The organism is Pseudoalteromonas sp. T1lg75, assembly GCF_002964705.1.
In the GTDB taxonomy this organism is placed as follows: domain Bacteria; phylum Pseudomonadota; class Gammaproteobacteria; order Enterobacterales; family Alteromonadaceae; genus Pseudoalteromonas.
This window is the reverse complement of record NZ_PQCD01000062.1, coordinates 60,259-290,944: the sequence shown is the minus strand read 5'-3', so window position 1 is coordinate 290,944 and position 230,686 is coordinate 60,259. Positions and strand designations below refer to the sequence as shown.

Annotated in this window: 201 protein-coding genes, 2 tRNA genes and 6 pseudogenes (1 of these 209 cut by a window edge); 105 read left to right on the top strand and 104 right to left on the bottom strand. The window is 50.4% G+C overall.

Annotated elements, in window-relative coordinates:
* Positions 1-1,344, top strand: the 3' portion of a protein-coding gene (hldE, locus tag C2M36_RS16425; protein WP_105255820.1) for a bifunctional D-glycero-beta-D-manno-heptose-7-phosphate kinase/D-glycero-beta-D-manno-heptose 1-phosphate adenylyltransferase HldE. It extends 96 nt beyond the left edge of the window; 1,344 of the gene's 1,440 nt are visible here — the last part of the coding sequence; its start codon lies off the left edge, out of view; its stop codon occupies positions 1,342-1,344.
* Positions 1,345-1,372: 28 nt separating this feature from the next.
* On the opposite strand, the gene C2M36_RS16420 is transcribed toward hldE, so the two are convergent.
* On the bottom strand, positions 1,373-2,095 hold the full coding sequence (locus tag C2M36_RS16420) for a 3-deoxy-D-manno-octulosonic acid kinase (RefSeq protein ID WP_105255819.1): 723 nt from the start codon (positions 2,093-2,095) through the stop codon (positions 1,373-1,375).
* A gap of 89 nt (positions 2,096-2,184) precedes the next feature.
* Between C2M36_RS16420 and C2M36_RS16415 the strand changes: the two genes are divergently transcribed.
* The 6 genes from C2M36_RS16415 to glpG all read left to right on the top strand — a co-directional run bounded on the left by C2M36_RS16415 (position 2,185) and on the right by glpG (position 7,423).
* On the top strand, positions 2,185-3,285 hold the full coding sequence (locus C2M36_RS16415) for a glycosyltransferase family 9 protein (RefSeq protein WP_105255891.1): 1,101 nt from the start codon (positions 2,185-2,187) through the stop codon (positions 3,283-3,285).
* A complete protein-coding gene (gene gmhB / locus C2M36_RS16410; protein WP_105255818.1) occupies positions 3,282-3,833 on the top strand; it encodes a D-glycero-beta-D-manno-heptose 1,7-bisphosphate 7-phosphatase in 552 nt (183 codons plus the stop codon). Before C2M36_RS16415 ends, gmhB begins: the two co-directional genes overlap by 4 nt.
* Before the next feature lie 162 nt (positions 3,834-3,995).
* The gene (locus tag C2M36_RS16405) at positions 3,996-5,192 is read left to right on the top strand and encodes a glycine C-acetyltransferase (protein ID WP_105255817.1); all 1,197 of its coding nucleotides are present in this window, start codon (positions 3,996-3,998) and stop codon (positions 5,190-5,192) included.
* Between the two features lie 11 nt (positions 5,193-5,203).
* Positions 5,204-6,229 (top strand): L-threonine 3-dehydrogenase, encoded by a 1,026-nt coding sequence (gene tdh / locus C2M36_RS16400; protein WP_105188308.1) that lies wholly within the window; start codon positions 5,204-5,206, stop codon positions 6,227-6,229.
* A gap of 58 nt (positions 6,230-6,287) precedes the next feature.
* Entirely contained in the window at positions 6,288-6,605 is a 318-nt protein-coding gene (glpE, locus tag C2M36_RS16395) for a thiosulfate sulfurtransferase GlpE (RefSeq protein ID WP_105188307.1), read from the top strand.
* Entirely contained in the window at positions 6,602-7,423 is an 822-nt protein-coding gene (gene glpG, locus C2M36_RS16390; protein WP_105255816.1) for a rhomboid family intramembrane serine protease GlpG, read from the top strand. Before glpE ends, glpG begins: the two co-directional genes overlap by 4 nt.
* Before the next feature lie 33 nt (positions 7,424-7,456).
* Here the strand turns inward: glpG and C2M36_RS16385 are convergent, their stop codons facing one another.
* Positions 7,457-7,855 (bottom strand): flagellar basal body-associated protein FliL, encoded by a 399-nt coding sequence (locus C2M36_RS16385; protein ID WP_105255815.1) that lies wholly within the window; start codon positions 7,853-7,855, stop codon positions 7,457-7,459.
* A 142-nt stretch (positions 7,856-7,997) separates the two neighbouring features.
* Between C2M36_RS16385 and C2M36_RS16380 the strand changes: the two genes are divergently transcribed.
* Both C2M36_RS16380 and ubiA read left to right on the top strand, forming a co-directional pair.
* On the top strand, positions 7,998-8,564 hold the full coding sequence (locus C2M36_RS16380) for a chorismate--pyruvate lyase family protein (RefSeq protein ID WP_105255814.1): 567 nt from the start codon (positions 7,998-8,000) through the stop codon (positions 8,562-8,564).
* Complete coding sequence (gene ubiA / locus C2M36_RS16375; protein WP_105255813.1) at positions 8,561-9,430, top strand: 4-hydroxybenzoate octaprenyltransferase; 870 nt, start codon at positions 8,561-8,563, stop codon at positions 9,428-9,430. The genes C2M36_RS16380 and ubiA overlap by 4 nt, the downstream gene beginning before the upstream one ends.
* Before the next feature lie 38 nt (positions 9,431-9,468).
* On the opposite strand, the gene C2M36_RS16370 is transcribed toward ubiA, so the two are convergent.
* From C2M36_RS16370 to C2M36_RS16360, 3 genes are all read right to left on the bottom strand, one after another.
* Positions 9,469-10,089, bottom strand: coding sequence for a 2OG-Fe(II) oxygenase (locus C2M36_RS16370; protein ID WP_105255812.1), 621 nt, complete (start codon positions 10,087-10,089; stop codon positions 9,469-9,471).
* Positions 10,090-10,170: 81 nt separating this feature from the next.
* Entirely contained in the window at positions 10,171-11,061 is an 891-nt protein-coding gene (locus C2M36_RS16365) for a LysR family transcriptional regulator (RefSeq protein WP_105255811.1), read from the bottom strand.
* 237 nt (positions 11,062-11,298) lie between these two features.
* Positions 11,299-11,688, bottom strand: coding sequence for a DUF2721 domain-containing protein (locus C2M36_RS16360; RefSeq protein WP_105255810.1), 390 nt, complete (start codon positions 11,686-11,688; stop codon positions 11,299-11,301).
* Positions 11,689-11,895: 207 nt separating this feature from the next.
* Here C2M36_RS16360 and C2M36_RS16355 point away from each other — a divergent pair, with 207 nt between their 5' ends.
* Genes C2M36_RS16355 through C2M36_RS16345 form a run of 3 tightly spaced genes read left to right on the top strand, consistent with a single transcriptional unit; the run spans position 11,896 to position 14,273 of the window.
* Positions 11,896-13,341 (top strand): hypothetical protein, encoded by a 1,446-nt coding sequence (locus C2M36_RS16355; protein WP_105255809.1) that lies wholly within the window; start codon positions 11,896-11,898, stop codon positions 13,339-13,341.
* A 28-nt stretch (positions 13,342-13,369) separates the two neighbouring features.
* Positions 13,370-13,699 carry a putative signal transducing protein gene (locus C2M36_RS16350; RefSeq protein WP_105255808.1) on the top strand — a complete coding sequence of 110 codons (330 nt, stop codon included), beginning with the start codon at positions 13,370-13,372 and terminating at the stop codon, positions 13,697-13,699.
* Positions 13,683-14,273: a YjaG family protein gene (locus tag C2M36_RS16345; RefSeq protein ID WP_105255807.1), complete on the top strand. Its 591-nt coding sequence runs from the start codon at positions 13,683-13,685 to the stop codon at positions 14,271-14,273. The genes C2M36_RS16350 and C2M36_RS16345 overlap by 17 nt, the downstream gene beginning before the upstream one ends.
* Positions 14,274-14,298: 25 nt before the next feature.
* Here C2M36_RS16345 and rsmD read toward each other — a convergent pair whose 3' ends face one another.
* Positions 14,299-14,910, bottom strand: a complete 612-nt coding sequence (gene rsmD, locus C2M36_RS16340; protein ID WP_105255806.1) for a 16S rRNA (guanine(966)-N(2))-methyltransferase RsmD — start codon at positions 14,908-14,910, stop codon at positions 14,299-14,301.
* Positions 14,911-15,087: 177 nt separating this feature from the next.
* Between rsmD and ftsY the strand changes: the two genes are divergently transcribed.
* From ftsY to rpoH, 4 genes are all read left to right on the top strand, one after another.
* Positions 15,088-16,911, top strand: a complete 1,824-nt coding sequence (gene ftsY, locus C2M36_RS16335; protein ID WP_105255805.1) for a signal recognition particle-docking protein FtsY — start codon at positions 15,088-15,090, stop codon at positions 16,909-16,911.
* 42 nt (positions 16,912-16,953) lie between these two features.
* Complete coding sequence (gene ftsE / locus C2M36_RS16330; RefSeq protein WP_105255804.1) at positions 16,954-17,634, top strand: cell division ATP-binding protein FtsE; 681 nt, start codon at positions 16,954-16,956, stop codon at positions 17,632-17,634.
* A complete protein-coding gene (ftsX, locus tag C2M36_RS16325; RefSeq protein ID WP_105255803.1) occupies positions 17,631-18,617 on the top strand; it encodes a permease-like cell division protein FtsX in 987 nt (328 codons plus the stop codon). Before ftsE ends, ftsX begins: the two co-directional genes overlap by 4 nt.
* 294 nt (positions 18,618-18,911) lie before the next feature.
* The gene (gene rpoH / locus C2M36_RS16320) at positions 18,912-19,775 is read left to right on the top strand and encodes an RNA polymerase sigma factor RpoH (protein WP_105255802.1); all 864 of its coding nucleotides are present in this window, start codon (positions 18,912-18,914) and stop codon (positions 19,773-19,775) included.
* A gap of 70 nt (positions 19,776-19,845) precedes the next feature.
* Here rpoH and ispB read toward each other — a convergent pair whose 3' ends face one another.
* Positions 19,846-20,817 (bottom strand): octaprenyl diphosphate synthase, encoded by a 972-nt coding sequence (gene ispB / locus C2M36_RS16315; RefSeq protein WP_105255801.1) that lies wholly within the window; start codon positions 20,815-20,817, stop codon positions 19,846-19,848.
* 342 nt (positions 20,818-21,159) lie between these two features.
* Here ispB and rplU point away from each other — a divergent pair, with 342 nt between their 5' ends.
* The 8 genes and pseudogenes from rplU to C2M36_RS16275 all read left to right on the top strand — a co-directional run bounded on the left by rplU (position 21,160) and on the right by C2M36_RS16275 (position 26,792).
* Positions 21,160-21,471 (top strand): 50S ribosomal protein L21, encoded by a 312-nt coding sequence (gene rplU / locus C2M36_RS16310; protein WP_105199571.1) that lies wholly within the window; start codon positions 21,160-21,162, stop codon positions 21,469-21,471.
* A 17-nt stretch (positions 21,472-21,488) separates the two neighbouring features.
* The gene (gene rpmA, locus C2M36_RS16305; protein ID WP_105188290.1) at positions 21,489-21,746 is read left to right on the top strand and encodes a 50S ribosomal protein L27; all 258 of its coding nucleotides are present in this window, start codon (positions 21,489-21,491) and stop codon (positions 21,744-21,746) included.
* 174 nt (positions 21,747-21,920) lie between these two features.
* The gene (cgtA, locus tag C2M36_RS16300; RefSeq protein ID WP_105255800.1) at positions 21,921-23,081 is read left to right on the top strand and encodes an Obg family GTPase CgtA; all 1,161 of its coding nucleotides are present in this window, start codon (positions 21,921-21,923) and stop codon (positions 23,079-23,081) included.
* A gap of 64 nt (positions 23,082-23,145) precedes the next feature.
* Positions 23,146-23,625 carry a type 3 dihydrofolate reductase gene (folA, locus tag C2M36_RS16295; protein WP_105255890.1) on the top strand — a complete coding sequence of 160 codons (480 nt, stop codon included), beginning with the start codon at positions 23,146-23,148 and terminating at the stop codon, positions 23,623-23,625.
* Between the two features lie 78 nt (positions 23,626-23,703).
* Positions 23,704-24,077, top strand: a pseudogene (locus tag C2M36_RS16290) (DUF3718 domain-containing protein).
* A gap of 155 nt (positions 24,078-24,232) precedes the next feature.
* Positions 24,233-24,862 (top strand): uracil phosphoribosyltransferase, encoded by a 630-nt coding sequence (gene upp, locus C2M36_RS16285; protein WP_105255798.1) that lies wholly within the window; start codon positions 24,233-24,235, stop codon positions 24,860-24,862.
* Positions 24,862-26,106 (top strand): uracil-xanthine permease family protein, encoded by a 1,245-nt coding sequence (locus C2M36_RS16280; RefSeq protein ID WP_105255797.1) that lies wholly within the window; start codon positions 24,862-24,864, stop codon positions 26,104-26,106. Before upp ends, C2M36_RS16280 begins: the two co-directional genes overlap by 1 nt.
* Positions 26,107-26,231: 125 nt before the next feature.
* Positions 26,232-26,792, top strand: coding sequence for a phosphoribosyltransferase (locus C2M36_RS16275; protein WP_105188285.1), 561 nt, complete (start codon positions 26,232-26,234; stop codon positions 26,790-26,792).
* 118 nt (positions 26,793-26,910) lie between these two features.
* Here C2M36_RS16275 and C2M36_RS16270 read toward each other — a convergent pair whose 3' ends face one another.
* Positions 26,911-27,561, bottom strand: a complete 651-nt coding sequence (locus C2M36_RS16270; RefSeq protein WP_105188284.1) for a Crp/Fnr family transcriptional regulator — start codon at positions 27,559-27,561, stop codon at positions 26,911-26,913.
* A gap of 257 nt (positions 27,562-27,818) precedes the next feature.
* On the opposite strand from C2M36_RS16270, the gene C2M36_RS16265 reads away from it, so the two are divergent.
* On the top strand, positions 27,819-28,058 hold the full coding sequence (locus C2M36_RS16265; RefSeq protein WP_105255796.1) for a YgjV family protein: 240 nt from the start codon (positions 27,819-27,821) through the stop codon (positions 28,056-28,058).
* Here the strand turns inward: C2M36_RS16265 and C2M36_RS16260 are convergent.
* The 8 genes and pseudogenes from C2M36_RS16260 to lptD all read right to left on the bottom strand — a co-directional run bounded on the left by C2M36_RS16260 (position 28,028) and on the right by lptD (position 38,569).
* Positions 28,028-29,697 (bottom strand): annotated as a pseudogene (locus tag C2M36_RS16260) (amidohydrolase). The gene C2M36_RS16265 and the pseudogene C2M36_RS16260 overlap by 31 nt on opposite strands.
* A gap of 137 nt (positions 29,698-29,834) precedes the next feature.
* On the bottom strand, positions 29,835-31,850 hold the full coding sequence (locus C2M36_RS16255) for a methyl-accepting chemotaxis protein (RefSeq protein WP_105255795.1): 2,016 nt from the start codon (positions 31,848-31,850) through the stop codon (positions 29,835-29,837).
* A 106-nt stretch (positions 31,851-31,956) separates the two neighbouring features.
* Positions 31,957-32,772: a symmetrical bis(5'-nucleosyl)-tetraphosphatase gene (locus C2M36_RS16250; RefSeq protein ID WP_105255794.1), complete on the bottom strand. Its 816-nt coding sequence runs from the start codon at positions 32,770-32,772 to the stop codon at positions 31,957-31,959.
* A 3-nt stretch (positions 32,773-32,775) separates the two neighbouring features.
* On the bottom strand, positions 32,776-33,165 hold the full coding sequence (gene apaG, locus C2M36_RS16245; RefSeq protein WP_105255793.1) for a Co2+/Mg2+ efflux protein ApaG: 390 nt from the start codon (positions 33,163-33,165) through the stop codon (positions 32,776-32,778).
* Positions 33,149-33,955 (bottom strand): 16S rRNA (adenine(1518)-N(6)/adenine(1519)-N(6))-dimethyltransferase RsmA, encoded by an 807-nt coding sequence (gene rsmA / locus C2M36_RS16240; RefSeq protein WP_105255792.1) that lies wholly within the window; start codon positions 33,953-33,955, stop codon positions 33,149-33,151. The genes apaG and rsmA overlap by 17 nt, the downstream gene beginning before the upstream one ends.
* Entirely contained in the window at positions 33,952-34,944 is a 993-nt protein-coding gene (gene pdxA, locus C2M36_RS16235; protein WP_105255791.1) for a 4-hydroxythreonine-4-phosphate dehydrogenase PdxA, read from the bottom strand. Before pdxA ends, rsmA begins: the two co-directional genes overlap by 4 nt.
* Positions 34,945-34,949: 5 nt before the next feature.
* On the bottom strand, positions 34,950-36,239 hold the full coding sequence (gene surA / locus C2M36_RS16230) for a peptidylprolyl isomerase SurA (RefSeq protein ID WP_105255790.1): 1,290 nt from the start codon (positions 36,237-36,239) through the stop codon (positions 34,950-34,952).
* 17 nt (positions 36,240-36,256) lie between these two features.
* Positions 36,257-38,569, bottom strand: coding sequence for an LPS assembly protein LptD (gene lptD, locus C2M36_RS16225; RefSeq protein WP_234399194.1), 2,313 nt, complete (start codon positions 38,567-38,569; stop codon positions 36,257-36,259).
* 281 nt (positions 38,570-38,850) lie between these two features.
* Here lptD and djlA point away from each other — a divergent pair, with 281 nt between their 5' ends.
* Entirely contained in the window at positions 38,851-39,684 is an 834-nt protein-coding gene (djlA, locus tag C2M36_RS16220) for a co-chaperone DjlA (RefSeq protein WP_105255789.1), read from the top strand.
* On the opposite strand, the gene C2M36_RS16215 is transcribed toward djlA, so the two are convergent.
* From C2M36_RS16215 to rapA, 3 genes are all read right to left on the bottom strand, one after another.
* Positions 39,667-40,524 (bottom strand): DUF3530 family protein, encoded by an 858-nt coding sequence (locus tag C2M36_RS16215; protein WP_105255788.1) that lies wholly within the window; start codon positions 40,522-40,524, stop codon positions 39,667-39,669. The genes djlA and C2M36_RS16215 overlap by 18 nt on opposite strands.
* 66 nt (positions 40,525-40,590) lie before the next feature.
* Positions 40,591-41,244 carry a bifunctional tRNA pseudouridine(32) synthase/23S rRNA pseudouridine(746) synthase RluA gene (gene rluA / locus C2M36_RS16210; RefSeq protein WP_105255787.1) on the bottom strand — a complete coding sequence of 218 codons (654 nt, stop codon included), beginning with the start codon at positions 41,242-41,244 and terminating at the stop codon, positions 40,591-40,593.
* A 55-nt stretch (positions 41,245-41,299) separates the two neighbouring features.
* Entirely contained in the window at positions 41,300-44,191 is a 2,892-nt protein-coding gene (rapA, locus tag C2M36_RS16205) for an RNA polymerase-associated protein RapA (protein WP_105255786.1), read from the bottom strand.
* A 322-nt stretch (positions 44,192-44,513) separates the two neighbouring features.
* Here rapA and C2M36_RS16200 point away from each other — a divergent pair, with 322 nt between their 5' ends.
* Positions 44,514-45,914 (top strand): PhoH family protein, encoded by a 1,401-nt coding sequence (locus tag C2M36_RS16200; RefSeq protein ID WP_105255785.1) that lies wholly within the window; start codon positions 44,514-44,516, stop codon positions 45,912-45,914.
* 283 nt (positions 45,915-46,197) lie between these two features.
* A complete protein-coding gene (locus C2M36_RS16195) occupies positions 46,198-47,100 on the top strand; it encodes a diguanylate cyclase (protein WP_105255784.1) in 903 nt (300 codons plus the stop codon).
* Between the two features lie 45 nt (positions 47,101-47,145).
* On the opposite strand, the gene C2M36_RS16190 is transcribed toward C2M36_RS16195, so the two are convergent.
* Both C2M36_RS16190 and C2M36_RS16185 read right to left on the bottom strand, forming a co-directional pair.
* Positions 47,146-47,523 carry a DUF3192 domain-containing protein gene (locus tag C2M36_RS16190; protein ID WP_105255783.1) on the bottom strand — a complete coding sequence of 126 codons (378 nt, stop codon included), beginning with the start codon at positions 47,521-47,523 and terminating at the stop codon, positions 47,146-47,148.
* 137 nt (positions 47,524-47,660) lie between these two features.
* Positions 47,661-48,605 carry a D-2-hydroxyacid dehydrogenase gene (locus tag C2M36_RS16185; RefSeq protein ID WP_105255782.1) on the bottom strand — a complete coding sequence of 315 codons (945 nt, stop codon included), beginning with the start codon at positions 48,603-48,605 and terminating at the stop codon, positions 47,661-47,663.
* 134 nt (positions 48,606-48,739) lie between these two features.
* Here C2M36_RS16185 and zntR point away from each other — a divergent pair, with 134 nt between their 5' ends.
* The 4 genes from zntR to C2M36_RS16165 all read left to right on the top strand — a co-directional run bounded on the left by zntR (position 48,740) and on the right by C2M36_RS16165 (position 51,887).
* Entirely contained in the window at positions 48,740-49,153 is a 414-nt protein-coding gene (zntR, locus tag C2M36_RS16180) for a Zn(2+)-responsive transcriptional regulator (RefSeq protein ID WP_105255781.1), read from the top strand.
* The gene (locus tag C2M36_RS16175; RefSeq protein WP_105255780.1) at positions 49,137-50,366 is read left to right on the top strand and encodes an SO_0444 family Cu/Zn efflux transporter; all 1,230 of its coding nucleotides are present in this window, start codon (positions 49,137-49,139) and stop codon (positions 50,364-50,366) included. The genes zntR and C2M36_RS16175 overlap by 17 nt, the downstream gene beginning before the upstream one ends.
* 81 nt (positions 50,367-50,447) lie before the next feature.
* Positions 50,448-51,566 carry a lysophospholipid acyltransferase family protein gene (locus tag C2M36_RS16170; protein WP_105255888.1) on the top strand — a complete coding sequence of 373 codons (1,119 nt, stop codon included), beginning with the start codon at positions 50,448-50,450 and terminating at the stop codon, positions 51,564-51,566.
* Between the two features lie 75 nt (positions 51,567-51,641).
* Positions 51,642-51,887 carry a DUF1289 domain-containing protein gene (locus C2M36_RS16165; protein ID WP_105255779.1) on the top strand — a complete coding sequence of 82 codons (246 nt, stop codon included), beginning with the start codon at positions 51,642-51,644 and terminating at the stop codon, positions 51,885-51,887.
* Here C2M36_RS16165 and C2M36_RS16160 read toward each other — a convergent pair.
* Positions 51,882-52,592, bottom strand: a complete 711-nt coding sequence (locus C2M36_RS16160) for a substrate-binding periplasmic protein (protein ID WP_105255778.1) — start codon at positions 52,590-52,592, stop codon at positions 51,882-51,884. The genes C2M36_RS16165 and C2M36_RS16160 overlap by 6 nt on opposite strands.
* A gap of 227 nt (positions 52,593-52,819) precedes the next feature.
* Between C2M36_RS16160 and C2M36_RS16155 the strand changes: the two genes are divergently transcribed.
* Genes C2M36_RS16155 through C2M36_RS16145 form a run of 3 tightly spaced genes read left to right on the top strand, consistent with a single transcriptional unit; the run spans position 52,820 to position 57,946 of the window.
* On the top strand, positions 52,820-53,029 hold the full coding sequence (locus C2M36_RS16155) for a DUF3283 family protein (RefSeq protein WP_105255777.1): 210 nt from the start codon (positions 52,820-52,822) through the stop codon (positions 53,027-53,029).
* Positions 53,026-53,454 carry a GNAT family N-acetyltransferase gene (locus tag C2M36_RS16150; protein WP_105255776.1) on the top strand — a complete coding sequence of 143 codons (429 nt, stop codon included), beginning with the start codon at positions 53,026-53,028 and terminating at the stop codon, positions 53,452-53,454. Before C2M36_RS16155 ends, C2M36_RS16150 begins: the two co-directional genes overlap by 4 nt.
* The gene (locus C2M36_RS16145; RefSeq protein ID WP_158678976.1) at positions 53,447-57,946 is read left to right on the top strand and encodes an EAL domain-containing protein; all 4,500 of its coding nucleotides are present in this window, start codon (positions 53,447-53,449) and stop codon (positions 57,944-57,946) included. The genes C2M36_RS16150 and C2M36_RS16145 overlap by 8 nt, the downstream gene beginning before the upstream one ends.
* Here C2M36_RS16145 and C2M36_RS16140 read toward each other — a convergent pair.
* Positions 57,906-58,859 carry an ion transporter gene (locus C2M36_RS16140; protein WP_199883057.1) on the bottom strand — a complete coding sequence of 318 codons (954 nt, stop codon included), beginning with the start codon at positions 58,857-58,859 and terminating at the stop codon, positions 57,906-57,908. The two genes, C2M36_RS16145 and C2M36_RS16140, sit on opposite strands and share 41 nt — an antisense overlap.
* A complete protein-coding gene (locus C2M36_RS16135; RefSeq protein ID WP_105255774.1) occupies positions 58,852-61,539 on the bottom strand; it encodes a bifunctional acetate--CoA ligase family protein/GNAT family N-acetyltransferase in 2,688 nt (895 codons plus the stop codon). The genes C2M36_RS16140 and C2M36_RS16135 overlap by 8 nt, the downstream gene beginning before the upstream one ends.
* A 118-nt stretch (positions 61,540-61,657) precedes the next feature.
* On the opposite strand from C2M36_RS16135, the gene C2M36_RS16130 reads away from it, so the two are divergent.
* Positions 61,658-62,323, top strand: a complete 666-nt coding sequence (locus C2M36_RS16130; protein WP_234399193.1) for an SIMPL domain-containing protein — start codon at positions 61,658-61,660, stop codon at positions 62,321-62,323.
* 189 nt (positions 62,324-62,512) lie between these two features.
* Here C2M36_RS16130 and C2M36_RS16125 read toward each other — a convergent pair whose 3' ends face one another.
* Positions 62,513-62,983 carry a hypothetical protein gene (locus tag C2M36_RS16125; RefSeq protein ID WP_105255773.1) on the bottom strand — a complete coding sequence of 157 codons (471 nt, stop codon included), beginning with the start codon at positions 62,981-62,983 and terminating at the stop codon, positions 62,513-62,515.
* Between the two features lie 557 nt (positions 62,984-63,540).
* Between C2M36_RS16125 and C2M36_RS16120 the strand changes: the two genes are divergently transcribed.
* On the top strand, positions 63,541-64,596 hold the full coding sequence (locus C2M36_RS16120; protein WP_105255772.1) for a PepSY-associated TM helix domain-containing protein: 1,056 nt from the start codon (positions 63,541-63,543) through the stop codon (positions 64,594-64,596).
* 51 nt (positions 64,597-64,647) lie between these two features.
* Here C2M36_RS16120 and C2M36_RS16115 read toward each other — a convergent pair whose 3' ends face one another.
* The 8 genes from C2M36_RS16115 to C2M36_RS16080 form a co-directional block, all read right to left on the bottom strand.
* Entirely contained in the window at positions 64,648-66,489 is a 1,842-nt protein-coding gene (locus tag C2M36_RS16115; RefSeq protein WP_105255771.1) for a DUF885 domain-containing protein, read from the bottom strand.
* Positions 66,490-66,588: 99 nt separating this feature from the next.
* Complete coding sequence (locus C2M36_RS16110) at positions 66,589-67,113, bottom strand: DsrE family protein (RefSeq protein ID WP_105255770.1); 525 nt, start codon at positions 67,111-67,113, stop codon at positions 66,589-66,591.
* A 289-nt stretch (positions 67,114-67,402) separates the two neighbouring features.
* Entirely contained in the window at positions 67,403-68,539 is a 1,137-nt protein-coding gene (gene hemW / locus C2M36_RS16105; protein ID WP_105255769.1) for a radical SAM family heme chaperone HemW, read from the bottom strand.
* 3 nt (positions 68,540-68,542) lie between these two features.
* Positions 68,543-69,127: an XTP/dITP diphosphatase gene (locus tag C2M36_RS16100; RefSeq protein WP_105255768.1), complete on the bottom strand. Its 585-nt coding sequence runs from the start codon at positions 69,125-69,127 to the stop codon at positions 68,543-68,545.
* A gap of 10 nt (positions 69,128-69,137) precedes the next feature.
* A complete protein-coding gene (locus tag C2M36_RS16095) occupies positions 69,138-69,575 on the bottom strand; it encodes a DUF4426 domain-containing protein (RefSeq protein WP_105255767.1) in 438 nt (145 codons plus the stop codon).
* Between the two features lie 86 nt (positions 69,576-69,661).
* Positions 69,662-70,195: a YggT family protein gene (locus C2M36_RS16090; RefSeq protein WP_105255766.1), complete on the bottom strand. Its 534-nt coding sequence runs from the start codon at positions 70,193-70,195 to the stop codon at positions 69,662-69,664.
* Positions 70,196-70,217: 22 nt separating this feature from the next.
* Positions 70,218-71,039 (bottom strand): pyrroline-5-carboxylate reductase, encoded by an 822-nt coding sequence (gene proC, locus C2M36_RS16085; RefSeq protein WP_105255765.1) that lies wholly within the window; start codon positions 71,037-71,039, stop codon positions 70,218-70,220.
* 44 nt (positions 71,040-71,083) lie between these two features.
* The gene (locus C2M36_RS16080; protein WP_105255764.1) at positions 71,084-71,773 is read right to left on the bottom strand and encodes a YggS family pyridoxal phosphate-dependent enzyme; all 690 of its coding nucleotides are present in this window, start codon (positions 71,771-71,773) and stop codon (positions 71,084-71,086) included.
* A gap of 31 nt (positions 71,774-71,804) precedes the next feature.
* Here C2M36_RS16080 and C2M36_RS16075 point away from each other — a divergent pair, with 31 nt between their 5' ends.
* Both C2M36_RS16075 and C2M36_RS16070 read left to right on the top strand, forming a co-directional pair.
* A complete protein-coding gene (locus tag C2M36_RS16075) occupies positions 71,805-72,857 on the top strand; it encodes a type IV pilus twitching motility protein PilT (RefSeq protein WP_105255763.1) in 1,053 nt (350 codons plus the stop codon).
* 14 nt (positions 72,858-72,871) lie between these two features.
* Entirely contained in the window at positions 72,872-74,008 is a 1,137-nt protein-coding gene (locus C2M36_RS16070) for a PilT/PilU family type 4a pilus ATPase (RefSeq protein ID WP_105255762.1), read from the top strand.
* Positions 74,009-74,078: 70 nt separating this feature from the next.
* Here the strand turns inward: C2M36_RS16070 and ruvX are convergent, their stop codons facing one another.
* Genes ruvX through C2M36_RS16040 form a run of 6 tightly spaced genes read right to left on the bottom strand, consistent with a single transcriptional unit; the run spans position 74,079 to position 78,206 of the window.
* On the bottom strand, positions 74,079-74,528 hold the full coding sequence (ruvX, locus tag C2M36_RS16065; RefSeq protein ID WP_105255761.1) for a Holliday junction resolvase RuvX: 450 nt from the start codon (positions 74,526-74,528) through the stop codon (positions 74,079-74,081).
* Positions 74,525-75,082, bottom strand: coding sequence for a YqgE/AlgH family protein (locus tag C2M36_RS16060; protein WP_105255760.1), 558 nt, complete (start codon positions 75,080-75,082; stop codon positions 74,525-74,527). Before C2M36_RS16060 ends, ruvX begins: the two co-directional genes overlap by 4 nt.
* 14 nt (positions 75,083-75,096) lie before the next feature.
* Positions 75,097-76,050 carry a glutathione synthase gene (gene gshB, locus C2M36_RS16055; protein ID WP_105255759.1) on the bottom strand — a complete coding sequence of 318 codons (954 nt, stop codon included), beginning with the start codon at positions 76,048-76,050 and terminating at the stop codon, positions 75,097-75,099.
* Between the two features lie 56 nt (positions 76,051-76,106).
* A complete protein-coding gene (gene rsmE, locus C2M36_RS16050) occupies positions 76,107-76,841 on the bottom strand; it encodes a 16S rRNA (uracil(1498)-N(3))-methyltransferase (protein ID WP_105255758.1) in 735 nt (244 codons plus the stop codon).
* 36 nt (positions 76,842-76,877) lie between these two features.
* The gene (locus C2M36_RS16045) at positions 76,878-77,300 is read right to left on the bottom strand and encodes a hypothetical protein (protein WP_105255757.1); all 423 of its coding nucleotides are present in this window, start codon (positions 77,298-77,300) and stop codon (positions 76,878-76,880) included.
* 15 nt (positions 77,301-77,315) lie between these two features.
* Positions 77,316-78,206, bottom strand: a complete 891-nt coding sequence (locus tag C2M36_RS16040) for a DUF350 domain-containing protein (protein ID WP_105255756.1) — start codon at positions 78,204-78,206, stop codon at positions 77,316-77,318.
* 70 nt (positions 78,207-78,276) lie between these two features.
* Here C2M36_RS16040 and glnE point away from each other — a divergent pair, with 70 nt between their 5' ends.
* Entirely contained in the window at positions 78,277-81,144 is a 2,868-nt protein-coding gene (glnE, locus tag C2M36_RS16035) for a bifunctional [glutamate--ammonia ligase]-adenylyl-L-tyrosine phosphorylase/[glutamate--ammonia-ligase] adenylyltransferase (RefSeq protein WP_105255755.1), read from the top strand.
* On the opposite strand, the gene C2M36_RS16030 is transcribed toward glnE, so the two are convergent.
* The 3 genes from C2M36_RS16030 to tolC all read right to left on the bottom strand — a co-directional run bounded on the left by C2M36_RS16030 (position 81,141) and on the right by tolC (position 84,135).
* Positions 81,141-81,713, bottom strand: a complete 573-nt coding sequence (locus C2M36_RS16030; RefSeq protein WP_105255754.1) for a TcpQ domain-containing protein — start codon at positions 81,711-81,713, stop codon at positions 81,141-81,143. The two genes, glnE and C2M36_RS16030, sit on opposite strands and share 4 nt — an antisense overlap.
* 43 nt (positions 81,714-81,756) lie before the next feature.
* The gene (gene lpxL, locus C2M36_RS16025) at positions 81,757-82,689 is read right to left on the bottom strand and encodes an LpxL/LpxP family Kdo(2)-lipid IV(A) lauroyl/palmitoleoyl acyltransferase (RefSeq protein ID WP_442792670.1); all 933 of its coding nucleotides are present in this window, start codon (positions 82,687-82,689) and stop codon (positions 81,757-81,759) included.
* 84 nt (positions 82,690-82,773) lie between these two features.
* Entirely contained in the window at positions 82,774-84,135 is a 1,362-nt protein-coding gene (tolC, locus tag C2M36_RS16020; RefSeq protein ID WP_105255753.1) for an outer membrane channel protein TolC, read from the bottom strand.
* 183 nt (positions 84,136-84,318) lie between these two features.
* Here tolC and C2M36_RS16015 point away from each other — a divergent pair, with 183 nt between their 5' ends.
* The 7 genes from C2M36_RS16015 to parC are packed head-to-tail and all read left to right on the top strand — an operon-like array spanning position 84,319 to position 92,089.
* Positions 84,319-84,942 (top strand): NUDIX domain-containing protein, encoded by a 624-nt coding sequence (locus C2M36_RS16015; RefSeq protein WP_105255752.1) that lies wholly within the window; start codon positions 84,319-84,321, stop codon positions 84,940-84,942.
* Complete coding sequence (locus C2M36_RS16010; protein ID WP_105255751.1) at positions 84,939-85,394, top strand: DUF1249 domain-containing protein; 456 nt, start codon at positions 84,939-84,941, stop codon at positions 85,392-85,394. Before C2M36_RS16015 ends, C2M36_RS16010 begins: the two co-directional genes overlap by 4 nt.
* On the top strand, positions 85,381-86,157 hold the full coding sequence (locus C2M36_RS16005; RefSeq protein ID WP_105255750.1) for a metallophosphoesterase: 777 nt from the start codon (positions 85,381-85,383) through the stop codon (positions 86,155-86,157). The genes C2M36_RS16010 and C2M36_RS16005 overlap by 14 nt, the downstream gene beginning before the upstream one ends.
* Positions 86,142-86,711, top strand: a complete 570-nt coding sequence (locus tag C2M36_RS16000; protein WP_105255749.1) for a YqiA/YcfP family alpha/beta fold hydrolase — start codon at positions 86,142-86,144, stop codon at positions 86,709-86,711. The genes C2M36_RS16005 and C2M36_RS16000 overlap by 16 nt, the downstream gene beginning before the upstream one ends.
* Before the next feature lie 19 nt (positions 86,712-86,730).
* The gene (gene parE, locus C2M36_RS15995; protein WP_105255748.1) at positions 86,731-88,626 is read left to right on the top strand and encodes a DNA topoisomerase IV subunit B; all 1,896 of its coding nucleotides are present in this window, start codon (positions 86,731-86,733) and stop codon (positions 88,624-88,626) included.
* 54 nt (positions 88,627-88,680) lie between these two features.
* On the top strand, positions 88,681-89,775 hold the full coding sequence (locus C2M36_RS15990) for a PQQ-dependent sugar dehydrogenase (RefSeq protein WP_105255747.1): 1,095 nt from the start codon (positions 88,681-88,683) through the stop codon (positions 89,773-89,775).
* A gap of 16 nt (positions 89,776-89,791) precedes the next feature.
* Positions 89,792-92,089 (top strand): DNA topoisomerase IV subunit A, encoded by a 2,298-nt coding sequence (gene parC / locus C2M36_RS15985; RefSeq protein ID WP_105255746.1) that lies wholly within the window; start codon positions 89,792-89,794, stop codon positions 92,087-92,089.
* 44 nt (positions 92,090-92,133) lie between these two features.
* Here the strand turns inward: parC and katG are convergent, their stop codons facing one another.
* Positions 92,134-94,296, bottom strand: coding sequence for a catalase/peroxidase HPI (gene katG / locus C2M36_RS15980; RefSeq protein WP_105255745.1), 2,163 nt, complete (start codon positions 94,294-94,296; stop codon positions 92,134-92,136).
* 309 nt (positions 94,297-94,605) lie between these two features.
* On the opposite strand from katG, the gene C2M36_RS15975 reads away from it, so the two are divergent.
* From C2M36_RS15975 to C2M36_RS15965, 3 genes are all read left to right on the top strand, one after another.
* Entirely contained in the window at positions 94,606-95,310 is a 705-nt protein-coding gene (locus C2M36_RS15975) for a 1-acylglycerol-3-phosphate O-acyltransferase (RefSeq protein ID WP_105255884.1), read from the top strand.
* Entirely contained in the window at positions 95,311-95,646 is a 336-nt protein-coding gene (rraB, locus tag C2M36_RS15970; protein WP_105255744.1) for a ribonuclease E inhibitor RraB, read from the top strand.
* A gap of 85 nt (positions 95,647-95,731) precedes the next feature.
* Positions 95,732-96,973, top strand: coding sequence for an HD-GYP domain-containing protein (locus C2M36_RS15965; RefSeq protein WP_105255743.1), 1,242 nt, complete (start codon positions 95,732-95,734; stop codon positions 96,971-96,973).
* Here the strand turns inward: C2M36_RS15965 and C2M36_RS15960 are convergent.
* On the bottom strand, positions 96,933-97,280 hold the full coding sequence (locus C2M36_RS15960) for a hypothetical protein (RefSeq protein WP_234399192.1): 348 nt from the start codon (positions 97,278-97,280) through the stop codon (positions 96,933-96,935). The two genes, C2M36_RS15965 and C2M36_RS15960, sit on opposite strands and share 41 nt — an antisense overlap.
* Before the next feature lie 231 nt (positions 97,281-97,511).
* On the opposite strand from C2M36_RS15960, the gene C2M36_RS15955 reads away from it, so the two are divergent.
* On the top strand, positions 97,512-98,771 hold the full coding sequence (locus C2M36_RS15955; RefSeq protein ID WP_105255742.1) for an outer membrane protein transport protein: 1,260 nt from the start codon (positions 97,512-97,514) through the stop codon (positions 98,769-98,771).
* A gap of 65 nt (positions 98,772-98,836) precedes the next feature.
* Here C2M36_RS15955 and C2M36_RS15950 read toward each other — a convergent pair whose 3' ends face one another.
* A complete protein-coding gene (locus C2M36_RS15950; protein WP_105255741.1) occupies positions 98,837-99,703 on the bottom strand; it encodes a PhzF family phenazine biosynthesis protein in 867 nt (288 codons plus the stop codon).
* Positions 99,704-99,795: 92 nt separating this feature from the next.
* On the opposite strand from C2M36_RS15950, the gene C2M36_RS15945 reads away from it, so the two are divergent.
* Positions 99,796-100,119, top strand: coding sequence for a hypothetical protein (locus C2M36_RS15945; RefSeq protein WP_105255740.1), 324 nt, complete (start codon positions 99,796-99,798; stop codon positions 100,117-100,119).
* Between the two features lie 120 nt (positions 100,120-100,239).
* Here C2M36_RS15945 and C2M36_RS15940 read toward each other — a convergent pair whose 3' ends face one another.
* The 4 genes and pseudogenes from C2M36_RS15940 to pepA form a co-directional block, all read right to left on the bottom strand.
* Positions 100,240-101,628: a mechanosensitive ion channel family protein gene (locus tag C2M36_RS15940; RefSeq protein WP_199883055.1), complete on the bottom strand. Its 1,389-nt coding sequence runs from the start codon at positions 101,626-101,628 to the stop codon at positions 100,240-100,242.
* Positions 101,629-101,802: 174 nt separating this feature from the next.
* A complete protein-coding gene (locus C2M36_RS15935; protein ID WP_105255739.1) occupies positions 101,803-104,649 on the bottom strand; it encodes a valine--tRNA ligase in 2,847 nt (948 codons plus the stop codon).
* Between the two features lie 27 nt (positions 104,650-104,676).
* Entirely contained in the window at positions 104,677-105,111 is a 435-nt protein-coding gene (locus C2M36_RS15930) for a DNA polymerase III subunit chi (RefSeq protein WP_105255882.1), read from the bottom strand.
* Positions 105,112-105,226: 115 nt separating this feature from the next.
* A pseudogene (gene pepA / locus C2M36_RS15925) lies at positions 105,227-106,741 on the bottom strand (leucyl aminopeptidase).
* 246 nt (positions 106,742-106,987) lie between these two features.
* Between pepA and lptF the strand changes: the two are divergent.
* Both lptF and lptG read left to right on the top strand, forming a co-directional pair.
* Positions 106,988-108,100: an LPS export ABC transporter permease LptF gene (lptF, locus tag C2M36_RS15920; protein WP_105255738.1), complete on the top strand. Its 1,113-nt coding sequence runs from the start codon at positions 106,988-106,990 to the stop codon at positions 108,098-108,100.
* The gene (lptG, locus tag C2M36_RS15915) at positions 108,097-109,161 is read left to right on the top strand and encodes an LPS export ABC transporter permease LptG (protein WP_105255737.1); all 1,065 of its coding nucleotides are present in this window, start codon (positions 108,097-108,099) and stop codon (positions 109,159-109,161) included. Before lptF ends, lptG begins: the two co-directional genes overlap by 4 nt.
* A gap of 297 nt (positions 109,162-109,458) precedes the next feature.
* Here the strand turns inward: lptG and C2M36_RS15910 are convergent, their stop codons facing one another.
* Positions 109,459-109,959, bottom strand: coding sequence for an RDD family protein (locus C2M36_RS15910; RefSeq protein ID WP_105255736.1), 501 nt, complete (start codon positions 109,957-109,959; stop codon positions 109,459-109,461).
* Between the two features lie 292 nt (positions 109,960-110,251).
* On the opposite strand from C2M36_RS15910, the gene C2M36_RS15905 reads away from it, so the two are divergent.
* Positions 110,252-110,336 (top strand) — tRNA-Leu (locus C2M36_RS15905).
* A gap of 506 nt (positions 110,337-110,842) precedes the next feature.
* Here the strand turns inward: C2M36_RS15905 and C2M36_RS15900 are convergent.
* Together C2M36_RS15900 and C2M36_RS15895 are read right to left on the bottom strand one after the other, a co-directional pair.
* Positions 110,843-112,654, bottom strand: coding sequence for a hybrid sensor histidine kinase/response regulator (locus tag C2M36_RS15900; RefSeq protein ID WP_105255735.1), 1,812 nt, complete (start codon positions 112,652-112,654; stop codon positions 110,843-110,845).
* Between the two features lie 7 nt (positions 112,655-112,661).
* The gene (locus C2M36_RS15895) at positions 112,662-113,267 is read right to left on the bottom strand and encodes a response regulator (RefSeq protein WP_105255734.1); all 606 of its coding nucleotides are present in this window, start codon (positions 113,265-113,267) and stop codon (positions 112,662-112,664) included.
* Between the two features lie 371 nt (positions 113,268-113,638).
* Between C2M36_RS15895 and C2M36_RS15890 the strand changes: the two genes are divergently transcribed.
* A complete protein-coding gene (locus tag C2M36_RS15890) occupies positions 113,639-120,298 on the top strand; it encodes a thrombospondin type 3 repeat-containing protein (RefSeq protein ID WP_105255733.1) in 6,660 nt (2,219 codons plus the stop codon).
* Positions 120,299-120,314: 16 nt separating this feature from the next.
* Positions 120,315-120,575, top strand: a complete 261-nt coding sequence (locus C2M36_RS15885) for a hypothetical protein (RefSeq protein WP_105255732.1) — start codon at positions 120,315-120,317, stop codon at positions 120,573-120,575.
* Between the two features lie 172 nt (positions 120,576-120,747).
* Here the strand turns inward: C2M36_RS15885 and C2M36_RS15880 are convergent, their stop codons facing one another.
* Both C2M36_RS15880 and C2M36_RS15875 read right to left on the bottom strand, forming a co-directional pair.
* Entirely contained in the window at positions 120,748-121,653 is a 906-nt protein-coding gene (locus C2M36_RS15880; RefSeq protein WP_234399191.1) for an MBL fold metallo-hydrolase, read from the bottom strand.
* Between the two features lie 11 nt (positions 121,654-121,664).
* A complete protein-coding gene (locus C2M36_RS15875) occupies positions 121,665-122,255 on the bottom strand; it encodes a cytochrome b (RefSeq protein ID WP_105255730.1) in 591 nt (196 codons plus the stop codon).
* Positions 122,256-122,381: 126 nt separating this feature from the next.
* Between C2M36_RS15875 and C2M36_RS15870 the strand changes: the two genes are divergently transcribed.
* From C2M36_RS15870 to C2M36_RS15860, 3 genes are all read left to right on the top strand, one after another.
* On the top strand, positions 122,382-123,269 hold the full coding sequence (locus C2M36_RS15870; protein ID WP_105255729.1) for a LysR family transcriptional regulator: 888 nt from the start codon (positions 122,382-122,384) through the stop codon (positions 123,267-123,269).
* A gap of 708 nt (positions 123,270-123,977) precedes the next feature.
* On the top strand, positions 123,978-124,991 hold the full coding sequence (locus C2M36_RS15865; protein ID WP_105255728.1) for an HlyD family secretion protein: 1,014 nt from the start codon (positions 123,978-123,980) through the stop codon (positions 124,989-124,991).
* Between the two features lie 5 nt (positions 124,992-124,996).
* A complete protein-coding gene (locus C2M36_RS15860) occupies positions 124,997-126,520 on the top strand; it encodes an MFS transporter (protein ID WP_105255727.1) in 1,524 nt (507 codons plus the stop codon).
* 62 nt (positions 126,521-126,582) lie between these two features.
* Here the strand turns inward: C2M36_RS15860 and C2M36_RS15855 are convergent, their stop codons facing one another.
* Positions 126,583-127,149, bottom strand: coding sequence for a TetR/AcrR family transcriptional regulator (locus C2M36_RS15855; protein WP_267894668.1), 567 nt, complete (start codon positions 127,147-127,149; stop codon positions 126,583-126,585).
* A 722-nt stretch (positions 127,150-127,871) separates the two neighbouring features.
* Between C2M36_RS15855 and C2M36_RS15850 the strand changes: the two genes are divergently transcribed.
* Both C2M36_RS15850 and C2M36_RS15845 read left to right on the top strand, forming a co-directional pair.
* On the top strand, positions 127,872-130,961 hold the full coding sequence (locus C2M36_RS15850) for a metallophosphoesterase (protein WP_105255726.1): 3,090 nt from the start codon (positions 127,872-127,874) through the stop codon (positions 130,959-130,961).
* A 71-nt stretch (positions 130,962-131,032) separates the two neighbouring features.
* Positions 131,033-131,638, top strand: a complete 606-nt coding sequence (locus C2M36_RS15845) for a HupE/UreJ family protein (RefSeq protein ID WP_105255725.1) — start codon at positions 131,033-131,035, stop codon at positions 131,636-131,638.
* Between the two features lie 121 nt (positions 131,639-131,759).
* On the opposite strand, the gene C2M36_RS15840 is transcribed toward C2M36_RS15845, so the two are convergent.
* The 8 genes from C2M36_RS15840 to C2M36_RS15805 all read right to left on the bottom strand — a co-directional run bounded on the left by C2M36_RS15840 (position 131,760) and on the right by C2M36_RS15805 (position 141,226).
* Positions 131,760-132,185, bottom strand: coding sequence for a hypothetical protein (locus C2M36_RS15840; protein ID WP_158678975.1), 426 nt, complete (start codon positions 132,183-132,185; stop codon positions 131,760-131,762).
* A gap of 231 nt (positions 132,186-132,416) precedes the next feature.
* The gene (locus tag C2M36_RS15835) at positions 132,417-132,770 is read right to left on the bottom strand and encodes a gamma-glutamylcyclotransferase family protein (protein ID WP_105255723.1); all 354 of its coding nucleotides are present in this window, start codon (positions 132,768-132,770) and stop codon (positions 132,417-132,419) included.
* A gap of 123 nt (positions 132,771-132,893) precedes the next feature.
* Entirely contained in the window at positions 132,894-133,274 is a 381-nt protein-coding gene (locus C2M36_RS15830; RefSeq protein ID WP_105255722.1) for a VOC family protein, read from the bottom strand.
* Between the two features lie 106 nt (positions 133,275-133,380).
* Positions 133,381-133,755, bottom strand: a complete 375-nt coding sequence (locus C2M36_RS15825; RefSeq protein ID WP_105255721.1) for a hypothetical protein — start codon at positions 133,753-133,755, stop codon at positions 133,381-133,383.
* Positions 133,756-133,863: 108 nt separating this feature from the next.
* Positions 133,864-134,283: a hypothetical protein gene (locus C2M36_RS15820; protein WP_158678974.1), complete on the bottom strand. Its 420-nt coding sequence runs from the start codon at positions 134,281-134,283 to the stop codon at positions 133,864-133,866.
* 1,037 nt (positions 134,284-135,320) lie between these two features.
* Positions 135,321-136,037, bottom strand: a complete 717-nt coding sequence (locus C2M36_RS15815; RefSeq protein ID WP_105255719.1) for an HNH endonuclease family protein — start codon at positions 136,035-136,037, stop codon at positions 135,321-135,323.
* A 157-nt stretch (positions 136,038-136,194) separates the two neighbouring features.
* On the bottom strand, positions 136,195-139,944 hold the full coding sequence (locus tag C2M36_RS15810; RefSeq protein WP_105255718.1) for a S8 family serine peptidase: 3,750 nt from the start codon (positions 139,942-139,944) through the stop codon (positions 136,195-136,197).
* 262 nt (positions 139,945-140,206) lie between these two features.
* The gene (locus C2M36_RS15805) at positions 140,207-141,226 is read right to left on the bottom strand and encodes an AraC family transcriptional regulator (RefSeq protein WP_105255717.1); all 1,020 of its coding nucleotides are present in this window, start codon (positions 141,224-141,226) and stop codon (positions 140,207-140,209) included.
* Positions 141,227-141,397: 171 nt separating this feature from the next.
* Here C2M36_RS15805 and C2M36_RS15800 point away from each other — a divergent pair, with 171 nt between their 5' ends.
* From C2M36_RS15800 to C2M36_RS15790, 3 genes are all read left to right on the top strand, one after another.
* Positions 141,398-142,465 (top strand): zinc-binding dehydrogenase, encoded by a 1,068-nt coding sequence (locus tag C2M36_RS15800; RefSeq protein WP_105255716.1) that lies wholly within the window; start codon positions 141,398-141,400, stop codon positions 142,463-142,465.
* An 80-nt stretch (positions 142,466-142,545) separates the two neighbouring features.
* Positions 142,546-143,052 (top strand): 2,4'-dihydroxyacetophenone dioxygenase family protein, encoded by a 507-nt coding sequence (locus C2M36_RS15795; RefSeq protein WP_105255715.1) that lies wholly within the window; start codon positions 142,546-142,548, stop codon positions 143,050-143,052.
* A gap of 24 nt (positions 143,053-143,076) precedes the next feature.
* Positions 143,077-144,645 (top strand): AMP-binding protein, encoded by a 1,569-nt coding sequence (locus C2M36_RS15790; protein WP_105255714.1) that lies wholly within the window; start codon positions 143,077-143,079, stop codon positions 144,643-144,645.
* A 62-nt stretch (positions 144,646-144,707) separates the two neighbouring features.
* Here C2M36_RS15790 and C2M36_RS15785 read toward each other — a convergent pair whose 3' ends face one another.
* Positions 144,708-145,451: a class II aldolase/adducin family protein gene (locus C2M36_RS15785; protein ID WP_105255713.1), complete on the bottom strand. Its 744-nt coding sequence runs from the start codon at positions 145,449-145,451 to the stop codon at positions 144,708-144,710.
* Positions 145,452-145,478: 27 nt separating this feature from the next.
* Complete coding sequence (locus C2M36_RS15780) at positions 145,479-145,799, bottom strand: DUF962 domain-containing protein (protein ID WP_105255712.1); 321 nt, start codon at positions 145,797-145,799, stop codon at positions 145,479-145,481.
* 198 nt (positions 145,800-145,997) lie between these two features.
* On the opposite strand from C2M36_RS15780, the gene C2M36_RS15775 reads away from it, so the two are divergent.
* The 3 genes from C2M36_RS15775 (at position 145,998) to C2M36_RS15765 (ending at position 148,718) form a co-directional block, all read left to right on the top strand.
* Positions 145,998-147,056, top strand: coding sequence for an AraC family transcriptional regulator (locus C2M36_RS15775; protein ID WP_158678973.1), 1,059 nt, complete (start codon positions 145,998-146,000; stop codon positions 147,054-147,056).
* Between the two features lie 132 nt (positions 147,057-147,188).
* Complete coding sequence (cysE, locus tag C2M36_RS15770; RefSeq protein ID WP_105255710.1) at positions 147,189-148,004, top strand: serine O-acetyltransferase; 816 nt, start codon at positions 147,189-147,191, stop codon at positions 148,002-148,004.
* Positions 148,005-148,025: 21 nt separating this feature from the next.
* Positions 148,026-148,718 (top strand): hypothetical protein, encoded by a 693-nt coding sequence (locus tag C2M36_RS15765; RefSeq protein ID WP_105255709.1) that lies wholly within the window; start codon positions 148,026-148,028, stop codon positions 148,716-148,718.
* On the opposite strand, the gene xseA is transcribed toward C2M36_RS15765, so the two are convergent.
* Positions 148,681-150,039: an exodeoxyribonuclease VII large subunit gene (gene xseA, locus C2M36_RS15760; protein WP_105255708.1), complete on the bottom strand. Its 1,359-nt coding sequence runs from the start codon at positions 150,037-150,039 to the stop codon at positions 148,681-148,683. The genes C2M36_RS15765 and xseA overlap by 38 nt on opposite strands.
* Positions 150,040-150,173: 134 nt before the next feature.
* On the opposite strand from xseA, the gene guaB reads away from it, so the two are divergent.
* Positions 150,174-151,643, top strand: a complete 1,470-nt coding sequence (gene guaB, locus C2M36_RS15755; RefSeq protein ID WP_105255881.1) for an IMP dehydrogenase — start codon at positions 150,174-150,176, stop codon at positions 151,641-151,643.
* Between the two features lie 109 nt (positions 151,644-151,752).
* Positions 151,753-153,330 carry a glutamine-hydrolyzing GMP synthase gene (guaA, locus tag C2M36_RS15750; RefSeq protein WP_105255707.1) on the top strand — a complete coding sequence of 526 codons (1,578 nt, stop codon included), beginning with the start codon at positions 151,753-151,755 and terminating at the stop codon, positions 153,328-153,330.
* Between the two features lie 62 nt (positions 153,331-153,392).
* On the opposite strand, the gene C2M36_RS15745 is transcribed toward guaA, so the two are convergent.
* The 3 genes from C2M36_RS15745 to C2M36_RS15735 form a co-directional block, all read right to left on the bottom strand.
* Positions 153,393-154,325 carry a hypothetical protein gene (locus C2M36_RS15745; RefSeq protein WP_105255706.1) on the bottom strand — a complete coding sequence of 311 codons (933 nt, stop codon included), beginning with the start codon at positions 154,323-154,325 and terminating at the stop codon, positions 153,393-153,395.
* Positions 154,326-154,574: 249 nt separating this feature from the next.
* A complete protein-coding gene (locus C2M36_RS15740; protein ID WP_199883053.1) occupies positions 154,575-155,555 on the bottom strand; it encodes a zinc-binding dehydrogenase in 981 nt (326 codons plus the stop codon).
* Between the two features lie 20 nt (positions 155,556-155,575).
* Positions 155,576-155,983: an Ohr family peroxiredoxin gene (locus C2M36_RS15735; protein ID WP_105255879.1), complete on the bottom strand. Its 408-nt coding sequence runs from the start codon at positions 155,981-155,983 to the stop codon at positions 155,576-155,578.
* 112 nt (positions 155,984-156,095) lie between these two features.
* On the opposite strand from C2M36_RS15735, the gene C2M36_RS15730 reads away from it, so the two are divergent.
* The 4 genes from C2M36_RS15730 (at position 156,096) to rimI (ending at position 157,971) form a co-directional block, all read left to right on the top strand.
* Complete coding sequence (locus C2M36_RS15730) at positions 156,096-156,974, top strand: LysR family transcriptional regulator (RefSeq protein WP_105255705.1); 879 nt, start codon at positions 156,096-156,098, stop codon at positions 156,972-156,974.
* 116 nt (positions 156,975-157,090) lie between these two features.
* Positions 157,091-157,167 (top strand) — tRNA-Trp (locus tag C2M36_RS15725).
* Between the two features lie 62 nt (positions 157,168-157,229).
* On the top strand, positions 157,230-157,535 hold the full coding sequence (locus tag C2M36_RS15720) for a hypothetical protein (RefSeq protein ID WP_105255704.1): 306 nt from the start codon (positions 157,230-157,232) through the stop codon (positions 157,533-157,535).
* Entirely contained in the window at positions 157,528-157,971 is a 444-nt protein-coding gene (gene rimI / locus C2M36_RS15715) for a ribosomal protein S18-alanine N-acetyltransferase (protein ID WP_158678972.1), read from the top strand. Before C2M36_RS15720 ends, rimI begins: the two co-directional genes overlap by 8 nt.
* Positions 157,972-158,093: 122 nt before the next feature.
* On the opposite strand, the gene C2M36_RS15710 is transcribed toward rimI, so the two are convergent.
* Together C2M36_RS15710 and C2M36_RS15705 are read right to left on the bottom strand one after the other, a co-directional pair.
* Positions 158,094-159,035: a phosphotransferase gene (locus C2M36_RS15710; protein ID WP_105255703.1), complete on the bottom strand. Its 942-nt coding sequence runs from the start codon at positions 159,033-159,035 to the stop codon at positions 158,094-158,096.
* A gap of 55 nt (positions 159,036-159,090) precedes the next feature.
* Positions 159,091-161,768, bottom strand: a pseudogene (locus tag C2M36_RS15705) (ATP-binding protein).
* Between the two features lie 245 nt (positions 161,769-162,013).
* On the opposite strand from C2M36_RS15705, the gene prfC reads away from it, so the two are divergent.
* From prfC to C2M36_RS15685, 4 genes are all read left to right on the top strand, one after another.
* The gene (gene prfC, locus C2M36_RS15700; protein WP_105255702.1) at positions 162,014-163,600 is read left to right on the top strand and encodes a peptide chain release factor 3; all 1,587 of its coding nucleotides are present in this window, start codon (positions 162,014-162,016) and stop codon (positions 163,598-163,600) included.
* A 59-nt stretch (positions 163,601-163,659) separates the two neighbouring features.
* Positions 163,660-165,402, top strand: coding sequence for an arginine--tRNA ligase (argS, locus tag C2M36_RS15695; RefSeq protein WP_105255701.1), 1,743 nt, complete (start codon positions 163,660-163,662; stop codon positions 165,400-165,402).
* 344 nt (positions 165,403-165,746) lie between these two features.
* Complete coding sequence (gene pdxH, locus C2M36_RS15690; protein WP_105255700.1) at positions 165,747-166,385, top strand: pyridoxamine 5'-phosphate oxidase; 639 nt, start codon at positions 165,747-165,749, stop codon at positions 166,383-166,385.
* Positions 166,385-167,152, top strand: a complete 768-nt coding sequence (locus C2M36_RS15685; protein ID WP_105255699.1) for a TatD family hydrolase — start codon at positions 166,385-166,387, stop codon at positions 167,150-167,152. Before pdxH ends, C2M36_RS15685 begins: the two co-directional genes overlap by 1 nt.
* On the opposite strand, the gene C2M36_RS15680 is transcribed toward C2M36_RS15685, so the two are convergent.
* Positions 167,119-167,742: an AhpA/YtjB family protein gene (locus tag C2M36_RS15680; protein WP_105255877.1), complete on the bottom strand. Its 624-nt coding sequence runs from the start codon at positions 167,740-167,742 to the stop codon at positions 167,119-167,121. The two genes, C2M36_RS15685 and C2M36_RS15680, sit on opposite strands and share 34 nt — an antisense overlap.
* An 89-nt stretch (positions 167,743-167,831) precedes the next feature.
* Between C2M36_RS15680 and serB the strand changes: the two genes are divergently transcribed.
* On the top strand, positions 167,832-168,845 hold the full coding sequence (gene serB / locus C2M36_RS15675; RefSeq protein ID WP_105255698.1) for a phosphoserine phosphatase SerB: 1,014 nt from the start codon (positions 167,832-167,834) through the stop codon (positions 168,843-168,845).
* Here serB and C2M36_RS15670 read toward each other — a convergent pair.
* Positions 168,842-171,319 carry a PilZ domain-containing protein gene (locus tag C2M36_RS15670; RefSeq protein WP_105255697.1) on the bottom strand — a complete coding sequence of 826 codons (2,478 nt, stop codon included), beginning with the start codon at positions 171,317-171,319 and terminating at the stop codon, positions 168,842-168,844. The genes serB and C2M36_RS15670 overlap by 4 nt on opposite strands.
* A 125-nt stretch (positions 171,320-171,444) precedes the next feature.
* On the opposite strand from C2M36_RS15670, the gene radA reads away from it, so the two are divergent.
* Both radA and C2M36_RS15660 read left to right on the top strand, forming a co-directional pair.
* Positions 171,445-172,815, top strand: coding sequence for a DNA repair protein RadA (radA, locus tag C2M36_RS15665; RefSeq protein ID WP_105255696.1), 1,371 nt, complete (start codon positions 171,445-171,447; stop codon positions 172,813-172,815).
* 51 nt (positions 172,816-172,866) lie between these two features.
* Positions 172,867-173,775: a hypothetical protein gene (locus C2M36_RS15660; protein WP_105255695.1), complete on the top strand. Its 909-nt coding sequence runs from the start codon at positions 172,867-172,869 to the stop codon at positions 173,773-173,775.
* Positions 173,776-173,917: 142 nt separating this feature from the next.
* Here the strand turns inward: C2M36_RS15660 and C2M36_RS15655 are convergent, their stop codons facing one another.
* From C2M36_RS15655 to C2M36_RS15645, 4 genes are all read right to left on the bottom strand, one after another.
* Positions 173,918-174,277, bottom strand: a complete 360-nt coding sequence (locus tag C2M36_RS15655; RefSeq protein WP_105255694.1) for a hypothetical protein — start codon at positions 174,275-174,277, stop codon at positions 173,918-173,920.
* A gap of 86 nt (positions 174,278-174,363) precedes the next feature.
* Entirely contained in the window at positions 174,364-174,510 is a 147-nt protein-coding gene (locus C2M36_RS16855; protein WP_158678971.1) for a hypothetical protein, read from the bottom strand.
* Positions 174,511-174,683: 173 nt separating this feature from the next.
* Complete coding sequence (locus C2M36_RS15650; RefSeq protein WP_105255693.1) at positions 174,684-174,974, bottom strand: helix-hairpin-helix domain-containing protein; 291 nt, start codon at positions 174,972-174,974, stop codon at positions 174,684-174,686.
* A 41-nt stretch (positions 174,975-175,015) separates the two neighbouring features.
* Positions 175,016-175,396, bottom strand: coding sequence for a VOC family protein (locus tag C2M36_RS15645; protein WP_105255692.1), 381 nt, complete (start codon positions 175,394-175,396; stop codon positions 175,016-175,018).
* 210 nt (positions 175,397-175,606) lie between these two features.
* On the opposite strand from C2M36_RS15645, the gene yghU reads away from it, so the two are divergent.
* On the top strand, positions 175,607-176,446 hold the full coding sequence (gene yghU, locus C2M36_RS15640; RefSeq protein WP_105255691.1) for a glutathione-dependent disulfide-bond oxidoreductase: 840 nt from the start codon (positions 175,607-175,609) through the stop codon (positions 176,444-176,446).
* A 68-nt stretch (positions 176,447-176,514) separates the two neighbouring features.
* On the opposite strand, the gene serA is transcribed toward yghU, so the two are convergent.
* From serA to C2M36_RS15610, 6 genes are all read right to left on the bottom strand, one after another.
* Positions 176,515-177,744, bottom strand: a complete 1,230-nt coding sequence (gene serA / locus C2M36_RS15635; protein WP_105255690.1) for a phosphoglycerate dehydrogenase — start codon at positions 177,742-177,744, stop codon at positions 176,515-176,517.
* 13 nt (positions 177,745-177,757) lie between these two features.
* Positions 177,758-178,411: a ribose-5-phosphate isomerase RpiA gene (gene rpiA, locus C2M36_RS15630; RefSeq protein ID WP_105255689.1), complete on the bottom strand. Its 654-nt coding sequence runs from the start codon at positions 178,409-178,411 to the stop codon at positions 177,758-177,760.
* A gap of 49 nt (positions 178,412-178,460) precedes the next feature.
* Positions 178,461-179,060, bottom strand: a complete 600-nt coding sequence (locus tag C2M36_RS15625) for a 5-formyltetrahydrofolate cyclo-ligase (protein WP_105255688.1) — start codon at positions 179,058-179,060, stop codon at positions 178,461-178,463.
* Between the two features lie 12 nt (positions 179,061-179,072).
* A complete protein-coding gene (locus C2M36_RS15620; protein WP_105255687.1) occupies positions 179,073-179,618 on the bottom strand; it encodes a hypothetical protein in 546 nt (181 codons plus the stop codon).
* A 176-nt stretch (positions 179,619-179,794) separates the two neighbouring features.
* Positions 179,795-181,333, bottom strand: a complete 1,539-nt coding sequence (locus tag C2M36_RS15615) for a S10 family peptidase (protein WP_105255686.1) — start codon at positions 181,331-181,333, stop codon at positions 179,795-179,797.
* Between the two features lie 60 nt (positions 181,334-181,393).
* Positions 181,394-182,275, bottom strand: a complete 882-nt coding sequence (locus C2M36_RS15610; RefSeq protein WP_105255685.1) for a dTDP-4-dehydrorhamnose reductase family protein — start codon at positions 182,273-182,275, stop codon at positions 181,394-181,396.
* A gap of 397 nt (positions 182,276-182,672) precedes the next feature.
* On the opposite strand from C2M36_RS15610, the gene C2M36_RS15605 reads away from it, so the two are divergent.
* From C2M36_RS15605 to mrcB, 4 genes are all read left to right on the top strand, one after another.
* Positions 182,673-183,011: a P-II family nitrogen regulator gene (locus C2M36_RS15605; protein WP_105188177.1), complete on the top strand. Its 339-nt coding sequence runs from the start codon at positions 182,673-182,675 to the stop codon at positions 183,009-183,011.
* Between the two features lie 12 nt (positions 183,012-183,023).
* The gene (locus tag C2M36_RS15600; RefSeq protein WP_105255684.1) at positions 183,024-184,253 is read left to right on the top strand and encodes an ammonium transporter; all 1,230 of its coding nucleotides are present in this window, start codon (positions 183,024-183,026) and stop codon (positions 184,251-184,253) included.
* A gap of 89 nt (positions 184,254-184,342) precedes the next feature.
* Positions 184,343-184,504: a YqaE/Pmp3 family membrane protein gene (locus tag C2M36_RS15595; RefSeq protein WP_105199678.1), complete on the top strand. Its 162-nt coding sequence runs from the start codon at positions 184,343-184,345 to the stop codon at positions 184,502-184,504.
* 174 nt (positions 184,505-184,678) lie between these two features.
* A complete protein-coding gene (mrcB, locus tag C2M36_RS15590; RefSeq protein ID WP_105255683.1) occupies positions 184,679-186,973 on the top strand; it encodes a penicillin-binding protein 1B in 2,295 nt (764 codons plus the stop codon).
* Positions 186,974-187,071: 98 nt separating this feature from the next.
* Here the strand turns inward: mrcB and C2M36_RS15585 are convergent, their stop codons facing one another.
* From C2M36_RS15585 to C2M36_RS15555, 7 genes and pseudogenes are all read right to left on the bottom strand, one after another.
* A complete protein-coding gene (locus C2M36_RS15585) occupies positions 187,072-188,478 on the bottom strand; it encodes a C69 family dipeptidase (RefSeq protein WP_105255682.1) in 1,407 nt (468 codons plus the stop codon).
* Positions 188,479-188,530: 52 nt separating this feature from the next.
* The gene (locus tag C2M36_RS15580; RefSeq protein WP_105255681.1) at positions 188,531-189,838 is read right to left on the bottom strand and encodes a phosphatidylserine decarboxylase family protein; all 1,308 of its coding nucleotides are present in this window, start codon (positions 189,836-189,838) and stop codon (positions 188,531-188,533) included.
* A 29-nt stretch (positions 189,839-189,867) separates the two neighbouring features.
* Complete coding sequence (locus C2M36_RS15575; RefSeq protein ID WP_105255680.1) at positions 189,868-191,235, bottom strand: agmatine deiminase family protein; 1,368 nt, start codon at positions 191,233-191,235, stop codon at positions 189,868-189,870.
* 409 nt (positions 191,236-191,644) lie between these two features.
* Positions 191,645-192,924 (bottom strand): annotated as a pseudogene (hemL, locus tag C2M36_RS15570) (glutamate-1-semialdehyde 2,1-aminomutase).
* A gap of 24 nt (positions 192,925-192,948) precedes the next feature.
* Positions 192,949-193,965 (bottom strand): aspartate carbamoyltransferase, encoded by a 1,017-nt coding sequence (locus C2M36_RS15565; RefSeq protein ID WP_105255679.1) that lies wholly within the window; start codon positions 193,963-193,965, stop codon positions 192,949-192,951.
* A 126-nt stretch (positions 193,966-194,091) separates the two neighbouring features.
* Complete coding sequence (locus C2M36_RS15560) at positions 194,092-194,526, bottom strand: CopD family protein (protein WP_105255678.1); 435 nt, start codon at positions 194,524-194,526, stop codon at positions 194,092-194,094.
* Between the two features lie 12 nt (positions 194,527-194,538).
* Complete coding sequence (locus C2M36_RS15555) at positions 194,539-196,221, bottom strand: chloride channel protein (protein WP_105255677.1); 1,683 nt, start codon at positions 196,219-196,221, stop codon at positions 194,539-194,541.
* 205 nt (positions 196,222-196,426) lie between these two features.
* Between C2M36_RS15555 and erpA the strand changes: the two genes are divergently transcribed.
* Positions 196,427-196,765, top strand: a complete 339-nt coding sequence (erpA, locus tag C2M36_RS15550; RefSeq protein WP_105255676.1) for an iron-sulfur cluster insertion protein ErpA — start codon at positions 196,427-196,429, stop codon at positions 196,763-196,765.
* A 59-nt stretch (positions 196,766-196,824) separates the two neighbouring features.
* Here the strand turns inward: erpA and C2M36_RS17040 are convergent, their stop codons facing one another.
* Positions 196,825-197,004 (bottom strand): hypothetical protein, encoded by a 180-nt coding sequence (locus C2M36_RS17040; protein WP_105255675.1) that lies wholly within the window; start codon positions 197,002-197,004, stop codon positions 196,825-196,827.
* A gap of 301 nt (positions 197,005-197,305) precedes the next feature.
* Between C2M36_RS17040 and C2M36_RS15540 the strand changes: the two genes are divergently transcribed.
* Positions 197,306-197,539: a helix-turn-helix domain-containing protein gene (locus tag C2M36_RS15540; RefSeq protein ID WP_105188164.1), complete on the top strand. Its 234-nt coding sequence runs from the start codon at positions 197,306-197,308 to the stop codon at positions 197,537-197,539.
* 208 nt (positions 197,540-197,747) lie between these two features.
* On the opposite strand, the gene C2M36_RS15535 is transcribed toward C2M36_RS15540, so the two are convergent.
* The 4 genes from C2M36_RS15535 to C2M36_RS15520 are packed head-to-tail and all read right to left on the bottom strand — an operon-like array spanning position 197,748 to position 201,554.
* The gene (locus tag C2M36_RS15535; RefSeq protein ID WP_105255674.1) at positions 197,748-199,160 is read right to left on the bottom strand and encodes an AmpG family muropeptide MFS transporter; all 1,413 of its coding nucleotides are present in this window, start codon (positions 199,158-199,160) and stop codon (positions 197,748-197,750) included.
* A gap of 56 nt (positions 199,161-199,216) precedes the next feature.
* A complete protein-coding gene (locus C2M36_RS15530; protein ID WP_442792532.1) occupies positions 199,217-199,804 on the bottom strand; it encodes a peptidylprolyl isomerase in 588 nt (195 codons plus the stop codon).
* A gap of 38 nt (positions 199,805-199,842) precedes the next feature.
* Positions 199,843-200,415 (bottom strand): YajG family lipoprotein, encoded by a 573-nt coding sequence (locus C2M36_RS15525; RefSeq protein WP_105188162.1) that lies wholly within the window; start codon positions 200,413-200,415, stop codon positions 199,843-199,845.
* Between the two features lie 2 nt (positions 200,416-200,417).
* Entirely contained in the window at positions 200,418-201,554 is a 1,137-nt protein-coding gene (locus tag C2M36_RS15520) for a methyltransferase (RefSeq protein WP_105188161.1), read from the bottom strand.
* A 41-nt stretch (positions 201,555-201,595) separates the two neighbouring features.
* On the opposite strand from C2M36_RS15520, the gene C2M36_RS15515 reads away from it, so the two are divergent.
* The 11 genes from C2M36_RS15515 (at position 201,596) to nqrM (ending at position 211,486) form a co-directional block, all read left to right on the top strand.
* The gene (locus C2M36_RS15515) at positions 201,596-202,216 is read left to right on the top strand and encodes an alpha-ketoglutarate-dependent dioxygenase AlkB family protein (RefSeq protein ID WP_105255673.1); all 621 of its coding nucleotides are present in this window, start codon (positions 201,596-201,598) and stop codon (positions 202,214-202,216) included.
* A 35-nt stretch (positions 202,217-202,251) separates the two neighbouring features.
* The gene (locus tag C2M36_RS15510) at positions 202,252-202,566 is read left to right on the top strand and encodes a BolA family protein (RefSeq protein WP_105188159.1); all 315 of its coding nucleotides are present in this window, start codon (positions 202,252-202,254) and stop codon (positions 202,564-202,566) included.
* 87 nt (positions 202,567-202,653) lie between these two features.
* The gene (gene fabV / locus C2M36_RS15505; protein ID WP_105188158.1) at positions 202,654-203,844 is read left to right on the top strand and encodes an enoyl-ACP reductase FabV; all 1,191 of its coding nucleotides are present in this window, start codon (positions 202,654-202,656) and stop codon (positions 203,842-203,844) included.
* Between the two features lie 436 nt (positions 203,845-204,280).
* Positions 204,281-205,624, top strand: coding sequence for a Na(+)-translocating NADH-quinone reductase subunit A (locus tag C2M36_RS15500; protein WP_105188611.1), 1,344 nt, complete (start codon positions 204,281-204,283; stop codon positions 205,622-205,624).
* 1 nt (position 205,625) lies between these two features.
* Positions 205,626-206,825: an NADH:ubiquinone reductase (Na(+)-transporting) subunit B gene (locus C2M36_RS15495; RefSeq protein ID WP_105188157.1), complete on the top strand. Its 1,200-nt coding sequence runs from the start codon at positions 205,626-205,628 to the stop codon at positions 206,823-206,825.
* Complete coding sequence (locus C2M36_RS15490) at positions 206,818-207,585, top strand: Na(+)-translocating NADH-quinone reductase subunit C (protein ID WP_105188156.1); 768 nt, start codon at positions 206,818-206,820, stop codon at positions 207,583-207,585. The genes C2M36_RS15495 and C2M36_RS15490 overlap by 8 nt, the downstream gene beginning before the upstream one ends.
* Positions 207,585-208,214 carry an NADH:ubiquinone reductase (Na(+)-transporting) subunit D gene (locus C2M36_RS15485; protein WP_105188155.1) on the top strand — a complete coding sequence of 210 codons (630 nt, stop codon included), beginning with the start codon at positions 207,585-207,587 and terminating at the stop codon, positions 208,212-208,214. The genes C2M36_RS15490 and C2M36_RS15485 overlap by 1 nt, the downstream gene beginning before the upstream one ends.
* Positions 208,215-208,224: 10 nt before the next feature.
* Positions 208,225-208,833: an NADH:ubiquinone reductase (Na(+)-transporting) subunit E gene (gene nqrE, locus C2M36_RS15480; protein WP_105188154.1), complete on the top strand. Its 609-nt coding sequence runs from the start codon at positions 208,225-208,227 to the stop codon at positions 208,831-208,833.
* 17 nt (positions 208,834-208,850) lie between these two features.
* Entirely contained in the window at positions 208,851-210,077 is a 1,227-nt protein-coding gene (gene nqrF, locus C2M36_RS15475; RefSeq protein ID WP_105255672.1) for an NADH:ubiquinone reductase (Na(+)-transporting) subunit F, read from the top strand.
* Between the two features lie 89 nt (positions 210,078-210,166).
* Entirely contained in the window at positions 210,167-211,198 is a 1,032-nt protein-coding gene (locus C2M36_RS15470; RefSeq protein WP_442792669.1) for an FAD:protein FMN transferase, read from the top strand.
* Between the two features lie 75 nt (positions 211,199-211,273).
* Positions 211,274-211,486, top strand: a complete 213-nt coding sequence (gene nqrM / locus C2M36_RS15465; protein ID WP_105199703.1) for a (Na+)-NQR maturation NqrM — start codon at positions 211,274-211,276, stop codon at positions 211,484-211,486.
* A 63-nt stretch (positions 211,487-211,549) separates the two neighbouring features.
* Here nqrM and C2M36_RS15460 read toward each other — a convergent pair whose 3' ends face one another.
* The 7 genes from C2M36_RS15460 to C2M36_RS15430 form a co-directional block, all read right to left on the bottom strand.
* Entirely contained in the window at positions 211,550-212,707 is a 1,158-nt protein-coding gene (locus C2M36_RS15460; protein WP_105255670.1) for a glutathionylspermidine synthase family protein, read from the bottom strand.
* Complete coding sequence (locus tag C2M36_RS15455; RefSeq protein WP_105188149.1) at positions 212,708-213,295, bottom strand: DUF1190 domain-containing protein; 588 nt, start codon at positions 213,293-213,295, stop codon at positions 212,708-212,710.
* 12 nt (positions 213,296-213,307) lie between these two features.
* Positions 213,308-213,712 carry a DUF350 domain-containing protein gene (locus C2M36_RS15450; RefSeq protein ID WP_105188148.1) on the bottom strand — a complete coding sequence of 135 codons (405 nt, stop codon included), beginning with the start codon at positions 213,710-213,712 and terminating at the stop codon, positions 213,308-213,310.
* A 25-nt stretch (positions 213,713-213,737) separates the two neighbouring features.
* Positions 213,738-214,106, bottom strand: coding sequence for a PilZ domain-containing protein (locus C2M36_RS15445; protein ID WP_105255669.1), 369 nt, complete (start codon positions 214,104-214,106; stop codon positions 213,738-213,740).
* A gap of 111 nt (positions 214,107-214,217) precedes the next feature.
* A complete protein-coding gene (ettA, locus tag C2M36_RS15440; RefSeq protein WP_105255668.1) occupies positions 214,218-215,891 on the bottom strand; it encodes an energy-dependent translational throttle protein EttA in 1,674 nt (557 codons plus the stop codon).
* 203 nt (positions 215,892-216,094) lie between these two features.
* Complete coding sequence (locus C2M36_RS15435) at positions 216,095-217,651, bottom strand: FG-GAP repeat domain-containing protein (RefSeq protein WP_105255667.1); 1,557 nt, start codon at positions 217,649-217,651, stop codon at positions 216,095-216,097.
* A gap of 159 nt (positions 217,652-217,810) precedes the next feature.
* Complete coding sequence (locus C2M36_RS15430) at positions 217,811-219,421, bottom strand: MASE1 domain-containing protein (protein ID WP_105255666.1); 1,611 nt, start codon at positions 219,419-219,421, stop codon at positions 217,811-217,813.
* Between the two features lie 229 nt (positions 219,422-219,650).
* Here C2M36_RS15430 and C2M36_RS15425 point away from each other — a divergent pair, with 229 nt between their 5' ends.
* Positions 219,651-220,301, top strand: a complete 651-nt coding sequence (locus tag C2M36_RS15425; protein WP_105255665.1) for a response regulator transcription factor — start codon at positions 219,651-219,653, stop codon at positions 220,299-220,301.
* A 3-nt stretch (positions 220,302-220,304) separates the two neighbouring features.
* Here the strand turns inward: C2M36_RS15425 and C2M36_RS15420 are convergent, their stop codons facing one another.
* Entirely contained in the window at positions 220,305-221,192 is an 888-nt protein-coding gene (locus C2M36_RS15420; RefSeq protein WP_105255664.1) for a DMT family transporter, read from the bottom strand.
* Between the two features lie 149 nt (positions 221,193-221,341).
* On the opposite strand from C2M36_RS15420, the gene C2M36_RS15415 reads away from it, so the two are divergent.
* The 5 genes and pseudogenes from C2M36_RS15415 to hrpB all read left to right on the top strand — a co-directional run bounded on the left by C2M36_RS15415 (position 221,342) and on the right by hrpB (position 229,654).
* A complete protein-coding gene (locus C2M36_RS15415) occupies positions 221,342-222,289 on the top strand; it encodes a homoserine O-succinyltransferase (RefSeq protein ID WP_105255663.1) in 948 nt (315 codons plus the stop codon).
* Positions 222,279-223,334 carry a homocysteine S-methyltransferase family protein gene (locus C2M36_RS15410; protein WP_105255662.1) on the top strand — a complete coding sequence of 352 codons (1,056 nt, stop codon included), beginning with the start codon at positions 222,279-222,281 and terminating at the stop codon, positions 223,332-223,334. Before C2M36_RS15415 ends, C2M36_RS15410 begins: the two co-directional genes overlap by 11 nt.
* Before the next feature lie 13 nt (positions 223,335-223,347).
* Positions 223,348-225,971, top strand: a pseudogene (gene metH / locus C2M36_RS15405) (methionine synthase).
* Between the two features lie 152 nt (positions 225,972-226,123).
* A complete protein-coding gene (locus tag C2M36_RS15400) occupies positions 226,124-227,155 on the top strand; it encodes a GGDEF domain-containing protein (protein ID WP_105255661.1) in 1,032 nt (343 codons plus the stop codon).
* A gap of 63 nt (positions 227,156-227,218) precedes the next feature.
* Positions 227,219-229,654, top strand: a complete 2,436-nt coding sequence (gene hrpB / locus C2M36_RS15395; protein WP_105255876.1) for an ATP-dependent helicase HrpB — start codon at positions 227,219-227,221, stop codon at positions 229,652-229,654.
* 412 nt (positions 229,655-230,066) lie between these two features.
* Here hrpB and C2M36_RS15390 read toward each other — a convergent pair whose 3' ends face one another.
* Complete coding sequence (locus tag C2M36_RS15390) at positions 230,067-230,369, bottom strand: hypothetical protein (protein WP_105255660.1); 303 nt, start codon at positions 230,367-230,369, stop codon at positions 230,067-230,069.
* Positions 230,370-230,686 lie beyond the last annotated feature (317 nt).

The following is a 230,686-nucleotide window of genomic DNA, read 5'->3' as shown; positions in this document are numbered from 1 at the left end:
ATCTCACCGGAGGCGCCGGTACCCGTGGTGAAGGTAAACCGCCTTGAAGACAAGGCCGGTGGTGCCGCTAACGTCGCTAAAAACATTGCCCGACTCGACGGTCAGGTGGCCTTGCTCGGTTTGATTGGCGATGACGAAAGCGGGCAAACCCTGCAGCGCATTTTGGCGCAAGAACACATCGACTCGCAGCTGGTGCAGGTGGTGGAGCTGCCGACCATAGCGAAAATGCGGGTGATCAGCCGCCATCAGCAGGTGGTGCGTCTGGATCAGGAAGAGCAATTCAATAAAGAACATTCACAATTGTTGCTACAACGCCTTGAGCGCGTGGTGGATGACTACGACTTTGTACTTTTCTCCGACTACAACAAGGGTTCACTGACCCTGATTGAGGCCATGATCCGCGTTGCTAAGGATGCCGGCAAAACCGTGTTGGTTGACCCAAAATCGCCGCAGCTTAGCCTGTATCGTGGTGCCGATTATATCACCCCAAACCTCAATGAATTTAGGCTAGCCGGCGGTGACAGCAGCGATGAGCAGGCATTGACCGCCAGTGCCCGTGCACTTATTCGCGAGGCCGGCATTGGTGCTATGCTGCTAACCCGCTCCGAGCAGGGCATGTCGCTGATCAGCGCCACCGAAAAACATGACTTTGCCGCCCAGGTGCGCGAGGTCAGCGATGTCACCGGTGCCGGTGATACGGTGATCGCCACCCTGACCGTGATGCTAGGTGCCGGCATGGCCCCAGCGGATGCGGTGGAGCTGGCTAATATCGCCGCCGGTATTGCGGTGAGCAAACTCGGTGCCGCCACCGTTTCGCCGGAGGAGCTCAGCCGTAAGTTGGGACAATACCTGCGCGAAAATGGCGAGCATTATCAGGCGCCGTTTGAGTCCGTGTTGCAGCATATTGAATTTGCCAAGCAAAATGGTGAGAAAATCGTGTTCACCAATGGCTGTTTCGATATTCTCCATGCCGGTCATGTGCGTTATCTGGCCCAGGCCAAGGCCATGGGCGACCGCTTGGTGGTGGGGTTAAATACCGATGATTCCATTGCCCGCTTAAAGGGCCCTGAGCGTCCTATCAATCCGCTTGAAGAGCGTGCCATGGTACTGAGTGCCTTAGCCTCGGTGGACTGGGTGATCCCCTTTGGTAAGGTGGAAGAAAACGATACCCCGGCCAAGCTGATTGAGCAGGTAAGCCCGGATATTCTCGTTAAGGGCGGGGATTACAAGGTTGAAGAGATCGCCGGTGCCGAGCATGTGCTGCGTCACGGTGGTCAGGTTGAGGTGCTGGAGTTTCTAAACGGCTGCTCAACGTCCAACGTGATCAGCAAAATCCGCACTTAATTCGTGTTTATCCTATCAGCAGGCCCTATCAGTAGGTAAGTGCTTGCTGATAGGCAGCCATTAAACACCGCCCATCTTTTTGTTGCCAATGAAAGGTGCTTTGACGACCGGCTTCCTTGGCAAAGCTGCGCGCTAATCTGGCCATATTCTGCTGTTGCCACTGTGGTTCTGGCTGGCGCAATTCCCCTCTGTCAAAATCAATGATGTACACATCATCCTGAGTATCAAAGAGAATATTATTGATATTTAAATCGGCGTGATAGACGCCGGCGTTATGGAAACGGGCGATGGTCTGGCCAATACCCAGTATCGTTTGTTCGCTTAAGGAGCCGGCCTGAAGGCGTTCACACAGACTTTGTGCCCCTTCTAAGGCACGGGTAATGATGTCGCCGCGGTAAATCAGACCCGAACGTTTAACCAAGGCGGCAATGGGCTCAACCACGGGCAGGCCTTGTTGATAAAGCGCGCACATCAGGGAAAATTCGCGGTAGACCCGGGTGTTTTTGATACCGGTATAGAGGTACTGATCTTGCAGCACCTTACCAACTAGACCACCGCGCCAATAATGACGGAGCACGGCGCGTAAATCGCCCTCGGCAAAAAAGTAGGCGGTGGCACGTCCGGTTTTTTGTGCGTACACCTTATCCTGGGCCAACCAGTGTTCAGGAGAAAACCATAGTTCGGTGATCTCGCCAACATTGGCATTTGCGGTAAACAGGGTTTTGTTCGGGGCTAGGGGAGTCAGTTGCATAATAAACAGATTGGCTGCAGGTGCTTGCCAGTGTAGCTTTTTTTGCCCCAACGATAAACTCGCTGGGTAAACTTCTTAATGAACTTGCAATGCGCTGGCGTTGCTTTAACATTTGCTCAGACTTTTGCTTTAGGACGCTCGTTTTGCAACTCAATTCCGTGCAATCTATCTGTATTCTTCGTTTATCCGCCATCGGTGATGTCTGTCACGCGGTGGCCGCCGTACAAGCTATTCAACGGGTGCATCCCGAAGCCAAAATCACCTGGGTAATAGGTAAGGTCGAGGCCATGTTGCTCGATGGTTTACCCGGCGTTGAGTTTGTGGTGTTTGATAAAAAGCAGGGGCGCCAGGCGTTTAAAACCCTGCGTGAGCAGCTTAACGGGCGACAATTCGATGTGCTGCTGAATATGCAGGTGGCCTTTCGCGCCGGGCTGGCGAGTCGCTGTATTCGTGCCAAGGTCAAAATCGGCTTCGACAAGGCACGCTCTAAAGAGCTGCATAGCTGGTTTATCAACCGTCGTATTGCCGCCAAAGAGCAGCCCCACGTGTTAGAAGGCTTTATGCAGTTTGCCGAGCAACTGGGCGTCACCGACTTTACCCCTCATTGGCAAATGCCGCTCAGCGACACGGACAAGCAAAACGCCATGAAGCTGGTGGGCGACGATGGTGAGCCCCTGCTGGTGATAAGCCCAGCGGCAAGTAAGGCCGAGCGCAACTGGTTACCGGAGCGTTATGCCGCGGTGGCCGAGCATGCCATGGCACAGGGATTCCGCGTCGCTATTAGTGGTGGGCCTACGGCGATGGAGCAGCAGCTTGCCGAGCAGATCATCAATCATTGTCAGCAGCCGGTGCTCAACCTGGTGGGTAAAACCAGCTTAAAAGAATTAACCTGTGTGTTGGGTCTGGCGACCCTGGTGTTGGCACCGGATACCGGTCCGGCACACATGGCCGTGACTCAGGGCACGCCGGTGATCGGCCTGTATGCCCACTCCAATCCCAAGCGCACCGGACCCTATCTGTATCAGGAGTATGTGGTTGAGGTGTATAACCAGGCGGTGCAAGAACAATACGGTAAGCCAGCCAGTGAGCTGCCTTGGGGCGTGCGTGCCAAGGGGGAGCTGATGGACCGTATTGGCGTGGATGATGTGATTGCCATGTTCGATAAGGTAGTACGAGAGCACCGATTATGAGCAATAAAGCGGTATTTTTAGATAGAGACGGGGTGATCAACGTCGATCATGCTTATGTCCACAAAGCCGAAGACTTTGAATTTATCGACGGCGTGTTTGCTGCCTGTCTGGCCTTGCAGCAGATGGGCTATCGTTTAATTGTGGTCACCAATCAGTCGGGCATTGGCCGGGGTTATTACAACGAGGCACAATTTGCCGAGTTGAGCGACTGGATGACGGCGCAATTCGCCGCGCACGGCGTCCAGCTGGATGCCATTTATTATTGCCCCCATCACCCCACTAAGGGCCAAGGCGACTACGGCGTTGACTGCGATTGTCGTAAACCCGAGCCCGGCATGTTGCAACAGGGCATAGAGGCGTTTGAGTTAGAGCCAGGCCAGTGCATCATGGTTGGCGATAAACACGGTGATATGCTGGCGGCCAAGCGCTGTGGCATAGGCACTAAGATTCTGGTGCGCAGCGGTCAGGAGTTTGCCGAGCAGGCGTTGACAGATGCCGACCTGGTCTGTGACTCCCTTGCCGAAGTACCCGCCCTGATAAAAGCTTAGATATAGCCTGGGTATTTATTCTCGTTCCATGCATGATTATAGGTGCCGCGATGAACGACAAACGATGCAATTGTGCCGCAAACCTTTTACAATACCCGCAAATATTTATTAACCGCTGAACCGGCCCGGCCAAGAGAGTCGGTTCAAGTATTGGAGAAATTTATGAGAGCTTCTGCGTTTTATAGCCAGCTGCAAGCACAAATCGAGCAAGTTAAAGCCGATGGCCTGTACAAAAGCGAGCGTATTATCACCTCACAACAGCAAGCCGAAATTCAAGTAGCCAGTGGCGACAAGGTTATTAACTTTTGTGCCAACAACTACCTGGGTTTAGCTAACCACCCTGAGCTGATCAAAGCGGCACAGCAAGGTTTGAGCGATCACGGTTTCGGCGTGGCCTCGGTACGCTTTATCTGTGGTACGCAGGACATTCATAAAACTCTTGAAGCGAAAATCAGCGAGTTTCTACAAACCGAAGACACTATTTTGTACTCGTCGTGTTTTGACGCCAACGCCGGCCTGTTCGAAACCATTCTTGGTGCCGACGATGCCATTATCTCAGATTCATTAAACCACGCTTCCATCATCGACGGTGTGCGTCTGTGTAAAGCCAAGCGCTTCCGTTATGCTAACAACGACATGGCGGACCTTGAGCAGCAATTGATCGCCGCCGACGAAGCGGGTGCTAAAACCAAGCTGATCGCCACCGATGGCGTGTTCTCAATGGACGGTGTTATCTGTAATCTTAAAGCCGTTTGTGACCTGGCCGACAAGTACGATGCCCTGGTGATGGTGGATGATTCTCACGCCGTTGGTTTCGTAGGTGAAAACGGCCGTGGTACGCCGGAATACTGTGGCGTCATGGACCGTGTCGATATTATCACGGGTACCCTGGGTAAAGCCCTGGGTGGCGCTTCGGGCGGCTATACTTCGGGTAAGAAAGAGATTGTCGAGTGGTTGCGTCAGCGTTCGCGTCCATACTTGTTCTCTAACTCTTTGGCACCGTCAATCGTGACCGCCTCTATTAAGGTATTAGAGATGCTGGCCGACGGTAAAGAGCTACGCGATACCCTGTGGTCAAACGCCGCTTACTTCCGCGAGCAAATGGAAGCCGCAGGCTTTACCTGTGCGGGTAAAGACCATGCCATCATTCCTGTGATGCTGGGCGATGCCAAGCTAGCCGGTGAAATGGCGGATAAGCTACTTGCCGAAGGCATTTATGTTACTGGCTTCTCTTTCCCTGTGGTACCTAAGGGCCAGGCGCGTATTCGTACGCAAATCTCCGCTGCTCACAGCAAAGAGCAGCTTGATAAAGCGATTGCAGCCTTTACCCGTATTGGTAAAGAGTTGGGCGTTATTTAAGGAGCGCATCGATGAAAGCATTATCAAAACTTAAGGCAGAAAAAGGCATCTGGATGACGGATGCCCCTAAGCCGGAAGTAGGTCATAACGATCTACTGATCAAAATTCGCAAAACCGCCATTTGTGGTACCGATGTGCATATCTACAACTGGGATGAGTGGGCGCAAAACACCATTCCTGTGCCCATGGTTGTCGGTCATGAATACGTGGGCGAAGTGGTGGACATGGGCCAGGAAGTGCGCGGTTTCGAAATTGGCGACCGTGTTTCTGGCGAAGGCCACATTACCTGCGGCCACTGTCGTAACTGTCGCGCTGGTCGTGTACACCTGTGCCGCAACACTATTGGTGTGGGCGTAAACCGCGAGGGTAGCTTCGCGGAATACCTGGTTATCCCTGCATTCAATGCCTTTAAAATTCCAGATAATATTCCGGATGAATTGGCGTCTATTTTCGACCCGTTCGGTAATGCGGTGCACACGGCGCTGTCTTTCGACCTGGTGGGTGAAGATGTGCTGATCACAGGTGCCGGCCCTATCGGTATTATGGCCGCCGCGGTTGCTAAGCACGTGGGTGCCCGCAACGTGGTGATCACCGACATTAACGAGTACCGTCTTGATCTGGCTAAGAAAATGGGTGCTACCCGCGCCGTTAACGTAAGCCAGGAAAAGCTCGAAGACGTGATGAAAGAGCTGGGCATGACCGAAGGCTTCGACGTGGGCCTGGAAATGTCGGGTGTGCCGGTGGCGTTCAACTCCATGCTCAATAACATGAACCATGGCGGTAAAATTGCCATGCTGGGTATTCCACCTTCGGATATGGCTGTTGATTGGAACCAGGTTATTTTCAAGGGTTTGATCATCAAGGGTATTTACGGTCGAGAAATGTTCGAAACCTGGTACAAGATGGCCAGCCTGATCCAATCAGGCCTGGATATCTCACCCATTATTACCCATGAATTTAATATCGATGACTTCCAGGAAGGCTTCGATACCATGCTTAGCGGCCAGTCTGGTAAAGTCATTTTAGACTGGGCATAATGAGCAAAAATAAGGCGGCTGAGGCCGCCTTTTGTTTTACAAGAGTAGTTACAGCACTATGGCATACAAACATATTTCAGTGGCGCAGACCCAGGCCCTGTTAAATGATGAAAATGTGGTGATTGCGGATATTCGCGATCCCAACTCCTTTGCGGCCGGACATATTCCCAAGGCCGAGCACCTAAGCAATAGTAATATCGGTGAGTTTATGCTTCATAAAGAGTATGACCAGCCAATTATTGTTGTTTGCTATCATGGTATTAGCTCACAGGGTGCAGCGGGTTATCTGGCCGAGCAGGGCTTTGATGATGTCTATACTATGGATGGCGGCTTCTCGGCCTGGGCCACACAATTTCCGGAACTGGTTGAAAAATGATAGAACTTGGCAGCACCAATAATGTGCGCGCGGCGCAAGGCTTTGTCGATTATATCGGCACCAAGGGCTTTGTGGGCGCGCTCCGACAAGGCGAGCAGGGCCATGTGATTATTGGCGTTGCCCCGGAGCACTTTCATCAGGTCCAACCGTTATGGCAAGAATTTCAGGCACAACCGGATCATCCTCGTTATGCCGATGCCGCCTGGCAAAGTGGCCGTACCGACTCGGGCCTGGTTTACGGCGGCACCAAGCTGAACCTGTTGCAGCGGTTTAACCAGCTCAGCCTGCTGGTTAAGGGTATCAGTATTGTGAGTGTGCTGATCTACGCCTTATTCTTACTTGGTCAATTCGCCGAGATTTTCCCGCTGTTGCAGTTTAACCCCGCACAGCCCTTATCCTGGTTGACGCCCTCTATCGTCCATTTCTCTGCCATTCATCTGATTTTTAATGTGTTATGGTGGCTGACTCTGGGGCCGGCCATTGAAAGGCAGACCTCAAAACTGACACTGGTAAGCCTGTTTATTATCGGCTCCTTGGTCAGCAGCTGGGCGCAGTATTTGATGGTGGGGCCAAATTTTGGTGGCCTTTCCGGGGTGGTGTATGCCCAAGTCGGCTTTTGTTGGATATATCCCTTGCTGGCAAAGACCAAGCCCATGATGACCAAGGGCATGATAGGCTTCTTATTACTGTGGTTGGCCTTCGGTTTTACCGATACCTTCTTTATGCCCATGGCCAATTGGGCGCACTTAGGTGGCCTGCTCAGCGGGATGCTGATTGCGGTGTTTATGGCATTGAGTCGCAATACTGAGCGGCAGTAAAAAAGCGACCTAAGGTCGCTTTTTTACTTTCTATTAATGGTAGAGGTACTTGGTAAAGAGCAGGTCGCGGATAATATCCTGACCGGTTTCCTGCTGCAGCAGGGTGTTAATGCGCTCAAGGCATTTTTGTCGGATTTCTTCACGCCCGCTCAGGCTTTTGATTTTTTCTTCCGGCTCCTGCGAGAGAATTTCGACTATGGCATCGCGTAGCAGCGGCATATGATGCTCCACCACCGCCAGGTTGTTGATGTCTTCGAGCATCAGGTCGACGGTGACGCGCACATAGCCGAGTTTACGCCCCGAGACACTGATGTAATTGGCGACGATATCGGGCTCAAAGCCATAATAGCCAACGTCGGCTAGGGCCTTGTTGGGCGCCCCAATGGTAAGTAATAAAGTCAGTGCGAATAGCAGCTTAGTTGCAAAGCGCATAATGTGTGATCGTTATAATAAATTCCGTTAGCGTTACTTTACGTGCTTGTCGTTTTTGCGTCTAGGGCAAATGTAATAACGCAGTGGTAAACACATCTCTTTAGCCCTTGCCTGAGCAGTGGTATGATTCGCTGGTGTTTTTTTGATTTATTCGAGTGGTCCTTTGCCTACTTACCCTCTTTCGCTGCAGGCGCAATGGCAAAATGTCGAGTGCGTCGCCTTATCAGCGCAATTGCTTGACTGGTTAGTCGAGCCAAACTCGCTTACCCAGCGGCTTAAATCTTTATCCCAGCAGTTTGCCGTTGAGGTGCTCAGTGAGCGCCTTGTGGCCGCCGATACTTACCAAAGCGACATCTTTAGCAGTACTAGCGCGCAGTTACGTGTGCGCGAAGTGATCTTGTTTTGCGATAACCGTCCCATGGTTTATGCCCAAAGTTGGATCCCCTGTCATGCTCATCCTGAGCAGGGCGTGGATTTAACTCATCTTGGCGATACGCCTTTGGGCGAAGTGATTTTTCAAGACCCCATGTTGTCCCGTCAGCAATTGCAGGTTGCCGACTTTAGTGCCAATAGCGACCTTCAAGCCTTAACTCAGTCCTTTAACTTGCCGACCCAGCCCTTATGGGGACGTCGCAGTCGCTTTAACCTAACCGGGCAAGAGATCATGGTGTGCGAGGTGTTTTTACCGGGAGCCTATCCGTACCTATGAAGTTAGCAGCATTGCATTGGGCGCACAGGCCTCACTATCAACAGCTTATGCGCACCGACAAGCCCATAGGCACCTTATTGCTGTTGTGGCCGACGCTATGGGCCCTGTGGCTGGCGGCCGAAGGATGGCCTGATCTTGAGTTGATAGTGATATTTTCCGCCGGGGTGTTTGTAATGCGCAGCGCCGGCTGTGTGATCAATGATTTTGCCGACCGTAAGGTAGATGGTGCCGTAGCTCGTACTCAGGCCCGGCCCCTGGCCGCCGGCAAGGTCAGCGCCGGTGAGGCTCTTAGCCTCTTTGTCTTACTGGTGATCATGGCCTTTATGCTGGTGTTGCTGCTCAACTGGCAAACCATAGCTTTGTCTTTTGCGGCTTTGGCTTTGGCCGCCTGTTACCCCTTTATGAAGCGCTACACCCATTTGCCTCAGGTGGTGCTGGGGGCGGCCTTCAGCTGGGCTATTCCAATGACCTATATGGCTACCCTGGAAACCGTGCCTATGCAGGCCTGGTTGCTGTTTGTGGCTAATCTCTTGTGGACCGTGGCTTACGATACCCTTTATGCCATGGTGGACAGGGACGATGATGTGAAAATTGGCATTAAGTCCACGGCGATTCTTTTTGGGCGCTTTGATTTGGCCATGGTGGCGCTTCTTAACGCCCTGTTTATGGCCATCTTGGTGTACATAGGTTATTCGGCGAAATTGGCTTGGCCATACTGGCTTGGGCTCTTGGTGGCCGCCTTGCTGTTATTACGGCAGCTTTATTTAAGTCGTCAGCGTGATCGGGATGCCTGCTTTGCGGCATTTTTGAATAATCATTATGTGGGTATGGCCATTTTTATCGGCCTGGCCATCAGTCTGTTTTGATAAAGCGCCCAGACTGGGCGCATCACAGAGTTTTGCTTTTAGCGCGGCGGGTCGATGACCCCGGCAATGGAGGTGTTTTTTCTAAACCAGCCGGCGATAGAAAAGCGTGGCTGCTGCGCCGCCAGTACTTCATGCATAAAGCGCTCGCTTTCAAATACCACTAAGGTGCCGGCCTTGGGAGACACTCGCTCAGCCACCTCCTTGGAGCGGGGTTTGTAAATCACCAGTTCACCGCCCAGGGGTGGGGTATTGAGGTAAAAAACCGTGGTTAACACCCGGTTCGAACGCCCCTTAAAGGCATCATAGTGTTTTTTATAGAAATCCCCTGCTTGGTAGTAGGCAAAGTGACATTCATAGTCGAATAAGCCTAAATAAAAGTGGCGGTTTACGGTCAAACGCAATGCTTCCATGACAGCCAAATAATCGCGCTCTGCTGCGCAGTCGCCGCTAAACCACAAGGTCTTATCCTTTCTTACCTCGCTGTTTAGTTGCAGCTCTTCCTGACGGCCTATGGCGGCCGGAGAAAATGCCGATAGCTGTGCTTGTGCTGTGGCGTATATTTGTGCGGTGAGGTCCGGGCAAAGTGCTTGCTCAATAATGGCGTAGCCTTGCTGATGGACATCATCAAGGACACGGTCAAACAACAGTTCTGTATTCACATGTGGGGCAGGGAAGTTAAAGGTGGCTAAGTATACCGCTGAAAAAGAAAAGCAGTGAGAACTTTATCAACGGTATTACTTTTATGCTTCTAAGCCCTGCGCATTGGCCGTTTGCGTGATGACTGTCAGGAGCTCATCAAGATGGCTATGTGGTTGCGAGGTCTGCTGGGTTTTCACCACAAAGCGGGCCGCAGTGGCGCTGCTATTGGAGCGGATTTGAACCAATTCCGGGTGAGCGCTCAGGGCCTTAGCATGCTCGATGGCGGCAATGGCGATATTGTGGTTGTTGTTAACGCAGCTAATGATTTCGCCCAGGCTACCCAAACGAATATCATCGCCCTTGTTAAGCAACTGAGCGGCTTCACCTATCATGCTTTGTACGTGCAGGCTTTGTGAAAAACAGCCAAACAAGGGGTAGGGAGCAAGATCTTCCAGGGTAATGCAATCTTGGCTGGCAAGGGGGTGATCCTTGCGAGCAAAGAGCAGTAACTGGTCCGGCAGATGAATATCTATGGTGTTGTTGTCTTGGTCTTCTTCGCTGACATAGATATCTATCTCGCCGCGCTTTAGCATGGAGTATAGGGCTGCGCTTTCTTGCAACTGCATCTCAATTTTGATTTCCGGATGCCGGGCCATAAATTGGCCGCAGGAAATTGGCACTATGGTGCTGGCTGAGTTGGTGTAACCAACCACTAAGAGATTATCGCGCTTGCCTTGGCTGTGATCTAAACGCTGAACTATCTGGTTATATTCGTCCAGGGTGCGTCTGCAAAAATGCAGGAACATTTCCCCTTGCTCCGTTAATATTACCGAGCGAGTAGAGCGTTTTACCAGTTGATGACCCACTTCTTGTTCGAGTGTTTGAATACTGCGGGTTAATGCTGAAGTACTGATGTTGGTTTGTTCTGCGGCCTGACGAAAATGGCGTAACGAGCCGAGTGCTAAAAACTGCTTTAATTGTTCAAATCTCACTTTTAAATCCCTTAAAGTAAGTATATAGGTCTTTGCTTTGTAGCCGAGTTCAATATTAGTACATTGTACCCCAAATAAATAGGGGGGCGGCTAAAAAGTCCTTTTCACTGGGCCGTTAAAAGCCTAAATAAGCGTCCCGAAAGTAAGAATTTTATACTCAAAACTGGCCGATATTTACTGGAAATAATGGGCTTTATAGTCTAAGTGTTCCGTTCATCTTCTTTTAATTCTAAAGTATTACTTTTTCTGCCCTATGGATTCGAGTTCAATGGCAATGGCGTCACAAGAAATATGGATTTCATAGAGCGAAGTGAGCAGCGAGATCATCAAGGCTACTAAACTGATACCAAATAAAATTGTGCCGACTAAATTAACCTGTACAAACAGCGCAAACATTGCCAAAGTACATAATAAAAAAGAGGCCACACCCCATACCTGCATGGTCCGTATAAGGCGAATTCTTTTCTTTAAGTTATTGATTTGCTGAGCCACAAAAGGCCTAATGTGCTCACCCTCGCGGGCATTGAGTTCGCGGATCAATTGAGCCAGCACTAAAAAGCGGTTTGTGTAAGCCAAAAGTAGTAGGGAAATGGCCGGAAAAAGCAGTGCAGGCGTGGTTAATGTCATCTTTTTTCCATTATTGACGTTTATAATAGTGGAATGTTAACTATAGGCTAGACTTTTTTACAAATAACAGGCTTAATATTAACAATTTTGCTGTCGGCCTTAGAAACTAAGGCATTAGACAAGTTTAATCAAGCATATATATATGCGAAATAGATGTTCGGTTTAAGTGATAAATGCAGCACGATACGTCTATGTTAAGGGGGAAAAATGGCTATCAACAATGGTAAACCTCAACAGCAAGAGGTACCAGATAAATTGGCACAGGAGTTCGCACAGCGCTGTGCAGATTTATTTAACGTTGAGCCGGAGCAATTAAATAACGCCCTGGCTGACTCTTCTGATAATCAACCGCTGCGTCAATTCGCCGCACAACTAGGTCAACAATTGAGTATTGCGCTCGTTGCCGCTCAATTAGGTAATAAACACAATGCCGACGATGCCGAACAACTCGAAGAGGCGCGCGGTGAGCTGGCGGCCTTAAAAGAGCGTTATGCCACGCAGAATCGCCAATTACTCGAAGCTCAACAAGAAAATGCTCAGTATGCCGATGAACACGTGCAGCTAAAGCAAAAACAACATGAGCTGGCGGCGCTTAAGCACAAGTTAACTGAGCTGGAAAGCGACAATTACAACTCGCAAGGCGAGCGTGAAGAGTTACTGGGCGCGGTAGCGACCCTAAGAGAACAAAAAGCAGCCTTTGAAAAAGACAATAAGGCGCTTAAAGAAGCATTGGAAAGTCAGCGTCAAAGCAATATTGCCTGGCAGGAAAAGCTTAAGGAAATGGCCGAACAACAACAAGGCAGCGAGCAAGCCGCAGAGCAGCTTGTTGAGTTACAAAAAGAAAATGAAGCCATTTCAGAACAGCTTGCTCATTATGAGCAGCTGGTAAGCCGCCAAAATCAACAGCTTTCAGATCTATCCGAGCAGTTGAATGAATCGACCGAAGAAGGTGAAAACCAGCAGGTGATGGTGCAGCGCTTAAAGAATCTAGGCGAAGAGTTGCGTAATGAGCTTAATGCCGAACAGGAACAGTTAGCCGAGCAAAAAGCAGCGAACGAGCAGCTGAGTCAGCAGCTCGCCGAGTTCCAAGCGCAGCAGCAAGAATCTGAGCAGCAATATCAACAAGCGCAGCAAGAAATAGCCAGTTTAAGTGAGCAGCTTGCCGCCATCGATGAGTTGCAGCAGCAATTGCAAGAGCAAGAGCAGCAACACGAGCAAGTGCTAAAAGAGCAGGCTCAGCAACAGCACAGCTTATTGAAGCAAGAGCAAGAGCAGTGGCAGCAGCAACATGCCGAGCTGCAACAGCGTCTAGCCGAGCTTGAAGAGCAAAACCAGGCCCTCGATGAAGAGAAAGGTGCTATCAGTGCCGAGCTTGAACAGGTACAAAGTCGCTGTGAACAAGAAGGCCAGGAACTTGAGCAATTAAGAGCTCAGGTTGAAGAGTTGGGCTCGCGCCATCGCGATGAGCAACAGCGCAATGAAAGCCTGCGTTCACGTATCGACAATGACTCGAAGCAAGCGCGTCAGGCGTTCGACAGCTTGCGCTCTGAGCATCTTGAGCTAAAAGACGAGCTTGAGCAGGCGCAAGAAAAAATGATGGAATATAAACTTAAGTTTGACTACGCCCAGAAGCAACTGCAAAGCGACGCCTAAGTGACTTACGCTCACTGGTTCACGCTAAATGAGCTTTAAATGGGTGAAGGCCTTTGACGCTGAGCACAGCGTCGAGGCCAACATAGTTAAAGGCATGCTTGAGCATGCCGGCATCCAATGTCAGCTCAAGGGTGAGGCCCTGCAAGGGGCGCTAGGTGAAATCCCCTTCACCGAAACCACGGTCAGTGTCTGGGTATACGACATAAAACTGCCCGCGGCCAAAAAAATCTTGCTAGAATACCGCCAATCAAAAACATCAGCAGCAAAATGGCAATGTCAGCATTGCCGGCAGTGGAATCCCGCTAGCTTTGATTTGTGCTGGTCCTGTATGAAAGATAAAAATGAAGAAGCCCAATAACTTTCAGCGTATTCGTGAGTTGAATACGGTGCAAAAGGCGGCCCTTGCGGCGGCTTTGTTAGAACGCATGCTGCCCAACTATACGCTCTTTAGTGAAGCCCTTGAGTTTGGTGAGCCCGAGGTGTTGCGCAACGCCCTGGCACTATGCTGGGAGAAGATACTCCTACCTAAGAGCAAGATCAGCATAGAGAAGTTGGTCGAAAAGGTAGAGCCTAACGTGCCCGAGGTGAACGACTTTGATGTGTTTGGTGTTTACCCTGCCATCGATGCTGCTACCGCACTTTTGACCTTGCTTCAGGGTTTACAAAGTAAAGACGAACAAGAATATGTGAGCGTATGTAAGATAGCGCAGGGCACCGTTGCCCGGCTGATCGAATATCAATTTGAGCTCGATGAACAACCCTACAGCTCGCAGGATGTGAATCAGCACCCCTTGATGGAATATGAAATTGAGGTGCTTGGGGAGTTAATCGACTTTGTTGCCGCCATGACACGACTCGATAAAGACAGTGCTAAGGCGCTGCGTCAACTGGCGGTGGCCGATGGCCAAACGAATATCGGTGTAGAAATTTAATAGTATTTGGCAGGCTCAGCTAACGCTAGGCCTGCTCAACGCGTTGGTAAAGTCGGCACCAGACCTGCCCAGCTTGCTTTTCCTTTAGCATCTGCCAATTGGCAGGTGCGCAAAAATCCTGATTATCACTTTCCACTTCGACGTAAATAAGCGCCTGTTCACTCAGCCACCCCTGTTGTTCCAGGGCGGCGCAACATGGCGTACTGAGGCTACGGTTAAAGGGCGGGTCGACAAACACCAGATCAAACTGGCCGCTTGCTGGGCGCTGTAAAAATGCCATGGCATCGCCGCGAATGACCTCGGCATTGGTCAGCTTAAGCAATTTGGCATTTTCTTCCAGTTGCTTGGCTGCCTTGATATCGAGTTCAAGCAAGGTGGCATCGCTGGCAAAGCGCGACAGTGCCTCAAAGCTAAGGCTTCCGGCTCCGGCAAAGCAATCCAGCACTCGAGCATCACGCACATCCATCATTAACCAGTTAAAAATGGTTTCTTTAAGGCGATCCGTTGTTGGCCGCAGACCGATAACGTCATGAACCGGTAGCTTTCGTCCTCTATGCTGACCACCGATAATACGGATTTGTCCGGCGCCAGAGTGGCTTTTGGGGCTATTTTTTACCGTTTTTCGTCGGCCGATCATGCTTTTACTCACTTATGCTTTTTCCATATGCGGGGAAAATGATAATATAACGCGCAATTATAAATAATATTTGTCGCTAGCAACAGCGGCCCGAGTGGGGGCGGTCGATACCTGCGGGTTGATACCTGTGCGCTAGACCCATGGCCCACGTCAATATTGAGTTTACGGTTTCAGATTATGGCTAAAAAAAGTAAGTTTCTGTCTTGGTTCGGTTTAGGCAAAAAAGATAAGCAGGAACAGCAAGAGCAGGAGCTAGAGCAACAGCGTCTAGCCGAAGAGCGTGCAGAGCAGGAACGTTTAGTTGCGGAACAGGAAGCACGTGAAAAAGCGGAGCAGGAAAGTTTAGCGGTCGATCAAGCGGCTCAAGAGCAAGCGGAGCAGGAACGTTTAGCGGCCGAACAAGCGGCGTGTGAGAAAGCAGAGCAAGAACGTTTAGCTGCCGAGCAGGCGGCGCGTGAGAAAGCCGAGCAAGAGCGTTTAGCGGCCGAGCAAGCGGCTCAAGAGCAAGCTGAGCAAGAGCGTTTGGCTGCCGAACAAGCGGCCCAAGAGAAAGCAGAGCAGGAGCGTCTGGCTGCGGAACAAGCGGCTCAAGAGAAAGCTGAGCAAGAACGTTTAGCGGCCGAGCAAGCGGCTCAAGAGAAAGCAGAGCAAGAACGTTTAGCAGCGGAACAGGCTGCTCGTGAAAAAGCAGAGCAGGAACGTTTAGCAGCGGAACAGGCTGCTCGTGAAAAAGCAGAGCAGGAACGTCTGGCTGCCGAACAAGCGGCTCAAGAGCAAGCTGAGCGGGAGCGTCTGGCTGCCGAACAAGCGGCTCAAGAGAAAGCTGAGCAAGAGCGTTTGGCTGCCGAACAAGCGGCTCAAGAGAAAGCGGAGCAAGAGCGTCTGGCTGCCGAACAAGCGGCTCAAGAGCAAGCCGAGCAAGAGCGTCTGGCTGCCGAACAAGCGGCTCAAGAGCAAGCGGAACAGGAACGTCTTGCTGCGGAACAAGCGGCTCAAGAGCAAGCGGAACAGGAACGTCTTGCTGCGGAACAAGCGGCTCAAGAGCAAGCTGAGCAAGAAGAGGCTGAGGAACCGAAAAAGTCGGGCTTTTTCTCTCGCCTTAAAAAAGGTCTATTAAAAACCAAATCGAATATTGGCTCCGGCTTTGCATCCTTATTCGCCGGCAAGAAAATTGACGACGAGTTGTTTGAAGAACTGGAAACCCAGCTGCTTACCGCGGATGTGGGTGTCGATACCACGGTAAAACTGATTGATAATTTGACCGATGCCGCCGATCGTAAGCAGTTAAAAGACGGTGACGCCCTGTATGAACTATTGAAGCAGGAAATGGCCGATATGCTGGCCAGTGCCGAACAGCCGTTAGATGTTGAGAAAAAAGACGGTCCCTTCGTGATCTTGATGGTGGGCGTCAATGGTGTGGGTAAAACTACCACCATAGGCAAGTTGGCAAAGCAGTACCAGCAGCAAGGTAAATCCGTAATGCTGGCCGCTGGTGATACCTTCCGTGCTGCCGCCGTTGAGCAGTTGCAGGTTTGGGGCGAGCGCAATGATATTCCGGTGATTGCTCAGCATACCGGTGCCGACAGCGCGTCTGTGGTATTCGATGCTTTCCAGGCAGCCAAGGCCCGTAATGTTGATGTTCTTATCGCCGATACCGCCGGACGCTTACAGAATAAAGACAACCTGATGCAAGAGCTGGAAAAAATTGCTCGGGTAATGAAGAAGATAGATGCCGATGCCCCCCATGAGGTGATGTTGACCATAGATGCGGGTACGGGTCAAAATGCCATTAGCCAGGTGAAGTTATTTGACCAGGCGGTGGGCTTAACCGGTATTACTCTGACCAAACTGGATGGCACCGCCAAGGGTGGCGTGATCTTTGCGATCGCCAATCAATTCAAAACACCGATTCGTTATATAGGTGTGGGTGAGGGCATCGACGACCTTCGTACCTTCAACAGCAATGACTTTATTGAGGCACTTTTTAGCGGTGAGCAATAACGGCCAGCAGTAGCGGCTAGTACAAATTGGGACATAATAATAATGATAAAATTCCAAGATGTGAGTAAAACCTATCCTGGCGGCCACTTAGCCCTGGAGAAGGTAAGCTTTCATATAAAAAAGGGAGAGCTTGCCTTTTTAACCGGTCACAGTGGTGCCGGTAAAAGTACGCTGTTAAAACTGATCAGCCTGATGGAGCGTCCTTCAGCGGGCAGTGTGGCTATTAACGGCGTCGACCTGAGTGCCATTAAGCAGCAGCAAATTCCCTATGTGCGCCGCGATATTGGCATTATTTTCCAGAATCATCGCTTATTAGACAGATACTCAGTCTTTGATAACGTCGCCTTGCCGCTGGTTATCGAAGGCGCGCACCGAAAGCAAATCGAAAAACGCGTGTCGGCGGCACTGGAAAAGGTAGGGTTAGGGGATAAAGCCCGCTGTAATCCACTGACCTTGTCCGGTGGTGAGCAGCAGCGGGTTGGTATCGCCCGTGCCATCGTTAATTCTCCCCCTGTATTACTGGCCGACGAGCCGACCGGTAACCTGGACCCCGAGCTCTCGATGGAAATTCTCAAATTATTTGAAGACTTTAATAAGCACGGCACCTCGGTACTGATCGCCACCCATGATCTTGGCCTTATTGCCCGCATGAAATACCGTAGCCTTACGCTGAAAAATGGCCGCCTGCTTAGCGACCCCTTAGCGCCGGAGGCAAGAATATGAGTTTATTGTTTAAAGGCCGTAAAACTGAGTATCAACGCACTGGCCACTCCTTTTTTACCCGTTGGTATTTTAGTCTCTTTAATACCATTCGTCAGGGCATCCAAAGCCTAGGTGAAATGTGGCGCACGCCGGCGGCGTCTATGATGACCATTTTGGTATTGGGCTTAAGCCTTACCTTACCCTCCACCTTATACCTGGTGGTAAAAAATGTGCAGAAGGTCAGCAGTGGTTTTGATAATGCCGCGGAGATTTCCTTATTTGTAAAGCAGGAGATGTCGGCGCAACAGGTGCAAACCCTGGTAAAGCGCCTGGCGTTATTCAGCGAAGTGGAAGACGTGCGCTTGATCAGTAAAACCCAGGCTCTGGAAGAATTTAAACAGGTATCGGGCTTTGCCAATGCCCTGGATTATCTCGATGCCAACCCGCTTCCTGATGTGGTCCTGGTCACTCCCACCGAACGTCATCGTCAACCTGAGGCGGCAAAAGCGTTATTACGCAAGTTGCAGCAAGAGCGCGAAGTCGATTTTGGTAAGCTCGATATAGAGTGGCTGGAGCGACTCAATGCCATTCTTAACTTGCTTAAGGAAAGTGTGATCACCATCGCCGCCTTATTATTGACCTCGGTGATCTTGATCATAGGTAACACCATACGTCTATCTATCATGGATAAACGCAGTGAAATTCAGGTGATGAAGCTGGTCGGTGCCACCAATGGCTTTATTCAGGCACCCTTTTTATGGACAGGTATCTGGTATGGAGTGGTCGGTGGCTTTGTAGCACTGATCTGTAATCTGCTAATGATGTGGTGGCTGGAGTCGGCAGTGGCGCAGGTAACCGGCATCTATCAATCCAGCTTTATATTGCAAGGACTCAGCGCCGATGAGTTCATTACCCTGATTGGCCTGGCCGTGATACTTGGCTTCAGCGGCTCTTACCTGTCGGTACGCCGCTATATTAAAGAAATCGAACCGGATAAGGTTTAATCACTTCTGTAGTCGTTAGCCATGGTTGTTAAGCCTGCTAACGACTGCTAAAGTTCACTCAATGTTCACTGCCGGCACGCTAAATTTTCTTCGCCTAAACTTTCACTGTTATCAAATTGTCATATTTTAAATTGGCGATAAAAGGTAATTAATTCAATAAAAACAGTGTATTAGTTTGGTTTTTTCGATCTTTGAGAACTTCTTGATAAGCGCGCGGTCAAAGGTTACAATGCTTTAGCACTCTCGCTAAAAGAGTGCTAAATTTAGATGAAGATTTATCATCCGAGGTGAATAATGAGCACAAATTTAAATGCACTAGCATTACCGGTAAGCCAACAAAGCGCGAGCATCGAAGGATATTTGCAGGCTGTTAGCACCATTCCCATGCTCGAGGCCGAGGAAGAGCGCCGTTTGGCTACCAGGCTTCAGGATGAGGGTGACCTAAGTGCTGCTAAGCAGTTGATCATGTCGCATCTGCGTTTCGTTGCGCACATTGCTAAGAGCTACAGCGGCTACGGTTTGCCACAGGCGGATCTGATTCAAGAAGGTAATATCGGTCTGATGAAGGCGGTAAAACGTTTCGACCCGAGTGTCGGCGTACGCTTAGTATCATTTGCTGTGCATTGGATTAAGGCCGAAATTCACGAATATGTATTAAAGAACTGGCGTATCGTTAAGGTGGCCACCACCAAAGCGCAGCGTAAATTGTTCTTTAACCTACGCAAGAATAAAAAGCGTCTTGGTTGGTTTAACCAAGAAGAAGTGACCACTGTGGCTAATGAGCTGGGTGTGAGCGAAAAAGAAGTCCGTGAGATGGAGTCGCGTATGAGCGGCCAGGATATGGGCTTTGATCTGACCAATGATGAAGACGATAGCAGCGTTGGCCAGAGCTATTCACCGGTTCAATACCTGACGGACAACAGCTCGGATTTAGCCGAGTCGGTGGAGCAGGAGCAGTGGCAAGAACAGTCGCATACGCGCTTATTCTCGGCGCTAAAAACCCTGGACGAACGCTCACAAGACATAGTGTCATCGCGTTGGTTGGCCGATGAAAAGGCGACGCTACAAGAGCTGGCTGAAAAGTATCAGGTTTCTGCGGAGCGTGTTCGTCAGCTTGAGAAAAGCGCGATGAAGAAATTACAAAACGCCATGGCATAAGTGTTCTGCCAATGAAGTCATAAAAAAGGCCAGCAGTTGCTGGCCTTTTTCGTTGTTAGTCTAACCAAGCCTAGTGATCGCGTTTAACGGCAATGTTGGCCAGTGCTACTAAGGCGTCTTTAAACTCACTGGCGGCCATAAAGTCGAGCGCGGCAATGGCTTTATCGGCTTCTTGCTGAGCACGCTCCATGGTGAACTCCAGGGCCTTGGTTTGTGCCAAGGTGGTAAGAATGTCGTCAAGATGATCTAAACCATTGCCCTGTTCAATAGCGGTGCGAATTTGCTCGACCTGAGCCGGCTCGGCCTGGGTCATTGCATAAATTAGGGGCAGTGTGGGCTTGCCTTCGGCGAGGTCGTCACCAATGTTTTTGCCCAGGGTTTCGGCATCGGCACTGTAATCGAGCACATCGTCTACCAATTGGAAGGCGGTGCCCAGGTGCATACCGTAGAGGCGCAGGGCTTCTTCGACATCGGCATCTTGCTCGGTGATCACCGCGGCTAACTGAGTCGCGGCCTCAAACAGCTTGGCTGTTTTAGAGTAAATCACCTGCATATAACTTTGCTCTGTGGTGTCCGGGTCGTTGCAGTTCATCAACTGCAACACTTCGCCTTCGGCAATCACATTGGTGGCATCGGCGAGGATATCCATGATGCGCATTTGCCCAAGACCGACCATCAACTGAAATGAGCGGGTGTAGATGAAGTCGCCCACCAGGACGCTGGCGGCATTACCGAATTCGGCATTGGCCGTTGGTTCGCCACGGCGTAGCGCCGACTCATCGACCACATCGTCGTGCAACAGGGTAGCGGTGTGAATAAACTCCACTATGGTTGCTAAAGTAATGTGTTTATCACCTTGATAACCCAGTGCGCGAGCCGCCAATAGGGCGAGCATAGGTCTAACACGCTTGCCGCCGCTGTTGACTATATAGAGGCCAAGCTGATTGACCAGAGCAACATCAGATTGCATCTGCGCATATATTAACTGGTTGACGCTGTTCATATCGTCAGCGATAAGCGTCTGGATAGCCTTTATATCCATTTAACTCCGTGCCACGTCGTTTGTCCGAGGAAATGCGCCGAGAATTGTACATTAATTTTGGCTTCAGCTCGACACTTTCCCCATAAAGGGGCTTTTTTATTGGCTAGGTAGCAAAAAAACGACCAAAGGCAAATTAATTGCTTAAAAAGTGCGTAATGAACTTGGCAAGCGGCCAAAAAAGGATAAAATAGGGAAAATTTTTTCATGTCCTCATCGGCGCCATTTTTTCAAATAATTTATTGAAAAAGACGCTTGTCAAGAAGGGTGTTTTAGCGTAGACTTCGCGCCCTATTGAAGAATATTTAGTTGCGTCGATTTGAGGGCGCACAGACGGAGTTAATTATGTACGCGGTTTTCCAAAGTGGTGGTAAACAGCACCGTGTGACTGAAGGTCAAACGATTCGTCTAGAGAAGCTAGACGTTGAAACTGGTGCAGCAGTTGAATTTGACACAGTACTTTTAGTTGCTAATGGTGAGAAAATCGAGATCGGTACCCCGTTCGTAAACGGTGGTAAAGTAACAGCTGAGGTTGTTTCTCACGGTCGTGGCGAGAAAGTGAAGATTGTTAAATTTAGACGTCGTAAGCATTCTCGTAAGCAGATGGGCCACCGTCAGTGGTTCACTGAAGTTAAAATCACTGGCATTAGCGCTTAATTTAGAGGTACAGAAAGATGGCACATAAGAAGGCAGCTGGTAGTACTCGTAACGGTCGCGATTCAGAAAGTAAACGCCTAGGTGTTAAGCGTTTCGGTGGTGAATCTGTACTAGCGGGTAACATCATTGTTCGTCAACGTGGTACTAAGTTCCACGCTGGCTCAAACGTAGGCATGGGTAAAGACCACACTCTATTTGCAACTGCAAATGGTAAAGTTCAGTTTGAACAGAAAGGTCCTTTGAACCGTAAATACGTGAGCATCGTAGCTGAATAATCAGCATACAGACTTACTGAAAAACCCCGCTTTTGCGGGGTTTTTTGTTTTCAATTGCACGGGCTCTGCCTACGAGCTTTAGTTCTGCTATCTAATCGCATTGTTAGTGAGCATTAATCAAAAGCAATTGATATAATAGAAACATTCAATCGCAGATCCGCTAAGTGAAAAATCATGAAATTTGTTGATGAAGTCGAAATCCGCGCAGAAGCCGGCGACGGCGGCAGTGGCGTAGTCTCCTTTCGCCGCGAAAAATACGTACCCGATGGCGGCCCGGATGGCGGCGATGGCGGTGACGGCGGCAGTGTCTATCTTGAGGCCGACGAAAACCTCAATACCCTGATCGATTACCAATTTGAGCGCTTTCATCGCGCCGAACGTGGTACCAATGGTCAAAGCCGTAACTGTACCGGTAAGAAAGGCGCTGATTTAATCCTCAAGGTGCCGGTTGGTACACGCGTAACCGACGTCGACACCGAAGAATCCTTGGGTGATTTAACCAAGCATGGGCAGAAGCTGATCGTCGCTAAGGGCGGCTTCCATGGTCTAGGTAATACCCGCTTTAAGTCCAGTACTAACCGTGCGCCGCGTCAGAAGACCCTAGGCACACCGGGTGAGGTGCGTAACCTTAAACTGGAATTGATGTTGCTAGCGGATGTGGGCCTATTAGGTTTGCCTAACGCCGGTAAGTCGACCTTTATTCGCAGCGTATCGGCGGCCAAACCTAAGGTGGCAGACTACCCATTCACCACCTTGGTACCTAACCTGGGCGTGGTGCGTCCGGCTTCGGGTCAGTCATTTGTTATCGCCGATATCCCGGGATTAATCGAAGGCGCATCCGACGGCGCTGGCCTGGGCATTCGCTTCTTGAAGCATCTGGAGCGTTGTCGTGTGTTATTACACGTTATCGATGTGCTGCCAATCGATGGTTCAGATCCGGTCGATAATGCCTTTGCGATTATCAATGAGCTGCATCAGTACAGCCCGAAATTGGCGGATAAGCCGCGCTGGTTGGTATTTAACAAAATCGACCTGCTTCCCGAGGATGAAGTCGAGGAAACCTGTGCTCGTATCGCTGAAGAGTTGGGTGTTGAGCAGGATATCTATAAAATCAGTGCCGCGAGTAAATTGAATACTCAGGAACTGTGTCAGGATATCATGCAGTTGCTTGAATCCATGCCGAAAGACAAGTTCGAGCAGCACCAAGAGCAAGAAGAAGTCGAATTTAAGTGGGATACCTATCACCGTCACGCAACGAAAGACAATGACAACGACGATGATTGGGACGATTGGGATGATGACGACTATGATGTCGAGGTCATCTACGAACGTTAATGTATTACCTTAAGGGCGCTTGCGCCCTTTTTTATGAGTAAAGGAATCAGCAGTGAAAATCTCCATGATAGCGGCGATGGCCCATAACCGAGTGATAGGCAAAGACAATGATATGCCTTGGCACTTGCCCGCCGACCTGAAGCATTTTAAACAAGTGACCCTAGGGAAACCCGTTATTATGGGCCGAAAAACCCTGGAGTCTATCGGTCGCGCACTGCCGGGACGCCGCAATATAGTGATCAGCCGTAATGGCGACTATCAATTTGCCGGCGCCGAAACGGCCACCTCGGTTGAACAGGCGTTGAGTATGGTAGAAGGGGTTGAAGAGGTGATGATTATCGGCGGCGGTAATATCTACAGTCAATGTTTGCCCTTGTGCCACACCCTTTATTTAACCTTTATCGATTTGGATGTCTCCGGCGATACTTGTTTTCCAGACTATGAAGCCGTAGGGCCTTGGCACTGTATAGAGCGTGAACAGCATGGTCAGGATGAGACGAATCCACATAATTATGAGTTCGTCACGCTTAGTAAGGAAGTGTGAGCTAATTGCTAAATATTGCCCCGATTGGTAAACTATTTGTCTACTTTGTAATAAAAAAGTATTAAAAGGGTGCAACTAATGAAATTATTAACTGGGGTAATCGCAACGGCCATATTGGCCGGCTCGGCGTTTTATACGGCGCCAGCCAGTGCCAATGAACGACTCGCCGTAACCATCTGCGAATACATTGCCGCCAATGATAAAAACCGCCTGCGCAAAACCTTGCGTAGTGCACGTATTAAGCTTCGTGATGTTAGCGACAGCGTGCAATGTAATGGCAATAACCTGGTACGTCACGCCGTAGCAAGTCAGGCGGTGGATACCGGCGAATACATCATCAAGAGCCTGCCCAAGAGTGCACTTGAAGATGGCGCCGACCTTAACTGGGCAACAAGCAATGGCTATGGGGATTCACGCTTATTGCCGTGTTAAAAGAACGCGCGGGTTTATAATACCGATTGAATTATTGCTATAGATGCAAAATTCGCTAAAAAAGCACAAAAACCACGGTTCTTACCGTGGTTTTTTTGTTTTTGCTTTTAAATCTAATTCAGTTCGCGCCCTATACTGGTTAAAATAGCGCAAATTTCTCCAACTAGGTCTTTCTATGGCAATTCACGTAATTGATCACCCTTTAGTACAACACAAACTAGGTTTAATGCGTCAGCAAGGCATTAGCACTAAAAGTTTTCGCGAGCTCGCTTCGGAAGTCGGCACCTTGCTGACCTACGAAGCAACGAAAACGCTTGAGCTGGCGGATACCGCAATCACGGGTTGGCAGGGAAATGAGCTAACCGTTAAAAGTATTAAAGGGAAGAAGATTACCGTGGTGCCAATTTTGCGTGCGGGTCTGGGTATGCTTGACGGTGTGATGCACCTGATCCCCGGCGCCAAGGTCAGCGTTGTTGGTCTTGAGCGTAACGAAGAAACGCTAGAGCCAGTTCCCTATTTTGAAAAATTGGTAGGCAATATCGATGAGCGCTTAAGCCTGGTTATCGATCCTATGCTGGCCACCGGTGGTTCTATGATAGCTACGCTGGATATGCTTAAAAAGGCTGGCTGTAAGCAAATCAAGGTGATTGTCCTGGTGGCGGCGCCGGAAGGCATAGAGAAAACCGTAGCAGCGCACCCGGATGTGGATATTTATACCGCCTCATTAGACAGCCATTTAAATGAAAAAGGATACATAGTGCCAGGACTGGGCGATGCCGGCGATAAGATCTTCGGTACCGTTTAATGAGTGCATTTTTATCCCCTAAGACCATGATCACCGGCGCGCAAATGCTCTTTGTCGCCTTTGGCGCCCTGGTCTTGGTGCCCTTGTTAACCGGGCTAGATGCCAATGTCGCGCTCTTTACCGCGGGTCTAGGCACCTTGGCATTTCAATGGATCACGCGGGGCCAGGTACCTGTATTTTTGGCCTCATCCTTTGCCTTTATTGCTCCCATTATCGCCTGTAATCAGTTGTACGGCAGTGCCGCGACCATGGGCGCGCTGATGGCCGCCGGTGGCGCTTACATGCTGCTGGCTGTGATGGTGCGCTTAAAGGGCACGGACATGCTGCACAAGGTGTTACCGCCCGTGGTGGTTGGTCCGGTGATCATGGTGATTGGCCTGGCCTTGGCGCCGGTGGCGGTGAACATGGCCATGGGTAAAAGCGGCGATGGCACGGCACAATTGGTTGCCTACCATGATGCGGTGTGGATCTCCATGTCGGCACTGGTTGCCACCATAGTGGTTTCGGTGTTTGGCGGCGGTATTTGGCGTTTGGTGCCGATTCTCGCTGGGGTGATCACCGGGTATCTGTGTGCCCTGGCGTTTGGTGTGGTCGATTTTAGCGCGGTGCAACAGGCTTCCTGGCTTGCGGCGCCGGCCTTTAGCGCACCTGAGTTTAAGTGGCAGGCCATTGCCTTTATGATCCCGGTGGCCGTGGCACCGGCCATCGAGCACATTGGCGACATGATGGCGATTAGTAACGTCACCGGTAAGGACTTTTTGAAAAAGCCCGGGCTGCATCGTACCCTGATGGGAGATGGGGTCGCCACCACCTTGGCAGCCAGCGTTGGCGGTCCCCCCAATACCACTTACTCGGAGGTAACCGGGGCGGTGATGCTGACGAAAAACTTCAATCCCAGAGTGATGACCTGGACCGCTATTATTGCCGTGGTCTTAGCCTTTATCGGCAAGATGGGCGCCGGACTGCAAACCATTCCTGTGCCTGTGATGGGTGGCATTATGATCCTGCTGTTTGGCTCCATTGCCGTAGTGGGTTTAAAAACCCTGATGAAGGCAGACCTGGATGTAAGTGCGCCGCGTAACCTGGTGATCGTTGCCTTGATTTTAGTCTTCGGTATCGGCGGTATGCAGATAGGCGGCAATGAATTTGCCCTGCAAGGGGTGAGCCTCTGTGCCATCTTTGGCATAGTGCTTAATTTACTGTTACCCGAGCATCAGGCAGAATCGGAACAAAATGACGGCTAGGATTAATCGCCTAGAGCATTTGTTCCATAAATAAGTTAGAATCTGCCGCCTTTAGTCTTTCAAGATCATGGTGGCAGAGTGCAATATGCAGGCACTATCGCCATTTAATTATTAGGGGCACTCCTATGTCAGATAAGCGTTATATTACCGCGCAACAGCTGCTGGAAGATTCATTCCGCGTCGCAGCACAAGTCTATGAAGATGGCTTTCGACCCGATTTCATCATTGGTATTTGGCGTGGCGGCGCACCTATAGGTATCGCCGTGCAAGAGTACTACGACTACAAGGGTATCGACACGGATCATATCGCCGTACGTACCTCGTCTTACTATGGTATCGGCAAGCAGTCGAAAGAGATCAAGGTGCATGGTCTGCACTACATCATTGAAAATGCCAATGCCAACAACTCATTGTTGATTGTTGACGATGTATTCGATTCGGGCCGCAGCATTTACGCACTCAAGGAAAAGCTGGCCGAACTGATGCGTTTAAACCTGCCTCAGGATATTCGTGTTGCTTGTCCTTATTACAAGCCGAAGAATACCAAGGTGCCAATGAAGCCGGACTACTACATTCATGACTCTGATGAGTGGTTAGTGTTCCCGCACGAGTTGTCGGGATTGACGCCTGAAGAGTTGCAGGAAGGTAAATCCGATCTTGCCAATATTAAAGATCTGTTTGTGTAATAGACAGTGAAATAAAAAGCAGCCTAGGCTGCTTTTTTTATGCTTATACCAATTCTGTTAAATATGTGAGCATGATATTTAGCCCGCTAGAATGATTAGCTATTTAAGTGAATTGGTATTAGATAAAGCTGTCGACAAAGGCCGAGAGGGCGGGAATGTCGATGGCTTGCAAGCCCTCTTTTGAGCGTACGATCAGGCCCCGGTCGACCAGCTCGGTTACCACCCGGCGGTAGGCACGCTCCGTGGTGGCAAAACGCTCCGCTTCGGCACTCACCGTAGGGTAGGCACGCAACAAGGTCGGGTTGGTGTTTTGGGCCCGCATCAGGCAGTCCTTGGCAATGTTATAGCTCAGGGGCAACAGCAGTTTGTCGAGGTTAACCTTTTGGTTCTCCTGAAACTTAGCGGCAATGGTCTGCGCCGTATACAGGCTCAACTGCGGGTTAGCCAACAATACCTGGCGCCAATGTTTTAGTTCGATCAGGTTATAGCTGACATCGCTAAAGCAGGTGACGGTATAGATGCAGGGCTGGTTATTCAATGCCTCAATTTCACCGATCAAGGTGTTGTTACAATCAAGCTGGCCAAGCAAAAGACGGCGGCCGTTACCCACATCATAACTAAAAGACACAGTACCGCTGCGAACCAGCACTAACTTTTGTAGCGGTTGATCCTGGTGCAGCAAGACTTCTTTTTTCTCCTGCTGGTAATAACTACCGGCATAATTTAGAAGCTGCTCAACGAGATCCGTTGAAAAATGATACTGAAACATTGTCAAAGCCTGCTGGGACAATTGTCCTTTTTGTTACAACCATATGACGCTAGCATGAAGGTCTAACGTATTTTATGTCAATTTACACATTATAACCGGGTTGTTCCTTAGCATAACGATTCCCGTGTTTATTGTTCGGTTTATTACTCGGTGGTGTGAATTGACCTTTTTATTCTCTGTAATCGCCCTGTGGTGCATGCGAATCCTTGCCCTCACAGTGGTTTATCAATGCTAACGTAAAGCGAAGGAGAGGACAAATGGCGTGGGAATATTTAGGGTATTTTGCCTCGGCGCTGCTCGTCACCTCTTTAGCGATGAGCGATGTTTATAAGCTGCGTTGGTTCAATCTTGCCGGTTGTATCGCCTTTAGCTGTTATGGCTTGGCCATAGATGCCTGGCCGGTGGCGTTAACCAATGCCTTGCTGGCCTTGGTTAACCTCTACCACCTCTACAAGTTAAAGTTCAATCAAGGCGTCACCGAAGCGCTGCGCTCGTAGCGTTTTTCGCCGCCAAGCCAGGTTTGTAACACCTGGGTTTGCCAGATGTCCTGTACCGGGGCAGTCATAATATCGGTGTCGACCAGTATAAAGTCGGCCCATTTGCCTTTTTCCAAACTTCCAAGCTTAAACTCTTGATGGGCGCTATAGGCCGCATCCAAAGTAAAGGCGCGCAGTGCCTGCTCTCTGGTCAATAATTCCTGCGGGCGCCATCCGGCTTGCGGCTGACCTTGATGGTTCTGGCGGGTGATGGCGCTGTAAAGACCGTGGAAGGGATTGGCTAATTCCACCGGGAAATCGGAGCCGGCTGCGACCTTTGAGCCCTGCGCTAAAAATGTCTGCCAGGCATAGGCACCACTTAATTGTTGTTCGTTTAAGCGTAGCTCGGCCATATGCATATCCGAGGTGGCGTGCACCGGCTGCATGGAAGGAATAATTTTCAGCGTTTTAAAGCGGGGGATATCGCTCGGAGCGACGATTTGCGCATGCTCGATACGATTGCGCAGTAACTTGCCGCCGGTGCTTTTAAATACGTTTTCATAGGCGTTGAGTACATCGCGGTTGGCGCGATCGCCAATGGCATGGGTGTGAGCCGAGAAGCCATGGGCAAAACAGGTTTTGAAAATCTCTTCTAACTGTTCCTGGCTTTCCAGCATCAGGCCGCGATGGCCCTTGCGGTCGGCATAATCGTCAAGCAATGCCGCTCCGCGGGAGCCTAAAGCGCCATCGGCATAGACTTTAACGCTGCGAATGGAGAGCATGTCGTTGGCATCGCTAACCTTACCGGCTTTAAGCATGCTTACCAGTTGAGGATGGCGGCGCTCAGCATGGCATAGATGCGCAGCGGTAAGTTATTTTGTGCGGCGCGTTGGCGGTACAGTTGCCAGGTGTCTTTGCTGATGCCGGCATCATGGGTACTGGTAATGCCGAGGCTAAGTAAATGGGCGCCGGCCTTGTCCAAGGCAGTGGACAGAGCCCGAGCATCGGCTTTGGGAATATGGGTGGTGATCAGGTTTTCAGCCTTGTCAATGAAGACCCCAGTCGCTTGTCCTTGGTCATTACGAATAATTTCGCCGCCCTCGGGGCTCGGCTCCGTGCCTTTAAGGCCTGCCAGTTCCATGGCTTTGGTATTAACCCAGATGGCATGACCATCAATGCGCGTTAGGACAACCGGGCGGTCGCTGACATATTTGTCCAAGTCCGCCGCCGTGGCAAAGCGTTTCGTTGGCCAGTTCTCCTGGTTCCAGCCACGGCCAATAATCCAATCCTGGGTTGATTGCGCCGCAAAGGCTTTTAGCTTCTCACCAATGTGCTCCACCGACTGGGTATCGCGCAAATCCAAGCGCATTAGGTTTTGACCTAAGCCAATCACATGGCCATGGGCATCGATCAACCCCGGCAGCAAGACCTTGCCTTGGGCATCGATGCGCTCGGCATCGGGGTAGCTCTTGGCTAGTTGCTGATCGCCGCGATTAAGCACGCGACCGTCTTTAATCACTAGGGTGCTAAAGTGGGCGAGCTCGCCATCCTGAGTTGGGGTATAGCCCTTGGCGTTGTACACCACAGTGGTGCCGGCCAGGGTGCTAAAGGGCACCAGCGTCGTTATCATTAGCGCAATAAGCTTGTTTTTCATGGATATTTTCCTCCTCGGCAGAAAAATGACTGTAGCAAATAAATATCCACAGCGACAACAAACACGATGCCTGTCAGCAGAGAAGGGATTAGGAGAAAATCGGGAGAGAGGAAGACCGGGCAGGCCGGTCTTCCGGTTGAGGTTTAAACCCTAAAGCCATCCACGGATAAACGCAGCTCTTCGGCCAATTTGGCGACCTCAGAACTGGACTCCGACGTTTGATTAGCGCCTTGAGCGGTTTGTTCGGCGATGGCTACGATCTGTTCCAGTCGTTCGCTGATCTCTTGGGAGACCTGGTGCTGCTCCATGGCCGCCGAGGAGATTTGATCGCTGACATCATAGGCGGTGGCCACCGCATGGGTAATGCAATCAAGAGCGGCGCTGGCGTGCTCGCTTTGCTCTACGCAAGACTCGGCCTGCAGGCGGCCCTTGGACATGGCTTCAACCGCGGCTTGTGCGCCGCTTTGCAGCGATTCGATCATGGTTTGAATTTCTTGTGTCGATTCCTGTGTCTTGCTCGCCAGCGAGCGCACTTCGTCGGCCACCACGGCAAACCCGCGACCTTGCTCGCCGGCCCGCGCCGCTTCGATGGCGGCGTTCAGCGCCAGCAGGTTGGTTTGTTCAGCAATACCGCGGATCACATCAAGAATGCCGCCGATGGAGGCGCTGTCTTGATGCAGCTGGTTGATCACTTGCGAAGCGTTATCCACTTCACAGGCCAGTTGCTCTATGGTGAGCTTATTCTGGTTAGAAATGCCCTTCACGCGATTGGCTTCGGCGTCGGCATTTTTAATTTCACTCAGTGCCTGTTGGGCACTGTCGTTCACCGCTTGCGAGGTGCTGCTCATTTCTGTGGTGGCGGTGGCCGCTTGTTCAACCTGGGCACGCTGGGACTCAATGGCCTGGCTCGACTCGCTGGTAATGGTTGAGGTTTGCTCCGACGCCGCCGCTAATTGTGTCGAGCGAGAGATAATGCTTTGGATCAGCGAGCGCAGGCTGTCGATCAGCGTATTGCAACTTTGTGCCAGCTCGGCAAATTCGTCTTTGCCGCTGTCATCGAGGCGCTGGGTCATATCGCCGGAAGCGACGATATTAAGCACCCGGTTCACTTCGTCCAAGGGCTTAGTGATGCGGCTGACGGTGATAAAGGCAACGACGATGGCAATAAGGGTGGCAATAAGCATGCCTAGCCAGGTCCAGACGTTGGCCTTGGTTACATCGCTGCGTAACCCTTGTTGTTGTGTGGCCGCCAGCTCGTGAACCTGCTCAACCAGGGCCGCCAATGCGGCGATGGCCTTGCCGTTAGTGGTTTCCGAACCGTCGAGATTGGCCTTGGCTTGTGCCTGAGTCTGCAGCAAGGCCGCCTTGTTTTGCGCCAGAGAATTGTCGCCCTGTACCTGCTTACGGATGCTCGTCAGATAACCGTTCAAGTCATTGAATAGGCCTTCGTCCTTGGCGCTGACCTCCGCTGAGATCAGGGCCACAGAGCGCTCTAGCTCGGTCAGATAAAAGAGCTGATCATTTTTGACTATGTCCAGAGTTTGCAGGCTGTTGAGGGTTAATAGATCATTGCTGGTGGTGGTGATGGAGCCTAGGTGGTTTTCAATTTGTCGATTCGCTTCAAAGGCTCTGGGCGCCGATGCCTCCAAGCCGTCGAGGTCGGCAATGTCCAGGGTTACGGCAATGGCGTCTTCCACATTCAGATCTATGGTGTCGAACTGCTCGCGCAGTTGGCTGCTTAAGGTGAGGGCGCGTTCCTTTTGGCTAAAGAGTTGAGCCACCTGAGCTTCCGACTCACCGTAGATTTGCTTAACCTGCTTGGCGAGGGCGGCCAGTTTGGGCTGCTCGGTGACCACCTGTTGTAAGGTGTCCATGCTGGTGTGGAATTTCTGTTGTTGTTCCTGGTAGCTTTGCTTTAGTGCTCCAAGCTGGGTTAAATCTTCACTGTAAAAGGCACCCAGGGCGGCCTTGCTCATGAGCGCAAATTCAACCTGTAACTCGGAGCTTTTTTCCAGCGCCGGGAGCGAGAGCTGGTTGACACTTTGCGTCGATCTATCAATATTGGCTATACGAAACAGTGAGTTACCACCAATTGTTAGCAGTAACAAGGTGATGATAATAAAACCACCCCAGATACGTTGACTCACGGTAAGCTGCATACAAATTCCTAACTACATTGGACTAGATAACTTATCGGCGACTGGCACGAAAAGTTGAGGGTTTTATAGCGAAAATGTAACAATTTTTACCGTGGAGCGCAGTTTATTACGATGAAAGGTAGGCTGGTATCGATACTTTGTTTTTATTTTTCAAATTCATAGCCGTCATGCTGCCACCCCAGACACAACCGGTGTCCAAGGCATGGATATGGGCTATTCCGGTATGGCCTTCGAGCGCCGCCCAGTGACCAAAGACAATATCAAAGTCCTCACCACCGCGATTAGGGTGTTTAAACCAGGGAATAAGCGGGCTGGCTTGGTGTGGCGCGCCCTTGTCGCTCAGGTTCAGTGCCCCTTGTTGGTCAACGAAGCGCATGCGGGTAAAGGCATTGATGGTATAGATAAACTTATCTATTTCGTTTTTAGCCTCGGCCCACTGGCTCGGCGCATTTTGATACATGCGTTCAAAGTAGTAGGCTGCGTTTTCACCTTGGTAGCATTGTTCGGCAACACGGGCCTGTTGCAGCGCCTGGGTCAGCGACCATTGTGGTGACAGGCCGGCATGGCTTAACAGGATACGGCGTTTTTCCAGCCAGATGGCCAGGGGCTGGCGTTGTAAGAAGGCTAACAGCTGCTGACAATCCGGGGCCGCTAACAGGGTGGCGAGCTTATCCTTGGGATTGGCTGTTTTGCCCAGCGCCACGGTGGCGAGCAGATGCAGGTCGTGATTGCCCAGAGTAATGCTCACGGCGTGTTCCATGGCATGCAGGCGTCGCAAGCAGGCAAGGGAATCCGGGCCACGAGCAACGATGTCGCCAACGCAATAGAGATGATCTTTACTTGGATTGAAGTCGATGCGCTTTAGCAGCGCATCTAATTCTTGATAGCAACCCTGGATGTCGCCAAGTGCATACTGGGCCATGGGTTAGTGCAGAATATTCGGGCAACTAAGACGGAATACATCGATAGGCGCCTGGAATTCGTTGCCGAATTCGCTGCGCATCACATAATAGCCCTGCATGGTGCCCACCGGCGTGTCTAGTACGGCGCCGCTGGTATAACTGTAGCTCTCACCCGGGCCTATGGTTGGTTGCTCACCGACCACGCCTTCGCCTTCGACCTCCACTTCCTTGCCGTTGGCATCGGTGATCAGCCAGTAGCGACTAAGCAGCTTGGTGCTGCTCAGGCTGTGGTTTTTGATGGTGATGTTGTAGGCGAACACATATTTGTCATGTTCCGGCTCGGATTGACCTTCAACGTAGAAGGTCTCTACCATGACTTTAATGGCCGACTCTGAGTTACTGCTTGTTGTCATATAACCAATTCGCGATATCGATAAACTGCTGTAGCGTTAAACTTTCTGCGCGGATACTAGGGTCTATGCCCAATGCCTGTAACTGCTCTGCATCAAGCAGGTTCGCCAGGCTATTACGCAAGGTTTTACGACGCTGGTTAAAGGCTTCAAGGCACACGGTATTAAGCAACTTGGTGCTTTTTGCGGTGCGTTGCTCCGGCGCCTTAGGTACCAGGCGAACCACGGCCGAGTCCACTTTCGGTGCCGGTTTAAAGCAAGTTGGCGGCACTTCGATGACCGGAATAGCGTGGCAGTAATACTGGGTCATAACGCTAAGGCGACCAAAGGCTTTTGAGCCTGGGCTCGCAACCATGCGATTAACGACCTCTTTTTGCAGCATAAAGTGCATGTGCTCGACGTTGTCCACATACTCGAATAAGTGGAACAATAAAGGCGTCGAGACATTGTAGGGCAGGTTACCGAAGATCTTTAGCTTGCGCTCGTCGTTAAGCAGGCTAGAGAAGTCAAACTTCATCGCATCACCCTGATGCACGGTCAGTTTCGGTGCCATAAAGGGGTGATGGATCAAGCGCTCCGCAAGGTCTTTATCCAGCTCGACCACGTAGAGGTGGTCGGTCAGCTCGGTGACCGGCTCGGTAATGGCGCCTAAGCCTGGGCCGATTTCGACCAGGTTATCGCCCGGACGCGGGTCAATCGCGGTGACGATTTTGTCGATGACGGTTTCATCGTGGAGGAAGTTTTGCCCGAAGCGTTTTCTCGCTCGGTGTCCTAAGTGTACTTTATCTGTCATTGTCTCTGCGCTTTTTTGCTCGCCAGTTTGATCGCTTCGCTCAGGGCGACGCGGAAACTGCCGGCATCTGCTTGGCCGGTGGCCGCCAGATCTAGGGCTGTACCATGATCAACGGAGGTCCGAATAAAGGGAAGGCCAAGGGTGATATTTACTGAATTTCCAAAACCCTTATATTTTAACACAGGTAGCCCCTGATCGTGATACATAGCCAGTACCGCATCCGCTTCATCAAGATATTTATCTTGAAATAGGGTGTCGGCGGGCAGTGGGCCGATCAGGTGCATGCCCTGATTATTGAGGGCCTCAAGGGTGGGTGTCATCACCTCGATTTCTTCGCGCCCCAGGTGACCGCCTTCGCCGGCATGAGGATTTAAGCCACAGACTAAAATACGTGGCTGCTCAATGGCAAACTTGGTGCGCAAATCGTGATCTAGGATACCGATCACCTTGGCGAGGCGCTCGGGGGTAATGGCTTTAGCCACGTAGGCCAGCGGGATATGGGTGGTTACTAAGGCCACGCGCAGTCCTTCGGTGGCCAGCAGCATCACCACATCCGGGGTGTTGGATTGCTGAGCAAAATATTCGGTATGGCCGCTAAAGGAAATACCAGCTTTATTGATAATGCCCTTATGCACCGGCCCCGTGACCACGGCATCGAAGGTGCCGTCCATATTTTTTTCACAGGCGATGCGCAGGGTGTCGAGTACATACTCGCCATTTTGCTCATCTAACTGGCCGGGAATGGCTTCCACCGCCAGGTCTACCTGATGATAAAACAGGGTGCCGGCGGCGGTAGGCTGTGCCTGAGCTTGCTCGTCAAAAGGGATAAGTGTCAGCGGCAAGCCCAAGGTAGCGGCTCGCTGCTGCAGCAGTTGCGCATCGGCAATGGCAACCAATTGTGCGTCCCACGCTTGCTGCGCCAGAGCAATCAGCAAGTCCGGACCCACGCCAGCCGGTTCACCTGGGGTGATAGCGATACGCAACGTCATGGCCTTTATTCCTCTGCGAAAATATCAATGTGTGCTTGTTCGCGAATTTCCTGTTGGAAAGCAAAGCTTTCTTCGTTGAATTTGCGGTTATACAACAGCTGTTGCGCGCGGTTTTTCTTGGCCAGGTCGGTTTTATCGGCAACGCGCTTATCAAGCAGTTGCACTATGTGCCAACCATAATTAGAGCGAAACGGCTCACTGATCTCGTCTTTTTCCAATGCCATTAGCGTGTCGCGGAAGGTCGGCACATAGGTAGTTGGATCGGTCCAATCGTATTCACCGCCCTTAAGCGCCGAGCCCGGGTCTTCAGAATATTCCTTGGCGAGTTCGGCAAAGTCGGCTTCACCGGCACGCAGGTCTTTAACAAATTCTGCCAGCATTGAGCGGGCTTTTTCCTCGCTCAGGATAATCGATGGCTTCAACAGGATATGACGTGAGCGAACTTCGACGGTTTCAACAACCTGGCGACCGCGTACGTCTTGTACCTTGATGATATGGAAGCCGGCACCACTGCGCAGTGGACCAATGATTTCACCTTTTTTCTTACCCTTTACCGCTTCTGCGAATAATGAAGGCATTTCATTGGTGCTCATCCAGCCTAACTGACCACCCTCAAGGGCTTTTGAACCGCTTGATGAGGCGATGGCGATACGCTTAAATTCCTGGCCGTCATTGAGCATCTCAATAACCTTGGTGGCACGTTCCTGAGAGCTGGCAATGTCTTCGGCGCTGGCGCCGCTGGGAATGTCGATCAGGATGTGGCCGATGTCGTATTCTTCGGCGTTACCACCTTGCTGATCCATGATTTTCAGCAAGTTTTCAATTTCTTGCAGGCTGATATAAATACGGCGGTCAACGTTGGCGCGCAATACCTGCTGAGTGGTGATTTCTTTACGGATATCCTCACGGAACTGCTGGAAGCTCTCACCTGAGGCTTCGATAGAAGCGCGCATATCGGCAATGGTGCCGCCTTGATCGCGGGCCATGTTAGCCAGGGTTTGGTCAAGCTGACCGTCGGAAATTTCCATACCCATGCGCTCGCCCATCTGCAGCAGCAGGGTTTGGTCGATCAAACGCTCAATGGCCTGGACGCGCAGGGCTTCGTCGCTGGGTAGTTCCTGACCACTGGCCTTGGCCTGAGTTTTTACGCGGTTGATAATGGCGTCAACTTCACTTTGTAAAATGACCCCTTCATTGACTGTGCCCACCACCTGATCGATCAGTTGTGGCTTGGCGATAGCACCTTGGCTGAGGCCGAGGGCGAGAACACTGGTTGCTAAAAAACCGTCTAAAATTCATAGTTGTTATTGCTTTAATTAGTAAGGAAGTAGGGGCGACGGTAGCCAAAAATGCCTTCTTTAAGTATTTCTTGTGCATCATAACTGCTCTTGCCTCCGAGTCCCTTAAGGACAAATTTGATGCCGATCCCCGAGTCGAAGACCGCTTGCTCTTGGTTAATACTTTGATTCAAGTCTGTTTCGATTTGTCTGCGTCCGGTAATCTGTACCGCCCAGCAACACGACTCGTACTGTACCCCACTGTATACCTCGATGCTACGCCCGGATTCAATATCACGGTGGTAGCTGGCAACGAATTGCCAGTTGTCATCGATGGGCACACTGGTAAACATGCCGACTTGCTCAATTGTATTCCCTGAGACATCGTTTGCATAGCGATGGTTCAATTGCACCAACTCATTGTCGTCACCCTTATAGTCTAAGGTCAGATGCGATTGAATCATTTGACTGCCGTCAATGTCGTATTGAATTCCCCCGGACAGGTACCAACGGCGGTGCCAATGCCACATGGCTTCACTGGCAAACAGTGAGTCGTAGCTGGTTTCATCGGCAAAATCCTGAGCCGTGGGTTTGGCAGAATCCGACAAATAGAAGATTTGACCAGCGCTTAGGTTAAACACCTCTTCATTTTTATGATCGAATACCCGGGTGGTCGCACCTAAAGTGAGCTGGTTCGCCGCCGCGACGCGGTCGACGCCGGAAAAGCGACGGTCACGGAACAGGCCGAAAAAGTCGTCCTGCAGTTTGGTGGTGTCGAACAAGCCGATATTGTTTTGATCCTTGTTCGGGGTATACAGGTACTGGATTTGTGGTTCCAGGGTCTGGATCCCGTTATCGACAAACAAGCTGGTGTCTCGTTCGAAGTTCAACTGACTGTACAGGCGCACCTTAGGTAAGGTTCGATGCACGGTTTCTTCAAACTCGGTGCCCTCCAGCTCCCCTTGCTGATCATAGTAAGTATGCAAGAGGCTGAATTCAGACAAGAAAGACCAGGCATAACGCTCCTCGCTGAAACGCAGTTTAGGCTCGATATGCAAACGCGTCGCTTCGTCTATCACCCGGGTGCTGTTGCGGAAGTGACTGATCTCGCCATTGATGCTGGCGTCAAACCAACCCAATTGATAGGCCTGAGTCTGAGCAAAACCAATACGCGGTAAGGCGGTGTAGGACTCAAGGTGGTCGCCCAGTACTTCATAGTCCTGAATCTGGATGTCGGTACGCCAGCGCTCACCTAAATGAGTCAGAATGCCCGAACGTGCCAAATGGGTGTCTGTTTTGCTGGCGTAACTGGAGCCCAAGTCGGTGAGATAGTTATCGTCACTGACGTTGGTGATATCGACCCCGGCACGCCACTGGTCGTTAAAGTAGCTTTGCTGCTGCCAGTGGTACAGATAACGACTACCCAGCTCGCGCTCGGTCTTATCCGAGTCAAGGTATTCCAAGCCAAGTTGGCCCTGGCTGGTTTCGGTAAGATAACGGAAATCCGACTTCAGCTGCAGGCCCTTTTTCGACATATAACGGGGCGTTAGAGTGAGATCGTAATTCGGCGCCAGGTTAATGTAATAGGGGGTAATGGTTTCCACACCATAACGATTCGAGCTTGATAGCTGAGGCGCTAAAAAGCCTGTTTTACGCTGATCGTTGATGGGGAAGGTGAAATAGGGCAAATACAAGACCGGAGTATTGTAGATCTTTAGCGTTGCACCATAGGTTTCACCCCAGCCCTCTTGCTGCGACAAGATAATTTTATCGGCATTAATCGACCAGGTTTCATTATCCACCGGGCAGGTGGTAAAGCTGGCATTGCTTAGGGTGAGCGCCTCTTGCGACACCTGCAGTTGCTCGGCACCACCGCGGCCTTGTTGTTCTGTTAATTGGTAATCGGCGGCCAATAAGTTGATATTGGAGTCATCCAGGCTGGCATTTAAGCCACGGCTGGTAATAATGGCGGCGCCATCCCGATAGGTGAGTGGTCCCCGCGCATTAAGCAAACCCTGCTGTTTATCGATTAACGCCGAACGGGCATTCAGGGTCATGGTGGCGCTGCTGATGTCTACGTCGCCATCAAACTGGGCGCTGGCCTGACCGATTAATTCGACATCGTCGGCAACGATTTCAATCACCCCTAAGGGTAAATCGGGAGCCTGCCACGGGGCAGGGCGAGCCACAGCAAGACAATGGGGGATATGGCCAGAAGCCGGCGCTGTGAACGTTTTTCCTTCGGGAGCAGGTACCTTGGCATCCGCCGCTTGTTCAAGAGCTGCAAGTGCGACGCTGGCTTGGGTTCCATATAGGGCTATAGCTATCATGCCCCATAATTTATTCATTGACTCACCTTAGCTTAGTTGCCAAAAGTATTAGGTCCGTTGACCTTTATTGTTTTTTCTGTGTTTGGGCTGAATATAAAGTAAACCACAAAGATAAACAGACCCTAGAAATAAGCATGACATAATAAAGCAATTTTTGGCTAATTACATCCGCCAAGTACCGACAAATACGTCATTTTTATGGCCTATATCCACCTTAATAGATACGCGCTTGTGCTTGTTAGTTCGATGATTTTTAGTCAATATGTGAGAGCATATTCAAATAACAAGGGTTAGCGCTAATGTGGGGTAAGGTGCTCGGTGCCTGTTTTGGCTTTATGTTTGGCCGTTTTTTTGGTTTGTTCCTGGGTCTGTTTATTGGCCACCTGTTTGATAAAAGTCTGAAACAGGATTTTGATAATGCCGGTGGATTTCGTGGTTTCTTTAATAACGACGATGTGTCCGAGCGCCAGGCGTTGTTCTTTTCCAGCTGTTTCGCGGTGATGGGGCATATAGCCAAGTCTAATGGCCGTGTAAACGAGCTGCATATTCGCGCCGCCACCGCCTTTATGGAAGAAATGGGCCTGACCGGTGAGGACAAGCGCGAAGCGCAATTGGCGTTTAACGCCGGTAAAGCCGAAGACTTTTCCATGAATGCAACCTTGCGAGAGTTTCGCGAGCATTTTGCCGGGCGCTTCGATCTTATCCAATTATTTTTAGAAATTCAGATCCAAATGGCGTTCAGCGATGGTCACCTGACGGCCCATGAAAAAACGTTACTCGAGCAGGTGGCTAAGGGACTCGGTGTCAGTAAAACTCACTTTAGCTTTATTCTCAAACGCTATCAGGCCGAATTCGCGTTTCGCCAGCAACAACAGAGGTTTCATCAACAACACCAGCAGCGCGCGCCCAGTGGTGCAAGTAGTGGCATGAGCCGCGCTCAGGCGCTTCATATCTTGGGCTTGGAAGAAGGCGCCGATCCCTCCACGGTCAAAAAGGCCTATCGCAAGCTGATGGCCCAGCACCACCCGGATAAGCTGGTTTCTCAAGGTCTGCCCGAGCATATGATGCGTCTGGCACAAAAGAAGAGCCAGGATATTCAGGCCGCTTACGAGTACCTAAAAAAGGCGGCGTAGAAAGCCGTCTATTTCCTTGCTTAGGCGTTGTGTCTGTTGCTCATCAATCAGAGGGGCAGAGAACCAGATCTGACGATAATCCCATTTATGATTTTTGTGCGTCCATTGCCGGCGCTGCGTTCTTTGTGCCAAGGCCCATGGATGTAGCCCCGGGTGATAGACATCCAACACCGCTGGCGCCATCACCGATAAGTTAGCGCTAATATGCTGGTGGCGTTCGGAGACACTCAGATAAGCGCCCACACTGATAAAGGCTTGCAGTTGTATATCCGGATAGCCGCTCAGGTATTCACTTATCAGGCCGGCACTTTGCCCCGCGGCGATAAGACTGATGGGGCGATTGTCAGCTTGGGCTCGGGTCAAGGTGGCTTCAAGGCGGGCTTCGAGTTGACGCCGATGATTATCGAGCGTGTGTTCCGTCATGGCCGGCTGATAGGGGGGAGTATAGGTAGAGACTTGCCCGGAGGCTGGCAAAGAGCCCTGTTTATCGGCTTGGCTTGGCGTTGCCGAGCCGGACTCCCGATTTGCGTTGTCGGCTACATCAAGTGGCTCGCCTAGTGGTTGCCCTAAGTCGGCGTTGACTACTAAAAAGCTGCTGTAGCCCTGCTTGCTGAGTAACCGGCGTAAGTGAGCAAAGCCCTGGCGATTACCATAGGGGTCGTGTTGGGCGGGGACTAAGATCACCGTACCGCGATGCTCGGCGGCCATGGCTGGACGGTGCAGTATCTGCATCTCTTCACCCTGAGCCAAAAGCGTCAGCGTTTGCTCCTCGCCGGCCGGCTCATTCGCAAAAAGTGGCGTCGCCATCAGCAGGCATAATATCGATAAGCGCCCTAGCATATTTAAATCCCCACACAATCCATACGGCCGTTATCGGCCAAACGAGGAAATAGTTTAGGGAGTTCCTTAAAACGGGCAGGGCGCGGTAAAGGTCATGCTTTCACCGCTACTGGGGTGATTCAGGGTCAGCCAGTGGGCATGCAATTGCAAACGCGGTGCGCGGGCCTTGGCTTCGGGATAGGCGTAGAGGCGATCGCCCAAGATCACATGGCCAAGGGACAGCATATGCACCCTTAGCTGGTGGCTGCGACCGGTAATGGGAGTGAGGCGCACCCGGGTATTATTCTCGCCATGTTCGAGCACCTCATAATGGGTTAGCGATGGCTTGCCCTTTTCCATATCCACCATTTGCTTGGGGCGATTAGGCCAGTCGCAGATAAGCGGCAGGTCCACCGAGCCCGTCGTTTCCTTTAGGTGACCATCGACGATGGCGATGTATTCCTTAGCGGTTTGTCTGTCCTGAAACTGCATGCTGAGGTTGCGGTGCGCTTCTTTGTTCAGTGCCAGACATATCACGCCGGAGGTGGCCATATCCAATCTATGGACGATTTTAGCGGTTGGAAAGACAATATTGGCGCGACGAATTAGGCTGTCGGCATGTTTAGGGTCTTTTCCCGGTACCGTGAGCAGACCACTGGGCTTATCGAGGATCAGCAGGTCGTCATCCTGATAGATGATCTGCAGATAGGGAAAACGTGGGGGATTGTAGTTTAAAAGCATGGCCGACCTCTAGCTAGGGTCAACAGACCCTGGGCCGGCCATTTTAATGAAATGCCTAGTGGCTGACAACGATTAAGCGAATGGCGTCGAGTTTTACCTTGGCTTTATCTATGTAGTCGTCCATCTCGGCGCGACTGCGCTGAAAATGTTTCAGCTCTTCATCGCGAATATTCGGGTTGATCTCCTTAAGGCTGGTCAGGCGCTCCAATTCGCTATCAACGGCTTGGTGCATGGCGGTTTTGGCCCCAGTACGCAAGTGCTCCATCTGTGTTTGCGCCAGGGTGTTGCCTTGCTCAATAAGGGGGTGAATAGCACTTTGCAGGGCATTCACCAGCTTAGAGGCGGTTTGTCTGCCCACCGCATTCAGCTGTTGGTTAAAGGCGTCAAATGCGACATTTTCCGCCAGGTTATTGCCGCCCTTATCGAGCAGCACGCGCACCGGCGTTGGCGGCAGATAGCGCCCCAGTTGCAGTGATTTTGGTGCCATCGCCTCGGCAATATAGATCAGCTCGACAAAATAGGTGCCCGCCGGCAGCTTCTTGTTTTTCAACAAGGCGACCGAGGCGGTACCGAAATCGTCGTCACAGATCATTTCCATCGCCCCTTCGACCATGGGGTGATCCCAGCTGATAAAGTGCAAATCTTCCTGTGCCAAGGCGGTATCCCGGTCAAAGGTGATACTCATGCCTTCATCTTTTAAGCCCGGGAAGTTAGCGCCGAGCATGTGCTCGGTGGGTTTAAGTACAATGCTGTTCTCGCCCTTGTCTTCTTGGTTTACACCCCAGGTATCAAACAGGTTGATCATGTAGGTTGGCAGTTCAAAGCTGTTATCGACTACCTTGATATCTTCCACCAGGTGTTCCGATTTACCTTGGCCGCTGGAATGCAGCTCCAACAGGCGATCGCGACCGGACTCCATTTGTGCCTTCAGCTCTTCATAACGCGCACCGACGCGCTCAACCAGCTCAGCCAATTCCTCGTCCTGATAGCCATTGTGAGCGAGCAACTGCAGCAGCTCATCGCCAAACTCCTGGTTAAGCATATGGCCCGTGGTTGAGGTGTGCTCGAAGGCATTCAGGCCCTCGTGATACCAGCGCAGCAAGGTATGCTGGGCGCTGTGCTCAAAGTAAGGCACATGAATTTTAATGTCCTGGGTTTGGCCGATGCGGTCAAGGCGACCGATGCGTTGTTCCAGCAAGTCCGGGTTCAATGGCAAATCGAACAGCGCCACATGGTGGGCAAACTGGAAGTTGCGTCCCTCTGAGCCGATTTCCGAACAGATCAGCACCTGGGCGCTGTCTTCGATATCGGCAAAGAAGGCGGCGGCGCGGTCGCGCTCAATAATACTCATGCCCTCATGGAAAACCGCCGCTTTAATGCCTTCACGCTCGCGCAGCGCCTGCTCCAGGCTCAGTGCGGTTTCGGCCTTGGCACAGATCACCAGCATTTTCTCGGGCTTATTGCTGTTAAGAGTGTCGATTAGCCACTGCACGCGCGGGTCAAACTGAGTCCAGCTGGCATCGGCGCCTTCGAATTCCTGGAAAATCTTCTCCGGGAACAAGGCACGAATGGCGCTGAGCTCGATGGGGCCGTTGTTGCCCAGGCTGCCCATTACATTCATGGCGGTCTTGTATTGGCTCGGCATAGCCATGGGGTAGCTGTGCAGAATGCGCTTTGGGTAGCCGCTGATGCCGCTGCGGCTGTTACGGAATAAGATGCGCCCGGTGCCGTGTCTGTCCAGCAATTGCTCGAGTATCTGCTCCTTGGCCTGGGCATCGCCCTGGTTAAATTGCGCCAAGAGCTTTTCGCCCTGTCCACCAAGGAGGTTAGTTAGTACCCGCTCTTGCTCTGCATTAAGCGTTTGCTCTTGTAAAATGCTGTTGGCGGCATCGGCTATGTCCTTGTAATGACGTTCCTGGTCAACGAAGGCGTCATAATCATAGAAACGATCCGGGTCGAGTAATTTCAAACGGGCAAAATGACTTTGGTGACCTAACTGATCCGGGGTGGCGGTCAGCAGGATCAGGCCGGCAATGTCCTGACTAAGCTCTTCAATGCGCAGGTATTCGGTGCTTGGCTTATCCACCGACCAGCTTAAATGGTGCGCTTCGTCAACCACAAGCAGATCCCAGTCGGCCATGGTCGCCTGTTCGAACCAGCGCTTTTTCTTGGTTAAAAATTCCAGGCTGGTCAGCACCAGTTGTTCGGTTTCAAACACATTGGCGCTGTCGGCAAACGCCTCGGCGCAGCGTTCTTCGTCGAAAATGGCAAATTTCAGGTTGAAGCGGCGCAGCATTTCCACCAACCATTGGTGTTGCAGGTTTTCCGGCACCACTACCAAGACCCGGGCGGCACGACCGGTCAGCAACTGCTGATGTAAGATCATCCCCGCTTCAATGGTTTTACCCAGGCCTACCTCGTCACTCAGTAAAACCCGTGGTGCGAAGCGCTGGCCGACTTCGCGGGCGATATGTAACTGGTGCTCAATCAGGCTGGCACGTTGACCGATCAGGCCCTTTAGCGGCGACTGGTCGCGGTGGAACCTATGCTGCCAGGTGTTATAACGCAGGGTATAGCGGTCAAAACGGTCAATTTGGCCGGCAAAAAGGCGGTCTTGCGGCTTATTGAACTTAATAAAGTGGTCAAGAAAGGTTTCCTTAAGCTCGGTCGGCTCTTCGTTATCAACGCGGGTACCCTTATAGGTATACAGGCCATCTTGCTCTATCACCTCGCTAACGGTGAGCTCCCACTCGTCGGCACTGCGGATCACATCGCCTGGATTAAATAGCACTCGGGTAACCGGCGCTTCGGCCAGGGAATAAACTCGGCTTTCGCCGCTGGCGGGGAATAAGATGTTAACTTGGCGTCCTTCCAATGCAACTACGGTACCTAATCCTAAATCCGACTCGGTATCACTGATCCAACGTTGACCTAAGGAAAAATTCATTTCGTGTTCAATCTCGACTTTGGGTTATCTAGGCTTGGGCCGCGGCGGCCCTAGCAAAAAAAGGCGGCTATATTAGCGTGCAACTTGGTGATTATCACCTGAAAACTGATAAATAGTGTGGTGCTTGTTTAGAATATATACAGCAGCAAAAGAAGGCGCTTTTTGCAAATGCAAAACGACAATTTTTCTATACTTTTTTACCGTCATAAAAGCGTCTTTTTGTGACCATAGACTAAACTTGAAGTATGCCAGTAAGGCATAACCACCTTGTTAGTGTAGTTGCAAAGGTGCAGTTATAATAACGACAAATTAGGAACGCGCTATGGATAAAGACCGCCTCGCTAAAAGCAGTAAAATGTACGTGCTCGACACCAACGTATTACTTCACGACCCCCTTGCTTTCCTTTGTTTCCAAGAACACGACGTTGTCATCCCGATGACGGTACTCGAAGAGCTAGACCATATAAAGGACAGAAAACGCGACGTCAGCCGCGATGCCCGCGTTGCCATTCGCGCCCTCGATGAAGTGTTGCGTGATGCCACTCCGGAGCAAATGCTCAAAGGGGTGATCTTACCCGATAACAAACGTGCGCCCGAGCAACCGCGCGGTAAGCTGATCATAGTCAATGACCACCTGTTTGCCGACAGTATTTCCGGTTTGCCGGGCAATGAAAATGACCATCGCATTATCAACTGTGCGGTCTATCTGCAAAAACAGTACAGCGACGCCAGGGTGGTCTTGGTTACCAAGGACATCAATATGCGCTTAAAGGCGAAGGGCGCAGGACTGCATTATGTCGAGGACTATCGTACCGATCAGCTGATTGACGACGTCGCCTTATTAACCTCTGGCTATAAAAAGGTGGAGGGTGACTTTTGGCAGCAGGTCGGTGAGTGTGAAACCGAGCAGCAAGGGCGCGATGCCTTGCATCATGTGTCGCGCGAGTTGGTGCCGGATGTTTTTGCCAATGAATACCTGCTCGATGAAAGCGGGCACTTCGCCGCTCGGGTGGTGGAGTATAACGATACCCATATCACCTTAAAAGATCTCGGGGTTGAGCGTTTAATGTCGCGCCAGGCCTGGGGTGTAAAACCGAAGAATGTCTACCAGGGCATGGCCATGGATGCCTTACTCGACCCGGATGTCGAGTTGGTGCTGCTGACCGGCCCGGCGGGCTGCGGTAAAACCAGTTTGGCGTTAGCCTGTGCGCTGGAAATGATCATCGAAAAAGGGGTGTACGATAAATTGATTGTCACCCGTAACACCCCAGAAATTGCCGAGTCGATTGGTTTCCTTCCGGGCACCGAAGAGGAAAAAATGGCCCCTTGGCTGGCGGCGATCACCGACTCTTTAGAGGTGTTACATAAGAGCGATGAAAACCCCATCTCCAGTCGCAACTACATCATGGAAAAGGCCAACATTCAGTTTAAATCGGTGAACTTTATGCGTGGGCGCAGCATTCAAAACGCCGTGGTGCTGCTCGATGAAAGCCAGAACTTAACCGCTTCTCAGCTAAAAACCATTATTACTCGCTGCGGCGCCGGTACCAAGCTGATCTGTTCAGGCAACCTAGCGCAAATCGATAGCAGCTACTTAACCCCGCTCACCTCGGGTTTAACCTATATTGTTGAGCGCTTTAAACACTTCGAGGGCAGTGCGACGATTAACCTTAACGGCGTGGTACGCAGTCGTTTAGCCTCGTTCGCAGAAGAAAACCTATAGCGATCAGTGCCGTACACCGTCTATTATAGGCGGTGTGCGCATTGCTTTTGTCCACTAATAAGGTATGGTTAGCTCATTATTGCTGGCATGCCTAAGACTTTGGCATGCCAAATTAAGTAAATAAACCACCTTGGTAACAAAACTACCGTAAAAATATAAAGTAAAGATCAATAACTCGGTCTAAACTGGTAGCAAAGGTGCGCTAAACAAATAACAAATACAGCTCAGCGGTAGGCCTGCACGGGACGGATTGTTGGGCAAGGTATAGCAAACAGGAAGGCTCATGAAGTCAGCAAAAATTCTCATTGTCGACGATGACGAATTAAACCAAGTGATTTTAACCAAAACCCTCGCTCCTCAATATCAGGTGCATTGTGTAAATGATGCCGAGGCCATGTTTGCTTGGCTTGAGGACAACACCGCCGATTTGATTTTGCTTGATATCATGATGCCGGGCATGGATGGCTATGAGGCGCTGAAACAGTTAAAGCACGACGAAAGAACACAGCCCATTCCGGTCATTATTATCTCCGCCAATGATTCCACCGGCGATGAAGCCAAGGGGCTTGAACTTGGCGCCATGGACTATATTACCAAGCCTTTTGGCAGCGCCATCGTGCGTGCCCGAGTGAAGAACCAACTGACCATTAAACAAAAAAATGACCTGTTGGAAATGCTCGCGAGCATAGATGGTTTAACGGAAATTCCTAATCGCCGTTATTTCGATGAGCACTTTGCGCGCGAATGGCGTCGCAGCGTGCGTGCCGGATTACCCTTGTCGGTGCTGCTAATCGACATCGACTACTTTAAGCGCTACAACGACAGTTATGGTCATCAAAAAGGCGATGAATGTTTGAAGAAGGTGGCGTCCGCCTTGGTCAACAATTGTCAACGAGGCAGTGACTTTATTGCCCGTTACGGCGGCGAGGAATTTGTTGCCGTATTACCCGGCAGTGAAGAGCTGACCGCTATGGCATTAGCCAATAAGCTGTGCAGAGTGATCAGCGAGCTCAATATTCCTCATATCGACTCACCCATTGCCGAGCACATTACCATCAGTATTGGTGCCACCACCTTTAATGGCGACAACAGCGACAGCTGCGAGATGGCGTTGATCGAAAATGCCGACAAGGGCATGTATCAGGCCAAGCAGCAAGGTCGCAACGGCGCTGCTTTCTACGGTTAAAAAAAGCCGCGTGGGCTAGTTAGCCCCGCGGTCTTGTTCATTTCTTTACAGCTTAGCTACCAAAGCCTGATAGGCGCTGTCGCCAACACTGATTAAGCGACCGGCCTTAAATACCAAAGGCGTGCATTCGTTTTTGCTGATCTTGCCGTCCGATTTAACGCTTTGCGTGGCATAAAACAGCACCTGATAGTCTTCACCTTGATGCGCAAAGGACTCGCTGAAGTCGGGCGTGCCCAAGGTTTCTTTGATCACCGAGGCGCTGTTACCTAGATCTAGGTGGGCAATATAGTCGCGATTTTGTCGCTGTTGTTTTTGCCAGTCGCTCGAGGCCCAATGAGCGTCTGCTTCACCGTCATTTACCGAAACAATACAACCACCCAATAGAGGCAGGCTGACAAGGGCGCAAAGAAGTGCTTTTTTCATTGTGTTATCCAATTTTTATTATCTGGTAGGCTGTGATTTAATCAAATACAGTGCCAAGATTTTTATTTCATATTTATCAATAAGTTATATTTTATTGTCGTAACTTGGTTGGTGCTATCACTAAACAAGTGGTGAATTTAACCAACACGATTACGAACTTCACCATCGGCAAAGGCACGAATATTCAATGCTAACTGGTGTATTAACCTGTCTCTGGCTTGTGACGACGCCCAGGCAATGTGCGGTGTCAGCAGCAGATTATCGCCGCGATAACGAACCAGGGGGTTATTCGGGTCGGCGGGCTCCTCGCTTAGCACATCCAGCGCAGCCGCCGCCAAGGTACCCTCCGCCAAGGCCGAGGCGAGATCCGCTTCGTTAATGATGGCGCCGCGTGCGGTGTTGACCAGCACTGCACTGGGTTGCATTAACGCCAGTGTCTCGCGGTTAATTAATTGCTCGGTTTCGGCGTTGAGCGGGCAGTGAATAGTGATAATATCCGCTTGGGCCAAAGCCTGCTCAAAGGCGATACGTCCGGGCCGCGGCGCCTGATTACGGCGCTCGGCTATAAGCACTTGCATATCAAAGGCATGGGCCACTTTGGCTACGGCTTGTCCAAGCTCACCATGGCCAATAATGGCTATTTTTTTACCCGCGAGCTCGGCGATGTCGTAATCAAGGCGACAAAACATATCGCTTTGTTGCCACGCGCCCTGGCGGCAATCATGAATATATCTATGCAGGTTATTGAGCAACAGGGAGATCAGGGTGAAGGTGTGCTGTACCACACTGGCGGTGGAGTAACCGGCGACATTGCATACCGCGATGCCTTGCGTTTGGGCGGCGTTAATATCTATGTTATTGGTGCCGGTGGCGGCGACACAAATCAGTTTAAGCTTGGGCAGCGCCTTTAGCTGCTCGGCGCCAAGGCGTACCTTGTTGGTGATGATCACTTCGGCATCGTCACAGCGCGCTACCACATCCTGCGGCCGGGTGAGCGCGTAGCTGTGCAGTTGACCCAAGGCTTCAATGGGCGCCAGCGAGTTATCACCCAAGGTGCTGGCGTCTAGCATAACGATTTTCATAATTGCTCTCCAAATGGGTTAGGGCGCTAGTTTTTCATGGTCTCGGGCGAAGCGCAAAATTAATCCTTGACCTTAGTGTTAACTCCAAGGTTTATAATGGCCGTTAAGTGAACAGCATAAGTGGAGGGATGCGGATGCGTATAGGTGAATTGGCCAAGCAGGTGGATATGAGTACGGACGCGCTGCGTTATTATGAGCAGCAAGGGTTGTTGAGCGAGCCGCAGCGCAATGCCAGTGGCTACCGTCAATATGGGCGCAAGCACATGGCACAATTGCACTTTATTCGCCGGGCTAAGGATGTCGGCTTTAGCTTGGAAGAAATTGCCGAGCTGTTAAAGATAAACTTTGAAAAGGCCCAGCATAGCTGCCAGGAAGTGAAAGACTTAACCCTGAGAAAGCGTGCGCTGGTGGCCGAGCGCATCGCCGAGTTAGAGCGTTTTCATGCCTCGCTGTCGCAACTAGCCGAGCAGTGCTGTGGCACCGGCGCACCAGCACAACATTGTTCCATTCTTACTGCCCTGGAGGACATAGATGGACTTAATCGGTAACTTTTGGCAACTGTTTGTACTGTCGGCACCCTGGTTAATGCTGGGGCTGCTGCTCGCTGGATTAATCAATGTTTACCTGCCCGCTAACTTTCTCAATCGTCATCTTGGCAAAGAGGGCCTCTGGACCACGGTTAAGGCGGCGCTAATTGGCGCGCCCATGCCCCTGTGCTCATGCGGAGTGATACCGGCGGCGGTGGGATTAAGAAGGGCCGGGGCCTCAAAAAGTGCGACCACCTCCTTTTTAGTTTCAACGCCGGAAACCGGGGTCGACTCTGTGTCTGTCTCCTATGCCTTATTAGGTCCCTTTATGGCGGTGATCCGGCCAATAGCCGCGGTGTGCAGCGCCATTGTCGCCGGCCTGCTGGTGGGGCGTGAGGACGGTGCGGATAACAGAGCAGCTGCGGCTGAACCCGCTAAAGCGAAGACCAGCGGCTGCTGTGCCTCCAGCACCAAGGCGGTTGTCGCAAGCAAACCGGCAGAAGCCTCGGGCACGCAGTCGAGTTGCTGCACCACCGAGGCTCGGGCGAATCCGCAAAGTGCCGACTGCTGCGCCACTCCCACTTCGGTGCCACAACCAGGGGCGAGTTGTTGTGGTAAAGATAAAGCCGCTGCGTCGCCAGCTCGGCAGACACAAGCATCCGCCTTCGCCAAGTTAAAGCAGGCGCTGCATTTCAGCGCCACCAAGCTGTTGCGCGACACCGCTTTATGGTTGCTCATCGGCCTGTTTTTTGCCGCCCTGGTCCAGACCTATGTGCCCACCTCTTATTTGAGTCAATGGGGTAATGGCATTTTGGCCATGGCGATAATGGTGTTGATCAGCATTCCCATGTATATCTGTGCCACCGCATCTACCCCCATTGCCGCGGGCCTGTTACTGGCCGGAGTGTCTCCCGGCGCGGTGTTGGTCTTTATGTTGGCAGGACCGGCGACCAATATCGCCACCTTGGGTGTGGTTGGCAAGGAGCTGGGACGCCGAGCCGTCGCCGCCTACCTAACTGGAGTGATAGGTGTGGCCTTGTTGTTTGGTGTGGCCACCGACTATCTGGTCGAGCAATTTGGCTTTAAGGTGACGCCTTTGGTGACACAGTATGATGAACTGTTACCGTCTTGGTTGGAGCTTGGCTCGGCGGTTATTTTGACCCTGTTACTGATACGCTCGCTATGGCTGAAATTTAGCCGCCAAGGGCAAGGCGAGGCTATATCTCACTGGTAAGAGTTGATAAACTTAGCGAATAAATTTCGGGCGCGATACAATAAGCGCCGTTTTTTTGCCTGCAGTAATAAGGTGAGCACCGTGGATAAATATGCAGATATAAGACCTTACAACGATGATGAAGTAGCGGCAGCCGTGGCTCGGCTGATAGCCGATAATGCTTTTGTCGATCTCATTGCTAAGCACAATTTGCCCGCTTGGTTGGCATCGTTGCGTCTTATTTCGCGGCCGCTGGTGCGCAGACAGTTACAGCGCAAGTGGGGACAGGTTAGCTCGGTAGAGCAGGTGCAGCTGGAGGTCGTTCATTACCTTGAGCAAATCGTTAATAACACCACCGCCAAGGTGACCTTTTCCGGTCTTGATAAACTGGATAAGAATCAGGCCTACCTGTTTATTTCCAATCACCGCGATATCGTTCTTGATCCGGCCCTGGTGAACTTTGGTTTGCACCAGCACAAGATGAATACGGTGCGCATTGCCATTGGCGATAACCTGTTACAGATCCCCTATATCACAGAATTAATGCGCTTAAATAAGAGCTTTATCGTTAAGCGCTCGGCCAAGGCGCCAAAAGAAATGCTTAAGGCACTCACCCAGTTGTCGGCCTATATTTACGACTCACTGAGCGAGGGGCACAGTATCTGGATTGCTCAGCGTGAAGGGCGTACCAAAGACGGCTTCGATCAAACCGATCCGGCGCTATTAAAAATGCTGCAACTCAATGGCCGTAAGCAAAAGAAAGAGTTTGCCGAGTATGTGCGCGAGCTTAAAATTGTCCCCGTGTCCATTTCTTACCAATATGAACCCTGCGGCTTAGCCAAGGCCAAGGAGCTGTACCATAAAAAGCATCATGGCGAGTACGTCAAGTCCGCCGGTGAAGACATCGAAAGCATTGTCGAGGGCTTTACCAGCGATAAGGGGCATGTGCACCTGGCCTTCGGTCAGCCCGTGAGCAATCACTGTGGCACCCCGGAAGACTTGGCGAAAACCATAGATCAGCAGATTGTTGAGTCCTTCTATCTGCACCCGGGCAACTACATTGCCGCCAAGCATGCCAATGCGGTGGTCGACTCCGAATCTGAGGATGTGAAGGCCTTTGCCAAGCGTATGGAAGCGATCCCTGAGCATCTGCGCGATCTGGTTACCGCCATTTACGCCAAGCCGGTATTACGTAAAGAGGAAATGGATAACCAGGGCTAATTTTCACTGGCAATTAGGCGCGGCAGGCATTAACGTTAGAAGTAGGGTTTTTGACCTTTTTGCTTTGAAGTGCCTATGCAACAGCTTGAAATATTCTCCATCGATAGCCCCTGCAAGGGGATATGTCAGGTCAATAGCCGCGGTTATTGTCGTGGCTGCTATCGGTCGCGAGAAGAGCGGTTTCATTGGAACCAGCTTACGGATGCGCAAAAGCGCCATGTCAATATGCTGTGCCAGCAGCGTTATAAGCGTTTTTTGGCGCGCCAGCAGGAGCAAGGACAACAGCCTCCGCTTATGGAGCAGGGCGAGCTAGATCTATAAGCCGTGCTTTTTGCGCAATTGCGCCACCACCCCACTTGCCTCTAACCCCTGTAACACTGCCAAGAGTTTGGGGATCTTATCCGCATGGCGCTTATGCACATAATGATAACTGTAATAGTTTTGCAGGTGATGACGGGTAAAGGGTTGTTCGGCGCGATAATGAGCCCCCGGCTTGAGGTGAAAATCCAGTAGCACCACCGCATCGACCTTATGCTGGGCCAAGAGGTTCAGCTGCGCCGTCACGCTCTCCAGTTTAATGATTTGACCACTGAAATTATTGCTATGCAGGTATTGCTCGGTCACCGGATAACCATTGCGGATAGCAACCCGGGAAAGCTCCTGCAAACTGCAATAGTGGCAACGAGTCAGCATAAAAAGCTCAAATTTAAACAGTGGGAAATCAACCCGTACCAGGTTTTCGTAGCGCGCTTCGATATTGGCAATGCGCCCCAGCTGACCGTCTAGCTCTCCTTTATCCGCCGCCGCTAGGGCCAGCGGATGAGCAAAGTCGATGATCGCCAGTTCATAGCCGAGCCGGGCGTAAGCGTGGGTCATCAGGTCGATGACAAAGCGCGCCTGGGCGGTGTCCGCTGGCTTATTAAAGGTCATCTTAGTGCTGTTGGTTGCGGCAGAGGCGTTACCTAGGGCACAAAATATAGCCACTAGCAGTAATCGCGGCAGCACTAAGGCAAAAATGTGTTGCATAAATACCTGCTGGCGTAACACTGCAACCTTGAAGAAAAAATTAGCGGAATAAGGGGGCAGTGGTTATCATTATTTTCATCAAGCACATGTTAAATTTGTGTGATGTGTTTTTCCATTTTAGGTAAACTAGAGTGGAAATACCAGCCCTAGCTTAACCGTGGCTCCATACACCTGGGTGCTATCTGTTATAGTATAGTTCGTGTCAGTTATTAAATAGTGTTGCAGTGATGAGTATCAATCTTTGCCGACTTCCGCGAGAAGAGAAATACCGAATTCAATTGGATTACGAGGCGTCATTTTGGGCGTATCAAATCATTCGTGGCAAAAATGCCCGAGATAAGGTTTATGAGGCCATTAATATGCGTCCGGTATCGGAGCAGAGCTATTTAAAACAGCAGTTTGAGCACTTTCTGGCGATGATGAGTGCCTCGCGATGAGCACCGCCCTGGCGCAACGTTTATCCCCCCTTGCCACGCCCCTGGTGAATAAATTTTATGATCGGGTTGGTGCTCGGGGCCGCGCCAACAAGCAAGACTTACTCTGGGTGGTGCGTTGTGACAACGAAATCGTGGCGGCGGCCAGAGTCAGTCGCCTCGAAGATCAGCACTTCTTATGCGGCGTGTTTGTCGACGCCGGTCATCGCCGCCGCGGACTGGCGGGTACGTTAATTCGCCAAATCTGCAGTGAGTTAAATGGCCCTATCTACAGTTTTATTTACCGGCATCTTCATCCTTTTTACGCCCAGTTAGGCTTTGCCGCCGTTGCCACCTTGCCGGAGCATTTGGCGTCACGCTTACACAGTTATCGCCGTCAGGGTCGTGATGTGCTGGCCTATTGCTATCGGGAGCCCAGGAATGCGTAGCTGCTGGCTGTTGTTATTGAGTTTATTTCTGGTCGCCACCGCCGGCGCCAAGGTACAGCGTTTGTCGCCCAGCGAAGGGCTGTCGCAAAGTTATGTCGGCAATATGGTCATCGACCACCAGGGCTACCTGTGGTTGGCCACCGAAAGCGGTCTGAATAAATACGACGGCTATCAGGTCAAAATCATCAGCGACAGCAAGGGTGAACTCGACGATGCCATGATAGATACCCTGCATATGGATAAACAGGGGCAAATTTGGACCTCGTCCGTTCTTAACGGCCTGTATCGCTACCATGACGGTAAAGGCGTGCTCGAACGTGTGGTCGCGCCGCCCAAGGAATTGGATACCGACTTTGCCACCGCGGTGTTTTCCATGCACTCCCTCGATGAGAACAGCATGCTGCTTGGCCGAGGTGGCGATGTTGCCTTGCTTAACCCCAAAAGTGGCGCCGTTACCAGCTTATTCAAGGTGAGCGAGGGTGAAAACCAGGCTTTGGTGCGGGTCTTTTTCGAGTATCAGCACTATATTTTTGTCGGCACCACCAATGGTGCCTTTGTGTATGATCTCAACAGCAAGCAGGTTCGTCCATTACAGCATTTGCCACCGGATAGTGTCGGCATGCACAGGGAAAATGTGAAATCCTTTGCCCTGGTCGATAACAGCAAGTTACTGATAGGGACTGTGAAAGGCCTATATGTTACCGATATCGCCGAGCTGGATACCATGTTTGCCGAGCCACAGCGCGAATTTCACAGCACTGTGTTGCTGCCGGAACTGAATATTTGGCAAATCAAACCCCAAGGCCTGGGTGTGCTGCTGTTGGCCACGGACAAGGGCCTGTTTGAATACCAGTGGCAAGCGAATCGCTTGCGTAAACAACAAAGGCTGGCTGGCACTCCCTATAGCCTGTCGGATCCCAGCATTATCAAAATGGTGGAAACAGAGCTAGGCGATATGTGGTTGGGTACCAAAAGCGATGGTGCCTTTTTTCTGCCCAATAAGCGCTTTGAATTTGACAATGTCACCGCCGATAACCTGGCTGGCGATGGCCTTTCCCATCATAATATCTGGAGTTCGGCACAAAGTGGCGACAGCTTATATTTGGGCACCCATAATGGCTTAACCATAGTCGATTTGGCGACCATGCAAAGCGAGGTGAAGTTTAAAAGCTATATGAGCGATGAGCTCGACAATGTGTTCAGCATTTACACCCTGATCCCTTATCGCCAGCAGCTGTTGATGAATACCACCCGTGGCTTATTCAGCTACAACAAGGACACGCAACAATTACGTAAGCTGCAGGCAAAAACGCCAGCAGGGCAGGCCTACCTTGAGGGCTACTTGCATGGCATTAGTCTGACCCCGGATGGTCGTCTTTTTGCGGTTAATCAAAATCAAGGGTTCTTCTATTTTGACTTAGCCAAACAACGCGTGCAGCCCTTGGGCGGCGATTTAGATAAGCACGACCCTTTCTTGGCCCTCGGATTCAGTGCGCCACTGGCGGATAGACCGTTGCAGCCGCTGTTTTTCTCCGGCGGTCAGCTGTTACGTTTCAATGCCCAAACGCAAACCCTGCAAATGCTGTATCAGGTGCCGCAATCGCACGGCAGCCTGGCAATCAACCTCAACGGCTATGTGGTGGATAACAACAATACCCTGTGGCTGTCATTTTCCAACTATGGTCTGGTGGCGTTGAATGCCAGCAACTTCAGTTTTATTAAACGCATCGACTTGCAGCGCCGTGGTCTGGGTAACTTGATGTATGACCTCATGCTCGATGACATGGGCATGGTGTGGATGAGCAGTCATAAGGGATTATGGCGATTTAACCCGCAAAATGAACACTTTTTCCAGTACACAAATCAAGAAGGCCTGGCCACCAATGAGTTTAACCTCGGCTCGGTAAGTCGCCGTGACGATGGTCGCCTCGCATATGGCTCGGTCAAGGGCGCCACCTTGTTTTATCCGCATCGCAATGTGCCGCAACGCGCCTTGTTGCAAGGGGTGAACTTTACCTCGGCAGAGCTTATGTATCGTGAGCTTAACTTGCCGATTATGGGGCCTTTAACCCAGGTGCATCTGGCTCATGACGACATAGGCTTAGAGATCACCTTCAGCGCCATGGCCTTTAATTATCAGGACAGGGTTATCTACGAGTACCAGCTCGATGGCAGTCAAAAAAGCTTTACTCGGGATAACAATCGGGTGGTGTTTCCGAAACTGAATCCAGGGGAGCACCTGTTACAGGTGTGGGCGCGGGATCCTTTTACCGGCGAGTCTACCAAGCCGGCAAGACTGAATATTAGCGTCGCTTATCCGCCATGGAGTTCACCCGGGTTTATCACCCTGTATGGTGTGATTGTCCTCAGCTTTATCGCCATGTGGATGTATCGTCGTAATCGCATTCAAAAAATGCTGATGGCGGCCCACAAACAAAGTAAAGAGTCGGCGGCGCGGCTGAAGTTGGCGCTTGAAGGCAGTCACTCCGGGGTGTGGGACTGGCACCAACATGAGAGTAAAATTTATCAGCCGCGGCTACGCGAGGAACTCGGTTATGACTACGAGCATTGTCAGCTGGATCAATATCTGGCACTGATCCACCCCGATGAGCGACAAAAATTCCGTATCGAGTGGCTGGAGTTTTTATCCACCGACAAGGGCTACTTCAATTGCGTTTATCGTTTGCGTCACAACAGCGGGCAGTGGCGTTGGTATAAAGACTTTGGCAAGGTGATGCAATGGGATGGCGCTCATCCGGTACAGGTTGCGGGCACCTACACCAACATGACTCGGGAGCTGGTGCTGGAAGAAAATGCCCGCATGTTTGGTGCTGCCTTTGAGCAGGCCAGTGACTGGCTGATTATTTTCGACTCCAAGCTACGTATTGTCGCCACCAACCAGGCACTGCGGGAAAACTTCGGCTATAGTGCCAGCAGCCCGTCTTCACGACGCCTTAATCTCGGCCTGTCTAAAAATGTGCGTATCAATTACCTGCGTATTCTTAAGGGCTTACGGGTTGGTGAGCATTACCAATGTGAAGAGCAGGTGGTGCTTAAAAGCGGCGAACAGGTTCCCGTTTTGTTAAAAATGAGCGCCGTCGCCGAGGGCGAGCAGCATAGCACCTGTTATATTGTGATGCTGACCGATATCAGCGAAGCCAAACAAACCCTGGTGACGCAGCAACAACAGGCGCACTACGACAGCCTCACCGGCTTTCCTAATCGCCCCCTGTTTATGGACAGGGTTGAACACGCACTGGAGCAGGCGCAAAGAGAAAATCGCGGCTGTGCGCTGTTGTTGATCAACCTGCCGTTGCCGGAGGCAGACGCCGGGGAGGCCGAAGCCGAGCAGCAGTTGTTGAGCCTAGTCTATCGTTTGCAACGGGCGATACGCTCGCAAGACAGTTTGGGACGAATCGAGCCGCACCAATTTGCCCTGCTGCTCGAAGACATCGATGAGCTGAAGCAGGTGCTGGCGGTGTGTCGCAAGGTGCAAGAGGTATTGATGCGGCCCTGCCAGGGCATGTTCGGCACCGCCAACGCCAGTGTTGGCGTGGCGCTATTCCCCGAAGATGGTCACCAGGGGGAGGCGCTGCTTAAGGGCGCCGAATTGGCCTTGTACCAGGCTAAGCGCAGTGGTCGCAATCAGTTCCATTTCTTCCAGCCGGAGATCAATGCACAGGTGCAGCGCAGTTTGGCCACCGAGCAGGCCTTGATGGCCGCCGCCGAGCAGTGTCAGTTTATTAATCATTACCAGGGTATATACGCCATGCAAAGCGGGCGCTTACATGGTTTTGAGGTCTTGCCCTATTGGCAACATGATGAGCAATTGTTAGCGCCTGGGGAATATGTTGAGCACATCCGCCAAACCCGATTATGGTCAAAGCTTATGTTGCAGACCCTGGAGCGGGCGGTGCTTGAATATCGCCTGTGGCATCGCCAACAGCCCCAGTTGCAGTTGTCCCTGGCAATCAATGGCCGTGAATTTAGCCAGCCGGGCAGCATGGGGGATATTCTCCATCTGCTGCACAGCCATGAGTTCCCGGTTGGCAGTCTGGTGCTGGAGATAGCGGTGCAGGATTGGCAACGCCTCGACAAGGATACCAAGCAGGTACTACAAGAGCTGGTCGTGGAGGGAGTGCACCTTTCTTTGCATATCAACACGCTGGATGACTTTTGCGTACCTGAGATAGGCGACGAGCTGTTTCATCAGGTTAAATTTGGCGCCGAGTTGACCAGCTTACTGTGCGTCGATTACAAGGCCTATAATAAGGTGAGCCGTTATATGTCTATTTTCAGCGCCATGAATATCGAGGTGCTTGCCTGTGGCGTTACCGATGCTAAAGAGCAGCGTCAACTGTTAAGTCTCGGCTGTACGCTGATGCAGGGCGATTGCCTGCAGCAGCCCTGTCATGGCGATGATGTCGCTAGGTTACTCGGCAAGGCCTGCATTATTCCAGATGATGGCCGCACTGGGGACAAAAGCGCTTAAGCAAGGGGTGTTGCTCGCGTACCTGCTCCTCTAGGTGCGCCGCCTCTTGGACGCTTAACCCGAGCTCCAGGCGAAGCTCATTAAGATCGACCCTATCTTTATGGCAGATAATGCCATCTTCCATGAGTTGATGCACCATTTCGCTGTAGGTTCTGCGCCGCTTACGCAATTGCTCGGAAAAGCTGGAGGCGAGAATACCGGTTGGAATCGCAACCATGCCCATGCTTAAAATGGTAATAATGCCACCGAAAATTTTTCCCAGGAGAGTGACCGGCACGGTATCGCCGTAACCCACAGTGGTTAAGGTGATGATGGCCCACCACATGGCGGCGGGAATGGAGCCGAACTTATCCGGTTGAATGTCATGTTCAAGCAGGTAAATGCCGCTGGCGGCAATAATGAGGATCACCGTCATAATAAAAAAGGCTGCCAGCAGGGAGCTGGCTTCTTCTTGTATGGTGCGTAACATCAGTTGCATGGCGCGCGAATGGCGGGTGAGTTTGAAAATACGCAGCAACCGCAGCACCCGTAAGAACCTCAGGTCGAAGGGCACTATAAACATCAATAACGACGGCAAGATGGCGATCAGATCGACGATGGCCATGGGCGAGATAAGATAGCGCAGGCGCCGTTTGGCAGGGCTCAATGGGCTCTCGTCAAAACGGTTTAAATCGACGCTAGTCCACACCCGGGCCAGGTATTCCACCGTGAAAATAAGCACGGAAACCAGCTCAAAGTAAGTAAAAAAGCGCCTATGCTCCTGTGCCATGCTGGGCACGGATTCGAGTACTATGGCGATCACATTGGCAAAAATTAAGGTCATTAAAAAGGCGTCGAAGGCATAACCGTAGCGCTTCGATTTACCGCGTGTTTCAAACACGTCGGCCAGTGTAGTTCTTATTCTTTTAATCATCTTGTGTTCTTTCATTGAGTACGCGACGCATATGAATGGTCCCTTCTTCAAAGTCACGGGTGATAGTAAACCCTAACTTACGGGCCAGTTCTATCATGCCAGTGTTCTCCCACAGCGTCATGCCCTCGATACTGCCAACGCCCTGGTGCCGGCAATAGTCGATGGCGGCGCCAAGCAGAATACGCCCCAAACCCAGCCCCTGAGCTTGGGAGCCGACCACTATGGCAAACTCTCCGACCTGGTTATCCGGATCCATGAGTACTCGGGACACCCCCAAGGTGACGTTTTCACCCTGATGTTTGCGGGTGACGATAAAGGCCATTTCTCTGTCATAGTCGATTTGCGTCATCTTTGCCAACTGCTCATGACTAAAGTGCGGCATTTCGCCGAAAAAGCGCCGATATCTGTCTTCCTTGCTAAGCGACTCGTCGAAGCGACGGTGGGCTTGCTCATCTTCCGGGCGTATCGGGCGCAGCAGCGCTTCGGAGCCGTCTTTAAGCGTGACCCAGCGTTCCAGTTCTTTCGGGTAGGGGCGAATGGCCAGGCGCTTGCGATGGGCAAGGCGTTGATAGCGGCTGATCCCTATGCTGGCGTCGAGTACCAAAAACTGGCCCTGGGTGGCCAGTAAGGGGTTTAGCTCCAGGCTGTGGATATCGGGCTGGTCGACGATTAACTGTGACACCCGGGTCAGCAGGGCGCATAAGCGATACTTGTCGACCTTTTCTGGCAAGGTGCGCTCTTTAAGCACGCCCTTATCCTGAGCATTGGCGATTAAATACTTGGCCAGGTTCATATTCAGCGGCGGTAAGGCCACCGCGGCCTGGGAGTAATCGAGGGCACTGCCGGCTTCGCCGAGCAGAATTACCGGACCAAACTGGGGATCGGTTTTTATCGCAATGCGTAGTTCATGGGCGCCGGCGCGCGGCGCCATGGGCTGAATGGCAAAGCCGTCGATGCGAGCTTCGGGATACACCTGGTTAATGCGCAGCAAGATGGCAAATGCCGCTTGCTCCACTTCCTGCTCATCGCTGAGGTTAAGTACCACGCCGCCGACCTCTGATTTACTGGCGATGTCGGGACTGATCAGCTTGAGCACCACGGGGAAGCCGCATTCGGCGGCTACTTCCGCAGCCTCACTTGGAGTCGTGGCAATATGGGTCTCCACCGTATCTATACCGTAATAGGCCAATAGTGGTGCCGCCTGATGGGTGCTGAGGTAGTGCTCGTCGCGACTGAGGTGGGCGCTGATCGCCGCCTGGGCGGCGTCGACCTGGATGTCCAGCTCATCGACAATGGACTCCGGGGTTTGCGTCAGGTGTTTTTGGTTACGGCGGTAATTGATCAAATGCATATAGGCACCGACCGCGCCCTCCGGGGTGCGATAGGTGGGAATGCCGCCCTGGGCGCAGATACGCCGGGCCTCATAGGCGGCGTCTTCACCCATAAAATTGGTCATCACAAAGGGGCGCTTGCGGGCATCGATTTGTGCCAAGGTGTCGACTATGATGCGGGCATAGTCGGCGCTCGGTGCCAATGCCGAAGGGGTGTGAATGATCAGCAGGTTTTCCACCTCCTTGGCCTCAAGAAGAATTTTTAGTGCCTGCTGATAACGCTGGGGGTCGGAGTCGCCGAAAATATCCACCGGATTCTGGGTGCTGTCCGCCTGCGGGATCACCTCGTTTAATGCCTGCAAGGTGGTTTCGCTAAGCTCACAGAGCTTGCCCGAGCTTTGCACCAGGCTGTCCACCGCCATCACCGCCGGGCCACCGCCATTGGTCAAAATGCACAGGGGTTCGACCTTAAGCAGTTTCGGGTGCAGGGCCAGCGTTTGCGTGGCGGCAAACAATTCGCGTAAATCGTTTACCCGCAGCATACCGGCGCGCTGGATCAGGGCGTCGTAGACCGCATCGCAGCCACTGGCTCCGCCGGTGTGCGCCAGTGCTGCCTGCGCGCCGGCGTCGGTGCGTCCGGTTTTAATGACGATCACCGGTTTACTAAAGGCGGCGGCCCGGGCTGCGGAAATAAAGCCACGAATATCTTTAAGATTATCAATGTATAACAGCACTGCCTTGGTGCGGGCGTCGCGGCCTAGAAAGTCCAGTAATTCACCAAAGTCGATATCGAGGCAGTCGCCCACCGAGATAAAGTAAGAAAAACCAATATCCTTATGTTGTGCCCAATCCAAAATGGTCGAACACACCGCCGCCGACTGAGAAATAAAGGCGACCTTGCCGGGGCGGGTCACGGTATGGGAAAAACTGGCATTGACGCCTAGGTGGGGGATCATCAGACCCAAACAATTGGGCCCCATCAGGTTGACCTGCTGAGCTTTACAATGTTGTTGTAATTCGGTTTTTTGTTCTTCGCTAAGGCCCGCCGCGACCACGATGACGTTGCGGCAGCCTTGTTTGGCAAGGTCGCTGATCAGTGGCAACAAGGTGGCCTTGTTGGTGCAGATAATGGCAATGTCCGGTGTTTGCGGTAGCGCCGCGATATCGGCGTAGGCCAGCACTCCGTGTACCGCCTCATATTTGGGGGTGACCGGCATAATGGGGCCGTTAAAGCCACCCTGTAGCAGGTTGCGCATCACAATGTAGCCCGGGCGCATGGGATTGTTTGAGGCGCCGACAACAGCTATGGATTTAGGGTTGAAGAACTGACTAATGCGTTTTACGCTCATAGCTTACTCGTTTTGGTACACTGGATACCGAAATATAGTCTCATACTTGCTGCAAAAAGGAAGCATCAATGCATAAAAGTATAACGCATATCATATTTTACCCGCTTTTCTCCTGGCCTTGGGGCTGGCCTCCATAGGTATCTTACTCAGCAATGCCATCGTCGAGTTTAAGGCCATGGATCGCACCGTGGTGGTGAAGGGATTAGCGGAGCAGCAGGTACAGGCGGACACCGCCATTTGGCCCATCGTTTTTACCGAGGCCGGTGAGCAGCTCGAAGAGGTCACCGCCGCGGTGCAACAAAAACAAGATGCGGTGGTGGCATTTTTAAAGCTGCATGGCTTTAGTGACGAGGAGATCTCCTTCGGCCAGGTGACCGTGGTCGATAAAAAGGCGCAGCAGTATGGCTCGGAGCAGGTCGGCCTGCGCTATCTGGTTAGCGCCAATATGTCGGTGTACAGCCAAAGCCCTAATCAGGTGCGCCATGCCAGCAGCCAGATCGGTGAGTTGGCCAAGCAGGGCATTGCCATCGGCGGTGACCGTTACACTAACCGTATCGAATACCTGTTTACCGGTTTAAACGATATCAAGCCGCAGATGATAGAGCAGGCGACCCGCAACGCCCGCGAAGTGGCGCTTAAATTTGCCCGCGACTCGGACTCGACACTCGGTAAGATTAAATCGGCGCGCCAAGGGCAGTTTAGTATTAGCAATAGGGATTCAAGCTCGCCGCACCTGAAGAAGGTGAGGGTGGTCAGTACCGTTGAGTATTATTTGGTGGACTGATGTCAGGACGCTGACAAGAAGGCACCTTCAGGGATGAATTTCTTGCACAGAGGTTAGTTCATGTCGCGTTGGGTGAGCGCGTTAAGAAAATAGTCCGATGAACTATTTTTAGCAAGCGAACGCCTTGAGCCAGCGAAAGGCCGGGGACGGCAACCAAAGAGGGAGTGGTTCGACTCCCTCTTTTAAAACTTATATTTTAATTTTGCTCAAAATTACGTCGGATTTCCCAATTATGTTGTTGGTTTTAACTCCAGTTTTTTGGTGGATGGCAACAAAATATTCAACAGGGTATTTAATTGTAGATAAAACCTCTTTAGGTGAATTCCGGCTTTTATCGAGTGGCGATGGCCAGTTAATTGATATGTTTCCTTCGGAAGCGTCTATGCGACATGGTAGTTTTCTGCCCTTAATGCTGGTCATCGATGTGCCATCTGTATTCAAAAATTGTACCGAGCAATGATATAAGTTTTCATCTGCATGAAACCCATTGATTACATAGTCAAAAGAAACTTGAATCTCGTGTTTTCTTTGCTCTAACTCGGCTTTTTCTTTGACCACAATATTAGAGAGAGCGGCGGTGCTCATATCAAATTCAGAGTAATCGGTAGATGCGCAGCCGGCTAGGGTTAAAGCTAAACTCAAGGTGCAAATTTTTTTCATTATTTCTTCCTTAAAATATAAAAAGTTATTATTGAGAGGCAGAATTTTATCTAAACCTGTCTCATTTTTTTAACTTACCTTGTACCATATAAGCGGTATCGCTTACTAGTTCTGTGCTTAGAGCGGTTTGCCTTAATTCCCAGGGCAAAATGGCGCACGGGGTTCTCTTTAAGAAATCCTGAAATTCGCAAACCTCCATCCTATTTTCAATATAAAAAGATGCTCCTTTTTGGCTTGCAGTGGTTTGGTGTTATCCCCCTTACATTGCATCCGAAACGACATACGAGAGGAGTGATAGCTCGCACCAAGCTGATGAAAGCAGGCCTAGGGCTATCCTATTCATGCTGGTTCGATTCATTTCCCGAAGTCCATTAGGGAATTGATGCAATGTCGGAGCGTTTAGGGGCTCTTAGGTGCCGTCGCCACCATAATTACAGCTCTTATGGTTAATTCGCCAGGCTAAATTAACGCACTAATTGATAGAATCATCTCAAAAAGTTTAAATGATACTAATTATCATTTAAACTACCCCGGTTGTTAGCCAATGGAATTGCAGTTTGAAACGCGTAGCACGAAAAATTCATTTGACCCTGGCGCTGGTGATCAGCGTTTTTTTAGTGCTGATGTCACTCACCGGGGCGCTTTTGATCTATGCCAAGGATATCCAACTGGCGGTGAATCCTGAGCTGTGGCAGCGCGCCACATCAGAGGCGCCCTTGGATCTGGATACCCTGTATCAAAAAGTACAGGAGCAGAGCGGGCAAAAGATAGAGTTTATCAGTATAGAAGAAGATAGCCGCTGGGCCTGGCAGGCAAGGCTGGCCGATGGCAGTTATGCGAGCCTGGAGCCAAGCACGGGAGAGGTACTGCATAGCTACGATTATTACGACACCTTGTACGGCTTTACCATGGGTCTGCATCGCTGGTTATTATGGCGCGACGGTGAGGGCAAAATGCCGCTGCGCAACTGGGTGTCAACCATGGCGCTGGGCTTTATGCTGGTGCTCTTGGTCGGTTTTTATCTCTGGGCCAAGCCCAAGCAACGCTTAAAACGTCTGAAGATAAACCGACGCGCCAAGGCCCGGGTGATCAACCGCCAGGTGCACCATGTGCTCGGCGTGTATACCTGCTTGCCCTTGCTACTTATCGCCTTTTCCGGCATTGCCTTTAACTGGAAGGCGCCGACACAGGCTGTGGTCAACGCCGTGCTGCCGGGGCAGGTTGAACCCCGCCCTCAGGTTGACGACATTACCCCCATGGCGCAAACGCACTTCCAAGAGGCATTTAAAAAGGGCCTGGCCGTGTTTCCGGAAGCTGCCTTGTTTCGCATTTATTTCCCTAAAAGCCCGGAAAAGCCTTTGGCGCTGCGCCTCAAACAGCCTGGTGAAAGCCATGCCTATTCCTGGGTCTGGATGAATCCTTACAGCGCGCAAGTGATTAATAGTTTCGATGGCGCAGCCGCCAATCTGCCGACTCAGGTATGGAATTTTAAATACAAGTTTCATATCGGTGATTTTGCCGGGCCCCTAGTGCAGGTGCTCTGGTTGTTGCTGAGCCTATTACCGGTATTCTTTGTGGTTTCCGGGCTGGTGATGTGGCGGGGACGAAAATAAAAAACGCCGGTCACTGACCGGCGTTTTTTCATTCTAATCTCAATAGTAAGATTAGGCGGCTTGCTTCTTAGCAACCCATTCGGCCACCATTTCTTCAAGCAGGTTTAACGGTACCGGGCCGTTTTTCAATACCACGTCGTGGAACTGACGAATATCGAACTTGTCACCCAGAGCCCTTTTCGCTTGCTCACGTAGCTCAACTATCTTCAGCATGCCGACCTTGTAGGCGGTGGCTTGCGATGGCATTACGATATGACGCTCAACCATTTTCACCGCATCCGAGGTGGCATTCGGTGTGTTGTTCACGTAGAAATCGATGCCTTGCTGACGTGTCCAACGTTTGGCGTGGATACCGGTATCAACAACCAGGCGACAGGCGCGCCATAATTCCATGGCCAGGCGACCAAAGTCGGAATAAGGGTCTTGGTATAGGCCCATTTCTTTTGGCAGTAGCTCAGAGTAGAGTCCCCAGCCCTCTGTATAGGCGGTGAAGCGGCCAAACTTACGGAAGCTAGGCACGCCTTCAAGCTCTTGGGCAATGGCGATTTGCATATGGTGACCTGGGATCCCTTCGTGATACGCCAGGGCTTCCAATTGATAGGTCGGCATGGCTTCCATATCGTACAGGTTGGCATAGTAAACACCCGGGCGTGAGCCATCTGGCGCAGGCTGCTGATAGAAGGCTTTACCCGCAGACTTTTCACGGAAAGCTTCTACCGCCTTCACGGTTAAATCTGCCTTAGGCTTAACGATAAACAGCTCGTCTAAACGACTCTTCATATCATCGATTACGCGTACCGCTTCGGCCAAGTAGGCATCGCGGCCTTCTTGGGTATCCGGGTAGTAGAACTGTTTGTCGGTTTTCATAAACTCCATAAAGGCTTTGAGATCGCCCTCGAAACCCACCTTTTCCTTGATCGCACGCATTTCATCATGGATGCGCTGCACCTCGGCAAGACCGATAGCATGAATTTGCTCTGCCGTTAGGTCGGTGGTGGTGGTGCGCTCAAGCATGGTGTTATAGAAGGTTTTACCGTCCGGGAACTTCCAGGCGCCGTCGCGCTCATCGGCACGCTTTTCAAGCTGCTGCAGGTAACCGATAAGGCTGGCGTAAGCCGGCTTAACCGACACCTTAAGGGCTTCGGTGGCCTCGGCGATAAGGGCTTGTTTTTGCTCTGCGCTTATCTCCAGTTTATCGATTTTGCGTTTAAAGTCGGCCAGCAGGGTTGAATCCTGATCGCCACCGAAAGGGGCTCCGGTAATGATGTTTTGGCTTGCTTCAATCACATGAGGGAACACGAACTTAGGTGCAATGATGCCCTTGCTGGCTCGGATTTCCAGGTTTTCTTCCAACTGGGCAAACAGCTTAGGCACGCCGTTTAAACGGGCGATGTACGCCTGGGCTTCTTCCACATTGGCAATGCTGTGCTGGTTAATTAAAAACGCCGCTACCATGGAGTGAGTACCATACATCTGGTTCACCGGGTAGGTGTGGTAGCGCCATTGGAAATCATTAATGCTTTCTTCAAGGTTTTGCTGCATCAGGTCATAGCTCACCCCAGTGGTGGCATCAAGCTTGTTGCGATCGATGGTTTTCAGCATCTCCAGATCTGCCTTGGCCAATGCCAGGTCTTCTAGGGCGCGCTCTTCGCTTTGGTCATCCCACTTATCATAGTCTTTTTTAATACCCATATAAGTTTGGAATGTAGGGCTACGCATGATGTTGCGATTAAAGACTTCTTCAAAAAAAGCGTTGGCTTTTTCGACTTCGCTTTGAGCAACTTCTTGTACCGGCGCCGGCGTTGCGGCCGGTGTGCTGGTGCTTTGTGTATTTTGACAACCGGCCAGCAGTGTGGCGCTGATGGCTGCGGCGATAAGTGTTAGCTTGCGCATAGTTATTTTACCTATCCTTTCACTTGTTGTTGTGCGAGGGCTGATGCCCCGCGAAAGTTAAAATAATCTTGTTGTAGTATGGCCGCCTGGGAGGCAGCCTTAAAATGGATTTACTGTGTAGCCTTGTTGCTGCAGTTGCGCATGGGCGGTCATGGCGGAAAGCGCCATTTGTACGCCGGGGATCAACTGCTCGGCGCTGATCTGGTAATGGGTTGCCGACTGACCGCATACATAGACTTGGGTGTTGTTATCCAGTAACTGTCTGAGCAAGGCCTGGTTTTTGTTATCGACCCCAAAACGTTCTTGGTAGTATTTATTGCTTAATACATCGACCGAGGCGCCACCATGAACAACCAGAGCTAATTCAATATTTTCTGGTTTAACCCCATGCGCAACATGCATATTGATAAAGCGTGCCAGGGAGTTAATGTGGTTGTTCTGCTCACCGGCTTTGGCCGCAGGGGCCACATCGAAGGCAATTTTAAAGCGGGTATCCGGGGTGATGGCGGCATGCTTTGGCACTTGGTAAAAGTAACCAAAGTCTTTAATGACAGGGTTTGCTTCTTCGCCGTAAGCCCAGGGGCTCAGTAAAAAAATTGCTAATAGCAAACCTGTCAATTTCATTATTCTTATCCTAGTTATTGTTAGGGTCTGTTGACCTTTGTTGTTTGTTTCTGCAGTCGTTTGTAGCGGATTTATACAAGGCGGCACATGTGTGGTGTAGTTATTCTACATAAACATGTAACAACACAGTAGAAATGCGCTACAAGCGCTGCCCTGCGGGTTCATCTAAACGCCTCCTGCTCTGTGTTGCTCGCTATGTACATAGAATGACTATGCATCATAACGAGCGTCGTGATCAGGAGGCGTTTAGATTGAACATAAAGTAAACCGCAAAGATAAACAGACCCTATTAAACGAACATTTCCAGCAATTCATTGAGATACCTATGGCCGCGCTCGGTCACCCGAATATGGGTGTTGTCACGGCTGAGCAAGCCTTGCTGTTGCGCCGCTTGTAACTGAGCTTCAATCTGGCTTAGGTCTAAGCCAGTGTATCGTTGAAACTCATCAAGGGGGCAGGGCTCGGCTAAGCGCAAACGGTTCATCATAAACTCAAAGGGTCGCTCGTCGTCGGTTACGGACCACTGCCTGTATAAATAGGGTTTGGTAAGATCCATATAACCGCGCGGGTGCTTCACCTTCTCGGTGCGTACTATGTCGCCATCGGGTTTGGTTATTTTGCCATGGGCGCCACAGCCTATGCCTATATAATCGCCAAACCGCCAATAATTCAAGTTGTGTTGGCATTGATGGCCGGGTTTTGCGTAACCAGATATTTCATACTGCTGATAACCCGCCTCGCGCAACAGTTCCTGGCCCAACTCCTGGATCTGCCACAGGGTGTCGTCTTCGGGCAGGGTCGGCGGCTTAGAATAGAACTGGGTGTTGGGCTCGATGGTCAACTGGTACCAGGAGATATGCGGCGGGTTTAAGGCGATGACCTGGCGTAGATCCCCAAGGGCATCGTCAATGCTTTGCCCTGGCAGGCCATGCATTAAGTCCAGATTGAAGCTGCGCAGCCCGACTTGGTGTGCTTGCTCGGCCGCACGCTTGGCTTCATCGGCACTGTGGATGCGCCCCAGGGCTTTGAGCTTGTCCTGCTGCATGGATTGCACGCCGATGGAAATACGGTTCACACCGGCTTTTACATAGTCGGCAAAGCGCCCGGATTCCACCGTGCCCGGGTTGGCTTCCAGGGTAATTTCTGCATTGTCGGCCAGCGGCGTAAGTTTACGCACGCCGTCGAGCAGGGTTTGCAGCGCTTCACCCGATAACAGGCTCGGCGTGCCGCCACCGATAAAAATACTGTGAATAGGGCGTCCGGCCGCAAGCGGGGCATCGGTGCGCAAGTCGGCAAGCAGGTGCTGCACATATTCCTGTTCGGGGATCTGCTGTCCTTTTTGACCGTGACTATTAAAGTCGCAGTAAGGGCATTTTTGTACGCACCAGGGAATATGAATGTATAGACTTAATGGAGGCAGGGTCACGCGTTAACCCTGCAATTGAGCAAGTAGCAGTTGTAATGCCTGGCCGCGGTGGCTAATGGCGTTTTTCTCGGCCTTGGTCAGCTCGGCACTGGTTTTATCCAGACCCTTGACCTTAAACACGGGATCATAGCCAAAGCCCTCATAACCACTGCGTTGCTCGGTGATCTCGCCTTCCCAGGTAGCCTGGCAGATAAGCGGCAATGGGTCGTCTTTATGGCGCATTAACACCAGCACGCAGCAAAAGCGCGCACTGCGCTTTGTTTGCCCCTGCATATCCAGCAACAGTTTATCGATATTATCACCGTCGCTGGCACCTGGGCCACCATAGCGGGCACTGTAGACGCCCGGGGCGCCATCGAGGGCATCAACAATTAAGCCCGAGTCGTCGGCAATGGCCGGCAAGCCCGTTTGCGCACTGGCGTGACGGGCTTTGATAATGGCGTTTTCCACAAAGGTGGTGCCTGTCTCGGCTACATCACTAACGTCAAAGTCGCTTTGTGGCTTTATGGTGATATGTAAGTCGCTTAATAGCGCGCTGAGCTCGGCAACCTTACCCTTGTTGCCGGTGGCAAGCACCCAAGTTGTCATCTGTTCTCTCTTAATCTTTATATAGCTTTTGGTGAAAGCGCAGTACTTCCACGGTCGTCCCCTGAGTCAGGGTAATTTCAAAGCGATAGGTTTCTTCGTCTTCAAAGCGCATCTGGGCGATATAGTAAACGCTGTCGCCTTCTTTGATTTCCTGGAACTCCAGTTCCTCGCTTTGCCCTAGAAGGTTTTTCGCCACCCCTGAAATAGCCACGGTTTGCGCCTTGTCGTTCTTGAGCACGGAAATGTTAATTAGGGCTCTGTCACCGGCGCGCTCCAGGTTATAGCTGCGGGCTACCTGAGGGGAAATGGTGGTTGAGGGAAAGGCAATATAGTGAACTTGCCAATGGCCAAGGTTTTTAAACTGACCGCCTTGAACATCGTTTTGCGCCGCATAGCTTGGAGCCATGCACAGAAGGCTTAAAATTAGGCTGTATAGCAGGGCTTTCATAGCTGCCACTCCTGTGTTGTGAGTACTGTAGGGTCTACTAACTAAGTGTATCAGAAATCGGGCGAACTAGTGCTCGCCCGAGGCTATTAACGGGTTAAATCCATTAATAAGAACTGCAAAAATTGTAACGCGATGATCAGCACGAGGATCGACAGGTCTAAACCGCCAATGGGAGGGATCACCTTTCTTATCGGCCGTAGCATGGGCTCGGTCAACTGATGGAAGATGGCTTCGATAGGATTATAGCCCTGGCTCACCCAGCTTAGAATGGCGCGAATGATCAAGACCCAGAACAGTAGCTGCAAGGCCTCGCGGATTAGGGTGAACACACCGCCCATCAGCACTAAGGTGGTGTTCCAGCCCTCGCCAAACATCAGCAGCAGGGTGGTAACCTTGGCAAAGGCGACAATAAATGCCAATACCAGGGAGGCAATGTCTAAACCGGCAAAACCGGGGATCACCTTGCGCAGAGGATTAACGGCAAAGCTGGTGGCTTTCACCACAAACTGGCTGAGCGGGTTGTAAAAGTCCGCTCGTGCCGCCTGCAGCCAAAAGCGCAACAGCACCACCATAAGGAATAAATCAAACAGGATGCCAACTAAAAAATGCACTGAGTTCATGCGTTCAGCCTCAATAAAAAAATTAAATTTCTTGCTCCATCTCCTGGGCGCGGGCAATGCATGCATCCATGGCACCGGAGACGTTTTCAACTAAGCCATGCGCCTTAAGGTGCTCCACCGCAGCATGGGTGGTGCCGCCTTTGGACGTTACATTGGCGCGTAACTGGGCGATGCTGATATCTGTTTTGGCCAGGGCCATCTCCGCCGCACCCAGAGCGGTTTGCTGTACCAGGGCGCGGGCTTGCTCGGCACTAAAGCCCAGCTCAATCGCTTTTTGTTCAATGGCTTCCATAAATAAGAAGAAATAGGCCGGTGATGAGCCGGTGACGGCGATGATGTCGTTGATTTGCTCTTCTTTATCGACCCACACTACCAGACCTGTGCTGTTAAACACGGATTCAATAAACTGGTTTTCATCCTCGCTGGTGCCCTCGGCATACAGGCCGCTGACGCCACGACCAAGCAGCGAAGGCGTGTTTGGCATGCAGCGCACCATTTTTACCGGGTGGCTCAGCATTTCCTGCAGACGTTTCACTGTGATACCGGCGGCAACGGAAATAAAGACCTTGTCGCTGAAGTCGACCCCGGCGGCAATAAAGCTTTGTGCCAACTCAGCCATCATCTGGGGTTTCACCGACAAAACAATGATGTCGGCTTGTTGCAGGGCCTCAATATTATCGGCGGTGGTGCGTACACCAAAGTCTGCGGCCACCTTCGCGAGTTTTTCCTGATTACGATTGGTGGCAATGATTTGCTCTTTGGCAAAGCCATTTTTCACCATGCCGCCAATGATGGCGTAACTCATATTTCCAGTACCGATAAACGCGATGGTTTGCTGTGACATATAGACCTCAAATCTTGTGTTATTCGATGTTCGGCGCCTCGGTGTTATTGGTCACGCTCGCCAAAAATGGCGGTGCCAATGCGCACCATGGTGGAGCCGGCGGCGATTGCCGCATCCATGTCGCCACTCATGCCCATGGACAGGGTGTCGAGCTGTGGATATTGGTCCTTTAGTCTATCAAAGCAAGCGCTTAATTGCTTAAAAGATTGTAATTGTGCCTCATAGCTTTCTGATTTTGCGGGAATTGCCATCAAACCACGCAAATTTAGCTGGTTGCTGCTATCGATAAAGGCGGCCAGCGCCGGCACGTCCTCAAGACGGCAACCGGATTTGTTGGGGTCATCGTCGATGTTAACTTGTATTAACACTTGGAGCGGTTTCATGTTGCTGGGACGTTGCTCATCAAGGCGGCGAGCAATTTTCTCGCGGTCGATACTTTGCACCCAGCTGAAGTGTTCGGCGATGGCCTTACTTTTGTTGCTCTGAATCGGGCCGATAAAGTGCCATACTATATTCTTATGTTCACTAAGTTGACGAACCTTCTCAACCCCTTCTTGTACATAAGATTCTGCAAATTCTCTGTGACCATGCGCAAAAGCCGCTAGAATATCTTCTAAGGGTTTTTTCTTAGAAACGGCAATTAAAGTGACGTCATTATAATCGCGGCCGCTTTTTTTTGCCGCTTGAGCTATTCTGTCATAGGCGGCATCGAGTCGTTCTGCTATTGTAACCATAAAGTTATCAGTTGGTTGTGGAGTCCTATTTATGGATATTACCGAATTACTGGCCTTTAGTGTGCAACACAAGGCCTCGGATTTACACCTTTCTGCCGGTGTGTCACCGATGATCCGTGTCGATGGTGACGTGCGCCGCATCAATATTCCCGTGCTCGAAGCCAAAGAGGTGAGTGGTCTCGTCTACGATATTATGAACGATAAACAGCGCAAAGAATACGAAGAAAATCTGGAAGTGGATTTTTCATTCGAAGTGCCTAACCTTGCGCGTTTTCGTGTTAATGCCTTTAATACCAACCGTGGTCCTGCCGCGGTGTTTCGTACCATCCCTAATGAAGTACTGACGTTAGACGATTTAGGGGCGCCGGACATCTTTAAAACCATCTCGGATAACCCCCGTGGTTTGGTACTGGTAACCGGGCCGACCGGTTCGGGTAAATCAACCACATTGGCGGCGATGATCGATTACATCAATAACAATCGACACGATCACATTCTGACCATTGAAGACCCGATCGAATTTGTGCATCAAAATAAGCAGTGTTTGATTAACCAACGGGAAGTGCACCGTGATACTCACAGCTTCAACGCCGCACTGCGCAGTGCCTTGCGTGAAGACCCCGACGTTATTCTGGTGGGCGAGCTGCGGGACTTGGAAACCATTCGCTTGGCGATGACCGCGGCGGAAACCGGTCACCTGGTATTTGGTACCCTGCACACCACCTCGGCACCGAAAACCATAGACCGTATTATCGACGTATTCCCCGGTGAAGAAAAAGACATGGTGCGTTCGATGCTGTCGGAATCACTGCGTGCCGTAATTTCGCAAACGCTACTGAAAAAAGTCTCCGGAGGCCGGATTGCCGCCCACGAGATTATGATAGGTATTCCAGCGATTCGTAACCTTATCCGTGAGGATAAGATTGCGCAGATGTATTCATCCATCCAAACCGGTGCCGCCCACGGCATGCAAACCATGGATCAGTGCTTACATAACTTACTGAACCGTGGCCTTATCAGTACCCAAGCAGCTAAAGCTAAAGCCCATGATAAAACCCAGTTCGGTTTATCGGGCCAAATGTAGGATAGAACTCAGCAATGTTACAGCCATTATCACATCACCTGCAAAAGATGGTCGCCCTAGAGGCGTCGGACGTATTTGTTTCCAGTGGTTTGCCAGTGAGCGCCAAGGTCAACGGTGAGCTCACGCCGCTGGACGACCATGTATTGAGCGACGAGGAATCTTTGACCCTGGTTGAGTCGGCCATGACCGACAAGCAAATCAATGAATTCCACAACAGCAAAGAATGTAACTTTGCCATCGCCACCGAAGAAGGCCGCTTCCGGGTCTCGGCTTTTTGGCAGCGCGACCAGGCGGGTATGGTTATTCGTCGTATTAACACGGTTATTCCTAATGCGGAAGACCTGGGCTTGCCGTCGGTATTAACCGATGTGATCATGAAAAAGCGCGGCCTGGTGCTGTTTGTAGGTGGTACTGGTACAGGTAAGTCGACCTCAATGGCGGCGCTTTTGGGTTATCGTAACCGCAATCAAAAGGGTCACATTCTGACCATTGAAGACCCGATCGAATTCGTTCATGAACACAGTAAGAGTATTATTACTCAACGTGAGGTGGGCCTGGATACGGAAAGCTTTGAAGCGGCGCTGAAAAGCTCCCTGCGTCAGGCTCCGGATGTGATCCTTATCGGTGAGATCCGTTCACAAGAGACCATGGAATATGCCCTGTCGTTTGCCGAGACCGGTCACCTGTGTGTGGCGACCCTGCACGCTAACAACGCTAACCAAGCCATCGACCGTATTATGCACCTGGTGCCAAAAGAAAAGCACGAGAAGTTGAAATACGACCTGGCACTGAACCTGCACGCCATTATTGCTCAGCAATTGGTACCCACCGCGGACGGTGAGGGTCGTGTTGCCGCTATCGAGGTGTTGCTGAATTCACCCATGGTGGCTGAGCTTATCAAAAAAGGTGAAATTGGTTCGATTAAAGAGGTGATGGCAAAGTCGACGCAAATCGGTATGCAAACCTTCGACCAGGCGTTGTTCAACCATTATCAGGACAAACGTATCAGCTATGCCGATGCGCTGCACCACGCCGACTCGCCAAACGATCTGCGCTTAATGATCAAGTTGCGTAATAACGATCAGCAGGGTGCTGGTTTCCTTCAAGGGGTTACCGTTGACGGCCTAAGCAGCGACGACGACAAGTTTTAAAACACCTGCATAAATAATAAGGGCGACCTCAGGGTCGCCCTTATTGTATCAGCCCACTAACTTACTGCCCTTAGTCGCCGTAGGCCGCCGAAAAATAACTTTCGAGGATCAGCACCGCCGAGGCGTTGTCGATGTTGTCTTTGCGCAGATTGCGATAACCTCCGGAAGCAAATAACTGCTCCTTGGCCGCCGCCGTGGTCAGGCGCTCGTCCTGGGTGTCTACTTGCAATCCGGTTTGGTTATGCAGGCGATTGGCAAATTTGCGGGCGCGGTGGGTGAGGTCTTGCTCGGTGCCATCCATGTTCAAAGGTAGGCCAACCACCAGTAAATCCGGCTGCCACTCGTTCACCAGGGCGCGAATATCCTCCCAGTTGGGAATGCCATCACGGGCCTTGATGGCACGCAGGGCATTAGCGGTGCCGGTCAGCTCCTGACCAATGGCCACACCTATGCTTTTGGTGCCAAAGTCAAAACCCATTACACTGCGTTGTCCCGGCGGCGTTTTACTGTTTTGGCTCATGCGTGTCCGGCCTCCAGGCTCAGTTTGTCGGCATCTATTCCCACCAAAGCCAGGGCCTTGTGCCAGCGCTCGCTAATGGGGGTGTTAAAGATGATCTGCGGGTCGGCCTCGATGATCAGCCAGGTATTTTCCAGCAACTCTTTCTCCAACTGGCCTTCGGACCAGCCGGCATAGCCCAGGGTGATAATAAAGTCCTGCGGCGCATCGCTGGTGGTCAAGCTGGCGAGCACGTCCTTGGAGGTGGTGATCATGATCTCCGAGCTTAGCTCCTGCGAAGAGGCGTAGCCGGGTTTAGGGGTATGCAGTACAAAACCACGGTCGGTTTTCACCGGTCCGCCAGCAAACACCTGATGGCCTGCCGCCTGGCTGCTCTTATCGTTATCGATTTCGACCTTGTCGAGCAACTCACCCACGGTGACATCGATGGGCTGGTTGATCACCAGCCCCATGGCACCATCATCATTGTGCTCGCAAATGTAGGCCACCGCGTGCTTGAAGAAGGGATCTTGCATCGATGGCATGGCGACTAAAAAGTGGTTCGCTAATGATTGCATAGGCTTACCTTAGGTTAAGCTGGCGTGAGCTTACGCTCCAACGCATCAAAAAACTGTCCGGTAATAGAAATACCGGTTTCGCCCTCGATTTCTTTCACACAGGTCGGGGCGGTGACGTTCACTTCGGTGAGCTTATCGCCGATAATGTCCAGGCCAACAAACAGCAAGCCCTTGGCTTTTAGGGTTGGCGCCAGGGCTTCGGCGATACGACGCTCGTCATCACTAAGCGGGCGTACCTCACCGCGGCCACCGGCGGCGAGATTGCCACGGGTTTCGCCTTTTTGTGGAATACGGGCCAAACAGTAGGGGATCACCTCACCGTCTACTACCAATACGCGCTTGTCGCCGTCTTTGATCGCTGGGATATAATTTTGTGCCATGGCATAGCGACTGCCGTGCTCGGTCAGGGTTTCGATGATCACACCGATATTGGCATCGTCTTGCTTAACGCGGAAAATAGAGGCACCGCCCATGCCATCCAGGGGCTTAAGAATAATGTCGCCATGCTCGCCGAGGAACTGGCGAATCTGCTTGGCCGAGCGCGTTACCAGGGTGTCCGGGGTAAACTCGCTAAACCAAGCGGTGTAGAGCTTTTCGTTGGCATCGCGCAGGCTTTGCGGTTTATTCACCACCAGGGCACCTTCCAGCTCGGCGCGCTCTAAAATATAGGTGGCATACACGTATTCGGTATCAAAGGGCGGATCCTTACGCATCAGGATAATATCCAGTTCACCTAGGGCAATATCGCTCTGGGGCTGCAACTCATACCATTTCTCTGGATTATCAAACACTGCGGCCTTGGCGGCATGAGCAAAGGCACGACCCTGACGTAAAAACAGGTCGTCCATTTCGATGTAATAAAGCTCATAACCACGCTTATGTGCTTCCATCATCATTGCAAAGCCGGTGTCTTTTTTAATGTTAAATCCTGAAATCGGGTCGCTAATAATGCCCAGTTTTATTGCCATTGCTATGCTCGCTTAAAAAAATTCTAACTATGTAATGGGGTTGGCGGTGGGCAAAATCAATTGCCGAGATCGCCAAATTCCAACTGCAGTGCGCTGAGTACGGTTAACGCCGCTGTTTCCGTGCGCAGTACCCGTGGGCCAAGACGGATATCGATAAAACCATTATTGTGGCTTGAGGCTATCTCTTCATCGCTAAAGCCGCCTTCCGGACCAACTAAAAAGCGCACCCCTGAGCTTGGTGCGGCCAAGGTTTTAATGCTGTGCTCGGCGCGGGGGTGTAAGGTAAGTTTAGTGGCATTGGTGACTTGCTGCAGCCATTGTTCCAAAGGCATGGGCTCATGTATGGTGGTGATCTGGTTACGTCCACATTGCTCTGCCGCAGCAATGGCGATTTTCTGCCATTGTTGATGCTTCTTCGCAAGCCGGTCGGCCGCTAATTTTACGCCGCAGCGCTCGCTAAATAAGGGGGTGATTTCACTGACACCCAATTCCACCGATTTCTGAATGGTGAAATCCATTTTATCGCCGCGGGAGATCACCTGGCCAAGGTGAATAGCCAAGGGTGATTCGCATTCGAAGTCTTTGAATTCAATCGCCTTAACTCGCACCTGCTTTTTACTGGCAATGAGGATTTCACATAAATACTCGCCTCCCTCACCGTTAAACAGGCTGATCTGATCGCCGCTTTGCATGCGCAGCACGCGGCCAATGTGTCCGGCGGCGTCATCACCTAGGTCGAGCTCAATGCCTAGCTCTAGGGTTGCCGGTTCATAAATATGCGGAACTCTCATATGAATGCTCTAAAGGGGGTTTTGCGACAGTCTAAACTAGTCGCCTAAATGCGCAAGTGAATCTGGGTCCTGATTGCAGCTTAAGTGGTTGTGGCGAAAGGGAGTGTCTAGAGGTTCAAGATGGTAATGTTGGTCATGTTGTTCGATGAGGTAGCGTTTGGGATGCAGGGAGTCTATTACCCATTTGAAGGTGTCGCTGGCGTGCTCATAAACCTCGGCAAAAATAAGCACGCCGGCAATCTTGTGATGACGCGATAAATAGCTGGAAAGCTCGGCGACGCTAATTTCATTTTCAAAATCACAGTAGCAATAATCCTTGGCCTGCTGGTCAAACATAAGTTTGACCATGTGACGGGTGTTGGCACCGGCAACGATCACTTGTGAGCTGTCAACTCGGGCGCAAAAGGCACGGCTTAACAAAGGGTCACTGTCGAGCAGGAGAAAATTGCTTAAATTCATGAAGGCCCTTATGCCTTAGGTAAAAAATTGAATCAGTAAATAGCCCATGGCGCAGTGCACCGAAAACTCAACCGCGGCAATGCCGACGTTATCCTGATGATCAACTTCTACACCGGTATTGACGCGATAGAGCACGATTAAAAGTACGACCCGTGACATCGCCATCACCAATATCCACATCAGACCGCAGTGCACCGCCAATGTAAAGACATTTTCAACCATTTTTCCGCTGTGATAGGTGGCGCTGGCCAGCCCGGCGTAGATGGCCAACGCCAGTCCCAACGACTTGCCCGCATAGCGGATGCCGATAGAGGTATTTTCCAGATTAAAGTTATTCTGCAATGAGGCACCTTGGTTAAATTTAGCAAAGCGCGCCTCGCGAATTTTGCTATCCAAGGCAAACATGCACTGCAACATTAAAAAGCTGACAGACACCACTAACAAAGAGTATAGGCTATTGGTTTGTGACCAGTTAACTAATCCGATAACCACTATGCTATTGCCTAGCAGCATGCCGGAGTCGACCATGGCCGCACAGACATTTTGTTTTAAAATCGCCTTTTCTTCGTTAAAACGACTTAAGATCCACTTGCGATGTATGGCCTGACCGACCTTGATAAACAGCAACATCAGCAGCAGTAAAAAGGGCACCTTCCAGGGTGATTGCTTCATTACGGCGAGGGAGAAGTCGTCCAGCAGGTAGCCGATGACCAGTACCAGGGAGAGCAAATAACTGGCGTAGCTGATGCCGAGGGCGAAGTTATCGCGCTGGGCCAGCTCTTCACTGAGGGTTTGTCTTGCCTTGATCTGAGTATAGATACGCAGCAAAAACAACACTAAGGCAATGGCCGCAAAGCAAATTGCAAAAGTGTAGAGGGACTCGTTTGACAAAGTAAAATACGTCATACTGACTACATTAGAGTAACTTTGACTTCATTCTAGTACGCTTGGCCGTAACTTAAAAGAGAGCTATTTCATGCCAGCAGCCATAACTATTCCCACGTTATTACAACAACTTGGTGAAAGTCGCTATCAACAGATATATAACCCGCAAGAAATGGGCTCGCCCTTGCAGGCGCCCTTGCAGGCGCCCTTGCAGGCGCCCCTGCGGTCGCCCTTGGTGCAATTACTGGCGCTCAGTGACTTTGCCTTTAAGGTGCTCAGCGCCCATCCCCACTGGGGTGAGTGGCTATTGGCTCCCGAGCAGCAAGCCTCCTATGCGGCGCCCGAGGTGTTCAGTGAGCCTCTTGAAGAAGTGGATGATGTTAAGGCGATGCGCCGCTTGCGTTTGTATCGACAGCAATATTGGTTGCATGTGGCTTACCTGGATTTGGTGTGTGCCAACGACATTGCCGACTCCATGCGTTATGTCTCCGAGTTGAGTGATAAGTTGATCGATGCCGCCAATTGCTGGGCCTATGCGCAGGTGACCAGGCTCAACGGTGAGCCATTTGATGAGCGGGGAGAGCGCCTGCCTATGCTGATTTTAGGCATGGGCAAGCTAGGTGGCTTTGAGCTTAATTATTCTTCCGATATCGATTTGATTTTTACCTACCCGCGGTCGGTGTCGACCCAGGGCGGGCGTCGCAGCATTGAGGCTCAGGTGTTTTATACCAAGGTGGCGCAAAAGGTGATTGCGGCGCTGGATCAGCACACCGCCGATGGCCGGGTGTTCCGAGTCGACATGCGTTTACGCCCCTTTGGCGACAGTGGTCCGCTGGTGATGAGCTTTGCCGCCATGGAGGATTATTACCAGGAGCAGGGCCGAGAGTGGGAGCGCTATGCCATGCTTAAGGGCCGCTTGATTGGCAGCGCCAGCGCCTACCATCAGGAATTTTATACCCTGCTGCGACCCTTTGTTTATCGTCGCTATATCGACTTTTCGGTGATCGAGTCGCTGCGTAAGATGAAATCGCTGATCGCTCAGGAAGTCAGGCGCAAGGGTCTGGTCGATAATATTAAACTTGGGGCCGGTGGTATTCGTGAGGTGGAGTTCGTAGTGCAGGCGCTGCAGCTCATTCGCGGTGGTCGCGAGCGGCAGCTACAGACTGCGGGTTTGCATCAGGCGCTTAAGGCACTCACGTCCTTGGCGGTGTTTAGCGACGAGCAATATCAGCAGTTGTGGCATGACTACGCCTTGTTGCGCCGGGTTGAACAGTACCTGCAAGCGTTTGCCGATCAACAAACCCAGCAATTGCCTGATAATGAACAGGACTGGCTGCGTTTAAGCCATTTGTTGGCTCAGCCCGATGAGCAGGGTGCACGGGCTCTTATTGACGCGGCGATGGCGCGCATTCGCAATGAATTTGAACAGGTCATAGGTTTTGAGCAGGAGCCCAGCGCCACCGTTGACAGCAGCTATGTGCTGGCCTGGGAGCATGGCGACATCGAGGCGTTGAGCGATGTTGTGCCCGAGCCGGAGCAAAGGGCGAGTTGGCAGGCGCCCCTGCAGCATTTTCGTGAGCGCGTCAGCAAGCAGCCCATCGGCAAGCGCGGTCGGGATACCCTCGACAAGCTGATGCCTCAGGTGCTGGCGCGGTTGCAAAAAATCAGTGCCAGCGGCGAGGTAGTTGCCCTGGTGACGAATGTGCTCGATAAAATCATGTCGCGCACCACTTACTTGGAGCTGTTACTGGAAAACCCGGGAGCCCTGCAACAGCTGGTTCGTTTGTGCGCCCACAGCCGTTGGATAGGCGAGCAAATTGCCCATTATCCAATATTGCTCGATGAACTGATCGACCCGGCCGAGCTCTACAAACCCTTACCCCTGGACGCCTACGCCAATGAGATCCGGCAATACTTTTTACGCATTGATGAGCAGGATCTTGAGCTGCAAATGGAAGCACTGCGTCAGTTTAAACAGACGCAGCAGTTACGCATTGCCGCCGCCGATGCCACCGGCGTGCTGCCGCTAATGAAGGTCAGCGACCACCTGACCGCCTTGGCGCAGGCGATAGTGGAGCAGGCGGTGAATTTGGCCTGGCAACAAATGGTGGCGCGTTTTGGTCGCCCCGAGGGCAGGGATGATGAGCACAAGGGCTTTGCGGTAATAGCTTATGGTAAGGCCGGCGGACTGGAATTGGGTTACGATTCGGATCTCGATCTGGTGTTTGTGCACAATCATGATGGTGATTCCGACACCGACGGTGACAAGGTGATTTCGGCGCGCCAGTTCTATTTGAAGTTGGCGCAGCGCCTGATGCACCTGTTCAACACCCGCACCAGCTCGGGTATCTTGTATGAACTCGATACCCGTTTGCGTCCCGAGGGCTCATCCGGACTTCTGGCCATTAATATCGAGAGCTTTTTACATTATCAGCAAACTCAGGCCTGGACCTGGGAGCATCAGGCCCTGGTGCGGGCGCGGGTGATTTACGGTAGTCAGGATTTGACCACGCGCTTTGGTGAGATACGCCATAGTATCTTGACACAAAGCCGCGACAAGGCAGCGCTGCAACAAGATGTGTCGCAGATGCGCGAGAAAATGCGCCAGCATCTGAGCCGAGACAATGAACTTATGTTCGACCTCAAGCAAGGCCATGGCGGCATGACCGACATCGAGTTTATCACTCAGTACCTGGTATTGGCGTATGCAGCGGAGCATCCGCAACTGGTTACTTATTCGGACAATATTCGCATTTTAGAAATCGCCGCGGCTTATGATTGCATTAGCGAGCGCGAGGCACAGCAACTGATCCATGCCTATTGCCATTATCGTGGTCTGTACCATGTATTGAGTCTGCGTAATCAGGAGAAGCTGGTTGCTAAGGTCGATGTGCAACAGGAGATAGCCAGTGTCAGTGGCGTTTGGGCGGCGTTGTTGGCGCCGCCACCGATGCACTAGCGAGCGATGGTTTTAATGCAGTTGTCCCGCACATAGGCGGAAGGGCGCTCGGTAATGAGTGCCGCCCGCTGTTGGGGGCAAAAGAAGGAGTGCACATCGCTTTCAAAATCGCTGTCGATGGCTCTGCCCACCTGATGCAGGGTGGCAACAAAGGTGTCATCGACACGAAACGGATGTTTGATGACATAGTCTTTATCAAGGTGCCAGTAAAACACCACCCCTTCTTCCTTGGCAAAATCCGACATCGCCTTTTTCAAGGTCGCGCCGGCACTAAAGCGGCGCACTTTAACGCTGCCTTGCCAACGCAAATCGGTGGCCTGCACCGTACCAACACGCTGGCTTAGTTGAGCATCAAGATTATTGTTGGGAGTGCCCAAGGCAATCACATACTTGTCGCGTTCGGTGGCACTGCGCACCGAGCTTTTAATATTGGCATAAAATTGCGATAACCCGGAGGCGGCGGCATTGTTCTGTTGGTTTTTAAACATGGGCCCATCGCCTAGTAAAAAATAACCGGCGGCAAAAATTAAGATAGCCGCCAAAGACAAATGTTTAATCCAAAACCACATTACTGCACCTTCCTTATTATTATTTTTTTTAGGGCCCGGGTTATTAGCGGTAGTACGAGGGCGCGTTTTTATCCGGACGGGTTTTAAAGCGTCGGTGCAACCACATGTACTGCTCCGGGGCCATGTTGATTGCTTGTTCCATGCGCTTGTTAACCTGAGTCACATCGGCCACTTCATCGCCGCTGGGGAAATTTTCCAGCGCCGGTTGCACCGCTAAATGATATTTACCTTGCTCGTCACGGCGCGTGCTGATGCTGAGCGTTTGGCAATATTTGCTGGCGGCAAAAATCAGCGTACCTGTGGTGCTGGCGGCATCGGGTACGGCAAAAAACGGTGCAAATACACTGCGTTTGCGGCCATAGTCTTGATCCGGCAAGTAGTAGCAGAATTTTTTATCCTTGAGTGCCTTGAGCAAGCTTTTTACGTCGCGTTTGCCTACCAAGTATTCGTTAGAACGCAGTCGACCCTTGGTGGTGAAGTAATCCATCAGGGCGTTGTTATGGGGGCGGTAAAAGCCAATACCACGGCGCTTGACGCCCATGATGCGTGAAGCCATTTCCAGATGCAGCATGTGTGGTACCAACAAGAGTACGCCTTGACCCTGCTGCTGGGCGGCATCAACATGTTCTAAGCCGGTGACCGAGCCGAATATGCGCTTAATACGCCAATCGGGCCACCACCAGGCCATGGCACTTTCGAAAATGGCCATGCCGGTGTTTTCCATATTTTTCAGCACCAGCTCGGCGCGCTGCTCGGCATTTAGGTCGGGGTAGCACAGGGCAATATTCACTTCGGCGATTTTGCGGCGCTTTTTCATTAAGCGATAAACAAGGCGACCAAGTGCTCGTCCCAGCGCCAGTTGCCAGGATTGAGGTAACCAACTGAGGGTATAGAGTAAGAAAACGGATAGCCAGCTAGGCCAGTATTTCGGGGCAAAAAAAGCCAGTTGGAAGGATGTTTTGTTAACCACAAGCATTGATATTTATCATGACGAATGGCGCTCAGTATACGTTATATTGGCAAAACAAAGCCAGCGCTGAGGCTGGCTTTGTCTGTGGTCTTAGTTTTGCGCTTTTAAGCCTTGGTTGATGGCTTCTAAGTCTTGCGCCGTTAAAGTACCGGCCGCTTGTTTCAACGCCAGGGTTGAAACCACATAGCGGTAACGCACGTTGGCCAGGTTACGCTTGGCGTTGTACAGGTTCTGGGTGCTTACCAGCACGTCGACTATGGTACGTGTGCCCACCTCGAAACCGGCTTCGGTTGCTTGCAGTGCACTTTCCGCCGAAATTACCGCCTGCTCAAGGGCTTTGTAAGTGGCGATATCCGATACCACCTGATTGTACGAGGTGATGGTCGAACGGGTCACGGCACGCAGCGTTGCTTCTAAGTCTTCGCTGGCAGCGACATACAAAGAGCGAGCCTGTTTGGTTGAGGCTACCGTGGCACCACCTGAGTAAAGTGGCAGGTTAAAGCTCAGGCCCACGGTTGTTTGATCTTCACGAGGCACATGATCACGGTTGATGGTGGTGCCCATGGTGTTGATTTCGGTATCGGTTAATGAGTCGCCGTAAGATGCGTTCAAAAATAGCGTCGGGTAGTGACCCGCTTGCGCCAGGTCAATCTGCTGCTTGGCGATATCGACTGTGGCCTTAGACACTTGCAACTCTAAGTTCATTTGCTTGGCAAGCTCAACGAAATCGGTGTTTTGCTTGGTTGGCTGCACGGTTGAGAAGGTCTCTGTGTCCAGGGTATCAAGCTTGGCATGGTATTTACCTGTGATTTCACGAAGCTGTTCACGGGCCGTTTCAACGTCGTTTTTGGCAACGATTTCACGGGCAACCGAGTTATCGAACTGAGCTTGAGCTTCGTGAACGTCGGTAATAGCCGTCAGGCCCACGGCGAAACGTTGCTTAGTTTGCTCTAACTGACGCTCAATGGCGCGCTTTTCCGCCTGCACAAATTCCAGGGTGTCGATGGCGCTGAGGACATTAAAGTAGCCTTGCGATACGCGCACGATCAATGCTTGCTGTGCCAGGTCATAAACGGTCTGCTGTTGCAGTGCCTGTTTGTCGGCGATATCCAGTGAACGCCAGGCATTCAAATTGAAAATGGCTTGGTTAAGGCTGATCTGACGAGAAAAGGTATCGCGCTCGGTGTCGAGAGACATTAACTGACCCGAATCGGTATCTATATCGTAACCGTCATTATCGGTTTTGGTATAGCCCATTGAAAAGTCGACTTGTGGCAACAAGGCGCTCAAGGCTCGGTCTGTGTTATGCTGTTGTGCTTCGGCATTGGCCTTGGCTTTTAGAACCACAGGATCATTTTCAAGGGCAATTTGATAAACCTGGAGCAGGTCTTCAGCATGACTGTAAGAGCTAAAGCTAAGCGCTAGCAATGTCGTTAACAGTGTCTTTTTCATTATCAGTACAGTCCTTAGGAATATATTGCGAATTATCTGCATGTTACCGTGTTTGGGCACGATATTGAAAAGCAAAAGCGTAAATAATATATGCTTAAGTGTAACAGAATTTATTTTTTGCGGAAGGATAAACGGTGTCGTTTACCTTTGATTTTGTGACTTTACGTAATCGGTTTGTTTTATATGAATAAAATCAACAGTTTTAAAAACGAAGATGTGCAGGTTGAAAGCACCGAAAGAGTGTTCAACGGCTTCTTTAAAGTGGATAAGTACCGATTTACCCATGCGCTTTTTGCCGGCGGTCGCAGCGACACCATAGAGCGGGAAATATTTGAACGGGGCCATGCGGTGGCGGTCTTACCCTATGACCCCCGCGGTCGTCAGGTGCTACTGGTTGAGCAGATCCGCATCGCCGCCATGGCCAGCAAAGACAGCCCCTGGTTACTGGAGTGTATTGCCGGCATGGCCGATGACAGTGAAGATTATCAAGCCGTGGTGCGTAAAGAGGCGCAAGAGGAAGCCGGGCTTGAGCTGGGAGAGCTGGAATTTATGCTGTCATATTTGTCCAGTCCCGGGGGCACCAGCGAGCGTCTGTATTTATACCTGGCGCCAACGGATCTCAGCGAGGCCGGGGGTATTTTCGGTCTGGATCATGAAGGCGAAGACATCAAGGTGCATGTGCTCGGTCTGGACGAAGCCCTGGCACGCCTGAACAGTGGTGAAATCGATAACGCTGCCACGGTGATCAGTCTACAATGGTTGGCACTCAACGAGCAGCGTATCTTGCAGCAGTGGAATAAACCGTGACGGTAAAAAGAAGAGCCGGGTATATACAATCATTACCCAAGTATCTCACTCTATGTGAGCGCAATTATGCCAATGTCCTGCGCATTCTCCCCGAGCAGCAATGTCGGGGCGCGTCGCGCCTGTTGGATATTCGTCATGAGCGCTATCAAGTCGACATAGAGCAGATGGCCAAGTACACCACGGATATTTGTATTACTCAGGTGCGCGGCGCCATTGCCGGTATGTTTACGCCGCCGATGAATGTGCGCATCTATCACGATGCCCGGGTGGCCGAGGTGGTGCACCCGGATTATCATAGCCGCATCAAGCCCGCCTACAGCTACCCGAATGTGGGCATGCATCAAAAAGATGAGAAGTATCAGGTCAATGCGTTTTTACACGACTGGCTGACGTTTTGTATTTCGCACGGAGAGGCGGTATTGGATTGGGATTGTGGCAGTGACCTGGTTTAAAGAACATCTAATCAGCGCGGCTAAGCCGCTGCATTTCGGTCACTTTACCGATAGCCATGTGTTTGCCGACAAAGACGGCGAATACTTTAATGTTAATTGTGCCGAGCATTTGGCTAAAACCCTGGCGGCCATGGCCGAGGAAGACTTCGATTTTGTGGTGTTTGGTGGCGACCTCACTCAAGATCACAGCGCCGAGTCTTATCACCTGTTTGCCGAGCTGGTGGCGGCCAGTCCCTTGGCGTGTCCGGTGTTTTGGGTGCCCGGCAATCATGATGAGTTAACCCATTTAGAGAGGATGAGTCAGGGGCAAATTAGTGCCTGTAAGCGTATTTGTCATCCTTATGCGCACTTGCTGCTGATCAATACCAAGGGTACTACGCCGGCGGGCTGGGTCAGCAAAGCGCACCTGCAAGACATTAAACAGGCGCTGGCAGTGAGCGATGCCCCGCATATATTAATCGGTCATCATCATCCCTTGCCGGTGCGTGGTTATATCGACAAGCACATATTGGAAAATGGCGCCCAGTTGCTGGATTTACTCAATGAGCATTCTCAGGTGAAGGCCTTGGTGCACGGGCATGCGCATAACGAATATGAGCGTGTCTGTGAGGGCGTAACTATCTATGGCACGCCGGCGACTTCAATTCAATTTACCAAACACACCCAGGATTGGCAGCAACAACGCGTAGGCCCGGCCTACCGGCGCTTACGTGTGGAGCAGGACGGGTTACTCAAGACTCAGGTAGTATGGCTAGAAAATTAATCTATATTCATGGCTTCAACAGCTCGGAGCTATCGCAAAAAGCGGTGCAGTTAGGTGAACACCTGGCAAATTGGTCCGGGCAGTATATAGTGCCCCGTTTAAGTCACTGCCCGACAACGGCCATAGCCCAACTAGAGGCGCACCTTGACGATAACACCGCCCTGATTGGCAGCTCCTTGGGCGGCTTTTACGCCACCTATTTATCGCAAATCCATGGCTTGCCGGCGGTGGTGGTGAATCCCGCGGTGCACCCGGCGCGCCTGTTTAGCGACTATTTAGGGGCCCAATACAACCCTTATCAGGATTATCATTACCAGTTAGAACAAAGCCATTTGCTGGCGCTGGAACAACTTTATTTAGAGCAATTAACTTCCCCCGAGCTATTGTTTTTGTTACAACAACAAGGTGATGAAGTGTTACCCTATAGGCAGGCCGTAGACTACTACCAACTCTGCCAACAGGTTGTTGAACCCGGCGGCGAGCACCGCTTTGTAGGATTTGAGCGCTATTTTGGCGCCATTACGCGATTCTTAAATATCACCCTAACCACATAGGCTGTTAACGAATAAAAATATGAGCCAGCAGAACTATAACGCCGAAGCAATTGAAGTATTAAATGGTCTGGACCCGGTAAAACGTCGTCCGGGCATGTATACCGATACCACCCGTCCTAACCACCTGGGTCAAGAAGTGATCGACAACAGTGTCGACGAGGCCCTGGCCGGTCACGCCAGCAAGGTGGATGTGATCCTCCATGAAGATAACTCCCTGGAGGTGATCGACGATGGCCGGGGTATGCCGGTTGATATTCACCCGGAAGAGGGCATTCCCGGGGTTGAGCTGATCCTCACCAAACTCCATGCCGGTGGTAAGTTCTCCAACAAAAACTACCAGTTCTCCGGTGGTTTGCACGGTGTGGGTATTTCCGTGGTGAACGCCTTATCGACCCGGGTTGAGGTCACGGTGCGCCGCGATGGCCAGGTTTATGAAATTGCCTTTGCCGATGGCGATAAGGTGCAGGACCTGCACGTTACCGGCACAGTGGGTAAGCGCAATACCGGCACCTCGGTACGCTTTTGGCCCGATGCTTCCTATTTTGATTCGGCAAACTTCTCACTGAGCAAATTAAACCATGTGCTTAAGGCCAAGGCGGTGCTCTGCCCGGGTCTGCGCATCCGCTTTATTAATAAGCAAACCAAAGAAACTCAGGAATGGTTCTACGAAGCCGGCCTTAAAGACTATATCAAGGATGCCACCAAGGGCTATGAAACCCTGCCTCAGCAACCCTTTACCGGTGAATTTAGCGGTAGCACAGAGGGCGTAGACTGGGCGCTGTTGTGGTTGCCCGAAGGCGGCGAATCGATCACCGAAAGCTATGTCAACCTGATCCCGACGGCTCAGGGCGGTACCCATGTAAATGGCTTGCGCCAAGGCTTACTTGAGGCGATGCGGGAATTCTGTGAATTCCGTAACCTGTTACCACGAGGCGTGCGCCTGACTCCGGAAGATATCTGGGACAAGTGCTCCTACGTGCTGTCGGTGAAAATGCAAGACCCGCAATTTGCCGGACAAACGAAAGAAAAACTGTCGTCGCGCCAATGTGCGGCCTTTGTTTCCGGGGTGGTCAAAGACTCCTTTAGCCTGTGGTTGAACGAGCACACAGACGTGGCCGAACTGCTGGCCGAGCTGTGTATCAGCAATGCCCAGCGTCGTATGCGTGCGGCGAAAAAGGTGGTGCGTAAAAAGGTCACCCAGGGGCCGGCACTGCCGGGCAAGCTGACCGACTGTAGCAGCAGCGAAATCGAGCGCACCGAGCTCTTTCTGGTGGAAGGTGACTCGGCGGGCGGCTCGGCGAAGCAGGCGCGTGACCGAGACTTTCAGGCGATCATGCCGCTGCGCGGTAAGATCCTTAACACCTGGGAAGTGGAGTCGGGACAGATCCTGGCATCACAAGAAGTGCACGATATTTCCGTGGCCCTAGGTATTGACCCGGATAGCGAAGATTTAAGCGGCCTGCGCTATGGCAAGGTGTGTATCCTCGCCGATGCGGACTCCGATGGACTGCATATCGCCACCTTGTTGTGTGCGCTGTTTGTAAAGCATTTCCCATCCTTGGTGCGTCAGGGCCATGTCTATGTGGCGATGCCGCCACTGTATCGTATCGACGTCGGCAAAGAGGTGTTCTATGCCCTCGATGAAGATGAAAAAACCGGGATTCTCGATCGTATCGAAGCAGAGAAAAAGCGCGGCAAGGTTAACGTCCAGCGCTTTAAAGGTCTGGGTGAAATGAACCCGCTGCAACTGCGTGAAACGACCATGGATCCCAATACCCGTCGCTTGGTGCAGTTAACCTTGGACGAGCCGGAGCAGACCGAAGAAGTGATGGATATGCTGCTGGCGAAAAAGCGCTCCGGCGATCGCCGTCAGTGGTTGGAAAACCACGGCGACAAGGCCGAAGTTGAACTCTAAGTAACAGTAATCTGGGTGCCGTGCTGCGGCGCCAATACACAGAGAGAGGTTTCCATGGGTAATAAAATTTTAAGTGCGTTAATTGGCTTGGCTTTTGTCGGGAGCGCCCAGGCCACGGATATTACCGAGCGTCTGTCGGTACCGGAAGGCTTTAGCATCCAGCCTTATGCCCTGAACGTAGACAATGCCCGTCAGCTGGCGTTATCAGACACAGGGATTGTCTATGCCGGTTCGCGTAAGGCCGGCAAGGTGCATGCGTTAATCGATGCCGATAAAGACGGCCAGGCGGAGCGCCAGGTATTAATCGCCGAGGGTTTGAATTTGCCGTCCGGCATCGCCTTTAAGGATGGCGATTTATATGTCGCCGAAGTCGAGCGTATAGTCCGCTTTAAAGACATAGACACCAAGTTGGATAAGGCGGAAATGGAAGTGGTATTCGACCAGCTTCCCGATAAGCGTCATCATGGCTGGAAGTTTATCCGTTTCTCGCCCAAGGGCGACTTAATCATTCCGGTTGGCGTGCCTTGTAATGTCTGTGCCGAGGATCCGGAATTTGGTCTGCTGTATACACTGGATCTGAAAAGCAAGGAAGTCACTACCATCGCTAAGGGTGTACGTAACTCGGTGGGCTTTGATTACCACCCGCAAACCGGCAATTTATGGTTCAGCGATAATGGTCGTGACATGATGGGTGACGATATTCCACCCTGTGAAATCAATGTGATAACCGAGCCCGGGCAACATTTTGGCTTTCCGTATTTTCATGGCGGCACCATTGCCGATCCTGAATTCGGTAAGGGTAAGAACATGAGTGACTATGTGCAGCCGGCCCTTAATTTGGGCGCTCATGTGGCACCGCTGGGCATTCATTTCTACACCGGCGAACAGTTCCCTGCCAAGTATAAAAATCAGCTCTTTGTGGCCGAACACGGTTCATGGAACCGCAGTAAAAAAGCGGGTTACCGCGTCATGGTCGCCGAGGTTGAGGGCGATAAGGTGACGGGTTATACGCCGTTTATTACCGGCTTTATGGAAAATGAGCAAACCTATGGTCGCCCGGTGGCCATGGTGCAAATGCCCGATGGCAGCCTGCTGGTCTCAGACGATTACGCCAATGCCATCTACCGTGTGCAATATAATAAAAAGTAAGTTTGGATAACGAGCAATGACACAAACAACGACCTTGTCGCAACAAGGCATAGAGCAGCTTACTATGGGGCGTTTTACCGAAGACGCCTACCTTAACTATTCCATGTATGTGATCATGGACCGCGCCTTGCCGCATATTGGCGATGGCCTTAAGCCCGTACAACGCCGTATTGTTTATGCGATGAGCGAGCTTGGCTTATCGGCGGCGGCAAAATATAAAAAGTCTGCCCGTACCGTGGGTGACGTGCTAGGTAAATACCACCCCCATGGCGATAGCGCTTGTTATGAAGCCATGGTGTTGATGGCGCAGCCGTTTTCTTACCGCTACCCGCTGGTGGACGGTCAGGGGAACTGGGGTGCGGCGGACGACCCTAAATCCTTCGCCGCTATGCGTTATACCGAAGCGCGTTTGTCTAAGTTCTCCGAGGTGTTGCTCAAAGAGCTGGGCCAGGGCACGGTAGACTGGACGCCGAACTTCGACGGCACCATGAAAGAGCCGCTGGTACTGCCGGCGCGTTTACCGCATATCCTGTTAAACGGCGTGACAGGTATAGCCGTGGGTATGGCCACGGATATTCCGCCTCACAATGTGCGTGAGTTGGCCGATGCCTGTTGTTTATTGCTCGATAAACCTAAATCCGAATTAAACGAACTGCTGCAGTTGGTTAAGGCACCTGATTATCCCACCGAAGCGGAAATCATCACCCCGAAAGCCGACATCGAAAAGATGTACACCACGGGTCGCGGTTCGCTGAAAATGCGCGCCAAGTACCATGTGGAGCAGGGCGAGGTAGTGATCACCGCGCTGCCGCATCAATGTTCCGGTGCTAAGGTGCTGGAGCAAATCGCCAATCAGATGACGGCGAAGAAACTGCCCATGGTGGCGGACCTACGCGACGAGTCGGACCATGAAAACCCGACCCGTATCGTGGTGGTGCCGCGCTCGAATCGCATTAAGGTGGAGCCGTTGATGGCACACCTGTTTGCGACAACCGATTTAGAGAAAAACTACCGCGTTAACCTGAATATGATCGGCCTGGATGGTCGTCCTCAGGTTAAAGATCTACGCAGTATTTTAAGCGAATGGCTGGAGTTCCGCCGCGACACCGTGCGTCGCCGTTTGCAGTATCGTCTCGATAAGGTTATGGCTCGCCTGCATATTCTTGAAGGCTTAATGATCGCCTTCCTCAATATCGATGAAGTGATTGCCATTATCCGCAACGAGGACGAACCCAAGCCGGTGTTGATGGAACGTTTTGGCCTGAGTGAAACCCAGGCCGAAGCCATCTTGGACTTAAAACTTCGTCATCTTGCCAAGCTTGAAGAAATGAAAATTCGTGGCGAGCAGGATGAGCTGGCCAAAGAGCGTGACAAATTGGAGCTGACTTTAGGCTCAGAGCGCCGCATGTCGACGCTGATGAAAAAAGAAATCCAGGAAGCCGCCGAGTTGTATGGCGATGATCGCCGCTCACCTGTGGTTGAGCGTGAAGAAGCCAAGGCCCTAAGCGAGAAGGATCTTATTCCTTCCGAGTCGGTGACCGTGGTGCTTTCTGAAAAAGGCTGGGCCCGGGTGGCCAAGGGCCATGATGTCGATGCCGAGGGGCTGAGTTACCGCTCCGGTGATAAGTTTAAGGCCAGTGCCAAGGGTAAGAGCAATCAGCCCGCGGTATTCCTCGACTCCAGTGGTCGCGCCTTTGCCACCGACGCTCATAGCCTGCCTTCGGCGCGCAGCCAGGGTGAGCCCATGTCGGGACGCTTCAATATTGCCGCCGGTGCCACCTTGGAGCATGCAGTGATGGCCGAGAGCGAGCAGATGCTGCTGATGGCCAGCGATGCCGGTTATGGTTTTGTCGCCGAATTTAACGACTTGGTGAGTAAGAACAAAAACGGTAAGGCCTTGGTGAGCATTCCTAAGGGCGGCTTACTGATGCAGCCCATTGCCGTGGGCGACATTGCCAGCGACTATTGTATGGCGATTTCCAGCGAGGGGCGCATGCTGCTGTTCCCGCTGCGTGATCTGCCGAAACTGGCTAAGGGTAAGGGCAATAAGATTATTTCCATCCCCAGCGCCAAGGTGCAGGCGCGTGAGGAGTTTGTGAAACTGTTGGCGGTGGTGCCCGAAGGCGCCAGCGTTACCCTGTTGGCCGGTAAGCGCAAGCTGACGCTCAAACCAAGCGATCTTGAGCACTATCACGGCGAGCGTGGTCGTCGTGGTAACAAGTTACCCAGAGGCCTGCAACGGGTGGACGGCTGTGAGATTGAACTGGCCGGTAATACGCCAGAGCCCGAAGTGGCAGCAACAACCGAAGAATAAAAAAAGAGGGCTTAGCCCTCTTTTTTTATGCCTCAGCGAACGGCTTACAAATCAAAGCGGTCGGCATTCATCACCTTGTCCCAGGCCTTGATAAAGTCATGCACAAAGCGATGTTTATTATCATCCTGGGCGTAAAACTCTGCGTAGGAGCGCAGCACTGAGTTGGAGCCGAATATCAAATCGACCCGGGTCGCGGTCCATTTAGCGACATCTGTTTCGCGGTCAACTAAATCGTAAAGGCCATCGCTGCGCGGCTGCCAACGATAGTCCATGTCGGTGAGGTGAACAAAGAAGTCATTGCTTAACACCCCGACGCTGCTGGTAAAGACCCCATGGTCGCTGCCACCATAATTGGTGCCCAGTACGCGCATACCCCCCACCAAGACCGTCATTTGTGGTGCCGTTAACCCCATGAGCTGGGCGCGATCGAGCAGCAGCTCTTCGGCGGGCACCGCGTAGTCTTGTTTGAGCCAGTTGCGAAAGCCATCGGCAATGGGCTCCAGCGGCGCAAAAGAATCGCCATCGGTCATCTCTATGCTGGCATCACCGCGTCCCGGTGAGAAGGGCACTGTGGTGGCCACGCCGGCGGCATGAGCGGCCTGCTCTACTGCGGCACAGCCACCAAGGACGATTAAGTCGGCCAGGCTAACGGGTTTACTTAGCTCCGCCTGCAATTTTTCCAGTGCTTCGATAACCCGGGCCAGGCGTGCCGGCTCGTTGCCGGGCCAGTTTTTTTGTGGCGCCAGGCGAATACGCGCACCATTGGCGCCACCGCGATGGTCCGAGCCGCGATAGGTGCGGGCGCTATCCCAGGCGGTGCTGATCAAGTCGCTGTGGCTGATGCCGCAGTCGAGCAGTTTGGCCTTGAGGTCGTCTATTTCATGATTGCTAAGGATATAATTCACCGCCGGGACGGGATCTTGCCAGAGCAAGTCTTCATTGGGCACATCGGCGCCTAAATACCGGGCTTTGGGGCCGAGATCCCGGTGTGTCAGCTTGAACCAGGCGCGGGCAAATACATCGCTGAAGTAGTCAAAGTCCTTGGCGAAGCGCTCGATGATCTGGCGATAGCTGGGATCCATCTTCATCGCCATATCGGCATCGGTCATGATCGGGTTATGACGAATGCTGGGGTCTTCGGTGTCGACCGGTTTGTCCTCTTCTTTAATATCAATGGGCTCCCACTGCCAGGCGCCGGCGGGGCTTTTTTTCGACTGCCACTCGTAGTTGAGCAGCAAATAACAGTAGCCATTATCCCATCGGGTCGGGTGGCTGGTCCAGGCGCCTTCTAAGCCAGAGGTCACTGTATCACTGCCGATCCCTCGCTGGGTATGGTTATTCCAACCAAGTCCTTGTTCGCTGATATCGGCGGCTTCCGGCTCGGGGCCCAGTAAGGTGGCGTCGCCGTTGCCATGTGCCTTGCCGACGGTATGGCCGCCCACGGTCAGGGCCGCGGTTTCCTCATCGTTCATGGCCATGCGGGCAAAGGTTTCGCGCACCTGAGCCGCTGTTTTTAGCGGATCCGGCTGACCGTTGACCCCCTCGGGATTGACGTAGATTAGCCCCATTTGCACCGCCGCCAAGGGGTTTTCCATGGTGGTTGGCTGGTTGACGTCGTCATAGCGTTCGTCGCTTGGCGCCAACCATTCTTTTTCCGCGCCCCAGTACACGTCTTTTTCCGGGTGCCAGATATCTTCACGGCCACCGGCAAAACCAAAGGTCTTTAAGCCCATGGATTCATAGGCCATATTGCCGGCGAGGATGATCAGATCCGCCCAAGATAAGCGGTTGCCGTATTTTTTCTTAATTGGCCACAGCAGACGACGGGCTTTGTCCAGGTTGGTGTTATCGGGCCAGGAGTTGAGCGGGGCAAAACGTTGGTTGCCGGTGCCGGCGCCGCCACGCCCGTCGGCAATGCGGTAGGAGCCGGCGGCGTGCCAGGCCATGCGGATCATCAAACCGCCGTAATGTCCCCAGTCTGCCGGCCACCAGGGCTGGCTATGGGTCATCAGGGCTTTAAGATCTTGTTTCACCGCCTCGAGGTCGAGCTTTAAGAATTCCGCGCCATAATCGAAGTCGTCGCCATAAGGATTGGGTTTGTGATCGTGCTGGTGGAGGATATCGAGGTTGAGGGTGTTGGGCCACCAGTCGGTATTGGCCTCGGCGTTATGGGTGAGACCGCCGTGCATTACGGGACACTTAGCCATCTTAGTTTCCTTGTTAGTTTTAAAATATGGACCACATCCAACAGCCGTCATAGATGAAGTAAGCTAATTACTCAAGTGTAGCCAATACAGTTCCAAAGGTGGGGTATTAGCCAATAAAAACTGCAACATAGCGGGTTACAGGGGCACGGCGAGCAGGGCCTGCATGTGCTATGTTTACAAAGGCGCTAAGGTAATAAGGGCTCTAGGTATTTTGGCTGCAGCAAGAGCATAAAAAGCGGCGTACAAGTGTTCGCTATAATAAATCAGCCTATGTATAATGCCGGCCAATCTCGAAAGTTGGAGTTAATTGTGCTGGCATTGTTACGCTTGTTGGTAATTGCGGTATTTATTCCTTGTAGTTTCATCGCAGGTTTTTTGTTGTGCCTGGTGCGTCCGTTTCATGGCGATAATGTTCGCATTATCGGCAGCTGGTATGGGGCGGCCTCAAGGTTGTTTGGCGTTAAGCTGGTGATAGAAAAAGACGAAGCCATCGTCAGTGGTGAGCCGGCGGTGTATATTGCCAATCATCAGAACAATTACGATATTTTCTTTTTACCCGCGGCGCTACAGCGTAATACGGTGAGTTTGGGTAAAAAGAGCCTCAAATGGATCCCCTTCTTTGGCCAGTTATATTGGCTATCGGGTAATATTCTGATCGACCGTGGCAACCGTAAAAAAGCCATGGCGACCATAACCAAGACCACGGAAAAGTTAAAAAAAGGCGGGTTATCCCTGTGGATGTTCCCCGAAGGCACGCGCAGCTATGGCCGTGGCCTGCTGCCCTTTAAAACCGGTGCCTTTCATACCGCCGCCAATGCCAATATTCCGGTGATCCCCGTGGTGATGAGCGATACCCATAAATGTATTAAGTTAAACCGCTGGGATAATGGTACTATCTACATCAAAATGTTAGCCCCACAGCTGTTAGATGCATCCATGAGTGTTCGCCAATACGCCGATCACTTCCATGAGGTGATGAATGAAACGCTGACGCAATTAAATGAGAGAAGCTAAATGGAAAACTGGCGCGAAATAAGCGAAGAAATTGTTGAGTCACTACTTGAAGACGGTTCTAACCCGGAGCTGCTGTATGAAGTAGAGCACCATTTTGTGTGTGAAGACTTTAACGCCTTAGAAAGTGCCGCTCTGGCCGCATTTAAACTGGGTTACGACGTTGAAGAGCCGGCGGAGCTGGAGCTTGAAGAGGGCGGTACCATTTGGGGCTTCGACGTGGTGGTAGAGTGTGAACTAAACGCCGACGCGATTATGGAAGACGTAGACAAACTGGTGGCCATAGCCGAGCAAAACAAGGTTGAATACGACGGTTGGGGAACCTACTTCCAAGACTAAAAGGTGGTTTTATCCACCTTTCATAGACTTTAAGTATTAGTTAGTGATAACGTTCTTCGAGTCCTTCAATTGCTAGCCCTTTTATATGTTGATCTCCTTATCTATTAGCGAGTTAAAGCCCGGCATGTTTGTCGATCGCGTCAATAGGCAGACAGCAGGGGCGGCAATTAAAATCAAAACCCGCGGTATGGTGCGAGACCCCGCTATCATTGAGCGCCTGCTCAAGGAAGGGGTTGAAGAGTTGACCATCGACTTTGCCCAGAGTGAGGTGGCAATTCCTCGACATTTGCAGCCTGGCAGCGCCCCCGCCAAGGTTCTAGAGCCTGATGCTCAAGTCTCTGAAGAGGCACCAACTAAGCTAAGCCCCGACAAATCTGCACAGGCCACATTAGAGCAGGAATATTTAATCGCCAGCACCTGCTATGAACAAAGCCAGGGTAAGTTGCGCGCCATGTTTCATGATTTGAGCGCCGGCATGCTGGTGAATATGGAGTTGCTTAGCGATATTGCCGACGCCATTGTCGATTCGGTGTTTCGTAACGCCGATGCCATGGCGGCGTTGACGCTGTTGCGCGATCAGCAAAGCTATACCTGGCGGCATATGCTCAACTGCGCCATTCTCACCGCGATTTTCGCCAAATACCTGGGCTATGAAATGACTAAGGTCAGGCAGATGGCGCTGGCAGCTTTACTGCATGATATTGGCCTGGCCAAGGTGCCACAGGGAGTTTTGTCTAAACCTAGCCGGTTAAGTGAGCTTGAGGTCAAGGCGATGCGTAAGCATGTGGCCCTGGGTTTGAGCATGCTGAAGGGGCAAAAACATATCACCGCCATGATGCTGGAGATGATAGTCAATCACCATGAGCGTCTCGATGGCAGTGGCTACCCGCGCGGCCTTAGTGCCGATAAACTCTCTCGTGAGGCACGTATTCTCGCCATTGTCGATGTTTATGCGGCCATGATTGCTGATAAGCCCTATAAACAGGGGCAAGAGCCGCTTGGCGCATTACGCTTCTTGCTGGCTCAAGAGCAGCTGTTCGATCAGGCCCTGGTGCAACGCTTTATTAAATGCGTCGGGATCTATCCAATCGGCACCCTGGTGCACTTAACCAACGAGCGCTTGGCCATGGTGGTGCAGGGCAATAGTGACAACCCCATTCGCCCTAGGGTAAGGGTGTTTTACAATACCCAACACCGTCATCATATTACCGCCAAGGATATCGATCTGAGCGCAGGGCAGGACGATATTAAAATTATTGCCTCCACCAGTGGCAGCGAATATGAGCTCAATTTGGCTCGGCTGTTAAAGGAACACCTGCTGCCCTAATTTTACCTCCCGGGTACGCCCGTTTCGCCTTAGCGTGGTTGTTAAACCGCTCACTCATCCAGGCCGCTGCCAAACAGCTTGCCGTCATTAAAACCCACACCAGCGTGCCTTGTTGGCTATGCAAGGTCAGGGCACAACAGCCCAGGCTTAAGAGCTGACTCAACATGGCCAGCAACCAAAAGCGAGCTACGGGGTTGTCGCATTCCCCTTGTCGGTGGCAGGCACAGTAACTGGCCCGCAAAAACGCATAGGTACCGAGAGCGCAAAACAACAGAGCCAAGGCGATAAGAGCAACGATAAAAAACATCATCTGTCCTTAGAGTGAGTAATGGCATCTAGTGTAACGACTAAACCCATCAAGTCAACGCTAATGAGAATTATTACCAAATGTGAGTGTCGAGGACATACCAGTTTTAACTTTGTAGCAAAAATGCGCGATTGTGTCGTTAAATTACTGGTTGTTAACCATAATTAACAGATTTTTATCATCAAATACGCTAATGTAGGCCGGTTAACAAGATAACAATGAGAATGAAGTATGCAATTCAAAAAGATCCTTTTAGCGGCCTCTCTGGCGCTATTATCAACCGAAACTTTTGCCGCTGCCTTTCAGTTGGCGGAGCAAAATGTCTCAGGCCTGGGCCGTGCCTACGCCGGTGAAGCGGCGGTTGCAGATGATGCTTCTGTGGTTGCGCGCAACCCAGCGCTGATGTCACAGTTTGATAAGGCGCAGCTGAGCATCGCCGCCATGTATGTAAAGCCGGATGTAAGCCTTGAAGGTAAAAGCACCAATAACGGCCTTGATGCCGAGCTACTTGATGACAGCAGCATCGCGCCAAGCGCGGTGATCCCTGCCGGTTACTTTACTATGCCGCTTAACGAACAAGTAAGCCTGGGCTTTGGCGTATTCTCTAACTTCGGCTTATCAACGGAATTTTCTGGTGACTACGTTGCCGGTCAAATTGCCGGTGAAACCGAAATCGTTACCATCAACACCAATGTGTCGGTTGCCTACCAAGTTGACGAGGCCTGGACACTGGCCCTGGGTGTAAACCATGTTTATGCCGATGCCAAGGTAAAGCGTACCTTGGGTGCAAACCCCTTTGGCGCGCCTGCCAGTACTGAAGCCGCGCACCTGGAAGGTGACGACACCGGTTTTGGCTGGAACCTGGGTGTGGCTTATAGTCTGGATGACAACAACCGTTTAGGTTTCCACTATCGCAGCGAAACCGATCTGACCTTTGACGGTGAATACAGCAACTCGCTTCCGGCTGCTTTAGGTGGTTTAGAGGGCATGGAGCTTCCCGGCACGCTTGAGCTAACCCTGCCGGCAATCGCCGAATTTTCCGGTTCTCACCAACTAACAAAAGAATACGGCCTGCACTACAGCGTGGTTTGGACCGGCTGGAGCAGTTTCGACAAACTGGAAGCCTTTGTGCCAGCGAGTGACGCGCCGGTGTTCGAAAAGCAAGAAGACTTTTCCGATTCAATCCGCGTCTCTGTCGGTGGTGATTACCAGCTAAATGAGCAGGTTAAACTGCGCGCCGGTTTGGCCTTTGATGAATCGCCGGTATCGCAACAGCACCTGTCTATCTCTATCCCGGATACGGATCGCTTTTGGTTCTCATTCGGTGCCGAGTGGCAGTTGGATGAAGCGTCAAGCGTCGACCTGGGTGCCAGCATTCTGCGTGGTAAAAAGCAGAGCTTTGTTGAAAGTGACAACCTTGGCCAGCAATGGGGCTTTGAATCGGAAGGCAATGCCTACCTGTTCGGTGCGCAGTACAACTACAGCTTCTAAGCCAGCATAAGCGTTATAAAAGCCAGGCCAGAGCCTGGCTTTTTTGTGCCACAAATCCGCCTGGGTTACAGATGGATGCTGCGTTTACCGAACTGCTGAGCGACTCCTCCTACCTTAACCTGAGTGATGTTTCCATCCTGGCATGCCACCGTGGCACAGATCTGGGATGCGCAATTCATGGCTCTGCCTTGTTCAAAGACATACTTGTACGGCGCCAGGTGTGGCAGATGCTGTGCCAGGTAGCACGCCAGGGCACCGCTTGAGCTGCCCGTAGCGGACTCTTCAGGAATGCCGAACAAGGGAGCAAAGTTACGGCAACCGGCCGTAAACTCACTGCTTTGCTCGTTAAGCTCGAACGCATGCAGGCCAACCAGGTTGTGCTGAGCACAGAAGTCGGCCAATAGCGGATGATCCGGGTTGATGTCGTCTAAATAACCGAACGGCACGGGCACCAGTACGTCGGCCAAGCCCGTGGAAATCACCTCAATCGGCAGGGCGGTGCGCGCTAACACCTCGGCACTAAGGCCAATCAAGGGCGCTATTTCCTGGTAAGAAAACGCCCCCAAATATTTGGGTAATTGCTGTTGCATCACGACACGACCATCGGGCTCGATCACCACAGGCAATAAGCCCGCCTTGGTTCTTTGCACATAGTGTCCCGGTGCCAGTCGTCCCTCTTGATACATCACCGAAAATGCCGCCAAGGTTGCATGACCACAAAAGTCGACTTCATCGGTCGGGGTAAAAAACGACACATTAACGTCCACCTCATCATCGGCACAGACAAACGCCGTTTCCGAATAGCCTAGCTCCCGGGCGATGTGGAGTTTTTGCGCCCTTGATAAGTGCTCGGCATCAAGTACCACACCTGCTGGGTTACCGCCTTGTCCATTGGCGGTAAAGGAATTAACTAAAAATGTTGTTACTCTCATTTCACCTATCAATCTTCATAAGTACGTGATTATCATGGTTCATTCAGTATTTCTTGTTATGATGCTACATCATCTACAGAAGGAGCTCTAATATGAAAACAATTTTAATGAGCACGGTAATCGCCCTTAGCCTGGTCACTACCTTGGCCCAGGCCAAAGATCATAACGGCAAAGGTAAGGGGAATGGCAAAAGCCTACCACCCGGCTTACAAAAAAAAGTAGCCAATGGCGGTGACCTACCGCCCGGATGGCATAAAAAATACCACCAGGGTGATATCCTAGATTATGATATTTATCGCCGTGGTCGCGTCATCGATGCCCATGGTCATGACGGTGTTATTGCCATTGAAGTGGATAACCGCATTATTCGCTTGATTAAAAATACCCGAGAAATTGTGTCCATTTTAGGCCGATAGGCCTGAGATAGAGTAAAAAAGCGCGAGCCCGGGCTCGCGTTTTTTGTTGGTGCGATTTAACGGTAAATCGGCACTAATATGCACGTCCTTGAGTGCAGGTGCATCATCAATAGTGCGCGCTTATTTTGGCGTGGTATTGATTATAGATGGGGCAGAATCGTCGAGTATGCGCACCTCTCTTTGCGGGAATGGGATCTCAATATTGTGTTCTCGCAGGGTTTCAAACACGATCAGCAATAGATCGCCGCCAACGCGGTTTTTGCCATCATCAATGCCAAACATCCAAAATTCCACAAACATATTGACGCCAAAATCACCGAATGAGTCGATTTCGCAATCGGGCCGTTCTTCAAATGGGATATCTTCGCCGCTGATCACCTGAGGGTGTTCGGCAACGGCCGTCTTTATTATCTCGCACATCGCCCGGATATCGGTTTTATAGGCAACGCTGAAGTCGATGCGATAACGCTGTTTGGGATCCTTGTGGGTCCAGTTGGTCATCAGCGAATTAATAAACTTTTCATTTGGCACCAGAATATCTTTGCCGTCATAGGTCTCGAGCACCGTATAGCGCATCCGGAACTCGCGGACAAAGCCCTTGCTGCCGTCTTCCAGCTCTATAAAATCGCCGATGGTGAGGGAGCGATCGAGCAGGATAATAATTCCGGAAATGAAATTAGAAGCGATAGTTTGCAGGCCCAAGCCCAGACCAACACCCAGCGCGCCGCCAAATACCGCAAGGGCCGTGAGGTTAATACCCATGATGTTGAGGAGCAAAAGAAAGCCCAGACAGAAAAGCGCCACTTCGAAGACCTTGGTAAAGACCTCCTTGGTGGTGACATCAAGGTTTTTATGATTACGTATTAGCTTCTTACCCGCCATTCTAAAGGCTTTACCCAGCCAAAAGAGCAGCACGCCGAACACCAGTACTCGGGCGATCCCATAGAAAGACACCTCGACATTCCCTATGGTGATGGCGATCGTTTCCAACACCGCGATAATGTGCGGGAGTATTCCGACCAGATGCAGGAACACCAGGGGTAACAACACCCAGCGCATAAATGCGGCAATGTGCTCACCGTCGACCACGGCGCGAACAACGGTATTGAGGAATAACAACACGGCGATAATCAAGACGGCATTAATCAGCCAGGTATCTATGTCGTATTGCTCCCCCAAAAACATCGACAGGGTGAGAAAAGAAATGGCCAGCATAGGGAAGATAACGGCCACCAGTCTGCTGACTACAAATTCCAGGGCATGGTTACTGCTGGAGCTGGGTTCCTTGGCGGGCACCACCTTTTTACGAATTTTGGAGGCGATTAAAAAAGCGCATAAGTAAATGGTCAAGATGATCGACAGCTGGACTACGAAACCCATGCTCGTAATGGCGTCTTGTGCGACAACAAGATAATTGTTTAACGCCGTACTTAATGACTCGGTTGAGAACTCGGTTGAGGACTCGGTCGTTATGTTTAGGGTATTCGCAGTCTCTTGTGTTGCCGCCATATTTATTCTGCTTTATCAACTCAGGCCCGGTGATAATAAATATAATCTTAGGTCTAAAATGACAAAACGAAAAAAGCAGCGGGTTGTTTTTTAACTATTTAGTGAATTTTCTCGCTCTTCGTACATAAAAAACGCGAGCCTTGGCTCGCGTTTTTATGGCAATCGAATGGCCCCTTACAGGCTTTCGATTTTCGCTTTTTGCTCAAGCAGCTTCGCTTTTGCTTCGCTGTACTCAGCCAATTTCGACTTTTCTTTTTCCAGTACCGCTTCAGGAGCGTTGTTAACGAACTTCTCGTTCGCGAGCTTTTTCTCTACCTGAATCAGGCCTTTCTCGGCCTTTTCCAGTTGCTTAGCGATGCGAGCCAGCTCGGCTTCAACGTCAATCAAGCCTGCCATAGGGATCATGATCTCTAATTGGCCGACATAGGCGGTGGCGCTGGCCGGTGCGTCGTCCGCGTTCTCTAGCAGGGTGACATCTTCAAGTTTGGCCAGTGAGCTTAGGAAGGTACGGTTTTCTTCCAAGCGACGGGTGTCTTCATCGCTGGCATGGGCCAGTAATACGCTCAGAGGCTTGCTTGGACTAATGTCCATCTCACCACGGATATTACGAACGGCGACGATGAATTGCTTCACCCACTCCAGATCGGCCATGGCCGTTGCATCTACCTTGCTTTCATCAAACTGCGGGAAGGCTTGCAGCATGATGGTATTGGCTTCAATACCAGCAATTGGTGCTACGCGCTTCCAAATCGTCTCGGTGATATACGGAGTGATTGGGTGCATTAGGCGCAGCAGGCCTTCCAATACGGTGATCAGCGTATGACGGGTGCCACGTTGCTGTACTTCGTTACCTTTGAACAACACCGGCTTGGTCAGCTCCAGGTACCAGTCACAGAACTGGTTCCAGGTGAACTCGTAAATGGTGTTTGCCGCCAGGTCAAAACGGTAGTTATCCAGGTGCTCGGTGAAGGTTTTCACTGTTTGCTGGAATTGCCCCTGGATCCAACGATCAGCCAGCGAGTATTCGCGCTCGGCATCGTTGAAACCACAATCTTGCTCTTCGGTATTCATCAGCACGTAACGGCTGGCATTCCAAAGCTTATTACAGAAGTTGCGGTAACCTTCAAGACGGTTCATGTCCCAGTTGATGTCACGGCCGGTTGAGGCCATGGCTGCCAGGGTGAAACGCAGCGCATCGGTGCCGTGTGGCTCAATGCCATCGACGAACGTCTTACGGGTGTTGCTTTCAATCTTCTTCGCCAGCTGCGGCTGCATCATGTTGCCGGTGCGCTTGGTCACCAGGCTTTCCAGATCGATACCGTCGATCATGTCCAGCGGATCAAGCACGTTACCCTTGGACTTCGACATCTTGTCGCCGTTCTCATCACGGATAAGACCGGTTACATACACGGTCTTAAAAGGTACCTGTGGCTTACCGTCTTCATCTTTGATGAAGTGCAGGGTCATCATGATCATGCGGGCAACCCAGAAGAAGATGATGTCAAAACCGGTTACCAGCACGTTAGACGGGTGGAATACCTGCAGGTCTTCAACCTTGTTTGGCCAGCCCAGGGTAGAGAAAGTCCACAATGCCGATGAGAACCAGGTATCCAGTACGTCTTCGTCCTGGCTTAGGGCAACATCATCGCCGATATTGTTATCGCGGCGCACTTCGGCTTCGTCGCGGCCAACGTAAACATTGCCTTCGTTGTCATACCAGGCAGGAATACGGTGACCCCACCAAAGCTGGCGTGAGATACACCAATCTTGAATGTCGCGCATCCAAGCGAAGTACATGTTTTCGTATTGCTTCGGCACGAACTGGATATCACCGTCTTCTACGGCTTTGATAGCAGGCTCGGCCAAAGGCGCAACGCGTACATACCATTGGTCGGTAAGCAGTGGCTCGATTACCACACCAGAACGGTCGCCGTAAGGCACGGTCAGGCTGTGGTCGTCGATTTTCTCAAGTAAACCGGCTTGCTCGAACTCTGCAACAACCAGCTTACGGGCATCGAAGCGGTCCAGACCATGGAAGCGCTCAGGAATAGGTGCATCCAGCTCCAGCGGCTTACCATCGAAGGTAAAGGTTTCGCCTGCGCTTAGAATCGCCGCATCCTTGTTGAATACGTTAATCATTGGCAACTGATGGCGTTTACCTACTTCGTTATCGTTGAAATCGTGCGCCGGGGTGATCTTCACACAGCCGGTGCCTTTTTCCATATCCGCGTGCTCGTCGGCAACGATAGGAATGCGACGATTAACGATAGGCAAGAGCACTTCTTTGCCGATTAGATCTTGGTAGCGCTCATCATCCGGGTTCACTGCCACACCAGTATCGCCCAGCATGGTTTCAGGACGGGTGGTGGCAACGATAATGTAATCTTTGCCGTCTTTAGTGGTCACGCCGTCCGCGAGCGGGTAGCGCAGGTTCCACATATGGCCCTGCTTGTCTTTGTTTTCTACTTCCAGGTCTGAGATAGCGGTGTGTAGTTTCGGGTCCCAGTTGACCAGGCGCTTACCACGATAGATTAAGTCTTCCTTGTGCAGGCGCACGAACACTTCTTTAACCGCTTCCGATAGACCTTCATCCATGGTGAAACGCTCACGATCCCAATCAACAGAAGCGCCCAGGCGACGTAGCTGCTTGGTGATGGTGCCACCGGATTGTTCTTTCCATTCCCAGATCTTATCGATAAAGGCATCACGGCCCAGGTCATGGCGGTTTTTACCTTCTTCCGCGGCCAGCTTACGCTCTACCACCATCTGCGTGGCGATACCGGCGTGGTCGGTACCGACCTGCCATAGCGTGTTGTTGCCTTGCATGCGCTTAAAGCGGATCAAGGTGTCCATAATGGTGTCCTGGAACGCATGGCCCATATGCAGGCTGCCGGTGACGTTCGGCGGCGGGATCATAATTGAGTATGCGTCGCCTTCGCCACTTGGTTTGAAGTAGCCGTTTTCTTCCCACTCTTGATAGAGGGATTGTTCAATATCTTGCGGATTGTAGGTTTTATCCATTGCCCAGAACCTTTAACTAAATGCTATCTAAACTTTTTGTGTGCTTAGCTGCGCGCCAATATCGCGAAGCTGCTTGTATTTTGCTCGTGCCATTTGTTTGCGTCGCTCATCGGCGGGCACAAAATCTAAAATGGTGTCGAAGCGGCGTATAAAATCGGGCACCGTGGAGGCTAAATTAATTAGCACGGAGCGCTTGGCAACCGGCGGTGTTTGCCCGATTTCTACAGCGGCGCCGCCACGAGAGCCTTCACCTTGAAGGTTGTGGGGCACAAAACTATCGGCGTCAAACGCCCATAAATGCTGGTCGATAAGGTGTGCGTCGTCACGATTATCAACAAAAATAAACACCCTTTTGCCTTGGCGATATTGCTCCGCCGCCAGGCGGGCACCAAGATCAAAATGAGCCGGCACTTCATGGCCCGGCTCATCGGCATGTTCCAGCAGGTAAAATAACGCGTGCATTGCGTCCTCTACGCGGCTCGTTAATCCGCCAATTTTGACACAATCGACAGTTTGCATCAATGAATAAGCCCCTATAAAAGGGGCTTATCGTTAACTCGATGAGTTTCTGTTGGGATTAATCTTGCGGTGTTTCCGAAACGCCGGCGCGATTAATTAAATACTGCGTAAGCATAGGCACAGGGCGACCGGTTGCGCCCTTGTTTTTGCCGCCACTGCGCCACGCCGTACCGGCGATATCCAGGTGCGCCCAGTTATATTTCTTGGTGAACTTGGAGAGGAAGCAGGCGGCGGTAATGGTACCGGCGGCGCGACCACCCAGGTTGGTGAAATCGGCAAATGGGCTCTCTAGCTGCTCATGGTAATCATCCCACAGCGGCAACTGCCAGGCGCGGTCGCCACTTTGCTCCGACGCTTTAAGCAGGTCGTGGGCCAGTGGGTTATGGTTAGACAGCATGCCGGTGGCGTGGGCACCCAAGGCAATAATACAGGCGCCGGTTAGGGTTGCCACATCGATAACCGTGTCAGGGTCGAATGCTTCAACGTAAGTCAGGGCATCGCACAATACCAAACGGCCTTCGGCGTCGGTGTTCAGTACTTCAACCGTCTGTCCCGACATGGTGGTAAGGATATCACCCGGACGATAAGCATTGCTGCTCGGCATGTTCTCACAGCCGGCCAGGACACCAATTACGTTAATGGGCAGGTTCATTTCTGCGATTGAACGCATGGTACCGATAACACCGGCGGCGCCACCCATGTCGTATTTCATTTCATCCATGCCTTCGCCCGGCTTGATAGAGATACCGCCCGAGTCGAAGGTAAGGCCCTTACCCACAAGCACGATAGGGGCTGCATCTTCAATACCGCCGTTGTAGTGGATCACCGACATCACCGACTCATTGGCGCTGCCGCGACCAACGGCCAGGTATGAGTGCATGCCCAGCTCTTCCATTTCTTTCTCGCCAACCAGGTTCACCGTGACCTTGTCGAACTCGGTTTCAAGTTGCTTGGCTTGTTCACCTAAGTAACGCGGGTTACAGATGTTTGGCGGCATATTGGCAACGTCTTTACACAGCTTGGCGCCGGAGGCAATGGCCAAACCGTGCTCAATGGCGCTTTCGCCTATGGTCAACTCGCGGCGCGTCGGCACGTTAAATACGATTTTACGTAGAGGTCGACGCGGGTCGCTTTTTTTGCTTTTTAATTCGTTGAAGGTGTATAGGCAATCCTGGGTAGTTTCTACCGCTTGGCGTACCTTCCAGTAGGTGTCGCGACCTTTAACATGCTGTTCGGTTAAGAAGCAAACGGCTTCCATCGCCCCGGTTTCGTTTAGGGTGTTGATGGTTTTAGAGATGATTTGTTTATATTGTTTGTCATCAAGCTCGCGTTCTTTACCACAGCCAACCAAGAGTACGCGCTCGCTCAGTACGTTAGGTACATGGTGCAGTAACAGGGTTTATCCCGGCTTGCCTTCAAGGTCGCCGCGACGCAAAAGATTCGAAATATAGCCTTCGCTGATCTGGTCCAGCTGCTCACCGATAGGTGATAATCGGCGTGGTTCATAAACACCCACCACGATACAGGCGCTGCGCTGTTTTTCTGGACTTCCACTCTTTACGCTAAATTCCATTGTGACTCCTAATTAGAGGAATAATCGGTACTTCTGGCGTGTTGTGCGGCAACAGACCGAGTAAGTACTTATAATATGCCAGTGAACTATTTACGTTTTGCTCAATCCACTAAACTAAAGTGTAGACAATTACATGCCCTAGGTATGATATTTGATCCGCTTGACATATAATAAAGTGACTAAAATAACTAGTTTACTCAAATTTTCCCACTATGCCAGTGAAACACAAGTTTTTAGGGGCGCACATTGCTGATTTTTAGATACTTAACCGCGGAAGTTTTAAAGTCGCAGGTGGCCGTTTTTGTTACCCTGATGACGATATTTGTGAGTCAAAAATTCGTTGTCATTTTAGGCGATGCCTCTGAGGGCAGTATTCCAGCAAAACTGGTGCTTTCTGTCGTGGCCTTAAAATTGCCGCAACTGGCGTCTTTGATCCTCCCCCTGAGTATTTTCCTCGGTATTATCCTCGCCTATAGCCGGGTCTATGCCGACAGTGAAATGACCGTATTAAAGGCTTGTGGCGTCAGCGAGTGGTATGTGGTGCGGGTGACCTTGCTCTCCAGTACCGTGCTGGCCATTTTAGCCGGTGCCATGACCTTATATTTGGCGCCTTGGGCCAGTGAAAAAGAATATCAGCTGAAAGAGCGCGCCGAGGCCGAAGCCGGATTGTCGGCATTGCGCGCCGGACGTTTCCAGGAAACCGGCAACGAAAAGGCCGTGGTCTTTATCCATAATATCGATAACGGCGGCCGGGTGCTTAATCGCGTCTTTGTTGCCCAGTTGCTGCGAGGTGAAGACGTACAAAAATCGCTGATCGTCTATGCCGATATGGGTCAGGTGGAAGAACACGAAAATGGCGAGCAACAACTGATCCTCAGACAGGGCCAGCGGGTGGAACTAAAAGACAAGGGACTGGATGTGCAGCGCACCGACTTTGACAGCTACCAGGTTCAAATTCGCGAACAGGCCATTGAGCATCAGCGCCGTAAACTCGAAGCCGTGCCAACCTCTGAGTTGCTCAAACAAGACAGCAATGAAGCGGTGTCGCAGTTCCAGTGGCGTTTGGCCATTCCCCTGTCCATTCCGCTGTTAACCTTGATTGCGGTGCCGCTGAGTGTGGTTAATCCGCGCCAGGGTAAGTTTGCCAAACTGGTGCCTGCCATTGCCTTGTATCTGGGTTATTTTATCCTCCTCAATGCCGCCAAGTTTGCCCTTGAAGATGGCAAGATACCCGTGTCTGCGGGCTTATGGTGGGTGCATTTAAGTGCTTTATTTATAGGTGCATTTTTGATTATTAAAGGACGGCCTGTGGGTGCCTGGCTGCGTGCCAGCTTTAAGCGCCGAGGGGCCACAGCATGAAGACATTAGACTGGTATTTAGGTCGCAGCATAATGCAAACCACGGGCTTTGCCTTGTTGGTATTGGTCGGCATCAGCACCTTGATTAAGTTTATCGAGCAGTTGAAATCGGTGGGCCGCGGCAATTATGACATCATAGATGCCATGCTCTATACCCTGTACAGCATTCCCGGCGATGTGGTGGTGTTCTTCCCCATGGCGGCGTTAATCGGCGGTTTGACCGGGTTAGGAGCGCTGGCCTCCAACAGCGAACTGGTGGTGATGCAGGCCGCCGGTATGTCGCGTTTACAGGTGATAGGCTCGGTGATGAAAACCGCCATTGTCATGGCCTTGCTGATGATGGCGATGGCCGAGTGGGGCGTGCCGAAGGCAGAGCAAAACGCCAAGCAGCTGCGTTCGCAAGCCATTTACGGCGGCGAAGTATTTAGCGCCCAGCAAGGGGTGTGGGCCAAAGACGGCGATGTCTTTATCAATATTGAAGACGTGGACCAGCAGGGGCAGCTCAATGGTATTCGCATGTACCAGTTCGATAAAGAATTGCAATTACAGCAAGTGATCTTTGCCGCCAAAGGGTTTAATCGTGAGGGCGGCTGGATGCTACGCGATGTTAGAGCCCTGCGTATGTCGGATTTACAGATTAGTGAGCAGACTCAAGACGAGTATTTTTATGCCTCGCAGTTGACCGCAGAGAAACTCGGTGTGGTGTCGGTGAAGCCAGAAACCCTGTCCTTTAGTGGCCTGTGGTCGTATTTGCAGTATTTAAAGCAGAATGATCAGGATACCAGCACCTATGAGCTCGCCCTATGGCGCAAGATAATGCAGCCGGTGGCTTTGGGGGTTATGTTGTTGGTGGCCTTATCCTTTATCTTCGGGCCGCTGCGCACGGTGACCATGGGCGCACGCATCGTCATGGGGGTGATCACCGGAATCGTGTTCCATTTGACCGACCGTATCTTCGGGCCGATAGTAACCGTGTATCAAATTCCGGCTTTCATCGGCGCGGTGTTGCCAAGCCTGTTGTTTATTATATTTGCCAGCTACCTACTCAAGCGCCGCAATTAGGGGCTAATTCAATCTAAACGCATCCTGCTCTTTGTTGCGAGCTGTTTACATAGCGCTGCTATGCTACTCAGCTCGTGCCGCGAGCAGCAAGCGTTTAGAGTGAATGAAACCATGAGTTCTTAGGTCGTACTACTTATCACTTCTATTTTTCAGTATAAATAGCGCTGTGATGCCAATCAGCTATTGCTGCTAGCAGAATGAATTAGAGGGTAAGGTGTTGTCGGTGGTGCTGAGCGTCGACGGTTTCTCGGCGCAGCGAAGTAGCAAGCGGCGCAGTGACACGCCGCTTGTTGGTAATTAATCTAAGGCGCGATAAACCTTTTTATTTTCGTCTTTAGACAGGGTCACAACCTCACAGCCCGAGAGGTAATCCTGCAGCGCGCGTTTATTCTTAAAGTCCACCAAAACCAGTAAGTTGCCCAGGCCTAGTAGGGCGGCTAGGCTGCGCCAGGCGCCTTGCCAAAATGTTGGTAGAGAACCGTCTAAACGACGCACCTGTAAGCGCCACGCCCGCATGCCTATGGTTTGTCCGCTTTTACTCCAGAAATAGCCAAAAAAGCTAACACTGACCAGCACTAAAAGAATGTCACGAATTACATAAAGCGTGGTGTTTTGTTGGATCAGCGCAGCCACATCTTCGGCCTCGCCCATGGCAATCCAGCCCATGGACACACCAGCTTGCACCAAGAGCAGAAAAAGTACTGTGGTCAGCATGGCAAAGGCGATAACGACTAAACCGTCATAAATAAGTGAAGCAAGACGGCGACCAATGCCCGCAGGCGCAGAATTCGATGACATGATGTTATTTCTCTCCAACAAAATCGGCGACAGTGTAACAAAGGGCGATTATAAAGGCGACGCTTTCCCATTTTGTGTGGCTGGGAGTGGATTGCTGTATTCGGCCCATAAGATGCAAAAAGCACGCTTTGGTTGAATAATCGGCAGTTGACAGATTTATAACATAAAACGCTTGCCGCGCTTTTCATTCTTTGTATAATGCAGGGCATAGAGATGAGGGCAGATAAACAAAGCCTTTGCTCTGAAGTGGTTTTTCTTTATCTTCTTACTGAGAAGGTTAAAGAAAAAAGATGCCAGTGTGATGGAATTGGTAGACATGACGGATTCAAAATCCGTTGCCTTCGGGCGTGGCGGTTCAAGTCCGCCCACTGGTACCACTTTTACAGACCCTAGCCGATTGGTTAGGGTTTTTTTATGCGTGCAATCCATGCACTTACCCTTTGGGCTAGTCTTCGAGCTAGCCCCAGGGCCGACCTAGAGTCGTTCAAAAATATTCCAGATATTTTTGTATGCCCGAAATTTGAGGTGTAGCGGACTTAAGTGCCACGCGGGGCGCGGCACTGTTGCAATTTGGAGTCCGCTCATTGGTACCACTTTTACAGACCCTAGCCGATTGGTTAGGGTTTTTTATGCGTGCAATCCATGCACTTACCCTTAGGGCTAGTCTTCGAGCTAGCCCCAGGGCCGACCTAGAGTCGTTCAAAAATATTCCAGATATTTTTGTATGCCCGAAATTTGAGGTTTAGCGGACTTAAGTACCACGCGGGATGGGGCACTGAAGCAAGCTTTAGTCTCTATATTCTTGGCTTGCGTAGCTAGGTATTCACTCAAACGGTAAGCATAGTCTCGACACCATCTCTACTGTTTTCCATTTAACCTTTCTCTACTCAATTAACCGTTGGCCGGATGAAACGCAATCACGAGTTAACGAGTCCTTGATTGCCTGATGTAAGTCAGCAGGTTCAATGGGTTTTTGCAAAACCAGATAATCAGCGAGTTCTTCAGTAAACACGCTATTTGATAGGTGTTCGCCGCTTATGAAAATAGTTGTGACTTCCTGATTGAGCATCTCTTCGAGTTGGTGTAACAAATCAAGGCCCGTGTAATTATCTTCTAATCGATAGTCACTCAAAAGAATGTCGGGGCGTGACTGCTCGGCCAATGTTAGCGCACTTTTGATATCCGACGCCGTATCAACTCGGCATTGCCATTGCTCTAATATGAGCTGCATACCACTTAATATTTCTGTGTCATCATCGACTACTAAGATGTGAAGGTGAGCTAAAGCTGGGAACCCTTCGATATCAGATTTTTGAATGTTAGATTGTTGAATCTTTTGGGTATTACATGTGAGGCTAAAGCAAGAGCCAGTTCCTTCGGTTGACGTTACATTAAGAGTGATGCCAAGTAACTGACATAATCGAAAGGTTATAAATAACCCCAGCCCAAGTCCGTTTTTAGCATCCCGTCTCTTATTCCCAACTTGATGATATTCATCAAAAATATGGTTTAGTTCATGTTTTGGGATACCAATACCGGTATCTTGAATATCAAGCCTGTAATGCTCATTTGTAAGCGTTTCAATAACATGAATATCACCGTGCTGGGTATATTTGACCGCATTGTCCAGTAAGTTGCGGACAATCCGAGAAAACAGTAAATCATCGGTATAAAGACGGGCATGAATAGGTTGGTAATGGAGCTGGACCTGCTTGGTTTGGCACTGTTGTCGGTATTCATCAACGACAGCACCAATGAGGGCGCTACTTTCTAGGTGGCTTGGCTGTGGGGTTATTTTACCGGTTTCTACATTGGATACTTCAAGCATACGAGCAAACATGCTGGAGAGTGATTTATGTGCTTGCTCGATTTTTTCAACCAAGGGCAGGGTGTCCCCAGCTCCACTTTGAATTTTTTGCTTTAAACCATATAGAAATAGTCCGAGTGAGTTCAAGGGTTGCCTTAAGTCATGGCTAGCGGAAGTCATAAATTCAGTTTTTGACTGATTGGCTTTTTGTGCTTTTATTTTCTGTGTTTCTGCTCGCTGCTTTTCTTGCGTGACTTGTTGTAGCAATTGCTGATTTTTTAAATCGAGCGTGATGGTATTGATCACCGACTTGGAAATGCGCGCCATAGTGATTAATAGAAAGATTTGATAAATCGCCACGTTAGCGAATAACACAAAGTAGTCGTAGCGATAAACACCTGCTGCAAGTCCAAAGAGCGCAGGTAGGCTAAAGGCTATGCCTGCCCAAATCGAGGGGGCAAACGCAATGAGGTTGCCAGCAGTAATACCAATAAACACCGCTATAAAGCTGACCATGAGCTCAGTTTGGTTTTGCTCGGGCAAATAAAAGTAACCGGCCCAGCCCCAAATAGCGCCAGCAAATAGCCAGAAAACGATCACGCTTCTATGGATAGCCTTGTCACTTATTTTACCCGTGGCGCGGTTGCGCTTTAAAACTGGAAAAATGAATATTTCTCGCACAAGCACGACGCTAAGGTTTAGTGCAACCCAGTAGATCATCTGCTGAAAATGCGAGGTGTTATGCATCATGAGCGTAACAACAATGGTGAATAGTGTGCTGAAAAACCCGGTTTGCACTGTTTGCTTTAACAGCATGTCCAGTCGTCGCGTATTTACCTGCTGCTGATATTCAGGCAATGATTTGCCATGGTCGGCCGTTTTATCCATGATGTTATCAGCAACTCAACAAATCTTGTTGTTGGGCAAACTGAATTAACTCTGCGCTATTACGTACGTCTAGCTTTTTCATCAAGCTGTATCTATGATTTTCAACGGTTCTGGGTGACAAGCTAAGGCGTTCAGCGATTTCCGCAGTAGTTAATCCCTCTAACACCAAATCCATGATTTGAAACTCTCTCGACGTTAGTTTATCAACACCATTCTCTAACTGTTGTTTAACGCTATTCGATAGCACTTGTTGACCAGCCACAACACTGCGCACCGCAGCTAACAGTTCTTCAGCGGAAATTTCTTTGAGTAAGACCGCATCAGCACCGCAGCTAAGTAGCTGTCGAAATAATCCTGCTGAATTGACACCGGTAAGGCAAATCACTCGAGTGGTCTCAAAACGTTGTTTTATATAGCTGAGTACAGATACTGCGCCACCACCGGGCATGCGATAATCGAGCAATACGAGATCAGGCGTTTGATTTTGCACTTGTGTCATTAAGTCTTGAGCATTGTCGACTTCGGCAATTACTTGCCATTGTGACTCAATACTGAGTATGAGTCGAAGCCCTTCGCGAAACAGTTGATGGTCATCGGCAATGACAATTTGCATATTATCTAACTTTTAATTTTATTGTTTTGTTGGATTATAAACACTAGTTTGACGGGTAAGGAGAAATAATTCGACATAAAGTAGTTTTAGTTATTGATGTTCCTGTTAGCGGATGAAATTGCTGATGTCACCTTAGCTGGCAACAACTTAAGTTAGACCATTCACGCGTTAATGTGATGGCTTATATTTAAGTTTTTGAAAGTAAGATATTTCATATGCCGCTGTTAAAAAATATTGACCCTAATACTACCTATTCGATGAATAAACGACCCTCTGAGTAAAACTACTCAATTGGCCGCCATGGCCTATCTCAATAAAACAATTTTAAATTAAAATCACTCGTTCAAGTGCAATATCTATGGATGTGTGTAGTGAAAATTAAACAGGTTTGGTGGTTGTTTACAAGCTGGATGCTGGTAGTAGCAATAAGTAATACGGCACAGGCCAGCACGGCACAAGTGACTCATCAGTCGATATCGTTAAGCAGTACCCCGGAAAATACGGCCTACGTCAATAGCGATACCACCAAAGTCTTTTATCAGGCGGTATCGCCAAATAAAGCGGGTTTTTTCGTGCAATCAGGTACTCAATGGGCGTACTTGACCGACGATGGTTCAGACAGAGAAACTACTGGTGAAGGGATTATCTTTGAAGGGCATCCCGCGTTACTTGGTGTTCCGTCTGAAGTTGGCACTATTACCATAGGTGCGGGGAATTCCATTGAAGATCTCTGGACTGATCGCATCTATGCACGACCTGTTGTGTTCATCAGCCTTGAAGATCCTAACCAAAATCCTGGCGTCAGTATTTTACCGCTAGCGCCAACTATTAGCGGTAATCAATTTAAATTCTTTGTTCGTTCAGTCGGTAATGCCCCAGATTTAGCCGGTGCCAAAATTCATTATATGGTGGCTGAGGAAGGCTGGCATCGCTTAGCTGATGATCGCATGCTGCTTATTTCTAGTGCCGATATCAGCGATACCATTGGCTCAACTAACTTTGCAGGTCTGTCATTTGAGCTAGGTGCGACGTTTGCTAATGCAGTGACTGTTGCTCAGTTACAGCGCCCAATGACTATCAAAACGATTGCTGGTTACGGCGTACATAACAACCACGACTTTTATCAAGGCGCGACCGTGGTCAGCAGTGTCGGTAATGGCAGTAAATTGCATTTAAGGTTAATGCAAGACGATGCCGCTGAAGATGCTCTCGATGGCGGTGAATTCGGTGGTCGTATTGGTTTTATGGTGCTAGGTACAGTTACGGATATGCAAAATAGCGTCAGCTTGAAACGAGATACCGCTGGGCATGTGAGTAACGGCATTTATGATGTTATTCCACATACGTTTTTTAATAACTTCCGTCATAGCGCAGCAACCACGCCGCTATATAATCAAATTGGTTGTACAGCAGATGATGATATTGAAAACATGTGTATGTACCTGTCTGGACCTGTTGATGCACATAGCCGCGGAACATTTAACACCCCGCGCTTGCCTTACCTTGATTACAACTTTGATCCGTTAGAACTGCACCGCAGTTTTTACTCTACCGACAGCTCACATGGCTGGGAATTGGGTATAGAAGCCGCAATGGCAGCGCCTACTAACGAGCAAAAAAAGCTTAACGGCCAATGTGGCGGTGGGGATTGCCCTATTCAGGGTGCTTTGGCACAAATGTTTCCGAAATTTGCTGCGGCAAGAGGTTGGGATGAAAATTTCTTTGCCGCCAATGATGAGTGGCATTGGTTTACTACACACCACTTTGATACCTGTATAGAAAACGCACTTAATCCTACTTGTATGGATAAGCAATTGGGCGGCAATATTCTTAGCGGCACGACATTGCCGTGGGATGCTTCAAGTTTTTATTATAACGATATTAAAACCACCGATATTGGCAAGTGGGGGACTTATCCTGTTGGCGATGTGACCGATTATATTTTTATCAGTTCAGATAAAACCACGCGCTCATATAAAGATCAATGGGAGTCAATACAACCACCACGTTGGGCAGCAGTCGAAACAGCGGATTACCTTAATTATAAATTACCAGAGGATATCACCTGGCTGCGTTTTCATAAGTGGGAACTAGATGAGCTTTATAACTTTGTTGAAAACTATCACTTAGCAGATTGGCAGATTCAAGGTATTCGCCTGATGGTTTATGGCACAGAGTATATGTGTGGAACGTGTGGTAGTTCAGGGGAGTGGCGTAGTTATACGTCTTACTATATCGAAGTGCCAGTACCTGAAGGTGACCCAGGCTGGTTTCAACCCATGATGATTAACCTAACCGATAGCTCACATGTGTATTGGCACAACGCCTCTTACCTCTTTCCCGGTTATCACGAATGGGACGCTTCGTCATTTCGCAATGGTTTAAACGCCAGAAAAAAGCATTTAGATAAATGGAACTATGATACCACTAAATTTGGTAAGCGCTTTTTTCATCCAAAAGTCGATAAAGTTAGTCAAGTCCTTAGAACAGGTGATTATGCCTTCGCGAATGTGCCGTACGGAGTGGCCGGATCTAGTTATGTGTGGATGCGATCGGCAACGGCAAATCGCAGTGATGCCATAGTCATCGCGAATGACACGTTAGGATATCAAGCAACGAGTGACGATGCAGATAACTACATCACTATGTGTATGCAATATGAGAATGAAACTACTTGTGGCGACTGGCTAAAAGTAGGTCAAATACCTCATGCAACGGATGTTTACATTGAATCTCAATATTCAGAGCCATTGGTAACCGGTGGTTTGACCGGTCGCTATACCTACATTGCCCCAGGCAATAGCAATTATGATTTAGAGCGTAACAGCCAGTACCAGTGGCAAATAAAAACTAACGGCCAATGGCAAAACATCGCTAGCCAGACCGACCAATTTTTTACTGGTGTTGCCAGTGTCGGCACCGAAGTGCGTTTTTGTGTGACGCCAAATTCAGCCTCTAACTTAACAGGTGAGCAAGTGTGTTCGGCCTTGGTGCGCTTTGGCGCGGATACCGACGGTGATGGCGTTGGTGACTCAAATGACGATGATATTGATGGTGATAACCGCGCTAACTGGGAAGATAAATTTCCATATGATGCCACCGAGTGGGCAGATTTTGACGGTGATGGCATTGGTAACCATGCCGACCCGGACGATGACAATGACGGCCTAAGTGATAGTGACGAAGTTGCCGCAGGCTCGGATCCATTTAACGCAGACAGTGACGGTGATGGCACCCTTGATGGCGACGACCCTCGGCCGACTGTGTATGGTGATTTACCTGATTTAGATAACGACGGTATTGCCGATGAAAATGATAGCGACATTGACGGCGATGGTGTTACTGACTTTGTCACGGTGGAAGGCACAGTCTATCGCGTTGATGACGATCAATATACCGCCTGTACCAGCACCGCTATTACAGTTACCAGCAACGCAGATAGTGGCGCAGGTAGCTTGCGTCAGGCAATGGCTGATGTATGCCCAACGGGTCAAATATCAACGGTTCCTGTCATCACTTTTGCTGAACCAATGACCATTACACTAAGCAGCCCGTTGATTGCTACCAAAGGTATGCTGATTGATGGTAACCGTGAAGTTACCATTGATGGTGCAGGTGTTACAAATATTATGGATGTGGCCTTGGTGCAAGGGATGACAAGTTCTCAATTCCCTGTTCTCTCTGGGGTAACCTTGCGAAATGGCGCCACAGATAATAGTCGTGTTGGTAGTGTATTTAATATGATTACCACCAACTATATCGGGTTGCACTATGTACAGATCATCAACAACGACGCGCCCGTTATTGCAGGGGATGACTATTCAATAAGTATTGAGAATTCGCTGATTGCCAATGTATTTGGTGACCATTACGCTATCAGCACAGTAGACGGCTTCATTGGTTTGAGCTCATTTACGCTGATTAACAGTGAAGGCGGTGCTATAGGTATTAGCGGTGAAGGCTCAGCAAATATGCTCCATAGCTTGTTCATAGCAGGCGAGAACGGCTCAACGGTTTGCGATGTAGCAACTTGGACTTGGCAAAGTCATAACTGGGTGGAAAACAGCGAGTGTGGTGTTAGCTCAACGGGCAGCATTGAGTTAGCCGATGTTGCCAATGAAGACTTTCGACCTGTCCCTGGCAGTGTGAATATTGATGCCGGTGACAATGGCTTGTTGGATGGCGTTGGTGATTTCGATTTGTTTGGCAATGACCGTATACAGGGTGAGTACAACCCAGACGCAGACGGCGGTCCATTAAACCCAACCGTCGATATTGGCGCCATTGAATATACCTATGGCGGCGATTTTGATGGTGATGGTGTTGCGGACAGCAACGATGCCTTCCCTAATGATGATTCTGAGTCTGCTGACAGCGATGCTGATGGTGTAGGTGATAATAGCGATGCCCTGCCTAATGATCCTAATGAGACGTTGGACAATGACCTGGACGGCATTGGCGATAACGCCGATACCGACGATGACAATGACAATTACAGCGACGTAGTTGAATTAGCCGAAGGCACGGATCCGTTCGATAGTAGCAGCACGCCGCTTGATACCGACGGCGACTTTATCCCGAATTCAACGGACGACGATGATGACAACGACGGTGTTATTGATACTGAGGACGCGTTCCCGCTCGATGCAGCGGAAAGTGCAGACAATGACTTAGACGGCATTGGTGACAACGCGGATACCGACGATGATAATGACAACTATTCAGACGAGGTCGAGATCAGCGAAGGCACAAATCCGTTTGATAGCAGTAGCACGCCGCTTGATACCGACGGCGACTTTATCCCGAACTCAACGGACGATGATGACGACAACGACGGTGTGATAGATACTGAGGACGAGTTCCCACTCGATGCCGCAGAAAGTTCAGACAATGATCTCGATGGCATTGGCGATAACGCCGACACCGACGATGACAATGACAATTATTCAGACGCGGTTGAGATCAGCGAAGGCACAAATCCGTTTGATAGCAGCAGCACGCCACTTGATACCGACGGTGATTTTATCCCGAATTCAACGGACGATGATGATGACAACGACGGTGTGAGCGACGGCCAGGATGCCTTTCCGCTAAATGCAGCGGAAAGCTCAGACAATGATCTCGATGGCATTGGCGATAACGCGGATACCGATGATGATAACGACAATTACAGTGATGTAGTTGAATTGGCCGAAGGCACGGATCCGTTTGATAGCAGCAGTGTGCCACTTGATACCGACGGCGACTTTATCCCGAATTCAACGGACGACGATGACGACAACGACGGTGTTATTGATGCTGAAGACGCCTTCCCACTTAATGCCGCAGAAAGTGCAGACAATGACCTAGACGGCATTGGCGATAACGCCGATACCGACGATGACAATGACAACTATTCAGATGAGGTTGAGATCAGCGAAGGCACAAATCCGTTAGATAGTAGCAGCACACCGCTTGATACCGACGGTGACTTTATCCCGAACTCAACGGACGATGATGACGACAACGACGGTGTTATTGATACTGAGGACGCATTCCCACTCGATGCGGCGGAAACGACAGATACCGATCTTGACGGGATAGGTAATAACGCGGATACAGACGATGATAACGATGGCGTTATTGATGCTGAAGACGCGTTCCCATTAGACCCAACCGAAACCTCAGATAAGGATAATGATGGTATTGGCGATAACGCCGATGATGATGATAACGGTAATGGGGTCCCTGACGAGTTCGAAGAAGGCTTTAGGATCGCGCTAGATGTAACGGTTAGCCAACAGCAACAAACTACATATACGGTTTATCAAGATGGTGGTCTGGTGCAGCTTGAAGCAGCAGTACGTAACTTAGGCGATAAGTATGAATTGCTCTTTGACTGGTTTGGTTCTGAAAGTGCGTTTGCATCTAGTGACTCCGTTTTTAGCTTTGACCCTTCATCGCTCAGTGTTGGTATGTATAAGCTGAATGTGTCGGTGGTAGTTCCAGAATTAGATTCGATGTCAGCCTCTGCCAATGTTTGGATTAAGGTGAAAAAGGCGACGCCGATATTAGATGATAATGTTGATTCCGATAATGATGGCATCTCAGATGCGGATGAAGGCTTCGGTGATAGCGACGGTGACCGTATACCGAATTATTTAGACAACAATGGTGTTATCAAACAGCTCACGACGGGAGAGACAACTCAACCTATTCAGGCACCAGCTGGCATTGCGCTTCAGTTGGGAGATATTGCCTTTGCCACGGGTAATTATCAGGCACAACTAAGCATGCAAGACTTTATCGATAATGCAGGACTTGTAATGGATAGCCAAACGTCAACTGAGGATAGCGCTTTTAGTTCGACTAGCGATATTTTCAACTTCATCGCCACAGGGCTGGCAGACGGTGAGAGTGTCAATATTGTGCTACCTCCTCAGCAAGCGTTTGTCGAAGATGCGGTCGTTCGTAAGTTTAGCGCCGAAAAGGGATGGTTCAATTTTGTTGAAGATGACAACAACATTATTTGGTCAGCCCCTGGCTCACTTGATGGTTGTCCAGCGCCAGGTGACAATGCATATACCCAAGGCTTAACTGTTGGTCATCACTGCTTGCAATTAACAATTGAAGATGGCGGCGCGAATGATGCGGATGGCGCTGTGAATGGCCAAGTAGAAGATCCTATTCGCATGGCTGTGTTAACACTGGCTGCGCCTCAAGTAATTGCTGAAAAATCCAATGCTGAAGCTGAAAACTATGCATTTGGTGATGGTGAAAAAGTCGTTTTGAGCTTTGCACTAACAAGTGACAATAACGATGCCATATTAGAGCAGCTCACTTTAAATGCGAGCGGCGATATGGATGAAGTGAATGATATTGAAGGTGTTTATTTATACCTTGATGAAAACCAGGATGGCCAAGCGCAGGAAAGTGAGCTTCTGGCAAGTGGCAGCTACGACGTGGATAACGGGACTCTAACCTTTAGCTTAGTTGCAGCTCAGGCATTAGCTTCGGGGCAAACCCATTTTTTAGTGACTTACGCATTTTAACGGGACATTTATCCACATGAACAAGAACATGATCAGCTATAAACACCTACTTAAACTAATTGCTGTTACCTACGCATCATTCATGTTGACCGCGTGTGGCGGTGATAATGACAATAATCAGGATGAAACTAATGTTAATTTACCACCCCCACCGGTAACCAAGAGCTTCACTGTGAGCCTTGACAGTGTGGTGGTAACTCGTGCATCGAACGGCGATGCCGTTTCGGTGGAATTAGATAATATTAGCGCGACGGCTGAAGTAACAGTCAGCCAGTAAAATTAAATAGTAAAGCCATTACGGATTGAGCATTGCTGAGCTAACTAAGGCCTAAACGAATGATGGCGCTTTAGGGAAAGAGAACAGAGCTCGGCTTATCGGCCTGCTCACCCTATTAGAAGAAAAACCTCGGCGGTAATGTGGAGGTTTTTCTTTAATGGGCTGACAATATTTACCAACCCATATGATAGTAAGCCCAAATACGTTCAATATTCATCGGTAGCCACTGTTGGTAGTAGCGCCAATTTTCATACTTAGGCAGTTTAATTTGTTGGCGTAAGGCGTCCGGACTATGAGTGCCTGAGTCCATAGCCTGTTTCACCGCTGTCATTAAATCTTCCAGATAGATACGCTGTTCAGCCACTACAGATGCGGGGTCGATAGCAGGTTCGGTTTCTGGCCCATGGCCGGAAATGACGTAGTTGATATCCATCTTTTCAATTGCTTTTAAAGAACGAACCCATTCATCTGGCCAGAAGTCAGGCATTCCTCTAAATGCAACCCGTCTAGGAGTTACTATGTCGACAACAAACAAAATTTTCTCTTCTGGTAGGCGCATTACCGCAAGGCTGTCGCCATGGTTAGGACCCAAATAAGATAACTCCAGAGTGCGGCCACCAAGCTTTAAGGTGTAGCTGTCACTAAAGGTAATATCGGGTAATGGGATCACGGGACTAGGGTGATCTTTGAGTTCTTTGAGCAGATTGTTATGACCAATAAACTTAGCGCCTTGTGCCTTGAAGATATCACCGCCAGAGATATGGTCGTGGTGATTATGGCTATAAACAACATATTTTACTGGTTTATCCGTAATCTTGCGGATCTCACTTTGCAGCAGTTTGGCAGCTTTAGGGTTCATCGGATCTGTGACGATCACGCCATCATCTGTGATCAGAAAAATATTGCGGTACACCCACCAACGAAACACATAAAGGCCATTGCCTATTGGCTTAACACTATGACCAAATGCCTCACCTCCCATGGGTTCCTTCATCGGTAGCTGGGGCGCTGCGAGTGTGAGCGTTGATATCAATAGGCTGAGGATAACAACTGATTGTCTTATAAAAGTTTTCATCATTACACTCCTGGTTATTCGGTATATTGTTTAGCGGATTGAACGCGAGGTTTTAACGGCATCATTCGAGTAAGCACATCGGCTTCTGGCTCGTCAAAATATCGGTGTTTCAGTGCTCCGGCAATATGTAAAAACAGTGCTGCCAGTAGAGTGTAGACCATAGTTACATGGGCCTGTTTCGCTATCCCTGCAAGCACCAGGTTTTTCTCAAACAGCTGAGGAAACTCAACCAAGCCAAAGAAATTGACGGGATAACCGTAAAAATTAGTCATGGCAAAACCACTAAACGGAATCGCCAGCATCAGTACATATAACAATACCGTAACGGTGCGAGAAAGAAGGCGTTCCCATGTAGTCAACACGTTTGGTAGTTGAGGTGCAGGGTTTAATCTGCTCCAGATTAATCGTAATACTGCAAGTTGCATGAAAACAGCGCCAAACGATTTGTGCATTGTCATCAATTGCAAGCGACTTGGATCTGATAGTTCCAGCCCCGCCATATAGCTGCCAATTAACATCAGGGGTATCAGCATAAGCGCCATGCCCCAGTGCAGTAACTTGGCCAGTTTCCCGTAGGAGTGTTTTTGATTTGCTTGTATGGTCATAAGCCACCTCTTAACGCATTGAATAAGGATCAGGCCTGGTGCGGCCAGCGAAATTAAGTTTATTGTTTTCTTTTGGGTTGATATATATGCTTATTGTCAACTGATTGTTTACTGAGGTGGCTTAATTTGAATTCGCTTTCGTTAATGGAGACCTTTGCTATTGTGGTTGAGGAAGGTAGTTTTACAGCGGCGGCGGAGCGGTTAGGATTGTCCAAATCCTTTGTTAGCAAGCAAGTAACTAAACTGGAACAGGATTTAGGCACTCGATTACTGTACCGCACAACAAGAAAAATAAGCCTGTCAGATGAAGGAGCACGCTTTTATCATCATTGCCAATTTATTATAAACGAGGCTGTACGGGCTCGGGCTGAGGTCATGGAGAGTCAAACCTCACCGCGTGGGAAAGTGCGCATTACCATTCCGCAAAGTTTGATTATTTCCGGTATTAGTCGCTTGTTGTTTGAATTTCAACGCCAGTACCCGGATATCGAGCTGGATGTCATTGCCAGTGGTCGAGTAGAAAACTTGGTTGAAGAAGGCATAGACATCGCGCTTCGGGTCGGACAACTGGAAGATTCCAGCTTAATTTCTCGCAGGCTCACTGATTGCAGTTTTCAGCTGGTGGCATCTGCTGAATATATAGAAAAAAGCGGAACACCAACCGAACCCAAAGAGCTATTAGCCCATAACTGCCTAATTTATGGTGATTCGAAAATAAACCGAAACTGGCCTTTTCGTATGCCAAGTGGTGAGCAACTCACTGTAAAGGTTAGCGGAAACCTGAATTGTAACGATGGGGTGTTAGTTGTTGATGCTATACGACAAGGTATGGGTATAGGCTTTGGTCCTGATTTTCTATTCAAAAAATATGTCGATAGTGGTGAGCTGCAAGTGTTACTGGCAGATTTTGCCATGCCACCGAGCACAATATCGGCGCTCTATCCGCAAAACCGCACGCTGTCCAGAAGGGTTAGAGCACTCATTGATTTTTTGTCGGATCGTTTAGCCGTATAAGTACTAACTGTTAAATAATAAGGTGTTGAATTTATTATAATTAATTTATCGTTGGGTTTGTTTTACATATGTCGCAAATAAATAATTGCAGGCTCGAGGCCCGCTTTTGGCACTAAGCTGACATTTCGAATTTACTAACACCGAAAGGTTGAAGGTAGACATTAGAGCCTGAAACTGTGACTATTTTTTGCAGTTGTGACAGCATTTTTTACAGCGATGAAATTTAAAGTTATTTAATACCAATGCATTGCAGCCCTGCTGGTTCCTGGCTCAAATTCAAGATTCGTTGCTTTCGGGCGTGGTGGTTCAAGTCCGCCCATTGGTACCACTTTTACAGACCCTAGTCGGTTGGTTAGGGTTTTTTTATGCGTGCAATTAACGCAATTTTTGGGGCGAGGATTAACTTCATATCCCCAAATTCCAGATCATTTTCCCCCAGCGGTGACGATTTTTTACCACAAATTTGTTTTGTACTTCTTTGGTTGTTAGAGCGGATTGAACTTCTCAATTAACCATTAGATTATTGCTCGCAAAGGTATTAATAGAAAGAAAGCCCATTACATCTTTAAGTTACTAAATCTCGTCCAAATAAGATCAATTTAAAATCAATGAGATGGTTCTTTACCTAAGAAAAATGAGTAATCTTATCTTTACTAACACTGTACCGTACAGTACAGTTTGTTGAAATCATCCATTCGGGTTTCAAACATGAAAAAGAAAGTAATCGCGTTCTCGCTTGTTGTTGGTTCGTTGTTTGCTGCGGGTTTTACCTTATACCAGCCGAATACTGTAACGACGGATAACGCCTATGTTCATTCAGATGTAACGGCAATTTCACCGGAAGTTGGCGGGCAAGTAAGCGAGATCTTTGTTAAAGACAACCAATGGGTCAGCAAAGGAACACCTTTGTTTGCAATTGATGATGAAGACTTCATTGCCAATCAAGAGATTGCTCGAGCAGCACTTGATGTTGCCAATTCTGCGCTTACTGCGAATCAAATCAAAACGGAAATGCAGCAAGTGAAGATTGAGCAGGCGAAGCAAGGTATTCGCCGTGCGAGCGCAAATGCAGCACACCAAGCGGCGGAGTTTAAGCGTCTTTCCCGTTTGATACAAAAGCAATCCGTAAGCAAAAATCAGTTTGAAGCGCAAAAAACGCACTCTATCGAGGCCAGCAGTAACCTTGAAACCGCTAAGTTAGCGTTAGCCGCTGAGCAAAAACAGCTCGATACGCTGGTGACTGAAAAGTTGCAACTGACCGCCCAGCGTAAAAAAGCGGAAGCTAGCTTACGATTGGCGAATCTCTCACTTGAAAGAACTACGGTGAGTGCGCCATTCGATGGTTATGTGGCAGACAGGCAAGTGCAAGTCGGTAAGTTTGTGCAACCTGGAATGGGACTCATAGTGATGGTGCCAGATTACGTTTGGATAGAGGCAAACTTTAAAGAAACCCAACTGGAAAACGTCCTACCTGGCCAAGAGGTGGAAGTGGTATTGGATATGTTTCCAAACCACCCGTTGCAAGGTCACGTATCATCGATAACTCCAGCCACGGGTGCACAGTTTAGTTTGCTGCCACCACAAAACGCGACAGGCAATTTCGTAAAAGTAGTACAGCGTGTGCCAGTACGTATTGAGTTAGAGCTCCCCAAAGAGCTGAACCAACGAGTCTATCCGGGATTGTCTGCAGAAGTATCGATTGAGACCGCGACACAAGGTTAACACCAATGGAAAAACGTTCACCACTGCTGATTTTGACTCTTTTTGCGATTGCCGCCTTTGGTCTTAACTCCGTGATGTTTACCGAGCTATCGTATGAAATGGCGGCAACATCGGGCTTATCTCCCGATGAGGTCGCTCTGGTTAAAGTCGGCTTTATGATCACCCAAGTATTAGGCTTTATATTCACGCCAAAATTGGTACGTAGATTAGGTACGTTAGTTCTCTTGTATGCCATTTTATTGGTAGGTTTAGCGAGCAATTTTGTACTTTACTGGGGCGGACATCAGGAGCTGGTATTCACCCTGACTTGGCTTGCGAGTGGCTTTTTTATGAGCATGTTAATGGTGGTATTAAACCTTTACCTGCTCCACTTCTTTGAGCAGCGTTGGCTACCTGCCATCATCGCTTTAACGCTGGTGTTCTCAACCCTGCTGCCGATGGGGGCTTACCCTTGGATAGTGGCGAATATTGTCGAAGTATTTGACTGGTCGCAGTTGTGTGTCGTGTCGGCTTGGTTGTATTTCTCTGCGTTGGTAATCGCATGTCTATACAATCCAAAATCGATTCAAATCGATACCAAACCAAAATCTGGCGGTTGGTTTTATTTGGTCTTAGCACTGGCCATGAGCCTGGTAGTGTTTCTATTGATGAGAGGTGGCTACTACAACTGGTTCGACTCGCAATGGTTTGTTAAAGCCTCTTCGATAGCCGCTGCATTGACTCTATTGGTGGTGTACCATTTTGTGAAAACCAGCCCTTCCGATACGGCATCAACACAGCTGCACAGTAAGTTGAAAACTAATGTCTTTATGTACAATGCTTTTTTGGCAGGTTTTGCTGTTACGGCGAGCAACGTGCTATTTGCTAGCTTTCTGAAAATGGCGTTGCAGTACAACAGTCTTAATGCCGGGTATGCGCAACTGCCGGCATTTTTCGCCATGTTAGGTGGCATGCTGGTAAGCGTGTTGGTGTATTACTTCCGCCGTCCTTTAGCGGACGCAGTCGTGCCGTTTGGTGTGGTGATGATTATACTGTCGGTACAGAAGTTTAGTCAGTTACCGAGTTTTGCCGGGGCGGAATCTTTACCCGTTCCCATGTTGTTGCGAGGGTTTGGTGTCGGCTTGCTCAATGTCTCGGTGACCATTGCTGTACTTATGTATTTCCATGCGCGGCAGCGTTTAGAAGGAATCGCGAATTTCTATCTGTTTCGTACCCTGGGTGGTGTGATTGCTGGTGCGGTATTCTCAAGGGTGATGCAAAGCCATAGCGCGCAAGCTTCAGGAGAGATTGGCCGAACGCTCGAAGATGCGCATCACGCTTTTGGTGTGTATCAAGATGCGTTGAGCAGTACGATTATTACTCAAGGCCACTTGCCTAATTCGGCATTAGGAATGAGCCAGATTAGCTCCGTCGTCAAAGAGCAGGCGACCACACTCGCACTGAGTAATTCGTTGTTGATGTTTATCATATCGGTCTTTGCACTCGCGCCAATCTTAATAATTGGTAAGAAACTGACTGCGAAGCAATAAGTTAACTAAACCAATAAAAAAGGGAGCTATTTAGCTCCCTTTTTTATTGGTATTCAGTAAGTTTATCTCTGGTATAGCCTTAGGAATGCTGCAACCGCCTTTTTCGCGTGTGTATCTAACTCTTCATCGGTTAGAAAATCAAAGCCCATCAGCGCCATGTTCTGGTAATCCAACTTGATAAGTGCGAGTAATTGATCACAAGCGAGATCGGCATTTTCAATGTGGAGCTGGGAGCTGACGGCTTCACTCTTTAAAAAATCGATAAGGTATTGGTGAATACGCTGCGGCCCGGTTTGCCAGAACTGATTTGGCACGGAATCATGTTTGTTGAAGTCAGCCGAAATAATGCGAAAGAGAGACACCATGGGATTGGAACAAACACCTTTTAGATACTTCTTGGCGAAATCATTTAATGTCTCTTGCAAGGGCGCCGCTTGTTTGTCGGCAAGTTGGAATACAGACTCTAAGCTGGTCTTGGTGTTGTATGCTAGCACTTCAACAAACAACCCTTCCTTGTTGGCAAAATAGCGATACAAAGTTTGCTTTGAGCCTCCACAAATCGCGACGATTTGATCGAGTGACGTGTCTTTGTAACCTTGTTCGATAAACAGGTCTGTGGCGACTTCGATATTCGAGTTCGTTTCTTTTCAGTAGATGCGCGCATAATTAAATTAACCTAAGTAAAACCCCACCTTATTTGAGGGCTATTTTAGTTTTTAGCCACAAAGAAACATACTGAATCCTAAAGCTTTTCACATCAATTAGAGCTCGCAGGGCGCGTGTGCCCCCTCTTATTTATGGTGAATATGAAGCTAACTACTCATATCAGCATTGCTACAGGCAATTATCCATAGAATAATCACGGCCGTGCTAGAAGCTTAGGGTTGGCATAAAACCGTTCAGTACAGTACCACTATTAAAGTAAGTAAACACCGTTTTTCACCTTTCAACGACTCAGGCGAATAAATTGAATATTAATTAAACGGAGAAAAACAGAGGCTGGTTTCATTTTGACTCGCCGGCCGCTTATGCCGGCACCATTTTTAATATCAATTTCTCTTTGTGTTATAGCCGCTTTACAATGTGAGTTGGTCACATCTCTACTGTTCGTCCGCTGATGCAGATAATGATAAAATGGCATTCGTTTGTTTTTATATCCCCCCTTAAACTCACCGCCACTGGTTGTAAATGCCACTGTTTAATAAATTGTGTCCAGCAACCCCAAAGCCATAGAAAAGACTTAGGTATAAAGTCCCAGCAAGTGTAATCATTTGTTTTTTGTCATTAATTCTTAATTTCTCACACCAATACTCCTTGGTCAGTTATTACACAAAAAACCAAGGAACAACTGATGAAATACACCGCGTTACTGTTAGGCTCGTTGTTGTGCGCAGCGCCAAGCTATGCACAGCCGAGCTTTTTAGTGAAACCCTATTTACAAAACCCAGCCACGGACGCTATGTCCATCTTTTTGGAAACCACCGACACCAATGTGCAATTACATTATCGTGCGCAGGGTTCAGATACATATCAAGTCATGCCGATGGAGAAGATCTCATCGGTGTCATCGATTTACAGTGCTCGTATTACCGGGTTAACCAGTGACACCAAATATGAATACTATGTATCGACCAATGGTGGCAGCTCAAATGGCTCCATGTTTAAGACGTGGCCTGACGTTCAGGATGATCTGGATAGCTTCAAGTTTGTGTCGTTTTCAGATTCGCAGGGTCAGCATGTTTCCCGTTTGGTCGACATAGTTGATAACGGTATCGTGCGCAACGACTGCGAAAATGACCTGAGCAAATGTGTCGATAATATTGCCGGTATCGTTATACCGGGTGATCTGGTTCAAAATGGCGGCACAATTAGTCAATGGCGTGAGCAGTTCTTCGGCGCGGCCGGCCACCTGTTTTCTCAAGTGCCGGTTATTCCTGCGATTGGTAATCACGATACGCCGATTAATAATTACTTGAACTACTTTGAGTTGCCGGATAATGGCTATAGCGACTACCAAGAGCAGTGGTACGTGCATGACTACTTAAACCTGCGCATCATCACCCTCAATTCCAATACCTCGAAAGTAAGTGATACCAATAATGTGCAACGGGCTTGGCTGGATGCCTTGTTGGAAGATACCGCCAACAGCGACAATATCGACTATGTCATGTTGCAAATACACCATCCGTGTAAGTCCGAGTTGTGGACGCCCGGGGAGAAGCAGTTAACCTGCGAGTATGTTGATAAGTTTGAACAAGTCTCTGCCAGAACCGGTAAAATTACCGGCCATATTTTTGGCCATACCCATGCGTATTCTCGCGGACAGTCACGAGATGTAAGTCACCTCTGGCTAAACGCGGCCGTCAGTTCTGGCGACATTGATTATTGGGGCGAGTTTCCCAACTTTGATTATGATGAGTTCCAAAAAAGTTATCCTGAATATGGCTATTCAACGTTAGTCTTCGCTGTTGATCAGATGCAAATGCACGTCAAGCGCTACTCAGGAGGCGACGGCAAAAATAATTACTGGGGCTATCAGGGTGAAGGCGTTAGGGATGACTTTACCGTGGGTGGCAGCAACCTGGCTCCGGAGCAGCCGCAGGCAGTGGCACCGGTCGATACCGCAGTTAAGGGCGTGTTTGAACTTACCGCCAGTCAATATATAGATACCGATGAAGACGCGCATTTAGAGTCGCACTGGCAAGTATCTAGCGATCCCCAGTTTGAGACGGTAGAGCTCGATATCTGGGGTAACACCACGCGTGCTGAAAATATATGGCATTACGCCAATACCCAAGAGGGCGTGGCGTTAAACAGTTACAAAATCTCCACCCAACTTCCTAGCGGCACTTACTTTTGGCGGGTCCGCTACCGTGACGCGCATTGGGCCTGGTCTCAGTGGTCTGAGAACGTCAGCTTTGAGGTCGATGGTTTAACCTTCAGCGACAACTTAATCGTTAACGGAGGGGCCGAGCAAGGTTTGAGCCATTGGAGCATCGAAAAAGGTGTGGTTGAAGCCAATGCATCTGATGTCTGCTCGGGCGTGACTGCTCAGTCGGGGCAATATTACTTTGCCGTAGGCGGCATCTGTGAGCACTCGGATGTCGGGCAGTTGGCGCAAGAGGTGGCGCTAACCGATTTCTCTGATTACATCGCAGCGGGCGTGGCAAAGCTGGAGCTGTCCGCTTTTGTCAGAAACTATAATGGTAATGATGTTCCCGAGTTATGGGTCGACATTTATGATAGCGAGCGCCAGCTTATCACTTCGTCTGAGGTGATCTCTAATGCTTCAGGAGCCTGGAACCAAGTATCTACACTCGCCACGCTGCCCACCAATGCAGCATTCGCCACGGTGCGCCTCAAAGGCACACGAAAATCAGGTACCGACAACGATTCCTATTTTGACCAGGTTAAATTGGTCGTCGGTTATGACAGTTCGGGTATTAATGTTGTTACCACGGACAACCTTATCCTTAATCCCGAGGCCGATTTAGGGCTTGAGCACTGGCAAATAGAAGCGGGCGTGGTTGAGGCGTTAGCAAGCGGTCAATGTAACGGGGTCAGCGCCAATGCCGGCGATCATTACTTTGCCGTGGGTGGCCTGTGTGCTCACTCCGCAGTTGGCCAAGCCGCGCAAAGCATCGCTTTAGACGACTATGCCCGGGTTATTGAACAAGGCAAGGCGTCCATTTCTCTGTCTGCGTCGATGCGCGATTGGAGCGGTGATGATATTCCCGAGGTATGGGTTGATGTTTTTGATGCAAACAATCAGCTGCTAGGCAGCAGTCAACGCCTGAGCAATGCCAGCAACGCCTGGCAAGAGTTAAGCACCGCCATGGCGCTTGAAACGAGTGCTGCCTCCCTAACGGTGAGAATGAAGGGAACGCGTAACAAAGGCACAGATAACGACTCCTATATCGACTCATTGCAATTGACGCTAAGTTACATTGACAGCGCCGAGCCTAATACACCGCCCACGGCCGTGGTTGACTATAACAGCGAGGTGTTTGTAGGTGATACCGTGAGTGTAAACGGCGCAGGGAGCTTCGATGAAGACCAAGGCCCGGAAAACCTGAGTTTTCTCTGGATGTGGGCAAACCGCCCGGCGGACAGTGTGGCCGAGTTAAGCGATATGTCCTCGGCGGCGGCGGTGTTAACTCCCGATGTGCCAGGAATTTACCATCTCACCTTGCAAGTCAGTGATGGCGAAGACGTTGCTTTCGGCGATGTGGTTATCAGTGCGCAGCCGCCGGTATTGTGCGACCTCAACAGGGATACGGTGGTGAACAAAGCCGATATCGGCCTGATCCGGGACCGCTTTGGCGCGGCGGCAGACAAATACAATGCCGCAGATGCAAATAAGGACGGCGTAATCACTGGCCAAGACTTGAGCTACTGTGTCAAACAATGCAGCCAATCCAATTGTAAAAACAGCGATTAATAGGCCCAGGCGGGTAGCTCAATACTACCCGCAATTAGGCTATTATCTTGGCTATAAATATAGGTAACTGTATGAAGTATTATGTTTTATTTGCACTGCTGCTGATCTTTCCCGAGCTAAGTTACGCTCATGGCCAATTAAGTGCCGATGGTTTTGTTAGTGGCCTGCTGCATCCGGTGCTCGGTATCGACCACTTGCTTGCCATGCTCGCTGTGGGGGTGGCATCCACCTTGATGCATCGATATGCGGTAATAACTGCACCGGCGACCTTTGTGCTGGTGATGGCGCTGTCTGCGTATTTGGCGATGCAGGGTTGGTATTTATCTTACATCGAACTAGGAATTTCGGTGTCGGTCTTGATCTTGGGCGCTTTAATTCATCTGCTGGTTAAATTTAAATCGTCCTGGTTGAGCCTGCTTATGTATTTGGCAATTGCCCTGTTTGCCGTATTCCATGGCTATGCCCATGGCAGTGAAATACCGCAAGCGGCCAACCCTATTCACTTCTTAGCCGGTTTTGTATTGGCAACTGCGGCCATCCATTGTGCGGGCGTGTTGTTTGCCTATAACAAAGGGCATGGGGTATCAAGCCATTACCGGGTGAGTCATTTCGCTACGGCGATAACCGCCGTTGGCGCCATGATGAGTTACTTATACGTAGAGAGTTGGTGGGGATAAGCTCCAGGAATTCGACGTCACCGGGTTTATTTCCCACGTAAATTTAAAGGCTAGAATCATCTGCGCTAACGGCACGGGTGCTAGCCTTAATCACAACCACTGTTGTTAACTAGGGGGCCGTTCATTGTCCGCAGTGACGGCTCAAGCGTTCGGTGAGTATCGATTCCTCAGCGATAAACTCTATCTTGGTAATTCCTCCTTGTTCGATATCGATCACCGAGACACTCCCTTCTTTAACGGGCAGACGTTCGGTGCTGGCGCCGTCGTAGTCCAGCCAGATCGGGTAGGGGTAATCGCGCAGGCGCGGTACTGCAACAAGATGGGAAATGATGATGGGCATGCCACTAATATCGGCAACATAGGCAACCCGACCCGCTGTTAAACACTGCACGTCGATTTTCTCGATGCTGGCGCGTGCAATCTCCTTGGCGGTCATGCCATTTACGTACAACAAGAGCTCTAAGGTAGCGGGGTCTTCGAAGGCGTCACCATGCTGATTTTCTAATGCCGTAACATTAAGAACCTCGCCCACCGCAATCGGTGGCACCTGGGTGGTCGAACAGCCGGCAGTACTTGCAATGAAGAAAAGAACACAAAATAAACGCACCATATACCGAGCCCTGTAGTTTCAATAGCCATGCATTGTAGGTCATGGGCATTAATTTTCATAAAACTTATTGCCCGCATAGTGGGCGGGTTAAGTGTGAGTAAAATGAGCGAGGAGCGAGCGTCAGTTTGGCTTTAGACGACTATCCGTTCATGCAGTTGCCAGGCGTCGTTATTGCCTGGTTAATTCAGTTGCGGCACAAACGTATGCCCATGCTGTATTGCCTGATTTAAAGTTACCTGCAACACGCACGTATTCTTCTACTTCATAGTCATCGGCTTGCTGTAATTCTGATGTGGTTACTTCAAAAACGGTGCCTTCCACTAGATCAGCATCACTTCCCGTAAACTTCAGGATTGGATGAATATCTGTGCCGCTAACTTTTATTACCGCTTTATCTTTAATTTTTACCTCAGAAAGGGTGTAACCAATTAACGCATCTTGTTTACCCTGTAGCTTACGGCCAAATGTTTCTTGCTGGACATGTTCCATTTGCAACGTGCCATATGAAAATAACTTTTCCATTTATTACCTTGAGTGATGAGTGTTTCGACTGGGTGCCTAACAGCTTGTTTAGGGGTAAATATCGCAAGCCGAAATTAAGGTGTGTCACGTGTGTGCGCCCCGGTGCATAACAACAGCATATTGTTATGCGCGTTTTTCTACCTTCCACGGCGGATTTAAGCGATTTTCGCCAGCCCAGTAGAGCTTAATTTTATTCCCCGACGGGTCTAGTAGCACGGCTTCTTTCCACAGGTAACGCTGCTCTGTTGGCGCCTGCTCGAAGGTGATGCCTTTCTCAATAAGCGCTTGATAGAGCGCATCTAAATTTTCGTGTTCGAAATAGATCACGGAATGATTTTCGAAGTCTTCGTTTTCTAACGAGAGCGAAAATGTTGCATTGCCGTCGGGGCATGAGAATCGCGCGTAATGGGGAGTATCAACGATTTGCGTAAAACCGAGGCAAAGATAAAATTTTACCGTTTTATCCATATCTTTGACCGGTAAAGTAACCTGATTAAGTTCCATTTAGCCTCCAAGTGTGTAGCGCCCGCATAAAATGCGGATAATGCTTGGCTATAATTAGCGAAGAATGAGCGCCAGCCAAGCGTTTTGCGTCCTTTTGAGTAACTTGTTATACATCTTTCGCCCAGAGCTCTTGAGACCTAAATGCGTACATATATTGAGGGTACATAAAACCATATAGGAAACCCAAAAAGATAAAGGTCACCAACAATTGCCAAAAGTTAAAGTTATTAAGCAAGTAGAGAGCAGCTAGAACAATCCCTAAAATTGCTATAAATCCGTTAAACGCAAATATTAGTTTCGCTATTAACTTGGAGCCAACTGCGATCTTATAAGCAAAGCCATAAAGAGGAATTAAAGTCAAACCACCAGTTATAGCTCCAATAAAATCACTGATAGTTAAGGTATCTGAAAAAGGTAACCTAATAACACTGATTAGGTACATTATGCAGAACAAAGCGAAAGTGATTTTCCATTTCTTCATGGCTTTCTCAAGATGTATAACGCCTTACTAATGGGCGCATAAATGCTTAGCTAAAATTAGCGACGAAGGAGCACAAGCCAAGCGTTTTGCGTCCTTTTGAGTAACTTGTTATATAGCACTTTTGCACTGACTATCATTGTAGAAAGTGAGACGTGCATCAAATGTTTTAACTAGTTTATTCTTCAGTAGACGAGCTAATTCTAACGCCTGCTTTTTGTTATTTTTATCAAAATCATAAGCTGCGGCGAAAAAGCAATCATGATCTAAGTAGTTTTGAACGTATATATGAATACTTTTATCTAAAGAATATTTGGCGGCAACTAAAACAGCAGCTTTTTCCGGAAGCATTCGCTCTCCGCCTTCGTAATTTTTTACTAAATTATTGTCGTGTGCGAATGAGTCTAAATGCGTAATTAGTTCCGCTTTATTCAGGCCTTCAATTGAGAACTGCATTCCACCTATCGCAGGATGATGCTCCCTTGAACAACTTGATAACAGAACAACTAACAATAGTAGAAGATAACGCATGACTTCCTTGTGTTATATAACGCCTTGCTAAGAGGCGAGTAATTGTTGGCTAAAATGTGAAGCGAAGCGGAACCGAGCCAACTGTTACGAGTCCAGCTTGAGCAACTTGTTATGAATTGTTTTTAACTACATTACAAATGCTACTAGCCTTTATGTCTTCTAGTTTTATAAAACGGTCAACGAAAGAACCTACAATAGGGTAATACATCTGCATTGCAAAAGTATTTTGATTAAAATTTAGAATTTTATCTTTAATTTCTTCTCCAACATTAACGTAGGGTGAAGAGCTTTGAACTACTTTTACAGTTAGCTCGTTGTTCTCTAAATTATAAGTACTTAAGTAGTAACTAGCGCTAAGTTCTTTGTTTTTATCAAAGCTATAGCTAATAGTGCATTTTTCTCCTGAAGCAGTAAACGCTACATGACTAAACCAAAAGTCACCTTGTCCATCATAGAGTAATTCCCAAGCGCCAACTAAGTCTTCGTTTTCAACTTCTGATGCACATGAATAAAGAAATAAAGAAATAAAGAAATGATTAATACGAATAATCTCAAAATTAGCTCCGAGCTAAAGATTCATAACAGCTTATTAGTGAGAATTTCGGGTTAAGGAAGTTATCCACAACCTTCTCTTTTCCCACCAGTAAAATTTTTATTTAGTAATAGCAACAAGTTATCAGGTGTCTAACCTGCAAGCAATTGAATCTCTGCTCGGTAAAAACGAGCCATCACTTATTCGAGCCAGACAAGGCTCGTTATGTAATTTATTTTCTTACTTATTATCAGCGGGCCAGGTTTCAATTTTGCGTAACCGTGCCGTTTAGGTGGATTGCATAGCGGGCCAAAACAGCGGCAATGTGGGGGTTTTTACATATCCCTGTTTTTGCAGAGTGCTTGCAGTGGTTATGTGGCTGCTGTTGTTAGCCTGCCAAACGCAGTGGATTTTGGGTGGTTATTGGGTTTGAAATACTACCCCTGTCGGCGCCGGGCACCGACCTAGAGTAAGTTAGCGAATGCGCCAGTGAGATGTGACGGCGTTAGCTACAGGCGCTGGTCATCTTGGTCAGGGTGCGGCGCTCTTGCGCCGAATACGTCAATCGGTACTTGGTCATGACGGCGTTAAAGCGGGCCAGATATTCGCAGCGGTATTCATGCTTGGGCGGCAGCCATTGGGTTGGGCCCTTGGCGCCCTTGGATTGGTTTAAGGCGTCATCGACGGCAAGCAGATTTTCCAGGTCATTGGCAAAACGCGCTTTTTCATCCCGGCTCCAATGGGCGCCGCCATGCTCATTGGCAAATTTTAGCGGCACTATGTGATCGATATCCAGGTCGTCGTCATTGGTAAATTGTTTGCCCGAGTATGGGTCCGTCCACACCCCTTGCGTGACTCTGCATTGTTTTTGGTTACTAAAGCTGACCAATCCCTGTGACTGGGCAATCAGCACCTCGGCCCGGGTGTCCTGGCAGTCGTCATCTACGTCTAACCAATGCGCCCAGTCATCGCGGTTGTACTCACCGTTGCCGCGTGTCGCGGTATTTTCTTGGGCATAGCCTTTGGGTAAACGGCCGCCCGCTTCGAGGCAGCTGGACAAATCGGCATAGGCGGTAAAGTTTTTGGTGCGCAAGTAATGGGCCGAGTCTGGCGCATGACAAATACCGCTGTGCGACATTTTCACCGGCTCGGCTTGGCATGCGGGTAGGGTAAATAACAGGGTAACGGCAAGGAAGGTGGTGGCAACTGCTGTTTGGCTCATATAACTGCTTGTAGAGTCAAAGAATACTGTTCCGCACCATAAAGTATTTTGTGCGCCAAGTCACGGTGCTGAGGGCTATTGGTTGCGAGGTCTGAAAATAAAAAAACCACCTTGCTACATGAACAAGGTGGTTTGTGGTTAAGAACCAACCAAAGGACTATTTAAGCTGGTATACACGCATCATGGTTTGCGCCGCAGTGCTGCCAGAGGCGTCGCTCATTTGCACGCGAAGGTGCACAAACTCGCCCGCTTCGCCGTTGTTTGGCAGGTGTGCAACCCATTGGCCATCGACCATGGACACACTGGCCTGCTGCCATGCGCTTTCGGGTAAGCGTGTTGATACCGGACAGTAGCTGTAAACAGAGACGCCTTCCGGTAAGCAGTGTTGGCCGAAGCTGTATTGAACGCTTACTTCGCTTAGCGATACCGCCGCGCCCGAATCCAGCTGGGCGCCGAGCACCATGTTCAAGGCACTGCCGGCGGCGATGCTGTTATTGATATCCACCGGGATATCAAATGTTGGCATAAGTACCGCCTGGCGACCCTGAGTTTCACTGTGGGTATTGAAGGTGTATACACCGCGGAAGAATGAGCCCAGGGCATCATTAACCGGTGAACGCTCACCCACGCCACGGGCATTGTATTGAGTTGTTAGCTCAACTTCTGCATTGCTGTGCGGCACTTCCAGCATACCGCTGTTCGGATAGACAGATTGACCATCAATCTTGAGGCCCACCGCCGATGAACCCGAATAGCCACTGGTTCCATCGTGTCCGGCACCGTCGCCAAAGGCGGCGTAGCGGAAGTGAAGAATATTGGTCTGACGACTAACCAAGGCCGAGCCGTTGGTCAGCAGGGCACCGGTACGCGGGCCCTTAAACCATGCGGTCTGCTCTTCACCTTCGGTCATAACCCGTGGACCATCGAAATAGCCGCCGTTAGACCCCAGTTGGCTGCTCGGCATGACTATGTTGGTCCAGGCATTTTTGGTCGTGGCCGTGTAATATTCTTCTCGCTCAATAGGCAGCATCATCATCTGCGGGCTGCCGGTGGAGTAAAACTCGCCAGTCCCTGAGGTCATGGCCATCACATCCGTCCAAGCCGGACGCTCATCGCCTTGCGAGTGATACTTGGCCGTGATCTTTCTCATTTTGTGTTCTTGCAAATTGATTTGACCCGACTCAATGGCGCCCTGAGTGATGTGGTTAATAGAGTAGGCATAGGGTGAACGCTCGGCGGCAATACCCGACCAAGAGACGGTATTGTTACCGGCGGCCACTTCGGCGGCCAATAGTTCACCTTGCTCCGAGCTGATGTTGATCACCGGCACGCGCGGTGTGCCACCGATATTGCCCTTGTAACGACCCGGGTTACCCGGACGATAATGAATCACCCCCACGGCTCCGTGTCTCATGGCATTACCTACCATGTAGGAAGTAAGGTAATAAGGGTTGGCGATAAGCGCTATCTTGCCTTCCAGGTCAAACTGGCTCCAGTCTGTGCTGTAACCACCGTCGCCCACCGCCAGTACCTCGGCATTGCCTTCACCATGGAATGCCAACGCCTGACCCTGGTTTACATAGTTAAGCAACATGCCACCTTGGGTGCGTACTTCTGCCTCGGGGGCCAGGGCACGGGTGGTGATAAACGAGCGGAAGCGGCTATCATAGCCCTGTGACCAGGCATACATGTTGTCGACGTAATCCGGGGCCAGGTCAAAAGCGGCCAGTTTGGCGCTTTTGCTGTCGTCCAGGGCATAGGTAAAGCCGAACGAGTAACCCTGAGTATCCAGTGGCTTGCTGGCCTTAAAGGTGACTTCACGGGCATCGCGGGCATCAAAGTGAAGCTGGCGATCCGTGGTTAGCTTGGCGTCCAGGTCTGCCATCATGGTGGCCGATTCCACCAGACCCGAAGCGGTTGTGTCGTTGTCGTACGTCATGATATGCGCAACCACGGTGTAGTTGCCGCTCGGTACGCTGACGCTGGCCTGGCCGTTGTTCAGCGACACATAACGACCCCAGTCGTCTTCTTCGTTGATCAGGTACACTTTTGACGGTGAGGTGGCAGGCATACCGCGGCGGTCGGTCACGCTTAAGTCCAGGCTAACCTGCGGTTGATCAATCCAGAACGAGATAGGCACGATCACCTGGTCATCGTCTGCTCCTACCGTTTTACCAATGATCTTACCCGTAATAGCGCCGTAGGCGCCGTCGCGCAGGGCGATTTCAGGGTTGACCCACACGGGTAATTGCGCGCTTTGATTGGCGCCAATGGTGATTTCTTTAACACCGAGCCCAGCAAAGGTCGCAGGGAGTTTGGTTTTGCCGTCTTCACCAAGCAGCTCAAGGTTGAGCTTTAGGGTGACGTCTGCAGATGACAGGTTTTGCAGTTGCACCTGTGTTTCTGTGTAGCCGGCACCGTCGCCGTCATGGAAAATGCCTAGTTCTTGGTTGGGCGCGCCAATCACGGCTTGTGCTACCGCACGGTTGATATCCATCGGGCCTGCACCTTGTTCAAGTACATGAGCGGCGGACTCTTGAGCCGATGACGTCAGTACTTTTTTCACGTCTTGCGGCGATAAATCGGGACGCGCCTGCATCACAATGGCCGCACCGCCGGCAACATGAGGTGCCGACATAGAGGTACCCGAGAGCGCCTTATACGCGGTGGCGCCGGTGCCGCCCGAGGCAGCCGCAACCACATCCACGCCTTGTGAGGCAATATCCGGTTTAGGCGAGTGGCCATCCGGTGAGGGGCCGCGTGACGAGAAAGAAGCTGTGTTGTTATCGCGGTCGATGGCACCTACGGTCAGAGCGCTTGGGGCACAGCCCGGTACGCCGACGGTTTCACGGGAGAAACTGTTACCGGCCGAGATAACGAACAGCGCCTGGTCGCTTAAGGCCTCAACCATATCTACCAGAGGGCCGCTACAGCTGGTGCCGCTGCCGCCAAGAGACATATTAACGACCTGGGCGCCTTCTTCCACGGCCCATAACATGCCGTTAAGAATGCCAAAGGTTGAGCCGCCACCGACATCACTTAATACCTTACCGACGATCAGGTCGGCGCCAGGCGATACCCCGGCCCACAAGCCGTTTGACTCGGCGCCGGTACCGGCGATGGTGCTGGCGGTGTGCGTACCGTGGCCATTGAAATCATCCACCTTGGTATAAGGGTAAGTAAAGTCACGCTCGGCGATAACCTTGCCGACTAAATCGGCGTGGCTGGTATCGTATCCGGTATCCAACACGGCCACTTTTACACCGGCCCCATTATATTGGGCTGCAAATGGGCCAAAGGCACCGGTCAGCTGCACCGTGGGTGTAAGTGTGGCACTGCTGGGCGCGGTTTTATGGGCATGAACCACGGCATCAAGCCAGACACCTTGAATGCGGCTGTCGCTGGTGAACGTTTGCCATACCTGAGCGGCCTTGTCTTTGCTGATGGCAAAAGCGGCGCTGTCGATGATCTCCAGCTCACCACTGAGCGATACCCCTTCGAAGGTGGCCGGTGTGGCACTGCCTGCCAGGGTGCCGTCGGCGTATTCAACAATGACCGGGAGCTTATCGGTTGACGCGTCGTCATAGCCCGACTGATGCAGCTTGGTGATGTTAAACAGCTCCATATCGATCGCCTGAGCGTCCACCAAGGTTTGCGCCTTGTTGGTGATCACATATTGGTTACCACCTTTACTGAATACACTGGTGATCTGCTCTTCACCATTGTCACCGAGCACGCGAATACCGCCAAGCTTGCCGTCGGCCTTGACCACGGCACTGACTTTTTCGCCGGTGATCAGGGTGAATTGAAGCTCTGCGGGTTTAACTGCCTGCGCTGCCGAGGCCGTGCCGCCCATGGCTAGCAACATCAGGGTTGCTAGGCGGGATTTGTTGAAGAGTCGAGTCATGACTGGTTCCTGTTTTGGTGTTATGCATGGTCAATCGAGCAGGAGGTTTCAAGTGAAAAATATTGCCGACAACCGCGCTTTGTTGCCAAAAAGTTACCGGTTGGTGGGGTTTTGTTGCAATTCATTTAATGTACGATTTTGTACCTGAGATGTGTCATTCTGTTTAAGAAACCCTGAGAATTAACTTTTAATAGCTAATAAAAACAAAGTGTTAATTTTTTATTGGGGTCATGGTAGGTAGCTGGGCACTGAAGGTGAATGCTTAGGTTTTATGATTTTTGTTGATGGTTTGCAAATAATGCGTCGGTGAGATGCCAAACCAGCTCTTAAAACTGCGGCTAAACGCCGAAAATTCAGAATAACCCAGGTTTAGCGCCAGATTGGTAAGGTCGGGACGCTGCGTCGCCAGCACCTGTTGGGCGATATCCTTACGCACCTGTTCGAGCAAATCCCGGTAGCAGGTGAATTGTTCGCTCAACAAGCGCTCTAGTTTTTTCGGGTGTAAATCCAAGCTCTTAGCTATGTTCTCCTTGCTGCAATCGCCGGTGGGCAGCAGCATATTGATGGCGTGTCGGGTCAGCACCACATAGTCGACAGGCTGATCCAGCCGTAACCCTTTAAATTGATTGTCAATGATCTCAGCGAGCAGGTTTGCTGGTGGCTGTGGCGGTTGACTGAGGATACCGGCATCGAAAACCATGCTGTCTTTGCGACAACCGCACTGGATATGGCATTTAAGTGTTTGCTCCAGGTTCGTTTTTACCGTAAGGGGCAGATGTTGTTTCAAACCAATATAGTGGGGTTGCCAAGTATCGCCAAGCATGTCTTTGAAGACACTGACTATCAGGCTCATAGACAATAAAAGGACCTGAGGGTACTGCAGGTGGTGATTGACCTGCAGGTTAACGCTCAACTCGCATTGGTCGGCCGTTGGTGCGCCCAAGGTCAGGTTGGCGCCCTGAGCATGACGTTGGGCGTACTTGGCACTGCACTCCAGTGCTTGTAACAGGGTCGGCTTTTGCACCATGTAGGCACCGATTAACCCCAGTGTTGATAGGCCCTGGCGTTGTCCCAGCAGGGCGCCGAAATAGGGTAGCTGCAACCGCGCCGCGGTTATTTCCAGGAGCTCGGCAACCTGCTTATAGGGGATCATCAAGTCCGGATCACTCAACTGTCTCGGTAAGATGCATGCCTGTGACAACAGCTCCCAAGGGTCGGCACCCAGGCTCTCTACCAGCTCGGTAAAGCCGTTGAGGGAACCTATACGGACATAATAGGACATGGGGTCACCGCGGTACTGAGGCCAATTTCTTGTCGCATTATGTCATCACCATGTCGTGTTTTGTCAAGATATCCCCCTGGATTTGCAACTAGTATCTAAAGTCACCCCTTAGTTTATGCCGGCATAGGCAAAAACGGGTTAAGCAGTTCAAATGTTAAAGAGGGTACTTCTATGAGTAAAATGGCAGCGGTGGCGGTACAAAACGGCCAAATTAGTAATATTGAAGTGGACATACCCACGCCGGCGACAGGGCAGGTTTTGGTCAAGAGTCTGGCCTGTGGCATTTGTGGCTCTGATTTGCACATTGCTCGCCATGGCGAAGAAGTGTTCGAGATTTACAAAAAGATGGGCGCCTTGCCCCAAGATTTACCCAGCTCAGCGCCTATTATGCTGGGCCATGAATTTTGTGCCGAAGTGGTCAGTTACGGGCCTGAGACACCGCCGCGTTTTGCCCCGGGTACTCGGGTTACCTGTGCACCTATCTTGCTGTCACAAGGTGGTGCGGGTGTGGGAGTCACGCCGGGTTTAAGTGGTGCATATTCAGAATACTTTATTGTTGATGCCGAGTTGCTCTTGGAAGTACCTGCTCATCTGAGCACCTTGGCGGTCGCCATTACCGAACCCTTGGCGGTGGGCGTGCATGCGGTGAATCGCGCCAATATCGATCGTGACTGCGTGGCCCTGGTTGCGGGCTGCGGCGCCATAGGCTTGGCCACTATAGCGGCACTGAAACACCAAGGGGTAAAAGAGATAGTCGCCTCGGACTTACAAGCCAATAAACGGGAGGTGGCAGCCCAATTTGGTGCCACCCATACGGTCGACCCAAGTCAGGAAGATGAAGTCGCGCTGGCCGCACAACTGGCCCAAGGCCGTCGCGTGGTTATTTTCGAATGTGTCGGTATTCACCAGCTTATCAATGGCTTTATCGAGCGTGCGCCGGCTCACGCCACCTTAGTGATCACCGGCGTGCACACCGCCATGACACAAGTGAACTTTGGCTATGCCACGGTCAAAGAAATGGATATTAAGTTCTCTTATTACTATTCGGTGGAGGAGTTCGCCGACTCACTGAACATGCTGGCCTCCGGTGAAGTCGCCTGGCAAAAGATGTGCACCGCAACCGTTGGCATGGATGGCATTGCTGATGCCTTCAACACCCTGTTGGGACCGAACGAGCACATTAAAGTGATTCTTGAACCGGGTCGTCAGGGGGAGCTGACACCCTTTTCGCAGAGTTAACGCAGTGGGCAGTTTGCTGCCCATCACCCACAATAACAATAATAGGCCGCAAAGGCGCAACAACAAGACAGGAGCAGAGTATGGCTTTACCCGATATGGTTAATCATTTAGATCGGCTGTTATGCATACATACCGAGCAACAGGAAATTATTAAAAATGCACTGCCTGGGGTGCATTTGCACCCCCTGGTATTAGATGTCGAAAATGGCTTATGGGTATTGCGGGTGCAGTTTGAACCCAATGTGACCCTGCCTAAGCATTTCCACACCGGCATTGTGCATTTATATACCCTGAGCGGTTGCTGGCATTACCTCGAATATCCCGACGATAAGCAGGTGGCCGGCAGCTATTTATTTGAGCCCGGCGGCTCTATACATACCTTCCACACGCCGGCAAGCAATGAGGGGCTGACCGACACCTTTATGGTCGTGCAAGGCGCAAATATCAATTTTGATGCCGATGGTAATTATGTAAATATCATGGATGCGGGTTGGATTGAACAAGCCATGCTGGTGGCGGCCAAAGAGCAAGGCATAGTGCCCAAATACATTAAGCCCAAAGCAAGCTATGATTTTTCCGATATATAAAAAGAATAACAAGCGAGGACGACTATGCTTGCACAAATACAAGAGTATCAAAACCTAGATCAATTTATCTCAAGCGCCTGTCAGCGATACGGCGACCAAGATGCCTTTACCAGTGTCGGTAAAACCCTGACGTTTGCGCAAATCGATACACTCGCAGAGCAGTTAGCAGGCTATTTTTATGGGCAGGGGCTGCGGGCCGGGGATCGCATCGCCATTCAACTGCCTAATGTGAATCAGTACCCCATTGTCGTTTACGCCGCCTTTAAACTGGGACTAGTGGTGGTTAATACCAATCCCTTGTACACGCCCAGGGAAATGTTGCACCAGTTTAATGACTCCGGGGCCAAGGCCTTGGTGATCCTGGCCGATCTCTACCCCAAATTAGCAGGCATTATTGCCGACACCGAGATTGAACACCTGGTTTGCACCGGTGCCGCCGACCTGTTGCTCGATAGCAGTGAGGCTGTCTCTGAGCGAGGAGTCAGTTGGCACCAGGCGTTGGCCGAGGGGCAGGGGCAAGACTTCCCGCGCTCCAGTGCGCACCTGGAAGACGTGGCGGTGTTGCAATACACCGGCGGGACCACGGGGGTGTCGAAGGGGGCACAACTCACCCATAAAAACCTGATAGCCAATGCCTTGCAAACCAAGGAAGCGTTTGGCGACAGGTATCACGACGCCAGTGAGATATTTATCTGCCCCTTACCGCTGTACCACATCTATGCCTTTACCCTGAGTATTTTGATCAATACCGCCTCGGGTAATCACTCGGTGTTGATCCCCAACCCCCGTGACTTGGACGCTTTTGTTAACGCCATAAAACCGTTTCGCTTCACCTCTTTTGCCGGCATTAACACCTTGTTTGTCGGCTTGTGCGCGACCAAGGCGTTCACCGAGCTGGACTTTTCCCGGCTGCGTTTAACCGTCTCCGGCGGCGCGGCGTTAACGACCACGGCAGCCAATGCCTGGGCCAAGACCACGGGGTGCAGTATTTCAGAGGGCTACGGCCTGTCGGAAACCTCCCCCGTAGTGACCCTCAATCAACCCGGAGGGGAGCAAATTGGTACCGTGGGTTTTCCCGTGCGCGACACCGAGGTGGAGCTATGGGATGAGCACGACTGTGCGGTTGCCGATGGTGACAGCGGGCAAATTGTCGTGCGCGGCCCGCAGGTAATGAAGGGCTACTGGAACCGCCCCGAAGAAAGCGCTAAGGCACTGACCGCAGATGGTTTCTTTAAAACCGGCGATGTCGGCATTCGCCTCGATAACGGTGCCATCAAGGTGGTCGATCGCCTTAAAGACATGATCATCGTCTCCGGCTTTAATGTGTATCCGAACGAGGTCGAGGATGTCTTGGTCAGTCATCCAGCGGTATTTGAAGCGGCGGTAGTTGGCAAGGCCGACGAGCGCAGCGGCGAGGCGGTGCATGCTTATATCACCGTGAAGCAGGCGGTGGACGAGAAGGAGTTACAGGAGTTTTGCCGTCAGCAGCTTACCAACTACAAGGTGCCCAAGCATATCCATATATTAGATGAGCTGCCCAAGTCTACCGTGGGTAAGATTTTACGCCGTGAGCTAAGAGACGATAAGGCTTAACGGCCACACAAAATAAAAAAGCCCCACACTATGGGGCTTTTTTATAGGCCTGGTGCCATCATCTAGCTGTCATATCCCGGGTTATTGGCATCAAGCAAACGCAGCAAGGCCGGCCAGGCCAGGGCGCCGCCGAGGCCCTTGGTCACCGCCTGGGTTTGCCCCTCAATGCCATCGATAATGGCTTGCGGTACATGAATAAGCTGGGCCGGGTCTTGGTTGGTGCGTGCCTGTATGGCGCAGGCCGACTCCAGTGCATACATAAACAAGAAGGCATCGGCCACCGTGGCGCCGGTCGTCAGCAGTCCATGGTTACGCAGGATCAAAAAGTTGTTGTCCTGTAGGTCGGCAACCAGGCGCTGTTTTTCTTCTGGGTTCAGGGCGATACCTTCATAGTCGTGATAACTCAAACCGCTATGCACCACAACGGCCTGCTGCGAAATCGGCAGGAGCCCGTGTTTGCACGCCGACACTGCGACGCCATTGGCGGTATGGGTGTGAATAATGCAATGGGCGTTGGCGCGGGCTTCATGGATGCAACTGTGGATGGTAAAGCCGGCGGGGTTCACCGGGTAGTCGCTGTGATGCAATTTATTGCACTGTTGATCAACGCGGATCAGCGACGAAGCGGTGATCTCATGAAACATCATGCCGTAGGGGTTAATTAAGAATTGGTCCTCGGTTCCCGGCACGCGCATGGATATGTGCGTGAAGATTAAATCGTCCCAGCCAAAGTGGGCGATTAACCGGTAGGCGGCTGCCAATTCAACCCGTGCCTGCCATTCTTGTGGTGAAACCTGATCTTTCATTTATTATTCCTCGTTAGTGAGCGCTTATTACCAGGGAACCTTACGGGTAATGATGTCTTTAAACATTACCCAGTCGCCGAGAAAGCTGTAAAACGGGTAGCTGAAGGTGGCCGGTTTATTCTTTTCAAAAAAGAAATGGCCAACCCAGGCAAAGCCATAACCAATGACGGGCAATGACCACAACCATACATAATGACCGCTGATGATGGCCGTTGCCAAAACCGTGAGGACCAAGACACTGCCAAGCACATGTAAACGGCGGCATACCTTGTTTTTATGTTCTTGCAGGTAATAAGGGTAAAACTCCTTAAAGCTGCTAAAGCCTTCTTTGTCTGAAACATGGCCCATGGGCATTCTCCTGTTGAGTTAATAACCAGCGTGCCCCGAATCTTTATTCTTATAGTTAAGCGCGAATTGTGCAGGTACGCGTTAGGCATGCTTTAAGTACGCTTTGAGCAAGCTTTAAGCACGTTTAATAACAATATGCTGGAAATTTGCACCGCGCTTGATATTGTGGGTCTTATAATTGATTTTTTAGGTCAGATAATGCGGACAATCTCATCCTGGTGGGTCAGTGCCATGGCCGAAACCTTTAAGTGGCATGGCTTGCCCATCACCACCTTATTTCGCGATGCCAATATTGCCCTCGATTCCTTGACGGCTAGGGACAGCCGCTATCCGCAAAGTAATGTCAGTACCTTGTGGAATGCGGCGCAGGCGGCTGTGGCGCGCCGTGTCGAACACATTAATCTTGGCATTGCCGTCGGTGGCAGCATGAATGTCAGAGCTATCCCTGTGATTGGTCTGGCCTTGTTAAAACAAGACAATGTCCTCAGCGCCTACAAACTGATCCTCCGTTATCAGAAGCTGATCGGCGATACCACCAATGCCCAGCTTATCGAGCCACAACCGCAGCAGGCGGTGCCAAAGGATATGTCGACGACAGCGTCAACGGCAGCATCAACGGCTGTGCCAACAGCTGTGTTGCGGTTTTATTTTGCCGACAGCACCGCTGAAGTCGGCACCCAAAGCTATGAAGCGGCAATGGCATTTTGCGTTAAAATTGCCCGCACCGTGGCCGGCAAGCACTGGCGCCCGGAGCGGGTATGTGTGCAGCGCCGCGCGCCCTGCGAAGAACTTGAGCGTTACTTTAATTGTGCCATCGAATACGGTGCCCCTAATCATCAGATCCATTTTCAGGCCCATGCCCAAGCCGTACATCCGCAACTGGAACAAGGCATGCTCGCCGAAAAACATAAGGCCATTAGCCAAGTGTTGATACTTTTACTTGAGCAACAGCTGGCGAGCGGTGAGTTGAGCTGTAAAAGCATGGCGCAGATGCTCAGCATGAGCGAGAAAACCCTGCAGCGTCGCCTGGCCGCGGAAGGCACCAGCTATCGCACCGTGCTTGACACCCTGCGCCAAGAAAAAAGTTGTGCCTTGTTGCGGGAGTCTTCCTTAAGCCTCAGTGAAATCGCTTATCTGTGCGGTTACAGCGAGCTTAGTGCCTTTCATCATGCCTTTAAGCGCTGGTTTGCCATTTCGCCGAGCGCGTATCGCCGTGACCAGGCCCCTTGCTTTACTTTTGCGGATGAAAAAGTCTAAGACCTTGAAGATGTATATGAAATTATTTAGTTATATCTAATAACCAGCGCACCTTTTTTGGAGATAGCGCGTTTACCGTCAAATCCGTTACACTTATAGCAATAAGCAGTTAGTTAATACTAGGAAACCGCCATGCGTCATGAGATCTGGCAGCAGCTAAGAGAAGAAGCGAATCAAGTCGTTAGTAAAGAGCCCTTGTTGGCATCCCACGTATATTCTTGCGTGCTTAATCATGATTGTTTGGGCTCGGCGCTAAGCTTTATCGTTGCCAATAAGCTGGCCGATGCCGTGGTTTCAGCCTTTACCATTCGCGAGCTGTTCGATCAGGCCTTTGTCGAGTGTGATGCGATGTTGACCCATGTTGCCCACGATATTAAAGCGGTGCGTGATCGCGACCCGGCGGTGGACACCTATTTGATGGTGATCTTAAACCTCAAGGGGTTTCATGCCATTCAGGCCCACCGTTTAGCCCATTGCTTGTGGCGTCAGGGCCGTAAGGAACTGGCGCGCTTTATTCAAAGCCGTAGCTCGGAAGTATTTGGCGTCGACATTCATCCGGCCTGTAAGGTCGGCCACGGTATCATGTTCGACCACGCCACCGGGATCGTAGTCGGGGAAACCGCGGTCATTGAAGACAATGTCTCTATTTTGCAATCGGTGACCCTGGGCGGTACCGGTAATGAATCCGGTGATCGTCACCCGAAAATCCGTGCCGGCGTGCTGATCGGTGCCGGAGCCAAGGTGTTGGGTAATATCGAGGTCGGCGAGGGCGCCCGTATCGGAGCCGGCTCCGTGGTGCTCAGCCCGGTGCCTGCGCATACCACCGCGGTTGGGGTACCTGCTAAAGTGGTAGGTCGTCCGGATTGTGCCTGTCCGGCCGAGTCCATGAACCAAAACTTTTTAGATGACGAACCGGAAAATAAATCCCATACTAGTGCCATGCTCTAAAACTGAACAGCAGGGAATGGTATGGCGAAAAATCAATTGGTTATGGCCGTTAGCGCGGCCTTTTTTGTCGGTGTGGGTTGCGGTTATCTGCTCTTTGCCGACGCCGCTCAAGAAGCCGTAGTAACTGTGCCTCAGGCGGCGCCCGCTGTCTCTGCTCCCACCCAATTAGCGCAAAACGACCAGGCAAGCATGCCAGACATGAATGACGAATGGCCGCCTGCCTCACTTAACGAGATTGCACAGCCGCCTGTATCCCTTAATGATGTTGCCGAGCCGCAGAGCGAGGGCCAAAGTCCGGATCAAGACGTGGCGCAACTCGAAGGGCAGTTGGCCCAGGCGCAGCAGCAGATCAAGGTATTGCAGCGCGCCTTAAAAGGCCCCGAGGAAATGGAGACTCAATTGCAACAGCTCTTCGAGCAGGAAACCCGCGATGAAAACTGGGCCTATCTGACCGAAACGCAAACCAGCGATTTTGTTTACAGTGAAGGATTTGCCGACAAGGTCGCACTCGAGAAGGTGCAATGTAAAAGTACCGTGTGTCGCATTGAATTTTCGACGCTGGAAGGAGCGGAGCTTGACCCGCGCACCGGCTGGCGCCAGCTGCAATCACGTCTCGACAAGCAGCCCTGGTGGCGCCAGTTTCAGCGTACCAGCTCGGTGAGCTCCGATGGCTCCCTTAGTTTTTGGGTTGAACGCAAACCACCTGAGTCGTAATTTCACCATCGGCAACCACGGTAGTCAGCTGTTGTTGTGGTTGCACCTGGGTCACCGATTTCACTATCCCCAATTCGCTTTTGGTAATGCTATAGCCGCGGGCCAAGACCGCCAGCGGGCTGATGCTATCGAGCCGGGCCGCCAATTGTGCAAGCCGCGATTGGGCCTGAAAGAGCTGCTCTTTTTGCACCGTTACCAAGCGCGTCGACAGCTGTTGTAATTGGTATTTCGCCGCCGCCACCCGGGTGCCCGGGTTGGCGCGCTGCATGCGCATATTTAGCTGATTCAACAGCGCCTGCTGCTGGCTTAATCGTCCTTCCATGGCATGGTTCAAACGCATTTGCAGTTCATCCAAACGTTGTTGCTGCTGCATTAGCTGATTGGCAGGATGTTGCTGCGACAAACGGCTTTGTAAACGCTGCAATTGTACTGAGCGGTCATGAAGCAGGTGACGCCAGGCACTGTAAAGGCGCTGCTTTTGGTGCTGCAAGCCCTGCTTAAGCTGGATGCTGTCCGGGCTTACCAATTCCGCCGCCGCCGAAGGGGTCGGGGCGCGAATATCGGCAACAAAGTCGCTGATGGTGGTGTCGATTTCATGGCCGACGGCGCTGATCACCGGCAATTGGCTGTTAAATATGGCATGCGCCAGCTGTTCGTTATTAAAACACCAGAGGTCTTCCAAGCTGCCGCCGCCGCGACCGACGATCAGTACATCCACCTCATTGCGGGCGTTGGCCAGTTGCAGTTTGTCGATGATCCCCTGATGGGCGGCATCGCCTTGCACCTGACAGGGGTAAATCACCACTTCCAACTGCGGGGCGCGGCGTTTTAACACGGTTAAGATATCCTTGATGGCGGCACCGGTCGAGGAGGTGATCACACCCACCTTGTTAATGGTGCCGGGCAAAGGCTTTTTATGCGCCGAGTTAAACAGGCCCTGTGCCGCCAGGCGCATTTTTAACGCCTCGAACTCCTGCTTTAAGGCGCCTTCGCCGGCGGCTTCCATATGTTCAACGATAACCTGGTAGTCGCCACGAGGTTCGTACAAGGATACCCGTGCCTGTACCTGCACCTGATCGCCGTCCTTGGGACGGAACTTGGCGTAGCGGTTATTGCCGCGCCACATGGCGGCGCGCACCTGCGACTTGTCGTCTTTTAAGGAAAAGTACCAATGCCCGGAAGAAGGGGCGACAAAGTTAGAAATTTCACCGTTAAGCACAATCGAGGCAAAGCCACGCTCCAAAATGGTACGGATCTCACGGTTAAGCCGTGACACCGTATAAACGCTTTGGGAGGCAGGGGAATTTGATTGTGAATACATAGTGATATCGCGCCTTGCAAAAACTTATGGCAGTTTATCATAAAGAAAGCGCAAATTTTATTTTACTCGCCTTAACATCGCTGATAAAATGCCGCCGCAACTCCACCCAATCACCAATTCGTGAGATGTTGCCAATGCTTAGGATCGCTAAAGAAGCCCTTACCTTTGATGACGTACTATTAGTACCTGGTCATTCTACTGTTTTACCGCATACAGCGGACCTTACCACACGCCTTACGCGCGGCATTAAGCTGAACCTTCCGCTTGTCTCTGCATCTATGGATACAGTGACCGAAGCGCGTTTAGCTATTGCCTTAGCACAAGAAGGCGGTTTGGGCTTTATCCACAAAAACATGACCATCGCTGAGCAAGCAGCGAATGTTCGTAAGGTGAAAACTTACGAAGCGGGCATCGTTTCTCAGCCAGTTACCGTTGAAGCCGATTTAACCATCGCCGAAGCGCTAGCCCTTGCTGCAGAAAAAGGCTTTTCAGGTTTCCCTGTAACCGACGCCGACAACAACCTACAAGGTATTGTTACCAGCCGTGATATGCGTTTCGAAACCAAGCTAGAGCAGCCGGTTTCAACCGTGATGACCAAAAAAGACAAGCTGGTTACCGTTAAAGAAAACGCTAACCGTGAAGAAATTCTTGGCCTGATGCACGAGCACCGTATTGAGAAAATCCTGGTTGTTGATGACGCCTTCAAACTAAAAGGCATGATCACGGTTAAGGATTACCAAAAAGCGATGGACAAGCCAAACGCATGTAAAGACGAGCAAGGTCGTCTGCGTGTAGGTGCCGCAGTAGGTGTGGGTGCCGGTACCGACGAGCGTATCGCAGCCCTGGTTGAAGCGGGCGTTGACGTATTGCTTATCGATACTTCACACGGTCACTCACAAGGTGTTATCGACCGCGTTAAAGCCACGCGCGAAGCCTTCCCTGAATTACAAATCGTTGCCGGTAACGTTGCTACGGCCGAAGGTGCTATTGCCCTTGCCGACGCCGGTGTTGATGCGGTTAAAGTGGGTATTGGCCCAGGCTCTATCTGTACCACGCGTATCGTAACCGGTTGTGGTGTACCACAAATCACAGCAATTTCAGACGCGGTTGAAGGCTTAAAAGGCCGTGATATTCCTGTTATTGCCGACGGTGGTATCCGTTTCTCAGGTGATATCGCCAAGGCCCTGGTAGCCGGTGCTGCCTGTGTAATGGTTGGTTCTATGCTGGCCGGTACCGAAGAGTCTCCGGGTGAAGTTGAACTTTATCAAGGTCGTTACTATAAGTCATACCGTGGTATGGGATCACTAGGTGCGATGAACCAAAAAGAAGGCTCTTCTGATCGTTATTTCCAAACATCAAAAGAAGCTGAAAAGCTGGTTCCGGAAGGTATTGAAGGCCGCGTTGCCTACAAAGGCCCAATCACTACCATTATTCACCAGCAAATGGGTGGCCTGCGCAGCGCCATGGGCTTAACCGGCTCGGCAACTATTGAAGAGCTCAATACCAAGCCACAGTTTGTGCGCGTTACCGCAGCGGGTATGGGTGAGTCGCACGTACATGACGTGCAAATCACCAAAGAAGCGCCAAACTATCGTCTGGGCTAAGCGCTGACAATAACGATTCAAGGGCTAGTTTTTGCTAGCCCTTACTAATTTCTGATTAGCGAATTAACTAAACGCTAATCCAATTTCATTTAATTTAGATGAGATCGCAATGAGCAAAGATATCCATGACTCCCGTATATTGATCCTTGACTTTGGTTCACAGTACACGCAATTGATCGCCCGTCGTGTGCGTGAAATTGGTGTTTATTGTGAGCTGTGGGCTTGGGATGTAACGGAGGAGCAAATCCGTGAATTTAACCCACAAGGTATCATTCTATCTGGTGGCCCTGAGTCAACGGTAGAAGAGGGCAGCCCACGTGCGCCTGATTACGTATTCGAAGCGGGTGTGCCGGTTCTTGGCGTATGTTACGGCATGCAAACTATGGCCATGCAGCTAGGCGGTAAGGTACACGGCTCTGATAAGAAAGAGTTCGGTTACGCCCAGGTTGAAAAGGTGGGTAACTGTGCACTATTCGAAGCCATTGAAGATCACCTGGGTGAAAATGGCGCCGGCTTATTAGATGTATGGATGAGCCACGGTGACAAGGTTGAAGCCATTCCACCTCAGTTTACCACCACGGCAAAAACCGACACTTGTCCACATGCTGCCATGTCATGGGAAGAAAAGCGCTTCTACGGCGTACAGTTCCACCCGGAAGTGACACACACGCAACAGGGCCAACGCCTGTTAGAGCGTTTTGTGGTTGATATCTGTGGTTGTGACAAACTATGGACGCCGGCGCAAATCATCGAAGACGCGATTGCCCGCATCAAAGAAAAAGTCGGTGACGACGAAGTGATCTTAGGTCTGTCTGGTGGTGTAGATTCATCGGTTGTGGCCATGCTTATCAACAAGGCTATCGGTGACAAGCTGACTTGTGTATTCGTTGATAACGGTCTGCTTCGTCTAAACGAAGGTCAACAGGTAATGGATATGTTCGGTGACCACTTTGGTCTGAACATAGTGAAAGTAGACGCCGAAGAGCGCTTCTTAAAAGCACTTGAAGGCATCGATGAGCCAGAAGCGAAGCGTAAGGCCATTGGTCACACCTTCATTGAAGTATTCGATGAAGAAGCAAGCAAGCGCGTAAACGCGAAATGGCTTGCTCAGGGTACTATTTACCCTGACGTTATCGAGTCGGCAGCATCGGCAACCGGTAAAGCGCATGTGATCAAGTCGCACCACAATGTGGGTGGTCTTCCTGAAGACATGGAGCTGGGTCTGGTTGAGCCGCTACGCGAACTATTCAAAGACGAAGTACGTAAGATTGGTCTAGAGCTTGGCCTGCCTTATGACATGCTTTATCGTCACCCGTTCCCAGGTCCTGGCCTAGGTGTACGTGTACTGGGTGAAATCAAGAAAGAGTACTGCGACTTACTGCGCCGTGCCGATGCGATTTTCATCGAAGAGCTACACAATGCCGAGCTTTACCACAAGGTAAGCCAGGCGTTCACCGTGTTCTTACCGGTACGCTCTGTAGGCGTTATGGGTGATGCGCGTAAATACGACTGGGTGGTAAGCCTGCGTTGTGTTGAAACCATCGACTTTATGACGGCCCGTTGGTCGCACCTGCCGTATGACTTCCTGGGTAAGGTTTCAAACCGTATCATCAACGAAATCGACGGTATTTCTCGCGTGGTTTACGATATCTCTGGTAAGCCACCGGCAACCATCGAGTGGGAATAATTCCCACGTATCTCATGATGAGATAAGCACATTAAAAAAGGGCTGGTAACAGCCCTTTTTTGTTATTCGAAATGAATGCCGGTGATATCGTATTCCTTGATATAGCGTTTGCCGTGCACATCGCTAAAGTAAAACTCCATCTCTATCTTGTTATCCAGTTGTCCATTGTGTTCAAGAATTTCTACTAGGTAGTAATCAACACTGGGCTGATTGACGTTTTCATAGCGCCTGTGTTGAGCCACCTCGAACTTGCTGGGGTTGCCAATTTTATCGTAGTAAGCAAATAAGGTTTGCAGTCCTCGCTTGTAAATATCCTGGTTCTTTTGTGAGGCCTTGGGGTCGCGATATTTTAATAATGGCGCTGAACGCTTGCTGTTGATTGCGCTGATAAAGCGCTCGATGATCTCTTCATGAGGGGTCACCTTAGTGGCTTGGGTCTCCTTAACCGCCTTCTTCATTTTTTCCGACAGGGGGTAAATATTTGCCAGGTAGGCCTGGTAGTCGCTCGAGGCACTGGTGTAGCTGAAATAGTGCGGCAGGCCCTTGTCGTATTCGGCTTTTAACTTTTCGTAGCCCTTTGGAATATGCTGCGAATAGGAAGAAAAGAAGTTATATCCGGCTTTGTGATCAAGATGATAAAAGTCGCTCTCATCAACCAGCTCTGAAAAAAGCAGGGTATTGAAGTTTAAAAAATTCTTTTGGTTGCTAAAGACAAAGACATCACTGATCCACACTTTGTCGTCTTTTTTAATGCTCAGCGTAAATTCGTAGAAGACCTTGTCGTCTTCGGGCAAAAAGGTTAGCAGCTTTTTATTTACCTCATGGCTTTTATCGCTGACAAAACTCTCGCTGAGCGACAGTTGGTACTCTTCTCCCAGCGCCAGAATTTCATCGGCCACTTCAATATTCAGATAATTCTTTGCCAGAGTCGACGTGCTCGCCAGCAGCGCGAGGGAGGTGCACAGGGGCACTAGCCAGCGGTTGGTTTTATTCATCTTAACATCCTTATTAGTTGTTAGCGCTTTGGTTATAAGCCATGCCTATAAAAGCGCTATCCATTTGATTTTTATTGGCATCCGTTCCAATGCCAACTAGGGCGTTAAGGAAAATAGCAAGTCGCGTATAAGGGTGTCAATCTACTTGTGCCTATATTTATACAATTGCTGAGTGCGGACAAAAAAAGGCCCTTGTTAGGGCCTTTTGACGTCACATTACTTAAATGACTTACTCTGAATTGGTCGGGCTTAAGGCTGAATCATGAGCTTGCCTTGGCGCGGCTGGTCATAGGCGGCACCGGCTTTGGCAATGTCCTTGATGGCGAAGGTTTCATGCACCGGCAAGGTTAGCTCGCCTTGCTCGGCCAGCCCAATCAGCTCCAGTACCGAGTCGGTGATTTGCTCCGGTGTTAAACGGCTGAATTCCACCATGCCCCAAAAGCCTTTTACGGTGATTTCCTTAAAGATCAAATCGCCCGCATCCACTGCCATGGGTTCGTTGGACATGGCACCAAAAGACAACACAGTGCCACCGTTTCCGACCAGGTTAATCAGCTTACGGGCGGCTTCACCGCCGATCATTTCGATACCGCCGACCACGGGGCCGTCAATAGCGGCAAGGGCACTTTCAAACCAATTGGCTTCGTCCATGGCAAAGACGTTGCCAATACCCAGCTCGTCAAGTTGCGCCTTGGAGCTGCCACGGTTAACCAGGCTCAGTACTTTAAGGCCACGGCCTTTGGCTATTTGTGCCACGGTTTTACCGACGGCGCCGTTGGCGGCGTTGACCACTATCCAATCACCTGCTTTGGCAGGGATTTTATTAAGCGCCATTACCGAGCTCATTGGCATGGCTAATAATTGCGCGGCGATATCGTCGCTGATGCTATCCGGCAGCGGCACCGCCGCCATAGCAGGAGCAATAAAATACTCGGCCCAGGTACCGGCGGCACCGGCCACGTTTACTCGCGTGCCAACAGCAGGGCCTGCAACGCCCTCACCCAGCGCATCAACAATGCCTACGGCTTCACTGCCGCCGATGGCGGGCAACTCAGGTAGGCTGCCGTACTCGCCGCGGACCGTCATGATGTCATGGTTATGTATGGGCGAGCGCGTCATACGCACGCGGATTTCCCCCGCCTGCGGCTCGGGAATGGTTAGGTCATGGGCGTCTAGCACCTCTGCGGGGTGGCCAGTACTTGTATACATGGCGGCTTTCATTGTGGTCATAAGGACTCCAAAATTTATCTTCAAGCGGATTGCTCAAGGTTTTTAACGCGCACCTTGGCATTGCCGCGCAGTGCATTTGAATAAGGGCAAACCTCATGGGCCAGGGCGATAAGCTGTTCGCTCTGTGCTGGTTCCAGGCCCTCTATTGAAACATCTATGGTCACATCAAGCAGATACTGCTCGGCGACCTTATCCAGGCCCACGGTGACCTGGGTTTGACAGCACTTAAGTGCCATCTTCAGGCGCTTGGCAGTGAGAATAAGGGCATTGTCGAAACAGGCTGCATACCCCATGGCGAAAAGCTGCTCTGGGTTATGTCCAGGTGCGCTGGTACCCGGTGTGGTCATGGTAAGGGTCAGGCTATCGTCGGTTAGCTTGGCACTGCCATCGCGGCCACCACTGGCAATGGCTGTGGTTGAATAAATCATACTGGTTACCTTGTTGGCTCTTACTGTGTTGGGACCCAGTATGCGTGAGAAGCAGATAGAGGAAAAATAATCTAAACTTGGGTTAATATAATTAAATTTATAGCTGTAGCTTATGTCCATTCATCAATTACGCACCTTTGTTGAGGTTTACCGTCAGCGTTCTTTTAGCAAGGCCGCCGATGTTTTGCATATCACTCAACCTGCGGTCTCCAGTCATATCGCTTCACTCGAGTCACAATTGGATCACCGTTTGTTTGTGCGCCATGTACGCGGGGTACGGCCAACCCGTATTGCCGATGAACTAGCGATACAACTGGGAGATACCCTGGATTATGCCGAAGGCGTGTTGGCAAAAATGAAATCACACGGCAGCAAAATAGACGGGGTGATACACATAAACGGCCCCATAGATATGCTTTCGAGTATGCTCGCCCCCAAGTTACAACCGCTTACCGATGCTGGGGCGCAAATACGCTTACACCCCAGTCACGATGACGACATGTTTACCTTTCTTAAAGATGGTAACTCGGACTTTGCCCTGTGTTTAACGCCTCCGGAAGATGGGCAGCTGGATTACTGTTTATTGGGTGAGGAACGGGTTTTCCTGGTTGCCAGCCCTGCCAGGGCGCGGCAAATGAGCCAGGACCTGGAGCTGGTATTAAGTGAGCAACCCTTGGTGGCCTATGATCTGGGCCGGACCCTAGTGCGTCAATGGGTAAGCCATAATGGTTTATTTTTGGGGCACTTAAATGAGATTATCACCGCCCCGGATCTGCGTTGCTTGCGTACCCTGGTGCTCGCGGGCTTGGGATGGTCGGTGTTACCCGAGTACCTGGTGAGTGATGATTTAAAACACGAACGCTTAGTCGCCATAGGTGGCCCCCAGGCAAATCCGGCGATAGAGTATCACTTGTGTTGGCGGGCGGGAGCGTTGCGTAGTCCCAGGATCGCCAGAGCTCAGCAGTTGCTGCGCGGGGTATTTACGCATTAAGTCGGCTAAAATGGACTGTTTTTTCTACAGTTGTTTATTTTCGAAGCAATTGAACGGGTACGGCGATATTTTTTCTTTACCTTTATAAAAAGCTCATTATAATGCGTCGACATTGCAGGGGCGTAGTTCCAATTGGTAGAACAGCGGTCTCCAAAACCGACGGTTGGGAGTTCGAATCTCTCCGCCCCTGCCACTTCTTTCCTTAGCTTCTTTACGCTACACTGGCAGCCGCCAAATAAAGTTAATTATTTCCGTATGCAGTCACACTTAGCCGATATTTTTGCTATACAGCCGGTGCGTTTACGTGCAGCTTACCGAGCGCATGACACACAGCCTCTTGATGGTGAACAAACCCAAGATTCACAACCCTTGTCGGGCCCCTTGGCCGAGGATATTTTGCGTCTGCTTCCCACAGGGAGCGAGGTGCACCTGGGTGATGTGAGCACACCGCAATTGCAGGGCAATCGCGTTTACCTTCCCAGCGACAACTTATCAGTGGCACATAAGCAGGCCCTGTGGCAGCAATTGTGTGAATGTGAGCAGGTGCTTATCGATGCATAGGCTGGCGCCTTTGGGCGAACAAGATGTGGCGGACATGATGGCCATAGAGCGGGCCTGTCACAGTCACCCATGGAGTGAAAAGCTGATGCGCTCGTGTTTGTCCGGGCGTTATTTCTGCACCGGACTCTTTAACGATAATAAATTATTGGGCTTTTATGTCGCCGAGCAGGCTGGCCCAGATATCACCCTGATGGATATTTGCGTAGCGCCAAGTGAGCAGGGGCAGGGGTTAGGTAAGGTGTTGATGCGGTCGCTCATTAAGGACTCGACTGCGCGTAATGCCGAGCTGATGTTTTTGGAGGTGCGTGAAAGCAATGTCGCCGCCATCGCCCTGTATGAAGCCTATGGCTTTATCACTAACGGTGTGCGTAAGAAATACTACCCCGATGGCGAAGATGCCTTGTTAATGATGAAACCTTTGATGGGTGATGATTAGCCACCCAGCATCCGTTAACAATAACGTTGCCTTGCTATCCCTCACCCTCAGCTTAATGCGTCGCTCTCGTTTCGCTTATCTGATTAGATGCGTAATGGGGAGCAGCTCCTAGCTTATTTCGTTCAACTTTTGGCAAGCAGCCTGTTAAAAGCATTTAAAAAAGCCTGCTCTAGAGCCACCATTTGCTCAGAGCTAAGGGCTTTTTTCATGGATGCATAGGATATTGCTTGGTGTGCATAGCAAACCAACTCGGCCGTATCCCAGGCGTCTCGCAGTGTTGCAGGGTCCCCAAAGTCCGACCATTGAGATAAATATGCTGTGACTATCCTTTGCTTGTTTTCGCCTTCGGGCATTCTGTAAATGTAGGTGCCATCAATAAAGGGGTGGCTGATACAGGCATCACTCCAGTCAAAGAAAATAAAAGTACCATTCACCTGGGCTATATTTTCGATGTGCAGATCACCATGCACGAGGGTATTGGGCATATTAAAACTTGCTAATTTCTCAACGGCTTGTTTTACCTTGAGTAGTATTTCATCTTTGTTAATTATAAAGTCGTCAGTAAGGTGCCGTGTTATCTCAGTATCGTTTAATGCGCTATTTAATTGCTCTGGAATATCAGCCACTTGCCTAAGTAAACAACCACTTTTTATCAGTGCATCTGTATGCTTTGTCGATTGCTGTTGTAGCCTAGCTAGGCGCTGAAACGCTTTTGGCCACAAACCTTTGTCCGCATCTTCGGGTAATCCGCCACCAAAATCCTTGCTCATCATCCACTGTTTTTCACTGCTGATAAACATTGTCTCGGGAACATACTCTGGCATGAGTTCTGAGAGTTTTGCACACAGCTGCGACTCATTGGAAAACAAAGGCAAAAAGGCTGTCGCCTTGAAAAAGCACAGACCCTTGTTGGTATTTTGCTTAAAGATTTGACCCAGAGCCCAGCCGGAAACCTTTTGTAGTTTACCTAATGGTTCAAGGCCATGCTTTGCAAGGTTCTGATCCGCCCAAGACTGCGCCAGCTCAAGCCATTCAGGCGATTCCCAATTTAAAAACATGTCCATAGTTTATCGTTCTCGTTATGTAATTTTATTTTTGAGTTGCTGCGGGGCAAGTGACTTAAGAGAGTCCCTTCGGCGCTTCGGCTTGTGGTTGTAAAACAAAGCGGATGGCGTGTTCAAGCTTAAGCACCGGGTATTCGTGGTGCTCGCACTCGCCGTTGCGCAACGATAGCTCGAGCTCGCTGGCGGCATCGGCTACGGCGTTAAAACCAAAGCAGCTGGCACTGCCTTTTATGCTGTGGGCCACCGCCTGCAACTGCTCCCATTCCTTGGCTTGCTGGTGAGCCAAGACCTGCTCAAGGTAATCGGGGAGCTTTTGCTTGTAGTTTTCATTGATCTGTAAAAAGCGTTCGCTTTTAAGTATGTCGTCCCACTTGGAGTTGGCCTCCTGTTGCAGACTTAAATAGGTGGCCAGGGTATGCTCGAGCTGCTCCTTGTCGATGGGTTTGGCCAGCGCCTTGTCACAGCCCGCCTCTAAATAACGCTCGATATCGTGTTTCATCACGTTGGCGGTCAGGGCAATGATGGGCCCATCGTAGGCGGCATGGCGCAGCATTTGCGTGGCTTCTTCACCACCCATCACCGGCATCTGCATATCCATTAAGATCAGCTGGTAGTCTTTGACCAGGGCTTTTTCTACCGCCTCGGCGCCGTTATTGGCAAAGTCCGGAGTGATCCCCCAGCGCTCCAACAGCAGGGAAATAAGCGCTTGGTTGTCCCGGTTATCCTCGGCCACCAAAATTTCACCGTCGAATTGTTGCCAGCTTAGGGTTGGCATCGGCTCCATAACCGGTTGCATTTCCTCGACGCCATGGTAGAAGTCCTGGGCCTCATACACCTGGTTACAGTTGATCTGTATGCTAAAGCGACTGCCTAGCCTTGTTGGCTGTGAGCGCGCACATCGCCGCCTAATAACTGTGCCAGATTTTTAGCAATACACAGGCCCAGGCCACTGCCGCCAAAGCGACGGGTGGTGGTGGTATCGGCTTGCTCGAAAGGCTTAAAGATACGGGTCAGCTCCTGATCCGAGATGCCTATACCGGTGTCGCTGACCACACACTCAATCATATCGTCGTGGTAGCTGACATCTAGGTGCACCTGACCCTTGGCGGTAAATTTCACCGCATTGGTGAGAATATTGAGCAGGATCTGCTTAATGCGGGTTTGGTCGCTGTTAATGTATTTAGGTAAGGGGAACTGGTAGTTGATGGCAAACTCCAGTTGTTTTTGTTGCGCTTGGGGCTCGACTATGGAGTTCAAGTCGTCAAACAGCTCATACAGTGACACCGGCTCGCGGTTAACGGCGAGCTTTTCCGCCTCAATTTTTGATAGATCCAAGATATTGTTGATCAGCTCCAGCAGGTGACGTGAGTTACGCAGCACGGTGGCAAGCTGGTGTTGCACCTTGTCATCGTCTATTTGGTTATTCTCCAGCAACTGTTCAGTAAAGCCCATGATGGCGGTTAAGGGAGTGCGAATTTCATGACTCATATTGGCCAAAAAGCGGCTTTTTAATTGGTTGGCCTGCTCCGCCTGCTCAATGGCTAACTCCAATGCCTTGTTGGTTTTTTCTAGCTCCAACGTGCGCTCCTCAACCCTTTGCTCCAAGGTGTCCTTGTATTCCTTAAGCTCGCCCTGGGTGCGATAAATCTTGTTCACCATGTTGTTAAAGTCGCTAAACAACTGGCCAACCTCATCGGTGCGTTTGTCATCAAGGCGCACGGCCAGATCGTTGGCGCCGACGCGGTGACTGGCGGCTCCCAGTTGCTCTATGGGGTTAAGCAGTAAGTTACGCACTACGATAAAGATCAACACGGGCAGGGTGACGATAGAGATCAGCACGATCAGCGCGGTGATAAGACTGATCACCTTTCCGGCCTGATAGAGCATTTTTTTCGGAATGCTGGTGACAAAGTAGTGGCCATCGGGCATTTGCACGCCGTAGAGCATGCGCTCGGTGTTATCGACGCTCTCAAGCACAATTTCATTAAGGCGGCCGTTGTCGGCCCACAGATCTATGGCCTCTAAATCCTGCTTGCTGAGCGTTTTACCCAGCAGCGCATGGTTGGAGCTAAACAACACCTTACCTTGCTCGGTCAGCAATAAATTCAAGGTGTTATTGTAAGGCGCCTCTAAAATTGCGGTGTTAAGTACGGTTGGCTGCACTCGCACTATGATGTGGCCAAGCAGCACCGGGCGCTCCAAATGGTAGTCCGGGGCAAATACCTTTTGCGCAAAGTAGAGGGTGGTTTCGCCATTGTCTTCTTGCACCATAAATTGCTGGCGGCGCAACGAGCTGGTCAGTAGTTGCTCGAAAAAGGGATATTGTTGCGGTGCACTTTGCAGCGTTGTGGAAAAGTAGGCGTAACTTTGTTGCGTACTGGAAATAAAGTTAATGCTGAGAATATCCGGATAGGCCTCGGTATAACTGCTAAAGACGTCGAGCAGAGCACCCAGGTGGGCGGTGTAATAGGTGTTGGGGCGGTCAATCTGGTGCAAAAAGTTTTGCAATACCGGCGAGGTGCTCAGCAACTCAGTGGTGGAATGATAGACATTGAGCGAGTGAAACACCTTGTTTTGTTGTTGCTCAACAAAGCGGCTAACAATCAGCTGCGCCTGTTGCTCTGAGGAGCTGGTAACGTTAGTGAGGGTAAAACCACCTAGAAACAGCAAGGGCAAGATCACCACCGGGGTGATGTACCACAATAAGCGAATGCTTAGCTTGCTTGTCTTCATGGTGTGCGCCTCCTTGCAACGTCTTAAAATAGCCTGAGCGCGTTATGGTAATCACCACAACAAAAAAATTATACAAAATGCTCAGCAATAATACACATAGGTGGACCATGAAGTCACTTTTACTTGTATTCGGCGCTTTTGTGCACACCCTAAAGTCGGTATAATCTCGGGCATTAATGTCTTTAAAATTTAATTGCGACTTAACCGCCTCGTTGTGGTTGGGTCGACAGCTCATAAGTGACCGCATGTCAGAATTAATACAGCAAATTAATAAGCGTCGCACCTTTGCGATCATCTCTCACCCGGATGCGGGTAAAACAACCATCACCGAGAAGGTACTCTTGTTCGGTCAGGCCATTCAAAAGGCCGGTACGGTCAAGGGCCGTGGCTCCAACCAGCATGCTAAATCGGACTGGATGGAAATGGAAAAAGAGCGTGGTATCTCGGTCACCACCTCGGTCATGCAGTTTCCTTACAATGAGCGCTTAGTTAACCTGCTGGACACCCCGGGACACGAAGACTTCTCGGAAGATACCTACCGTACATTGACCGCCGTTGACTCTTGTTTGATGGTGATCGACGCCGCCAAGGGTGTAGAGGACCGTACGCGTAAGCTAATGGAAGTCACCCGCTTGCGTGATACGCCGATAGTTACCTTTATGAACAAATTGGACCGTGATATTCGCGACCCAATGGAGTTGCTGGATGAGGTAGAAACCGAGCTTAACATCATGTGTGCGCCCATCACCTGGCCTATCGGCTGTGGTAAAGAGTTTAAAGGCGTGTACCACCTGCACCGCGATGAGACCATCTTGTATCAAACGGGTCAGGGTCACACCATTCAAGACGTGCGTACCATTAAGGGCCTAGATAATAGCGAGTTGGATGAAGCGGTAGGCGAGAGTCTGGCGTCGCAACTGCGTGAAGAAATCGAGCTGGTACAAGGTGCGTCAAACGAATTTGACGAGGAAATGTTCTTAAGCGGTGATCTAACGCCGGTGTATTTCGGTACCGCCCTAGGTAACTTCGGTGTGGACCATATGCTCGATGGTCTAACCGAGTGGGCGCCGGCACCTATGCCGCGTAAAACCGACGACGAGCGTGAAGTGAGCGCAGAAGACGAGATGTTCTCCGGCTTCGTCTTTAAAATTCAGGCCAACATGGACCCCAAACACCGTGACCGTATCGCCTTTATGCGTATCGTGTCGGGCAAATACAGCCAGGGCATGAAGATGAACCATGTGCGTTTGGGCAAGCAGGTGAGCATTTCCGATGCGGTAACCTTTATGGCCGGTGACCGTGAGCGTGCACAAGACGCCTACGCCGGTGACATCATAGGTCTGCACAACCATGGCACTATTCAAATCGGTGATACCTTTACCGATGGTGAAAAGCTCAAATTCAGCGGTATTCCAAACTTCGCGCCGGAACTGTTCCGCCGTATTCGTTTGAAAGATCCACTGAAGCAAAAGCAATTGCTTAAAGGCTTGGTACAGCTTTCCGAAGAAGGTGCGGTGCAGGTATTCCGTCCACTGATCAACAACGACCTGATCGTAGGCGCCGTTGGTGTGCTGCAGTTCGACGTGGTTGTGGCGCGTTTAAAAGCGGAATACAAGGTGGACGCCATTTATGAAAGCGTCAACGTTAACACCGCGCGCTGGGTTTCTTGCGATGACGTGAAGAAGTTTGAAGAATTCAAACGTAAGTGTGAGGCGAACCTGGCCCTCGATGGCGGGGACAACCTCACCTACATAGCGCCAACCCGTGTAAACTTAAATCTGTCGATGGAACGCTATCCTGAAGTGAGCTTCAGTGAGACCCGTGAACACTAATCGCCCCTAATTTATCTCGGCCAGCGTGATGTTGGCCCAATTGCAAGGTAACTGCAACGATGAACATTAAACAAATTTTAATCGACAAAGCCAATGCCGCCATGCTTGCTGCGGGGCTTGAAGAAGGCACAAATCCAGCGGTAACGCAAAGCACGCGTCCGCAGTTCGGTGATTACCAAATCAATGGCGCCATGGGCGCGGCCAAAAAACTAAAAACCAACCCCCGTGAACTAGCGCAAAAAATTATCGATGCGTTAGACGTATCCGATTTAGCGGATAAGGTTGAAATCGCCGGCCCAGGTTTTATCAATATTCACCTTAAGCCAGAGTTTCTGGCCGAGTCTGTGGCCAGCGCTAACCAGGATGCCAAACTGGGTGTGGCCGAGCATGCGAAAGCCGACACGGTTGTGGTTGACTATTCATCGCCTAACCTGGCCAAAGAAATGCACGTGGGTCACCTGCGCTCAACCATTATCGGTGATGCCATTGCTCGTACCCTAGAGTTCCGTGGTGACAAAGTCATTCGTCAAAACCACATGGGCGACTGGGGCACACAATTCGGTATGTTGATTGCGCACCTTGAAGACCTGCTTAATGACGGCGTTGACCTGGAAAAGGTGGCCCTGGCCGACCTTGAGAGCTTCTACCGTGACGCGAAAAAGCGTTTCGACGATGAAGAAGGCTTTGCCGATCGTGCCCGTGAGTACGTGGTAAAACTGCAGCAAGGCGATGCTCATTGCGACAAGCTATGGCAGATGTTTATCGATACCTCGGTGAAGCACTCTGAAGAAGTATACGAAAAGCTGAACGTGACCCTTAAGCGTGAAGATATTTACGCGGAAAGTGCCTACAACAGCGAGCTACAGCGCATGATCGATGTGCTGCGCGAACAAGGCATTGCCAAAGAAGACCAAGGTGCCCAGGTGGTGTTCCTTGATGAGCTGGCCAACAAAGACGGCGAGCCTTCGGTATTTATCGTACAAAAATCAGGTGGTGGCTTCTTGTATGCGACCACAGACCTGGCAGCCTGTGAGTACCGTTCACATAAGCTGGGTGCCGACCGCATCATGATCTTCGTGGATGCCCGTCAAAGTCTGCATTTTAGCCAGGTTGAAATCACCGCTCGCAAGGCCGGTTTACTGCGCGATGAAACCAGCTACGAATTCTGCCCGTTCGGCACCATGATGGGTGAAGACGGCAAACCGTTTAAAACCCGTACCGGCGGTACGGTGAAACTGGCGGATCTGCTTGATGAAGCGGTCAGCCGTGCCAAGGCCAAGCTGTCTGAGCGCGAGTCGCCATTAAACGACCAGGAGCAGGAAGAGATCGCCACTAAAGTGGGCATTGGCGCGGTAAAATATGCGGATCTGTCGAAGAATCGCACCAGCGACTACATCTTTAACTGGGATACCATGTTGAGCTTCGAAGGCGCCACGGCTCCTTATCTGCAATATGCCTATACTCGTGTTAAGAGTATCTTCCGCAAGGCCGGCATCGACAGCGCCGCGCATCAGGCGCCGGTAGTGATTGCTGAGCCACAGGAAAAAGCATTGGCCATTAAACTGATGCAGTTTGAAGAAGTGCTGGATCAAATGGTCGGTGACGCCACACCGCACGTATTGTGTGGTTACCTGTATGAGCTGGCGAGCCTGTATATGAGCTTCTACGAAGCCTGCCCGGTATTGAAAGAGGGGGTGAGCGAGGAAGATAAGGCTAGCCGTTTGGTGTTGTGTTCGCTAGTGGCGAAGACTTTACGCCAAGGTCTCGACTTACTCGGCATCGAGGTTATGGAGCAAATGTAATCTTAGCGGCCTGTAGTTCGCTTTAGCTGCGTTAGAGAAATGATTGAGTCAGAGTCACAGACTAGATGTATGCTCCTTGACATAAATCATTTCTCTGCCTAGCTAGCACTCCTACACTTGCTGAATCAGGCGGCCTGTAGTTCGCTTTGACGGCGTTGTTAAACCGACTGACCCTAATCACATACTTTATGTATGCTCATAGGGATAAGTCGGTTGAAAGCCTTGTCAGCACTCCTACAATTGCTGATACTGTGATTTGTGGGTCGTTGTTTTTCGCTTTGTAGGCGAGGCTTTAGCCTTGCGATTTTGGTGTGAGGCGGCGGTGATAATTAGAAGGAATTGATATGAAACTTGATGATATTCGTCGTGAATATTTACAAGGCGGGTTGGATGAGAGCATGCTTGAAGCCGACCCCATTGCGCAATTCGAAAAGTGGCTTGAACAGGCCATTAAGGCGCAAATTCCCGATCCTACGGCCATGGTGGTGGCGACGGTGGATGAGCAGGGCCAGCCTTCGCAGCGTATCGTGTTGCTGAAGCACCTGGATGAAAAGGGTTTTGTCTTCTTTACCAATACCGGCTCGCGTAAAGCCAGTGAATTGGCGAAGAACAATAAAATCAGCCTGCACTTCCCGTGGCATATGTTTGAGCGCCAGGTGATAGTCTATGGCGAAGCCCAGCCTTTGCCGGTATCCGATGTCGCCAAGTACTTCTTATCCCGCCCCAAGGAAAGCCAGTTGGCCGCCTGGGCATCAAGTCAGAGCCGGCCCGTGTCTTCACGCCAGGTGCTGATGGAAAAGTTCACGCAGATGAAGAACAAGTTTGCCAAGGGTGAGATCCCCTTGCCGGATTTCTGGGGTGGCTATTGCGTTAAACCCACCAAGGTGGAGTTTTGGCAAGGCGGTGCCCATCGCCTGCACGACCGCTTTATGTATATTCGCCAGCAAGATAACAGCTGGCAAGTCGAGCGCTTAAACCCCTAATGCGCTTTATTGACTCCCACTGTCATCTCGATTTTAGTGAATTCGATGAGGATAGGGCGCAGTGCATTGCCAATGCTCTGTCGCTGGGAGTCACACACCTTGTGGTGCCGGGCGTGAGCCTGGCCCAATCCACGAACCTGCTTACCTTCACCAAGCAATACCCTGCAACCTATATTGGTGCCGGTTTGCACCCTTACTTTCTAGCCCAGCATCAAGAGCAAGATATTGCCGAGTTGAGTGATTTAATAGCGGCAAACCGTGAGATCTTTGTCGCCGTCGGCGAATGTGGTTTGGATAGAAGTATCGGCGAGTTAGGGAAGCAGCAGAGTTTATTTGAGGCGCAAATCGCCTTAGCCAATGAATTTGAGTTGCCGCTGATTGTCCACCACAGACAAAGCCACGATCTAATCGCCGCCAGCTTTAAACGCTGTCCGCCTAAATTCGGTGGTGTGATCCATGCTTTTTCCGGCTCACAGCAGGTGGCCGAAAGTTATATCAAGGCGGGATTTAAGCTCGGGGTGGGGGGCACCATCACCTATCCCAGAGCACAAAAAACTCAGCAAGCTTTGCGCCATGTAGGCGTCGAGCATCTGCTACTCGAAACCGATGCGCCCAGCATGCCCTTGTGTGGTTATCAGGGGCGCAGGAATACCCCGGAGCGCATACCCAATGTGTTTCTCGCCCTGGCGGCGCTGTTGCAAAGGCAGGACTATGACGCCTTAAGCGAGCAGCTTTATTTGAACTGTTTGGCTTTTTTACGAAAGTAACGCTTTAGCTGCCAGCGCTTTAGGCCGCGTCCAAGCTGCCAGGTAAATATGCAGCAAATAAACAGCATCAGCAGTACCTGGCGACCGACCTCATGAATATAACGGTGGCTCGTGTCTATGGCGGTTTGCGGCAGGTAATTGACCCGGGCAAAACCTATGGGTTTGTTGTCTTGTGGGGAGTTGATCGGCACCACTATGGGTTGGGTTAGCTTGCTGATCCCCGGCGTTGCCTGGGTGATCCCCAAGCTGGCTTGATAAGGGCTGTAGGCCTCGCTTTGCGCCTGTGCCGTGCCATACATATTGTAAATAACCGCACTTTGGATAACCGCATCGCTGCTGAGCTGGTTGGTTAACTCGCCCAGGCGTGGCTTATTGTTTTGTTCCAGCGGCAAGGCTGCGGTCAGAGCCAGCTGTTGCGACAGGCTTTTGGCACTGTGATAGCCTTGTTGATAGAGCATATGATGACCCTGGAAGCTGGTGTTAAAGGCCATCCAGGTCAGCAAGACAAAACACAGCGCGGCAAAGAGTAAGCGTCTAAGGCGTTGCCATTGTGAGCTGCGCACCGGATTTTTTACTTGTTTATTTTTCATATCGCTCATGTGGTTACTGACTTTCACGGCTATCGGTGATTAAATTGGCAGTGCCGTAATCACGATTAAATTTCGCCTTGGAGCCTTTGATGTCACAGCCTAATATTGCCTTTTCTACTTTAGCACAGCAAGACGATCTGTCCTTAAGTAATCTGCTAAGTTTAAACCTTTGGTATGACATCGACCATTCGTCTTTGGTGGCAGATACCGAGCCGAAAACTCCAACCTATGTACTAGTTTTCGGTTTTCAACTTGGCATGCAAGTGGCTAATTTAGTTCAACAATTGCAGCAATGGCCGGGTCAGCTTAGCGCCGTTTGCCGCTTTGAAGCCCACAGCGACCTGCCGCCCGCCTTTGCCTTTACCGTGCAGGATGCAGCGCCGGAATTGGCGCAGCAAATCAAGCAGTATGGCGCCGATAATGGCGTGCAATGTGCCGTGCTGGTTAATCCGCCCAAGCTCAGTGAGCCCGGATTACTGGTGATGGATATGGACTCCACCGCCATTACCATTGAATGCATTGATGAAATCGCCCGCCTTGGCGGTGTCTATGACGAGGTGGCTGCGGTGACCGCACAGGCCATGGCCGGACAACTGGAATTTAGCGCCAGTTTGCGCCAGCGGGTCGCCAAGTTAGAGGGGATCCCATTAACTCTGGTGGCCGAGCTGCAAAATCAATTACCGCTGATGCCGGGCATAGAGCAGGTGTGTGAGGTTTTACGCGCACACAACTGGCACCTGGCCATTGCCTCAGGCGGCTTTGTTCCCTTTGCCGCCCATGTGCAGAAGCTCTTACACCTGGATCGCATTCATGCCAATACCTTGGATGACGATGGCAAGGTGCTGGTGGGCTCGGTAAGCGGGAAAATTGTCGACGCCGAGGAAAAAGCGCGTTTTTTATCCGCCTATCGTGATGAGCTGGGTCTGGCCAAGGAGCAGACTCTGGCCATAGGTGATGGTGCCAATGATTTGCTGATGCTGCATCAGGCCGGTTTAGGTGTGGCGGTGCATGGTAAGGCCAAGGTGGTTGCCGAGGCACCTGCGGCGATCACCGCTGGCAGCCTGGCGCAATTACTTTACTTTTTAACTATTCCGGCACGTTAACCAATATGCTGTAGCCACTTAGTACGGCGTTCGACCATACCCTGGTAGGCGCCGATATCCACATGAACAAGCCTTGGAATTAGCTCGTCTATGGCCAGGGCATCGCTCACCCCCTCTACCTGCCACAGGGCGTCTTCTAATTCCTTGGCCTTGTGCAGGGCATAATGGCTAATGTATTTCAGCTCGCTGAGCAGATACTTGGTATCCGGACGCCCAGTTTTGGATAAAAATAACCGATAGGCAAAGAGTAAGCCTCCATCTAGCGCATCGTTAATAAAGGGGGCAAGGGCCTGATAGTCTTGCTCAAGGGCCACACAACGACAGCTGATGGCATCGGCAATTTTGTCTTCTTTCGGGCGCACATGGATAAAGAGATCAAAGGCCTTGGCCTGATCTTGGCGATGACCCTCACGCAGGGTGTCGGTGAGCAGTTGTAGGCTTTGGCCTGTAAACAAGGCGCTTAAATCCGGGTGTCTGCCGAGCTCACCAAAGTGTCGCCAAATGCGGTGAATACTGTTGCTGTAGCGGCCAAGCCCAATGGCACCCAGGGCCAACTGGTTGTCTTGCTTGCAAAAATACAGGGGCGTTTGACACAGGTTTTTAATCACTATGTTACGCAGCGCCTTGGACAGCCCAGGTACCTTGGGCTCTTCTTCACATTGCTGCAGTTTATCCTTATTGTTGTCAATCAGCTGGGCAAAAAATAACACCCCGGCATGAGGCTGCCGCCCTTTCTGATAGGCCTTCAAATTTAAAACGGTGCCGCTTTTACTGATTGCCATTACCTCGTAGGGCAGTTGCGCCAGGTGGAACTTCTTGGTGATCTGCTGCAACAGCGGTAAGGCCAGGGTGATCACATCGCCTTTTTTTATGCTATTACCTTCTGCCAGCTCAATTTGCATGCCCAGGACACTGAAATCCAGTGATTTGGCACTGACCTCGAGGTTTTGTGTCGTGGTTACTGTGACCTCGGTGGCGTATAAATAGCGCCTATGGGCTCGCAGATTGGCGTATTCCAATGCCACCACTTCAAGTTCGGGGGTATGACTGCGGCGGTGGCCAAATACCTTTAATTGATTCACCGCCGCGCGGTCGAGTTCATAGCGACGCAGACGCTGGGTCAGCGCCGGGCTGTGCAGCGGAGTCAGCAGACACAGATACGTTAGACCCCGTAAGTAGCTATATACTCGGGCGCTGGGGGGCTTATTAAGCTTGGCAATGGCATCGCCGGCGGAGTCGGGCAGGGAGAGGGGAATATGGGCGTCATCGGCTTGTACCGGCAGCAGCTGCAATTTGTGCACGCGCCAACTTGGTTTGCGGCTGCCAAAGGCAAAAAATAAGGCGCGCAAATGAGGATGACTGGCCAGCTCCAACTCGGTGGCGCTGTAGAAATAAGTCTTATTCTGATGACTGTGGGTAAAGCTATACAAGAGAGTGTGCTTTACCTGGCCCGACTGCGTCAGCGGCTGCGCCAGTACCGAATTAAGTCGGGCGGCATTGAGCAATCTGGCGATAACGGACTGACGCTCCTCGTCACAGAAATAGGTGTGGGAGTCGAGGTTGTTTTCCGTGGTTAATAGCAGCCGCGGCTGTAACTTACCCTGCTGCTCACAGACAAAGGCAAACAGGGAATTAATACGGGGCAAATAATATTGTTCATACCCCTTGGTGAGCACCGCATCCAGGGTGTTGTCTAAATTGACCTTGTAACGGCGTTTATTGCCGTCGATAAAGCGTGCCAAGAAGGCATCGAAGCCCGGTGTCTCCTGGCCTTCTCCACGCTTTAAACGGGCATAGTAAAATTCGCGGTCGACGCTGGGCTCTATGGCCACCACCTGGTATTGCACACCGTCTTTAAGGCCAAGCTCAAAGTCTTCCTCCAGGCCGGTAAAACGCACCCGGATGGTTTGCCCGCGTTCGAGCAGGCTGTGGCGTGGTAATTTGAGTTTTGCGCCGCCGATAGAGATATCGCTGGTTTTGCCTTCGATGTGTGTCTCGTTTACCAGAACCCGTATCTTGATGGCGTAATTCATGCGCTCTTGCTGGCGCGACTCGTAGGATGCAAAGCGAATAAGGCGGCCTCCATCGTGCTCGTCATGCTCCACTTGGACTTTTTGCTGGCGTTGTTGGCGCCGCTGTTGCACCTGTTGCATGACCATTTCGTACACCGCCAAGGTGTAGTCGCCAAAGCGTTTAACTCCCAGTTCAAAGGCGGCAATGGCTTCGGCATCGAGAAAGTGATGCTGCTTATTGTATTCGTAGCTTTGAATTTCACCGCTGCTGAGGCCACGCAGATCTAAGACCCGGTTACAGGGTTGGCGCAGGCGGTTTAACTCCATTTTAATAAGGAACTGCTCGCCCTTGGAAAGCTCAGCCGTCTTGCTGTCAAAGGCGGTATTAAAGCCCTTTTCGCCAAGGTGCTGCTTGAGCTCTTGCACAAGAGGTTGATGTTTTTGGAGAATGTCTTCAGCCATGTATTAAACCATTACCCAGCGGTGAAAAACCGTTATACTGAGAGTCAAATTATTGTTTATTCTTTAGTTACGCAAGCTTAAGCGCAAGGTTTAAGTCTAATTAAAGCAAAAATTATGCCCCCAATATGGTAAAAAAGAAAACAGCCTTTGTATGTAATGAATGTGGAGCCGAGTTTGCGCGCTGGCAAGGCCAGTGCAGTGAATGTAAGGCCTGGAACACGGTTACCGAATTTCGTGTGCCGTCGGTTAAAAGCACCGGCCGCAGCAGTGCAACCAGCGGCTATGCCGGCCAGATAGAAGCTAAAATCCAAACCCTGGACGAAGTTAACCTGGAAAGCCTGCCGCGCTTTTCCACCGGCTTTATCGAGTTCGATAGGGTGCTCGGCGGTGGCGTGGTGCCGGGTAGCGCCATTTTGATCGGCGGTGAGCCGGGTGCCGGTAAAAGTACCATACTGTTGCAAACCATGTGTGGCCTGGCCGAGAACATGAAAACCCTGTATGTCACCGGTGAGGAGTCGCTGCAACAGGTGGCCATGCGCGCCAAGCGTTTGGGCCTGCCTACCGATAAGCTGCAAACCTTGGCGGAAACCAATGTGGAAACAATTTGCCAGTTGGCCCTGCGTGAAAAGCCCGGCATCATGGTTATCGACTCCATTCAGGTGATGCATATGGCCGATATTCAGTCGGCACCGGGCAGCGTCTCTCAGGTGCGTGAAAGTGCTGCTTACCTCACCCGTTTTGCCAAACAAAACCAGATTGCCATACTTATGGTGGGACATGTGACCAAAGACGGCTCTTTGGCCGGTCCTAAGGTGCTGGAGCACTGTATCGATTGTTCTATCTTGCTTGAAGGCAGCAGCGACAGTCGTTTTCGTACCTTGCGCGGCAATAAAAACCGTTTTGGTGCGGTCAATGAGCTGGGTGTGTTTGCCATGACGGGCCAGGGTCTGCGTGAGGTAAAAAACCCCTCTGCCATTTTCTTAAACCGTTCTCAGGAGCAAACGCCGGGCTCTTTGGTGATGGTGATCTGGGAAGGAACGCGTCCGCTGTTGGTGGAAGTGCAGGCGTTGGTGGACTATTCTCAGTTGGCTAACCCGCGTCGCGTGACCGTGGGCTTAGAGCAAAACCGTTTAGCCATGTTATTGGCGGTACTGCATCGTCATGGTGGCCTGCAGGTGGCGGATCAAGACGTTTTCGTTAACGTGGTAGGCGGCGTTAAGGTGTCGGAAACCAGTGCCGATTTGGCATTAATCGTGGCCCTGGTTTCAAGCTTTAAGAACTACAGTTTAGAGCGCGAGCTGGTGGTGTTTGGTGAGGTGGGCCTAGGCGGTGAAATTCGTCCCGTGCCCAGTGGCCAGGAGCGTTTACGCGAGGCTGCCAAGCATGGCTTTAAACGGGCCATAGTACCGGTAGATAATAAACCGAAAGAGCCGATAGAGGGGATGCAGGTGCAGGCGGTTGCCAGCCTAAGCGACGCCCTCGAAGCATTGTTTTAGGGTTGCGCCCTTAATTTAACTCGGAGCGCGGACAGCTCCAAAGGATCTAGCATGAAAAAACTACTTACTGTTGCCGCCCTCGGGGCCATGGCATTTGGCGGTTATAGCTACGCTAATTATTATGTCAGTAAAGAAGCCCGCAAAGACGTCGACGACTACCTATTGCAACTGCAGGCCCAGACTGGCCTGGATGTACGCTATAAGGAGATAAGTAGTAACCTCTTCAATCAGAGCCTGGCGCTGAATTCGGTCGCGGTTAAGGGACCCGATGGCGTACAGTTCGCCGATATTGGTAGCATAGAATTAGACGGCTTCAACCCGGTGCAGCCGAGTGATTATGCGCGCATGGCTATTAATGACATGACCTTTATGGGCCCGGTGGTGGTCGAGATGCAGGAGCTCGACGGCGAACGTATCAATGTGGTCAGTGAGTTCAATTACAGCGCCGATAACGGTGATGCGGACACTAAAACCGTGATCAATGCCGGCAAGCTCGCCGATGTCGAGTTCAGTTTTGCCATGACCAACTCTCAGGCGCTGATGGGTCTGCGTCAGCAATTCGAAGAACTGGAGCAAAACGGGCAGGGCAATTTGCAACAGCAACTGGCATTGCAAAGCCAGCTGATGACGGCCATGACCGAGTTGGTGCCGAAAAGCTTCAGCTTTAAGCTGGACAATAAGGGTAAGTTGAAGGACCTGATACAAAGGGTGATTGCCGAGCAGGGCCTGACCTACGAGCAGTTTCAGCAACAGGCGCAGCAGCATCTAAGCATGTCGCCAGCGCCGCAAACTTTGCGTGATGCGGCATTGGGCTTTATCGAAGGCACCGAGCAGTTTAAGGTTTCCGTGTCTTTACCCGAAGGCACAACCGTGGCCCAGGTCAATGAGCAGATGATGACCTTGATGGGTCACCCAGAAGAGTTGGCCAAGTATTTTAATTTAAAGGCCTCGGGTAAATAACCCTTTAGGGTTTGTTTAGGAAAAGCCGGATATTAATCCGGCTTTTTTGTGCATTCTCAGCCCGTTTTTATGTATATGGGGTACAGCGCCTAAGCTTTAGTTAGGGGCGCAGCTTTCTGTACACCTTGCCTTGTATCCCACCCTAAAACGCACTTGTTTTATCAATTTTAGTGCCGCAATAAAGGCAAGTATAGTGTCTAGCCGAGACAACCCGTGCGCAACTACCGCATACATTTGCAGGGGCAAATTTACCATCCAATGTACCATCCCGTAGATCAATTTCTTTCATTTTCGAAAGGAGCAGTTCACGGTTAAAGCCAACCTCTTCGAGGAGCTCACTCATGGCCATGCAAACCAGAGAAAGGTGGTCGACTTTACTTTGCAGCTCAACGATATCGTATTGATTATCTGTAGCTTTGCGGTCAACCTGCCTCGTTCGCTCGGCTGCTTCGGTTTTCGTTTGCTCAAGACGGTACTGCTGAAATATATCGAATAGATCCACTTTTACCTCATTGGGTTATGACTTGGCTAAGATTGAATTTAGCTCAGTGTTTGTATTTAATTTTATTTATAGATTTTTGGTGGCTTTTATAAAAGATCTAGTTTTGCAATGGCAAGCCATACAAGGGGCACAGCTATAAGGGCGACAAAGGTCAGCAAATCCTTTTTCGATTTCTTATGTTCGAGCTCGGCAATTTTAAGCATGGCTTGTTCGCGTTCTTTATCTTCAGCCATTTCTTCACCGGCTTTAGCAGTTAACCATTTAATCTGCGCATTTCTTTCATTTCATCTCTAATTTCAGAGAGAATTTGTATCGAGTCGTTATCATTCATTTTATTTTCCATAACTAGATTTCTTTGTCAGTTCTATTCGTGGCGATTGATGTGTGGTGAATACCAAGCTGATGCTTAGCAACTCCCTAAGGTATTTTTACGCTCCTTGGTATAGGCCCACCACGGCTTTGCTTCTTCACCACGCATAAAACGCGTAATGGATATAAAGACGTCGATAACGCAGGGGTCATGTTTGCTGCCTGTTATATCGCAGAGCTCTTCGTACATTTGATAGGGGTCGCGCCCTACAAGGTCTTCAGGGCGCTCTCTGCCGAGTAATTGCAGATCGGCAGCGCTTGCCTGACCTATATTAGGTAGGTCGGTGAGCTTGATGGTTTTACTGCGCACGACTTTTGTTGGATTCATAGTGGGCCTAATGCTGGTGTGGGGTGAGAGGGCTGCGTCTGTTATGCACCTTTATCCACCTTCCACGGCGGGTTTAAACGATTCTCACCCGCCCAATACAGCTTAATTTTATTTCCTGAGGGGTCTCTTAGTATGGCTTCTTTCCAAAGGTAGCGCTGCTCGGTTGGTGCTTGTTCAAAGAGGATGCCTTTTTGCGAGAGTGTGTTGTATAGCTCATCCAGTTCTTTATGCTCGAAATAGATTACGGTGGGGTTTTCGAATTCACCGTCGTCGAGAGATAAAGAAAATGTGGCGTCACCATCTGGGCAAGTAAAACGTGCATAATGTGGCGTATCGACGATTTGTGTGAATCCCAGAGTGAGATAAAAATGTACGGCGTCTGCCATGTTTTTAACGGGTAAGGTGACCTGGTTAAGCTCCATTTATCCTCCAGGGAGATGACAATTTACTATCACGCCAATGGGCAACCAAAGGGGTGATTTTCACTTAACTTATTTTTAACATACAAGCGCACTCAATGCTATGCGGTGGCCGTGACTTACTCAATCTCAGAATTTATTACCCCTTGTAATATTTTGCTTCGACCATAGGTCTAGTAGCTCAATGGCGCAAAATAATGCAAAGGAGCATTCATGAGCACAACCCCCTATACTCCGCCCAAGGTCTGGCAGTTTGATAGTGAAAATGGCGGCAAATGGGCCAGTCTGAATAAACCAACATCCGGCGCAACCTTTGAGCAGCATTTGCCGCGTGGGCAACATCCGTTTCAGTTGTATTCCCTGGCAACCCCCAACGGCCAAAAAGTAACCATCATGTTTGAAGAGCTGCTGGCCAAGGGGATCAGCGATGCGGAGTATGATGCATTCTTGATTGAAATTAGCGAAGGCGATCAGTTTGGCTCTGACTTTGTGGCCATCAACCCTAACTCAAAAATTCCCGCCTTGTTAGACACCAGCACCTCACCAGCAACCCGGGTCTTTGAGTCGGGTTCTATTTTGCTGTATTTGGCAGAGAAGTTTTCTTCTTTTATTCCCCATGATGCGCAGGCGAAAACCGAGTGTATGAACTGGCTGTTTTGGCAAATGGGCAGTGCTCCTTATGTGGGAGGTGGTTTTGGTCACTTCTATGCTTATGCGCCGGAGCCGATGGAGTACCCCATTAACCGTTTCGCCATGGAAACCAAGCGCCAGTTAGACGTATTAGATAAGCACCTAGCACAAAACGAATACATGGCCGGGGATGAATACTCTATTGCCGACATGGCCATTTGGCCCTGGTATGGCGCCTTGGTGCTGGGTAAGGCGTACGATGCCGCCGAGTTTTTATCCGTGCATGAGTATCGGCACCTGTTCGCCTGGGCTAAGAAAATTGAACAACGCCCGGCGGTGCAGCGTGGCCGACGCGTTAATCGCACTTGGGGCGATGAAGATGAGCAATTGCGCGAGCGCCATAGCGCCGCCGACTTTGACTAATTAATAAATCTACAGACACAAAAAAGCACAGCCTTTGCTGTGCTTTTTCAAATCAGAGCATTGATGCTTTAGTGCAAAATACGGGCACGAATGGTGCCGTCCACGGCACTCAATTCTTTCAGCGCCACTTCCGAGTGGTCGCTGTCTACATCAATAACCACATAACCAATATTTTCATCCGTTTGCAGGTACTGAGCGGCGATGTTGATGCCGTGCTGTGCAAAGGCTTGGTTGATTTGTGTGAGCACACCTGGGCGGTTGTGGTGAATGTGCAGCAGGCGGCTGCGGTTAGCCAGCTCGGGTAGGGCGACCTCGGGGAAGTTCACCGCGGTCATGGTTGAACCGTTATCCGAGTACTTGGCTAGTTTGCCGGCCACTTCAACGCCAATGCTTTCCTGTGCTTCTTGTGTTGAACCACCCACGTGAGGTGTCAGGATCACGTTATCGAATTGGCGCAGCGGCGACACAAACTCTTCGTCGTTTGATTTGGGCTCCACCGGGAAGACGTCGATTGCGGCGCCAGACAGGCTTTTATCTTCTAATGCTTCGGCCAGGGCATCGATATCCACAACGGTGCCGCGTGAAGCGTTAATCAGTATGCTGCCTTTTTTCATCACCGCAAGCTCGGCGGTGCCGATAAGGTTTTTCGTTTGCGGCGTTTCCGGTACGTGCAGGCTCACCACATCCGAGCTTTGTAATAATTGAGTCAGGTTTTGGATCTGCTGGGCATTACCCAAAGTAAGTTTGTCTTCGATATCGAAGAATTGCACCTTCATGCCGATGTTCTCGGCCATGATGCCAAGTTGGGTGCCGATATGGCCGTAACCGATAATGCCCAAGGTTTTACCACGGGCTTCGAATGAACCTTCGGCGGTTTTTAACCACTGACCGCGGTGGGCCATGGCGTTGCGCAAAGGAATACCGCGCAATAACAGCAGGATTTCACCTAGCACCAGTTCGGCAACCGAGCGGGTGTTAGAGAAGGGGGCATTAAATACGGTGATACCACGGTTTTTTGCCGCTTGCAGGTCGACCTGGTTGGTGCCGATGCAGAAGCAGCCCACGGCAATCAGTTTTTGTGCCGCGTCCAGTACCGCATCGGTGAGTTGCGTGCGTGAGCGAATACCCACAATGTGGGCATCGCTGATGCGCTCGATGAGCTCACTTTCAGGTAACGATGTTTTGACATAGTCGATGTTGCTATACCCGTTGCGCTTTAGTGTTTCAATTGCGCTCTGGTGTACGCCTTCCAGCAAGAGAATCTTAATTTTATCTTTTGCTAACGATACCTTACTCATGTTCCTCATTCCTCTAACGTGTAGTTGGGCCCTCCGGCGTGCCGATGATTACGGTGTCGGCGCCGCGGTGAGCGAATAGGCCGTTGGTAACCACACCAACAACCTGATTTAAAGTTTGTTCCAGTGACTTGGCATCGGTGATCTGCAGGTTGTGCACATCTAAAATCACATTGCCGTTATCCGTCACAACGCCTTGTCGATAAACAGGGTCGCCGCCCAGTTTGACGATTTCGCGGGCCACGTAGCTGCGGGCCATGGGGATCACCTCAACGGGTAATGGAAAATCCCCCAGGGTGTCGACCAATTTGCTGCTATCGACGATACAAATAAACTGTTTAGCCACGGCGGCCACGATTTTTTCGCGGGTTAACGCGGCGCCACCGCCCTTGATCATTTCGTTGCCGGCATTGATTTCATCGGCGCCATCAACATAAACGTCTAAGGTATCAACATCATTTAATTCAAACACTTCGATACCCAGAGCTTTAAGACGCTCGGTCGACGCTTGCGAACTTGATACCGCACCGCGGATATCGTCTTTCATTGTTGCCAGGGCATCAATAAAGTGATTAACCGTTGAACCGGTGCCAACACCTACAATGGTGTCTTTCTTTACATAATCGAGTGCGGCCCAGGCGGCCGCCTTTTTCATTTCGTCTTGAGTCATGTTGTGCTCGCAAATGAGTTAATAGCTAAGGTTGCGGACTATTGTACCACTACCCGTGAGGGCAATAAATTCGCTCGGGGGTGACAATGTAATCTAATGGCACATCCCAACTGGCCACCGGCAGCGTATCTAGGTGCTGACATTGGTGCGCCACGCCGATTAATTTGGGGCGATGGGGCGCATCCGGTGGTATCTGGGCAAAGGTGCGGTCGTAATATCCACCCCCCATGCCTAAGCGATTACCCTGGCTATCAAAGGCCACCAAGGGGGTTAGGATAAAATCCAACGCCGCCACGGGGCTCACATGACTGCAATTCAACTCGGGCTCCAAGATACCATAGCGGTTAGTGTTCATGGGTGAATTTTCTTCATATCTCTGAAAGAGCAAATGCACCCCAGTAAAGGGGTGTAATATGGGTAGGAATGGTGTTGCGTTATTTTGCCATAGCCATTGAAATACGGGGTCTAGGTTGGGTTCTCCATCATTGCTTAAATAGGTGCCTACCCGAGCGCTTTTAGGGTCCTTTATAACTTGAGAAATATTAATTTTAAGCGCGTTCGCGGCACTTTTTTGTTCTTCTGGAGTAAGCTTTTTGCGTAAATTTCGCATTCGCTTTCGAATGTCAACACGTTGCTCGTCAAATTGCATAGCGGTCTTACATTAAAAATTAAACAGATCGGGATAGAAATAGCTCACCCCGAGTATGGCCAGCAGTAATGTGATCAGCACCAGGATCACGACTAACAGCGGATGGCGGGTGGCGGACGCAGCGGGCAGGTTGAGCTCCTCGTCCAGGCTGAGATCCAATGCCAGCTCGTCGCTGTCATTGCTTTGTTGTTGGTGCAGCAGGTGTTCGCTAAAGCGCTGGTCCATATCGTCGAGCCGCTCTTCAAGGCGGATCAAGCTGCTGGTGATGTAATCCAGGGCCGCCAGTACCTGCTCATCGGCTTGGCCCGCCGCGGCTGCGGGTGTTTGCGCCGGCGCCACAATGCGCTTTAGACGAGCTCGTACTCCCAAACTGGCCAGCACCTTGGCCTGCTTAAGCGCTTTAGCCTTATCACTGGCGGGGAAAATCGCCTCACCGGAAAAAAACGCTTCAACCTGTTGCTCGGCTAATTTAAGCCTTTGCTGCAGTGCCTGGGCGGCTTGCTCTATGTCCTGCTCTTTATCTAGGTGCGCAAAGAGCAGACGATATTGTTCACTCATATCTATCCTATGGTGATCGGTGGGAGTGCCAGCGGCGACTCGATTACAGGTAGGCTTGAGTATAAATCCTTTTATTTAAAAAGAAAAAACCTCGCGGTGGGCGTCTGTGGCGCAAAAAAAACGCCACACTGATTCGGTGCGGCGTTGTTTGTGTGTGGAACACCTAGTACAGGGGATTAGTACTTGGCGGCTTCCCCTTCTGCCGGTAGGGCATTGAGGATAAAGTCGCGCAGGTCGTTGTTTGAGCTTTCTAAGTCGGCGCGACGCAGGTACATCATATGGCCGCTGCGGTAGCCTTTAAAGCTCAGGCGCTCTTTCATCTTGCCGCTTGGGTCAAGTTGCCACATGGTGTATTTGGCATCAAAATAGTTGGTGGCACCATCGAAATATCCCGCTTGCACCAGCACATTTAGATAAGGGTTTTGCGCCATGGCCAAACGTAGGTTTTCACCCGTGTTGTTGTTGCTGCGATCCCAAGGGTGCACCGAACCAAACATATTGTATTTTACGTCGGTTTTATAATTGAGCTCTTCACGCAGATAGTAGTTGATGGCCGGGGTAAACGAATGCAACCAAGAGGTTAGCTCGGCCCAGTAGTCGGGACGATCACCGGCGTTGCGCTTGTCTATGCCCAGGTAGCGCGAGTCGAGACGGCCCACGGTTTTACCCTGGCTGCGTAGCAATTCCTTCCAGAACGACGAGGTAGGAATATCCAGGTTGTTGTTTTCCACGTAAGTCGGCGATACACCGGCATAGCGTGCCACTTGCGCGACGATACGCTGCTTTTCTTCGGCACCGATAAAGCCGCCTTTGGCGATAGCCGGGATCAATTCGTTGACAGTAAACTCTTCAACCTTAGGCAATAGCTCATCCAGATCAAGGGCTTGCAGCTCGCTGTCCAGGGCCTTGTGATACCAGGCGGTGGCGGCAAAGTAGGGCAGTCGGTTGGCCGCTTCTACTGGACCTTCACGCTTGATGCCAATTTCGGTAGGCGATACCAAGACCACGCCATTGAGGTACATCCACTGGCTGTTTTGCAGTGCCAAAGCCAGACCGGAAACGCGGGTGGTGCCGTAGCTCTCACCGATTAAAAACTTTGGTGAGCGCCAGCGGTTATGGCGGCTCACAAAGGTATTTAACCACTCGGCCAGGTATTTAATGTCGGCGTTAACGCCAAAGAACATCTCTTTTTGCTGATCGCGACTGGGCAGCTTGCCATCGGCGCCTGGCAGCACGCGTGAGTAACCCGTATTCACCGGGTTCACATAAAGAATGTCCGCGACATCCAGTACCGAGTAGGGGTTTTCTTTTACGCCGTAAGGCTGTACCGGGTAACCTTCATCATCGATTTTTAGCACTTTGGGGCCGGTGTAGGCCAGGTGCATCCAGACCGAGGCTGAGCCCGGACCACCGTTGAATGAAATCAGCAACGGGCGTTTGGTATCGTCATCCACACCGCTGCGCTTGTAGTAGGTATAGTGCAAGGTGGCAACGGCATCGCCGCTGTCATTCCACACCGGCTGAGTGCCGGTCTCGGCGCGATAAGAAATACGTTCGCCGTTAATGCGTGCCTTATGCTCGGTTATAACCTTGCTGTCGATATCGATTTGGCGACTGTGGGCCGCGGCATTATGTTGGTCTACCTCGGCCAGAGCCGATGGGGCGATTACCACGGCCAAAGACAGGGCCACGGCTTTTAGATGGGTTGCAAACATGATTCACCTTTTCTTTTTTCTTCTCGCTCCATTAAAGGAGCTTGCAGTGGAAACTACAAGTTATTGCGATAAGTGGGGTGTCAGCACCTCGGCGATGCGAGTAGCAAAATCACTTTTTATTTCAATTCCCTGTTTGCCAAGTCGGGTGTCTTTAAGGGCGCAGTCCAGCGGACGCGTAGCGCTAGCGCTTGTGTCTGCCGCCGCCGCACTTAGGATGCTCGGCTCCAGACCTAGCAGCGGTGCCATCAATTTGGCCATACCCAGTTTGGTTAAACGCTCATTGGCGCTGAGGTGATATATCCCCTCTAGCTCGGTACCCAATGTGGCTATGGCGCCAGCCAAGGCCTCGGCGATATCCGCGGTGTCGGTGGGAAAACGCTGACACTCATCATCGAAGCGGGTTACGCCGTTTTTGAGTTGCTCGGCAATGACGGTCACCGCAGACTCACCGAGATGGCTCACTTCGCCATAAAGCACCGGGATACGGATAATGGCCGCGTGCGGATACTCTGTTTGCAACAGGGCTTCGCTGCGTGCCTTGGATTGACCATAGAGGTTTAAGGGGTTTGTTTCGGCGTCTTCTGCATAGGGTGGGTTGCGACCATCGAATACATAGTCGGTACTAATAAAAATCAGCGTGCAATTAAATTGCGCACAGCACTTGGCAATGTGCTCGGTGACCGCACAGTTGAACTGGATGCTTTGCTCTGGGTCATTATCGAACTTATCTGGGTTGCGCTCGGCGGCGCTATGAATAAAGAAGTCCGGTCGGTGCGCAGCAAACAGGGCGCTGATAGCCTCTTTATCAAACAGATCCGCTTTGATTATGGGCGGCTGGGCGCGAGAAAACCCAAGGCCTATTACCTGATGTTCTGGGTTGAGACGCGCAAACAGGGCGCGGCCGAGCAGTCCGGTGGCACCGGAGATGATGATTTTAGCCATAACTTTGCTCTCTAATGGCAGGGGAAAGCGGCAGCGTAACTGTGGTGAAGGGCAAAGTCAAAGTGTCCATTTTGGCCTGAAAATGCGTATGTTTAGGTTAAAAGTTAACTAGTTAAGCAGCCCCACGTTTGGCGGAGGCTAAGCCTATGGTGTATTGCTGACAGCGTCTGAGGCTGGAAAAGTAGCCATGCTTATTCCCATTGCCTCATAGTGAACAGGCTGTGGCCTTGTGCCTTGCACAGCTTTGGCAAAAACCCTCGTTTAACGCACCAATGTGGTGCGTTTTTTGTGCGCCTAAAAAGTTATCTTTTTGTTAATTAAAGAAAAAATATTCTGGCACAAAGGTTGAAATTACCTAGAGGACAATAATAAACCGAATCGCCTACGAGGGGGCTATATGAAAATGATCAGTGCCATCATCAAGCCATTTAAGCTTGATGAAGTGCGAGAAGCGCTAGCAGAGTTGGGGATCGAGGGAATGACAGTGGTGGATGTTAAAGGGTTTGGTCGTCAGCGTGGCCATACCGAACTCTACCGCGGTGCCGAGTATCAGGTGGACTTTATTCCCAAAATTAAAATCGAGATTGCCACGCGCAGCGAAAATGTGGAGCGAGTGGTTGAGTTGATCACCCGGGTTGCCAGCAGCGGCAAAATAGGTGACGGCAAAATATTTGTTTTCGATCTTGAGCAAATAGTGCGCATCCGAACGGGTGAGCTTGATGAAGAAGCGATTTAGGGGGACGCACTCATGGAAAACACCATAGTTGAATTACAATTCTCATTGAACACCTTTTACTTTTTGATCTCTGGCGTACTTGTCATGTGGATGGCGGCGGGCTTTGCCATGCTTGAGGCTGGCCTAGTGCGCTCAAAAAATACCACCGAAATTCTAACCAAGAACGTCGCCCTCTATGCCATAGCTTGTACCATGTATTTGCTGATTGGTTACAACATCATGTATGTGGGTAACGGCGAGGGCGGTTTCGTGCCCAGTTTTGGCACCTTGATTGGCAGCCAGGCCAGTGATGCCGATCATGCACTGGAATCGGACTTCTTCTTCCAGGTGGTGTTTGTGGCCACGGCGATGTCGATTGTCTCCGGTGCAGTAGCCGAGCGCATGAAGCTCTGGGCCTTTTTGGTCTTCTGCGTGGTGATGACCGGCCTGCTTTACCCCATTGAGGGTTACTGGACCTGGGGTGGCGGCTTCTTATCGGCCATGGGCTTTGTCGATTTTGCCGGTTCGGGCATAGTACACGGCGCCGGTGCGGCAGCGGCCTTGGCTGGGGTATTAATGCTGGGCGCTCGTCGCGGAAAATATGGTAAAAACGGTGAAATCTATCCTATCCCAGGTTCTAACCTGCCGCTGGCGACCCTGGGTACCTTTATCCTGTGGATGGGCTGGTTTGGCTTTAACGGTGGCTCGCAGTTGTTGATCAGCGATGCTGAGAATGCCAGTGCGGTGGGTAAAATTATGCTTAACACCAATGCCGCAGCGGCGGCCGGTGCCATTGCTTCGTTATTGGTGTGTAAGACCTATTGGGGCAAGGCCGATCTGACCATGGTGCTCAATGGTGCCTTGGCGGGTTTGGTGGTGATCACCGCCGATCCGGCATCGCCTTCACCTTTACTGGCGTTGCTGCTTGGTGCCATCGGTGGCATGGTGGTGGTGTTTAGCATAGTTGCTTTGGATAAGATGCATATCGATGATCCGGTGGGAGCTATTTCGGTGCATGGCGTATGCGGTGCCCTAGGTCTGATGCTGGTGCCTTTGTCTAATGGTGAGGCCAGCTATACCACCCAGTTTATCGGTATCTTCTGTATCTTCGGCTTTGTCTTTGTCGCATCTTTGATCGTGTGGGCAATTTTAAAGAGCACAGTTGGGATCCGCGTCAGCGAGGAAGAGGAACTCAGCGGTATGGATCAGCATGACTGCGGAATCGATGCCTATCCCGAGTTTGTCTCGGTACGTTCGAGTTAAATATCAGGATATTGGCTAACGCGGCGAGTTTATCTCGCCGTTTTTTATGACTATAATTTCATTTTCAGTCCCTTTAAAAGGTTCCGAACATGGACAATAAATTACTGCTGATCATACTTTCAATCTTTCTCCCGCCCGTTGCCGTATTTCTCAAAGCCGGTGCAGGTAAGCATTTAATCATCAACATTATTCTGTGCTTCTTATTCTTCTTACCCGCGGTTATTCACGCTCTTTGGGTATCCACTCGTTAGGCAAACCAGGCGCAACCCCGCGCTTGGGCGTGAACAAAAGTCAGTATCAGTTAAGCTAGCCTTCGCTAGCCTTAACCTGCACCCTGTCTTGGCATACTCGTGGGCAATTAATTTTGCTCGTGAGTATGCTAAGCTTCCACCAATTTTTCATTCAAGCCACGCATTAGCAATCCTATGGCGACAAAAAAGACACCCACGAAGAAACAACGTAAGAAAAAGCCCAAGGCCGCACCGCCTTCAACAATGAAGCGCCTGGGCAAGCGACTCTTTTCCATTGGCTGGAAAGTTGCCTTGGTCACCATGATTAGTGTGGCCCTGTATATGATCTACCTTGATGCCAAGGTAACCCGACAATTCGAGGGCAATAAATGGCAGTTGCCAGCGCAGGTCTACGCCCGCGCCATGACCTTTTACCCTGGGCAATACCTGTCTATGGCCGAGGTGGAGTGGGAGCTGCAACGCCTTAACTACACCCAGGTGACCAAACTCAACCACACCGGTCAGTATGAGCAAAGCAAAACTCGCTTGCGTATTTACCGCCGTGCCTTTGAGTTTGCCGACGCCAATGAACAAGCCCATATTATTGAGCTGCGCTTTAGCGGCAATAAAGTTGCCAGCGTAAAAAATAACATTGGTCAGCGTCTTGATAGCGCCCGTTTGGAGCCGGTGCAAATTGCCCGAATCGGTAACGATGAAACCCAGGACCGCGAATTTGTGCCGCTCGATAAATTCCCCGAGCTGCTCAAAGACACCTTGTTGGTGGTTGAAGACCGCAACTTCTATAAGCACCATGGGGTCTCCCTGTGGTCCATTATGCGCGCTCTGTACGCCAATATTCGCGCTGGACGTACCGTGCAAGGCGGCAGCACCCTGACTCAGCAGTTGGCGAAGAACTTCTATCTGACCCGAGAGCGCTCTTTGGTGCGTAAAATCAATGAGGCGCTGATCGCGCTGATCCTTGATTACCGCTATACCAAGGACGAGATCCTTGAAGCCTACTTAAACGAGGTTTATTTAGGACAGTCATACACCAAGGGTGTGCATGGCATGGGTCTGGCGGCGGAGTTTTATTTCTCCAAGCCCATCGACGAGCTGGAGTTTGATCAAATTGCCTTGCTGGTGGCCTTGGTTAAGGGGCCGTCTTACTACAACCCACGACGCTATGAAGAGCGTGCCATGGAGCGTCGTGATTTGGTACTCAGGCTGATGGCTGAAGATGGTTTGATCAGCACCACCGAATATCGTACCGCTTTAAATCGCCCCTTGGACATTGCGCCCATGCGCCGGGATATCGATAAAACCTATCCGGGCTATTTGGAGCTGGTTAACCGTCAGTTGAAGGAATTGCTCACAGATAAGGAAACCCTGGATGCCGGGGTGCGGGTATTCACCTACCTAGACCTGCAAAAGCAAGAAGCCATGGAAGACGCCATTGCCAAGTCCTTGCCTTATTTAGAGAAACGTCCTAAAACCGAGCAACTTGAAGCGGCCATGCTCTCGGTGAATCGCCGGGCAGGCGGGGTATCCGCCCTGGTTGCCGGTCGTGATATGCGCTATTCGGGTTTTAACCGTGTGCTTGATACCAAGCGTAATATCGGCTCCTTGGTGAAACCGGCTGTGTATCTGAGCGCCTTGCAGGTGCCCCGTTATAATCTCGGCACCTTGCTGCATGATGAGCCGCTGGAGCTGACCGATGAGCGCGGCAAAGTCTGGAGTCCGGATAATTTTGACCACCAATTCCGCGGTGCCTTGCCTCTGTATAAGGCCTTTAGCAACAGTATCAATATTCCGGCGGTGAATCTGGGCCTGGATATTGGTGTCGACAAGGTGGCCAATACCTTGCAAGGCCTGGGTGTGGAAAGTCATATTAACCAGTTTCCCTCCCTGTTACTGGGGGCCTTGGAGCTCTCCAGTTACGAGGTGGCACAGCTCTATACCACCTTGGCGAACGACGGTGCCTATACCCGCTTAACCAGCATCTCGGCGTTGACCGACAACGCTGGTAAGCTGCTGTATCAGCACAAGCCGCAGTGGCAACAGCGCTTCCCTAAGGATGCCATGTATATGACTAAATATGGCATGAAGCGAGTGACCAAAGACGGCACAGGTAAGCGTTTGAATAAGCATTTTCCCACCATACAGCTGGCGGGTAAAACCGGCACCAGTAACAATCTGCGCGATAGCTGGTATGGCGGTTTTGACCAAAATACCGTGACCGTGGCCTGGCTGGGGCGCGATGATAACCAAAGCACCGGCCTGACCGGCGCGGTGGGCGCATTGGAGCTGTATATTCGTTATCTGCGCCAGCTTAATCCGCAGTCCATTGCCGATGAGCGTCCCGACGGTATCCGTTGGGCCTTTATCAATGAGCAAACAGGTATGCAGGCCCCGCCAGGGTGTGGCAAGGTGATTCAACTGCCGATACGGGCCAGCGAATTTAACCCCAGACCCAGTTGTGTGCGTCCTTAAGGGCGTGCAACGGATGTAGAGAAAACCGCCCCTGGGCGGTTTTTTTATGTTCGCTTTAAGCGTACTTAGAGCTTAGCGAAGGCGCGAGTGTGATACCGTTACTCGGTGGCAGGAGCGAGGGTCGCCAACTCATTCATCAATTGATTCCTTCTTTGGTAGGCAAACTGCAGCATCAACTCGCAGTTGCCCTGGGTATAGCGATTAAGAAAAGAAATTGTCTGCGTCGTCGAGTTTGCCATCATGGCCGCGAGGTTTGGCAGTAATTGAGTCAGCTCATTATAGAGGGCAACTTCCTGAGCCCTTATTTCATTGCCTATGCCTGACACGGCGCCTTGTTGATGGGCATAAGCCAAAGTGAACAAGGTGCGATAGGCCCAGTAGGCGCCGTGCGCATCAAAGTTATTTGTGCCGCTATGGTAGCTGGCGGGGAAAGACTGAACCGCACCAAAGAAAGGCAGATACATGGCACACAATGGGGTGCTAACGGCCTGCCAGATCATCCCCTGAAGCTCATGAGGTTGTTGCTTATCTAAGGTAATGATATGGCTTTCAGCGGTTTTGTCATAACCAATGGGTCGGTTTGCCTTACCCTCAAGCTCGGTGCCCTCATAGGTGGCCGTTAACACGCTAATGACGTCGGGAACAGACACTAAGGCGTCGGGCTTGAGAAAGAGCGGATATTGCTGCTGCCGGGGTGGCTGAGCTAACGAAGGGGTGAGCTTAAGCTGAGCAAGCCAAATGCGATCGACATTATAAGGCTGGCCGGTTACACCGAAGGCCTTGGCAAAATTAAAATGCTGTTTATCGGCATCGGGTAATAATTGGTGTTGGCAAACAAACTCGTATAACCCAGGTGAATGCAGAACCTCGGGAGAGTCCAGGTCGATATCATGAATGCGCATGGCATTGGCCACAACCAGATAGCTGTCTGTTGGCACTTTGACGGCAAGCCAATGGTGACAGGAGCCATTTTCAAAATACCAAATTTCATTGACGTCGGCGATGGTGACACCATTTACTTCGGCGCTGCCGTATTGCTCAATATATTGTCCCAGCAATTGAATGCCGTGCCGGGCAGACTCGGCCTGGGGTAAAATTAAGGTTGGAATAACGGCCTCGGTGATCCCACCTTGTTTAAGCAAGGGATCGGCCAGCGCCGCCTTGTCATTCATGGCCAGGGTGTTGGTGGCCGACATGGCGACATTTTTCTCATTGATGCCGCGTTCTTCATAGAGAAACTTTGCGGGCATTAGGCGGCTTGCTTCGTTATTTGCGTCAAAGTCTGGTGCCGCACTATAGCTAAATGCCTGTGTTGGTTTTGGTACTTTGAGTCCGTTACCCAGGTGCCACAGGCCATCGTCAATGACTTTCTCATTGGCATATTCCGGTTGCTGGCGATAGACAAAATACTTGTTCCAGATATCACGCTCGCAATCCTCGTTTCTGGAGACAATATTTTGTCGGTGTGTCGTTGCATTTGCAGCCACTATTACACTCGTACACATAATCAATCCTTAAAGAGAAAAGGAAGGTTGCCCTTCCTTTGTTGTGACTTACTCAGTGCTTATTAGGCACCACCGTGGCAATTTCAGATTTGACGTGAATCGGCGAAGTTAACAGGTAATTTTGCCCTTCATTGAGTTCCTGGCCATGGAAGTTAAAGTTGAGATTGACGCCTTTTCTAAACAATAAGCAATGGGTTGAACCGCCAAAGTGGAACATGCCCAGTTCATCGCCTTTTTTAACGACTTGCTGCGGTTTCACCGTGACGTCACAGGTTGATACTTCGGCCATACCCACGGCCATAAACGCCATTAAGCCAATGTCGGGGTTGTCGGCCTTGATATAAATAATGGCCCGGGTTGCCATTTCCGTGATGTAGCCCTGGGATTCATTGGGCCCCGCGGGATCTTCACCTATTGCCGGTGCCTCTGCGTAATAGCTGCCATCTACGAATTCCACCATTTCAATGACGCCATCGACGGGGCTATTCCAGCGGTGGTATTGAGTGGCACTCAAAAATGCCTGGTAGACGGTACCACCGGCAAATTCCGGGTAGTAATCGGCATTGTTATTGAGCATGTGTTGCAAGGAATAGGGCTGACCTTTAATCCAAAATGTATCTTGAAGCTGCACATTGGTTGCCCATTTGTAAGGTGCAGACTCGCAGGCGTTGGCGATGACATTGTTATCATCGGGCGCGGCGACCGGGCGTTGATCCGCTTTAAATACACGGGTAAAAAAGTCATCCCAGCATGAAAATCCATAGTGAGGCAGCGTCGGGTCACAATCAAACGTGCTAATAAATGCCTCACGTGAACCCGCCATTTTCGCCATGGCGGCGTCGCTTAACCAGCCCGTGGGGGAGTCATTCAAGACCGACACGGATTCGCTGGATTTTAAAAAGTTGCCCCAGTCATTAAGGATCTGTTTGAAGTGCTTGTTCACCGTGGGATCCCGAAAGGCGCAGTAGCCACTTTCCGTCGCCATTACCCGATCCACGATGGCATTAATTGGAAATCCCACCAGACCTGTTTCGTTAAATTCAGGCGCCATGCTGAGCACGTAGTTACACATGGCCAGCATTTGCTGGTAATTTTCGACAATAGGCGCTGGCTCAGGGCCGCTATCACCACCATGTATTGGTGTGTTGTGGCGTTTAGGTTGTTCATTAAACATGCGCGTAAAGAGCATGAAGGCGGCGGCGTCACCTTCAATGTAGTCTTTAAAGGCTTGAATGCATGGCTGTAAAGGCAAGTCCGCCTGCTTGGTCTTGGCGGCTAACTGGCGCAGCCAATCATTTAAGGTTTCCTGGTCTTGCGGAAGCCATTCGCCAACTCGATATGGGGTGTGACTGGTATTCATACTAGTGTCCTCATCTATAAGGGTTAGGTTTAAGGGTGAGTTGGTTTAAGGCTGGCTAACCAATTATCGACCACCTGTCTGGGTACACCTCGGGTGCGACAATGCATGGCATCGGTACCCAGCCAGGGAAATTCAGGCTTACTGTCAATGCCAATAACCGTATGGCCCGGTAATGCAGCTCGATAGGCAGCCAATGCGTCCTCATCGTATTTTTCGTATCCTTGCCCAGACAGAGGAACATATACAAAGTTATTTAATATCAGGCTATTAGTGTAGGCAGCCGTTGTCGCAGGCTCGTCGGCGTTAGGAATATACATGTTTTGGCAAAGTACACGATAGACCTGATATTCCTGTGCGAAGTTATCGGCAATGTCATTAAGTTTTTTATTAATCTCGGTATTTTCAGATTGCGCAACCAGTACCTTATCCTCTGATAAAAACTTACCCCAACAATCAATGTGACCGATGTAGGTGCCTGTGGGGTCATCGAGCACGCGATAAGAGCTAATACCCATAAAGCGATTAAGCTGCTCGAGTATATAATGCATTCGCTTCTCGATGATCTCCGGCGCATTTTTATAGAGGTCCCCCTCATTGTGGGTGGGTAGCTCATTTTGCGTTGCTACCAGATAGGTAGAAGCTATGTTGCCCTTGCCATCAACCATGTAGTTACCGCCCACATCGAGTAAGCCGGAATAATAGAAATTATGCACCTTGATGGGTGTCAACTTGGTTGGCTCTTCTTTATGCCAGCGGGCCTTATTCCACTGACGAATAGGGTTGTTGAGAAAATCTGAAAATTTGACGGCGCCGTAATCATCATTGGGTCTAAAGATCCCCAAGCCTTCCTTGGGTGAGACATTTTCCGCACCTTCAACTAACCCCACTTCGCCGCCGCCTAAGGTGGTATAGGTATGCTTGGCAATACCGTAATAATCGGAGTCCTTGTTGTGGACCCACCAAGGTCCAAAATCCCGGGTCCAGAAGGTATCCGTATCCCAGGGAACTATATGCAGGTGCTCAGGGTTGTAGGTTAAACCCAGTGCCGATGCCGTTTCGCTTAGATCTTGATCGATAATTTGTTTTTGGCTTACATCGCCACACATCACAAAAATATGGACGGGGTTTGAGGTATCATTTTGCTGCATGCGGACAATCAACTCATTCGGAATACCGAATGAGCGCGGTCCAGAGGGCGGAAACTGAGGTTGGCTTGGTGCTACGGTGCCTGGGTAGGCGATGAGCACACCGCCCATAGGCGCAAATTCGGCGATGGCACTCACGCAGCTGGGGGTGTCGTTATGATAGACGGTATTCGGTAACTCTTTAACAAGTAGGCTGACTTCGGATGCCAGGGAAGCAGGAACTATCGTAGGGCGTTTTTTGGGGGTAGTCATAGGTACTCTCCGTGTGATTTGTTTATAAAAACCAGGTCGAAGCAAAGGCGTTTTTCGCCAACAAGGCGAATAACAAAGTCCCTTGAATTTGATCACGTTCGTACAGCACTTAAACCATAGCCACGGATTATCAAAACGCAATTTCAAATGTTAATTTTTAGTTAATTATTTTGCTGGTTGCCATTGGGGAACGTAGGATTATGTTGGATTTGGCATCAGGGTGCGGGCGCTGGCATTATGCTATGGCTGCACTCACAGGGTTGAAATGGGTAATCTCGGGTGGGTTGTTGTCTGTAAGCGATTGTAAGGTTTTTGAGCTACAAGCGAGAGGCTGGGATGAGAGGTAAAGCAAAAGTCTTTGCAGTAGTGTGAAACCGCCACAAGGGCGGTTTCAGTTTTCATTGCCAACTTATAACTTAGCGAAGGCACGCTCCGCCGCAGCTATGGTTTGGGCGATGGCTTCGTCATCGTGTGCCTGGCACACAAAGCCCGCCTCAAACGCAGAAGGAGCAAGGTATACGCCTTCTTCAAGCATAAGGTGGAAGAAACGCTTAAAGCGCTCTAAGTCGCACTCGGTGGCTTGCTGGTAACTGGTTACCTTGTCGGCATCGGTGAAGAAGAAGCCATACATACCACCGGCATAGTTGGTAGTAAGTGGGATACCGGCCTTGTCTGCAGCGGCTTGGAAGCCTTCACAGATGGCCTTGCTTTTCGCTTCCAGCTCTTCATGCAAACCTGGCTTGCTCAGTAGCTCAAGGGCTTTTAGACCTGCGGCCATAGCAATTGGGTTGCCAGACAGGGTACCAGCTTGATACACAGGGCCTACCGGGGCAATGTAATCCATGATTTCTTTCTTACCACCGAAGGCACCTACCGGCATACCGCCGCCGATCACCTTACCTAAACAGGTCAAGTCCGGAGTGATATTGTAATAAGCCTGGGCGCCACCTAGGGCGACGCGGAAACCTGTCATTACTTCATCAAAGATCAGCACGCTCTTATATTCATCACAGATTGCACGTAGGCCTTCTAAGAAGCCCTCAACCGGCGGAATACAGTTCATGTTACCGGCAACCGGCTCGATGATGATACAGGCGATCTCTTCTGGGTACTTGGCAAAAATCGCTTTCACTTCATCCAGGTTGTTGAAAGACACGGTCAGCGTGTGCTTGGCGAAGTCTTCCGGAATACCCGGTGAGTTTGGTACGCCCAAGGTCAGGGCACCCGAGCCCGCTTTAACCAGCAGAGAGTCGGCATGGCCGTGGTAACAGCCTTCAAATTTTAAAATCTTATCGCGACCCGTGTAGCCACGGGCCAGACGAATGGCACTCATGGTGGCTTCGGTGCCCGAATTCACCATGCGTACCGAGTCGATAGAAGGCACTAACTCTTTAACCTTCTCGGCCATCTCGATTTCCGCTTCCGTGGGCGCCCATAACTTAGGCCGCGCTCAACCGCTTCGTGTACGGCCTGTTTAATTTCCGGGTGGTTATGACCCAAAATCATAGGTCCCCATGAACCCACGTAGTCGATGTATTTGTTGCCATCGGCATCAAAGGTGTAAGCGCCTTCGGCATGGGTGATAAACAATGGGGTACCGCCAACGCCGTTGAAAGCACGGACTGGAGAGTTCACGCCACCGGGGATCGAGGCTTGGGCGCGGGTAAATAAATCTTGGCTTTTGCTCATGTTGCTTCCTATTAGGTTGGCAAATTAATCTTCACGTTTACGGCTGAACCAGGGCACACTGGTCTCATGTTTCTCGACCAGGTTGTCGACGCCCAGGGTTAGCGCAAACAAGGCCATGCGGATCAGCACGCCATTTTGTACCTGACGGAAGATGGCCAGGTTGTCGTTGCTATTTAGGTCGTTATCCAGCTCATTGGCATCGCTGCGGCTATCGCGCGGCAATGGGTGCATCAATACCGAGCTTGGCTTACAGTGGGCGTTGTAAATCGCCTGGCTGATGCGGAAACCACCGCGATATTTATTGGCTTCTTCCTGGCTGGGGAAACGCTCTTCCTGAATACGGGTTTGGTAGACGATATCGGCGGCCAGATTGCCTTCCATTTTATCCACCAGTTCGATTTGGTGACCGGCATTGGTTACGGTGTCGAGGATGCTCTGTGGCATTTGCAAGCCATCCGGCGCCACCATGGTAAAGCGAACATCTTTGTAGTGGCAAAGCAGCTTAGACAAAGAGTGCACGGTGCGACCATATTTTAAATCACCCACCAGGGCAATGTGCATGCCATCGACCTTTTGGCCAAAACGGGCCAGCTCGCGGTCTATGGTTAGAAGGTCAAGCAGGGCCTGAGTCGGGTGCTCGTTGGGGCCGTCACCACCGTTAAGAACTGGGACGCTACAGCCGGTGGCAAACTCGGCGACCGAACCGGCATCCGGGTGACGCATGGCTACGGCATCGGCATAGGCTGAAATAACACGGGCGGTGTCGTACAAGGATTCGCCCTTGGCCAGCGCCGAGCTCTGCATACCGGTCGTTTCGCGTACCAAACCGCCAAGCAGGTTGAAGGCGGTGCCGAAGCTCACGCGAGTACGGGTACTGGGTTCAAAAAACAGGTTGGCAAGAATGGCGCCTTCGAGCACCTTAGTGCGTTTTTGTTTTTTGGCATAAGGTTCCATCCGTTTTGCGACTGCAAATATATGCTCGATACTGTCTCTATCGAGTTGATTTACAGAGAGAATGTGTTCACCTTGAAAGCGTAGCATGGAGGTCGTCCCAAACGTTAAAGTAAATAATTCGGTGTCCTGTCAAGGGGCGAATTTGCATGTGCGCCCCCGACATTTAAACGCCACCGCGTTTGGCTGCGCACTATAGCAAATTTTTCGGTATTTTTAGAGTACTGGTTTCAATACTGCTAAAAAGATGATGGCCGCGAGGATCAGCACCGGAAATTCATTAAAAATACGGTAAAAACGGTCGCTGCGGGTGTTGCGATCGTGCTTGAAGTCGGCCAGCAACTTAAAGCAATAGCCGTGGTAGGCATAGAGCACCAGAACCAGCGCCAGTTTATAGTGCAGCCACATGCTGGCGCGGAACCAGTCACGGCCATATTCCATGATGGTCAGTACCCCAAACACCGCGGTCAAAATAGCAAAGGGGGTGACGAAAAAAAGCAGGCGGCGCTCCATCACCTTTAGCATGGCGCTGCAGGACTTTTCTTCGTTTAGGGCGTGATAAACAAAGAGCCTGGGTAAATAAAAAATACCGGCAAACCAGGCAACCATAAAAAACAGGTGCAGGGCTTTGTAAACTAACACTAAAGTCATGGTGCTTCCTTTTTATAATAGGGCGTTACGAATGGTGAGAATGTGGCGAATTTGATCCCAGCGTAAAATGCCAACGATTTCCTTTTCATCGTGCATATCATACACATAGACCGCACCGCTGCGTTTGTCTTTAAGAATGTCAAAGGCGTCGGCCAAGGTGGCCTGTGAGCTTACTCCATCGAGTTCCACATAGAGAATATTGATGTTCTCTTGTGACATCAGGTTCAAATCGTATTCCGCCAGGCGGTAGCCATTGTCTTCGTCGTAGACGATAAGCGGCGTTTGCCCATCAAGGTGCGCCAGAGACTCCTTGATCAGCTCCTTGTCGGCGGAGTAGAGCAGCTTAAAGTTTTCATTCATTTCCGCCATGATCCCCACCTTTTGCAGTGCCTCTTTGGCGGGGGAAACCTGGTAGGTAAGCCCTTGAAAATCAAGCTGCTGCAAGAAAATGGAGCGATTACCAAAGACCTGCAGTGCGGTGACATAGGCGGTCACTATCACCAACATGGCGGGCACGATAATTTGCGGGCTGGAGGTGAGCTCCATCACTGCGGTTAACGCTGCTAAGGGAGCGTGTAAGGTGGCGGCGAGTAAGCCGGCCATGCCTAAAACGCCATAGGTACCGGCCACATCCGTGCCCGGAGCCACAAGGTGGGCAAAGAAGGACATCAGGGTGCCCATCACCACGCCCAACCCTATGACTGGGCCGATAATACCGCCTGGGATCCCCAAACCGATGGCGAATAAGGTGGCCAGCAGTTTGGCGATTAATATGGTCAGCAGCAGCTGCACATTATCCGGGGAGTTCATGGCAATGGTGATGGCGCTCATGCCAGAGCCCATGGCTTGGGGCACCAGATAGCCGATGCCGCCGGCGATAACCCCGGCAATCAGCAGTCGCGGCAACATGGAAAGGGGTTTAAAGGTGCGGATAATCAGCATCAGGTTTTTATTAAAGGCATAGGCCACGGCGCCCAAGGTCATGCCGCAGATCACCAAATACGGATAATGCCAAAAACTTAAGGGGGTTACGCTTATCAGCGCCAGCTCGGAGTCGGCGCCAAAGACAAATTGTGTGGCTAGGGCGCCTGTTACCGCCGCTAGCATGATGGGCACGAAAATATGCACCTTGTATTCACGAATAACCACCTCCATAACGAAAATTACCGCCGCCAGCGGCGTGTTGAAGGAGGCGGCAATACCGGCGGCGACACCGCAGCCGCTGAGGGTACGCATGGCGTTATAGGGCAAATGCAATTGATTGGCGAGTATGCTGGCACCGGTTGCACCCATATGGACCGAGGGGCCTTCGCGGCCCACCGAAAAGCCGCTGATCAGTGCCAGAGCACCACCAAAGAACTGGTTGACCGTGTTGTAAAACGGCATTTGTCCATAATGCATTTTCATGCGGTGGATCACGAAGGGGATCCCCAGGCGGTAGTGCTTAAAGCCGGTAAGGTAGGCAAAAAAGGCAATCACGCAGGCGGCGCCGACCGGGAGCAAAAAGCGTTGTAGCTCGCCCATGGTGGTAAAGTCGTCAAAATCATCGAGAAACAGGTTTTGCGCTATGATGATAGTGAGGCGAAACATGATGATCAGACCCGCGGCGATAAGGCCGGCGGCGATACCTAATAAGCACAGTTGCGCCGATGTTTTTGGTCGGGCAAGGCGACGTCTCAGCGCCTCTAGATGCATACCAATTCCTCAGGCTGAATAAGGGGGAAGTTATATTATCAGTAGTTTATCAAACGTTACCTAATAAATCCTTGTTTAGTATCAGGGTTTGCTTCTTTGTATTGTGACCCCCGTGCTCGAGATTAACGAAGGCGGTGCAGCCAATACTTGATTAACTTAGTCGGGTATTAGATAATTTGGGCAAATAGGTAGTGAGAGAGACGGTATGTCCGAGCAAGTTCCAATTAAATTCAGCGATGCCGCAGCGGCGCGCGTTAAGCAGTTGATCGAAGAGGAAGAGAATCCTTCGCTAATGCTGCGTGTTTATGTCACCGGCGGCGGATGTTCTGGTTTCCAATATGGTTTTACTTTCGCCGAAGAAGCCAACCCGGGCGATATGCAAATCGTGAAAAATGGCGTCACCTTGGTGGTGGATCCCATGAGTTTGCAATACCTGGTCGATGGTGAAGTGGATTATACCGAGGGCTTGGAAGGTTCGCGTTTCTTCGTAAACAACCCCAATGCCACCACTACGTGTGGTTGTGGTGCCAGCTTTAGCGTATAACCGCAGTGCAAAGATAAAATAAAAAATGCCGCTTATGCGGCATTTTTTATTTTTGATGATTATAAATCGCTGTTCGTTATATACACCATAAAGGTAAAGAACCCTAACACGAACATTGAGAAAATAATTATATAAAAGAAACCCTTACGGCCCTGTTTTAGGGGAATATTGTTGGCATTAAGAAACAGCCACCAGGCGACGCACAGAATTACCGGCAACAAAAACAGCAAGCGAAACATCTTTTCCCCAAAAATGATGATTTAACTCAATCTTAGCGCAAAATTCCTACCCTCTAAAGAAAAATTAAAGACTTAGCGAACGCCGTATAAATTAGAGCTATCTATCTAATTTATCAGTAGTATTTTATTGTTATAAGGTATGTAAACTATTTCGCGCCGAAATTAGGTAAACTTTTGTACATACGCTATACCTAAAATGGGACATGTGCTTTAATACTGGCTGAATGAGACGGGCAAATTTCATTCACTAATAATTATAGAAACTTTACAGCAATCGATTCATCTAGTAGGAGATGTAATTATGATGGGTAAAACCGTTTCTTCCGAGGAAAATGGAAGACTAACCAAATGGCTTAAAGATAAACGCCATGAGAAAGGCCATACCATGCGCAGTTTGGCGCAGGTGTTGGGCACACCACATTCATTTATCGGTAAAATTGAAAACCAAGAGCGTCGTTTAGACGTGATTGAATTCATCCGTTACTGTGAAGCGCTGGATGTGGATCCTTATGAAGGGTTAGCGCTACTTAAATAAGCATTGAAAGCCTATTTTCTGGAGCCCAGGAAGGGCTCTATAGTTTTATACCAATTCACTTAAATAGCGAGTCATTCTAGCGGGCTAAATATCATGCTCACTATGTTGAAATTTTTCGATGTAGAATAACTACATATAAAAAATCCCGCCTTGTTAGTACATTATTTATCCAGCGCGATATCTGATCACATACTTAACAGAATTGGTATTATTCCTGCTCCTTGGCTTTACGCCCATTTTCATGAAACTGCCACTCTAATTGATACAAGCGTTTGCGTATCAAAAACAAAAATACCAACGACGGTATTACCATCAGCGCCGTGAGAATAAAAAACATCGACCAATCACCGTGCAACCAATCGTCGACTATCACGCCACTGTACCCCGATAACAGGGTGCGTCCAAGATTGCCCAGGGAGGCAAGCAAGGCATAGTGGGTGGCGCTAAAGGCGCGGTCACAAAGCATGGAAATAAAGGCCACCATGGCCACCAAGGACCAGGCCTGGGTAAAGCCATCGAGAACAATGGCCATCGCGTAAAGTGAGAGCTTGGGTCCTGCAACGGCAATCCAGGAGAACATCAGGTTCGATGCAGCCATAGCTATGCCGCTGATAAATAAACCTTTTACTATTCCGAAGCGATTATTAAACACGCTGCCTAAAAAGGCAAAAATAATGGTGAGTACCGCGGTGCCGAGCTTGGAAAAGGTGGCGATATCTGAGTTGCTAAAACCCACTTCTTTATAAAAGACGATGGACATGCGTGCCAGGAAAGCCTCGCCAATTTTAAAGAGGAAGATAAAGGCCAGTAAGGCTAAGGCGGTTTTAACCCCGTTACGGGTAAAGAAACTGCGCAGCGGCTCGATAATGGTCACCCCAAGCCAGGCAATCACGATATTTAACCAACGTGGTAAAACGGTGGCGTGTTTACCGAGTTGCTGCTGATACTGTTGCTCTAATCGGGCGTGCACAAGCTCGCGATTCGACTCGGGCTCTTGGGCAAAGAAGACATAGACGATCAATAGGGCGACAATCACCGCCAATGCCAAATACACATCAGGCCAGTCGACACCGGGAATATCCGCGGCATAAAAGGGCAGGGCGCCGAGCAGAGCATAACCTGTCCACCAACCACTGGTTGCCATGGCCGCCGCCGCCGACATTTTTTCACTTTCTTTTTCCGCCAAAATATCAATACGGTATGCATCAATGGCTATATCCTGGGTAGCAGACGCTATGGCGATAATCAGTGCCAGTAGGGCAATAACAAAAAGTTGTCCGCTGATATCGACAAACGCCATGCTCAGGGTGGCGGAAAACACAATGCAGAGGCAGCACAATATCCAGCTGCGGCGTTGACCCAGCCACTTGGTGAGCAGTGGAATACGCACACGGTCGACCAGGGGCGACCATAAAAAGTTAATGGAGTAGGCGCCAAACACCATGCCGAACAGGCCGATCATCGAACGGCTTAAGCCTTCGTCTTTAAGCCAGGCGCTCATGACCGAGCCAATCAACACCCAGGGAAAGCCGCTGCTGATGCCAAAAATAAACACGGTGACCAAGCGGCGGTCGCGAAAATGTTGGGTGAAGTCGCGTAAAGAGAGGGCTGTGTGGCTCATGCTTATTCTTATTATTAGCGAGAAGAAAAAGGGCGATTAGACTCGCCCTGGTAGATCTAGTACGGCTGTGCTTCAAGCACCTTGATGTCAAAAATAATCACCGCTTGTTTAGGCACATAGGAATAGCCTATTTTTTCCTGGAAATCGGTTTCGACGCGCATGATCTTATCTAAGGTTTCAAAGCCTTCTACTACTGAACCGAACACCGAGAAGCCCCAGTCACTGCCTGGGTTAAGGTGGTCATTGTTGTCCATGTTGAAGAAAAACTGGCGTGTGGCCGAGTGCGGTTTACGATCCTGGTAGGCCATGGCTATGGTGTACATATCATTTTTCAGACCGCTGCCGCTTTCATTGAAAATGGGGTCATTTTCATGCAGGCCATCATAGTCTTTATCGTAGCCGCCACCTTGAATCACAAAGTCACGGTCGTTTTCTTCATCGCGCTCGACACGGTGAAAAACAGAGCCCTTGTAGCTGCCATCTTGCACATAGGTAAGGAAATTGTTCACCGTCAGCGGCGCGCGTGAGCGATCTAGCTCGACAACGATTTTTCCTAGGCTGGTAGTGAACTCGACGCGGGGAAATAAATTGCTCTTTTGCACAAATTCACCCTGCACCGCTGCGTGCGCGAATGGCGTCAGCATTAAGCATAAGGTAAATAAGGCACTGATGAGGCGAGTGTTCATGACGCTCCCTTTTGCATGTAAGTATTAAGCTCGGGGTCGCTCATAATGCGTGCCACAAGCTGTTCGATAAGTTTATTCAGTTGCGCCTCGACCTTGGCCTGATCATAGCCAAAGGGGCCGCGAAACTGGCTTTGGCCATTATACATTTTATTGAACTGGCTACCATTACGCTCGACGAACACCTGCAGGGCGATTTGCGCTTCACTATGATGGTCCACGGTATTTTGCATCACAGTGGCATTTAAAGTGTGAATGGCTACCTGCATATGGGTGCTAGCCATGGCGCTGATATGAGCACCATTGGCTTGCAGAGCTTGGGTGAAAACCTTTTGCATCTTATTATTTAAGTCCGGGGTGGACATCAAATAACGTTTGTCGCCCTGGGCGATGGAGATGGTCGGTGCCTTCGCTCTTTGGTCAATCACCTGCAAAGACAGCGCCTGGTTATAGCTGGTAAGTTGGCCGCTTTGGTAATAAGGGTCCAAGATGGCCTGTGCCGAGCGGTTGCTACATCCTGTAAGTGCCGTGCTCAAAACGATAATGGCAAGCAGTGAAAAACGGTTAAACATAATTATCCTATTACTTTTTTCGCGCTCAGTACGACAAACTTCTTGTTTGAACCAAGGAGTTTGGAGCCGCCGAATAAGCGCTTTAGTTTTTCATGGTAATCAAGGTGTCGGTTGCCTACGATACGAAGCTCACCGCCGGGACGCAATACTTTTTTGGCGTCGTTAAACATCTGCCAGGCGATGTGGTCGGTCACCGCATTTTGCTGATGGAAGGGTGGATTACATAGCACCAGGTCATAGCCTTGGGCGGCAAAGCCAGACAGACAATCGTTATGAATAAACTCACAGCGATGCAGTTCATCGGGCAGGTTCTCTAGGATGGTTTGCTGCGCCGAGGCCACAGCCATGGCAGACTCATCAACAAAGGTCACCTGCGCCTCGGGGCACTTCAGCAAGGTTTGCAGGCCAATCACGCCATTGCCACAGCCAAGGTCGATAATGCGAATTGGCTTTTTCGATTGCGGCAGGTAATTACTGAAGAAGCGCGCACCGATGTCCAAAGAATCGCGTGAAAACACATTGGCATGATTGACCAAGGTGAAGTCACTGCCTTCCAGTTGCCAACGTTTGGGAAACGGGCTTGGCTGCGCCTTATTGTGCATGGTCGCGGTGATCAGGCGTGCCTTTTTCTGAGCCAAGGTGGTGGTAGCAGGACCGATATAGCGCTCCACCAAATTAATGGTTGAGGTATGTATGGCTTTGGTTTTACCCGCTAAGACCACGGGGGTCCCCGGTTTTAGTTTGTGCGACAGTTGCGCCAATTGGTGCTGAAGGTAGCCACTGTTTTTCGGTATTTTGCCGATCACCAGATCGTAATCGTCGGCGAGCGGTTCAAGGCTGGTCAGCGGTGTAAGTTGCTCGGTATTCAAGTTATTTTCTTTCAGATTATGCTGCCATGCTTGCATAGCAATGTACGAATCACTAACTGAATCTGAAGTTAATTGATTAAAGACGCAGGCCAGGGCACCGAAGTCGTCATTGAGGATCAGCAAACGCTTGGCATCACCATGATGCTCGTTAATATAATCGATAAGGTATTCATCGGCCGCGTCCCATGCCTGCAGGCTGCGGTTTTTCTGTTGTAAAGGCAAGCGATGTAAGTGGTAGGTATTACCACCTAGTTGAGCTGATGTTATCATGAGCACTTAGGTTTAACTGACAATGGCGCTAGTTTATCACGATGCGTGCCAACGCCCACCCCCAAAACAGCAACCAATTGCCGCCGGCTTTACCCCCAAGCATGTTTAGTTACCAGGCTCACGCCCTTGATGAGGTGAAGGCACAGCGCTTGTTTGCCTATTTGCGTGATACCTTGCCCTGGCAACAACCCAGCATTCAGGTGTTTGGCAAGTGGCATGCGATCCCACGCCTGCAGGTTTATATGGGAGATGCCGACAGCGCTTATGAATATTCTCAGCAGCGTTTCGAGCCTGTGCCCTGGGTGCCCGAGCTTGACGCCATGCGCCATCGCCTTAATCGCACGCTGGGCTGTCATTTTAATGCGGTGTTGATTAATTACTATCGCCATGGCCTAGATTGCATGGGCTGGCACAGTGACGACGAGCCCGAGTTGGGCCCCGAGCCGGTGATCGCCTCATTGTCTTTGGGGGCGCTGCGTAAGTTTAAGTTACGTCACAAAGACAGTGGCGAGGTAACCGACCTGGCATTAACAAATGGCAGTTTGCTGCTCATGAAGGGGCAAAGCCAACGTTGCTATGCCCATAGCCTGCCCAAGCAACGTAGGGTTACGCAGGGGCGCATCAATTTAACCTTTCGCCACATCGATTCGACTTTGCTATAGTAGCGTCACCTAACTAGTTGGCAGGTACGTCATTTATGTCTATGCAAACGCGTATCGAGCAAAAGCTCAGCGCAGGGATACCCTGCAAACACCTGCGGGTTGAAAATGAAAGCCATATGCATGCCCGTGGCAGTGAATCACACTTTAAAGTGGTGGTGGTCAGCGATCAATTTGCCGGACAGCGGCTGTTGCAACGTCACCGCACCATTAACGACATTCTGGCACAGGAGCTGCGCGAGCACATTCATGCGCTGGCTATTCATGCCTATACCCCCGAAGAGTTCAGCGAAAAACAAGGACAAGCCCCGGATTCGCCGCGCTGCTTAGGTGGTTCTAAATTTGATAATTAAACACTCGGCGCGAGTCATCAGACCTGTGTAGTGGATAATAGTCGCTACACTAGCGCTAATTTTTCGGCAACGATATGGAATTTTATCATGGTCATTAAGCCTAAAATCCGTGGATTTATCTGCACTAACGCACACCCAGCAGGCTGTGCGGCTCATGTACAACAACAAATAGAATATGTAAAAAGCCAAGGTGATTTGGGCCAGGGTCCAAAAAACGTTTTAGTGATCGGTTCATCAACTGGTTACGGCCTTGCTTCTCGCATCGTATCTGCATTCGGTCATGGCGCAAAAACACTGGGTGTGTTCTTTGAAAAACCAGGTACCGAGAAGAAAACGGCGTCTGCAGGCTGGTATAACACCGCAGCTTTCCAACAAGCTGCCGATGAAGCCGGTATCTGGGCAAAGAACATCAATGGCGATGCGTTTTCCGATGAGATCAAGGCACAAACCATCGACACCATTAAGAATGAACTAGGCAAGGTTGACCTGGTTATTTATTCACTGGCGTCACCGCGTCGTACCGACCCGAAAACAGGTGAAACTTACTCATCAACGCTTAAGCCAATCGGTGAGAGTGTGACCACTAAAAACCTTAACACCTCAAAGCGTGTTATCGACGAAGTGAGTGTTGAAGCGGCCAGCGAAGAAGAAATCGCCAATACCGTAAAAGTAATGGGTGGTGAAGATTGGCAGCTGTGGATCGAGGCCCTTAATGAAGCAGGCGTGTTAGCCGATAACTTCAAAACAACCGCTTACACCTACATCGGTAAAGAGCTGACTTGGCCTATCTATGGTCACGCCACCATTGGTAAGGCAAAAGAAGACCTGGACCGTGCCGCACAAGAGATCAAAGCATCAACGGCGGCCTTGTCTGGCGAAGCCTATGTGAGCTCTTTGAACGCGGTAGTGACGCAGGCGAGTTCGGCGATTCCTATCATGCCTCTGTATATTTCAGCGCTATTCAAAGTGATGAAAGAAGACGGCACTTATGAAGGAACGATCGAGCAAATTACCGCGTTGTTCAAAGAGAACCTGTACGGCGAAACGCCGCGCTTTGATGACGGTGGCCACCTGTTCCAGAACTATAAAGAGCTTGAAGACGACGTGCAGCAGCGCATCCAGAAAATTTGGGATACGGTTGATACCGATACCATCGACGAGCTGACCGACTATGTGGGTTACCACAAAGAGTTCTTACATCTGTTTGGCTTCGATTTAGCCGGCGTTGATTATGACGCGGATGTAAACCCGGACGTAGCTATCAACAACCTGCTGTAATTGGGTTGTATCTGCTAAAAAAGCCAGTCTTAAGACTGGCTTTTTTGTATCCAGGTAACGGTGCTAAGTAATTAGTTACATATGAACACGCGAAATTAAGACTTTGGTCTATCTTGAAGTTTATTCATTCGAGAGCGCCGCGGATCCTTGGATAATTTTTACTTTTTAACTCGCATAGTCGCCGTGAATGATGTTAAAATTCGGCAGATATGTGACAAGTTCGCTGCGTTGCTTGGAACACTGACCGACATAGGTGCTCTTTTATACCGTTTGTATTAATGATGTAGGTTGTTAATTGCTCATTTTGATGTTTTTTGGCATCGCGAAGGGAGCATAGACCTAGATTAACAACGCGGGTTGGCGCCAGTCGGCCGATGCTAAGCGGCGTGGTTGGTAAGATTTTAAGTTTCTTTCCTTTAATGTAATGCAAGTGCGTATGATCAACATAAAAAAAGGTCTGGATCTACCGATAGAGGGCGCACCTCAGCAAGTTATTCATGACGGTCAACCCGTTAAACGAGTAGCTGTGCTAGGTGAAGAATACATCGGCATGCGTCCAACCATGCGAGTTCGTGTGGATGACCAAGTCAAAAAAGGCCAAGTTCTTTTTGAAGATAAAAAGAATCCTGGCGTAATCTACACTGCACCGGCCTCCGGGGTAGTTAAAGAAATCAATCGTGGTGCAAAACGTGTACTGCAATCAGTTGTTATTGAAGTTAATGGCACTGAGCAAGAAACGTTTGCCAAGTTCGACCAAGGCCAATTAGCAAGCCTAGATCGCGACACCGTTGTCGATCAACTTGTTAAGTCTGGTCAATGGACCGCACTGCGTACTCGTCCTTTCAGCAAAGTTCCTGCTGTCGATGCTAAGCCTAGCTCAGTATTCGTTACTGCCATGGACACCAATCCGCTAGCCGCTGATCCAGTGGTTGTGATTGCCGAAAATGCTGAAGCTTTCGAAGCCGGTCTAGCCGTGGTTTCACGTCTAACCGAAGGTAAAGTGTACGTATGTAAGAAAGCGGGCGCGCAGGTACCTAGCTCATCGGTTGCTTCTGTTGAAGTACATGAGTTTGGTGGCAAGCACCCAGCCGGTCTTGTAGGTACTCACATTCATCACCTAGACCCAGTCTCTGCCTCTAAGCAGGTTTGGCACTTAGGTTATCAGGATGTGATTGCTTTCGGTCATCTTTTCCTAAGTGGCGAAATTTACACCGGTCGTGTGATTTCTTTAGCCGGTCCTCGCGTTAAGAACCCGCGCCTAGTTAAGACCCACATGGGTGCTGCACTAGACGATTTAGTAGCGGGCGAGCTAGAAGACGGTGACAACCGTGTTATTTCTGGTTCGGTGCTTTCTGGTACTAACGCCATTGGTCCACACGCGTTCCTTGGCCGTTACCACACGCAAGTGTCGGTACTGCTTGAAGGCCGTGAGAAAGAACTATTTGGTTGGATTGCGCCAGGTAGCAACAAGTTCTCTGTAACGCGTACCTTCCTTGGTCACCTTGCACCAAGCCGTCTATTCAACATGACTACCTCTACCGGTGGTTCAAAGCGTGCCATGGTACCAATCGGTAACTATGAGCGTGTAATGCCGCTAGACATCTTGCCTACGCTACTATTACGTGACCTTATTTCACGTGACCTAGACAGCGCAATTACGCTTGGCGCATTGGAGCTAGACGAAGAAGATTTAGCATTGTGTACCTTCGTTTGTCCTGGTAAATACGAGTACGGTTCAATCCTTCGTGAGTGCCTGACAACAATCGAGAAGGAAGGCTAAAATGGGCTTGAAGAAATTTTTAGAAGATATCGAACCGCATTTTGAAGCCGGTGGTAAACATGAAAAATGGTACGCCCTGTATGAAGCAGTAGCGACTATTTTCTATACCCCAGGTTATGTAAACAAAGGCGGTACTCACGTTCGCGATAACATCGACCTAAAACGTATTATGATTTTAGTGTGGATGGCAACGTTCCCTGCCATGTTCTTTGGCATGTTCAACATTGGTCACCAAGCTGCTGACGCACTAGCGAACGGCTTTGCGCTTGGCGATTCATGGCAAGTAGCTTTATTCCAACTATTCGGTGGTGAACTAACCGTCGATTCCGGTTGGGGTGCGAAAATGTTCTACGGTGCCTGCTTCTTCCTACCTATCTACGCCACGACCTTTATCGTGGGTGGTTTCTGGGAAGTGGTATTCGCCTCGGTTCGTAAGCACGAAGTAAACGAAGGTTTCTTTGTAACCTCTGTACTGTTCGCGCTAATCCTGCCGGCGACTATTCCACTGTGGCAAGTAGCCCTAGGTATTACCTTCGGTGTTGTCATTGCCAAAGAGGTATTCGGTGGTACTGGCCGTAACTTCCTAAACCCGGCACTAGCGGGTCGTGCTTTCCTATTCTTCGCATACCCTGCGCAGATTTCAGGTGACACGGTATGGACAGCGGTTGACGGTTTCTCAGGTGCAACTTACCTAGGCCAAGCGGCTACAGGTGCACTGGACTTCGCCAACATGGATCTTTGGTTGAACGCTTTCTACGGCTTCATTCAAGGTTCTGTAGGTGAGACCTCTACCCTTGCTATCGCCATCGGTGGTTTATTCCTTATTTATGTGCGTATTGCTTCGTGGCGCATCGTACTAGGTACTTTCCTAGGTATGGTGGTAACGGCAATGCTACTTAACTTCATCGGTTCTGAAACTAACCCTGCATTTGCTATGCCTTGGCATTGGCACTTGGTACTAGGTGGCTTCGCGTTCGGTATGTTCTTTATGGCAACCGATCCGGTTTCAGCGTCATTCACCGATAAAGGTAAGTGGGCATACGGTGCGTTGATCGGTTTCATGGTGGTAATGATCCGCGTTGTGAACCCGGCGTACCCAGAAGGCATGATGCTAGCAATCCTATTTGCTAACCTATTTGCACCGCTATTCGACCACTTCGTAGCGCAGTCAAACATCAAGAGGAGATTGGCACGTGGCTAGTAATAACGAATCAATCGGTAAAACGCTTGGTGTAGTAGTGTCTTTATGTTTGGTGTGTGCGGTTATCGTATCGTTTGCATCAGTACAACTACGTCCACTACAGCAAGAAAACAAGCTTAAAGATATTCAAAGCAATATCCTAGCCGCAGCCGGTTTTGACGGCGTTAAAAACGTTCAATCGACGTTTGACGAGAACATCGAGACTCTGGTTGTTAACGTTGAAAACGGCCAACAGGTGCAGTTTGACAACGAAGAAGCTCGTAGCGCTTGGATTAAAGCGTACGATTTTGAGAAGAGTAAGTTCGATGCGGCAATGAGCATCAAGCTAACTAAAGCTCAAGATAAAGCAGGTATCCAACGTCGTACAACTGAAGCGCCGGTATACATTAGCCGCGCCGAAGATGGCTCAGTGAACTCTATCATTCTACCTATCCAGGGCTACGGTCTTTGGGGTGTAATGTACGGTTTCCTAGCGCTAGAAAACGACGGTGAAACCGTTAAAAACATCATCTTCTACAAGCACAACGAAACTCCAGGCCTGGGTGGCGAAATTCAAAACCCAACTTGGACGGCCCAGTGGAAAGAGAAAGAGCTGCCAGTTGATCTAGTGAAAAACGGCGCCAAGAATGCTCACCAAGTTGATGGTCTATCTGGTGCAACACTGACGTCAAACGGTGTTGATAACACGGTTGACTACTGGACTGGCGATCATGGCTTTGGTCCTTTCCTTGCGAAAGTACGTGAAGGAGCGTTGAAATAATGGCTGATACTAAAGAAATGAAGTCGGTTCTATTTGGACCTGTCTTCGCCAATAACCCAATCGCCCTACAAGTACTAGGTATTTGTTCTGCGCTGGCGGTTACTTCAAGCTTGAAAAATGCTTTGATCATGTCGATCGCATTGACCTTGGTAACAGCGTTCTCAAGCTTGTTTATCTCGATGATCCGTAACCAGATCCCATCAAGCGTTCGTATCATCGTACAGATGACGATTATCGCTTCATTGGTAATCGTGGTTGACCAGGTACTACAGGCCTTCTCTTATGCTACGGCAAAAGAGTTATCGGTATTCGTTGGTCTAATCATTACCAACTGTATCGTAATGGGTCGTGCCGAAGCATACGCAATGAAGTCGCCACCAATGATGTCTTTCCTAGACGGTATTGGTAACGGTCTTGGCTACTCTGTAGTGCTACTGACTGTTGGTTTCATCCGTGAGCTATTCGGTAAAGGTTCACTATTCGATGTGGAAATCATTCCACTGGTGCAAAACGGTGGCTGGTACCAGCCTATGGGTCTATTGATCCTTCCACCAAGTGCATTCTTCATCATCGGTCTATTCATTTGGGTACTTCGTACCTTTAAGAAAGACCAAGTAGAAGCGAAATAAGGGGCGAGTCGTGGAACAGTATCTTAACTTATTTGTTAAAGCGGTTTTCATTGAAAACCTTGCGCTTGCCTTCTTCTTGGGGATGTGTACTTTCCTAGCTGTATCTAAGAAAGTAAAAACCTCTCTAGGCCTAGGTATTGCGGTTATCTTCGTACTGGGTATTGCGGTACCGGTAAACCAAGTGGTTTATCATGCGGTATTGGCACCAGGCGCACTTGAGTGGTTAGGCTTCCCTGAAGCTGATTTAAGCTTCCTACGCTTCCTAACCTTCATCGGTGTTATTGCTGCCCTAGTACAAATCCTAGAGATGGCTCTGGATAAGTTCTTCCCGCCGCTATACAACGCGCTGGGCATCTTCCTACCATTGATCACGGTAAACTGTGCGATTTTCGGTGCAGTATCCTTCATGGTAGAGCGTAACTACAACTTCGGTGAGTCCGTGGTTTTCGGCCTGGGCTCAGGTGTAGGTTGGGCACTGGCAATCACATTGCTTGCTGGTATCCGTGAGAAGATGAAGTATTCAGACGTGCCAGACGGTCTACGTGGTCTAGGTATTACCTTTATCACCGTAGGTCTTATGGGTCTTGGCTTTATGTCATTCTCTGGTATTTCACTATAAGGTAGCGAGGAGAAATCATGCTTGAGGTATATTTAGGCGTAGGTGTATTCGTCGCTATCGTGGTTATCTTGGTTTTAGTTATTATCGCAGCTAAATCTAAGCTAGTACCCACAGGTGACGTCACCATCGGGATCAATGGCGATCCTGAGAAAGCAATTAAAACTTCACCGGGTAGCAAGCTACTTGGTGCACTAGCGGATGCCGGTATTTTCGTATCGTCTGCTTGTGGTGGCGGTGGCTCATGTGGCCAGTGTCGCGTAGATGTGAAATCGGGTGGTGGTGATATCCTACCGACCGAGCTTGACCACATCTCAAAAGGTGAGGCCCGTCATGGCTGTCGTCTTGCGTGTCAGGTTGCCGTTAAAGGCGACATGGAAATTGAACTTGAAGAGTCTATCTTCGGTATCAAGAAGTGGGAATGTTCTGTTATCTCTAACGATAACAAGGCAACCTTCATTAAAGAACTGAAACTAGCTATCCCTGAAGGTGAGGTTGTACCTTTCCGTGCCGGTGGTTACATTCAGATCGAAGCGCCTGCTCACCATGTTAAATACGCTGACTTCGATATTCCTGAAGAATATCGTGCAGACTGGGATCGCTTTGGCTTCTTTAACCTAGAGTCAAAAGTTGACGAAGAAACAATCCGTGCGTACTCAATGGCTAACTACCCAGAAGAGTTCGGCATCATCATGCTTAACGTACGTATTGCGACTCCGCCGCCAAACAACCTAAGCCTGCCTTGCGGTAAGATGTCTTCGTACATCTGGTCACTGAAAGAAGGCGACAAGGTAACAATTTCTGGTCCATTCGGTGAATTCTTCGCGAAAGACACAGACGCAGAAATGGTATTCGTAGGTGGTGGTGCAGGTATGGCACCTATGCGTTCACACATTTTCGACCAGCTTAAGCGTCTTAACTCTAAGCGTAAGATGAGCTTCTGGTACGGTGCACGTTCTAAGCGCGAAATGTTCTACGTAGAAGATTTCGACGGCCTAGCTGCTGAAAACGATAACTTCGTATGGCACGTAGCTCTTTCAGATCCTCAGCCTGAGGACAACTGGGAAGGTTACACCGGCTTTATCCACAACGTATTGTACGACAACTATCTGAAGGACCACGAAGCGCCTGAAGACTGTGAGTTCTACATGTGTGGACCACCGATGATGAATGCGGCCGTTATCAACATGCTTAAAGATTTAGGTGTTGAAGACGAGAACATCCTACTGGATGACTTCGGCGGCTAATTTAACGATGTATAGTCGTTAACATTAGGTATAAGGGCTTCCTAGCTAAGGTTAGGGAGCCTTTTCTTTTTCTCACGCGAGTATTGCAGATGAAACCTATTCTTCGTGTTATGACCCTGGTGTTTTTTGCCCTTACCCTGGGTTTACTAAGCGGCTGTGATAAGGCCGGTGAGCCCGAGCAGCAAGAGTTACTGCTGCACGGTAAAACCATGGGCACCACCTATAACATCAAGCTTTATGCCCCAGGCGAGCAGTTGGCGACCCTGAACCTGCATGGTGACATAGAGCAGGCCTTAAAAGCCGTAAACCAGTCCATGTCGACCTATATTCCCGACTCGGAAATCAACCAGTTTAATCGCCTGAAAGCCGGTGAGGTGATGGCCATCAGCCCCGACTTTCGCACCGTGACGGCCGAGTCAATTCGCTTGGGCTTCTCTACCAAGACCCTGGATGTGACCATGGGACCCTTGATTGATCTCTGGGGCTTTGGTCCGGATAAGCGCCCAACGCAGAGACCAACGCAAGCCGAACTCGATGCCATGATTGCCAATATCGGCGTCGATAAGCTGATTCTCAATGAGCAGGGCTTAGCTAAGTCGGTAGACGGCCTGGAGCTGAGTTTTTCGGCGACCGCTAAAGGCTTTGGTATCGATAAGGTGGCAGACTTACTTGAGCAGCAGGGCATCACCAACTACATGGTGGAGATTGGCGGCGAGATGCGTATAGCCGGGCAAAAACCCGGTAACAAGCCCTGGGTGATTGCCATTGAGCAGCCGGATGCGCCTAGGGGTGAACGCAAAATGCATCGCGCACTTGAATTAGGCTCTATAGGTGTGGCCACATCCGGTGATTATCGTATTTTCTACGAGATGGACGGTGAGGTATACACCCATCTGATCGACCCGCAAACCGGTATGCCAATCAAGCACGACCTGGTGTCTGTGACCGTGTTACACCCCAGCGCCATGACCGCCGACGGCCTGGCTACGGCGCTAACGGTAATGGGTACGGAGCGCGCTAAAGCCTATGCCGAGGCCAATAACTTACCCGTGTATTTGATCAGCAAAACACCGGAAGGTTTAAAAACCTATTCAAGTCCAGCGTTTAAGCCATATTTGTAGTCAGGTTAAAGCGGGCGTATAATAGCGCCCGTGGCTGACTCAGCCGTTGATTGTCATTTTTAAGGGGCACAGACAATGCAGCTATTTCTTCTTACCTTTGGTCTGCTTTTGATTATTATCGCGGCGATGGCGGTAGGTGTTATCGTTCAACGCAAATCAATGGCCAGCAGCTGTGGTGGCCTGGGCTCTGTAGGCATTGAAAAAGCCTGTGACTGCGACGACCCGTGCGACAAGCGTAAAAAGCGCATGGCCAAAGAGCAGGCCTGGAAAGAGAATCAGATTCTGTAACCAGAGTTAGAAAAACCGCTCAAGTAAGCGGTTTTTTTGTGTCTGCAATTTAGTCTGCAATGCTTAGCCCAAAATAATATGGGGTACAAAGCGCGAGGTGTCCTTGGTAATGGGGCCATTGTCCTCGCGGATCGTCAGGCCACAGCTTTTATGACCCACCACCCAGGAACCGATCAAGGTATGGTTGCCAGCAAACACGGGCAGGGGCGCTAAGGCCTGGGTAATAAAGCCCTCACCGCCGTAGCTGCCGCCTTGATGAACACGACCCCTACTGGGATGTACCCAGGTGATGTTTTCCCCCTCACGGCTGAATAAGGGTTTGCTGACATAGCCCTGCTCAAGCCCATCACCTTCCTCCCCGGCAAAATAGCTAGGCAGTAAATTGGGGTGGTCGGGGAACATTTGCCACAGCAGCGGCAAAATGGCCTTATTTGAGAGCACGGCCTTCCAGGGTGGCTCTACAAACAGGGTGTCCGAGCTTAACAGTTGGGGGCCGAATTCATCTAAAAACAGCTCCTCCCAGGGGTATAGCTTAAACAGCTGGGTGATTGGCGTGTCTTCGAGATCGGTGAGCTGGCCTTTGGCATCGATACCTATGTCTTCCACGGCCATCCTGACCGTCGGCATACCGGCTTGATAGGCACAGTCCTGTAGGTATGCCACCGTGCCCTTGTCCTCAATGGAGTCGCGGCTGTGGGCAAAGTGGATGGCATCTTGGCTACTAAAATGGTTGAAACGGTTGATCAGCGCTTCTTGAATACTATTGAACTGATCGGCACGCCTTGGCAACACGCCTCTGTCCACCTGTTGTTCCAGCCACAACCATTGGAAAAAGCCGGCTTCATAAATCGAGGTGGGGGTGTCGGCATTGTATTCCAGCAGTTTAGCCGGGCCTGTGCCGTGGTAACTAAAATCCATGCGGCCATAGAGGCTGGGTTCTTTATTGTGCCAGCTTGTGGCTATCAGATCCCAAAAACGCTCGGGCAGGGCGAATTTTTTTAACCAGTATTCGTCTCGAACCACCTTATCGACCAATTCCAGGCACATTTGCTCCAGTTCGTTGGTCGGGTCTTCCAGGTCGTTTTCAATTTGCTTCAGGGTAAATTGATAGTAGGCGCTTTCGTCCCAGTATTTTTCGCCATCGATATTACAGAACTCGAAGCCGAAGTAATCGGCCTGAGCGGCCAGGTCTGGCCGCTCAGTGATGGGTTGGCGAAACATCTAACCACCAAAGCTGCTGCGTGATGCGGCACGACGGCCAAAACCGCCGCGTGAGCGGGTCACAGATTTTGGCTTGCTGGTATAGTGGATCTTGGACTTTTTCACCATGGTGGTGCCGCGGTTATTAACCGAGCCGATATAGTCGTTGTTGGCGTTACGAAAACTGAAAAAGTCATCGCGGGAGCGATACAGGGGTTTGGCACCCGAGTAGTAACTGCCACCCAGGTAGGCGTATTTTTTACGCTTTTTCTTTTTCATCAGGTCGAGGCCTTCATCGACCGCTTCGGCCACCGCGGCTATCATAAAGCCGGCCATAATAGGCCGCCAGATACTGCCTTCCTGTTCGCATTGGTCAAAACCAAAGTCATTCTCGCAGAGGTTTTCGTTGACGTATTTGGGCGCTTCAATGGCGTGATTAGCTAGGGCTTCCTGGTACTGTGCCTGACACACGTCCTGTTCGACACCAAAGCTCATACAATCTTCGGCATCGTTAAAGAGCAAGGCCGATTCGTCCGGGTCGCCACAGCCACTGAGTCCTGCCGTGGCGCCAAGCATCAGGGTCAGTTTTAACTTATTAGTCCTTTTCATTATCACTGCTCCCTAGTAGGTAATACAAGCAGCGTTAAGGATCCCGGTCGCAAGTGACGCAATACCCAAAAAGGCACCGGCGCTCATATGGCCATCGGCAATTTTTTCCGACAGTTTAGGCATGTACAGGCGCACTAGGAAAAAGGTAATAAGTTGCATGACACCGGCAATGACACCCCAGATAGCGAAGTCAATAATGGATACCGAGTTCACTGCGGCACTGGCAACCGGTAGGGTAAAACCAATAAAGGCGCCGCTAAATGCGGTTGCGGCGGCGGCATTGTTTTCTTTCATTAAGGTCCACTCACAGTGGGGTGTGACCAAAGTGTATAAAAACAAAAACGCCAAAACTAAAAGGTAGCCAAGGCCAAAGTACATCAAAAAGGGAATAAACCCCTGCATGGATTCCATGATCATAATTGCTGCTCTCACTGAGTCTGTTTTATTGTTGTTCCACCGAGGCTAGCTGTACCAGCTCTCGGTGCAATAGCTTATCATCCCCGACGTTAAGTTCAATAAGACGTTTGAGATGAGCGGCGCTATCTAAGTCAATGAGGGTGCAGCGTAAACCTATATGCAGCTCCTCGATATGCGCGACTTCGGTATTCATCTGAATGTCGATATCGGTTTCGTCGAGAGTGAAGCTCAGTTGCAGGTTAGTTCCGGGGGTTGGGTTAAAGTTCTCTGGGTGGCTGATCAGGGCACCTTTAAGAGAGAGGTCGAGTAATTGGCAGTGGTACTGATGTTGATTGTCGGTAACTAGGGCTGGGCGGTGAAACAGCACCCGGGTAAAGTGGCGACGCTCGTGCATAAGCATTCCTAAAAAGCAGGGTATTTGTTCAGTTTAGCTGGCGCCGAGTAATTTTGTCTATGGGACCTAAGCACAAAAAGCCCCATTGCTGGGGCTTTTGCAATTGGTTAATTAACCAATTTTCTTATATTTAATACGCTTGGGCTGTGCCGCATCGGCGCCCAGCGTTTTCTTCAACCAGGCTTCGTACTCTGTGTAGTTGCCATCGAAGAAGTTGATCTGACCTTCGTCACGGTAATCCAGGATATGGGTGGCGATGCGGTCCAGGAACCAACGGTCGTGCGAAATTACCATCACACAGCCCGGGAATTCTAGAATCGCATTCTCCAGGGCGCGCAGAGTTTCTACGTCCAGGTCGTTGGTAGGCTCATCCAGTAGCAAGACGTTGCCGCCGGCCTTAAGCAGTTTGGCAAGGTGTAAACGGTTGCGCTCACCACCAGAGAGGTCTTTAACAAACTTCTGCTGGTCGTTGCCTTTGAAGTTAAAGCGACCCACATAGGCACGGCTTGGGAACTCGAAGTTACCCACTTTTAGCACGTCCTGGCCGTCGGCGATTTCTTGGAATACGGTCTTGGTTTCGTCCATATTGCCACGGAACTGATCCACGGTGGCCAGCTCCACGGTTTCACCGATAGTGATTTCACCGCTATCCGGCTGCTCTTCACCGCTTAGCATTTTGAACAGGGTCGATTTACCGGCACCGTTAGCACCGATAATGCCGACGATGGCACCCTTAGGCACGTTGAAATCCAGGTTGTCGATCAACTGGCGATCGCCAAAGCTCTTGTTCAGACCTTTAACCTCGATAACCTGATCGCCCAGGCGTGGACCCGGTGGAATAAACAGCTCGTTCGTTTCGTTACGCTTTTGGTAATCGCTTTGCTGTAGCTCGGCAAACTGGGCCATACGCGCCTTAGACTTGGCCTGACGACCTTTAGGGTTTGAACGCACCCACTCAAGCTCTTGAGCAATCGACTTCTGGCGTGCTTTTTCTGCCTTTTGCTCTTGTTGCAAACGGGCATCTTTTTGCTCTAGCCAAGATGAGTAGTTACCTTCCCATGGAATACCTTCACCACGGTCAAGCTCAAGGATCCAACCGGCTACATTATCAAGGAAATAACGGTCGTGGGTTACCGCCACTACTGTGCCTTCGTAATCGTGTAGGAAGCGCTCCAACCAGGCTACCGATTCTGCATCCAGGTGGTTGGTCGGTTCGTCGAGAATAAGCATGTCTGGCTTTTCAAGTAGCAAACGGCAAATCGCTACACGGCGACGCTCACCACCGGAAAGGTGCTCAATTTTCGCATCCCACGCAGGTAAACGCAGGGCATCGGCGGCACGCTCCAGGGCGTTGTCCAGGTTGTGACCATCATGGGCCTGGATAATGGCTTCAAGTTCGCCTTGCTCTTTGGCCAGGGCGTCAAAGTCCGCGTCTTCCATGGCGTATTCGGCATATACTTCATCAAGGCGAGTCAGGGCGTTTTTAACTTCGCTTACCGCTTCTTCAATCACTTCACGCACTGTTTTGCTTTCATCAAGCACCGGTTCCTGCGGCAGGTAACCAATTTTCACGCCCGGTTGAGGGTGGGCCTCACCTTCAAAATCTTTATCAACGCCGGCCATGATGCGTAGCAGGGTAGATTTACCCGAGCCGTTTAGACCAAGTACGCCAATTTTTGCGCCAGGGAAAAAGTGCAGAGAAATGTCTTTTAGGATGGTGCGCTTGGGTGGCACAACCTTAGACACTCGACTCATCGAGAAAATAAACTTATCAGGTAAAACCATGAAAGGAACCTTTGCAATATGACTAAAATTATCAGCCGCTATTGTAGAGTCTCGGCTACGGAGCAGTCAACGCATAGGGCCTGATTTAGGGGGCCAGTATAGGTTTAAAATCCAGCTTGAAAACAGCGGAACTGAGTGATTGCTATGCCTGGTTTAGTACATACCCCAATCACTCCGATTCAAGTTAGAGTACTCGGGATAATTTACTCTAGCCACTTAAGACCTAGCCAATGGCTTGGTAACAGGTTATAGCCAATCGCTTTAGTGAACTCAGTTTGAGAAAAGTTACCGTCGGTTGTTTGAATAAATACAAACTCTTTGGTTACGTCGTTTATGGGGGTGTGATTTTCATAGGTATAAAAGTCTTGAAGTCCATCACCATTTATATCTCTGACAGCAAAGCCTAAGCCTGCGACATTAATTTCATCGGCGGTGTCTTTCTCGCTGTGATGACTAAAAGCGTTTTTGAATTTGCCATCACAACTTCCTTCCCAAACTTGAAAGTGATGTTGGTATAAATAATCTGTTGTATAGCTAATAAAATCTAAGCACTGGTCATTGTTGTAGTTAATAATTTCCATGCCAACCGTGGCTACCGCCCAGGCTCCCCCAAATTCTGGATCATTGCCTGCTGGGTTAGCTATATTGGTGGGTATTAAACTGGTGTTCGCAGAATATGAAAATTCTGTCCCGTTACCTGCTAAAAACACATGTGAGTTGCCAACTTGATTGCCACCGCCATCTTGCAGATCATTGCCGCTATTGGCGCCCATGATAACGTCGTCAAAACCATCTTTATTAAAGTCACCGGCCACACACCAGGTAAAAGTAACCGCTGTTAAATCTTCTGGGTAGGCGTTGGGTTGCTCATTAAAATTGCCCTGCCCATCATTCAGCCAGAGGCGGGGAGCTTGTTGATAAACATTGACATCAAATATATCCACCGCTCCATCATTATTGAAATCAAGAGTGCATCCGCCATGCGTATAATCGGCTATATGATCAAATTGACCTGTGCTGATGAGATCACTGTTATCCGCTTGCAGCCAAATACTATTATTACCGCCAATTTCGTCGTTAGCGCCCCATTCGCGCCCATGGTTAGGAAGGTAAATATCGTCTAAGTTATCTTTATTGAAGTCACTAACTACAATGCGACGAGCAACCGCCGCAATATTTAATTCCTTGATAGTGTAGCCAGCTTTAGAATCGTAAATAAGGGCCGTAGCATTTTGGGAGGTGCCATTATTCATATCGCGGGTGATAATAATGTCCAAGTCACCATCACCCCCTAAATCGATATCGCCAAAATGATGCCATTCCAAATCTGGAATTGTTGATACTAGTTGAGATAGCTGCTCGTACGCTTCTTGCTGTGTTAAATCTATATCTCTTACCGACAGTGTCATTGATTTAGTTGTAGAAGCAATACCATCCGACACGCTCACTTCGAAGGTAAAGTTTGTGTCCTCATTAACTTCAGGTGCTATGAGTTGGAGTTCTGAACCTGTGACGGTATAAGTCAACTCATTGCCACTGGTTTGTGACCAAGTGTAGGTTAAGGCATCCCCATCGGCATCCGTTGCATCAGCCTTAATGCTCAGTGAAAGGCCCTCATCGGTGCTGATATCAGATAACCTAACCTTGGGAGCGGAGTTACTTGAGAGCGGAGGTGTTTCATTGTTGCTGCCGCCACCACCGCAGCCGCTGATCAGGGTGGAGAATAAACACAGGGAGGTGAGGAGCTTTAACTTAGGCATCAATTATTTCCTTGTAAACGATGTGACTCCACAAATGATAAGCGATTATTTAAGCTCATTATTTGAGAGGTCAGTAACAACTTTTTAACAGTCGCTAGTTTTACAAATCGATGTCTTTAAATTAAGGGGAAGACTTCCTAAAAAGACTAGGAAAACTTCTTAGGTAGCGGGAAGCTGTATTAGTAGGTGTGTGCCAGACCCTGAGCTATCTACTTGGAAACTTCCTTTTAGCGCCAAAGCTCTTTCTTCAATACCGAGCAAGCCAAAACCCCCATTGAACGCCTCCTTCCTCTTAGTTTCAAAGCCCTTGCCATCATCCTTTACCGAGAGTCGAAGCCGGTTTTGTTTAATAGATAAATCAACATAGACGTTATCTGCAGCGGCATGCTTGACTATGTTGTTAAAAGATTCCTGAATAATACGATAAATGGCAATTTTCTTATCTTCCGATAAGTTATCTAAGTCACTTGCAATATTTAAGTGGTAATTTATCCCGGCGCTATCAAGTAATTTAGTTAAGGACCTACCTTGTAAGGCTTTTTGCAAACCTAAATCATTGAGCTCTCGAGGGTGTAATAAAATGATCAGGTTGCGGGTAACGTTATACACCTTGTTCGATAGAGCGCGCAGATTGAGTGCAGACTGGAGTACTTTTTTATCCTTTGTGAGCTGCTCTAAGATGGTTATCTCCGTTCTTATCGCTGTTAAGGTTTGGCCAATATCGTCGTGTAATTCTGTTGATATTTTTTTACGCTCCAGCTCCTGGATCTCAACGACTTTTGTCGCGAGTAACTGGTTTTTCTTTGCTTGCTCTTTGTAGCGGGTATTTAATCTGTTAAGTGCTGAGTTTTGTTCCTGTAGCTTTGTATTTGCGCTTTTTTGTTGGGTGATTGCCGCGCCTAAAATGAGCGCCGTAAATGCAATGGTGATTAAATAGGCTTGGTTTTCAATGACCGAAATTGCTACATCTGTTCTCAGAGCGGTATACACAACTAAAATACACATAGCGAACACGCTTAAGGTGGCTCCCTTCCAGCCCCATTTATGAGATGCCGCTATCACGAAAGTCACCGAGAGTATTTTTATATAATATAAAGGTATTTGATTGATGTTTAAGATGGCCAACAAGGATAGAGCAAGCGAAAATGAAATCTTAAAGATCCCTTTGTTAGTGATTTTTAAGGAAGGCTTTTTTTTACCGTAGATCTCTACGAGCAAGATGCTCAGCGGCAAAATAAGCAGTACCCCAACAATATCGCCAAAGGCAAATGCAGTTGCGTTGAGCAGGTGCGTTTGAGTAAAGAGCTCAGTCTTAGGGATCGTCGCCAGCTCATTATGGTAAATCATGCTTGTGGTCAGTGTTACTGATGTCAGTGTAGCAGCGCAGATAGCACCCATAATTAACCCAAAGACCTGATGGGTTGTTTTTAATTCGGGCTTTCTATAAAGCTTTAAATAGAAGTGGGCGGCGCATAAATAAAATAACGCGGGGAAAGTAGTAGCAATGAAATTACTTAAGGCGGGTATTTCGCCGCGTTCATTAGTTATTAGGATGATAGCGGTCCATTCGCCAATAATAATAGCCAGCCAATATCTTTTTGGTGCGAATAAAAAAGCCGCAAAGCGATAGCCAGCCGGTAAAAACCAGCTGGCGGTATTGTCAATTACTGCGAAGCTCACCGGTAGGTACCAGGAGTGATACCAAAGCGAAGAGTAAGCGCCCGAGATAATAAAGAAAATACCCAAGTATCTATAACTTATTTTTTTCATTATTAATTGCACAATATTGAGCTTTGGGAGGTTATGGTGCTGGAGTTCATCCAGCTTAACCCATTCTTGGGTGTCTTTATAGAGGTTACGAACAGGTAATCTATTGGGTAAACCTCTTAAACTGGTGGCGTTAAGTTGTTTACGGACCCCTCCTTAGTGTCAATAAAATTGTGTCTCTAGATCAGATGCGTTTTAATGGTGCTCTGGTATAAAAGGATTGCTTACATTCATGATTAATATCGCTCTCATAGATGATCACTCCATTGTCAGGGAAGGCTTCAAGCGCTTACTCGAGCTCAATGATACACATACCGTAACACTAGAGGCCTCGAGCTTTCAGGCGGCAGAGCAGAAGCTACCTCTTAGTACATTTGATATTGCTATTTTAGATATATCACTTCCGGATAAGAATGGGCTAGGTCTAATCCCCCTGATAAAGCGGTGCTCTCCGGAGGCTAAAATTATCGTTGTGAGCATGTACGATAACGACCCCTACGTCAGTGAAGCAATTAATCTTGGTGCAAATGCGTATTTATCCAAGCAAAACGCATCCGATGAAATAATCACGGCGATAAGGCGTACGCTAAACGGCGATAGTTATTTAGGTCAGGATATTATTAAAAATATCTATTATAACTCTCATAGTGATTCGACCAGCAAAGTGCAGAAGCTGACACAAAGAGAAAGGGATGTTTTTAACCTTTTAGCCATTGGTTACTCGGTAAAGTTAATAGCAAAAAAGTTAAATGTAGCGGTTAAGACGGTCCATGCCCATAAAAGCAATATTTATGAAAAGCTACAAATCACAGAGTCATATGAGCTGCTGAGACTGGCGATTAAAAGCCATTCCATAAAATTTGAAGAATTGTTAAGGGAATAGGTATTAATTTGCCAGTAGAATGCCGACGCCGGCTAGAGCTAAAACGCCGCCGAGGATCATGTTTGCGCTCACCGGCTCACGTTTAAAAAAGCCGAAGGTCATCACCATTAACGGGGCGGTGGCAAAGAGGGTTTGGGCAATGGCTGGGTCGGTGTATTTTACCGAGGCTAATTGCAGCCACAGACCAATAAAGGTGCCGAAGAATACCGCTACTAACAACCAATGCTTCTTATCTATGCCTTTTAAGCGGATTGCCTGATACAGGTCCGAGTGTTTGATCAGCGCCACCACCAAAGCCACGGTGAGGGTGCCCGAGACAAGGCGTATCATTGCCGCCCACAAACTACTCATGGACTCGAGGTTCATTGCCCCTTTCGACATTACCATGCCGGTGGCCTGGCACAGCGCCGCCAGCAGCGCCAATGACACGCCGATAAAATAGTGACGCCTATCAAGGCTTGGTAAGGCGTGCTGTGGCTTAATGGCTATCACCACGCCGGCCGTGGTGACGATAATACCTGCCCAGGCCAAGGTTGACAGGTAGTGGCCTAATAAAAGGATATTGAGTATGCCCGCCAGTGCCGGGGCGAGCGACTCTATGACCAGGGTGCGCGCCGGACCAATATTGCGCAGCGCGCCAAAATACGCGCTGTCGCCGATGGCGATACCAATAATACCACCGGCGATAAGCCAACCCCAGGCGGCGACTTGCTGCGGGATCTGCCAATCTCCGGTGATAACAATGGCTGCCACCATCATCAGGGATGCAAGTAAGCCTTTACTGACATTGAGCTGTAAGGGCGACAGGTGATGGCTAAAGGTTTTGTAAAGCAGGGTGGAAAACGCCCAGACTACGGCGGCACTGATCGCTGCTATTTCTCCTAATCCCACCTTGGGCCCCTTTTATTTAGTTTGATGGGCGGCATTATGGCAAGGGAGGGAGTCGCTGTAAAATTTAAATGGACGTCTAAACATCTAGAGGTTGAAATTTCCATGACTCTAGTCATAATAGCTACTCTAGCTTTAGATTGGAGCCAATTATGCCTATTACGGTTCAGGATGCGTTGCCAGCGATTTCGCAATTACGCCAAGAAAATGTCTTTGTGATGCCGAAAAGTCGTGCCAGCACGCAGGAGATCAGGCCCATGCGTTTGGCCATATTGAACCTGATGCCGAATAAGGTAGAAACGGAAGTGCAGTTTATTCGCTTGCTGGCCAATACGCCTTTGCAGGTCAACGTGGACTTACTGCGTCTTGATACTCACAGATCCAGCGCCAACTCCGAGCAGCACCTGGACATGTTCTATCGCTATTTCAGCGATGTGAAAGACACTAACTATGATGCCGTGATCATCACCGGCGCGCCGCTGGCTCATCTAGAATACGATGAAGTGGGCTATTGGCAGGAATTACAGGAGTTTTTCGATTGGGCCGAGCATCATGTTACCTCCACCCTGTTCAGTTGTTGGGCCGCCCATGCCGGTTTATTCCATCATCATGGCCTTAAACGCGAACTCCAGGCCAACAAACTTTGCGGGGTGTTTGAGCACCAATGTTATTTCGATCACGGCGCGCTCACCCGCGGCTTTGACGATCGCTTTTTAGTGCCGCATTCCCGTTACGGTCATATCGATATCGATAAAATTGCCGAGTGCGAAGAGCTGGTAGTGCTTGCCGGTTCTGATGAAGTGGGTGCCTACTTACTTAAAAACCAAAGCGGCTCACAGGTCTACCTGACCGGGCACCCGGAATACGACGCCGATACCTTGCAAAAAGAGTATCAACGCGATGTCGACAAGGGTTTGGATGTGGATAAACCGAAAAACTATTTTCCCGAGGACAATCCGGCGCTAAAACCGTCGAAAACCTGGCAGAGCCATGCCTTCTTGTTATTTTCCAACTGGCTAAACTACTACGTGTATCAAACCACGCCCTATGATATTAATCTGGTGAGCCAGGATGTAAGGACCAATAATTATGCCGAATAAACGTCATGCCCTCGAAGCGGCGCTGAAGCAGCGCATTTTAATTCTTGATGGCGCCATGGGCACCATGATCCAAAAACATAAGTTTGAGGAAAACGACTACCGCGGCGAGCGCTTCAAAGACTGGCATGTGTTGGTCAAGGGCAATAATGATCTGCTCAGCCTGACGCAACCCGAGGTGATTGCGCAAATTCATCGCGAGTACCTCGAAGCCGGTGCCGATATTATTGAAACTAACACCTTTAATGCCACCACCATTTCCATGGAAGACTACGACATGGCGAGTCTAAGCCGCGAGATTAATCTCGAGTCGGCGCGCTTGGCCCGTAAGGTGGCCGATGAATTTACCGCCAGGGAGCCGCATAAGCCACGCTATGTGGCCGGTGTGCTTGGGCCCACGTCCAAGACCTGCTCCATCTCGCCGGATGTGAACGACCCCGGTTATCGTAATATCACCTTTGATCAGTTGGTTGAGGCCTATATCGAATCTACGTTAGCGTTGATGGAAGGCGGTGCCGACCTGATCTTGATCGAAACCATTTTTGATACCCTTAATGCCAAGGCGGCATCCTTTGCGGTGGAAGAAGCATTCGAGCAGGCCGGTACCAGTTTGCCGGTGATGATCTCCGGCACCATTACCGATGCTTCGGGCCGAACCCTGTCGGGACAAACCACCGAGGCCTTTTATAACTCCATTCGTCATATTAAGCCGCTTTCTATCGGCCTTAATTGCGCCCTGGGTCCGGATCTGCTGCGCCAATATGTGGAGGAGTTATCCACCGTATGCGAAACCTTCACCTCGGTGCACCCCAATGCCGGTTTGCCCAATGAGTTTGGCGAGTACGACCTGGAAGCCGAAGACATGGCCGAGGAGATCATCGACTGGGGCGAGCAGGGCTTTATTAATATTGTCGGTGGTTGCTGCGGTACCACGCCGGAGCATATTAAAGCCTTTAGCGAGGGCTTAAAAAATACCGCACCACGGGCGCTCCCCGAGCTGCCGGTGCGCATGCGTCTCAGTGGCCTTGAAGCCTGTAATCTGAATTAAGGGGCCAACAGCAATGACCAATACAGCCATTTTTACCAATGTCGGTGAACGTACCAATGTCACCGGCTCGGCGCGTTTTAAGCGCCTGATCATGGAAGAAGATTATGAAACCGCCCTGGATGTGGCCCGCGAGCAAGTAGAAAGCGGCGCTCAGGTGATCGACATCAACATGGATGAAGCCATGTTGGACTCCAAGGCGGCAATGGTGAAGTTTCTTAATCTGATCGCCTCGGAGCCGGATATCTCCAAGGTGCCGATCATGGTCGACTCCTCCAAATGGGAGGTGATTGAGGCGGGCCTCAAGTGTATTCAGGGTAAGGCGATTGTGAACTCCATTTCCCTCAAAGAAGGGGAAGAGCCGTTCCGCAAGCAGGCAAAAATTCTGAAACGCTTTGGCGCCGCCGTGGTGGTGATGGCCTTTGATGAAACCGGCCAGGCGGAAACCGCCGACCGTAAGTTTGCAATCTGCGAGCGCTCGTATCGCATTCTCGTCGATGAGCTCGGCTTTCCGCCGGAAGACATTATTTTCGACCCCAATATTTTCGCCGTGGCTACGGGTATCGAAGAGCATGATAACTATGCGGTGGAATTTATTGAGGGCACCCGCCGCATCAAAGAAAACCTGCCGCACTGTAAGGTGTCCGGCGGGGTGTCGAATGTGTCCTTCTCGTTTCGTGGTAACAACCCGGTGCGCGAGGCCATTCACTCGGTGTTCCTGTATCACGCCATTCAAGCGGGCATGGACATGGGCATAGTCAACGCCGGCCAGTTGGCGGTGTATGACGATATTCCCAAAGAGCTGCGTGATGCGGTTGAGGATGTGATCCTCAATAAAGATCCGGGGGCGGGCGAGCGCCTGGTTGAGCTGGCGCCCAAGTACTCGGGCATGGCGCAGGCGGAGAAGGTGGAAGACCTGGAGTGGCGTTCCTGGCCGGTGGAAAAGCGCCTGGAGCATGCGTTGGTTAAAGGCATCACAGACTACATCGAAGAAGACACCGAGACCTGTCGCCAGCAATTTGCCAAGCCTATCGAAGTGATCGAAGGGCCGCTGATGGACGGCATGAACGTGGTCGGTGACCTCTTTGGCGCCGGTAAGATGTTCCTGCCTCAGGTGGTCAAGTCGGCGCGGGTAATGAAACGGGCGGTGGCTTACCTCGACCCTTATATCGAGGCGGAAAAGCAAGCCGGTGAAACCAATGGTAAAATCATTATGGCCACGGTGAAGGGCGATGTGCACGACATAGGCAAAAACATCGTCGGCGTGGTGCTGCAATGTAATAACTATGAGGTGATAGACCTGGGCGTGATGGTGCCAGCGGAGAAGATTCTGCAAACCGCCATCGATGAAAACGCCGATATCATCGGTTTATCCGGCCTCATCACCCCGTCCCTTGACGAGATGGTGCACGTGGCCAAGGAAATGACCCGTCGCGGCTTTGAGATCCCGCTGCTGATTGGTGGTGCCACTACCTCTAAGGCCCACACGGCGGTGAAAATTGAGCCCCAATACGACAAGGGCGTGATCTATGTGAATAACGCCAGCCGCGCCGTGGGCGTGGCCTCCAACCTATTGAGCAAAACCGCCAAAACGGAGTTCTTGGCCAAAACCAAGGTCGAGTACGAGAAGGTGCGTGAGCAACAGGCGCGTAAAAAGCCGCGCTCCAAGCCCATTGGCTTGCAACAGGCGCGGGCCAATCATGCCAAGCTGGACTGGCAAAACTATGTGCCACCTGTTCCCAGTAAGCTGGGCGTGCAGGAGTTTCACGATGTGGCCATAGACACCCTGCGTCACTATATCGACTGGACGCCATTTTTTATGACCTGGTCGCTGGCGGGTAAGTATCCGCGCATTCTTAATGACGAGGTGGTGGGCGAGCAGGCGCAGTCGCTGTTTGCCGATGCCAATGCCATGCTCGATAAGTTTGCCCGTGAGCGCAGCATACAGCCAAAAGGCGTGATAGGTTTGTTCCCGGCCAACCGGGTTGGTGACGACATCGAAATTTACCGCGATGAATGCCGTACCGAGGTGCTGTTACGTTCGTGTCAGTTGCGTCAGCAAACCGAGAAAAAGGGCTTTGCCAACTACTGCCTGCTGACTATATCGCGCCGAAGGGCACGCCGGATTACTTTGGCGCCTTCGCCGTCACCGGCGGCCTGGAAGAAGACGCGCTGGCCGAAGCCTTCGATGCCCAAGGCGACGACTACAATAAGATCATGGTTAAGGCCGTGGCCGATCGCCTTGCCGAGGCCTTTGCCGAATATCTGCATGAGCAGGTGCGAAAGGTACATTGGGGCTACGCCACGGATGAAGCGCTCAGCAATGATGAGCTTATTCGCGAAAATTATCAGGGTATTCGCCCGGCGCCCGGTTATCCGGCCTGTCCGGAGCACACGGAAAAGTCCAAAATTTGGGATTTGTTGAACGTGGAAGAACGCATTGGCATGAAGCTGACTTCTTCTTACGCCATGTGGCCGGGTGCGGCTGTGTCGGGCTGGTATTTCAGCCATCCTGATTCCAAGTACTTCGCCGTGGCGGGCATTCAGCGCGACCAGGTTGAAGATTACGCCGCGCGTCAGGGCATGACACTGGAGGAAGCCCACAGATGGCTCGGGCCTAATCTGGGCTACGACTACTAGGATGATTCACAGCGAATAAACAAAGGCGGCTTAGGTCGCCTTTTTTATGCCTTCAATGCGCCCTGAACAAATATTAACAACCCAGAACTTGGGCATTAATGTTTTTATGATACAGTAAGTTATCGAATAACAGGGAAAAGTAGTACGGTTCAGTGAAAGATACCTTTAATGCCGCCGATGCCGATAAGGCCCATTTTTTACGTGTATTTGCCGCGATTGGCGCCTGTACCTCCTTGATCATGGCCATCAACAGTTACCTCGATGGCTACCTGCTTCTGAGCCTGCTGTTGGCCAGCGCCGTAGTCGTGTTTGCCTTGCCCTTTGTGATAAAAAAGCATGATGCCTTTATCTCGGTGCTGATGCTGTACTCCCTTTATGCGCTGATGTCATACCTGGTGGTGTCCGGAGGCAGCCATGGTACCGGACCGCTGTGGTTATTTATCGTCTCGCCGGTGACCTTTTTTATTCGCGGTTTAAAGCAAGGGGCGGTGGACCTTATTTTGTTGGGTGCGGTGGTGTTGCTGCTGTTTGTCTTTACGCCAAACCTGGGCCTGTACCAATACGAGAATTACCATTTTCCCGCGCGTGTGATGCTGTGTTTCGCCATTCTCTGTGTGCTGGCTGGTTTTTACGAGTACTACCGCAATAAATACAGCCGCGCTTTGATGCAGCAGTTGCAGATTAATGAACGACTGGCGCGCACCGATGCCATGACCGAGCTCAGTAACCGCCGTTATGCCCTGGAATGCCTGACTCAGTCCGGTTTCGGCGCCGGTGCCGTCTATATGCTGCTCGATGCCGATAATTTTAAGCAGATCAATGATGGCTATGGGCATCAGGTGGGCGATCAGGTGTTGCGCTTTATCGCCACGACTCTAAAGGAGCAGGCCGGGCCCGACGATATTGTCGCTCGTTGGGGCGGTGAAGAGTTTTTGCTGGTGGTGCATAATACCGCGGCGCGCAGTGCCAAACGGGTTGCCGCGCAGATAATGCAACATCTGCAGGACAACGCTCTGCACACAGAGGGCCACAGCTTGCATATGACCCTAAGCATAGGTGCTCACCAACGTCAGGTCGGTGAGAGCATAGATCATTGCCTGAATATTGCCGATAAGCGTTTATACCTGGCCAAAAGCAATGGTAAAAACCGGGTCGTATTCGACGACGATGTGGCTATCGATTAGGGTCGTGAAACCAAGTGGACAATGGCATACAATAGCCGCCATGAATCGCTCAGTGTGACCGTCGTGCTACCAATACAACAAAGCTACCCTCAGCTAATCGAACAACTCAGTACTCACCCCTTGTGTTTATTACAAGCGCCACCCGGTGCCGGTAAATCAACCTGGCTGCCGCTGCAATTGCTGCGCGATGGCCACTTTCAACGCATTATTATGCTTGAACCCAGGCGTTTAGCGGCGCGCAATATTGCTCAGTTTTTGGCATCGCAACAAAACGAGCGGGTGGGGCAAAGCGTGGGGTTGCGGTTGCGTCAGGAAACCAAGGTGAGTGCCGACACGCGCCTGGAAATCGTCACCGAAGGGGTGCTCACCCGCATGTTGCAAAGCGATCCCGAGTTAGCGGGCGTCGACCTGGTGATTTTCGATGAATTCCATGAGCGCTCCCTGGCCGCCGACACGGCCCTAGCCTTTGCCTTGGAAAGCCAGCTGTTAAGGGAAGACCTTAAAATTCTGATCATGTCGGCAACCCTGGATGGCGAGCGTTATCAGCAGTTTTTCGATTGTCCCATGGTGTCTGCCGAGGGACGCAGTTATCCCATCGACGAGGTCTATGAACCCCTGGCGCAAAGCGAGCGCTGGTTAGAGGCCATGGCGCCGCTGGTGAAGAAGGCGCTTAGCGAGCAAGAGGGCAGTGTGCTGGTGTTTTTACCCGGTCAGCGCGAGATCAACCGCGTGGGCGAGCAACTGGCGGATTTAGCGGCCGACACCGAGGTGCATAAGCTCTATGGTGAGCTGGATAAACAGGCGCAGCAAGAGGCCATAGCCCCGGCACCCGAGGGTAAGCGTAAGGTGGTGTTGACCACCAATGTGGCGGAAACCAGTTTAACCATAGACGGCATTCGCGTGGTGGTGGACAGCGGCAAACGTCGTGCCGCCGAGTTTAATTTAAAAACCGGGGTCACCGAGCTCAAAACCGTGAATATCTCCCGCTCCTCCGCCACCCAACGAGCCGGACGAGCGGGGCGCTTGCAACCCGGCGTGGTCTATCGCCTCGGTGCCAAAGAGCAGCTTGAACGCCGCGCCAGTCACGATGCGCCCGAGATGCTCACCAGTGATATCAGCCCCTTGTTACTCGAGGCCAAGCTGTGGGGGGCAAACATTGACGAGCTGCAACTGCTGGACCCGCCAACCCAGGCACAACAACAACAGGCGCAGGCCTTATTGCAGATGCTGGAGGTACTTGAGGGCGACAAATTATTGCCCCAGGCGCGCGCCATGCATGCCATGGGCACCGAACTGCGTTTTGCCCATCTTTTATATAAGGCCGAGAAGTTTGAATGTCAGTGGCCGGGTTTTTTGCAGCTGGCCGTCCATTTTGTCGCCTTGATGGAAGCGCGCATTAACACCGCCGCCGAGCTCAGCACCGCGCTCAATGCGCAGCTGCATCGACCTCATCCGGCATTTCGCCAGCAACTCAGGTATTGGCAGCAAAGGCTCAAGTTGGCACAGTGCCAATCCCTGCCTATGTCCTTATTGCCCCTGGTGGTGGCGCTGGCGTACCCGGATCGTCTGGCCAAGCGCCGTGGTCAGGGTATGCTGATGAGTAATGGCGCTGGAGTGCAGGCATCCGCTGAGCACTGGCTCGATGAAGAGTATCTGGCCATTGCCGAGGTCGGCGGCCAAGGCGGCCAGCGGATCTTTTCTGCCACCGCTTTTTGCCCCCAGCAATTACAAGAGCATTTACCGCATTTATTTAGCGAGCAACAGGTGTGTGAGTTTAACGACAAGACGGCGCAGTTCACCAATGAGACCCGCTTTAAGCTCGGCGCCATTACCCTGCGCAGTCAGCCCTCCTCGGTAGCCATTAGTCCGCAAATGAAGTGTCAGGCCTGGCTCGGGCAGGTGCAAAAGCAGGGCTGGGCCTTGTTTAAGCACCCACAATCACAGCAGTTGCGAACGCGCCTATTGCTGGCCGGGCAGTTGCTGGGCGCGCCTTTTACCTACAGCGACGAGCAGAGCTTATTGGCGGCGGCGCCTAGGTGGCTGGCCCCCTATCTGAGTGAGGTGCAGTCGCTGGCCCAACTGCAGCAACTCGATTATCGTCCCGCCTTACTGAGTTTGCTGGATTACCCGGCGCAACAGCAGCTCGAGCAGCTGTTACCGAGCAAGTTAACCGTGCCCTCCGGCGTCACCCATAGAATCCACTATCAACTTGATGGTCCGGCCAAGCTTAGCGTGCGTATGCAGGAAGTGTACGGCCTCACCGAAAGCCCCAAGCTGGCACAGGGCAAGTTGCCGATATTAATGGAGTTACTGTCGCCGGCACAGCGCCCACTGCAATTAACCCAGGATTTGGCGCAGTTCTGGCAGGGCAGTTATCGCGAGGTGCAAAAGGAGATGAAGGGGCGGTATCCGAAACACAACTGGGATTTGCCAGATGGACATGACATAGTGGATTCTAAAATTGACACGAGGAAAAAAAAGAAAAGTAGTAAGAGGTAGGCATTGATAACTTGGTTTTCATAAAATCGTTTATTTAATAATTTTTAAATAAGTGCACGAATCTGCATATGCTGCTAATAATATAGGTTGGTTCTTATTAGGCTTGAATTCGCTGGTTATTGAGTGAATAAAGTTGCTGTCATAGCAAGCCTTTGGTTTTCAGTACTGATTATTGGTATCGAGGGACCTTCTGTGAAAATGATTGAGTCTAAGGTAGGTTGGTTACCTTAAATTTTAATGTCGCGCTTAATGTAATCAGTGACACACTTACTTTCAGTACCTTACTTGCGAAAACGTGTGGTATTTTTACTACGCGTTGAGCCTATAGTTTGAGGTGTTCGTCGCTGCTGAGATGAATTGCAAGCGGTTTTCTAGATACTTAAGCAGTTCTTGGGAAGGACTCTATAGTCGATTATGGGAGCTTGTTATTCTTATTCAATACGAGCTTCTTAAAGTGGTAACCGCCTGGATAGATCATAAAAGGCTTTCCTGCCTCTTGAAGGTATCCTAAATTATAAAATTGTTCGATAACCTCTTTGTATATAAGAGGTAGCTTGTCGATGGGTGTATGGTCATAGTTACCCATCCCTGCATAGTAGCCGATATGGTATGAACCGTCCTCTTGAGAAATTAACAATATTGGAGTGGTTGCTTCTTTAGCGGCCCACAGTTTGACTTTAGAGATTATCTTATCTTGTGTCAGCTGCTGCTTCATCGTTAACCCTCACTAATTTCAAAAATACTAACACTAACCTAACATGAAATAGCTAATGTGCCGGGAAATAATATTTATCCCTCACCACTTATGTGAAATTATAAAGAGTTGCTCCCCCGTTCACACACATTACACGCACAGTTGTGGGCGACAGAGGGTAATTTCCCCGCTCACACACATTATTACGTACGGTTGTGGGTGCCAGAGGGTAATTTTCCCGTTCACGCACATTATTACGCACGGTTGTGGGCGCCAGAAGGTAATTTTTCTGCTCACACACATCACTCGCACAGTTGTGGGCGACAGAGGGTAATTTC

Excerpts from the sequence above, each read along its gene's own strand:
- C2M36_RS16360 (WP_105255810.1), bottom strand. The coding sequence starts at position 11,688 with ATGACATTAACCACGCCTGCACTGCTTTTTCCGGCCATTTCCCTACTA.
- C2M36_RS15875 (WP_105255730.1), bottom strand. The coding sequence starts at position 122,255 with ATGACCATACAAGCAAATCAAAAACACTCCTACGGGAAACTGGCCAAG.
- zntR (WP_105255781.1), top strand. The coding sequence starts at position 48,740 with ATGCGTATAGGTGAATTGGCCAAGCAGGTGGATATGAGTACGGACGCG.
- C2M36_RS15745 (WP_105255706.1), bottom strand. The coding sequence starts at position 154,325 with ATGAATAAAACCAACCGCTGGCTAGTGCCCCTGTGCACCTCCCTCGCG.
- C2M36_RS15830 (WP_105255722.1), bottom strand. The coding sequence starts at position 133,274 with ATGGAACTTAATCAGGTTACTTTACCGGTCAAAGATATGGATAAAACG.
- C2M36_RS15765 (WP_105255709.1), top strand. The coding sequence starts at position 148,026 with ATGGCGAAAAATCAATTGGTTATGGCCGTTAGCGCGGCCTTTTTTGTC.
- C2M36_RS15470 (WP_442792669.1), top strand. The coding sequence starts at position 210,167 with ATGAAACCTATTCTTCGTGTTATGACCCTGGTGTTTTTTGCCCTTACC.
- C2M36_RS16275 (WP_105188285.1), top strand. The coding sequence starts at position 26,232 with ATGTCAGATAAGCGTTATATTACCGCGCAACAGCTGCTGGAAGATTCA.
- C2M36_RS15805 (WP_105255717.1), bottom strand. The coding sequence starts at position 141,226 with ATGTCCTATTATGTCCGTATAGGTTCCCTCAACGGCTTTACCGAGCTG.
- mrcB (WP_105255683.1), top strand. The coding sequence starts at position 184,679 with ATGGCGACAAAAAAGACACCCACGAAGAAACAACGTAAGAAAAAGCCC.
- rsmE (WP_105255758.1), bottom strand. The coding sequence starts at position 76,841 with ATGAGAGTTCCGCATATTTATGAACCGGCAACCCTAGAGCTAGGCATT.
- C2M36_RS16110 (WP_105255770.1), bottom strand. The coding sequence starts at position 67,113 with ATGAAATTGACAGGTTTGCTATTAGCAATTTTTTTACTGAGCCCCTGG.
- C2M36_RS16075 (WP_105255763.1), top strand. The coding sequence starts at position 71,805 with ATGGATATTACCGAATTACTGGCCTTTAGTGTGCAACACAAGGCCTCG.
- C2M36_RS15650 (WP_105255693.1), bottom strand. The coding sequence starts at position 174,974 with ATGAATCCAACAAAAGTCGTGCGCAGTAAAACCATCAAGCTCACCGAC.
- C2M36_RS15445 (WP_105255669.1), bottom strand. The coding sequence starts at position 214,106 with ATGCACGAGCGTCGCCACTTTACCCGGGTGCTGTTTCACCGCCCAGCC.
- C2M36_RS15555 (WP_105255677.1), bottom strand. The coding sequence starts at position 196,221 with ATGCATCTAGAGGCGCTGAGACGTCGCCTTGCCCGACCAAAAACATCG.
- C2M36_RS15580 (WP_105255681.1), bottom strand. The coding sequence starts at position 189,838 with ATGAATACCAGTCACACCCCATATCGAGTTGGCGAATGGCTTCCGCAA.
- C2M36_RS15990 (WP_105255747.1), top strand. The coding sequence starts at position 88,681 with ATGGGTAATAAAATTTTAAGTGCGTTAATTGGCTTGGCTTTTGTCGGG.
- rimI (WP_158678972.1), top strand. The coding sequence starts at position 157,528 with ATGCATAGGCTGGCGCCTTTGGGCGAACAAGATGTGGCGGACATGATG.
- C2M36_RS15425 (WP_105255665.1), top strand. The coding sequence starts at position 219,651 with ATGATTAATATCGCTCTCATAGATGATCACTCCATTGTCAGGGAAGGC.
- C2M36_RS15850 (WP_105255726.1), top strand. The coding sequence starts at position 127,872 with ATGAAATACACCGCGTTACTGTTAGGCTCGTTGTTGTGCGCAGCGCCA.
- C2M36_RS16175 (WP_105255780.1), top strand. The coding sequence starts at position 49,137 with ATGGACTTAATCGGTAACTTTTGGCAACTGTTTGTACTGTCGGCACCC.
- parE (WP_105255748.1), top strand. The coding sequence starts at position 86,731 with ATGAGCCAGCAGAACTATAACGCCGAAGCAATTGAAGTATTAAATGGT.
- C2M36_RS16000 (WP_105255749.1), top strand. The coding sequence starts at position 86,142 with ATGGCTAGAAAATTAATCTATATTCATGGCTTCAACAGCTCGGAGCTA.
- ispB (WP_105255801.1), bottom strand. The coding sequence starts at position 20,817 with ATGGATATAAAGGCTATCCAGACGCTTATCGCTGACGATATGAACAGC.
- C2M36_RS15900 (WP_105255735.1), bottom strand. The coding sequence starts at position 112,654 with ATGGATAAAACGGCCGACCATGGCAAATCATTGCCTGAATATCAGCAG.
- nqrM (WP_105199703.1), top strand. The coding sequence starts at position 211,274 with ATGCAGCTATTTCTTCTTACCTTTGGTCTGCTTTTGATTATTATCGCG.
- rpmA (WP_105188290.1), top strand. The coding sequence starts at position 21,489 with ATGGCACATAAGAAGGCAGCTGGTAGTACTCGTAACGGTCGCGATTCA.
- C2M36_RS15885 (WP_105255732.1), top strand. The coding sequence starts at position 120,315 with ATGAACAAGAACATGATCAGCTATAAACACCTACTTAAACTAATTGCT.
- C2M36_RS16255 (WP_105255795.1), bottom strand. The coding sequence starts at position 31,850 with ATGCAGCTTACCGTGAGTCAACGTATCTGGGGTGGTTTTATTATCATC.
- C2M36_RS15455 (WP_105188149.1), bottom strand. The coding sequence starts at position 213,295 with ATGAAAAGGACTAATAAGTTAAAACTGACCCTGATGCTTGGCGCCACG.
- C2M36_RS16115 (WP_105255771.1), bottom strand. The coding sequence starts at position 66,489 with ATGCGCAAGCTAACACTTATCGCCGCAGCCATCAGCGCCACACTGCTG.
- upp (WP_105255798.1), top strand. The coding sequence starts at position 24,233 with ATGGCAATTCACGTAATTGATCACCCTTTAGTACAACACAAACTAGGT.
- C2M36_RS16405 (WP_105255817.1), top strand. The coding sequence starts at position 3,996 with ATGAGAGCTTCTGCGTTTTATAGCCAGCTGCAAGCACAAATCGAGCAA.
- ftsY (WP_105255805.1), top strand. The coding sequence starts at position 15,088 with ATGGCTAAAAAAAGTAAGTTTCTGTCTTGGTTCGGTTTAGGCAAAAAA.
- C2M36_RS16280 (WP_105255797.1), top strand. The coding sequence starts at position 24,862 with ATGAGTGCATTTTTATCCCCTAAGACCATGATCACCGGCGCGCAAATG.
- C2M36_RS15965 (WP_105255743.1), top strand. The coding sequence starts at position 95,732 with ATGTTGATCTCCTTATCTATTAGCGAGTTAAAGCCCGGCATGTTTGTC.
- C2M36_RS15535 (WP_105255674.1), bottom strand. The coding sequence starts at position 199,160 with ATGAGCCACACAGCCCTCTCTTTACGCGACTTCACCCAACATTTTCGC.
- C2M36_RS15615 (WP_105255686.1), bottom strand. The coding sequence starts at position 181,333 with ATGTTTGCAACCCATCTAAAAGCCGTGGCCCTGTCTTTGGCCGTGGTA.
- C2M36_RS15605 (WP_105188177.1), top strand. The coding sequence starts at position 182,673 with ATGAAAATGATCAGTGCCATCATCAAGCCATTTAAGCTTGATGAAGTG.
- rpiA (WP_105255689.1), bottom strand. The coding sequence starts at position 178,411 with ATGACTCAAGACGAAATGAAAAAGGCGGCCGCCTGGGCCGCACTCGAT.
- rraB (WP_105255744.1), top strand. The coding sequence starts at position 95,311 with ATGGAAAACTGGCGCGAAATAAGCGAAGAAATTGTTGAGTCACTACTT.
- C2M36_RS15485 (WP_105188155.1), top strand. The coding sequence starts at position 207,585 with ATGGCTGATACTAAAGAAATGAAGTCGGTTCTATTTGGACCTGTCTTC.
- C2M36_RS15625 (WP_105255688.1), bottom strand. The coding sequence starts at position 179,060 with ATGCAATTTGACGAGCAACGTGTTGACATTCGAAAGCGAATGCGAAAT.
- C2M36_RS16070 (WP_105255762.1), top strand. The coding sequence starts at position 72,872 with ATGTTACAGCCATTATCACATCACCTGCAAAAGATGGTCGCCCTAGAG.
- C2M36_RS15670 (WP_105255697.1), bottom strand. The coding sequence starts at position 171,319 with ATGGCTGAAGACATTCTCCAAAAACATCAACCTCTTGTGCAAGAGCTC.
- gmhB (WP_105255818.1), top strand. The coding sequence starts at position 3,282 with ATGAGCAATAAAGCGGTATTTTTAGATAGAGACGGGGTGATCAACGTC.
- C2M36_RS15495 (WP_105188157.1), top strand. The coding sequence starts at position 205,626 with ATGGGCTTGAAGAAATTTTTAGAAGATATCGAACCGCATTTTGAAGCC.
- C2M36_RS15520 (WP_105188161.1), bottom strand. The coding sequence starts at position 201,554 with ATGATAACATCAGCTCAACTAGGTGGTAATACCTACCACTTACATCGC.
- C2M36_RS15680 (WP_105255877.1), bottom strand. The coding sequence starts at position 167,742 with ATGAAAAATAAACAAGTAAAAAATCCGGTGCGCAGCTCACAATGGCAA.
- rluA (WP_105255787.1), bottom strand. The coding sequence starts at position 41,244 with ATGCTTTTAAACTACAATCCCCCACGTTTTCCCTATCTGCAGATCATC.
- C2M36_RS16060 (WP_105255760.1), bottom strand. The coding sequence starts at position 75,082 with ATGCAATCATTAGCGAACCACTTTTTAGTCGCCATGCCATCGATGCAA.
- C2M36_RS15540 (WP_105188164.1), top strand. The coding sequence starts at position 197,306 with ATGATGGGTAAAACCGTTTCTTCCGAGGAAAATGGAAGACTAACCAAA.
- C2M36_RS16100 (WP_105255768.1), bottom strand. The coding sequence starts at position 69,127 with ATGACAACTTGGGTGCTTGCCACCGGCAACAAGGGTAAGGTTGCCGAG.
- prfC (WP_105255702.1), top strand. The coding sequence starts at position 162,014 with ATGTCAGAATTAATACAGCAAATTAATAAGCGTCGCACCTTTGCGATC.
- C2M36_RS16385 (WP_105255815.1), bottom strand. The coding sequence starts at position 7,855 with ATGCGCTTTGCAACTAAGCTGCTATTCGCACTGACTTTATTACTTACC.
- nqrF (WP_105255672.1), top strand. The coding sequence starts at position 208,851 with ATGCTTGAGGTATATTTAGGCGTAGGTGTATTCGTCGCTATCGTGGTT.
- C2M36_RS16080 (WP_105255764.1), bottom strand. The coding sequence starts at position 71,773 with ATGGTTACAATAGCAGAACGACTCGATGCCGCCTATGACAGAATAGCT.
- C2M36_RS15955 (WP_105255742.1), top strand. The coding sequence starts at position 97,512 with ATGCAATTCAAAAAGATCCTTTTAGCGGCCTCTCTGGCGCTATTATCA.
- C2M36_RS16265 (WP_105255796.1), top strand. The coding sequence starts at position 27,819 with ATGGCGTGGGAATATTTAGGGTATTTTGCCTCGGCGCTGCTCGTCACC.
- C2M36_RS16420 (WP_105255819.1), bottom strand. The coding sequence starts at position 2,095 with ATGCAACTGACTCCCCTAGCCCCGAACAAAACCCTGTTTACCGCAAAT.
- C2M36_RS16195 (WP_105255784.1), top strand. The coding sequence starts at position 46,198 with ATGAAGTCAGCAAAAATTCTCATTGTCGACGATGACGAATTAAACCAA.
- C2M36_RS15950 (WP_105255741.1), bottom strand. The coding sequence starts at position 99,703 with ATGAGAGTAACAACATTTTTAGTTAATTCCTTTACCGCCAATGGACAA.
- C2M36_RS15790 (WP_105255714.1), top strand. The coding sequence starts at position 143,077 with ATGCTTGCACAAATACAAGAGTATCAAAACCTAGATCAATTTATCTCA.
- C2M36_RS16095 (WP_105255767.1), bottom strand. The coding sequence starts at position 69,575 with ATGAAAGCCCTGCTATACAGCCTAATTTTAAGCCTTCTGTGCATGGCT.
- proC (WP_105255765.1), bottom strand. The coding sequence starts at position 71,039 with ATGTCACAGCAAACCATCGCGTTTATCGGTACTGGAAATATGAGTTAC.
- C2M36_RS16125 (WP_105255773.1), bottom strand. The coding sequence starts at position 62,983 with ATGAAAAAAATTTGCACCTTGAGTTTAGCTTTAACCCTAGCCGGCTGC.
- rpoH (WP_105255802.1), top strand. The coding sequence starts at position 18,912 with ATGAGCACAAATTTAAATGCACTAGCATTACCGGTAAGCCAACAAAGC.
- C2M36_RS16165 (WP_105255779.1), top strand. The coding sequence starts at position 51,642 with ATGCAACAGCTTGAAATATTCTCCATCGATAGCCCCTGCAAGGGGATA.
- C2M36_RS16140 (WP_199883057.1), bottom strand. The coding sequence starts at position 58,859 with ATGATTAAAAGAATAAGAACTACACTGGCCGACGTGTTTGAAACACGC.
- C2M36_RS15645 (WP_105255692.1), bottom strand. The coding sequence starts at position 175,396 with ATGGAGCTTAACCAGGTCACCTTACCCGTTAAAAACATGGCAGACGCC.
- C2M36_RS15430 (WP_105255666.1), bottom strand. The coding sequence starts at position 219,421 with ATGAAAAAAATAAGTTATAGATACTTGGGTATTTTCTTTATTATCTCG.
- tolC (WP_105255753.1), bottom strand. The coding sequence starts at position 84,135 with ATGAAAAAGACACTGTTAACGACATTGCTAGCGCTTAGCTTTAGCTCT.
- C2M36_RS16355 (WP_105255809.1), top strand. The coding sequence starts at position 11,896 with ATGGCTATCAACAATGGTAAACCTCAACAGCAAGAGGTACCAGATAAA.
- C2M36_RS15735 (WP_105255879.1), bottom strand. The coding sequence starts at position 155,983 with ATGATTTATTCAACCACAGCCATTGCCAGTGGTGGCCGCGATGGCAGT.
- C2M36_RS16090 (WP_105255766.1), bottom strand. The coding sequence starts at position 70,195 with ATGAACTCAGTGCATTTTTTAGTTGGCATCCTGTTTGATTTATTCCTT.
- glpG (WP_105255816.1), top strand. The coding sequence starts at position 6,602 with ATGATAGAACTTGGCAGCACCAATAATGTGCGCGCGGCGCAAGGCTTT.
- lpxL (WP_442792670.1), bottom strand. The coding sequence starts at position 82,689 with ATGCTTGTGGTTAACAAAACATCCTTCCAACTGGCTTTTTTTGCCCCG.
- C2M36_RS15940 (WP_199883055.1), bottom strand. The coding sequence starts at position 101,628 with ATGGCGGCAACACAAGAGACTGCGAATACCCTAAACATAACGACCGAG.
- C2M36_RS16135 (WP_105255774.1), bottom strand. The coding sequence starts at position 61,539 with ATGAGCGTAAAACGCATTAGTCAGTTCTTCAACCCTAAATCCATAGCT.
- parC (WP_105255746.1), top strand. The coding sequence starts at position 89,792 with ATGACACAAACAACGACCTTGTCGCAACAAGGCATAGAGCAGCTTACT.
- rplU (WP_105199571.1), top strand. The coding sequence starts at position 21,160 with ATGTACGCGGTTTTCCAAAGTGGTGGTAAACAGCACCGTGTGACTGAA.
- C2M36_RS15835 (WP_105255723.1), bottom strand. The coding sequence starts at position 132,770 with ATGGAAAAGTTATTTTCATATGGCACGTTGCAAATGGAACATGTCCAG.
- C2M36_RS15780 (WP_105255712.1), bottom strand. The coding sequence starts at position 145,799 with ATGGGCCATGTTTCAGACAAAGAAGGCTTTAGCAGCTTTAAGGAGTTT.
- C2M36_RS15530 (WP_442792532.1), bottom strand. The coding sequence starts at position 199,804 with ATGCTGACGCCATTCGCGCACGCAGCGGTGCAGGGTGAATTTGTGCAA.
- rsmA (WP_105255792.1), bottom strand. The coding sequence starts at position 33,955 with ATGACAGATAAAGTACACTTAGGACACCGAGCGAGAAAACGCTTCGGG.
- C2M36_RS15660 (WP_105255695.1), top strand. The coding sequence starts at position 172,867 with ATGAAAAAACTACTTACTGTTGCCGCCCTCGGGGCCATGGCATTTGGC.
- C2M36_RS15710 (WP_105255703.1), bottom strand. The coding sequence starts at position 159,035 with ATGGACATGTTTTTAAATTGGGAATCGCCTGAATGGCTTGAGCTGGCG.
- C2M36_RS15960 (WP_234399192.1), bottom strand. The coding sequence starts at position 97,280 with ATGTTTTTTATCGTTGCTCTTATCGCCTTGGCTCTGTTGTTTTGCGCT.
- C2M36_RS15800 (WP_105255716.1), top strand. The coding sequence starts at position 141,398 with ATGAGTAAAATGGCAGCGGTGGCGGTACAAAACGGCCAAATTAGTAAT.
- erpA (WP_105255676.1), top strand. The coding sequence starts at position 196,427 with ATGTCCGAGCAAGTTCCAATTAAATTCAGCGATGCCGCAGCGGCGCGC.
- ftsE (WP_105255804.1), top strand. The coding sequence starts at position 16,954 with ATGATAAAATTCCAAGATGTGAGTAAAACCTATCCTGGCGGCCACTTA.
- C2M36_RS15880 (WP_234399191.1), bottom strand. The coding sequence starts at position 121,653 with ATGATGAAAACTTTTATAAGACAATCAGTTGTTATCCTCAGCCTATTG.
- gshB (WP_105255759.1), bottom strand. The coding sequence starts at position 76,050 with ATGGCAATAAAACTGGGCATTATTAGCGACCCGATTTCAGGATTTAAC.
- C2M36_RS15450 (WP_105188148.1), bottom strand. The coding sequence starts at position 213,712 with ATGATCATGGAATCCATGCAGGGGTTTATTCCCTTTTTGATGTACTTT.
- C2M36_RS15865 (WP_105255728.1), top strand. The coding sequence starts at position 123,978 with ATGAAAAAGAAAGTAATCGCGTTCTCGCTTGTTGTTGGTTCGTTGTTT.
- C2M36_RS15895 (WP_105255734.1), bottom strand. The coding sequence starts at position 113,267 with ATGCAAATTGTCATTGCCGATGACCATCAACTGTTTCGCGAAGGGCTT.
- C2M36_RS15930 (WP_105255882.1), bottom strand. The coding sequence starts at position 105,111 with ATGCACGCGTTATTTTACCTGCTGGAACATGCCGATGAGCCGGGCCAT.
- C2M36_RS15825 (WP_105255721.1), bottom strand. The coding sequence starts at position 133,755 with ATGAAGAAATGGAAAATCACTTTCGCTTTGTTCTGCATAATGTACCTA.
- C2M36_RS15720 (WP_105255704.1), top strand. The coding sequence starts at position 157,230 with ATGCAGTCACACTTAGCCGATATTTTTGCTATACAGCCGGTGCGTTTA.
- tdh (WP_105188308.1), top strand. The coding sequence starts at position 5,204 with ATGAAAGCATTATCAAAACTTAAGGCAGAAAAAGGCATCTGGATGACG.
- C2M36_RS15860 (WP_105255727.1), top strand. The coding sequence starts at position 124,997 with ATGGAAAAACGTTCACCACTGCTGATTTTGACTCTTTTTGCGATTGCC.
- C2M36_RS15810 (WP_105255718.1), bottom strand. The coding sequence starts at position 139,944 with ATGACTCGACTCTTCAACAAATCCCGCCTAGCAACCCTGATGTTGCTA.
- C2M36_RS16215 (WP_105255788.1), bottom strand. The coding sequence starts at position 40,524 with ATGCTAGGGCGCTTATCGATATTATGCCTGCTGATGGCGACGCCACTT.
- C2M36_RS15560 (WP_105255678.1), bottom strand. The coding sequence starts at position 194,526 with ATGACTTTAGTGTTAGTTTACAAAGCCCTGCACCTGTTTTTTATGGTT.
- argS (WP_105255701.1), top strand. The coding sequence starts at position 163,660 with ATGAACATTAAACAAATTTTAATCGACAAAGCCAATGCCGCCATGCTT.
- C2M36_RS15585 (WP_105255682.1), bottom strand. The coding sequence starts at position 188,478 with ATGTGTACGAGTGTAATAGTGGCTGCAAATGCAACGACACACCGACAA.
- C2M36_RS15510 (WP_105188159.1), top strand. The coding sequence starts at position 202,252 with ATGTCTATGCAAACGCGTATCGAGCAAAAGCTCAGCGCAGGGATACCC.
- guaA (WP_105255707.1), top strand. The coding sequence starts at position 151,753 with ATGAGCAAAGATATCCATGACTCCCGTATATTGATCCTTGACTTTGGT.
- cysE (WP_105255710.1), top strand. The coding sequence starts at position 147,189 with ATGCGTCATGAGATCTGGCAGCAGCTAAGAGAAGAAGCGAATCAAGTC.
- C2M36_RS16185 (WP_105255782.1), bottom strand. The coding sequence starts at position 48,605 with ATGAAAATCGTTATGCTAGACGCCAGCACCTTGGGTGATAACTCGCTG.
- C2M36_RS16155 (WP_105255777.1), top strand. The coding sequence starts at position 52,820 with ATGAGTATCAATCTTTGCCGACTTCCGCGAGAAGAGAAATACCGAATT.
- serB (WP_105255698.1), top strand. The coding sequence starts at position 167,832 with ATGTCACAGCCTAATATTGCCTTTTCTACTTTAGCACAGCAAGACGAT.
- C2M36_RS15525 (WP_105188162.1), bottom strand. The coding sequence starts at position 200,415 with ATGTTTAACCGTTTTTCACTGCTTGCCATTATCGTTTTGAGCACGGCA.
- C2M36_RS15515 (WP_105255673.1), top strand. The coding sequence starts at position 201,596 with ATGCGTGCCAACGCCCACCCCCAAAACAGCAACCAATTGCCGCCGGCT.
- lptD (WP_234399194.1), bottom strand. The coding sequence starts at position 38,569 with ATGAATAAATTATGGGGCATGATAGCTATAGCCCTATATGGAACCCAA.
- C2M36_RS15945 (WP_105255740.1), top strand. The coding sequence starts at position 99,796 with ATGAAAACAATTTTAATGAGCACGGTAATCGCCCTTAGCCTGGTCACT.
- C2M36_RS16190 (WP_105255783.1), bottom strand. The coding sequence starts at position 47,523 with ATGAAAAAAGCACTTCTTTGCGCCCTTGTCAGCCTGCCTCTATTGGGT.
- yghU (WP_105255691.1), top strand. The coding sequence starts at position 175,607 with ATGAGCACAACCCCCTATACTCCGCCCAAGGTCTGGCAGTTTGATAGT.
- C2M36_RS16415 (WP_105255891.1), top strand. The coding sequence starts at position 2,185 with ATGCGCTGGCGTTGCTTTAACATTTGCTCAGACTTTTGCTTTAGGACG.
- C2M36_RS15500 (WP_105188611.1), top strand. The coding sequence starts at position 204,281 with ATGATCAACATAAAAAAAGGTCTGGATCTACCGATAGAGGGCGCACCT.
- C2M36_RS15845 (WP_105255725.1), top strand. The coding sequence starts at position 131,033 with ATGAAGTATTATGTTTTATTTGCACTGCTGCTGATCTTTCCCGAGCTA.
- ettA (WP_105255668.1), bottom strand. The coding sequence starts at position 215,891 with ATGGTTTTACCTGATAAGTTTATTTTCTCGATGAGTCGAGTGTCTAAG.
- C2M36_RS15460 (WP_105255670.1), bottom strand. The coding sequence starts at position 212,707 with ATGTTTCGCCAACCCATCACTGAGCGGCCAGACCTGGCCGCTCAGGCC.
- C2M36_RS15785 (WP_105255713.1), bottom strand. The coding sequence starts at position 145,451 with ATGAAAGATCAGGTTTCACCACAAGAATGGCAGGCACGGGTTGAATTG.
- serA (WP_105255690.1), bottom strand. The coding sequence starts at position 177,744 with ATGAGTAAGGTATCGTTAGCAAAAGATAAAATTAAGATTCTCTTGCTG.
- C2M36_RS15410 (WP_105255662.1), top strand. The coding sequence starts at position 222,279 with ATGCCGAATAAACGTCATGCCCTCGAAGCGGCGCTGAAGCAGCGCATT.
- C2M36_RS15935 (WP_105255739.1), bottom strand. The coding sequence starts at position 104,649 with ATGGATAAAACCTACAATCCGCAAGATATTGAACAATCCCTCTATCAA.
- C2M36_RS15820 (WP_158678974.1), bottom strand. The coding sequence starts at position 134,283 with ATGCGTTATCTTCTACTATTGTTAGTTGTTCTGTTATCAAGTTGTTCA.
- glnE (WP_105255755.1), top strand. The coding sequence starts at position 78,277 with ATGCCAGCAGCCATAACTATTCCCACGTTATTACAACAACTTGGTGAA.
- ubiA (WP_105255813.1), top strand. The coding sequence starts at position 8,561 with ATGAAGTTAGCAGCATTGCATTGGGCGCACAGGCCTCACTATCAACAG.
- djlA (WP_105255789.1), top strand. The coding sequence starts at position 38,851 with ATGTGGGGTAAGGTGCTCGGTGCCTGTTTTGGCTTTATGTTTGGCCGT.
- C2M36_RS15730 (WP_105255705.1), top strand. The coding sequence starts at position 156,096 with ATGTCCATTCATCAATTACGCACCTTTGTTGAGGTTTACCGTCAGCGT.
- C2M36_RS16345 (WP_105255807.1), top strand. The coding sequence starts at position 13,683 with ATGAAGAAGCCCAATAACTTTCAGCGTATTCGTGAGTTGAATACGGTG.
- C2M36_RS15390 (WP_105255660.1), bottom strand. The coding sequence starts at position 230,369 with ATGAAGCAGCAGCTGACACAAGATAAGATAATCTCTAAAGTCAAACTG.
- rapA (WP_105255786.1), bottom strand. The coding sequence starts at position 44,191 with ATGAATTTTTCCTTAGGTCAACGTTGGATCAGTGATACCGAGTCGGAT.
- folA (WP_105255890.1), top strand. The coding sequence starts at position 23,146 with ATGATAGCGGCGATGGCCCATAACCGAGTGATAGGCAAAGACAATGAT.
- cgtA (WP_105255800.1), top strand. The coding sequence starts at position 21,921 with ATGAAATTTGTTGATGAAGTCGAAATCCGCGCAGAAGCCGGCGACGGC.
- rsmD (WP_105255806.1), bottom strand. The coding sequence starts at position 14,910 with ATGATCGGCCGACGAAAAACGGTAAAAAATAGCCCCAAAAGCCACTCT.
- C2M36_RS16200 (WP_105255785.1), top strand. The coding sequence starts at position 44,514 with ATGGATAAAGACCGCCTCGCTAAAAGCAGTAAAATGTACGTGCTCGAC.
- pdxH (WP_105255700.1), top strand. The coding sequence starts at position 165,747 with ATGAAACTTGATGATATTCGTCGTGAATATTTACAAGGCGGGTTGGAT.
- katG (WP_105255745.1), bottom strand. The coding sequence starts at position 94,296 with ATGGCTAAGTGTCCCGTAATGCACGGCGGTCTCACCCATAACGCCGAG.
- C2M36_RS15575 (WP_105255680.1), bottom strand. The coding sequence starts at position 191,235 with ATGACTACCCCCAAAAAACGCCCTACGATAGTTCCTGCTTCCCTGGCA.
- C2M36_RS16150 (WP_105255776.1), top strand. The coding sequence starts at position 53,026 with ATGAGCACCGCCCTGGCGCAACGTTTATCCCCCCTTGCCACGCCCCTG.
- ruvX (WP_105255761.1), bottom strand. The coding sequence starts at position 74,528 with ATGAGCCAAAACAGTAAAACGCCGCCGGGACAACGCAGTGTAATGGGT.
- C2M36_RS16270 (WP_105188284.1), bottom strand. The coding sequence starts at position 27,561 with ATGTTTCAGTATCATTTTTCAACGGATCTCGTTGAGCAGCTTCTAAAT.
- C2M36_RS15740 (WP_199883053.1), bottom strand. The coding sequence starts at position 155,555 with ATGACCACAATGAAAGCCGCCATGTATACAAGTACTGGCCACCCCGCA.
- C2M36_RS16350 (WP_105255808.1), top strand. The coding sequence starts at position 13,370 with ATGAGCTTTAAATGGGTGAAGGCCTTTGACGCTGAGCACAGCGTCGAG.
- C2M36_RS15795 (WP_105255715.1), top strand. The coding sequence starts at position 142,546 with ATGGCTTTACCCGATATGGTTAATCATTTAGATCGGCTGTTATGCATA.
- C2M36_RS17040 (WP_105255675.1), bottom strand. The coding sequence starts at position 197,004 with ATGTTTCGCTTGCTGTTTTTGTTGCCGGTAATTCTGTGCGTCGCCTGG.
- C2M36_RS15415 (WP_105255663.1), top strand. The coding sequence starts at position 221,342 with ATGCCTATTACGGTTCAGGATGCGTTGCCAGCGATTTCGCAATTACGC.
- C2M36_RS15815 (WP_105255719.1), bottom strand. The coding sequence starts at position 136,037 with ATGAGCCAAACAGCAGTTGCCACCACCTTCCTTGCCGTTACCCTGTTA.
- C2M36_RS16045 (WP_105255757.1), bottom strand. The coding sequence starts at position 77,300 with ATGAATTTAAGCAATTTTCTCCTGCTCGACAGTGACCCTTTGTTAAGC.
- C2M36_RS16250 (WP_105255794.1), bottom strand. The coding sequence starts at position 32,772 with ATGGCCCAGTATGCACTTGGCGACATCCAGGGTTGCTATCAAGAATTA.
- C2M36_RS15685 (WP_105255699.1), top strand. The coding sequence starts at position 166,385 with ATGCGCTTTATTGACTCCCACTGTCATCTCGATTTTAGTGAATTCGAT.
- fabV (WP_105188158.1), top strand. The coding sequence starts at position 202,654 with ATGGTCATTAAGCCTAAAATCCGTGGATTTATCTGCACTAACGCACAC.
- C2M36_RS16030 (WP_105255754.1), bottom strand. The coding sequence starts at position 81,713 with ATGTGGTTTTGGATTAAACATTTGTCTTTGGCGGCTATCTTAATTTTT.
- C2M36_RS15565 (WP_105255679.1), bottom strand. The coding sequence starts at position 193,965 with ATGCTACGCTTTCAAGGTGAACACATTCTCTCTGTAAATCAACTCGAT.
- ftsX (WP_105255803.1), top strand. The coding sequence starts at position 17,631 with ATGAGTTTATTGTTTAAAGGCCGTAAAACTGAGTATCAACGCACTGGC.
- C2M36_RS15595 (WP_105199678.1), top strand. The coding sequence starts at position 184,343 with ATGGACAATAAATTACTGCTGATCATACTTTCAATCTTTCTCCCGCCC.
- C2M36_RS16160 (WP_105255778.1), bottom strand. The coding sequence starts at position 52,592 with ATGCAACACATTTTTGCCTTAGTGCTGCCGCGATTACTGCTAGTGGCT.
- C2M36_RS15435 (WP_105255667.1), bottom strand. The coding sequence starts at position 217,651 with ATGCCTAAGTTAAAGCTCCTCACCTCCCTGTGTTTATTCTCCACCCTG.
- lptG (WP_105255737.1), top strand. The coding sequence starts at position 108,097 with ATGAAGACATTAGACTGGTATTTAGGTCGCAGCATAATGCAAACCACG.
- C2M36_RS16040 (WP_105255756.1), bottom strand. The coding sequence starts at position 78,206 with ATGACGTATTTTACTTTGTCAAACGAGTCCCTCTACACTTTTGCAATT.
- C2M36_RS15775 (WP_158678973.1), top strand. The coding sequence starts at position 145,998 with ATGCGGACAATCTCATCCTGGTGGGTCAGTGCCATGGCCGAAACCTTT.
- xseA (WP_105255708.1), bottom strand. The coding sequence starts at position 150,039 with ATGTATTCACAATCAAATTCCCCTGCCTCCCAAAGCGTTTATACGGTG.
- C2M36_RS15600 (WP_105255684.1), top strand. The coding sequence starts at position 183,024 with ATGGAAAACACCATAGTTGAATTACAATTCTCATTGAACACCTTTTAC.
- C2M36_RS15910 (WP_105255736.1), bottom strand. The coding sequence starts at position 109,959 with ATGTCATCGAATTCTGCGCCTGCGGGCATTGGTCGCCGTCTTGCTTCA.
- C2M36_RS15620 (WP_105255687.1), bottom strand. The coding sequence starts at position 179,618 with ATGAGTGAACAATATCGTCTGCTCTTTGCGCACCTAGATAAAGAGCAG.
- C2M36_RS16145 (WP_158678976.1), top strand. The coding sequence starts at position 53,447 with ATGCGTAGCTGCTGGCTGTTGTTATTGAGTTTATTTCTGGTCGCCACC.
- glpE (WP_105188307.1), top strand. The coding sequence starts at position 6,288 with ATGGCATACAAACATATTTCAGTGGCGCAGACCCAGGCCCTGTTAAAT.
- C2M36_RS15610 (WP_105255685.1), bottom strand. The coding sequence starts at position 182,275 with ATGGCTAAAATCATCATCTCCGGTGCCACCGGACTGCTCGGCCGCGCC.
- pdxA (WP_105255791.1), bottom strand. The coding sequence starts at position 34,944 with ATGACGTTGCGTATCGCTATCACCCCAGGTGAACCGGCTGGCGTGGGT.
- guaB (WP_105255881.1), top strand. The coding sequence starts at position 150,174 with ATGCTTAGGATCGCTAAAGAAGCCCTTACCTTTGATGACGTACTATTA.
- radA (WP_105255696.1), top strand. The coding sequence starts at position 171,445 with ATGGTAAAAAAGAAAACAGCCTTTGTATGTAATGAATGTGGAGCCGAG.
- apaG (WP_105255793.1), bottom strand. The coding sequence starts at position 33,165 with ATGACAACAAGCAGTAACTCAGAGTCGGCCATTAAAGTCATGGTAGAG.
- C2M36_RS16015 (WP_105255752.1), top strand. The coding sequence starts at position 84,319 with ATGAATAAAATCAACAGTTTTAAAAACGAAGATGTGCAGGTTGAAAGC.
- C2M36_RS16855 (WP_158678971.1), bottom strand. The coding sequence starts at position 174,510 with ATGGCTGAAGATAAAGAACGCGAACAAGCCATGCTTAAAATTGCCGAG.